204 protein-coding genes, 1 tRNA gene, 1 other RNA gene and 3 pseudogenes (1 of these 209 only partly in view) are annotated in these 227190 nt (G+C 63.0%); 114 read left to right on the top strand and 95 right to left on the bottom strand.

Annotation, left to right across the window (positions count from 1 at the left end; genetic code table 11):
• A pseudogene (locus QOS90_RS19505) lies at positions 1–329 on the top strand (transposase); the annotation flags it as partial.
• 140 nt (positions 330–469) lie between these two features.
• Here the strand turns inward: QOS90_RS19505 and QOS90_RS19510 are convergent.
• Both QOS90_RS19510 and QOS90_RS19515 read right to left on the bottom strand, forming a co-directional pair.
• Positions 470–1096, bottom strand: a complete 627-nt coding sequence (locus tag QOS90_RS19510; RefSeq protein WP_027593991.1) for a hypothetical protein — start codon at positions 1094–1096, stop codon at positions 470–472.
• A 169-nt stretch (positions 1097–1265) separates the two neighbouring features.
• Positions 1266–1703 carry a Z-ring associated ZapG family protein gene (locus QOS90_RS19515; protein ID WP_027593992.1) on the bottom strand — a complete coding sequence of 146 codons (438 nt, stop codon included), beginning with the start codon at positions 1701–1703 and terminating at the stop codon, positions 1266–1268.
• A gap of 135 nt (positions 1704–1838) precedes the next feature.
• On the opposite strand from QOS90_RS19515, the gene QOS90_RS19520 reads away from it, so the two are divergent.
• The 3 genes from QOS90_RS19520 (at position 1839) to zapE (ending at position 5029) form a co-directional block, all read left to right on the top strand.
• Positions 1839–2474, top strand: coding sequence for an alpha/beta hydrolase (locus QOS90_RS19520; protein WP_027593993.1), 636 nt, complete (start codon positions 1839–1841; stop codon positions 2472–2474).
• A 25-nt stretch (positions 2475–2499) separates the two neighbouring features.
• Complete coding sequence (locus tag QOS90_RS19525) at positions 2500–3849, top strand: tryptophan--tRNA ligase (RefSeq protein ID WP_085273649.1); 1350 nt, start codon at positions 2500–2502, stop codon at positions 3847–3849.
• Between the two features lie 85 nt (positions 3850–3934).
• Positions 3935–5029, top strand: a complete 1095-nt coding sequence (gene zapE / locus QOS90_RS19530) for a cell division protein ZapE (RefSeq protein WP_027593995.1) — start codon at positions 3935–3937, stop codon at positions 5027–5029.
• 112 nt (positions 5030–5141) lie between these two features.
• Here zapE and QOS90_RS19535 read toward each other — a convergent pair whose 3' ends face one another.
• On the bottom strand, positions 5142–6062 hold the full coding sequence (locus QOS90_RS19535) for a GlxA family transcriptional regulator (RefSeq protein WP_172960431.1): 921 nt from the start codon (positions 6060–6062) through the stop codon (positions 5142–5144).
• A 213-nt stretch (positions 6063–6275) separates the two neighbouring features.
• A complete protein-coding gene (locus QOS90_RS19540) occupies positions 6276–7316 on the bottom strand; it encodes an NADP(H)-dependent aldo-keto reductase (RefSeq protein WP_085273648.1) in 1041 nt (346 codons plus the stop codon).
• A gap of 257 nt (positions 7317–7573) precedes the next feature.
• Between QOS90_RS19540 and rplM the strand changes: the two genes are divergently transcribed.
• From rplM to QOS90_RS19575, 7 genes are all read left to right on the top strand, one after another.
• Complete coding sequence (gene rplM / locus QOS90_RS19545) at positions 7574–8002, top strand: 50S ribosomal protein L13 (RefSeq protein WP_008097538.1); 429 nt, start codon at positions 7574–7576, stop codon at positions 8000–8002.
• Positions 8003–8016: 14 nt separating this feature from the next.
• Positions 8017–8409: a 30S ribosomal protein S9 gene (gene rpsI, locus QOS90_RS19550; RefSeq protein WP_009404633.1), complete on the top strand. Its 393-nt coding sequence runs from the start codon at positions 8017–8019 to the stop codon at positions 8407–8409.
• A 262-nt stretch (positions 8410–8671) separates the two neighbouring features.
• On the top strand, positions 8672–9265 hold the full coding sequence (gene petA / locus QOS90_RS19555; RefSeq protein WP_085273647.1) for a ubiquinol-cytochrome c reductase iron-sulfur subunit: 594 nt from the start codon (positions 8672–8674) through the stop codon (positions 9263–9265).
• Complete coding sequence (locus QOS90_RS19560; RefSeq protein ID WP_027593999.1) at positions 9265–10476, top strand: cytochrome b; 1212 nt, start codon at positions 9265–9267, stop codon at positions 10474–10476. Before petA ends, QOS90_RS19560 begins: the two co-directional genes overlap by 1 nt.
• Positions 10476–11255: a cytochrome c1 gene (locus tag QOS90_RS19565; RefSeq protein WP_027594000.1), complete on the top strand. Its 780-nt coding sequence runs from the start codon at positions 10476–10478 to the stop codon at positions 11253–11255. Before QOS90_RS19560 ends, QOS90_RS19565 begins: the two co-directional genes overlap by 1 nt.
• 117 nt (positions 11256–11372) lie before the next feature.
• A complete protein-coding gene (locus QOS90_RS19570) occupies positions 11373–11996 on the top strand; it encodes a glutathione S-transferase N-terminal domain-containing protein (protein ID WP_027594001.1) in 624 nt (207 codons plus the stop codon).
• Between the two features lie 10 nt (positions 11997–12006).
• Positions 12007–12438 (top strand): ClpXP protease specificity-enhancing factor, encoded by a 432-nt coding sequence (locus QOS90_RS19575; protein WP_027594002.1) that lies wholly within the window; start codon positions 12007–12009, stop codon positions 12436–12438.
• A 51-nt stretch (positions 12439–12489) separates the two neighbouring features.
• Here QOS90_RS19575 and QOS90_RS19580 read toward each other — a convergent pair whose 3' ends face one another.
• The 5 genes from QOS90_RS19580 to QOS90_RS19600 form a co-directional block, all read right to left on the bottom strand.
• Entirely contained in the window at positions 12490–12708 is a 219-nt protein-coding gene (locus QOS90_RS19580) for a YgdI/YgdR family lipoprotein (RefSeq protein WP_085273646.1), read from the bottom strand.
• Positions 12709–12850: 142 nt separating this feature from the next.
• Positions 12851–13429 carry a BON domain-containing protein gene (locus QOS90_RS19585; RefSeq protein WP_027594004.1) on the bottom strand — a complete coding sequence of 193 codons (579 nt, stop codon included), beginning with the start codon at positions 13427–13429 and terminating at the stop codon, positions 12851–12853.
• A complete protein-coding gene (locus QOS90_RS19590; protein ID WP_012274070.1) occupies positions 13426–14019 on the bottom strand; it encodes a phosphoheptose isomerase in 594 nt (197 codons plus the stop codon). Before QOS90_RS19590 ends, QOS90_RS19585 begins: the two co-directional genes overlap by 4 nt.
• An 86-nt stretch (positions 14020–14105) precedes the next feature.
• Positions 14106–14477, bottom strand: a complete 372-nt coding sequence (locus tag QOS90_RS19595; RefSeq protein WP_027594005.1) for a YraN family protein — start codon at positions 14475–14477, stop codon at positions 14106–14108.
• Positions 14477–16294 carry a penicillin-binding protein activator gene (locus QOS90_RS19600; protein WP_027594006.1) on the bottom strand — a complete coding sequence of 606 codons (1818 nt, stop codon included), beginning with the start codon at positions 16292–16294 and terminating at the stop codon, positions 14477–14479. The genes QOS90_RS19595 and QOS90_RS19600 overlap by 1 nt, the downstream gene beginning before the upstream one ends.
• A gap of 187 nt (positions 16295–16481) precedes the next feature.
• Between QOS90_RS19600 and rsmI the strand changes: the two genes are divergently transcribed.
• The 18 genes from rsmI (at position 16482) to lpxC (ending at position 35916) form a co-directional block, all read left to right on the top strand.
• Positions 16482–17357 (top strand): 16S rRNA (cytidine(1402)-2'-O)-methyltransferase, encoded by an 876-nt coding sequence (rsmI, locus tag QOS90_RS19605; RefSeq protein ID WP_085273645.1) that lies wholly within the window; start codon positions 16482–16484, stop codon positions 17355–17357.
• Between the two features lie 67 nt (positions 17358–17424).
• An RNA gene (gene rnpB, locus QOS90_RS19610) (RNase P RNA component class A) lies at positions 17425–17798 on the top strand.
• A 308-nt stretch (positions 17799–18106) separates the two neighbouring features.
• Positions 18107–18562, top strand: a complete 456-nt coding sequence (gene mraZ, locus QOS90_RS19615) for a division/cell wall cluster transcriptional repressor MraZ (protein WP_004575120.1) — start codon at positions 18107–18109, stop codon at positions 18560–18562.
• Positions 18559–19506, top strand: a complete 948-nt coding sequence (rsmH, locus tag QOS90_RS19620) for a 16S rRNA (cytosine(1402)-N(4))-methyltransferase RsmH (protein ID WP_027594008.1) — start codon at positions 18559–18561, stop codon at positions 19504–19506. Before mraZ ends, rsmH begins: the two co-directional genes overlap by 4 nt.
• The gene (gene ftsL, locus QOS90_RS19625; protein ID WP_027594009.1) at positions 19503–19796 is read left to right on the top strand and encodes a cell division protein FtsL; all 294 of its coding nucleotides are present in this window, start codon (positions 19503–19505) and stop codon (positions 19794–19796) included. Before rsmH ends, ftsL begins: the two co-directional genes overlap by 4 nt.
• Positions 19796–21532, top strand: a complete 1737-nt coding sequence (locus tag QOS90_RS19630; RefSeq protein WP_177323892.1) for a peptidoglycan D,D-transpeptidase FtsI family protein — start codon at positions 19796–19798, stop codon at positions 21530–21532. Before ftsL ends, QOS90_RS19630 begins: the two co-directional genes overlap by 1 nt.
• Positions 21529–23019, top strand: coding sequence for a UDP-N-acetylmuramoyl-L-alanyl-D-glutamate--2,6-diaminopimelate ligase (locus QOS90_RS19635; protein ID WP_177408604.1), 1491 nt, complete (start codon positions 21529–21531; stop codon positions 23017–23019). Before QOS90_RS19630 ends, QOS90_RS19635 begins: the two co-directional genes overlap by 4 nt.
• Positions 23012–24379 carry a UDP-N-acetylmuramoyl-tripeptide--D-alanyl-D-alanine ligase gene (locus QOS90_RS19640; protein WP_085273644.1) on the top strand — a complete coding sequence of 456 codons (1368 nt, stop codon included), beginning with the start codon at positions 23012–23014 and terminating at the stop codon, positions 24377–24379. Before QOS90_RS19635 ends, QOS90_RS19640 begins: the two co-directional genes overlap by 8 nt.
• Positions 24379–25461 (top strand): phospho-N-acetylmuramoyl-pentapeptide-transferase, encoded by a 1083-nt coding sequence (gene mraY, locus QOS90_RS19645; RefSeq protein WP_027594013.1) that lies wholly within the window; start codon positions 24379–24381, stop codon positions 25459–25461. Before QOS90_RS19640 ends, mraY begins: the two co-directional genes overlap by 1 nt.
• A gap of 6 nt (positions 25462–25467) precedes the next feature.
• Positions 25468–26814, top strand: coding sequence for a UDP-N-acetylmuramoyl-L-alanine--D-glutamate ligase (gene murD, locus QOS90_RS19650; RefSeq protein ID WP_085273655.1), 1347 nt, complete (start codon positions 25468–25470; stop codon positions 26812–26814).
• Complete coding sequence (ftsW, locus tag QOS90_RS19655; RefSeq protein WP_027594015.1) at positions 26811–28025, top strand: putative lipid II flippase FtsW; 1215 nt, start codon at positions 26811–26813, stop codon at positions 28023–28025. Before murD ends, ftsW begins: the two co-directional genes overlap by 4 nt.
• On the top strand, positions 28015–29094 hold the full coding sequence (gene murG / locus QOS90_RS19660) for an undecaprenyldiphospho-muramoylpentapeptide beta-N-acetylglucosaminyltransferase (protein WP_085273643.1): 1080 nt from the start codon (positions 28015–28017) through the stop codon (positions 29092–29094). The genes ftsW and murG overlap by 11 nt, the downstream gene beginning before the upstream one ends.
• Entirely contained in the window at positions 29087–30535 is a 1449-nt protein-coding gene (gene murC, locus QOS90_RS19665; protein WP_027594017.1) for a UDP-N-acetylmuramate--L-alanine ligase, read from the top strand. Before murG ends, murC begins: the two co-directional genes overlap by 8 nt.
• The gene (locus QOS90_RS19670; protein ID WP_027594018.1) at positions 30532–31488 is read left to right on the top strand and encodes a D-alanine--D-alanine ligase; all 957 of its coding nucleotides are present in this window, start codon (positions 30532–30534) and stop codon (positions 31486–31488) included. The genes murC and QOS90_RS19670 overlap by 4 nt, the downstream gene beginning before the upstream one ends.
• A gap of 5 nt (positions 31489–31493) precedes the next feature.
• Complete coding sequence (locus QOS90_RS19675) at positions 31494–32363, top strand: cell division protein FtsQ/DivIB (RefSeq protein WP_027594019.1); 870 nt, start codon at positions 31494–31496, stop codon at positions 32361–32363.
• 14 nt (positions 32364–32377) lie between these two features.
• Positions 32378–33640 (top strand): cell division protein FtsA, encoded by a 1263-nt coding sequence (ftsA, locus tag QOS90_RS19680; RefSeq protein WP_027594020.1) that lies wholly within the window; start codon positions 32378–32380, stop codon positions 33638–33640.
• 55 nt (positions 33641–33695) lie between these two features.
• Entirely contained in the window at positions 33696–34892 is a 1197-nt protein-coding gene (ftsZ, locus tag QOS90_RS19685) for a cell division protein FtsZ (protein ID WP_003251871.1), read from the top strand.
• 112 nt (positions 34893–35004) lie between these two features.
• Positions 35005–35916 (top strand): UDP-3-O-acyl-N-acetylglucosamine deacetylase, encoded by a 912-nt coding sequence (gene lpxC / locus QOS90_RS19690; RefSeq protein ID WP_027594021.1) that lies wholly within the window; start codon positions 35005–35007, stop codon positions 35914–35916.
• A 52-nt stretch (positions 35917–35968) separates the two neighbouring features.
• Here the strand turns inward: lpxC and QOS90_RS19695 are convergent, their stop codons facing one another.
• Positions 35969–36424, bottom strand: coding sequence for a DUF721 domain-containing protein (locus tag QOS90_RS19695; protein ID WP_027594022.1), 456 nt, complete (start codon positions 36422–36424; stop codon positions 35969–35971).
• 308 nt (positions 36425–36732) lie between these two features.
• Here QOS90_RS19695 and secA point away from each other — a divergent pair, with 308 nt between their 5' ends.
• From secA to QOS90_RS19715, 4 genes are all read left to right on the top strand, one after another.
• The gene (secA, locus tag QOS90_RS19700) at positions 36733–39468 is read left to right on the top strand and encodes a preprotein translocase subunit SecA (RefSeq protein WP_085273642.1); all 2736 of its coding nucleotides are present in this window, start codon (positions 36733–36735) and stop codon (positions 39466–39468) included.
• A gap of 173 nt (positions 39469–39641) precedes the next feature.
• Positions 39642–40859 carry a bifunctional glutamate N-acetyltransferase/amino-acid acetyltransferase ArgJ gene (gene argJ / locus QOS90_RS19705; protein ID WP_027594024.1) on the top strand — a complete coding sequence of 406 codons (1218 nt, stop codon included), beginning with the start codon at positions 39642–39644 and terminating at the stop codon, positions 40857–40859.
• A 136-nt stretch (positions 40860–40995) separates the two neighbouring features.
• Positions 40996–41628 (top strand): glutathione S-transferase family protein, encoded by a 633-nt coding sequence (locus QOS90_RS19710; protein WP_085273641.1) that lies wholly within the window; start codon positions 40996–40998, stop codon positions 41626–41628.
• On the top strand, positions 41625–42569 hold the full coding sequence (locus QOS90_RS19715; RefSeq protein ID WP_085273640.1) for a Nudix family hydrolase: 945 nt from the start codon (positions 41625–41627) through the stop codon (positions 42567–42569). The genes QOS90_RS19710 and QOS90_RS19715 overlap by 4 nt, the downstream gene beginning before the upstream one ends.
• A 136-nt stretch (positions 42570–42705) precedes the next feature.
• On the opposite strand, the gene QOS90_RS19720 is transcribed toward QOS90_RS19715, so the two are convergent.
• The 3 genes from QOS90_RS19720 to QOS90_RS19730 are packed head-to-tail and all read right to left on the bottom strand — an operon-like array spanning position 42706 to position 46261.
• Positions 42706–43272, bottom strand: a complete 567-nt coding sequence (locus QOS90_RS19720) for a cob(I)yrinic acid a,c-diamide adenosyltransferase (RefSeq protein ID WP_085273639.1) — start codon at positions 43270–43272, stop codon at positions 42706–42708.
• 1 nt (position 43273) lies between these two features.
• Positions 43274–45304, bottom strand: a complete 2031-nt coding sequence (locus QOS90_RS19725) for an ATP-binding protein (protein ID WP_085273638.1) — start codon at positions 45302–45304, stop codon at positions 43274–43276.
• Positions 45305–45343: 39 nt separating this feature from the next.
• A complete protein-coding gene (locus QOS90_RS19730) occupies positions 45344–46261 on the bottom strand; it encodes a putative 2-dehydropantoate 2-reductase (protein ID WP_085273637.1) in 918 nt (305 codons plus the stop codon).
• Positions 46262–46361: 100 nt separating this feature from the next.
• Here QOS90_RS19730 and QOS90_RS19735 point away from each other — a divergent pair, with 100 nt between their 5' ends.
• The 3 genes from QOS90_RS19735 (at position 46362) to QOS90_RS19745 (ending at position 49266) form a co-directional block, all read left to right on the top strand.
• Positions 46362–46847 carry a YajQ family cyclic di-GMP-binding protein gene (locus QOS90_RS19735; protein ID WP_027594030.1) on the top strand — a complete coding sequence of 162 codons (486 nt, stop codon included), beginning with the start codon at positions 46362–46364 and terminating at the stop codon, positions 46845–46847.
• 114 nt (positions 46848–46961) lie between these two features.
• Entirely contained in the window at positions 46962–47804 is an 843-nt protein-coding gene (locus tag QOS90_RS19740) for a mechanosensitive ion channel family protein (protein ID WP_085273636.1), read from the top strand.
• A gap of 217 nt (positions 47805–48021) precedes the next feature.
• Entirely contained in the window at positions 48022–49266 is a 1245-nt protein-coding gene (locus QOS90_RS19745; RefSeq protein ID WP_085273635.1) for an MFS transporter, read from the top strand.
• 228 nt (positions 49267–49494) lie between these two features.
• Here the strand turns inward: QOS90_RS19745 and QOS90_RS19750 are convergent, their stop codons facing one another.
• Both QOS90_RS19750 and QOS90_RS19755 read right to left on the bottom strand, forming a co-directional pair.
• Entirely contained in the window at positions 49495–51042 is a 1548-nt protein-coding gene (locus tag QOS90_RS19750; RefSeq protein ID WP_027594033.1) for an AmpG family muropeptide MFS transporter, read from the bottom strand.
• Positions 51043–51085: 43 nt separating this feature from the next.
• Entirely contained in the window at positions 51086–51439 is a 354-nt protein-coding gene (locus QOS90_RS19755) for an MGMT family protein (RefSeq protein ID WP_085273634.1), read from the bottom strand.
• Between the two features lie 153 nt (positions 51440–51592).
• Between QOS90_RS19755 and QOS90_RS19760 the strand changes: the two genes are divergently transcribed.
• The 5 genes from QOS90_RS19760 (at position 51593) to groL (ending at position 56171) form a co-directional block, all read left to right on the top strand.
• Positions 51593–52603, top strand: coding sequence for a DUF481 domain-containing protein (locus tag QOS90_RS19760; RefSeq protein WP_027594035.1), 1011 nt, complete (start codon positions 51593–51595; stop codon positions 52601–52603).
• A 75-nt stretch (positions 52604–52678) separates the two neighbouring features.
• Complete coding sequence (locus QOS90_RS19765) at positions 52679–53410, top strand: HugZ family pyridoxamine 5'-phosphate oxidase (protein ID WP_085273633.1); 732 nt, start codon at positions 52679–52681, stop codon at positions 53408–53410.
• Between the two features lie 64 nt (positions 53411–53474).
• On the top strand, positions 53475–53939 hold the full coding sequence (locus QOS90_RS19770) for an FxsA family protein (RefSeq protein ID WP_027594037.1): 465 nt from the start codon (positions 53475–53477) through the stop codon (positions 53937–53939).
• 246 nt (positions 53940–54185) lie between these two features.
• Positions 54186–54479 carry a co-chaperone GroES gene (locus QOS90_RS19775; RefSeq protein WP_012274036.1) on the top strand — a complete coding sequence of 98 codons (294 nt, stop codon included), beginning with the start codon at positions 54186–54188 and terminating at the stop codon, positions 54477–54479.
• 48 nt (positions 54480–54527) lie between these two features.
• Positions 54528–56171, top strand: coding sequence for a chaperonin GroEL (gene groL, locus QOS90_RS19780; protein ID WP_085273632.1), 1644 nt, complete (start codon positions 54528–54530; stop codon positions 56169–56171).
• A gap of 394 nt (positions 56172–56565) precedes the next feature.
• On the opposite strand, the gene QOS90_RS19785 is transcribed toward groL, so the two are convergent.
• On the bottom strand, positions 56566–57294 hold the full coding sequence (locus tag QOS90_RS19785; protein ID WP_085273631.1) for a phosphatase PAP2 family protein: 729 nt from the start codon (positions 57292–57294) through the stop codon (positions 56566–56568).
• Between the two features lie 181 nt (positions 57295–57475).
• Here QOS90_RS19785 and colR point away from each other — a divergent pair, with 181 nt between their 5' ends.
• The 5 genes from colR to QOS90_RS19810 all read left to right on the top strand — a co-directional run bounded on the left by colR (position 57476) and on the right by QOS90_RS19810 (position 61179).
• Complete coding sequence (gene colR / locus QOS90_RS19790; protein WP_003255215.1) at positions 57476–58159, top strand: two-component system response regulator ColR; 684 nt, start codon at positions 57476–57478, stop codon at positions 58157–58159.
• Positions 58149–59459: a sensor histidine kinase gene (locus tag QOS90_RS19795; protein WP_027594040.1), complete on the top strand. Its 1311-nt coding sequence runs from the start codon at positions 58149–58151 to the stop codon at positions 59457–59459. The genes colR and QOS90_RS19795 overlap by 11 nt, the downstream gene beginning before the upstream one ends.
• A 107-nt stretch (positions 59460–59566) precedes the next feature.
• Positions 59567–60247, top strand: coding sequence for a class I SAM-dependent methyltransferase (locus QOS90_RS19800; RefSeq protein ID WP_027594041.1), 681 nt, complete (start codon positions 59567–59569; stop codon positions 60245–60247).
• Between the two features lie 6 nt (positions 60248–60253).
• A complete protein-coding gene (locus tag QOS90_RS19805) occupies positions 60254–60955 on the top strand; it encodes a lipopolysaccharide kinase InaA family protein (RefSeq protein ID WP_027594042.1) in 702 nt (233 codons plus the stop codon).
• Complete coding sequence (locus QOS90_RS19810) at positions 60952–61179, top strand: hypothetical protein (protein ID WP_085273630.1); 228 nt, start codon at positions 60952–60954, stop codon at positions 61177–61179. The genes QOS90_RS19805 and QOS90_RS19810 overlap by 4 nt, the downstream gene beginning before the upstream one ends.
• Before the next feature lie 179 nt (positions 61180–61358).
• Here QOS90_RS19810 and QOS90_RS19815 read toward each other — a convergent pair whose 3' ends face one another.
• The 9 genes from QOS90_RS19815 to QOS90_RS19855 form a co-directional block, all read right to left on the bottom strand.
• Positions 61359–64415: a multidrug efflux RND transporter permease subunit gene (locus QOS90_RS19815; RefSeq protein WP_027594044.1), complete on the bottom strand. Its 3057-nt coding sequence runs from the start codon at positions 64413–64415 to the stop codon at positions 61359–61361.
• Positions 64416–64427: 12 nt separating this feature from the next.
• Positions 64428–65606, bottom strand: a complete 1179-nt coding sequence (locus tag QOS90_RS19820) for an efflux RND transporter periplasmic adaptor subunit (protein WP_027594045.1) — start codon at positions 65604–65606, stop codon at positions 64428–64430.
• Between the two features lie 280 nt (positions 65607–65886).
• On the bottom strand, positions 65887–66984 hold the full coding sequence (locus tag QOS90_RS19825) for a DUF1513 domain-containing protein (RefSeq protein ID WP_085273629.1): 1098 nt from the start codon (positions 66982–66984) through the stop codon (positions 65887–65889).
• Between the two features lie 2 nt (positions 66985–66986).
• Positions 66987–68051 carry an imelysin family protein gene (locus QOS90_RS19830; protein WP_027594047.1) on the bottom strand — a complete coding sequence of 355 codons (1065 nt, stop codon included), beginning with the start codon at positions 68049–68051 and terminating at the stop codon, positions 66987–66989.
• A 19-nt stretch (positions 68052–68070) separates the two neighbouring features.
• Positions 68071–69498 (bottom strand): di-heme oxidoreductase family protein, encoded by a 1428-nt coding sequence (locus QOS90_RS19835; protein ID WP_085273628.1) that lies wholly within the window; start codon positions 69496–69498, stop codon positions 68071–68073.
• 260 nt (positions 69499–69758) lie between these two features.
• A complete protein-coding gene (locus tag QOS90_RS19840; protein WP_085273627.1) occupies positions 69759–71093 on the bottom strand; it encodes an imelysin family protein in 1335 nt (444 codons plus the stop codon).
• 147 nt (positions 71094–71240) lie between these two features.
• On the bottom strand, positions 71241–73292 hold the full coding sequence (locus QOS90_RS19845; protein WP_027594050.1) for a putative bifunctional diguanylate cyclase/phosphodiesterase: 2052 nt from the start codon (positions 73290–73292) through the stop codon (positions 71241–71243).
• Positions 73293–73558: 266 nt separating this feature from the next.
• Positions 73559–74155 (bottom strand): superoxide dismutase, encoded by a 597-nt coding sequence (locus tag QOS90_RS19850; protein ID WP_027594051.1) that lies wholly within the window; start codon positions 74153–74155, stop codon positions 73559–73561.
• A gap of 424 nt (positions 74156–74579) precedes the next feature.
• A complete protein-coding gene (locus QOS90_RS19855; protein ID WP_027594052.1) occupies positions 74580–75179 on the bottom strand; it encodes a LysE/ArgO family amino acid transporter in 600 nt (199 codons plus the stop codon).
• Between the two features lie 97 nt (positions 75180–75276).
• On the opposite strand from QOS90_RS19855, the gene QOS90_RS19860 reads away from it, so the two are divergent.
• The 3 genes from QOS90_RS19860 (at position 75277) to QOS90_RS19870 (ending at position 78130) form a co-directional block, all read left to right on the top strand.
• Positions 75277–76173: a LysR family transcriptional regulator ArgP gene (locus QOS90_RS19860; RefSeq protein WP_177408605.1), complete on the top strand. Its 897-nt coding sequence runs from the start codon at positions 75277–75279 to the stop codon at positions 76171–76173.
• Positions 76174–76222: 49 nt separating this feature from the next.
• On the top strand, positions 76223–77218 hold the full coding sequence (locus QOS90_RS19865; RefSeq protein WP_085273625.1) for an NAD-dependent epimerase/dehydratase family protein: 996 nt from the start codon (positions 76223–76225) through the stop codon (positions 77216–77218).
• An 87-nt stretch (positions 77219–77305) separates the two neighbouring features.
• Complete coding sequence (locus QOS90_RS19870) at positions 77306–78130, top strand: ATPase (protein WP_085273624.1); 825 nt, start codon at positions 77306–77308, stop codon at positions 78128–78130.
• Between the two features lie 114 nt (positions 78131–78244).
• On the opposite strand, the gene QOS90_RS19875 is transcribed toward QOS90_RS19870, so the two are convergent.
• Together QOS90_RS19875 and QOS90_RS19880 are read right to left on the bottom strand one after the other, a co-directional pair.
• On the bottom strand, positions 78245–79294 hold the full coding sequence (locus QOS90_RS19875; RefSeq protein ID WP_085273623.1) for an alkene reductase: 1050 nt from the start codon (positions 79292–79294) through the stop codon (positions 78245–78247).
• A gap of 12 nt (positions 79295–79306) precedes the next feature.
• A complete protein-coding gene (locus QOS90_RS19880; protein ID WP_027594057.1) occupies positions 79307–79609 on the bottom strand; it encodes an ArsR/SmtB family transcription factor in 303 nt (100 codons plus the stop codon).
• A gap of 150 nt (positions 79610–79759) precedes the next feature.
• Here QOS90_RS19880 and QOS90_RS19885 point away from each other — a divergent pair, with 150 nt between their 5' ends.
• Complete coding sequence (locus QOS90_RS19885) at positions 79760–80344, top strand: acyl carrier protein phosphodiesterase (RefSeq protein ID WP_027594058.1); 585 nt, start codon at positions 79760–79762, stop codon at positions 80342–80344.
• Positions 80345–80476: 132 nt separating this feature from the next.
• On the opposite strand, the gene QOS90_RS19890 is transcribed toward QOS90_RS19885, so the two are convergent.
• Together QOS90_RS19890 and olsB are read right to left on the bottom strand one after the other, a co-directional pair.
• Positions 80477–81256, bottom strand: a complete 780-nt coding sequence (locus QOS90_RS19890) for a lysophospholipid acyltransferase family protein (RefSeq protein WP_085273622.1) — start codon at positions 81254–81256, stop codon at positions 80477–80479.
• Entirely contained in the window at positions 81256–82011 is a 756-nt protein-coding gene (gene olsB / locus QOS90_RS19895) for an L-ornithine N(alpha)-acyltransferase (protein ID WP_027594060.1), read from the bottom strand. The genes QOS90_RS19890 and olsB overlap by 1 nt, the downstream gene beginning before the upstream one ends.
• Before the next feature lie 149 nt (positions 82012–82160).
• Here olsB and QOS90_RS19900 point away from each other — a divergent pair, with 149 nt between their 5' ends.
• From QOS90_RS19900 to QOS90_RS19925, 6 genes are all read left to right on the top strand, one after another.
• Positions 82161–83048, top strand: coding sequence for an acyl-CoA dehydrogenase middle domain-containing protein (locus tag QOS90_RS19900; RefSeq protein WP_085273621.1), 888 nt, complete (start codon positions 82161–82163; stop codon positions 83046–83048).
• A gap of 71 nt (positions 83049–83119) precedes the next feature.
• Positions 83120–84172 carry a serine hydrolase domain-containing protein gene (locus tag QOS90_RS19905; protein WP_085273620.1) on the top strand — a complete coding sequence of 351 codons (1053 nt, stop codon included), beginning with the start codon at positions 83120–83122 and terminating at the stop codon, positions 84170–84172.
• Positions 84169–84477 carry an amidase gene (locus QOS90_RS19910; protein WP_085273619.1) on the top strand — a complete coding sequence of 103 codons (309 nt, stop codon included), beginning with the start codon at positions 84169–84171 and terminating at the stop codon, positions 84475–84477. Before QOS90_RS19905 ends, QOS90_RS19910 begins: the two co-directional genes overlap by 4 nt.
• A 43-nt stretch (positions 84478–84520) precedes the next feature.
• Positions 84521–85102: a YceI family protein gene (locus QOS90_RS19915; protein WP_085273618.1), complete on the top strand. Its 582-nt coding sequence runs from the start codon at positions 84521–84523 to the stop codon at positions 85100–85102.
• A 1-nt stretch (position 85103) separates the two neighbouring features.
• Positions 85104–86261 (top strand): phospholipase D-like domain-containing protein, encoded by a 1158-nt coding sequence (locus tag QOS90_RS19920; protein WP_085273617.1) that lies wholly within the window; start codon positions 85104–85106, stop codon positions 86259–86261.
• Positions 86262–86309: 48 nt separating this feature from the next.
• On the top strand, positions 86310–86891 hold the full coding sequence (locus QOS90_RS19925) for a DJ-1/PfpI family protein (RefSeq protein WP_177408603.1): 582 nt from the start codon (positions 86310–86312) through the stop codon (positions 86889–86891).
• 124 nt (positions 86892–87015) lie between these two features.
• Here QOS90_RS19925 and QOS90_RS19930 read toward each other — a convergent pair whose 3' ends face one another.
• Entirely contained in the window at positions 87016–87414 is a 399-nt protein-coding gene (locus QOS90_RS19930) for a nuclear transport factor 2 family protein (protein WP_085273615.1), read from the bottom strand.
• Between the two features lie 115 nt (positions 87415–87529).
• Between QOS90_RS19930 and QOS90_RS19935 the strand changes: the two genes are divergently transcribed.
• Together QOS90_RS19935 and QOS90_RS19940 are read left to right on the top strand one after the other, a co-directional pair.
• Positions 87530–88120 (top strand): GNAT family N-acetyltransferase, encoded by a 591-nt coding sequence (locus QOS90_RS19935; RefSeq protein WP_027594068.1) that lies wholly within the window; start codon positions 87530–87532, stop codon positions 88118–88120.
• The gene (locus QOS90_RS19940) at positions 88117–88989 is read left to right on the top strand and encodes a carbon-nitrogen hydrolase family protein (RefSeq protein WP_027594069.1); all 873 of its coding nucleotides are present in this window, start codon (positions 88117–88119) and stop codon (positions 88987–88989) included. The genes QOS90_RS19935 and QOS90_RS19940 overlap by 4 nt, the downstream gene beginning before the upstream one ends.
• Before the next feature lie 50 nt (positions 88990–89039).
• On the opposite strand, the gene QOS90_RS19945 is transcribed toward QOS90_RS19940, so the two are convergent.
• Positions 89040–90563, bottom strand: coding sequence for a fumarate hydratase (locus QOS90_RS19945; RefSeq protein ID WP_027594070.1), 1524 nt, complete (start codon positions 90561–90563; stop codon positions 89040–89042).
• Positions 90564–90812: 249 nt separating this feature from the next.
• On the opposite strand from QOS90_RS19945, the gene QOS90_RS19950 reads away from it, so the two are divergent.
• Positions 90813–91733 carry an iron-sulfur-binding ferredoxin reductase gene (locus QOS90_RS19950; RefSeq protein WP_085273654.1) on the top strand — a complete coding sequence of 307 codons (921 nt, stop codon included), beginning with the start codon at positions 90813–90815 and terminating at the stop codon, positions 91731–91733.
• A gap of 73 nt (positions 91734–91806) precedes the next feature.
• Here the strand turns inward: QOS90_RS19950 and QOS90_RS19955 are convergent, their stop codons facing one another.
• Both QOS90_RS19955 and pyk read right to left on the bottom strand, forming a co-directional pair.
• Entirely contained in the window at positions 91807–93045 is a 1239-nt protein-coding gene (locus QOS90_RS19955) for a delta-60 repeat domain-containing protein (RefSeq protein ID WP_085273614.1), read from the bottom strand.
• 161 nt (positions 93046–93206) lie between these two features.
• Positions 93207–94658, bottom strand: coding sequence for a pyruvate kinase (pyk, locus tag QOS90_RS19960; protein WP_027594073.1), 1452 nt, complete (start codon positions 94656–94658; stop codon positions 93207–93209).
• Between the two features lie 180 nt (positions 94659–94838).
• On the opposite strand from pyk, the gene QOS90_RS19965 reads away from it, so the two are divergent.
• The 3 genes from QOS90_RS19965 (at position 94839) to sbcB (ending at position 97190) form a co-directional block, all read left to right on the top strand.
• Positions 94839–95225, top strand: coding sequence for a tetratricopeptide repeat protein (locus QOS90_RS19965; protein WP_085273613.1), 387 nt, complete (start codon positions 94839–94841; stop codon positions 95223–95225).
• Between the two features lie 123 nt (positions 95226–95348).
• Positions 95349–95717 carry a PilZ domain-containing protein gene (locus QOS90_RS19970; protein ID WP_027594075.1) on the top strand — a complete coding sequence of 123 codons (369 nt, stop codon included), beginning with the start codon at positions 95349–95351 and terminating at the stop codon, positions 95715–95717.
• A 36-nt stretch (positions 95718–95753) separates the two neighbouring features.
• Positions 95754–97190, top strand: coding sequence for an exodeoxyribonuclease I (gene sbcB / locus QOS90_RS19975; protein ID WP_085273612.1), 1437 nt, complete (start codon positions 95754–95756; stop codon positions 97188–97190).
• Positions 97191–97263: 73 nt separating this feature from the next.
• On the opposite strand, the gene mvaT is transcribed toward sbcB, so the two are convergent.
• Complete coding sequence (gene mvaT / locus QOS90_RS19980) at positions 97264–97641, bottom strand: histone-like nucleoid-structuring protein MvaT (protein ID WP_027594077.1); 378 nt, start codon at positions 97639–97641, stop codon at positions 97264–97266.
• Positions 97642–97924: 283 nt separating this feature from the next.
• On the opposite strand from mvaT, the gene purU reads away from it, so the two are divergent.
• Together purU and QOS90_RS19990 are read left to right on the top strand one after the other, a co-directional pair.
• The gene (gene purU / locus QOS90_RS19985) at positions 97925–98776 is read left to right on the top strand and encodes a formyltetrahydrofolate deformylase (RefSeq protein WP_027594078.1); all 852 of its coding nucleotides are present in this window, start codon (positions 97925–97927) and stop codon (positions 98774–98776) included.
• Positions 98777–98922: 146 nt separating this feature from the next.
• A complete protein-coding gene (locus QOS90_RS19990; protein WP_081717485.1) occupies positions 98923–99156 on the top strand; it encodes a hypothetical protein in 234 nt (77 codons plus the stop codon).
• On the opposite strand, the gene gpgF is transcribed toward QOS90_RS19990, so the two are convergent.
• The 5 genes and pseudogenes from gpgF to QOS90_RS27680 form a co-directional block, all read right to left on the bottom strand.
• Positions 99062–100054 (bottom strand): glucosaminyl phosphatidylglycerol flippase, encoded by a 993-nt coding sequence (gene gpgF, locus QOS90_RS19995; RefSeq protein ID WP_085273611.1) that lies wholly within the window; start codon positions 100052–100054, stop codon positions 99062–99064. The two genes, QOS90_RS19990 and gpgF, sit on opposite strands and share 95 nt — an antisense overlap.
• Positions 100051–100815 (bottom strand): N-acetylglucosaminyl phosphatidylglycerol deacetylase, encoded by a 765-nt coding sequence (gpgD, locus tag QOS90_RS20000; RefSeq protein WP_085273610.1) that lies wholly within the window; start codon positions 100813–100815, stop codon positions 100051–100053. Before gpgD ends, gpgF begins: the two co-directional genes overlap by 4 nt.
• Complete coding sequence (gene gpgS / locus QOS90_RS20005; RefSeq protein ID WP_085273609.1) at positions 100808–101929, bottom strand: N-acetylglucosaminyl phosphatidylglycerol synthase; 1122 nt, start codon at positions 101927–101929, stop codon at positions 100808–100810. The genes gpgD and gpgS overlap by 8 nt, the downstream gene beginning before the upstream one ends.
• A 234-nt stretch (positions 101930–102163) precedes the next feature.
• Positions 102164–102928: a methyl-accepting chemotaxis protein gene (locus tag QOS90_RS27675; RefSeq protein WP_371097681.1), complete on the bottom strand. Its 765-nt coding sequence runs from the start codon at positions 102926–102928 to the stop codon at positions 102164–102166.
• A gap of 93 nt (positions 102929–103021) precedes the next feature.
• Positions 103022–104038, bottom strand: a pseudogene (locus tag QOS90_RS27680) (HAMP domain-containing protein); the annotation flags it as partial.
• 167 nt (positions 104039–104205) lie between these two features.
• Between QOS90_RS27680 and QOS90_RS20015 the strand changes: the two are divergent.
• The gene (locus tag QOS90_RS20015) at positions 104206–105681 is read left to right on the top strand and encodes a helicase HerA-like domain-containing protein (protein ID WP_085273607.1); all 1476 of its coding nucleotides are present in this window, start codon (positions 104206–104208) and stop codon (positions 105679–105681) included.
• Between the two features lie 164 nt (positions 105682–105845).
• On the opposite strand, the gene QOS90_RS20020 is transcribed toward QOS90_RS20015, so the two are convergent.
• Positions 105846–107318 (bottom strand): inorganic phosphate transporter, encoded by a 1473-nt coding sequence (locus QOS90_RS20020; RefSeq protein ID WP_027594084.1) that lies wholly within the window; start codon positions 107316–107318, stop codon positions 105846–105848.
• A gap of 313 nt (positions 107319–107631) precedes the next feature.
• Positions 107632–107832, bottom strand: a complete 201-nt coding sequence (locus tag QOS90_RS20025; protein WP_027594085.1) for a hypothetical protein — start codon at positions 107830–107832, stop codon at positions 107632–107634.
• A gap of 533 nt (positions 107833–108365) precedes the next feature.
• Between QOS90_RS20025 and pcaR the strand changes: the two genes are divergently transcribed.
• The 8 genes and pseudogenes from pcaR (at position 108366) to pcaC (ending at position 116555) form a co-directional block, all read left to right on the top strand.
• Entirely contained in the window at positions 108366–109241 is an 876-nt protein-coding gene (gene pcaR / locus QOS90_RS20030) for a pca regulon transcriptional regulator PcaR (protein WP_050580745.1), read from the top strand.
• A gap of 333 nt (positions 109242–109574) precedes the next feature.
• On the top strand, positions 109575–110921 hold the full coding sequence (gene pcaK / locus QOS90_RS20035; protein ID WP_085273606.1) for a 4-hydroxybenzoate transporter PcaK: 1347 nt from the start codon (positions 109575–109577) through the stop codon (positions 110919–110921).
• Between the two features lie 183 nt (positions 110922–111104).
• A pseudogene (locus QOS90_RS20040) lies at positions 111105–111294 on the top strand (CoA-transferase subunit beta); the annotation flags it as partial.
• 2 nt (positions 111295–111296) lie between these two features.
• Positions 111297–112499 (top strand): 3-oxoadipyl-CoA thiolase, encoded by a 1203-nt coding sequence (gene pcaF, locus QOS90_RS20045; protein ID WP_085273605.1) that lies wholly within the window; start codon positions 111297–111299, stop codon positions 112497–112499.
• A gap of 186 nt (positions 112500–112685) precedes the next feature.
• On the top strand, positions 112686–113975 hold the full coding sequence (locus QOS90_RS20050; protein ID WP_027594089.1) for an MFS family transporter: 1290 nt from the start codon (positions 112686–112688) through the stop codon (positions 113973–113975).
• Between the two features lie 9 nt (positions 113976–113984).
• Positions 113985–115349 carry a 3-carboxy-cis,cis-muconate cycloisomerase gene (locus QOS90_RS20055; protein ID WP_085273604.1) on the top strand — a complete coding sequence of 455 codons (1365 nt, stop codon included), beginning with the start codon at positions 113985–113987 and terminating at the stop codon, positions 115347–115349.
• 11 nt (positions 115350–115360) lie between these two features.
• Positions 115361–116152, top strand: a complete 792-nt coding sequence (gene pcaD, locus QOS90_RS20060; RefSeq protein WP_085273603.1) for a 3-oxoadipate enol-lactonase — start codon at positions 115361–115363, stop codon at positions 116150–116152.
• A 10-nt stretch (positions 116153–116162) separates the two neighbouring features.
• Positions 116163–116555, top strand: coding sequence for a 4-carboxymuconolactone decarboxylase (pcaC, locus tag QOS90_RS20065; RefSeq protein WP_027594092.1), 393 nt, complete (start codon positions 116163–116165; stop codon positions 116553–116555).
• Between the two features lie 73 nt (positions 116556–116628).
• Here the strand turns inward: pcaC and QOS90_RS20070 are convergent, their stop codons facing one another.
• The 6 genes from QOS90_RS20070 to ttgA form a co-directional block, all read right to left on the bottom strand.
• Complete coding sequence (locus QOS90_RS20070) at positions 116629–117189, bottom strand: Mpo1 family 2-hydroxy fatty acid dioxygenase (RefSeq protein ID WP_085273602.1); 561 nt, start codon at positions 117187–117189, stop codon at positions 116629–116631.
• Positions 117190–117295: 106 nt separating this feature from the next.
• Positions 117296–118219 carry a LysR family transcriptional regulator gene (locus tag QOS90_RS20075; RefSeq protein ID WP_085273601.1) on the bottom strand — a complete coding sequence of 308 codons (924 nt, stop codon included), beginning with the start codon at positions 118217–118219 and terminating at the stop codon, positions 117296–117298.
• 182 nt (positions 118220–118401) lie between these two features.
• Positions 118402–119655 (bottom strand): OprD family porin, encoded by a 1254-nt coding sequence (locus QOS90_RS20080; RefSeq protein WP_085273600.1) that lies wholly within the window; start codon positions 119653–119655, stop codon positions 118402–118404.
• A gap of 269 nt (positions 119656–119924) precedes the next feature.
• On the bottom strand, positions 119925–121379 hold the full coding sequence (locus QOS90_RS20085; protein WP_085273599.1) for an AdeC/AdeK/OprM family multidrug efflux complex outer membrane factor: 1455 nt from the start codon (positions 121377–121379) through the stop codon (positions 119925–119927).
• Positions 121376–124528 carry a multidrug efflux RND transporter permease subunit TtgB gene (gene ttgB, locus QOS90_RS20090; protein WP_027594097.1) on the bottom strand — a complete coding sequence of 1051 codons (3153 nt, stop codon included), beginning with the start codon at positions 124526–124528 and terminating at the stop codon, positions 121376–121378. Before ttgB ends, QOS90_RS20085 begins: the two co-directional genes overlap by 4 nt.
• A gap of 3 nt (positions 124529–124531) precedes the next feature.
• Positions 124532–125686: a toluene efflux RND transporter periplasmic adaptor subunit TtgA gene (gene ttgA / locus QOS90_RS20095; RefSeq protein WP_027594098.1), complete on the bottom strand. Its 1155-nt coding sequence runs from the start codon at positions 125684–125686 to the stop codon at positions 124532–124534.
• A 254-nt stretch (positions 125687–125940) separates the two neighbouring features.
• Here ttgA and ttgR point away from each other — a divergent pair, with 254 nt between their 5' ends.
• Positions 125941–126573: an efflux transport transcriptional regulator TtgR gene (gene ttgR, locus QOS90_RS20100; protein ID WP_085273598.1), complete on the top strand. Its 633-nt coding sequence runs from the start codon at positions 125941–125943 to the stop codon at positions 126571–126573.
• Positions 126574–126742: 169 nt separating this feature from the next.
• On the opposite strand, the gene QOS90_RS20105 is transcribed toward ttgR, so the two are convergent.
• Complete coding sequence (locus tag QOS90_RS20105; RefSeq protein ID WP_027594100.1) at positions 126743–128194, bottom strand: MDR family MFS transporter; 1452 nt, start codon at positions 128192–128194, stop codon at positions 126743–126745.
• A gap of 347 nt (positions 128195–128541) precedes the next feature.
• Between QOS90_RS20105 and QOS90_RS20110 the strand changes: the two genes are divergently transcribed.
• The gene (locus tag QOS90_RS20110; protein WP_027594101.1) at positions 128542–129411 is read left to right on the top strand and encodes an oxaloacetate decarboxylase; all 870 of its coding nucleotides are present in this window, start codon (positions 128542–128544) and stop codon (positions 129409–129411) included.
• An 18-nt stretch (positions 129412–129429) separates the two neighbouring features.
• Here QOS90_RS20110 and QOS90_RS20115 read toward each other — a convergent pair whose 3' ends face one another.
• Both QOS90_RS20115 and QOS90_RS20120 read right to left on the bottom strand, forming a co-directional pair.
• Entirely contained in the window at positions 129430–129603 is a 174-nt protein-coding gene (locus QOS90_RS20115; RefSeq protein ID WP_172960383.1) for a hypothetical protein, read from the bottom strand.
• Positions 129604–129672: 69 nt separating this feature from the next.
• On the bottom strand, positions 129673–130581 hold the full coding sequence (locus tag QOS90_RS20120) for a LysR family transcriptional regulator (RefSeq protein ID WP_027594102.1): 909 nt from the start codon (positions 130579–130581) through the stop codon (positions 129673–129675).
• 104 nt (positions 130582–130685) lie between these two features.
• Between QOS90_RS20120 and QOS90_RS20125 the strand changes: the two genes are divergently transcribed.
• On the top strand, positions 130686–131561 hold the full coding sequence (locus tag QOS90_RS20125) for an MBL fold metallo-hydrolase (RefSeq protein WP_085273597.1): 876 nt from the start codon (positions 130686–130688) through the stop codon (positions 131559–131561).
• A 27-nt stretch (positions 131562–131588) separates the two neighbouring features.
• Entirely contained in the window at positions 131589–132203 is a 615-nt protein-coding gene (locus QOS90_RS20130; protein WP_027594104.1) for an NAD(P)-dependent oxidoreductase, read from the top strand.
• On the opposite strand, the gene QOS90_RS20135 is transcribed toward QOS90_RS20130, so the two are convergent.
• A complete protein-coding gene (locus QOS90_RS20135; protein ID WP_027594105.1) occupies positions 132197–133069 on the bottom strand; it encodes a LysR substrate-binding domain-containing protein in 873 nt (290 codons plus the stop codon). The genes QOS90_RS20130 and QOS90_RS20135 overlap by 7 nt on opposite strands.
• A 114-nt stretch (positions 133070–133183) precedes the next feature.
• Here QOS90_RS20135 and QOS90_RS20140 point away from each other — a divergent pair, with 114 nt between their 5' ends.
• Positions 133184–134821, top strand: a complete 1638-nt coding sequence (locus QOS90_RS20140; RefSeq protein WP_085273596.1) for a 5-guanidino-2-oxopentanoate decarboxylase — start codon at positions 133184–133186, stop codon at positions 134819–134821.
• Positions 134822–134840: 19 nt separating this feature from the next.
• Here the strand turns inward: QOS90_RS20140 and QOS90_RS20145 are convergent, their stop codons facing one another.
• Positions 134841–135761: an AraC family transcriptional regulator gene (locus QOS90_RS20145; protein ID WP_027594107.1), complete on the bottom strand. Its 921-nt coding sequence runs from the start codon at positions 135759–135761 to the stop codon at positions 134841–134843.
• A gap of 199 nt (positions 135762–135960) precedes the next feature.
• On the opposite strand from QOS90_RS20145, the gene QOS90_RS20150 reads away from it, so the two are divergent.
• Both QOS90_RS20150 and QOS90_RS20155 read left to right on the top strand, forming a co-directional pair.
• Positions 135961–136254 (top strand): putative quinol monooxygenase, encoded by a 294-nt coding sequence (locus QOS90_RS20150; RefSeq protein WP_027594108.1) that lies wholly within the window; start codon positions 135961–135963, stop codon positions 136252–136254.
• A 56-nt stretch (positions 136255–136310) separates the two neighbouring features.
• Positions 136311–136544, top strand: a complete 234-nt coding sequence (locus tag QOS90_RS20155; protein WP_085273595.1) for a hypothetical protein — start codon at positions 136311–136313, stop codon at positions 136542–136544.
• Here the strand turns inward: QOS90_RS20155 and QOS90_RS20160 are convergent, their stop codons facing one another.
• A complete protein-coding gene (locus QOS90_RS20160; protein ID WP_085273594.1) occupies positions 136545–137156 on the bottom strand; it encodes a flavin reductase family protein in 612 nt (203 codons plus the stop codon).
• Between the two features lie 117 nt (positions 137157–137273).
• A complete protein-coding gene (locus QOS90_RS20165; protein WP_027594111.1) occupies positions 137274–137600 on the bottom strand; it encodes a hypothetical protein in 327 nt (108 codons plus the stop codon).
• Between the two features lie 340 nt (positions 137601–137940).
• Between QOS90_RS20165 and QOS90_RS20170 the strand changes: the two genes are divergently transcribed.
• Positions 137941–138693 (top strand): COG4705 family protein, encoded by a 753-nt coding sequence (locus QOS90_RS20170; protein WP_027594112.1) that lies wholly within the window; start codon positions 137941–137943, stop codon positions 138691–138693.
• Positions 138694–139244: 551 nt separating this feature from the next.
• On the opposite strand, the gene QOS90_RS20175 is transcribed toward QOS90_RS20170, so the two are convergent.
• From QOS90_RS20175 to bglX, 4 genes are all read right to left on the bottom strand, one after another.
• On the bottom strand, positions 139245–140564 hold the full coding sequence (locus tag QOS90_RS20175; RefSeq protein ID WP_085273593.1) for an MFS transporter: 1320 nt from the start codon (positions 140562–140564) through the stop codon (positions 139245–139247).
• A 281-nt stretch (positions 140565–140845) separates the two neighbouring features.
• On the bottom strand, positions 140846–142171 hold the full coding sequence (gene mifR / locus QOS90_RS20180; RefSeq protein WP_085273592.1) for a two-component system response regulator MifR: 1326 nt from the start codon (positions 142169–142171) through the stop codon (positions 140846–140848).
• Positions 142165–143922, bottom strand: a complete 1758-nt coding sequence (locus QOS90_RS20185; protein WP_085273591.1) for a sensor histidine kinase — start codon at positions 143920–143922, stop codon at positions 142165–142167. The genes mifR and QOS90_RS20185 overlap by 7 nt, the downstream gene beginning before the upstream one ends.
• Positions 143923–144038: 116 nt before the next feature.
• Positions 144039–146330 (bottom strand): beta-glucosidase BglX, encoded by a 2292-nt coding sequence (gene bglX, locus QOS90_RS20190; protein WP_085273590.1) that lies wholly within the window; start codon positions 146328–146330, stop codon positions 144039–144041.
• A gap of 186 nt (positions 146331–146516) precedes the next feature.
• Between bglX and QOS90_RS20195 the strand changes: the two genes are divergently transcribed.
• The 4 genes from QOS90_RS20195 to QOS90_RS20210 all read left to right on the top strand — a co-directional run bounded on the left by QOS90_RS20195 (position 146517) and on the right by QOS90_RS20210 (position 149399).
• Entirely contained in the window at positions 146517–147134 is a 618-nt protein-coding gene (locus tag QOS90_RS20195; protein ID WP_085273589.1) for a TPM domain-containing protein, read from the top strand.
• A 95-nt stretch (positions 147135–147229) separates the two neighbouring features.
• Complete coding sequence (locus QOS90_RS20200; protein ID WP_027594118.1) at positions 147230–148444, top strand: class I SAM-dependent methyltransferase; 1215 nt, start codon at positions 147230–147232, stop codon at positions 148442–148444.
• Between the two features lie 164 nt (positions 148445–148608).
• Positions 148609–148887, top strand: coding sequence for a hypothetical protein (locus QOS90_RS20205; protein ID WP_085273588.1), 279 nt, complete (start codon positions 148609–148611; stop codon positions 148885–148887).
• A gap of 2 nt (positions 148888–148889) precedes the next feature.
• Positions 148890–149399: a helix-turn-helix transcriptional regulator gene (locus QOS90_RS20210; RefSeq protein WP_085273587.1), complete on the top strand. Its 510-nt coding sequence runs from the start codon at positions 148890–148892 to the stop codon at positions 149397–149399.
• Positions 149400–149418: 19 nt separating this feature from the next.
• On the opposite strand, the gene QOS90_RS20215 is transcribed toward QOS90_RS20210, so the two are convergent.
• A complete protein-coding gene (locus QOS90_RS20215; protein ID WP_085273586.1) occupies positions 149419–150429 on the bottom strand; it encodes a DUF4917 family protein in 1011 nt (336 codons plus the stop codon).
• Positions 150430–150563: 134 nt separating this feature from the next.
• On the opposite strand from QOS90_RS20215, the gene QOS90_RS20220 reads away from it, so the two are divergent.
• From QOS90_RS20220 to QOS90_RS20235, 4 genes are all read left to right on the top strand, one after another.
• The gene (locus QOS90_RS20220; protein ID WP_027594121.1) at positions 150564–151103 is read left to right on the top strand and encodes an RNA polymerase sigma factor; all 540 of its coding nucleotides are present in this window, start codon (positions 150564–150566) and stop codon (positions 151101–151103) included.
• Positions 151096–152058: a FecR family protein gene (locus QOS90_RS20225; protein ID WP_085273585.1), complete on the top strand. Its 963-nt coding sequence runs from the start codon at positions 151096–151098 to the stop codon at positions 152056–152058. Before QOS90_RS20220 ends, QOS90_RS20225 begins: the two co-directional genes overlap by 8 nt.
• Positions 152059–152130: 72 nt before the next feature.
• On the top strand, positions 152131–154512 hold the full coding sequence (locus tag QOS90_RS20230) for a TonB-dependent receptor (RefSeq protein WP_085273584.1): 2382 nt from the start codon (positions 152131–152133) through the stop codon (positions 154510–154512).
• Between the two features lie 7 nt (positions 154513–154519).
• Positions 154520–156118 (top strand): alpha/beta hydrolase-fold protein, encoded by a 1599-nt coding sequence (locus QOS90_RS20235; RefSeq protein ID WP_081717486.1) that lies wholly within the window; start codon positions 154520–154522, stop codon positions 156116–156118.
• Between the two features lie 154 nt (positions 156119–156272).
• On the opposite strand, the gene QOS90_RS20240 is transcribed toward QOS90_RS20235, so the two are convergent.
• The 6 genes from QOS90_RS20240 to QOS90_RS20265 form a co-directional block, all read right to left on the bottom strand.
• Positions 156273–157973, bottom strand: a complete 1701-nt coding sequence (locus tag QOS90_RS20240; RefSeq protein WP_027594124.1) for a SulP family inorganic anion transporter — start codon at positions 157971–157973, stop codon at positions 156273–156275.
• A 227-nt stretch (positions 157974–158200) separates the two neighbouring features.
• Positions 158201–158274, bottom strand: a tRNA-Gly gene (locus tag QOS90_RS20245).
• A gap of 124 nt (positions 158275–158398) precedes the next feature.
• Positions 158399–159283 (bottom strand): alpha/beta fold hydrolase, encoded by an 885-nt coding sequence (locus QOS90_RS20250; RefSeq protein WP_027594125.1) that lies wholly within the window; start codon positions 159281–159283, stop codon positions 158399–158401.
• 446 nt (positions 159284–159729) lie between these two features.
• Positions 159730–160422, bottom strand: coding sequence for a pseudouridine synthase (locus QOS90_RS20255; RefSeq protein ID WP_027594126.1), 693 nt, complete (start codon positions 160420–160422; stop codon positions 159730–159732).
• Positions 160423–160455: 33 nt separating this feature from the next.
• A complete protein-coding gene (locus QOS90_RS20260; protein ID WP_027594127.1) occupies positions 160456–160677 on the bottom strand; it encodes a cysteine-rich CWC family protein in 222 nt (73 codons plus the stop codon).
• The gene (locus QOS90_RS20265) at positions 160670–162160 is read right to left on the bottom strand and encodes a sensor domain-containing diguanylate cyclase (protein WP_085273583.1); all 1491 of its coding nucleotides are present in this window, start codon (positions 162158–162160) and stop codon (positions 160670–160672) included. The genes QOS90_RS20260 and QOS90_RS20265 overlap by 8 nt, the downstream gene beginning before the upstream one ends.
• A 212-nt stretch (positions 162161–162372) precedes the next feature.
• On the opposite strand from QOS90_RS20265, the gene QOS90_RS20270 reads away from it, so the two are divergent.
• Positions 162373–162813, top strand: coding sequence for a hypothetical protein (locus tag QOS90_RS20270; RefSeq protein WP_085273582.1), 441 nt, complete (start codon positions 162373–162375; stop codon positions 162811–162813).
• Positions 162814–163049: 236 nt separating this feature from the next.
• Here QOS90_RS20270 and dspII read toward each other — a convergent pair whose 3' ends face one another.
• Positions 163050–164156 carry an enoyl-CoA hydratase/isomerase DspII gene (gene dspII, locus QOS90_RS20275; RefSeq protein ID WP_085273581.1) on the bottom strand — a complete coding sequence of 369 codons (1107 nt, stop codon included), beginning with the start codon at positions 164154–164156 and terminating at the stop codon, positions 163050–163052.
• A gap of 126 nt (positions 164157–164282) precedes the next feature.
• Between dspII and ung the strand changes: the two genes are divergently transcribed.
• The gene (gene ung, locus QOS90_RS20280) at positions 164283–164975 is read left to right on the top strand and encodes a uracil-DNA glycosylase (RefSeq protein ID WP_027594131.1); all 693 of its coding nucleotides are present in this window, start codon (positions 164283–164285) and stop codon (positions 164973–164975) included.
• A gap of 36 nt (positions 164976–165011) precedes the next feature.
• On the opposite strand, the gene QOS90_RS20285 is transcribed toward ung, so the two are convergent.
• From QOS90_RS20285 to QOS90_RS20305, 5 genes are all read right to left on the bottom strand, one after another.
• Positions 165012–166043 carry an AbrB family transcriptional regulator gene (locus QOS90_RS20285; protein ID WP_027594132.1) on the bottom strand — a complete coding sequence of 344 codons (1032 nt, stop codon included), beginning with the start codon at positions 166041–166043 and terminating at the stop codon, positions 165012–165014.
• The gene (locus QOS90_RS20290) at positions 166036–167550 is read right to left on the bottom strand and encodes a tripartite tricarboxylate transporter permease (RefSeq protein WP_027594133.1); all 1515 of its coding nucleotides are present in this window, start codon (positions 167548–167550) and stop codon (positions 166036–166038) included. The genes QOS90_RS20285 and QOS90_RS20290 overlap by 8 nt, the downstream gene beginning before the upstream one ends.
• Positions 167551–167553: 3 nt before the next feature.
• Positions 167554–168012, bottom strand: a complete 459-nt coding sequence (locus tag QOS90_RS20295) for a tripartite tricarboxylate transporter TctB family protein (RefSeq protein ID WP_027594134.1) — start codon at positions 168010–168012, stop codon at positions 167554–167556.
• A gap of 139 nt (positions 168013–168151) precedes the next feature.
• The gene (locus QOS90_RS20300) at positions 168152–169132 is read right to left on the bottom strand and encodes a Bug family tripartite tricarboxylate transporter substrate binding protein (protein WP_027594135.1); all 981 of its coding nucleotides are present in this window, start codon (positions 169130–169132) and stop codon (positions 168152–168154) included.
• Between the two features lie 32 nt (positions 169133–169164).
• Complete coding sequence (locus QOS90_RS20305; RefSeq protein WP_027594136.1) at positions 169165–170454, bottom strand: OprD family porin; 1290 nt, start codon at positions 170452–170454, stop codon at positions 169165–169167.
• 200 nt (positions 170455–170654) lie between these two features.
• Here QOS90_RS20305 and tctD point away from each other — a divergent pair, with 200 nt between their 5' ends.
• Positions 170655–171326: a two-component system response regulator TctD gene (gene tctD, locus QOS90_RS20310; protein ID WP_027594137.1), complete on the top strand. Its 672-nt coding sequence runs from the start codon at positions 170655–170657 to the stop codon at positions 171324–171326.
• Entirely contained in the window at positions 171319–172698 is a 1380-nt protein-coding gene (gene tctE, locus QOS90_RS20315) for a two-component system sensor histidine kinase TctE (RefSeq protein ID WP_027594138.1), read from the top strand. The genes tctD and tctE overlap by 8 nt, the downstream gene beginning before the upstream one ends.
• 166 nt (positions 172699–172864) lie before the next feature.
• Here the strand turns inward: tctE and QOS90_RS20320 are convergent, their stop codons facing one another.
• Both QOS90_RS20320 and ygfZ read right to left on the bottom strand, forming a co-directional pair.
• Positions 172865–173671 (bottom strand): HDOD domain-containing protein, encoded by an 807-nt coding sequence (locus tag QOS90_RS20320; RefSeq protein WP_027594139.1) that lies wholly within the window; start codon positions 173669–173671, stop codon positions 172865–172867.
• A 55-nt stretch (positions 173672–173726) separates the two neighbouring features.
• Complete coding sequence (gene ygfZ, locus QOS90_RS20325) at positions 173727–174668, bottom strand: CAF17-like 4Fe-4S cluster assembly/insertion protein YgfZ (RefSeq protein ID WP_027594140.1); 942 nt, start codon at positions 174666–174668, stop codon at positions 173727–173729.
• A gap of 133 nt (positions 174669–174801) precedes the next feature.
• Here ygfZ and QOS90_RS20330 point away from each other — a divergent pair, with 133 nt between their 5' ends.
• Both QOS90_RS20330 and QOS90_RS20335 read left to right on the top strand, forming a co-directional pair.
• Positions 174802–175056 carry an FAD assembly factor SdhE gene (locus QOS90_RS20330; RefSeq protein ID WP_027594141.1) on the top strand — a complete coding sequence of 85 codons (255 nt, stop codon included), beginning with the start codon at positions 174802–174804 and terminating at the stop codon, positions 175054–175056.
• Positions 175040–175498 carry a protein YgfX gene (locus QOS90_RS20335; protein ID WP_081717487.1) on the top strand — a complete coding sequence of 153 codons (459 nt, stop codon included), beginning with the start codon at positions 175040–175042 and terminating at the stop codon, positions 175496–175498. The genes QOS90_RS20330 and QOS90_RS20335 overlap by 17 nt, the downstream gene beginning before the upstream one ends.
• Positions 175499–175615: 117 nt before the next feature.
• Here the strand turns inward: QOS90_RS20335 and nadB are convergent, their stop codons facing one another.
• Positions 175616–177220, bottom strand: a complete 1605-nt coding sequence (gene nadB, locus QOS90_RS20340) for an L-aspartate oxidase (protein WP_027594142.1) — start codon at positions 177218–177220, stop codon at positions 175616–175618.
• Between the two features lie 433 nt (positions 177221–177653).
• On the opposite strand from nadB, the gene rpoE reads away from it, so the two are divergent.
• From rpoE to pdxJ, 10 genes are all read left to right on the top strand, one after another.
• Positions 177654–178235 carry an RNA polymerase sigma factor RpoE/AlgU gene (rpoE, locus tag QOS90_RS20345; protein ID WP_003252049.1) on the top strand — a complete coding sequence of 194 codons (582 nt, stop codon included), beginning with the start codon at positions 177654–177656 and terminating at the stop codon, positions 178233–178235.
• Positions 178236–178266: 31 nt separating this feature from the next.
• Positions 178267–178860 carry a sigma-E factor negative regulatory protein gene (locus QOS90_RS20350; RefSeq protein WP_027594143.1) on the top strand — a complete coding sequence of 198 codons (594 nt, stop codon included), beginning with the start codon at positions 178267–178269 and terminating at the stop codon, positions 178858–178860.
• A gap of 8 nt (positions 178861–178868) precedes the next feature.
• The gene (locus QOS90_RS20355; protein WP_027594144.1) at positions 178869–179834 is read left to right on the top strand and encodes a MucB/RseB C-terminal domain-containing protein; all 966 of its coding nucleotides are present in this window, start codon (positions 178869–178871) and stop codon (positions 179832–179834) included.
• A 209-nt stretch (positions 179835–180043) separates the two neighbouring features.
• A complete protein-coding gene (locus tag QOS90_RS20360) occupies positions 180044–181450 on the top strand; it encodes a DegQ family serine endoprotease (RefSeq protein WP_371097684.1) in 1407 nt (468 codons plus the stop codon).
• Positions 181451–181722: 272 nt separating this feature from the next.
• Positions 181723–183522 carry a translation elongation factor 4 gene (gene lepA, locus QOS90_RS20365; RefSeq protein ID WP_085273580.1) on the top strand — a complete coding sequence of 600 codons (1800 nt, stop codon included), beginning with the start codon at positions 181723–181725 and terminating at the stop codon, positions 183520–183522.
• Positions 183523–183527: 5 nt separating this feature from the next.
• Positions 183528–184382: a signal peptidase I gene (lepB, locus tag QOS90_RS20370; RefSeq protein WP_027594147.1), complete on the top strand. Its 855-nt coding sequence runs from the start codon at positions 183528–183530 to the stop codon at positions 184380–184382.
• A 161-nt stretch (positions 184383–184543) separates the two neighbouring features.
• Positions 184544–185233 carry a ribonuclease III gene (rnc, locus tag QOS90_RS20375; protein WP_027594148.1) on the top strand — a complete coding sequence of 230 codons (690 nt, stop codon included), beginning with the start codon at positions 184544–184546 and terminating at the stop codon, positions 185231–185233.
• Complete coding sequence (gene era / locus QOS90_RS20380) at positions 185226–186128, top strand: GTPase Era (protein WP_027594149.1); 903 nt, start codon at positions 185226–185228, stop codon at positions 186126–186128. The genes rnc and era overlap by 8 nt, the downstream gene beginning before the upstream one ends.
• A gap of 149 nt (positions 186129–186277) precedes the next feature.
• The gene (recO, locus tag QOS90_RS20385; RefSeq protein WP_027594150.1) at positions 186278–186961 is read left to right on the top strand and encodes a DNA repair protein RecO; all 684 of its coding nucleotides are present in this window, start codon (positions 186278–186280) and stop codon (positions 186959–186961) included.
• A 61-nt stretch (positions 186962–187022) separates the two neighbouring features.
• Positions 187023–187745, top strand: coding sequence for a pyridoxine 5'-phosphate synthase (gene pdxJ, locus QOS90_RS20390; RefSeq protein WP_189662533.1), 723 nt, complete (start codon positions 187023–187025; stop codon positions 187743–187745).
• A gap of 127 nt (positions 187746–187872) precedes the next feature.
• Here pdxJ and QOS90_RS20395 read toward each other — a convergent pair whose 3' ends face one another.
• Together QOS90_RS20395 and QOS90_RS20400 are read right to left on the bottom strand one after the other, a co-directional pair.
• Positions 187873–189255, bottom strand: a complete 1383-nt coding sequence (locus tag QOS90_RS20395; protein WP_085273578.1) for a heavy metal sensor histidine kinase — start codon at positions 189253–189255, stop codon at positions 187873–187875.
• Positions 189252–189926: a heavy metal response regulator transcription factor gene (locus QOS90_RS20400; protein ID WP_027594153.1), complete on the bottom strand. Its 675-nt coding sequence runs from the start codon at positions 189924–189926 to the stop codon at positions 189252–189254. Before QOS90_RS20400 ends, QOS90_RS20395 begins: the two co-directional genes overlap by 4 nt.
• 239 nt (positions 189927–190165) lie before the next feature.
• Between QOS90_RS20400 and QOS90_RS20405 the strand changes: the two genes are divergently transcribed.
• The 4 genes from QOS90_RS20405 (at position 190166) to QOS90_RS20420 (ending at position 194159) form a co-directional block, all read left to right on the top strand.
• Positions 190166–190369: a hypothetical protein gene (locus QOS90_RS20405; protein WP_027594154.1), complete on the top strand. Its 204-nt coding sequence runs from the start codon at positions 190166–190168 to the stop codon at positions 190367–190369.
• Positions 190370–190770: 401 nt separating this feature from the next.
• On the top strand, positions 190771–191934 hold the full coding sequence (locus QOS90_RS20410; RefSeq protein ID WP_027594155.1) for an alpha-xenorhabdolysin family binary toxin subunit A: 1164 nt from the start codon (positions 190771–190773) through the stop codon (positions 191932–191934).
• 13 nt (positions 191935–191947) lie between these two features.
• On the top strand, positions 191948–192943 hold the full coding sequence (locus QOS90_RS20415; protein ID WP_085273577.1) for an alpha-xenorhabdolysin family binary toxin subunit B: 996 nt from the start codon (positions 191948–191950) through the stop codon (positions 192941–192943).
• Positions 192944–193013: 70 nt separating this feature from the next.
• Positions 193014–194159 (top strand): alpha-xenorhabdolysin family binary toxin subunit A, encoded by a 1146-nt coding sequence (locus QOS90_RS20420; protein ID WP_143491076.1) that lies wholly within the window; start codon positions 193014–193016, stop codon positions 194157–194159.
• Between the two features lie 3 nt (positions 194160–194162).
• On the opposite strand, the gene cmoB is transcribed toward QOS90_RS20420, so the two are convergent.
• The 7 genes from cmoB to QOS90_RS20455 all read right to left on the bottom strand — a co-directional run bounded on the left by cmoB (position 194163) and on the right by QOS90_RS20455 (position 205210).
• Positions 194163–195119 (bottom strand): tRNA 5-methoxyuridine(34)/uridine 5-oxyacetic acid(34) synthase CmoB, encoded by a 957-nt coding sequence (gene cmoB, locus QOS90_RS20425; protein ID WP_085273575.1) that lies wholly within the window; start codon positions 195117–195119, stop codon positions 194163–194165.
• Positions 195116–195859, bottom strand: coding sequence for a carboxy-S-adenosyl-L-methionine synthase CmoA (gene cmoA, locus QOS90_RS20430; RefSeq protein ID WP_085273574.1), 744 nt, complete (start codon positions 195857–195859; stop codon positions 195116–195118). The genes cmoB and cmoA overlap by 4 nt, the downstream gene beginning before the upstream one ends.
• 132 nt (positions 195860–195991) lie before the next feature.
• Positions 195992–196384 carry a protease inhibitor I42 family protein gene (locus QOS90_RS20435; protein ID WP_027594160.1) on the bottom strand — a complete coding sequence of 131 codons (393 nt, stop codon included), beginning with the start codon at positions 196382–196384 and terminating at the stop codon, positions 195992–195994.
• 108 nt (positions 196385–196492) lie between these two features.
• Positions 196493–198913 (bottom strand): endopeptidase La, encoded by a 2421-nt coding sequence (lon, locus tag QOS90_RS20440; protein ID WP_085273573.1) that lies wholly within the window; start codon positions 198911–198913, stop codon positions 196493–196495.
• Between the two features lie 147 nt (positions 198914–199060).
• On the bottom strand, positions 199061–201472 hold the full coding sequence (locus tag QOS90_RS20445; protein WP_085273572.1) for a glucose/quinate/shikimate family membrane-bound PQQ-dependent dehydrogenase: 2412 nt from the start codon (positions 201470–201472) through the stop codon (positions 199061–199063).
• Positions 201473–201503: 31 nt separating this feature from the next.
• A complete protein-coding gene (locus QOS90_RS20450) occupies positions 201504–202838 on the bottom strand; it encodes a carbohydrate porin (protein WP_027594163.1) in 1335 nt (444 codons plus the stop codon).
• Positions 202839–203158: 320 nt separating this feature from the next.
• A complete protein-coding gene (locus QOS90_RS20455) occupies positions 203159–205210 on the bottom strand; it encodes a TonB-dependent receptor (protein ID WP_085273571.1) in 2052 nt (683 codons plus the stop codon).
• Between the two features lie 164 nt (positions 205211–205374).
• Between QOS90_RS20455 and QOS90_RS20460 the strand changes: the two genes are divergently transcribed.
• Positions 205375–205596: a VF530 family protein gene (locus QOS90_RS20460; RefSeq protein WP_027594165.1), complete on the top strand. Its 222-nt coding sequence runs from the start codon at positions 205375–205377 to the stop codon at positions 205594–205596.
• 1 nt (position 205597) lies between these two features.
• A complete protein-coding gene (locus QOS90_RS20465) occupies positions 205598–206239 on the top strand; it encodes a Pr6Pr family membrane protein (protein ID WP_085273570.1) in 642 nt (213 codons plus the stop codon).
• A gap of 172 nt (positions 206240–206411) precedes the next feature.
• On the opposite strand, the gene QOS90_RS20470 is transcribed toward QOS90_RS20465, so the two are convergent.
• From QOS90_RS20470 to QOS90_RS20480, 3 genes are all read right to left on the bottom strand, one after another.
• The gene (locus QOS90_RS20470; protein WP_085273569.1) at positions 206412–207173 is read right to left on the bottom strand and encodes a siderophore-interacting protein; all 762 of its coding nucleotides are present in this window, start codon (positions 207171–207173) and stop codon (positions 206412–206414) included.
• Positions 207170–207712, bottom strand: a complete 543-nt coding sequence (locus tag QOS90_RS20475; RefSeq protein ID WP_085273653.1) for a PadR family transcriptional regulator — start codon at positions 207710–207712, stop codon at positions 207170–207172. The genes QOS90_RS20470 and QOS90_RS20475 overlap by 4 nt, the downstream gene beginning before the upstream one ends.
• A gap of 87 nt (positions 207713–207799) precedes the next feature.
• On the bottom strand, positions 207800–210937 hold the full coding sequence (locus QOS90_RS20480) for a transglycosylase domain-containing protein (protein ID WP_085273568.1): 3138 nt from the start codon (positions 210935–210937) through the stop codon (positions 207800–207802).
• A 418-nt stretch (positions 210938–211355) separates the two neighbouring features.
• Between QOS90_RS20480 and QOS90_RS20485 the strand changes: the two genes are divergently transcribed.
• Positions 211356–212774 carry an amino acid permease gene (locus QOS90_RS20485; RefSeq protein WP_027594170.1) on the top strand — a complete coding sequence of 473 codons (1419 nt, stop codon included), beginning with the start codon at positions 211356–211358 and terminating at the stop codon, positions 212772–212774.
• Positions 212775–212812: 38 nt separating this feature from the next.
• Here the strand turns inward: QOS90_RS20485 and QOS90_RS20490 are convergent, their stop codons facing one another.
• Complete coding sequence (locus QOS90_RS20490; protein ID WP_085273652.1) at positions 212813–214432, bottom strand: FMN-binding glutamate synthase family protein; 1620 nt, start codon at positions 214430–214432, stop codon at positions 212813–212815.
• A 110-nt stretch (positions 214433–214542) separates the two neighbouring features.
• The gene (locus QOS90_RS20495; protein ID WP_085273567.1) at positions 214543–218823 is read right to left on the bottom strand and encodes a DEAD/DEAH box helicase; all 4281 of its coding nucleotides are present in this window, start codon (positions 218821–218823) and stop codon (positions 214543–214545) included.
• Between the two features lie 127 nt (positions 218824–218950).
• Between QOS90_RS20495 and QOS90_RS20500 the strand changes: the two genes are divergently transcribed.
• A complete protein-coding gene (locus QOS90_RS20500) occupies positions 218951–219364 on the top strand; it encodes an NUDIX hydrolase (RefSeq protein WP_085273566.1) in 414 nt (137 codons plus the stop codon).
• Here the strand turns inward: QOS90_RS20500 and metR are convergent.
• On the bottom strand, positions 219348–220265 hold the full coding sequence (gene metR, locus QOS90_RS20505; RefSeq protein WP_027594174.1) for a transcriptional regulator MetR: 918 nt from the start codon (positions 220263–220265) through the stop codon (positions 219348–219350). The genes QOS90_RS20500 and metR overlap by 17 nt on opposite strands.
• Positions 220266–220461: 196 nt before the next feature.
• Here metR and QOS90_RS20510 point away from each other — a divergent pair, with 196 nt between their 5' ends.
• The gene (locus QOS90_RS20510; protein WP_085273565.1) at positions 220462–221457 is read left to right on the top strand and encodes an alpha/beta fold hydrolase; all 996 of its coding nucleotides are present in this window, start codon (positions 220462–220464) and stop codon (positions 221455–221457) included.
• Between the two features lie 36 nt (positions 221458–221493).
• On the opposite strand, the gene aauR is transcribed toward QOS90_RS20510, so the two are convergent.
• The 6 genes from aauR to QOS90_RS20540 all read right to left on the bottom strand — a co-directional run.
• Entirely contained in the window at positions 221494–222822 is a 1329-nt protein-coding gene (aauR, locus tag QOS90_RS20515) for a two-component response regulator AauR (protein ID WP_085273564.1), read from the bottom strand.
• Positions 222819–224723: a two-component sensor histidine kinase AauS gene (aauS, locus tag QOS90_RS20520; RefSeq protein WP_085273563.1), complete on the bottom strand. Its 1905-nt coding sequence runs from the start codon at positions 224721–224723 to the stop codon at positions 222819–222821. Before aauS ends, aauR begins: the two co-directional genes overlap by 4 nt.
• 67 nt (positions 224724–224790) lie before the next feature.
• Complete coding sequence (locus QOS90_RS20525) at positions 224791–225525, bottom strand: amino acid ABC transporter ATP-binding protein (RefSeq protein WP_027594178.1); 735 nt, start codon at positions 225523–225525, stop codon at positions 224791–224793.
• A complete protein-coding gene (locus QOS90_RS20530; RefSeq protein ID WP_085273562.1) occupies positions 225522–226193 on the bottom strand; it encodes an amino acid ABC transporter permease in 672 nt (223 codons plus the stop codon). The genes QOS90_RS20525 and QOS90_RS20530 overlap by 4 nt, the downstream gene beginning before the upstream one ends.
• Positions 226194–226940, bottom strand: coding sequence for an amino acid ABC transporter permease (locus QOS90_RS20535; protein WP_027594180.1), 747 nt, complete (start codon positions 226938–226940; stop codon positions 226194–226196).
• A 142-nt stretch (positions 226941–227082) separates the two neighbouring features.
• A protein-coding gene (locus QOS90_RS20540; protein WP_027594181.1) for a glutamate/aspartate ABC transporter substrate-binding protein crosses the window boundary here: on the bottom strand, positions 227083–227190 show its final stretch. The gene runs 810 nt beyond the window's last position; the window shows 108 of its 918 coding nt (coding positions 811–918); the start codon falls outside the window, past its right edge — the gene reads right to left on this strand; its stop codon occupies positions 227083–227085.

Below are 227190 nucleotides of genomic sequence, written 5' to 3' on the forward strand. Positions count from 1 at the left end.
CCTGCCGATATGCCGATTCATCTGATCATGGATAACTATGCGACTCACAAGACTGACAAGGTCAGGGCGTGGCTTGCGGCGAGGCCACGCTACAACATCCACTTCACGCCCACCTCGGCATCCTGGCTGAATTTGGTTGAGAGGTTTTTCTCAACGCTGAGCGAGAAGTGGATCAAGCGGCAGGCACATGTCAGCGTTAAGGATCTGGAGGCGTCGATTGAGCACTACCTGGAAACCTACAACCAGAATCCGAAGCCATTTCGGTGGCAAAAGAAGGCGAGGACATCCTTGCCTCAGTCGCTCGCGCGGCACGAGCGCTGGGTAGATGATTTTCAGTGGTATTTCTGAAACACCACACTAGAAACGGGTAAGAAAACGTGAGGGGGAAAACGACTGGCCATTCAGCGAAGCACGGCTCAAGACCTCACCTGAAGCACTGCGAACGCCTCCAGCAGATCTTGCCAGGAGATCACACTTCATCAGGGTCGTTGAGGTAGGCGGCGTTTCTTTCCAGAATATGCAGGCGCAGCTCGAGAGGCCGCTGGCCCTGCGTACAAATATAGGTGAAAGGATTATCTTTGAACGTGTGCAGCATCAGTGGCGCACGTTCGCCAGCCGGAGTAAGGCGCACGATAACCTCGTCCCCAAGGTCGTCGAAGGTGATCGGTGTATCGTTGGTATCCAGCAAGTCGAACAGCGTTGGATAGACGCCATTGAATGGCGAGGTCAACGCGCACACGCAATGTTCCTCATGAATATAAAGCGCGTGCTTGTAGCGAACGGAGGAGCGAACAAACAGCCGATAGCCATCATCTACGCAGCGAAAGTACAGTTGCAAAGGCGTGACGTCGACGACGCTTGGTAGGTGGCCCAAGTAATTCGACTTGTCTTGTTTCTTGCCAGGTATCACTTCGGGTGGAAAGTCGACATATATAGATGCAAATCTGCCTGGCGCGATGTTTTCAGTTCTAGCTGGGATAGTGATTGAAGGCGTCACGAATTCGGCAGGCTTGCCGAGCAACTCGTCGAGAAAGTTCAAGCTACCGTCCACGGCCTCGGCAGTGGCAATAAACGAGCGTTGTCGGTGAGTCAGCATAAGCGTTCTCCTGGGTTGGATGGGCTTATGCAGGGTCCGGTAATACTTGGATGACAGGCACTTGGAAATACGCTCTGAGCACGTTGAGTGATTCTGTTGCCTTGCTTAACCTTTCTCCACCCCTCAGAAAAACAAAAGGCCTCTTTCGAGGCCTTTTCAATGCATCAGCTCAACGCTTGAGCCCGTAGCTCTCATCGAGCATACCCGGCGAGTTCGGCGTTTTTGGCGCGTAGTCGCGTGGCACTTCGGCGGTGTCCTTCGGCGGGGTCAGACGGTCGCGTGGGCCTTGGGCCGCTTCGGAGTGCAGGGCGGCCAGCAGGCGCTGGCGGGTGACGTCGTCGAGGGCCAGGGTGTTGGCGCCATCGGCGAGGTGATCCTGGACATCCTGGTAGCTCTGGGTGAGTTTCTTGACCAGTACGGCGGTGCTGTTGAAGTGGGTGACCACTTCGTTCTGGTAGCTGTCGAAACGCTGCTGGATGTCATCCAGTTGACGTTGCGTGCTGCTCGGCGCGGCATTGGGCAGCAGGCGGGCTACGACGAAACCAACCACCACGCCGATGACCAGGGCCAGGGTCGGCAACAACCAAACAAGGAGCGAGAGTTCCACGAGTCCTTCCTCTATAAACGGCTTTGCTTTACGTTAACGGCTCAGACCTGCGCTGTATACCGCGAGCGATCGCAAATCAGAACAGAATTCCTCACCTAGACGAATCGACCCTTCCCGAGGTCACGGAGTAGTACCTTGCTTGTCCGCGAAACCCCCTTGTTCATCGATGGCCCTTGTGGCCAGTTGGAAGCCTTGTACCTGGACGTGGCCGATGCCCGCGGCGTGGTGCTGATCTGCCACCCCAACCCGGTTCAGGGCGGCACCATGCTCAACAAGGTGGTTTCGACGTTGCAACGCACCGCGCGTGACGCCGGTTACGTGACCCTGCGCTTCAACTACCGGGGTGTCGGCCAAAGCGCCGGCAGCCATGATATGGGCGCGGGCGAGGTAGCCGATGCCGAGGCGGCCGCCGCCTGGTTGCGCGCGAAGCACCCTGAGCTGCCGGTGGTGCTGATGGGCTTCTCGTTCGGTGGTTTCGTCGCGACCAGCCTGGCAGGGCGCCTGGAAAGCGCTGGGGTTGAGTTGCAACACCTGTTCATGATCGCCCCGGCGGTGATGCGCCTGACAGACGAATTCCCGTTGCCGCAGCGCTGCCCGATCACCCTGGTGCAGCCCGACAGCGACGAGGTCGTCGATCCGCAGTTGGTCTACGAATGGTCTGACACCCTGTCGCGCCCCCATGAGCTGCTGAAAGTGGCAGAATGCGGACACTTCTTCCATGGCAAGCTGACCGATCTGAAGGATCTGCTGCTGCCGCGCCTTTCGAATTGAGCCAAGCCTGAATAAGCGAACACCCATGACCACGCGCATCCTTACCGGTATCACCACCACCGGCACCCCGCACCTGGGCAACTACGCCGGCGCCATTCGCCCGGCGATCCGCGCCAGCCAACAACCCGGTGCCGATTCGTTCTACTTCCTGGCCGACTACCACGCCCTGATCAAGTGCGACGACCCGCTGCGCATCCAGCGCTCGCGCTTGGAAATCGCTGCCACCTGGCTGGCCGGTGGCCTCGATCCGGACAAGGTGACCTTCTATCGCCAGTCCGACATCCCGGAAATCCCCGAACTGACCTGGTTGCTGACCTGTGTCGCTGCCAAGGGCCTGCTCAACCGTGCCCACGCCTACAAGGCCTCGGTGGACAAGAACGTCGAGAACGGTGAAGACCCGGACGCCGGCGTGACCATGGGGCTGTTCAGCTACCCGGTGCTGATGGCCGCCGACATCCTGATGTTCAACGCCCACAAGGTGCCGGTCGGCCGTGACCAGATCCAGCACGTGGAAATGGCGCGTGACATTGGCCAGCGCTTCAACCACCTGTTCGGCCAGGGCAAGGACTTCTTTGCCCTGCCGGAGGCGGTGATTGAAGAGAGCGTGGCGACGTTGCCGGGCCTGGACGGGCGCAAGATGTCCAAGAGCTACGACAACACCATCCCGCTGTTCACCAGCGCCAAGGACATGAAAGACGCCATTTCGCGCATCGTGACCGACTCGCGCGCGCCGGGCGAAGCGAAAGATCCGGACACTTCGCACTTGTTCACCCTGTACCAGGCCTTCTCGACGCCGGAGCAATGCGCCGGCTTCCGCGAAGAGCTGCTGCAGGGCCTGGGCTGGGGCGACGCCAAGCAGCGTCTGTTCCAACTGCTGGATGGGCAACTGGCCGAGAAGCGCGACCACTACCATCAACTGATCTCGCGTCCATCGGACCTGGAAGACATCCTGTTGGCCGGCGCCGCCAAAGCCCGCAAGATCGCCACGCCGTTCCTCGAGCAGCTGCGCGAAGCCGTGGGCCTGCGTTCGTTCCGCAGCAGCGTGCAGGCCAACACCGAAGTGAAGAAGAAGGCCGCCAAGAGCGCGCGTTTCGTCAGCTTCCGTGACGAGGATGGCAGCTTCCGCTTCCGCCTGCTGGCCGCCGACGGCGAGCAACTGTTGCTGTCGCGCAGCTTCGCCGACGGCAAAAGCGCCGGCGCCGTCAGCAAGCAACTGCAGCAAGGTGGCGAAGCCGATGTGCGTGCCGAAGGGCTGAGCTTCAGCCTGTGGCTGAATGGCGAGCACGTGGCTGAAGGGCCGCAGTTCGACACGGCCGAAGCCCGTGATGCGGCTGTTCAAAGCCTCCACGAGGCCCTGGTGCCACAGCAGGACTGAGACAGTTTGACGCAAGTCTGATTGCCATTAAGCGGGCCTGTCGCTACAGTGACGGCCCGTTTTTTGTTGCCTCGCTAACGAAATCATGACGCCCCTAGAACGATACCAAGCAGATCTGAAACGTCCCGACTTCTTCCATGATGCGGCGCAGGAGACTGCGGTGCGTCACTTGCAGCGCCTGTACGACGACCTGGTACATGCGCAGAACAACAAGCCGGGCGTGTTCGGCAAGCTGTTCGGCAAGAAAGAGCAGACGCCGGTCAAGGGCCTGTACTTCTGGGGTGGGGTAGGGCGTGGCAAGACCTACCTGGTCGACACCTTCTACGAGGCGCTGCCGTTCAAGCAGAAGATGCGGACGCACTTCCACCGCTTCATGAAGCGCGTGCACGAGGAAATGAAAACCCTCAAGGGCGAGAAAAACCCGCTGACCCTCATCGCCAAGCGTTTCAGCGACGAAGCCAAAGTCATCTGCTTCGACGAGTTCTTCGTCTCCGACATTACCGATGCGATGATCCTCGGCACCTTGATGGAGGAGCTGTTCAAGAACGGCGTGTCCTTGGTGGCGACGTCCAACATCGTGCCGGACGGCCTGTACAAGGACGGCCTGCAGCGTGCGCGCTTCCTGCCCGCCATCGCCATGATCAAGCAGTACACCGATGTGGTGAACGTCGACAGTGGCGTGGACTATCGCTTGCGCCATCTGGAGCAGGCCGAACTGTTCCACTTCCCGCTCAATGACGCCGCACACCAGAGCATGCGTGCCAGCTTCAAGGCGCTGACACCTGAGTGCACCCAGGCTGTCGAGAACGACGTGCTGATGATCGAGAACCGCCCGATCAACGCCCTGCGCACCTGCGATGACGTCGCCTGGTTCGACTTCCGCGCCCTGTGCGACGGGCCGCGTAGCCAGAACGACTACATCGAGCTGGGCAAGATCTTCCATGCGGTACTGCTGAGCAATGTCGAGCAGATGGGCGTTGCCACCGATGATATCGCCCGCCGGTTCATCAACATGGTCGACGAGTTCTACGACCGTAACGTCAAGCTGATCATTTCGGCTGAGGTGGAGTTGAAGGACCTGTACACCGGTGGCCGGCTGAGCTTCGAGTTCCAGCGGACCTTGAGCCGGTTGCTGGAGATGCAGTCGCACGAGTTCCTGTCGCGCGCGCACAAGCCTTGAATATTGGGGCCGCTTTGCGGCCCATCGCTGGCAAGCCAGCTCCCACAAGTACCGCGCGGTCCCTGTAGGAGCTGGCTTGCCTGCGATGGGGCGCGAAGCGGCCCCCTAGCCCTCAAGCCTCTTGCATGAACTGCTGCCGATACTGGTTCGGCGACAACTCCGTGTGCTGGCGGAACAACCGGGCAAAGAAGCTGGCATCGTCGTAGCCCACTTCGTAGCTGATGGTCTTGATGCTCTTGCGCGTGCTCGACAACAAGCCCTTGGCGGTCTCGATCCGTAGCCGTTGCAGGTAATGCAGCGGTTTATCGCCCGTCGCGCCCTGGAAGCGACGCATGAAGTTGCGAATGCTCATGCCATGGTTGCGGGCCACGTCCTCGAAGCGGAACTTGTCGGCGAAGTGCTCTTCCAGCCAGTGCTGAATCTGCAGAATGATCAGGTCCTGGTGCAGTTTCTGCCCACCAAAACCCATGCGCCCCGGGGTGTAGTTGCGCTGCACTTCGTAAAGGATGTCGCGGGCCACGGCGCGGGCCACGTTGGCACCGCAGAAGCGCTCGATCAGGTAGATATACAGGTCACAGGCCGACGTCGCACCGCCCGCGCAATAGATATTGTCGGCATCGGTCAGGTGCTTGTCCTGGTTCAGGCGGATTTTCGGAAAACGCTCGGCGAAATTGGCGAAGAAACGCCAGTAGGTCGTCGCCTCCTTGCCGTCGAGCAGGCCGGACTCGGCCAGCCAGAACACGCCAGAGGCTTCAGCGCACAGCACGGCGCCACGGGCATGTTGCTCGCGCAGCCACGGCAACACCTGTGGATAACGCTGCATGAGGTTGTCGAAGTCGTCCCAGAACGCTGGGAGGATGATGATATCGGCATCGTTCAGGCCGCCGTCTACCGGCAGCTGGACATTACTGAAGCTGTCCACGGGCTGGCCGTCTGGGCTCACCAGGCCAATTTCGAACATGGGCTGCAGGCCCAGGCCCAATTGCTTGCTGTACCGCAGGCTGGCGAGGTGGAAGAAATCCTTGGCTTGCATCAAGGTCGAAGCGAACACCTTGTCAATGGCCAGGATGCTGACGCGCCGCAGCGACGCGGAGGGTTGGGTAAACATCATTGTCATTGTTCTTATAGGGTAGAGTGGTCAATCACCGGCTGGATCGTCTTATTTTTTGGCGATTGTGTCTACCCCGCAGAATTGCACGGTCCCTTTCGCGAGTTCACCGGCGAAAGGGACAGCGTTGCACTGGGTTCAGGGCGCCGGGTTGGGCTGGTCCTGATGAATCGCCTCGATCGCCGCCAGCAGCTCATCGCTCAGCTTCAGGTCCAGGCTCGCCAAGTTGCTCTCGAGCTGTTCGACGCTAGTCGCACCGATAATGTTGCTGGTCACGAACGGCTGGCGTGTGACGAACGCCAGGGCCATCTGCGCCGGGTCCAGCCCATGTGCCTGGGCCAGTTGCACATAGCGGCTGCAGGCCGCCACGGTCTGCGGGTTGGAGTAGCGGGCGAAGCGGCTGAACAGCGTCAGGCGGCCTTTTTCTGGCCGGGCGCCGTTCTCGTATTTGCCCGACAGCATGCCAAAGGCCAGCGGCGAATAAGCCAGCAGCCCGCATTGCTCACGGATGGCGATTTCCGCCAGGCCCACCTCGAAACTGCGGTTGAGCAGGTTGTACGGGTTCTGGATCGACACCGCGCGCGGCCAGCCGCGGGCTTCTGCCAACTGCAGGAACTTCATGGTGCCCCACGGCGTTTCGTTGGACAGGCCAATGTGGCGGATCTTGCCCGCGCGCACCTGCTCGTCGAGCACTTCGAGGGTCTCTTCCAGTGGGGTGAAGTGGTCCTGTGGCAGGTGCTGATAGCCCAGCTTGCCGAAGAAGTTGGTGCTGCGCTCCGGCCAGTGCAGCTGGTACAGGTCGATGCGGTCGGTTTGCAGGCGTTTCAGGCTTTCGTCCAGCGCCGCGACGATGTGCTGGCGGTTGTGCTTGAGCTGGCCATCACGGATGTGGCTGATGCCGTTGCCGGGGCCTGCGACCTTGCTGGCCAGGATCCAGTCGTCGCGATCACGCTTTTCGCGGAACCAGTTGCCGATGATGCGCTCGGTGGCGGCATAGGTCTCTGGGCGCGGTGGCACCGGGTACATTTCGGCGGTGTCGATGAAGTTGACCCCGGCGGCCTTGGCCATCGCAATCTGCTTGAAGGCCTCGTCCTGAGCGTTCTGTTCGCCCCAGGTCATGGTGCCCAGGCACAGGGCGCTGACGTTGAGATCGGTACGGCCGAGCTGGCGGTATTCCATCGGGAAAACTCTCCTTGGTAAAGAAGCCCATAAAAGCAGGTTGAAATTTTTCGCGCAATCTGGATAATTCGGCACCTCTCCGTGTGGCGGAAGTGATGCACCACCATGCAGGAAGAACCCCGTCGAACATTGGCGTGCCCGACCCGAGCCCCCAAAAGCGTCTGTGTTCGGCTGCGCGCTTGCCCTTGGCAAGCTGTGCACTATCCAGTAAGATTCGCCGTCTATTTTTCGCTGGGCGGCCTCTGAGGCTTTAGAGAATGAAAACTTTTACTGCTAAACCGGAAACAGTAAAGCGCGAGTGGTTCGTAGTCGACGCCGCTGGCCAGACCCTGGGTCGTCTGGCTACCGAAATCGCTAGCCGTCTGCGTGGCAAACACAAACCAGAATACACCCCTCACGTTGACACCGGCGACTACATCGTCGTCATCAACGCCGAGCAAATCCGTGTAACTGGCGCCAAGTCTTCCGACAAAATGTACTACTCCCACTCCGGCTTCCCAGGCGGTATCAAGGAAATCAACTTCGAGAAGTTGATCGCCAAGGCCCCTGAGCGTGTTATCGAAACCGCGGTCAAAGGCATGCTGCCTAAGAACCCGCTGGGTCGCGACATGTACCGTAAGCTGAAAGTGTACGCGGGTGCTGCTCACCCACACACTGCTCAGCAGCCTCAAGAACTGAAGATCTAACGGGATAGTTCATTATGTCGGCGACTCAAAATTACGGCACTGGCCGTCGCAAGACCGCAACCGCTCGCGTTTTCCTGCGTCCGGGTACTGGTAACATTTCCATCAACAACCGTTCTCTGGACGTGTTCTTCGGCCGCGAAACCGCTCGCATGGTTGTTCGCCAGCCGCTGGAACTGACCGAGACCGTTGAGAAGTTCGACATCTACGTCACCGTTGCTGGTGGTGGTGTCAGCGGTCAAGCCGGTGCGATCCGTCACGGTATCACCCGCGCTCTGATGGAATACGACGAAACCCTGCGTGGCGCTCTGCGTCGTGCTGGCTACGTCACCCGCGACGCTCGTGAAGTTGAGCGTAAGAAAGTGGGTCTGCGTAAAGCGCGTAAGCGTCCTCAGTACTCCAAGCGTTAATTTCGCTTCGGCAGTCGAAAAAGCCCGGTTCCTTTGGAACCGGGCTTTTTTTATGTCTTGAACTAACCTGTCAGCATGTCCGTGACGGCTTACCGCATAGACGCAGATCAAGCAAAGCGAGGGTTGTAGCCCGCAACCGGGTAATCACCTTGTCAGTGTGTGGATTTGTTTCTTACCATGGCGGCCAATTTTTAGTGCCACAGACATTACCTAAGTACAGGCCTGATCCAACAGGCCAAGCAAGCTGATGGGAGAGGACTGAATGAGCAATGACGGCGTCAACGCAGGCCGGCGCCGCTTCCTCGTAGCCGCGACCTCTGTGGTCGGGGCGGCGGGGGCAGTGGGGGCTGCGGTACCGTTCGTGGGGTCATGGTTTCCCAGTGCCAAGGCGAAAGCCGCGGGTGCACCGGTGAAGGTGAATATCGCCAAGGTCGAGGCCGGGCAGCAGATGGTGGCCGAGTGGCGTGGCCAGCCTGTGTTCATCGTACGGCGAACGGAGGAGATCCTCGGGAACCTCAAGAAAATTACCGCAGACCTGTCCGACCCCGAGTCGAAGGCCTCGGTGCAACCCGCCTACGTCGACCCGCAGGTGCGCTCGATCAAGCCGGAAATACTCATTCTTGTAGGCCTGTGCACCCACCTGGGCTGCTCGCCGACGTTCCGCCCTGAAGTGGCGCCCGCCGACCTGGGGCCAAAGTGGGTAGGGGGCTATTTCTGCCCGTGCCACGGTTCCCACTACGACCTGGCTGGCCGTGTCTACAAGTCGCAGCCGGCGCCTCTCAACCTGCCAGTGCCGCCGCACTCGTATGAGTCGGACGACATCATTGTCATCGGCGTCGATCAGGAGAACGCATGATGAGCAAGTTCATGGACTGGATTGATGCGCGCTTCCCCGCCACCAAGATGTGGGAAGACCACCTGAGCAAGTATTACGCGCCCAAGAACTTCAACTTCCTGTATTTCTTCGGCTCCCTGGCGTTGCTGGTGCTGGTCAACCAGATCGTCACCGGTGTGTGGCTGACCATGAGCTTCACGCCCTCGGCAGAAGAGGCCTTCGCCTCGGTCGAGTACATCATGCGTGACGTGGAATACGGCTGGATCCTGCGCTACCTGCACTCCACCGGCGCGTCGGCGTTCTTCATCGTGGTCTACCTGCACATGTTCCGCGGGCTGCTCTACGGCTCCTACCAGAAGCCACGTGAGCTGGTCTGGCTGTTCGGTATGCTGATCTACCTGGCGCTGATGGCAGAGGCCTTCATGGGCTACCTGCTGCCTTGGGGGCAGATGTCGTACTGGGGTGCCCAGGTGATCATCTCGCTGTTCGGTGCGATTCCGGTGATCGGCGACGACCTCACCCAGTGGATTCGTGGTGACTACCTGATTTCCGGTATTACCCTGAACCGCTTCTTCGCCCTGCATGTGGTAGCCCTGCCGATCGTCATCCTGGGCCTGGTGGTGCTGCACATCCTGGCCTTGCATGAAGTGGGTTCGAACAACCCCGATGGCGTCGACATCAAGAAGAAAAAGGACGAAAACGGTATCCCGCTGGACGGCATTCCGTTCCACCCGTACTACACCGTCAAGGACATTGTCGGCGTGGTCGTGTTCCTCTTCGTGTTCTGCGCCGTGGTGTTCTTCTTCCCGGAAATGGGCGGTTACTTCCTGGAGAAACCGAACTTCGAGCAGGCGAACGCCTTCAAGACGCCTGAGCACATTGCGCCGGTGTGGTACTTCACGCCGTTCTACGCGATCTTGCGTGCGGTGCCTGACAAGCTCATGGGTGTGATCGCCATGGGTGCCGCCATCGCCGTGCTGTTCGTGTTGCCTTGGCTCGACCGCAGCCCGGTGCGCTCCATGCGTTACAAAGGCTGGATCAGCAAGCTCTTCCTGCTGGTGTTCTGCGTGGCCTTCGTCATCCTCGGCATATTGGGCGTGCTGGCACCGACACCAGGGCGCACCTTGCTGTCGCAGGTGTGCACGGTGTTGTACTTCGCCTACTTCCTGCTGATGCCGTTCTACACAAGGCTCGAGAAGACCAAACCGGTTCCGGAAAGGGTGACTGGCTGATGAAAAAGTTGATTGCAGTATTTTTGCTGGCAGTGATGCCTGCCTTTTCCTTCGCTGCGGAACACGGCCTGGAGCTGGACAAGGTCGACATCGACCTGACCGACAAAGCGGCCATGCAGGATGGTGCGCGCACCTTTGCCAACTATTGCATGGGTTGCCACAGCGCCAAGTTCCAGCGCTACGAGCGGGTGGCCGATGACCTGGGCATCCCCCACGAGCTGATGCTTGAAAAGCTGGTGTTCACCGGTGCCAAGATTGGTGACCACATGAACATCGGCATGAAGCCAAGCGATGCCAAGACCTGGTTCGGCGCCGCCCCACCCGACCTGACCCTGGTCGCCCGGGTGCGGGGTACCGATTGGCTGTACACCTACCTGCGCAGCTTCTATGAGGACAAGTCGCGTCCTTATGGGGTGAACAACAAGGTGTTCCCTAACGTTGGCATGCCCAACGTGCTGGTCGGCCTGCAGGGCAACCAGGTGGTTGGCTGCAAGCAGGTGCAGAGTGTGGTCGATGGCAAGAAGCAGTTTGACCCGCTGACGGGCAGCCCATTGACCCATGAAGCGTGCGACCAGCTGACCATCACGCCGAATTCCGGTACCCTGACGACCGAGCAGTTCGACGAGAAGGTCAAGAACCTGGTGACCTTCCTGGCCTATTCGGCCAACCCGGTCAAACTGGAAAGCCAGCGCATTGGTACCTATGTGTTGCTGTACCTGGCTTTCTTCTTCGTATTCGCCTATTTGCTCAAGCGTGAATACTGGAAGGACGTGCACTGATCACGCAGTAATTTCTGGTAGTTGAACGCGCCCGGGGGGCCCTAGCAGATTTGCCAGGGTACCCCGGGCGCGTTTTCATTTAGAGTTTTACGAGCATCTCGTGCGAGGAGGCGCTACATGGGCGCAACCAACAGGTTAGCCTGCTATTCCGATCCCGCTGATCACTATTCTCATCGGGTACGCCTCGTTCTTGCCGAAAAAGGCATCAGCGTGCAGATCGTCGACGTCGATCCTGGCCGTCTGCCGCCCAAGCTGGTTGAGGTGAACCCCTATGGGAGCGTGCCGACCTTGGTCGACCGCGACCTGGCGTTGTATGAGTCGACCGTGGTGATGGAATACCTCGAAGAGCGTTACCCGCATCCACCCTTGATGCCGGTGTACCCTGTGGCGCGTGGCAACAGCCGCCTGCTCATACACCGCATTCAGCGCGACTGGTGTGCCCTGGCGGACACCGTGCTCGACGCGCGCAGCACTGACGCTGCCCGGGCCGAGGCGCGCAAGGCGCTGCGAGAGAGCTTGACCGGTGTCTCGCCGCTGTTCGGTGAGTTCGCCTGCTTCATGAGTGATGAGCAAAGCCTGGTCGATTGTTGTCTATTGCCCATACTCTGGCGTTTGCCGGTCATGGGTATCGAATTGCCGCGGCAAGCCAAGCCGCTGCTGGATTACATGGAGCGACAGTTCGCCCGCGAGCCTTTCATGGCGAGCCTGTCCTCTGTAGAACGTGAAATGCGCAAGCTTTAAGGAGCTGTTGATGAACTCCAGTCGCCCCTATCTGGTTCGAGCACTGTACGAGTGGATCGTCGACAACGATTGCACGCCCCATATGCTGGTCAATGCCGAATTCCCGGCAGTCCAGGTGCCGCAAGGTTTTGCCAGTGATGGTCAGATTGTCCTGAATATCTCGCCGAGCGCCGTGCGCAGCCTGCACATGGATAACGATGCGGTGAGCTTCGAGGGCCGCTTCGGCGGCGTCGCCCACACGTTGTTCGTGCCGATTGGTGCGATCCTCGGTATCTACGCTCGTGAAAACGGGCAGGGCATGGTCTTCGAGCTGGAGCCGTCGTTGCTGGAAGGCGATGAGCTGGAAGACGACGACGTCGAGCCGGATGATGACGGCCCACCTGAAGGGGGTGGCCAGCCGCCGCGTCCGACGGGCCGGCCGAGCCTCAAAGTGGTCAAGTAACAAAAAAGGCGATCCAATCGGATCGCCTTTTTATTTGCGCTGCACCTGCGATTACAGGTCGCTGATGGTGCGCACCTGGTCTTTGTTGATACGGGTGCGTTTGCCGTCGAGTTGCTGGAACTCGTAGAAGCCGGTGGCCTTCTGGTAGCGCGGCGCGTCGACGGCCTGGAACTCGCGGCCGTCGTTCAGGGTGATCAGGCTGGGGGTGGAGCAGCCGGCCAGGGTGGCGAAGGTGCCAATCAGCAGGGCAGGCAGCAGGAGCTTCTTCATGCGGTGTTTCCTGAATTTCTGAAGGGTAAAGCTTTGTGGTGGCCTGTATGCGCCTCATCGCCGGCGAGCCAGCCCCCTCAGGTAAACCACGAACCCTGCGAGAGCCGGCTTGCCGGCGATGAGATCGGAACAGGCCAATGAATCAGTCGATGTACTCGAACAGCTTGACGATCTTCTGCACGCCCGACACGCTCTGGACCACGCCGGTGGCGGCGTTGGCCTCTTGCTGGGTCACCAGGCCGAGCAGGTAGACGATACCGTTTTCGGTAATCACCTTGATGCGCGAGCTTGGCACGGCGTTGTCGGTCAGCATCTGGGTCTTGATCTTGGTGGTCAGCCAGGCGTCGTTGTTGCGCGCGAGGATGGAGGACGGCTGCATCACCTGCAGTTCGTTGTGTACCTTCTTCACCCGCTGCACTTGGCCTGCAGTCTGCTCGGCCAAGCTCTTGAGGTCGGCGCGCGGGGTTTGGCCGGCGAGCAGGACAATACCGTTGTAGCTGCTGACAACGATGTGCGAGCCCTTGTCCAGGTCTGGGCTGGCCTTGGAAATATTCACCGCAGCCTTGGTTTCGATCAGCGAGTCATCGATCTTGCTGCCGATGGTGCGCGTGCCGCGATCGTCCTCGATTGGCGAATTGCGGGTGGAGGTCAGCACCGAGCTGCAGCCGGTGACGCTCAGGCACAGGGTCAGGGCCATCAGGCCGAGGCGCATAGGGGTCATTCTTCACTCCCGAACAGTTGGCTGTCGATCAGGTCGCACAGGCAGTGGATCGCCAGCAGGTGGACTTCCTGGATACGCGCGGTGACTGTCGAGGGCACGCGGATTTCCACGTCCTCGGGCAGCAGCAGCGAAGCCATGCCGCCACCGTCACGTCCAGTCAATGCTACGACAATCATTTCGCGATCATGTGCGGCCTGGATCGCTTGAATCACGTTGGCCGAGTTGCCGCTGGTGGAAATCGCCAGCAACACATCGCCGGGCTGGCCCAGGGCGCGAATCTGTTTGGAAAAGACTTCGTTGTAGCTGTAGTCATTGGCAATCGAGGTCAGCGTCGAGCTGTCGGTTGTCAATGCGATGGCCGGCAGGCTCGGGCGCTCGCGCTCGAAGCGGTTGAGCAGCTCTGACGAGAAGTGCTGGGCATCGCCGGCCGAGCCGCCGTTGCCGCAGGCGAGCATCTTGCCCTCGTTGAGAAGCGCATTGACCATGACCAGGCTGGCCTGCTCGATGTGCGGTGCCAGGATGTCCATTGCCTGTTGCTTGGTATCGATGCTGGCCTGGAACAGCCGGCGAATTCGGGATTGCATGTCCATCTGGTGACCTTAAGTGGGGCGGTGGCCTTTGCTGCGCGCATCAACGACCAGCCCGCGAAACATAGAGCAAAAAATACGAAGTGGGTTCAGCATTCGAAGGCGTTTTTCAGCCATTGAAGCGGTCTGCCTGCGTGGTGGCTGCCCTGCAGGGCGACAACGTCGAAGCGGCAGGGGTGTGTGGCCCAGCGGCATTCCTTCTGCAGGAAAAGGCTGGCAGCCAACACCAGCCGTTTCTGCTTGCGCCCGTCGATACTGCCGAGGGCGCCACCGAAGCTCGCGTGCAGCCGGTAGCGGACTTCGACGAATACTACTGTATCGGCGTCGAGCATGACCAGATCAAGCTCACCGCCTTTGCATCGCCAATTGCGTGTCAGCAGCTGCAAACCTTGCCCTTGGAGGTACTCAAGGGCTTGGTTTTCGGCTGCATGGCCGGCCTGGGTAGGCGATGCGTCGGGCATCAGCGGGCGGTGTCTGGCAGGCGCTTGACCTGACCACCAGCGAACTCGGCCCACGGCAGTTGACGTTCGATGCGCTGGTTGGCGTTCATGCTCAGGCTGCCGGACAGGCCCTGGATGCGGTTATCCGGCAGGGCTTTCAGCTGGCCCAGGCGGGGTGCCAGGCTGTAGGCATCCACACCCATGGCGTACAGGCGGCCGAGGCTGCCGGCTGCTTGTGGCCATTGCTGGACCACTTGCTGGCGCAGGCTGTTGCTGGTGTCGAGCAGCCACGGTGTTTCGCAGAAGCGAATGCCGTTCATGTCGTTGTACTGATTGACGTCACCGCTGGCGCTGTACAGGTTCGAGGTGGCGTAGACCGGCACGTCGCCCGCGTACTGGAAGTTCAGCGTTGGCTTGATCTGCTGGGCCTGCTGCGGCGTCGAGGCGAGGAAGATGAAGTCGATGTCCTGGCGGCGCGATGGCTGCGCGGCGATGTTGCCGCCTACCGTGCTTTGCAGGCTCTTGGCGCGGCCTTCGCTTTGGCGCAGTTGGAACAGGTCGGCAATTTGCTGGGCCAGGGCGACCGGCTGGGCGATGCGCTCGGCGGCGAGCAGGGTGCCGCCGTTGCTTTCCCAGTCTTTGCGGAAAGCGGCGAGCACGCGGTCGCCCCATTCACCGCTTGGCACCAAGGCAACGGCACGTACCTTGCCGTCGGCGCGGGCGCGGCGCGAGACTTCACGGGCTTCGTCTTCAGCGGCGAGGCCGAACTGGAAGAGTTGCGGCGGGGCTGTTTGGCCGGCGTCTGCGTAGTTCAGTGCCAGTGTGGTGATTGGCAACTGCTGATTAGCAGCGAGCTTCTTCACCAGGGGCTTTTCCAGTGGGCCGACTACAAGTTGCACCCCAGCGGCCTGGGCCTGGCGGTAGAAGTCGTCCAGCGAGGTGATGCGCGAGCTGTCGAATACCTGCACGGCTGGCGCCGGTTGGCCCGACTGCTGGGCCTGGAAGTGAGCGGCCATGAAACCATCGCGCAGCGCGCGGGCGACACCCGCCAAAGGCCCTTCCTGGGGCAGCAGCAGGGCGATCTTGGTCAATGGTTGGCTGGCCAGCTCCTTGAGCTTGACCAGTGCCACCGGCAGTTGCTGGGCGCCTGGGTGGTCCGGGTGCTGTTTGCGCCAGGCATCGATGGCGGCTTGCTGTTGCTCCAGGGTGCCGGCGGTTTTCACCGCCAGGGCCAGGCTGGTCCAGCCGGCCAGGACCGGGTCGGTGGCGGGCTGCTGCAACTGCTCTGCCGGCAATGCGGCGACCAGTGCCCATATGGCGTCATTGTTGGCGCTGGCGGCCTGGCCGCTGAGCAGCGGGGCGAGCAGGATGCGCTGTTGTGCCGCTGCCAGCGACTGGCCATCGGCTTCAAGGGCGGCCGCGTGGACGCTGTAGGTGCGTGCTTGCTGTTCTACCGGCAGTTCGCCAACGCGCTGCAGGCTGGGGTGCGACAGCGCGCTCAGCGCCGCTTTGGGCTGGTTGCGGCTCATCGCCAGCTCGGCGCCAAGGGTGCTGGCGAACACTTGCTGGGCGGGCTTGAGCGTGTCCATCGGGACCTGCTCGAGAATGCGTGCGGCGCGCGGGTAGTCCTTCTGCTTGTACGCAAGGTCTGCGGCGCTCAGGCGCAGCAGGGCGGCGTCTTCCGCGGACTTGCTGGAGGCGGCCTTTTCGAGCAGTTGCTCGATACTGGCGTCCGGAGTGCGCGGCAGCTCGCCCAGGCTGGATGAGGGCGAGCTGGCGCAGGCTGCCAGCAGGGTAGCGAGGCAGAGGGCTGAGAGCAGCCGCAGGCAAGCGATCATGTAAAGGTCCTGTTACTCGATCAAGTTGGCCGGCAATTGTACCCAAGCACTGGCCGGGGCGCGATGTTGCTGATGCTGATCCTTCACTATAGGCGGCTGGCCGGTGAACGCCTGCGAAGTTCTTTGCGCCCTGTTGCGGGCGCTCGGGCTACAATGGCGCCTTTGATCCGAAAGACAGGTGTGCGCAGTGACTGATGTGGCAGGGGCTTCGAAATCCACCGTGGGTACGCTGTATGTGGTCGCAACGCCCATCGGCAACCTCGACGACATGAGCGCCAGGGCGCTGAAGGTGCTGGCGGATGTCGCCCTGATCGCGGCCGAGGACACGCGCCACTCGATCCGCCTGCTGCAGCATTTCGGTATCGACACACCGCTGGCGGCCTGCCATGAGCACAATGAGCGTGACGAAGGTGGGCGTTTCCTGACCAAACTGTTGGCCGGCGACAACGTGGCGCTGGTGTCCGACGCCGGTACGCCGTTGATTTCCGACCCTGGCTACCACCTGGTGCGCCAGGCGCGGGCGGCGGGTGTGAGCGTCGTGCCGGTGCCGGGTGCGTGTGCACTGATCGCCGCGCTTTCTGCGGCGGGCCTGCCCTCCGACCGTTTCATCTTCGAAGGCTTTTTGCCGGCGAAGACGGCGGGGCGCCGGGCACGCCTGGAGCAGGTGAAGGAAGAGCCACGTACGTTGATCTTCTATGAGGCCCCTCACCGCATCCTCGAGTGCCTCGAAGACATGGAGGCAGTGTTCGGTGCTGAGCGCCCGGCGCTGTTGGCGCGCGAGCTGACCAAAACCTTCGAAACCCTCAAAGGGCTGCCCTTGGCCGAGTTGCGTGCTTTTGTCGCGGCCGATAGCAATCAGCAGCGCGGAGAGTGCGTTGTATTGGTGGGCGGCTGGAGTGCGCCTGAGGGCGAGCAGGCCATCAGTGTCGAGGCGCAGCGTGTGCTGGACTTGCTGTTAGCGGAGTTGCCGCTCAAACGGGCGGCGGCACTTGCGGCGGAAATTACCGGCGTACGTAAGAACCTGTTGTATCAACTTGCCTTGGAAAAGCAGAAAGCACAGTAGTGGCAATTTGATATAGTTTACGGTATCGCTTGTTCTTGAGCGCGGCTGCCGTTAACCTTGTCAGCGGAGAGTCGATTGGACAGTCGCTGCCTGCTTTTGTTCCGCAGCTTTTGTTGCGAAACGGCAGGGGGAGGAAAGTCCGGGCTCCATAGGGCAGAGTGCCAGGTAATGCCTGGGAGGCGTGAGCCTACGGAAAGTGCCACAGAAAATAACCGCCTAAGCACTTCGGTGCCGGTAAGGGTGAAAAGGTGCGGTAAGAGCGCACCGCGCGACTGGCAACAGTTCGTGGCTAGGTAAACCCCACTCGGAGCAAGACCAAATAGGGTTCCATTAGGCGTGGCCCGCGTCGGAACCGGGTAGGTTGCTAGAGGCGTCCAGTGATGGCCGTCGTAGAGGAATGACTGTCCTCGACAAAACCCGGCTTACAGATCGACTCTCCACCTCTCCCTCCCTGCTTGAATCGATAGCAGGCGCGCTCTGGTAATACCGAAAAAATCTTACTCTTAATAAATCACTTTAACTTCGAACTCCATACGCTTGCGTGGGTTTGATTTTTCTCGTGTTTTTTCCCCGCCTGAACTCTTTCCACATTCCTTTATCGCGCTAAATCTCGGTCCTGTAAGGCTTTTCCTTATGAACGTGCCTTGACGGTGCAGCGGGCGGATTCCTATAGTGTGCGCAAGTGGCAGAAAGTGGGATGAAGTGGGTTTTCTGGCACAAAAAAGCTACCATTGTGGGGAATCGCAGCCGTGTTCCGCGGAGCCAACGCCGTCAGCCTCGATGCCAAAGGCCGTCTCGCCATGCCGAGCCGGTACCGCGACGAGCTCGATTCGCGTTGCAATGGTCAGCTGATCGTGACCATCGATGCTGTAGACCCCTGCTTGTGTGTCTACCCCCTCGATGAGTGGGAACAGATAGAAGCCAAGTTGCGTGCCTTGCCGTCGTTGCGTGAGGAAAACCGCCGCCTGCAGCGTTTGCTGATCGGTAATGCGGTTGACCTGGAGCTCGATGGCAGTGGGCGTTTCCTGGTACCGCCCCGCCTGCGTGAGTACGCCAAGCTCGACAAGAAGGCGATGCTGGTGGGGCAACTGAACAAATTCCAGCTGTGGGATGAGGATGCCTGGAACGCGGTTTCGGCAGCCGACCTTGCAGCTATTCAACAACCGGGCGCCATGCCCGACGAATTGCGTGACCTGATCCTGTGACCATAGATAGCGGCTTCAACCACATTACCGTCCTGCTCGACGAAGCTGTCGAGGCATTGGCCCTGCGCGCCGACGGTTGCTATCTGGACGGCACCTTTGGCCGTGGCGGACACAGCCGTCTGATCCTCAGCAAGCTCGGGCCGCAAGGGCGGCTGCTGGGCTTCGACAAAGATCCACAGGCGATTGCCACAGGGCAAGCGCTGGCGGCCGAAGACGGCCGCTTTGTCATTGTGCAGCGCAGCTTTGCCGAGTTGGGCGCGGAAGTGGCCGAACGCGGCCTGGCTGGCAAGGTCAGCGGTATCCTGCTTGACCTGGGCGTTTCCTCGCCGCAGCTGGATGATCCTGAGCGCGGATTCAGTTTCCTCAACGATGGCCCGCTGGACATGCGCATGAACCCTGACCAGGGCATCAGCGCTGCCGAGTTCATCGCTACCGCACCCGTGGAAGAAATTGCCCGCGTATTCAAAGAGTACGGTGAGGAGCGTTTTGCCGGGCGCATGGCGCGCGCCGTCGTGGAACGCCGCGAAAAGCAGCCCTTCACCCGTACTGCCGACCTGGCCGAAGTGCTCAAGGTCGCCAACCCGGCGTGGGAAAAGGGCAAGAACCCGGCCACCCGCGCCTTCCAAGGCCTGCGCATCCACGTCAACAACGAGTTGGGTGACCTTGAGGCTGGGCTGGAGGCCGCGCTTGATGCGCTGGAAATCGGTGGTCGCCTGGCGGTCATCAGCTTCCACTCGCTCGAAGACCGCATCGTCAAATTGTTCATGCGCAAGCTGGTCAAGGGCGAGGCAGACAACCTGCCGCGCAACCTGCCGGTACAGCACAAGGTCTTTGAACCGAAAATCAAGCTCATCGGCAAGGCGCAGTTCGCGTCCGAGGCTGAGCTCAAGGCCAACCCGCGGTCGCGCAGCGCCGTGATGCGGGTGGCGGAGAAGCTGCGGTGAGCAGGCTGTTTGCCAAGCCATTGCCAGGCGGAAGCTTCCTGATGCTTCTGCTGTTCGTCGGTGTCCTGGTTTCGGCCATCGCCGTGTCCTACAGCGCCCACTGGAACCGTCAGTTGCTCAATACCCTGTACGGCGAATTGAGCGAGCGCGACAAGGCCCAGGCTGAGTGGGGGCGCTTGATCCTTGAGCAAAGCACCTGGACCGCCCACAGCCGTATCGAGAGCCTCGCTTCCGAGCAATTGAAAATGCGCGTCCCTGCGGCTGACGAAGTGCGGATGGTGGCGCCATGATGAAGCTCGAAGGCGCACTCTACCCCTGGCGCTTCCGGGTAGTGATCGGTTTGCTGGCACTGATGGTGGGTGCCATCTGCTGGCGCATCATCGACCTGCAGGTCGTCGACCGTGACTTCCTCAAGGGCCAGGGTGACGCCCGCAGCCTGCGGCATATTCCGATTCCTGCGCACCGTGGCCTGATCACCGACCGCAACGGCGAGCCGTTGGCGGTCAGCACGCCGGTCACCACCCTGTGGGCCAACCCCAAGGAAATGCAGGCCGCCAAGGACCGTTGGCCGCAGCTGGCGGCTGCATTGGGGCAAAACGCCCAGCAGTTGACCGAGCGCCTGACCCAACAGGCCAACAAGGAATTCATCTACCTGGTCCGCGGGCTGACCCCGGAGCAGGGCCAGCAGGTGCTCGACCTGAAAGTGCCGGGCGTGTATGGCCTGGAAGAATTCCGCCGCTTCTACCCGGCCGGTGATGTCACCGCGCACATGGTCGGCTTTACCGACCTTGATGACCACGGGCGTGAAGGGGTAGAGCTGGCCTACGACGAATGGCTGGCCGGCGTGCCGGGCAAGCGACAGGTGATCAAGGACCGGCGCGGCCGGCTGATCAAGGACATTCAGGTCACCAAAAACGCCAAGGCCGGTAAGACCTTGGCGTTGTCGATAGACCTGCGCCTGCAATACCTGGCCACCCGCGAACTGCGCAACGCCATTGCCGAACAGGAAGCCAAGGCCGGCAGCCTGGTGATCATGGACGTCAAGACCGGTGAAGTCCTGGCCATGGTCAACCAGCCGACCTACAACCCGAACAACCGCCGCAGCATGTTCCCTGCCGCGATGCGTAACCGAGCGATCATCGACGTGTTCGAGCCAGGTTCGACCGTCAAGCCGATCTCCATGAGTGCGGCGCTGCAGAGCGGGCGCTGGAAAACCACCGACAAGGTCGAGGTTTACCCGGGCAGCCTGCAGATCGGCCGCTACACCATCAAGGACGTTTCTCGCAGCGAGGGCCCGATCCTCGACCTGACCGGCATCCTGATCAACTCCTCTAACGTCGGCATGAGCAAGATCGCTTTCGACATCGGTGGCGAGGCCATCTACCGGGTCATGTCCCAGGTTGGCCTGGGGCAATACACCGGCCTGGGCTTCCCGGGCGAGCGGGTGGGCAACCTGCCTAACCACCGTGAGTGGCGCAAGGCCGAGACCGCGACCCTGTCCTATGGCTATGGCGTATCGGTGACTGCTCTGCAACTGGTGCATGCCTACGCGGCGCTGGCCAACGACGGCAAGATGGTGCCGCTGTCGATCCTCAAGGTGGACAAGGCGCCCGAGGCTGTTCAGGCGATTCCGAAAGAAACCGCCGAAACCGTCCAAGGCATGTTGCAGCAGGTGATCGAGGCGCCGCGCGGGGTATTCCGTGCGCAGGTGCCGTTCTATCACGTGGGTGGCAAGTCCGGTACGGCGCGTAAGGCGACCGTCGGTTCCAAGGGTTACACCGAAAACGCCTACCGCTCGCTGTTCGCAGGCTTCGGCCCGATGAGCGATCCGCGTTACGCCATCGTCGTGGTCATCGATGAACCGAGCAAGGGCGGCTACTTCGGTGGTCTGGTTTCGGCGCCTGTGTTCAGCAAGGTCATGTCGGGCACCCTGCGTTTGATGAACGTGCCGCCAGACAACCTGCCGCCGCCACCCACCGCACAACCACAAGTCACTGCAGCTACCGCCAAGGGAGGGCGTGGATGATGACAATGCCATTGAGCAAGCTTTTCGCCCACGCCAGCCGCGATCCGCTGATCCGCGAGCTGACCCTGGACAGCCGCGCCGTGCGTCCGGGTGACCTGTTCCTGGCCGTCCCGGGTGCCAAGGTCGATGGCCGCGACCATATCGCCGACGCCTTGGCCCGTGGCGCTGCCGCCGTTGCCTACGAAGAGCAGGGCGCTACCGTGCTGCCGATCACCGACGTGCCGCTGATTCCGGTCAAGGGCCTGATCGCCCAGCTGTCGGATATCGCCGGTCGCTTCTATGGCGAACCGAGCCGCCAGTTGAACCTGGTCGGGGTTACCGGCACCAACGGCAAGACCAGTGTCACGCAACTGGTGGCCCAAGCGCTTGACGTGCTGGGCCAGCGTTGCGGCCTGATCGGCACCCTGGGTACCGGCTTCTACGGTGAGCTGCAGAGCGGCCGCCTGACCACGCCAGACCCGATCGCGGTGCAGTCGACGCTCTACGACCTGAAAAAGGGCGGTGCCAAGGCCGTGGCGATGGAGGTGTCTTCGCATGCCCTGGAGCAGGGGCGCGTCGCCGCGCTGGAATTCGATATCGCGGTCATGACCAACCTGTCCCGTGATCATCTGGATTACCACGGCAGCATGGAGGCCTATGAGGCCGCCAAGGCCAAGCTGTTCGCCTGGCGCAGCCTGCGCTGCCAGGTGGTCAACCTGGACGACGATTTTGGCCGCCGCCTGGCGCTGGCGTATGCCCGCCGTCCGAGTGCCGATCATATCGAGACCCGGCTGCTCAGCTACAGCCTGGAAAACCCGGAAGCGTCATTGTATTGCCGTGAAGCCACCTTCGATGACGATGGCGTGCGCGCAATCCTCGTGACCGCCCAGGGTGAGCGTACGTTGCGCAGCCAGCTGCTTGGCCGCTTCAACCTGAGCAACATGCTCGCGGCCGTGGCCACGCTGCTGGCCCTGGATTACTCGCTGGACGAAATTCTCAAGGTCACCCCGCAGTTGCAAGGGCCGGTTGGCCGCATGCAGCGCTTGGGTGGCGGCGACAAACCGCTGGTGGTGGTCGATTACGCCCACACCCCGGATGCCCTGGAAAAAGTACTCGAGGCCCTGCGCCCGCATGCGCACGGCAAGCTGCTGTGCCTGTTCGGCTGCGGTGGCGACCGTGACCGTGGCAAGCGCCCGCTGATGGCCGGTGTGGCCGAGCGCCTGGCTGACCGCGTGCTGGTTACCGATGACAACCCGCGCAGTGAAGACCCACTGCGGATCTTCGACGATATCCGCCCTGGTTTTGCCAAGCCAGACAGCGTCGAGTTCGTCGCTGGCCGCGGCGAAGCCATCGCCCACCTGATCGCCACTGCCGCAGCCGATGACGTCATCGTCCTGGCCGGCAAGGGGCACGAGGATTACCAAGAGATTCGCGGCGAGCGCCACGATTTCTCCGATCTGGTCGAAGCCGAGAAGGCACTTGCAGCCTGGGAGGCTCCACATGCTTAAAGCCATGACACTCAGCCAGCTGACCACAGCACTGAGTGCTCGCCTGGTCAGCGCCGACGCCAGCTTTAACGGCGTCAGCATCGACAGCCGCAGCGTCACTGCCGGGCAGTTGTTCGTCGCGCTGACGGGGCCACGCTTCGATGGCCATGATTACCTGGCCGATGTAAAAGCCAAGGGCGCCGTTGCTGCGCTGGTCGAGCGCGAAGTTGCCGATGTCGACCTGCCGCAGTTACTGGTCGCCGACTGCCGTCTGGCCCTGGGCCAGCTCGGGGCGCTGAACCGTGCTGCGTTCGACAAGCCTGTCGTAGCCATCACCGGCTCCAGCGGCAAGACCACGGTCAAGGAAATGCTGGCCAGCATCCTGCGCACCCGTGGCCTGGTGCATGCCACGCGCGGCAACCTGAACAACGACCTCGGTGCCCCGTTGACCCTGCTGGAAATTGCCCCGGAGCACAGCGCGGCGGTGATCGAGCTCGGTGCTTCGCGCATCGGTGAGATCCGCTACACCGTCGGCCTGACCCAGCCCCAGGTGGTCATCATCAATAACGCCGGCACCGCCCACGTGGGTGAGTTCGGCGGCCCTGAGAAAATCGTCGAGGCCAAGGGCGAGATCCTCGAAGGCCTGGGCGAGGGCGGCACGGCCATCCTCAACCTGGACGACAAGGCCTTTGGCATCTGGAAGGCACGTGCAGGGGCGCACACGGTCATCAGCTTCGCCCGCACTAACGCTAGCGCCGATTTCCATGCCACCGACATTGGTCGTGATGCGCGTGGTTGCCCGTCGTTCAAGCTGCATGGCGCCGGTGAAACCGTAGACGTGCAACTCAATGTGCTGGGTGAGCACAACGTCAGCAACGCGCTGGCTGCCGCCGCCGCTGCCCATGCCGTCGGTCTGAGCCTGAGCGGCATCGCCGCTGGGCTGAACGCCGTGCAACCGGTCAAGGGCCGCACCGTGGCGCAGATCGCGCCGAACGGTGTGCGCGTGATCGACGACAGTTACAACGCAAATCCCACCTCCATGTGCGCGGCCATTGATATACTCGCCGGCTTTTCCGGACGCACCGTCCTGGTGCTCGGGGATATCGGCGAATTGGGCCAATGGGCGGAAGAAGGCCACCGTCAGGTGGGTGACTACGCGCGTGGCAAGGTCGACGCCCTGTACGCAGTGGGTACCAACATGACACATGCGGTCAAGGCGTTCGGCGCCAATGGCCGTCATTTCGCTACTCAAGCTGAGCTGATCGACGCGGTTAGCGCCGAAAATGCCAGCGACACCACAATCTTGATCAAGGGCTCGCGTAGCGCTGCGATGGAAAACGTCGTGGCGGCTTTGTGTGGTTCAAGCGGGGAGAAACATTAATGCTGCTGCTGTTGGCTGAGTATCTGCAACAGTTCCATAAAGGCTTCGCGGTCTTCCAGTACCTGTCCCTGCGCGGGATCCTGGGTGTACTGACCGCGTTGTCACTGGCGCTGTGGCTGGGCCCTTGGATGATCCGTACCCTGCAGATCCGCCAGATCGGTCAGGCTGTCCGTAACGACGGCCCGCAATCGCACTTGTCCAAATCCGGCACCCCCACCATGGGCGGCGCGCTGATCCTGTCCGCTATCGCCGTCAGCACCCTGCTGTGGGCTGACCTGTCCAACCGCTACGTGTGGGTCGTGCTGATCGTCACCCTGGCGTTTGGCGCCATCGGCTGGGTCGATGACTACCGCAAGGTGATCGAAAAGAACTCCCGTGGCTTGCCAAGCCGCTGGAAGTACTTCTGGCAGTCGGTGTTTGGCCTGGCTGCTGCGGTCTTCCTTTACAAGACCGCCCCGACCAGCGTTGAAACCACACTGATCCTGCCGTTCATCAAGGATGTCACCATCCCGCTGGGCGTTGGCTTCATCGTACTGACCTACTTCGTCATCGTCGGCTCCAGCAACGCGGTCAACCTCACCGATGGCCTCGACGGCCTGGCCATCATGCCAACGGTCATGGTGGGCGGTGCATTGGGCATCTTCTGCTACCTGTCGGGTAACGTGAAATTCGCTGAGTACCTGCTGATCCCGTATGTGCCGGGTTCAGGGGAACTGATCGTGTTCTGCGGCGCATTGATCGGCGCTGGCCTGGGCTTCCTGTGGTTCAACACTTACCCGGCGCAAGTCTTCATGGGTGACGTTGGCGCGCTGGCGCTTGGCGCCGCGCTGGGCACCATCGCGGTGATCGTTCGCCAGGAAATCGTCCTGTTCATCATGGGCGGCATCTTCGTGGTGGAGACCCTGTCGGTGGTGATCCAGGTCGCCTCCTTCAAGTTGACCGGCAAGCGTGTGTTCCGCATGGCGCCGATCCACCACCACTTTGAACTCAAGGGCTGGCCTGAGCCACGGGTGATCGTCCGTTTCTGGATCATCACCGTGATTCTGGTGCTGGTCGGCCTTGCAACCCTGAAACTGAGGTAGATGAGCGTGTCACTGATCGCTTCCGACCAATTCCGCATCGTTGTCGGCCTCGGCAAGAGCGGCATGTCCCTGGTTCGCTTCCTGGCGAGCCGGGGCATTGCCTTTGCGGTCGCCGACACCCGCGAGCAACCGCCGGAACTGGACACCCTGCGCCGTGATTACCCGCAGGTGGAAGTGCGCTGTGGCGAGCTGGACGTGGACTTCCTGTGCCGCGCCAACGAACTGTACGTAAGCCCGGGCCTGGCCTTGTCCACCCCGGCGCTGCAACAGGCTGCGGCACGGGGTGTGGCCCTGTCGGGCGACATCGAGCTGTTCGCCCGTCATGCCAAAGCGCCGATCATCGCCATCAGCGGCTCCAACGCAAAAAGCACAGTCACCACCCTGGTCGGTGAAATGGCCGCCAAGGCGGGCAAGCGCGTGGCCGTGGGCGGTAACCTCGGCACGCCAGCCCTGGACCTGCTGAGCGATGAGGTGGAGCTGTATGTGCTGGAGCTGTCCAGCTTCCAGCTGGAAACCACAGACCAGCTCAACGCCGAAGTCGCCACCGTGCTGAACATCAGCGAAGACCACATGGACCGCTACAGCGGCCTGCCGGCTTATCACCTGGCCAAGCACCGCATCTTCCGGGGCGCTCATCAGGTGGTGGTAAACCGCCAGGACGCGCTGAGCCGGCCATTGCCGGTCGAAGGCCGGCCGTGCTGGAGCTTTGGCCTGAACCAACCGGACTTCAAGGCCTTCGGCCTGCGTGAGGTCGACGGCGAGAAATACCTGGCGTTCGAGTTCCAGAACCTGATGCCCGTGCGCGACCTGAAAATTCGCGGTTCGCACAACCACAGCAATGCCCTCGCGGCCCTGGCCCTTGGCCATGCCGCAGGCTTGCCGTTTGCACCGATGCTCGACGCCCTGCGCGAGTTTGGCGGCCTGGCCCATCGTTGCCAGTGGGTGCGCGAGCGCAACGGTGTCAATTGGTACGACGACTCCAAGGCCACCAACGTCGGTGCTGCGCTGGCGGCCATCGAAGGCCTGGGCGCGGATATCGCCGGCAAGCTGGTGTTGATCGCCGGCGGTGACGGCAAAGGTGCTGACTTTGCCGCGCTGCGTGAGCCAGTGGCGCGCTTCTGCCGTGCGGTGGTGCTGTTGGGCCGTGATGCCGAGCGCCTCGCCGAAGCGTTGGGCGAAGGTGTACCGCACGTGCGGGTCAAGACCCTGGAAGAGGCCGTCGAGCAGTGCGCCGCCCTGGCTCAGCCGGGTGATGCCGTGCTCTTGTCGCCGGCCTGCGCCAGCCTCGACATGTTCAAGAACTTTGAAGAACGCGGGCGCCTGTTCGCCCAAGCGGCGGGAGGGCTGGCATGATCTTCGGCATCTTCAAGCCGTACCCGTCGCCGCTGATCAGCGGCCGTGGCATCGACCTCGACTTTGCCATGCTTGCCGGCTGCCTGGCATTGCTGGGCCTGGGCCTGGTGATGATCACCTCGGCGTCCTCGGAAGTGGCCGCGGTGCAGTCGGGCAACCCGCTTTACCACATGTTCCGTCACCTGGTGTACGTGGTCATCGGCCTGGTCGCCTGCGGCGCCACCATGCTGGTGCCGATTGCCACCTGGCAGCGCATGGGCTTCATGATGCTGCTGGGCGCCTTCGGCCTGCTGGTGCTGGTGCTGGTGCCGGGTATCGGCCGGGAAGTGAACGGTTCCATGCGCTGGATCGGTTTCAGCTTCTTCAACGTGCAGCCGTCGGAGATCGCCAAGGTCTTCGTGGTCATCTACCTGGCCGGCTACCTGGTGCGCCGGCAGACCGAGGTGCGCGAGAGCTGGATGGGCTTCTTCAAACCGTTCATCGTACTGCTGCCGATGGCTGGCCTGCTGCTGATGGAGCCGGACTTCGGTGCCACCGTGGTGATGATGGGCGCTGCGGCGGCCATGTTGTTCCTCGGCGGGGTGGGGTTGTTCCGCTTCAGTTTGATGGTGGTGCTGGCGGTGGTCGCGGTGTTTGTCCTGGTGCAGGCCCAGCCGTACCGGATGGCACGTTTGATCACCTTTACCGACCCCTGGTCCGACCAGTTCGGCTCGGGCTACCAGTTGACCCAGGCCTTGATCGCTTTCGGCCGCGGTGAGTGGCTGGGCGTGGGCCTGGGCAACAGCGTACAGAAGCAGTTCTACCTGCCCGAGGCGCACACTGACTTCGTGTTCTCGGTGCTGGCTGAAGAGCTCGGCGTGGTCGGCTCGCTGGTCACCATCGCGCTGTTCGTTTTCGTCACCGTGCGCGCCTTGTACATCGGCCTGTGGGCCGAAAAGGCCAAGCAGTTCTTCGCCGCCTACATGGCATTCGGCCTGGCCTTCCTGTGGATCGGCCAGTTCCTGATCAATATCGGCGTGAACGTCGGCCTGCTGCCGACCAAGGGCCTGACCTTGCCGTTCCTCAGTTACGGGGGCAGTTCGCTGGTGATCTGTTGCGCCTGCGTGGGCTTGCTGCTGCGTATCGAGTGGGAGAGCCGCACGCACCTGGGCAGCGAGGAACACGAATTCAATGAAAGCGATTTTGCCGAGGAGACCAGTCATGGCCGCTGACGGCAAGAACGTACTGATCATGGCAGGCGGTACCGGGGGCCACGTGTTCCCGGCCCTGGCCTGCGCCCGGGAATTCCAGGCACGGGGTTACAGCGTGCACTGGCTGGGCACGCCGAAAGGCATCGAGAACGAACTGGTGCCCCAGGCCGGTCTGCCGTTGCACCTTATCCAGGTCAGCGGCCTGCGCGGCAAGGGCAAGCTGTCGCTGCTCAAGGCGCCGTTCACCCTGGTCAAGGCGGTGCTGCAGGCACGGCGCATCATTCGTCAGCTCAAGCCTGTGTGCGTGCTGGGCTTCGGTGGCTACGTGACCGGGCCGGGCGGTGTGGCCGCGCGGCTGTGCGGTGTGCCGCTGGTCATTCACGAACAGAATGCGCGCGCGGGTACCGCCAATCGGTTGCTGGTGCCACTCTCGGCACGCGTCTGCGAAGCTTTCCCGAACACCTTCGCGGCCAGCGAAAAACGTCGCACCACCGGCAACCCGGTGCGCCCGGAGCTGTTCATGGACGCGCAACGCGCACCCTTGGCCGAACGCCGTGCACGCCTGCTTGTGCTCGGGGGCAGCCTGGGTGCGGAACCATTGAACAAATTGTTGCCTAAGGCCCTGTCTGAAGTGCCTGCAACACTGCGGCCAGAGGTGTTCCACCAGGCTGGCAAGCAACATGCGCCGATCACCGCCGAGCGTTATCACGAGGCGGGCGTCGAGGCTCAGGTAGAGCCTTTCATCAAGGACATGGCCCAAGCCTATGGCTGGGCCGACATCGTGGTGTGCCGGGCCGGTGCCCTGACCGTCAGCGAACTCGCGGCGGCGGGCCTGCCTTCGATGCTGGTGCCGTTGCCCCATGCGATCGACGATCACCAGACCCACAACGCCCACTATCTGGCTCGGGAAGGCGCTGCCTTCCTGATGCCACAAGCGACAACTGGCGCAGCGCAGCTCGCTGAACGCCTGAACGAGGTGCTGATGCAACCCGAGAAACTCAACACCATGGCTGGCACCGCACGGCGCCTGGCCAAACCTGCCGCAACCAGCACCGTGGTCGATATCTGCCTGGAGGTGGCCCATGGTTGAAAGCCAGAAAGCCATGCCGCAGCCAAAAATGGGCCGCATCCGTCGCATCCACTTCGTCGGTATCGGCGGCGTAGGCATGTGCGGCATCGCCGAAGTGCTGCTGAACCTGGGCTATGAAGTGTCCGGTTCCGACCTCAAGGCCTCGCCGGTTACCGAGCGGCTGGAGTCGTTCGGCGCAGAGATCTTCGTTGGCCACCGTGCCGAAAACGCTGCCAACGCCGACGTACTGGTCGTGTCCAGCGCCATCAACCCGGCCAACCCGGAAGTCGCCACTGCCCTGGAACGTCGTATTCCCGTGGTGCCGCGTGCCGAGATGCTCGCCGAGCTGATGCGCTACCGCCATGGCGTGGCCGTTGCCGGCACGCACGGCAAGACCACCACCACCAGCCTGCTGGCCTCGGTGTTCGCCGCTGGCGGCCTGGACCCGACGTTCGTCATCGGCGGGCGCCTGACCGCAGCGGGCACCAATGCCCAGCTGGGCACCAGCCGCTACCTGATCGCCGAAGCGGACGAGAGCGACGCCAGCTTCCTGCACCTGCAACCGATGGTCGCCGTGGTCACCAACATCGACGCCGACCACATGGCCACCTACGAGGGTGACTTCAACAAACTGAAGAAAACCTTCGTCGAGTTCCTGCACAACCTGCCGTTCTATGGGTTGGCAGTGATGTGTCTGGACGACCCGGTGGTGCGCGAGATCCTGCCGCAGGTCAAACGCCCGACGGTCACCTACGGCTTCAGCGAAGAGGCCGACATCCGCGCCATCAATGTGCGCCAGCAGGGCATGCAGACGCACTTCACCGTGCTGCGCCGCGACTGCGAGCCGCTGGAGGTGTCGGTGAACATGCCCGGCAACCACAACGTGCTCAACGCCCTGGCAACCATTGCCATCGCCTCTGACGAAGGCATCAGCGACGAGGCCATCGTCCAGGGGCTGTCCGGCTTCCAGGGTGTTGGCCGACGCTTCCAGGTCTACGGCGAGCTGCCGGTCGACGGCGGCAGCGTGATGCTGGTCGACGACTACGGCCACCACCCGACTGAAGTCGCTGCGGTGATCAAGGCCGTGCGCGGGGGCTGGCCAAGCCGTCGCCTGGTGATTGTCTACCAGCCGCACCGTTACAGCCGCACCCGCGACCTGTACGACGACTTCGTACAAGTGCTGGGCGACGCCAACGTGCTGCTGCTGATGGAAGTCTACCCGGCCGGTGAAGAGCCGATTCCGGGTGCGGACAGCCGTCAGCTGTGCCACAGCATTCGCCAGCGCGGCAAGCTTGACCCGATCTACATCGAACGTGGCGCCGAGCTTGCGCCCCTGGTCCAGCCGCTGCTGCGTGCCGGCGACATCCTGCTGTGCCAGGGTGCCGGTGATGTCGGTGGCCTGGCCCCGCAATTGATGAAAAGCCCGCTGTTCGCTGGCGCCAAGCAGGAGAAGTCGAAATGACCAGCGCCTACGACAAGCTGCACTCGACCCTGGACGTCAAGGCGTTCGGCCGCGTCGCCGTGCTGTACGGCGGCAAGAGTGCCGAGCGTGAAGTCTCGCTCAAGTCCGGCGCCGCCGTGATCGACGCCTTGACCCGCGCCGGTGTCGACGTGGTTGCCATCGATGTGGGCGACGACCTGCTCGACCGCCTGCAACACGAGAAGATCGACCGCGCCTTCATCATCCTCCACGGCCGTGGCGGTGAAGACGGCAGCATGCAAGGCCTGCTCGAGTGCCTGGGCATCCCTTACACCGGCAGCGGCATCCTCGCGTCGGCCCTGGCCATGGACAAACTGCGCACCAAGCAGGTGTGGCAGAGCCTGGGCATTCCGACCCCGCGCCACGCGGTATTGGCCAGCGAAAGCGATTGTTTGAAGGCCAGTACGGAACTGGGCTTCCCGCTTATCGTCAAACCCGCCCATGAAGGCTCTAGCATCGGCATGGCCAAGGTGAACAGCGAGCAGGAACTGGTCGCCGCCTGGCAGGACGCCGCCAAATACGATTCCCAGGTACTGGTGGAGCAGTGGATCCACGGGCCGGAGTTCACCATCGCGGTACTGCGCGGCCAGGTGCTGCCGCCGATCGCCCTGGGTACGCCGCACGTGTTCTACGACTACGACGCCAAGTACATCGCCAACGATACCCAGTACCGCATCCCGTGCGGCCTGGACAGCGTCAAGGAACAGGAACTCATCGACCTGACCGCGCGCGCCTGCGATGCCATCGGCATCGAAGGCTGGGGGCGGTTGGATGTGATGCAGGACGAGCAGGGCCGGTTCTGGCTGCTCGAAGTCAACACCGCACCCGGCATGACTGATCATAGCCTGGTGCCCATGGCGGCCCGCGCGGCCGGCTTGGACTTCCAGCAATTGGTGCTGGCAATCCTGGCCGCCAGCGTCGAGACGCGAGGTTAACAGCCATGCAAGGCGCGATGTTACGTCATCAGCAACCCGCCACCGGCCGTAACAAGCCGGTGCCGCGTGGTGCCAGTCGAATGGTGGCCAAAGAGCCCATGTCGGCGCGCCTGCCCAAGGCCAACTTCAGTGGACTCAAGCGCCTGCTTTGGCCGGTGCTGCTGGTGGCAGCAGGCTTCGGCGCCTATGAAGGTGCCATTCGCCTGATGCCCTACGCCGACCGGCCGATCACCAAGATCGCGGTGCAGGGCGACCTCAGCTACATCAGCCAGCAGGCGGTGCAGCAGCGGATCGCCCCGTTCATGGCGGCGAGCTTCTTCAGTGTCGACCTGCCGGCGATGCGCGCAGAGCTCGAGCAGATGCCGTGGATCGCCCACGCCGAGGTGCGGCGCGTGTGGCCGGACGAGGTGGTGATCCGCCTGGAAGAACAGCTGCCAGTGGCACGCTGGGGTGATGAAGCCTTGCTCAATAACCAGGGCCAGGCCTTTACCCCGCGTGAGCTGGCCAACTATGAGCACCTGCCGCAGCTGTTTGGGCCGCAGCGTGCTCAGCAACAAGTCATGCAGCAGTATCAGGTATTGAGCCAGATGCTGCGCCCCATGGGCTTTTCCATCGCTCGCCTGGAACTGCGCGAGCGAGGCAGCTGGTTCCTGACCACCGGTGCGGGCAGCACCGGGCCAGGCATCGAACTGCTGTTGGGGCGCGACCATCTGGTGGAGAAGATGCGCCGTTTCATTGCCATTTACGACAAGACGCTTAAAGAGCAGATCACCAACATCGCCCGCATCGATCTGCGATACGCCAACGGACTTGCCGTTGGTTGGCGGGAACCGATTGCACCGACGACGGCCCAACCCGCCGTTGCGAAGAATTAGAGAGAGGCAGGACCATGGCAAACGCGCATAGCGGCAAAATGATCGTCGGGCTGGACATTGGCACCTCCAAGGTGGTGGCGCTGGTCGGCGAAGTGGGCGAAGACGGCACCCTGGAGATCGTCGGGATCGGTACCCATCCGTCCCGCGGCCTGAAGAAGGGCGTGGTGGTGAACATCGAGTCGACCGTGCAGTCGATCCAGCGCGCGGTGGAAGAAGCGCAGCTGATGGCGGGCTGCCGCATCCACTCGGCCTTCGTCGGCGTGGCGGGCAACCACATCCGCAGCCTGAACTCCCACGGCATTGTCGCCATTCGCGACCGTGAGGTCAGCGTTGCCGACCTTGAGCGCGTGCTCGACGCCGCCCAGGCCGTGGCCATCCCGGCCGATCAGCGTGTGCTGCACACCCTGCCGCAGGACTACGTGATCGACAACCAGGAAGGCGTGCGCGAGCCGCTGGGCATGTCCGGCGTGCGTCTGGAAGCCAAGGTCCACGTGGTCACCTGTGCGGTCAACGCGGCGCAGAACATCGAGAAGTGCGTACGCCGCTGCGGCCTGGAAATCGACGACATCATCCTTGAGCAGCTGGCTTCGGCCTACTCGGTGCTGACCGACGACGAAAAAGAGCTCGGCGTGTGCCTGGTGGACATCGGTGGCGGTACCACCGACATCGCCATCTTCACCGAAGGCGCGATCCGCCACACCGCGGTCATCCCGATTGCCGGCGACCAGGTGACCAACGACATCGCCATGGCCCTGCGCACTCCGACCCAGTACGCCGAAGAAATCAAGATCCGCTACGCCTGCGCACTGGCCAAGCTGGCCGGCGCCGGCGAAACCATCAAGGTGCCGAGCGTGGGTGATCGCCCACCGCGCGAGCTGTCGCGCCAGGCCCTGGCCGAGGTGGTGGAGCCGCGTTACGACGAGCTGTTCACCCTGATCCAGGCCGAACTGCGCCGTAGCGGCTACGAGGACCTGGTGCCGGCCGGCATCGTCCTGACCGGCGGCACCGCGAAGATGGAAGGCGCCGTTGAACTGGCCGAGGAAATCTTCCACATGCCGGTACGCCTGGGCGTACCGCACAGCGTTCGGGGGCTGAGCGACGTGGTGCGCAACCCGATCTATTCCACCGGCGTGGGCCTGCTCACCTACGGCCTGCTGAAGCAGTCCGAGGACATGGTCCTGACCGGTAACAGCAACAGCAGCAGCAACAGCTATGGCGATGAACCGAAGGCCCCAGTGCTTGAGCGCTTCAAGCGGTGGGTCCAGGGCAATTTCTAAGTTTCAAAGCAGTAGTGGTAGGCGCAACAACTAGAGAACTGTAAGGAGAGGGAAAATGTTCGAGCTCGTAGACAACGTCCCGCAAAGTCCGGTCATTAAAGTGATCGGCGTTGGCGGTGGTGGCGGCAACGCCGTCAACCACATGGTCAAAAGCAGCATCGAAGGCGTGGAATTCATCTGCGCCAACACGGATGCTCAGGCGCTGAAAAACATCGGCGCGCGCACCATCCTGCAATTGGGCACTGGCGTGACCAAAGGCCTGGGTGCAGGTGCCAATCCAGAAGTCGGCCGTCAGGCCGCGCTGGAAGACCGTGAGCGCATCGCCGAGGTGCTGCAGGGCACCAACATGGTGTTCATCACCACCGGCATGGGTGGCGGTACCGGTACCGGTGCAGCCCCGATCATCGCCGAAGTGGCGAAGGAAATGGGCATTCTCACCGTCGCCGTGGTGACCCGTCCGTTCCCGTTCGAAGGTCGCAAACGTATGCAGATCGCCGATGAAGGCATCCGCATGCTGGCCGAGAGCGTCGACTCGCTGATCACCATCCCCAACGAGAAGCTGCTGACCATCCTGGGCAAGGATGCCAGCCTGCTGTCCGCCTTTGCCAAGGCTGACGACGTGCTGGCCGGTGCCGTGCGCGGTATCTCCGACATCATCAAGCGCCCTGGCATGATCAACGTCGACTTCGCCGACGTGCGTACCGTGATGGGTGAGATGGGCATGGCGATGATGGGTACTGGCTGCGCCAGCGGCCCAAACCGTGCGCGTGAAGCCACCGAGGCGGCGATCCGCAACCCGTTGCTCGAAGACGTCAACCTGCAGGGCGCCCGCGGCATCCTGGTGAACATCACCGCCGGCCCTGACCTGTCGCTGGGTGAGTACTCCGACGTAGGTAGCATTATCGAAGCCTTCGCCTCTGACCACGCGATGGTCAAGGTCGGCACCGTGATCGACCCAGACATGCGCGATGAGCTGCACGTCACCGTGGTCGCCACTGGCCTGGGCGCACGCATCGAGAAACCGGTCAAGGTGGTGGACAACACCCTGCAGACCGCTCAACAGGCGTACGAGGCTTCCAACCCGGCACCGGTTCGCCAGGAGCAGCCTGCGGTCAACTACCGTGACCTGGAGCGCCCGACTGTAATGCGCAACCAGGCCCATGCAGGTGCCGCCGCGGCAGCTAAACTCAACCCTCAGGATGACCTGGACTACCTTGATATCCCGGCTTTCCTGCGTCGTCAGGCTGATTAATGGAATTTATCAGGGGTATAAAGGTGATTGGTATTCAGCAAAGGTCGGGTCTGTTATCATCCCCAGCCTTTGTTGATACCTGTTCGCAATTTGCGCTGAAGCGGCCAATGCCATGATTAAACAACGCACCCTGAAGAATACCATCCGTGCCACAGGTGTCGGTCTGCACTCCGGGGAGAAGGTATACCTGACCCTCAAGCCTGCACCTGTTGACACCGGCATCGTCTTCCGCCGCGCTGATCTCGACCCTGTGGTCGAAATCGCAGCGCGTGCGGCCAACGTTGGCGAGACAACCATGTCGACGACGTTGGTCAACGGTGACGTCAAGGTCGATACGGTCGAGCACCTGCTCTCCGCCATGGCGGGCCTGGGCATCGATAACGCCTACGTCGAGCTCTCCGCCTCGGAAGTGCCGATCATGGATGGCAGCGCCGGACCCTTTGTATTCCTGATTCAGTCTGCCGGCCTGGAAGAACAGGACGCAGCCAAGAAGTTCATCCGCATCCTGCGCGAAGTGACAGTGGAGGAGGGCGACAAGCGCGCTACCTTCCTGCCTTTCGACGGGTTCAAGGTGAGCTTCGAGATCGACTTCGATCACCCGGTCGTCAGCGGCCGGACCCAGAGCGCCAGTGTCGATTTTTCCAGCACGTCGTTCGTGAAAGAAGTCAGCCGTGCCCGCACCTTCGGTTTCATGCGGGACATCGAGTACCTGCGCAAGCATAACCTTGCGTTGGGCGGCAGTGTGGAAAACGCCATCGTGGTAGACGAGACAGGCGTGTTGAACGAAGACGGTCTTCGCTATGAAGACGAATTCGTGAAGCACAAGATTCTCGACGCCATCGGTGACCTCTACCTGCTGGGCAACAGCCTGATCGGCGAGTTCAAGGGCTACAAGTCCGGGCACGCGCTGAACAACCAACTGTTGCGCAAGCTCATTGCTGAAACCGATGCCTGGGAAGTGGTCACTTTCGAAGATGCCAGCACGGCACCGATCTCGTACATGCGCCCTGTTGCGGCCGTGTAAGTTCGAACACTCTCTAGTTCATTAAGGCCACCTTCGGGTGGCCTTTTTTATTTCAGCCTTTATCCCGGGCGTGGCTGGCGAGACGTTCCAGGGCAGCGCGCAATTTCGGGTCGGCAATCCCCTCGGCGGTATCGCGAAGGCTTTCGGCGGCATTGCTCGACAGCGCCGCAGCATGCCCGCCACGCTTGGCAGGCACCAATGGCGGTTGCACCTTGTACAAGATGCGCCGCAGGTTGCCGAACGCTTCCATGGCCTGCAATTCGCGCATGAGGCGCTTTTGCTGATAGCGCAAGCGAGTAGCCCAATGGCCGTCGGTAACCACCAGCAACAATACCCCATCACGCCACGATGCCACGTGGCAGTGTTCGCGGGCAGCCGGTTGCAGCTGGCTTTCCAGCAGGCGCTGCAGGTGTTCCAGGCGTTCGGCCTGGTTCAGCAGCAGGCGCAGCGGGCGCACCTGACGCAGCAGGGCGGACGGTAGCTGGGCAGGGGAGGGTTTGTAGGCCATGGTGGTCGCAGGAGGTTACAAGAGCGGCAGTTTAACACCTCTGTTGCCTGCACCGGCCTCTTCGCCGGTACAGACCACACAAGGTAAGACTCATTCTCGATACGTTTCATCTTGCTGAGCCTTGAACTCAGGGAAAATGACCCTATCTAAGAAACGCCCCTGCCAAAACGCTGTATCAGCATCGTGGAAATCCACCACTTTCCTCACCATCGTTTCCGGGTAGAATGCTCGTTCGCATGCGGCCTCAGGGCTGCACGGGCGACTCATGGGGCCGCCCTCCATCCCTACGTGTGGAAGATCCTGCCGATATGTTTGCGCCTTTGTTAAAGAAACTTTTTGGAAGCAAGAATGAGCGTGAAGTCAAACGCATGCTCAAGACGGTGACTATCGTCAATGCCTTCGAAGAGAAGATGGTGGCCCTCTCCGATGAGCAACTGCGGGGCAAGACCGCAGAGTTCAAGGAGCGCTTGGCCAAAGGCGAGACACTGGACCAATTGCTGCCCGAAGCCTTCGCTGTCGCCCGTGAGGCCGGCAAGCGCGTCATGGGCATGCGCCACTTCGACGTGCAGCTGATCGGCGGCATGACCCTGCACGAGGGCATGATCGCAGAAATGCGCACCGGTGAAGGCAAGACCTTGGTCGGTACCCTGGCCGTCTACCTCAACGCATTGTCCGGCAAAGGCGTGCACGTGGTCACCGTCAACGACTACCTGGCCCGCCGTGACGCCAACTGGATGCGCCCGCTGTACGAGTTCCTCGGCCTGTCCGTGGGCATCGTCTCGGCCTTCCAGCCGCCGGAAGAAAAGCGCGCTGCCTACGCCTCCGACATCACCTACGGCACCAACAACGAATTCGGTTTCGACTACCTGCGCGACAACATGGCGTTCAGCCAGGAAGAGAAGTTCCAGCGTGAACTCAACTTCGCGGTGATCGACGAAGTCGACTCGATCCTCATCGACGAAGCCCGTACCCCGCTGATCATCTCTGGTCAGGCCGAGGACAGCTCCAAGCTGTACATCGAGATCAACCGCCTGATCCCACGCCTGACCCAGCACATCGAAGAAGTCGAAGGCCAGGTCACCCAGGAAGGCCACTTCACCATCGATGAGAAGAGCCGCCAGGTCGAACTCAACGAAGCCGGTCACCAGTTCATCGAAGAGATGCTCACCCAGGCTGGCCTGCTGGCCGAAGGCGAGAGCCTCTACTCGGCGCACAACCTGGGCCTGCTGACCCACGTCTACGCCGGCCTGCGCGCGCACAAACTGTTCCACCGTAACGTCGAGTACATCGTCCAGGATGGCCAAGTCCTGCTGATCGACGAGCACACCGGCCGTACCATGCCTGGCCGTCGCCTGTCCGAAGGCCTGCACCAGGCCATCGAGGCCAAAGAAAACCTGAACATTCAGGCCGAGAGCCAGACCCTGGCGTCGACCACCTTCCAGAACTACTTCCGTCTTTACACCAAGCTGTCCGGCATGACCGGTACCGCCGACACCGAAGCGTTCGAGTTCCAGTCGATCTACGGCCTCAACGTGATGGTGATCCCGCCGAACAAGCCGTTGGCGCGTAAGGACTTCAACGACCTGGTGTACCTGACCGCCGACGAGAAATACGCCGCGATCATTGCCGACATCAAAGAGAGCATGACCCAGGGCCGTCCGGTGCTGGTGGGTACCGCCACCATCGAGACCTCCGAGCACATGTCCAACCTTCTGCAGAAGGAAGGCATCGAGCACAAGGTCCTCAACGCCAAGTACCACGAGAAGGAAGCCGAGATCATCGCCCAGGCCGGTGCGCCAGGTGCGTTGACCATCGCCACCAACATGGCCGGCCGTGGTACCGACATTCTGCTGGGCGGTAACTGGGAGGCCGAAGTGGCCGTTCTGGACAACCCGACCCCTGAGCAGATCGCCCAGATCAAGGCCGACTGGCAGAAGCGTCACCAGCAGGTGATCGAGTCGGGCGGCCTGCACGTGATCGCTTCCGAGCGTCACGAATCGCGCCGTATCGACAACCAACTGCGTGGTCGTTCCGGCCGTCAGGGTGACCCGGGCTCCAGCCGCTTCTACCTGTCGCTCGAAGACAGCCTGATGCGCATCTTCGCCTCTGACCGGGTGAAGAACTTCATGAAGGCGCTGGGCATGCAGTCTGGCGAGGCGATCGAGCATCGCATGGTCACCAACGCCATCGAAAAAGCCCAGCGCAAGGTCGAGGGCCGCAACTTCGACATCCGCAAGCAGTTGCTTGAATACGATGACGTGGCCAACGAGCAGCGCAAGGTGATCTACCACATGCGCAACAGCCTGCTGGCGGCCGAGAACATTGGCGATACCATCGCCGAATTCCGCAAGGAAGTGCTGGACGCTACCATCAGCCAGCACATTCCGCCGCAATCGCTGCCCGAGCAGTGGGACGTGGCCGGCCTGGAAGCCTCGCTGTCGAGCGATTTCGCCATGAAGCTGCCGATCCAGCAATGGCTCGACGAGGACGACCACCTCTACGAAGAAACCCTGCGCGAGAAGCTGCTGAGCGAGATCACCAGCGCCTACACCGAGAAGGAAGACCAGGCCGGCATCGACGCCCTGCGTACCTTCGAGAAGCAGATTCTGCTGCGCGTGCTGGACGACCTGTGGAAAGACCACCTGTCGACCATGGACCACCTGCGCCACGGCATTCACCTGCGCGGTTATGCGCAGAAGAACCCGAAGCAGGAGTACAAGCGCGAGTCGTTCACCTTGTTCCAGGAGCTGCTCGAGTCGATCAAGCGCGACACCATCCGCGTGTTGTCGCACGTTCAGGTGCGCCGCGAAGACCCGATCGAAGAAGAAGCCCGCCTGCGCCGCGAAGCCGAAGAGCTGGCCAGCCGCATGCAGTTCCAGCATGCTGCCGCGCCAGGCCTTGAAAGCGAAGCGCTGAACGAGGAGGGCGCCGAAGTGGCCGTGGCCGCAGCGCCGGTGCGCAACGACCAGAAGCTGGGCCGTAACGAGCCATGCTGGTGCGGTTCGGGCAAGAAGTTCAAGCATTGCCATGGTCAGATTGAATGATCTGATCCACTCGCAGTAACGTGACACAACCGGGGGCCGCTTTGCGGCCCTTTCGCGACACAAGGCCGCTCCTACAGGCATCACGACGCCCCTGTAGGAGCGGCCTTGTGTCGCGATGGGGCGCGAAGCGGCCCCGCTTTTTGCAATCAACCGAATTTTCTAGGAGCGCTCTAATGGCTGTTGGTCTTGGTCCTTTGCCCACCCTGCACCCGGTTCCGGGTTTTGAACTCGGCATCGCTTCTGCCGGCATCAAGCGCCCTGGGCGCAAGGATGTGGTGGTCATGCGCTGTGCCGAAGGCTCCAGCGTCGCTGGCGTGTTCACCCTCAACGCCTTCTGCGCAGCACCGGTGATCCTCTCCAAGCAGCGTGTTCAGGGCACTGTGCGTTACCTGCTGACCAACACCGGCAACGCCAACGCCGGTACCGGTGCACCGGGCCTGGCCGCTGCCGAGCGCACCTGCGCCAAGCTCGCCGAGCTGACCGGCGTGCCGGCCGAGTCGGTATTGCCGTTCTCCACTGGCGTAATCGGCGAACCGCTGCCGGTCGAGAAGATCGAAGGCGCCCTGCAGGCCGCCCTGGACAACCTGTCGGAAAACAACTGGGCTGAAGCCGCCACCGGCATCATGACCACCGACACCCTGCCCAAGGGTGCCAGCCGCCAGTTCCAGCACGATGGCGTGACCGTGACCGTGACCGGCATCAGCAAAGGCGCCGGCATGATCCGCCCGAACATGGCCACCATGCTCGGCTACATCGCCACTGACGCCAAGGTCGCACCCAAGGTGCTCAAGGACCTGATGCTCGACGGCGCCAACAAGTCGTTCAACCGCATCACCATCGATGGCGACACCTCGACCAACGACTGCTGCATGCTGATCGCCACCGGCAAGGCCAACCTGCCTGAAGTCACCGAAGCCAGCGGTGCGCTGTTCGAAGCCCTGAAAAAGGCGGTGTTCGACGTGTGCATGGAGGTGGCCCAGGCCATCGTCCGTGATGGCGAAGGCGCCACCAAGTTCGTCACGGTGCAGGTCAACGGGGGTGGTAACCACCAGGAATGCCTGGACGTCGGTTACGCCGTCGCTCACTCGCCGCTGATCAAGACCGCGCTGTTCGCCTCTGACCCCAACTGGGGCCGCATCCTGGCCGCCGTCGGCCGTGCTGGCGTGCCGGAGCTGGATGTCAGCCTGATCGATGTGTACCTGGACAACGTCTGCATTGCCAGCCAAGGCGGGCGCAGCCCGAGCTACACCGAAGCGCAAGGCTCTGCGGTCATGGCCCAGGAAGAGATCACCATCCGCATCGAACTGGGCCGTGGTGCCTGCAGCGAAACCATCTGGACCACCGACCTGTCCCACGAGTACGTGAAGATCAACGCCGAATACCGCACCTGATTCAATTGGGGCCGCTTTGCGGCCCTTCGCGGCACAAGGCCGCTCCTACACCGGTCTGCGCTGTACCTGTAGGAGCGGCCTTGCTTCGCGAAGGGCTGGGAAGCAGCCCCAAAACCCCGACAAATGGAGCCGAACCATGAGCTATCACCTGATCATCGGCGACAAGCTGTATTCTTCCTGGTCGCTACGCGGCGCCCTGGCCCTTGAACTGGCCGGCGTCCCCTACGAAGAAACCCTGATCAAACTCAACCAGCCCGACACCCGTCAGCGCCTGCTTGCCTACTCTGCCACCGGCAAAGTGCCGCTGCTCAAGACCGAGCATGGCGTGATCGCCGACTCCCTGGCCATCGCCGAATACCTCAACGAACGCCACCCCGAAGCGCAGCTGTGGCCCGCCGACGTGGCCGCCCGTGCCCAAGCCCGTTCGGCCTGCGCGCAGATGCACAGCGGCTTCTTCGCCTTGCGCGGGGCGATGCCGTTCGACCTGTCCCGTGACCAGGCCCTTGAGTCTGTGCCGCTGGAGGTGCAGATCGACATCGACCGTATCGTCGCGCTGTGGTCCGAATGCCGCCTGGTCGCCAAGGACACGGGCCCATTCCTGTTCGGCAAGCCGACCCTGGTCGATGCCTACTTCGCCCCGGTGGCGGTGCGCTTGCGCAGCTACCGCGTCGAAGTCCCGGCAGAGGCAGCGGCTTACATCGAGACTATTTACCAATGGCCGGCGTTCAAAGCCTGGCAGCAGGCTGGCCTGGCGGAGCGCGAAGGGTGAAACGCATTCATGTAGCAGCAGCGGTGATCCGCGGTGCCGATGGCCGCATTCTGATTGCGCGGCGGGCAGATACCCAGCACCAGGGCGGCCTTTGGGAGTTCCCGGGTGGCAAGGTGGAAGAGGGCGAAAGCGTCGAGGCGGCGCTGGCCCGTGAGCTGCGCGAGGAACTGGGTATCGACGTGACCCGGTCGCGGGCGCTGATCAAGGTCAGCCATGACTACCCGGACAAACAGGTGCTGCTGGACGTTCGCGTTGTCGAAGCGTTCACGGGTGAACCCCATGGCGCCGAGGGCCAGCCTTTGGAGTGGGTAGCACCGCGCGACCTCGCGCAGTACGACTTCCCTGCCGCCAACAGGCCGATTGTTGCCGCTGCACGGCTGCCGGATCAGTACCTGATCACGCCGGAGGGCCTGGAAGTGCCGCAGATGCTCAAAGGCATCCAGAAGGCCGTGGCCGACGGCACCCGGCTGATCCAGCTGCGAGCGCCGGACATGTACGACCCCAAGTATCGCGATGTGGCGGTGGATGCGGTCGGCCTGTGCGGTGGCAAGGCCCAGTTGATGCTCAAAGGGCCGCTGGAGTGGCTGGGCGACTTCCCGTCGGCCGGTTGGCACCTGACGGCCGCGCAGTTGCGCAAGTATGCCGCCAAGGGGCGACCGTTCCCTGAGCACCGCTGGTTGGCGGCGTCGTGCCACAGTACCGAAGAGCTGGCATTGGCGGAGCAGATGGGGGTCGATTTTGTCACCTTGTCGCCGGTGCAGCCGACCCAGACGCATCCTGAAGCGTTGCCTTTGGGGTGGGAAGCGGCGCAGCGGGCGATTGCAGGTTTCAGCCGGCCAGTGTTCTTGCTGGGTGGGGTAGGGCCGGGTGATCTTGAGCGGGCCTGGGAGGCGGGCGCGCAGGGTGTGGCCGGGATCCGGGCGTTCTGGCCTGAGCTCTGAGTCGCTTGTGATTGGGGCCGCAGTGCGGCCCATTCGCGGGCAAGCCCGCTCCCACAGGTAACTGCGCAGGCTCAGACCTTGTGAGGGCCCGGTAGGAGCTTGCCCGCGAATGGGCTGCGTAGCAGCCCCAGCACTCTCAGCTTTCAGGCTTCGGCGCAGGCTGCCACAACACCTCGGCAACCCCCTGCCGCCGCCCAATGATCCGCGCTGCCACAAACAACAGATCCGACAGCCGGTTGATATACGCCAACCCAGCACCCTCCAGTGGCTCCAGCGCATTCAGTTGCTGACACCGCCGCTCCGCACTGCGCGCCAGGCACCGGCACACATGCGCCTGCGCCACCAACGCCGAACCACTGGGCAGGATGAAATTCTTCAACGGCCCCAGCTCTTCGTTCCACACGTCGATTGCCGCTTCCAGCCGCTCCACCTCGGCCTGGTTCAGCGCCTGGTAGCTGGGCATTGCCAGCTCGCCACCGAGGTCGAACAAGCGGTGCTGACAGGGCGCAAGCACATCGCTCACTTCGTCCAGCCCCTGCTCAGCCAGGCCGGCGAGCAGCACCCCTAACTGGCTGTTGAGGCTATCCACCTCGCCGATGGCTTCGATACGCGGGTGGTCCTTGGGCACCCGGCGGCCGTCGCCCAGGCCGGTTTCGCCTTTGTCGCCAGTGCGGGTGTAGATCTTCGACAGGCGGTAGCCCATGTCATGCCTCCGTGGTGTTTGGTGCCGTCGCTGCCGGCTGGCCGAGGGGCAGGCGCAAGGTGAAGCAGGTGCCCTGGCCGGGCGTGGACTGCACCTCCATCTGCCCCTTGTGGTTGTTGGTGATGATGAAATACGAAACCGAAAGGCCAAGGCCTGTGCCCTGGCCGATCTCCTTGGTGGTGAAGAACGGCTCGAAGGTGCGCTTGCGCACCGCTTCAGGCATGCCCACGCCGTTGTCCTCTACCTGGATTTCGGCCCAGGGTGGATTGAGCCGGGTGCGCAGGGTGATTCGGCCGGGCTCGCTGGGTTGCGGGCGCAGGTGGATGGCCTGGGCGGCATTTTTCAGCAGGTTGAGCAGTACTTGTTCCAGCTCGTTGGCGGTGCAAGGCACTGGCCCAAGGTTTGGGTCGAACTGGCGGACAATGGCCTGGCCCTTGAAGTCAAAGCCAATGGTCAGGTCGAAGTCGTTGCTGGCGATTTCCACAGCCTGGTCGATCAGCGCTGGCAGGTCGCAAGGTGCCAACTGGCGGTTGCTGCGGCGGCTGAAACTAAGCATGTGGGTGACTATCTTGGCCGCCCTGGCGCCGGCCTGTTGAATGCCGTCGAGCAGTTGCGGCACTTCGCGGCTTTCGAGGTAACGGTTGACGGTGGGCAGGTCGATGCCCAGCTCTTCGGCCTGCTCCTGGTTGCGCGGCAACTCCGGGGACAGGCGCCGACGAATATTCTGCACGTTATGCAGGATTGCCCCCAGCGGGTTGTTGATCTCGTGCGCCATGCCCGCAGCCAGGCCGCCCACCGAGAGCATCTTTTCCGATTGCACCATCATTTCTTCCAGCGACAGGCGCTGGGTAATGTCGTCGATGCGGATCACCACGCCGCGGCCGCCGCCGCCCATCAGCGGATAGAACGTCAGGGCGTAGTGGCGCAGGTCCTCGCCCTTGGGCCAGGTCACCCGCTCGATTTTCGCCACTCGGTGTTTCTCTACGGTTTCCTTGAGCTGCGGCAAAAACGGTTTGAGCGGCTCGAAAGCGATGAAGATCGGCTGGTTCAGCGCCTCGTCCAGGGGCGTTCCGGAGAGTACCGTGGCCTCGTGGTTCCACTGGGTGACGTAGAGCTGCTCGTCGAGGGCGATCAGCGCCGAGGGCATGGAGTCGATGATGCTGTTGAGGTAGTTCTGGAAGCCTGTGAGTTTTTTCTCGATCTTGCTACGCACCTGGACTTCCAGCTCCAGCTTGCGGTTGGTGTGGCGGGTTTCTTCGGCCAGGCCCTGGGCCTGGTCATAGGCGGTCTGGAATTCGTCGCGGGTGCGCTTGAGCTGCTGCTCGCGGGCCTCGATGCGCGAGAGCATGGTGTTGAAGGCCTCGGCCAGGCTGCCGATTTCGTCATCGTTACCGCGGCGGGCACGCAGGGCGTAGCTTTCTTCGCGGGTGACCTGGCGGCTGAGCTCTTCGAGCTGGTTGATCGGCTGGGTGATCAGGCGCTTGATCTGCCGCGCAACGACGATCCACAGCAGGATGCTGAACACCAGGATACCGAGGCTGGCACTGAGCGTGCCGGTGTAGAAGGCGGTCGGCAGTTCGCTGCTGGCCACCAGCAGCAGGTGGGCAGGTGGGTCGGCTTCGCGGGGGATGCGAATCAACTGCGTGCTGCGAAATTCCATCAGGCGCCAGCCGTCGATGTTACGAAAGCGCTTGGGCAACGCCAGCGGTTCGCCGTGCTGCAGCTGCGCCAGCATGCGGCCGTCACCGCCGTAGACGGCGGCGGCGCGCAGTGGCATGTAGCTGTCCAGCTCCTTGAGCAGGGCATTGGCGCTGTCTGCGCTGTCGCCGGCACGCGCCGACAGCTGCGGGTTGGCGATCAGCCGGCCGATGGTCTGCAGCGCCTGGGGCGCCATGCTCTCCTGGGTGATCCAGTAGGCGGCGCTGATGAAGGTCAGGTTGGCCACCAACAGAATGGTCACCAGCAGCACCAGCAGGGCCGCCAGCAGCTTTTGCCCGACCGGGAGGTTTTCCAGGCGTTGGCGCAGGGTCATGGGCAAGGCAGTGTCCGTATCCGGTTGAAAGGGCCAGCGTCAGGCGCTGGGCAAGCCGCGTGCCTGCAGGTTATCGACCAGTCGCTGGTGCAGGCGTTCCAGTTCCGGCAACGCCACGCCATGCCGCTCGGCGGCGCGGCACACATGGCCGAGCAGGTAGTGGACCTCGGTACGTCGGCCCGCGCGCACGTCCTGGTACATGGAAGAGTAGTTGGCGGCGGTGGCGAGGATCACCCGTTGCACTTCTTCGTCCAGGTCCTCGGCAGCCTGGGGTTGGCCACAGCGGTGCAGCAGCTCTGCCAGCTCGTCGCACAGGGCGGTCACTTCGGCCAGGTGCTCCAGCAGGCCGCCATTGCGACACTCATGCAGCACGGTCAGCGGGTTGATCGCGCAATTGAGTGCCAGCTTGCGCCACAGCCGGGTGAGGATATCCACGGTCCATTCGGCCGGGATACCGGCATCGTGCAGGTCATCGAACCACGCCGGGATCCCGGGTTTGAGTGGGTCACCCAGCCAGTTGAAGCCGTGGCCGGCGAAGCGCACCTGCCAATCGCCCTCGCGGAACGCCCCTTCGGTGCTGGAGGCGAAGATGCAACGGGCATGGGGCACCTGGTCGGCGACCTCGTCCTGGCTGCCCAGGCCGTTCTGCAGCAGCACCAGCTCTGCACCTTCGGCCAGCCGCGGTGCCAGGCGCTTGATGGCCGGCGCCGCGTCGTACGCCTTGCAGGCCACCAGCAGGCGGTGAATAGGACCATGGGCGTCGGCCGTTTCGGCGGGGATCGCGTAATGCCTGGAGGTGTCCTGCTCGAACAAGGTCAGGCCGCCCAAACGTTGATAGGCCTGCAGCCGCTGCTCGTCGCGCAGGATCAAACGTACCGCCTTGCCGGCGCGCGCCAGGCGGCAAGCCCACAGGCTGCCCAGGCTACCCACGCCGAGAATATGCCAGGTGCTGCTCATATGCGTTTCGCAACCCGTTATAATGAGCCCGCATTTTAACCATCTAACTCAGCGTGCTCCATCTTCAGGCCGAGCGCGCTTTTATTTTTGGAGAATACCCATGCCTTCGTTCGACGTGGTATCGGAACTGGACAAGCACGAAGTGCAGAACGCTGTAGACAACGCCGTCAAGGAGCTCGATCGCCGTTTTGACCTCAAGGGCAAGGGCAGCTTCGAGTTCAAGGACAAGGAACAGACCGTGCTGCTGACCGCCGAGGCCGAATTCCAGCTCGAGGCGATGATCGAGATCCTGCGCGGTGCGCTGGTCAAGCGCAAGATCGATGTCAAATGCTTGGAAACCAAGGATGCCTATGCGTCCGGCAAAGAAATGAAACAGGAAGCCAAGTTCCGCGAAGGCATCGACAAAGAGCTGGCGAAGAAGATCGTCGCCCACATCAAGGATGCCAAGCTCAAGGTCCAGGCTTCCATCCAGGGTGAGCAGGTGCGTGTCACCGGCAAGAAGCGTGACGACCTGCAAGAGGCGATCGCTGCCCTGCGCGCCAAGGAATTCGACATGCCGCTGCAGTTCAACAACTTCCGCGATTGATCGAAGCGTCACCAGGAACCTCGATGGCGTAATGATGTCCATGGGGGCCGTGGCCGCGGAAATGCCCGCGGCCAGTTTTACCGTGCACATGCCGTTCGGCATCAGGAGATGAACATGGATTTGAACGCTGAAGTCGATCAGCTGGTCCGCCAATCCCAAGCCTGGGTCCCGTTGATCATGGAGTACGGCAGCCGCGTGTGCCTGGCGTTGCTGACCCTGGCCATCGGCTGGTGGGTCATCAACAAGGTCAGCGCGCGCCTGGGCAAGCTGGTCGGCCTGCGCAATGCCGACCTGGCATTGCAGGGGTTCATCAGCACCCTGGCCAATATCATCCTGAAGATCCTGCTGTTCGTCAGCGTGGCGTCGATGATCGGCATCGAGACCACCTCCTTCGTTGCGGCTATCGGTGCTGCCGGCCTGGCCATTGGCCTGGCGTTGCAGGGTAGCCTGGCGAACTTTGCCGGCGGTGTGTTGATCTTGATGTTCCGCCCGTTCCGCATTGGCGATTGGATCGAAGCGCAGGGTGTCAGCGGCACCGTGGACAGCATCCAGATCTTCCACACCGTGCTGCGCACCGGTGACAACAAGACGGTGATCATGCCTAACGGCAGCCTGTCCAACGGCATCATCACCAACACCAACCGCCAGCCGACCCGCAAAGTGGTGTTCGACGTGGGCGTGGATTATGAGGCCGACCTGCAAAAGGCGCGCAACGTGCTGCTGGAACTGGCGCAGGACCCGCGTGTGCTGTCCGACCCGGCACCGCAGGCGGTGATTTCGACGCTGGGCGACAGTTCGATCACCGTGTCGCTGCGTATCTGGACCAAGACGTCCGACTATTGGGATGTGATGTTCATGCTCAACGAGCATGCCCGTGACCGGTTGAAGGCCGAGGGCATCGATATTCCGTTTCCGCAGCGAGTGATTCGTGTGGTGCAGGAGACGGCTACCCAGTAACACCGCTGTTCAAATAAGCCGGGGCCGCTGTGCGCCCCATCGCCGGCAAGCCGGCTCCCACAGGTTCAGGTTGTCATCTAACTGTGTGGGAGCCGGCTTGCCGGCGATGGGGCGTGCAGCGGCCCCGGCTTTTTCACCTCATTACACTTGTTCACAGCTAAACCCCGCCACTTCTGGCATATAGCCTGACCCCACCTGCCTCTACCCGAAGCTCACCATGAAACCACTGCTGTACATCACCCCCCTCCGAGCCTTGCTGTTTGGCCTCACCCTGGCCCTGTTCGAGTTGCTCACTTACCTGGCCAGCGACGCGGTCATGCCGGCCATGCCCGTGGTGGTCGACGACCTGAACGCCAGCCCCGAATACATCCCCCATGCCCTGAACCTGTACCTGCTCGGTGGCGTGGTCCTGCAGTGGCTGATCGGCCCCCTGGCCGACCGCTATGGCCGTCGCCCGCTGCTGTTGGGGGGCTGTGTGTTCTTTGGCGTGGCGTGCCTGGCGACCTTCTGGGTCCATGACATCGGCTTGTTCAACTTGCTGCGCCTGTTGCAGGGCATCGGCCTGGGCTTTGTGGTCACGGTCAGCTACCCGGCCCTGAACGAGGCCTTCAGCGAAGCAGACGCGGTGCGCATGATGGCACTGCTGGCCAACATTGCCCTGCTGTCGCCGCTGCTCGGCCCGCTGGTGGGGACCTTGCTGCTGCAATGGCTGGACTGGCGTTGGCTGTTCGTGGCCTTTGCCATCGGCGCGGTGCTGGCCTGGGTGCTGCTGTACCGCTTGATGCCGGAAACGCTCGGTGTGGAGCGGCGCGATGGTTCGCGGCTGCCGTTCACCCCAATTCACCTGCTGCCACTGTTGTCTGGCTACGGCCAGTTGCTGGCCAACCGGCGGTTTGTCGCTGGCAGCGCTGCCCTTGGCCTGGTCGGCTTGCCTTTGATTGGCTGGATTGGCCTGTCGCCGGTGCTGCTCATCCATGATGAGGGGCTGAGTACGATGGAATATGCCTTGTGGCAATTGCCGGTGTTCGGCGGGCTGATCATGGGCAATCTGATCATCAACCGCATTGCCGACCGTTACCCGCTGCCAGCCCTGGTGCGTGGCGCACTGTGGCCCTACCTGGCTGGCCTGTCGTTGATGGTGCTGGCGACTTGGTACTGGCCGACGGTGACCAGCGTGGTCGCTGGCATGTCGCTGTACGCGCTGGGGTTGGGTGTGGCCAACGCCGTGCTGTACCGCATGACGCTGTTCTCCAGCGAGCAGAGCAAGGGGCTGGTCTCGGCCATGCTGGGGATGATCACCATCGCCTTGCTGGGCCTGGGTGGGGCACTGCTGGCGATGATCGGGGCAGGTGCCAGCCTGCTTCACTTTGCCTTGGCAGCCAGCGTGGCGGGTGCGCTGGCGCTCTGGCCGTTGTGGTTCGTGGTGGGTGGCCGCCCTGGGGAAGGGGCGGTGGCTCAGTAGTTTTAGTTACCTGTACTGGCCTCTTCGCGGGTAAACCCGCTCCCACAGGGATAGCGCAAGGCTCAGGGCCCGTGCTGAACCTGTGGGAGCGTGGCGGGTGCGCTGGCGCTCTGGCCGTTGTGGTTCGTGGTGGGTGGCCGCCCTGGGGAAGGGGCGGTGGCTCAGTAGCAGAAACCTGTGGGAGCGGGTTTACCCGCGAAGAGGCCCGCACAAACCACCGCAGTACGCTCAGGGCCGTTCGGCCGCTGGGTTCTCCTCGGGCACGGGCTTGCCGCGCCCGGCCTCCTGACGCCACTGCAGGGCGATCAGAATCAACGTCGGCACGCCCAGCAGGGCGGTGATCAGGAAGAAGTCGTGGTAACCGAACTTCTCCACCATAACCCCCGAATAGCCGCCAATCAGCCGTGGCAGCAACAGCATGATCGAGCTCAGCAGCGCGTACTGGGTGGCCGAGAACTTCAGGTTGGTCAGGCTCGACAGGTAGGCGACGAACGCCGAGGTGGCCATGCCAGAGCTGAAGTTGTCCAGCGAGATGGTGACCACCAGCATGTCCAGGTTCGGGCCCATGTCGGCCAGCATCAGGAACAGGATGTTGGTCGCCGCCGAGGCCGCGCCACCGATGAACAGGATCGGCATGATGCCGAAGCGCACGATCAACAGGCCGCCGACGCCGGCACCGACCAAGGTCATGATCAGGCCGAAGATCTTGCTGACGCTGGCGATCTGGTCCTTGGTGAAGCCCATGTCGATGTAGAACACGTTGGCCATCACGCCCATCACCGTGTCCGACATGCGGTAGGTGGCAATCAGCCCAAGCAGCAGCAGCGCTTGCCAGCGGTAGCGGGCAATGAAGTCGTTGACCGGGGTAAGCACCGGGGCAAGGCCACGCCGGCCCATGGTCGACAGGCACGCCCAAGTCAGCATCGCGTACAGGATCAGGCGCAGGAAGGCGCGGTCTTCGAGCAGCAGGTCGAGGGGCGTCGCATCACCGAAGAACACGCTGGCCCAGTCGGTATTGAACAGCTGGGTGAAGCTGGCAGGCACCGACACCAGCAGCACGATCAACACGAACACCGACGCCAGTTGGTGCACCAGGCCGTAACGCGCCGCCGACAGCTGAGTACGCAGCGGCACTGACGGTTCACGCATGACCAAAGTGGTGAACAGCGCCGGCAGCATCAACAGGGCGAACATGATGTAGGTGCCGGCCCAGGCCTTGTGCAGGTAGCTGAAACCGGTGGAGCCAAACCATTCGGCGAAGAACAGCGCACCGGCCGTGGCCAGCAGGGCCGCCACCCGGTAACCGGCCATGTAGCTGGCAGCCAGGGCGGCCTGGCGCTGGTCATCGGCGATTTCCAGGCGATAGGCATCGACGGCGATGTCTTGGGTGGCCGAGGCGAAGGCAACCAGAACCGCCAGGGCGATCAGCCACGACAGGTGCTGCTGTGGGTCGCACAGGCTCATGCCGACCAGCCCGATCACCACCAGTGCCTGCGACAGCAACAGCCACGAACGGCGGCGCCCCAGGCCGCCGAGCAGGGGCAGGCGCCATTGGTCGAGTAGCGGTGACCAGACCCATTTGAACGCATAGGCCAGGCCGATCAGGCTCGCGTAACCAATGGTCTCGCGGGCCACGCCAGCTTCGCGCAGCCATACCGAAAGGGTCGAGAACACCAGCATGTAGGGCAGGCCGGCGGCAAAGCCGAGCAGCAGAAGTACCAGGGTTGACGGGCTGGCATAGGCAGCGAGCGCAGCGCGCCAGGTTTTACGGGGCATGGGCCAACATCTGCCTCAAGTTTGCGAATACAAAGCGCGCACTCTAACCGCTGTGCTCCATCGGGCGCCAGCCATGGCGCGTCATATCCACACGATTATTGGTCACATTTACGCCTTCTGCGCGCAGCCGTGCCCGTTGTTCGTCGCCAGTGGGCGTGCCTAAAGCCAGGCTCAGCCGCCCGCCAGCGCCCAGTACCCGATGCCAGGGCAGGCGAGTGTCGGGTGGTAGCTGCCCGAGGGTACGCCCAACCCAACGTGCCGCGCGGCCAAGGCCCGCCAGCTCGGCAAGCTGGCCGTAGCTGACCACCTTGCCTTCGGGCACTTGCCCAAGTACCGAATACAGGGCCGTTCGTCGGGCCTCTGGCGTTTCCAATGCGTGCGCGTATGCCTCGGACATCAGTGCCCCCGTGGCCTGTGGATGAAACCGGACCAATGGTGACGGTAAATGAGTGTTGAACTCAATCGCAGGCTCCCGGTCTGTCCTTGCTCTGGTTGTCGGTATCTGGATAATCCCCGGCTTTTTTCGTCGAATCGAACCCGTAGTCCGCTTATGTATTCTAGATCCTTGTTGTGCCTGCTAGCTGCTTCCCTGTGCGCCGCGCCTGCGGTTGCCGACACCGTGTGGATGAAAAACGGTGACCGTCTCAGTGGCAAGATCAAAGTCTTCGACGGTGGCAAGCTGCTGCTGGAGACCCCTTATGGTGGGTCTATCGCGCTGGACTGGAAAGCCGTCAAGACCCTGGAAAGCGACCAGGAACTGCTGGTCAAGCAGGACGCCTACAGCGGTGAGCGTGCTAAATCGCTGAAGGCCGCCGAAGACGGCAAGGTCACCCTGGCCAATGGCGAGGCGCCCAAGACCGTCGACCTGGCCAGCATCGAACAGATCATGAAGCCCAAGCCGGTGGTCGAAGACCTGGTCTGGAAAGGCAACGTCGATGTTGCCCTGGACTACAAGCGTGCCGAGAACGACACCGACGACTATGACGTAGGCTTCAAGACCACAGCACGGCATGGCCGCTGGCGGCACAACGCCGAGGGCGAATACAACCGCGAGAGCAAGGACGACGTCACCACCACCGATAACTGGAGTGCCGAGTACGCCCTCGACCGCTTCATTACCGAGAAGTGGTTCTGGCAGGGGCGCATGGAATACAAGCGCGACCACATCGAGGACCTGGCTCGCCAGCGTACCGTGGGTACAGGCCCGGGCTACCAGTTCTGGGACGACGAGCTGGGCGCGTTCTCGCTGGGCTCGCTGATAAACCGTACCGATTTCGAGTACCAGGACGGCGCCAAGGACAACTTCTATGCAGCGGCAGTCAAGTGGGACTACACCCGCTACCTGATCGGCAAGAACGTGCAGCTGTTCACCAATGGCGAAGTTGCCAAGCCGCTGGGCAACGTGGCCGACTACTCGTTGGATGCGGAGGTTGGCCTGCGCTACAAAGTCACCGAATGGGCCTCGCTCAACCTCAAGGCCGAGAAGGACATCATCAGCGGCACGCGTGACAGTGACCTGGACAAGACCCGCTACACGGCAGGCTTTGGCGTGACCTGGTAACGCGCCTACAGTGGCAGCGGCGGGTGATAATGCTTATCTTGTCACCCATCCAGTCCGCCGCCAGGAGCGCCCTTCGTGAGTAACAAAGCCATCCGCCCCGCCCGGGAACTGCTGCTCGAGGAATACCGCGGCGTGCTCTCGACCCATTCCAAGTCCATGCCCGGCTTCCCGTTTGGTTCCGTCGTGCCGTATTGCCTGGATGCACAGGGCAACCCGCTGATTCTCATCAGCCGCATCGCCCAGCACACCCACAACCTGCAAAAAGACCCTAAATGCTCGCTGCTGGTCGGTGAGCGTGAAGCCGAGGATGTGCAGGCGGTCGGCCGCCTGACGGTGATGGCCGAAGCACACAAGCTGGTGGATGAAGCCGCCATCGAGGCCGCTGCCGAGCGCTACTACCGGTACTTCCCCGACGCGGCCAATTACCACAAGGCTCACGATTTCGACTTCTGGGTGCTGCAGCCCGTGCGCCACCGCTACATCGGCGGCTTTGGCGCCATTCACTGGCTTGACCATGTAACCCTGGCCAACCCGTTCGCGGGCAAGGCCGAGGCGAGCATGATCGAACACATGAACAGCGATCACGCCAATGCCATCGCCCATTACGTCGAACTGACCGACCTGCCACGCACAGCCCCTGCGCTGATGGTCGGTGTCGACAGCGAAGGCATGCACCTGCGTATTGGTCAGGGCATCTACTGGCTGCCGTTCCCAAGCCTTTGCAATACGCCGACACAAGTTCGCGAAGCGTTGGTTTTACTGGCACGCGCCGACCAGTGGCCGGTTGCTGCTGAAGTCGAGGGTTGAAATTGGGAGCGGTCGCATCCATCTGAGGTCTTATGGGAAGGTCTCTTCCGTCGAGGAATCTTTGATGCGTGCTTTTTTACTGTTGCTTCTGCTGTTTCCTGTGCTGGAGCTGTTCGTCTTCGTCAAGGTCAGTGCGGCCATCGGGTTTTTCCCGGCGCTGCTGCTGATCATCGCCGGGTCGGCACTGGGTGTGCTGGTGATGCGCGTGGCCGGCCTGGCCACCGCACTGCGTGCCCGTGAAAGCCTGCAGCGCGGCGAACTGCCCGCTGAGGACATGTTCCAGGGGATGATGCTGGCGGTGGGGGGCGGCTTGCTGCTGCTGCCAGGTTTTATCAGCGACGTGCTGGGCCTGATCTGCCTGCTGCCGTTCACCCGTCACCTGGCTGCGCGCAAGATGCGCCAGCGTGCCGAAGAGCAGGCCATGCGCCAGCGTGCGTTTCAGGATGATCCGTTCCAGGCGCAGCCGCCGCGTGATGCCGGCCACCGCCCCAACGTGATTGAGGGCGAGTACGAGCGCCGCGACAAGTGACATTCAGGGGCCGCATCGCGGCCCCTGTTCTTTTTCCGTTCAGCGCTGATTAAAAATTTTCCGTATCAAGCCTTGTAATTGCCTATGGCGGCCTCATGTATGGGTCACCGCAAGGTTTCTGGTGGCGACACCAGACATAACTCAGGTGGTTCGCCCCGCGCGGGCCACCCCCGGCAACGCCGGACCGCATCAACCCGCCGGTGTCGATACCGGCCGATGAAAACCACAATTTGGGAGAGATCGACAATGAAGCTTCGTCCTCTGCATGACCGCGTAGTCATCCGTCGCAGCGAAGAAGAATCGAAAACCGCTGGCGGTATCGTCCTGCCGGGTTCGGCCGCTGAAAAACCAAACCGCGGCGAAGTTGTCGCCGTTGGCACCGGCCGCATCCTGGAAAATGGCGAAGTACGCGCGCTGGCCGTGAAAGTGGGTGACAAAGTGGTTTTCGGCCCTTACTCGGGCAGCAACACCGTGAAAGTCGACGGCGAAGACCTGCTGGTAATGGCCGAGAACGAAATTCTCGCCGTTATCGAAGGCTGATTTCCCCGATTTCCCGTTATTCCAAAGAATTTCAAGGATTAAACGATCATGGCTGCTAAAGACGTAAAATTCGGCGATTCCGCCCGTAAAAAAATGCTGGTTGGTGTCAACGTTCTGGCTGACGCAGTAAAAGCGACCCTGGGCCCGAAAGGCCGCAACGTGGTCCTGGCCAAGAGCTTCGGCGCACCGACCATCACCAAGGACGGCGTTTCCGTTGCCAAAGAAATCGAGCTGAAAGACGCCTTCGAAAACATGGGCGCCCAGCTGGTCAAGGAAGTCGCTTCCAAGGCCAACGATGCAGCCGGTGACGGCACCACCACCGCTACCGTTCTGGCTCAAGCCATCGTCAACGAAGGCCTGAAAGCCGTCGCTGCCGGCATGAACCCGATGGACCTGAAGCGCGGTATCGACAAGGCCACCGCTGCTGTCGTCGCCGAGCTGAAAAACCTGTCCAAGCCATGCGCCGACTCCAAGGCCATTGCTCAGGTAGGCACCATCTCCGCCAACTCCGACAACTCCATCGGTGAAATCATCGCCGAAGCTATGGAAAAAGTCGGTAAAGAAGGCGTGATCACCGTTGAAGAAGGCTCGGGCCTGGAAAACGAACTGTCTGTCGTAGAAGGCATGCAGTTCGACCGTGGCTACCTGTCGCCGTACTTCGTCAACAAGCCGGACACCATGGTTGCCGAGCTGGAAGGCGCGCTGCTGCTGCTGGTCGACAAGAAGATCTCCAACATCCGTGAGCTGCTGCCAGTGCTGGAAGCCGTTGCCAAGGCCGGCCGCCCACTGCTGATCGTTGCTGAAGACGTTGAAGGCGAAGCGCTGGCTACCCTGGTCGTCAACAACATGCGCGGCATCGTCAAGGTTGCTGCGGTCAAGGCACCTGGCTTCGGCGACCGCCGCAAGGCCATGCTGCAGGACATCGCGGTCCTGACCGGCGGTACCGTTATCTCCGAAGAGATCGGCCTGTCCCTGGAAACCGCTACCCTGGAGCACCTGGGTAACGCCAAGCGCGTCATCCTGTCCAAGGAAAACACCACCATCATCGACGGTGCTGGCGTCGACGGTGACATCGAAGCACGCGTCAAGCAGATCCGTGCCCAGATCGAAGAGACTTCCTCGGACTACGACCGTGAGAAGCTGCAAGAGCGTCTGGCCAAACTGGCTGGCGGTGTTGCCGTGATCAAGGTCGGTGCTGGCACCGAAGTCGAAATGAAAGAGAAGAAAGCCCGCGTTGAAGACGCCCTGCACGCTACCCGTGCAGCCGTTGAAGAAGGCGTGGTGCCTGGCGGTGGTGTTGCCCTGGTTCGCGCCCTGAGCGCAATCGTTGACCTGAAAGGCGACAACGAAGACCAGAACGTCGGTATCGCACTGCTGCGTCGCGCTGTTGAAGCCCCGCTGCGTCAGATCACTGCCAACGCCGGCGACGAGCCAAGCGTTGTGGCCGACAAGGTCAAGCAGGGTTCGGGTAACTTCGGTTACAACGCTGCTACCGGCGAATACGGCGACATGATCGAGATGGGCATCCTGGACCCAGCTAAAGTGACCCGTTCGGCACTGCAAGCTGCTGCTTCGATTGGCGGTCTGATGATCACCACCGAAGCCATGATTGCTGATGCTCCGAGCGAAGCTCCAGCTGGCGGCGGCATGCCAGACATGGGCGGCATGGGTGGCATGGGCGGCATGATGTAAGCCAGCCTTACCCCTAGCGTCATAAAAAAGCCCCGGCTCGCGAGAACCGGGGCTTTTTTTGTGCTTCGTGGTGAACATTGGGGCTGCTTTGCAGCCCATTCGCAGCGCGAGGCTGCTCCTACAGGTGCCACGCAGCCTTGTGTGAGCATTGGGGCTGCTTTGCAGCCCATTCGCAGCGCAAGGCTGCTCCTACAGGTGCCACGCAGCCTTGTGTGAGCATTGGGGCTGCTTTGCAGCCCATTCGCAGCGCAAGGCTGCTCCTACAGGTGCCACGCAGCCTTGTGTGAGCATTGGGGCTGCTTTGTAGCCCATTCGCAGCACAAGGCTGCTCCTACAGGTTGCTTTTTGTGGGAGCAGCCTTGTGCTGCGAATGGGCCGCGCAGCGGCCCCTCACTCAGGCGACACTGGCCTCTACAGCAGGCGCCTCAACCCGCCTGCGCCGGTACAGCACCAGGTAATACGACCCCAACCCGATCAACCAGCAGAACACCGCCGTCCACACGTTGTGCGACAAGAAGTGCGCCCCTTGCATCATCCGCCCGACCGACAGCACCGAACCGGCGACCAGCGCTACCCCCAACGCCACCCGTGCCAGGCGCGGGCGTCGGTCACGCAGCGCAAAGAACAACGCGAACAGGCAGAAGCCGGTCGCAGCATGCCCGCCCGGCCAGCACAGCCCCGGCTTGTCGGTGGCGGGGCGTGCCTCCAGCAGTTTGCTGTAGGTTTCCTTGCCGCCGAACTGGGTCAGGCTCCAGGGGCACTGCACCTGGGTGACCTTCTTCAGCGGTGTCACAAACGCCGTGGACAAGCCCAGCGCCAACACCAGGCAACCCAGCTCCCGGCGCCAACCGAACAAACGCTTCCAGAAGAAACTCACGGCAAAGGTCAGCAAGGCCAGCAGCCCCAGCAGGATCACCACCTGCTTGACCCCATCATGCAGTACGTTCTCCAGCAAATAGCTGTGCCGGCCGATGAATTGCCCGGCAGCCGGGTCGAAGAACAGGTTGGCCACGTCCATGTCGACCGAGGTCAGCTCAAGCAGGATCAAGGCCACTGCCGTCACCAGAGGAATGCCCAGGTACAGCCAGAGATTGATCGGGCGAGGGCGGGTACGTTCGTGCATGACGACTCCAGGGCGCAAAAAAGATCGGGCATTATCGAGTGGGCGCTATCCTGTGTCCGTGAAGGATCGGTGAAAAAACTGTCAACTCCGGTGAATTTACCCCAGGGGTGGCACAGTGCAGGCATTGGCCTTAAGCTGCGCCTGCCGCGCACCACAGCGAAGCGCCGCACAGGAGAACCCGATGCGCATTCTATTGGTTGAAGACAACCGCGATATTCTTGCCAACCTGGCCGATTACCTCGGCATGAAAGGCTACACCGTCGATTGCGCCCAGGACGGCTTGTCGGGCTTGCACCTGGCGGCCACCGAGCACTACGACCTGATCGTCCTCGACATCATGCTGCCCGGCATCGATGGCTACACCCTGTGCAAACGCCTGCGCGAAGACGCCCGGCGTGACACCCCGGTGATCATGCTCACCGCCCGCGATCAGTTGGACGACCGCCTGCAAGGCTTCCGCTCGGGTGCCGACGATTACCTGCTCAAGCCGTTTGCGCTGTCGGAGCTGGCCGCGCGCATCGAAGCGGTGCTGCGCCGTGCCCAGGGGGGTGGGCGTCGCACCTTGCAGGTCGCCGACCTGAGCTACGACCTCGACACCTTGGAAGTCACGCGCCAAGGCCGCCTGCTCAAACTCAACCCGGTCGGCCTCAAGCTGCTTGCCGTGTTGATGCAGAAAAGCCCACACGTGCTGCGACGCGAAGTGCTGGAAGAAGCCCTGTGGGGCGACGACTGCCCTGACAGCGACAGCCTGCGCAGCCATGTGCACCAGTTGCGCCAGGTGATCGACAAACCGTTCGAAAAACCGCTGCTGCATACCGTCCATGGCGTCGGCTATCGCCTCGCCGAGGGCCGCGATGGAGTTTAAGCAAAGCCTTGCCCAGCGCATCATCATCGCCTTTGCGTTGATGAGCGCGTTGGTGGCCGGCGCCTTCGCCTTTGGCATCGTCGCCACGGTGCACCTGGTTGAAGAGCGGCTGATTTCCACCGTGCTGGGCGGCGACCTGCAACGCCTGTTGCGCATGGACAGCGTCAGTGACTGGAGCCATCGGCCGCGTCCGGACCAACTGTTCTACTTCAGTGGCGGGCGTGACGATTTCGAGTTGCCCAAAGATTTGCGCCACCTCAACAGCGGCTTCCACGAGGTGTTTCGCGACCAGCTGTCGTACCACGCGATGGTCGAGATCGTCGATGGCCGTCGCTACGTACTGCTGCAAGACCAGAGCGACTTCGAAGAGCGCGAGCGTGTGTTGTTCGCTGTTGTGGTCGTCGGCTTCGTGCTCAGCCTGGTGCTGGCGGTGATCCTGGGCTGGCTGGTGGCGCGCCGGGTGATGGCGCCGGTGATCCGCCTGGCGCGTCAAGTGCGCCACCGCGACCAGCTACTCGGCCTGGCACCGCCACTGGCACCCGATTACGCGGCCGACGAAGTGGGCCAATTGGCCGTGGCCTTCGACGACACGCTGGGCCGCTTGCGCGACGCCTTGACCCGCGAGCGGCTGTTCACCAGCGACGTCAGCCACGAGCTGCGAACCCCGCTGATGGTGCTGGCCACATCGTGTGAACTGCTGCTGGAAAACCAGGCACTGGACCCGCGTGCACGTAGCCAGGTCGAGCGGGTGGCGCGGGCGACCGAAGAAATGCGCGAACTGGTCAAGACCTTCCTGATGCTTGCCCGTGCCCAACGCGATGAGGGTGCCGTGGCCTCCCAAGCGACCTTGCGCGAGGTTGCGGATGAACTCACTGGGGTTTGGCGCGAAACGATCGAGCAGAAGGGGCTCACGCTGTATTTCGACGGCCGCGTCAGCGCAAGCCCGGTGCTGTACAACGCCACCTTCCTGCAATCGGTGATGGGCAACCTGCTGCGCAACGCCGCGCACTACACCGACAGCGGTTACATTCGCCTGAGCCTGGACGCGAACGGGTTCAGCGTCGAGGACAGTGGCGTGGGCATCCCCGAGGAGCAGCGCGAGGCGATGTTCAAACCCTTCGTGCGCGGCGCTGAGCGGCGTGGCGAAGGGCTGGGCTTGGGCCTGTCGCTGGTGCAGCGGATCTGTGACGACCAGGGGTGGCGCGTCACCCTGACCTCGACCTTGCCGCACGGCTGCCGTTTTCAGGTGGACCTGAGCCAAAGCGTGGAGAAGGGCAGCCCTTCGGGGTTGGTCGGGTAATTTTTGGTAATACCTCTCCAAAGAACTAACACTTTTTTCACATTGGCATAACCTGATTCCAACGCTTGCTTACCTAAGGTGAGCGCACTGGAGTCAGGAGATGCCCAATGCGTAGCCCCATCAAGCTTGAATTTTCCGAGAAATACGACAAAGACCACGCGCGCGAGTATTTCCTCAAGCATCAGGATGGTCTGGCCCGACGCCTTTCCCACAAGCGTGACGAGCAGTTGGCACGTCGCGCCTTGGCGTTGGCCGGTGAGCCGGGCCTGGTACTTGACCTGCCCTGCGGTGCCGGGCGTTTCTGGCCGTTGCTGGCGGAAAAACCCAACCGAGTCATCATCGGCGCCGACAACTCCGAGGCGATGATCGAGACAGCCTGTGCCGCGCAACCGCCAGAGGTGGTTGCCCGGGTACGCCCCTTGCAGACTTCTGCGTTCGCCATTGACCTTCCTGACAATTCGGTCGACAGCATTTTCTGCATGCGGCTGTTCCATCACATCGGCGAAGCGGCCCACAGAAAGACAATTCTTTCGGAATTTCAACGAGTTAGCCGTGATAGTGTGATTCTGTCGCTGTGGGTGGACGGCAACTTCAAAGCCTGGCGCCGGAAAAAGCTCGAGCAGCGTCGCAGCGCCAAGGCCGAGCAGGACAATTACCAGAATCGTTTCGTGTTACCAGCGGACACGGTCGAAGAAGAATTTGAGGCAGCCGGTTTCAGAATCCAGGAACGCTTGGACTTCCTGCCGTTCTATGCCATGTGGCGAGTCTATGTATTGCGTAAGGGGTAGTGTTTGATGGCTGTAGCCCAGAGTGGGGAGTCGCGGTTCGATTTTTACTGGCGCCAGCAGGGCGAATGGGTCGAGGAACCCAACCAGCGGCGTGGTGGCGAAAGTGGCGTGCAACGCCTCAACGATGCCAACGGCAAACTGCTGTATGCCAAGCGCCAGGTCGGGCACATCTACCGCAGCCTGCTGCACCCCTTTGGCCGGCCGACCGTTTTGCGTGAACTCGATGCCATCAACAGCTTCGAGCAATTGGGTGTACGTGTTCCGCACATCGTCTTTTGTGGTGCCGAGCGCGATGCCGATCATCAATGGCGCGCGCTGCTGGTCAGCGAAGCGCTGGATGGCTTTGTCGAGCTCGACACCTGGCATGCCGAAGGTGCCCGCGAGCGTTACCCTCAGGCGGTGCAAGAGCGCATGCTCAAGGACCTGGCGGATAACCTGGCGCGTATGCACCTGGGGCACTGGCAGCACGGCTGCCTGTACGGCAAGCATGTGTTCGTCAAGGTGATCGGCGAGGGCGAACAGGCCCGGGTCGAAGTCGCTTTGCTGGACCTTGAGAAGTGCCGGCGGCGCATCAGCTGCCAACGTGCGGCGGCGAATGACCTGCGTCAGCTGCGCCGCCACTCGTCGTTCACTGATGCGGAATGGCAGACATTGCTCTATTTTTACCAAATGGCGTTTGGCAGCGTTGTCAAAGGGTTAGGGCAATGAAACTAGAAATCGCTCGAGCTTTGTTCCTGGTGGCTGGATTGGCCGTGACCACTGTGGCGGTGGCTGCCTGGGAAGAGCCGAAGCCGACGGTGTTCAGCAAGGCCGAGATGGCTGACCAGTGCGCTTTGCCACGTGTGGCAAAGCAGCATGAAGAGGTCAAACCGGATCAGGACCTGTTGCTGTTCCTGTTCGGTATGCGTCAGGGATTGCGGCCGTTCGGCTGAACCTGGGTGGTGCTTGAAAACCAGAGGCCCTGCATAGCGGGGCCTCTGGTTTTTTTGTCTAGGAGCACCGTCGGCCAACCACAACCGCGGTAGGAGCAGCCTTGTGCTGCGAAGAGGCCGGTAAAAGCACCCTGAATCTTCGCTGCTGCCACCGGCCTCTTCGCAGCACAAGGCTGCTCCTACCGGGCAATGTCAGCTGGCACAGGTGCCTTGGCCACCGTCTTGTGCGCCAGCAAGGTGTATATGCAAGGCAGCACAAACAAGGTAAACAACGTCCCGATCGACATCCCGGTCGCAATCACCGTGCCGATATCGAACCGGCTCACTGCCCCTGCGCCGGTCGCCAGAATCAACGGCACCATGCCAAACACCATCGCCGCCGTGGTCATCAGTACCGGCCGTAGGCGGATGGCGGCCGCTTCCTCGATTGCCTCACGCACGCTCAGGCCTTTTTCTTCGCGCAACTGGTTGGCAAATTCGACGATCAGAATACCGTGCTTGGTAATCAGCCCGATCAGTGTCACCAGCCCGACCTGGGTATAGATGTTCATGCTGGAAATACCCAGGAACAGCGGCAACAGCGCCCCGCAGATCGACAACGGCACAGTCACCAGAATCACCAGCGGATCGCGGAAGCTTTCGAACTGCGCCGCCAGCACCAGGAAGATGATCGCCAGCGCCAGGCCGAAGGTTACCCACAGCGCGCTGCCTTCCTGAACATACTGGCGCGCCACCCCGGCATAGTCGAAGGCGAAGCCTTCCGGGGCTTCTTCGCGGGCGATGGCCTGTACGGTCTGCAGCGCTTCGCCCAGGCTGACCATGGGCACGCCTTGGATGATGGCCGAGTTCAACTGCTGGAACTGGTTGAGCTGGCGCGGGCGGGCGCGGTCGCTGAGGGTGATGAGGGTCGACAGTGGCAGCAACTGGCCCTGGTCGTTCTTCACGTAGTAGTTGTTGAGCCAGCCGGGGTTGTTGCGGTATGGGCGCTCGACCTGGGCAATCACCTTGTAGCTGCGGCCCTCCAGGGTGAAACGGTTGATTTCCCCCTCGCCCAGCAGGGTGGCCAAGGTGCCGCCCAGGGCGTCCATCGAGACGCCCATCTGCGCCGCTTTGGCCCGGTCGATGTCGACCACCACTTCCGGTTTGTCGAAGGCCAGGTCGATGTCGAGGAAGGCGAACTTGCCCGATGCCTGGGCGCGTGCCTTGATGCGTTGGGCCACGTCAAGCAGGGCCGGGTAGTCCCCCGCGGTGTTGATCACGAACTGGAACGGCAGGCCCTCACCGGTACCGGGCAGCGACGGCAGGTTGAAGCCGAAGATCTGCAGGCCGCCGATTTCTTCAAGTTTGGCCTGCACCAGCGGCAGCAGCTCCATCTGTGTGCGCTCGCGCTCGTTCCAAGGCTTTAACAGGAAGCCGCCAATGCCGCTCTGCACACCGTTGAAACCGTTGATCTGAAACGACGAGTAATACTCGGGGAAGGCTTTGAACAGCGGCGTGAACTGGTCGGTGTAGGCGTTGAGGTAGTCGAGGTTGGCTGGCTGCGGCGAACTGCTGATCATGAAGATCACCCCTTGGTCCTCGTTGGGCGCCAGCTCGTTCTGGGTGAATTTGAGCAGTACCGGGATCAGGCACAGGACAATCACGGCGAACACCAGCACCACCGGCCGGCTGTCCAGGGTGGCGTGCAGCAGGCGCTGGTAGCGCACCTTGAGGCGCTCGAACAGCAGGTCAAGGCGATGGGCAAGGCCCGAGGGGTTCTGTTCCTGGCGCAGCAACAACGCACACATCATCGGTGACAGGGTCAGGGCGACGACGCCGGAGATGATCACTGCACCGGCCAAGGTCAGGGCGAACTCTTTGAATAACGCGCCTGTGAGCCCGGTCAGGAAGCCGATGGGGGCATACACCGCGGCCAGGGTGATGGTCATCGACACCACCGGCATGGCGATTTCCCGTGCACCTTCCAGCGCCGCGTCGAACGGCGTCTTGCCTTCTTCCATGTGCCGGTGGATGTTCTCCACCACGACAATGGCATCGTCCACCACCAGGCCGATGGCCAGCACCATCGCCAACAGGGTCAGCAGGTTGAGCGAGTAGCCCATCATCTGCATGAAGAACAGCACGCCGATCATCGACAGCGGGATGGTCACCACCGGGATCAGCACCGAGCGCAACGCGCCGAGGAACAGGAATACCACGACGATGACGATCAGCACCGCTTCGCCGAGGGTCTTGATCACCTCGTCGATGGAGGCCTGGATGAACAACGTGGCGTCGTAGGCAATCGACACCTTCAGCGCCGAGGGCAATTGGCTTTCGAGTTCCGGCATGATGCGTCGGACTTCCTTGATCACCTCCAGCGGGTTGGCGGCCGGTGTGGCCTTGATGCCGATGTAGACCGAAGGGATGCCGTCGAACGAACTGACCGTGTCGTAGTTTTCTGCACCCATTTCGACCCGTGCCACATCGCCCAGCAGCACCCGGCTGTCGCCGCTGGTCTTGACCGGCAGGGCAGCGAACGCTTCGGCAGACTTGAGCTCGGTGCTGGCATTGATGCTGGTGACCACGTACTCGCCTTTTACCTCACCGGCGGCCGAGAGGAAGTTGTAACGGCGCACGGCGTTGGTCACGTCGGTGGCCGAGAGGCCGTAGCCGGCCAGTTTCACCGGGTCGATCCAGATGCGCATGGCGAACACCTGGTTGCCGAGGATCTCCGCCTCGGCCATGCCCGGCAGGGTGGCCAGTTTGGGTTGGATCACTCGGGACAGGTAGTCGGTGATCTGTGGGTTGCTCATTTCCTTGCTGTAGAAGCTGATGTACATCAGCGCCGAGGCGTCGGCGGCCTCTTTGCTCAACACCGGGTCTTCGGCGTCTTGCGGCAGCTTGTTGCGCACCTCGTTGGCCTTGGCCAGCAGTTCGGTGAACAAACGGTCACTGTCGGCGCCGACGCGCGCATAGATGGAGATGATCGAGAAGTTCTGCCGACTCACCGAGGTCATGTAGTCGATACCTTCGGCGCTGGCCAGGCTCTGTTGCAGCGGCTGGGTGATGTAGCCCTGGATGGTCTCGGCGTTGGCGCCGGGGTACGCGGTGGTCACCGTGATCAGGGCGTTTTCCATCTGCGGGTACTGGCGAATCTGCAGTTTGCTCCAGGCCTGAAAGCCCAGCAGCAGAATCAGCAGGCTGACGACGCTGGCCAGGACCGGGCGACGGATGAACGGGTCGGTGAACGCCATGCCTGCCTCCTGTCAGTCGTTGTGCGGGGTGCCTGGATCAGCCTTGCCTGGGTCAGGAGCACCTTGCTCAGGTGTGAGCGCCTTGTCCTGGCCGATGCGGATCGCCGCGCCGGGTGTGAGCTTGAGTTGCCCAGCGGTGACCACCTGCTCGCCGGCCTGCAGGCCCTTGCTGACCACCACCACGCCGTCGCGGCGCTCGCCGGTCTGCACGGTGCGCTGCTCGGCGATGAGCGGGGGTTGGCCGTCGTCGGTTTTTTCCGGGTTGCCGTCCTTGTCCTTTTTCGGGGTGGCGACATACACCGAATTGCCATACAGGGTGTAGGTGATGGCGCTTTCCGGCACCACCACCCGCGGCTGTGGTGCGGGCAGCAAGATCAGCAGGTTGGCGAACATGCCAGGCAGCAGCTTGCCGTCAGAGTTGGCCAAGGTTGCGCGGACCAGCAGGTTGCGGGTGCTTTCCTCGACCTTGGGGTTGATGGCGCTGAGGCTGGCGGTGAAGGTCTGGCCCGGGTAGGCGGCGACCTGCACCAGCACCGCTTGGCCCAGGCTTAGGTGCGGCAGGGCCTGCTCGGGCACGTTGAAGTCGACGTAGAGGCTGGACAGGTCTTGCAGGGTGGCGATCACCGTGCCAGCGGCGAGGTAGTCGCCGACATCCACCTGGCGAATGCCGATGGTGCCGCTGAAGGGCGCACTGATGCTTTTTTTGGTCTTCGAGGCCTTGAGCTGATCGACCACGGCCTGGTTGCGCCGGTACTGGGCAGTGAGGCGATCGTACTCGCCCCGGGAGATGGCCGAGTCGCCGACCAGCTGGCTGCCGCGGCCGAAATCGACCTTGGCCAGCCCCAGGTCGGCCTGGGCGGTGCCGAGCAGGGCGGTTTCCTGTTCGTCATTGAGTTGCAGCAACAGTTGCCCGGCCTTGACCTTCTGCCCGGAGTCGAAGTGCAGGCTTTTGACGATGCCTTCCACCTCAAGGCTCAGCTCGACGCCTTGCAGGGCCTTGAGGCTGCCGACGGCGGGCAGGCGTTCTTGCCACTGGCGTTCTTCGGCCAGCGCTGCCGCCACGGTGATCGGCGGCTTGGGGGCTGTGAACACCTGGATCTGCTGGTAGATCGAGAAGGCCTTGTAGCCCCCCAGGGCCAACACGATCAGCAGAACGACGGCCAACATGATGAGCATGCGGCGGCGAAGCATAGGTCCGGTTCCTTGGAAGCGTGGTTGTTATTCGTTTTGACACGACAACGGGCGATCCTGCCCACGTGTGGATGGGGGAAGTATTGACTGTTTTTGGCAGGTGGGGAAGGGCGGGTGCAACGGGATTATTCAAACATTGGCGCGTGCACTGCCGTGTAGGAGCAGCCTTGCGCTGCGAAGAGGCCCGAGCAAACACTGGAGATTTACAGTGCGGGCTCGGGCCTCTTCGCAGCACGAGGCTGCTCCTACATGGGCCGCGATTTGCCTGGGGGCGGGGCAATCAGGCCAGGTGCAGGTGGTTGTCCCAGAACCCGGAAGGCAGGTCCATCGGTTGCCCGATCAGCTCAGCCTTGCGGCAATCGTAGAACCGGCAACGCCCCTGCCCGGAGGTGACGACAAAGCCATCCTTCACCGCGCCAACCCCGGCGCAATCTGGCATCGGCGCATCCAGCTTCACCGCGCCGCTGTCCAGGTCCCAGACAAACAACCGGTTGGCCCGCGGCGCCGTCAGCGCCACCAGCCGCAGGTCGCTGTGAATCGCCACGCTGGCGGTGTACTGGGCCATGGCCTGCAACTGCCGCTCCGGCACGGGGAAGGCCTTGAACGGCTCGCCCGGGCGCTTGATCGCCAGCAGCTCGGCGGTTTCGTCGGCGTCGCCCATGAATTGCTGGCAGGCGGCAATGGTGCCGTCGTCGCCAATTGCCAAGTGACGCACGCTGTTCATTTGCTGGGCGAGGGTTTCTTTGCTCAGCAGGGTGCCGTCGCGCTGCATCAGGACCAGGCTTGGTTGCATGGCGTTGAGGTTCATCTCCACGCGGCTCTCGGCCTCGGTGCGGATGCCACCGTTGGCCACCACCAGGGTTTCCCCGTCCGGCAGCCAGGCCACTTCATGCGGGCCGATGCCGTGGGTCGACAGCTCGCCGCTGTGCACCAAGCGTTCGCCTTCGAAACGGTACACACCGAGCACGCCGCGACCCGGGTCGGTAGTGTCGTTCTCGGTGGTGTACAGCCATTCCCCGCCCTTGTGGATGACCGCATGGCCGTAGAAGTGGCGGTTGGGCTGCGAGACCACGGTTTGCAGCAGCCGCCCATCGCGCAGGTCGACCAGGTAGCTTTCGGTACCTGGGCGGCGGGCGACGAACAGGGCGATCGGCAGCGAGGGGTGGTTGATGATGGCATGGCAACGCTGTGCAACCGGGGTGCTGAACACCTGGGTGCCGTCCAGGCGGAACCCGACGGCGTAATGCTTGCCATCGCCGTCGTCGCGCGCCGAGAGCAGCAGGGGTTCGCTGCCTTTGTTGCGGAACAGGCTCCAGCCGCCCAGGGTGAGGGCGCTGAGCAGTACGCTACCGAGTTTGAGGGCCTGGCGTCGCAGCATGATCAGTCACCGTCGTTGGCATTGAAGCCCAGCTGGATGTTCAACGCCTTGGCCAGCTCGCCTTCGTGCAGGCGGTGGACAACGTTGAGGCTGTCGTAGATCTGGTTGAGGGTCTGCTTGCCGGCGTCGTCGGCCAGCAACTCGCCGAGGGTTTTCTGATTGTCGGCCAGCTGTTTGAGAGCAGTCGCGTAGGCGTCGTCGATCTTGTCTGCCAAGGCTTTCTGGTCGCTGCCCAACAGGCCACGCAAGCCTTTGTTGTCGACCCCGACCCAGACCGCCTGGGCGGCCTTGAGGCTGGCCTCCAGGCTTTTGAGCGAAGCGTGGCTGCGCCAGGCTTCGGCCTGCAGCGGCTGGGCAATGCCCTTGCTCTGGCGGCCCATGGGGGCGCCAAGCTTCTTCTTCAGGGTATCCAGGGCGGTGACCTGGGCGCGCAGCAGGTCGGCGATGGCCTCGTGGGAATCGGCGTAGCGCTGGTTGGGGAACTTGGTCATCTGCGAGAGCATGCCGTCGGTGCTGTTCCAGCCCTTGAGGATCTCTTCGGCCAAGGCCTTCTGGTGCTCGGCGATGGCCACCAGCAGTGGGCAGTAGCGGGCTTTCTGCTCTGCCGTGGCAACGTCTGGCTTGCTGTCGAAGAGGATGTACTCGTAAGCCGACAGGCCGCGCACCACGACGCTGGCCTTGCCCAGGGTAGCGGCGTCGACGGGTTTGTCACCGTTGACCAACTGCTCGACCTGGCGGCCGACCAGGTTCTTCTTGTCGGGCCAGAACTGCACTTGCCAGGCGCGGTTGCCTTCGGCCAACGGGCCGACCAGCAACGGTTGCAGCTCGGCCCAGGCTTTTTGCGCAGTGAGGAAGTCGGCGCGGGCGGTGTCCAGGTTCGCCTTGCCTTCGCAATAGGCCAGGGCGCTGACGGCCAGCTGGCGGTCGGCTTCGACCCAACGGCTGTAGGTCGGCAGGATCACCTGCTTGGCGATGGCGGCGGAGGTCACGGCTTGCGGGTCCTGCGGCGAGCAGGCACCGAGGGCGAGTGCGGCGAGGCTGGTGAACAACAGTTTGGGTCGGAACATGCCCGGCTCCTTGCGCGTTTTAAAGTGAGTTCAGGAAAGCCAGCAGCGCAGCACGCTGCTCGGCATTGAAGGTGAGGACGAAATTACGTGCCGCTTCGGCTTCGCCACCGTGCCAGAGCACGGCTTCGAGCAAGTTGCGAGCGCGGCCGTCGTGCAGGAACTGGCTGTGGCCACTGACCGTTTCACTCAGGCCGATGCCCCACAGCGGCGGGGTGCGCCAGTCCTGGCCATTGGCCGCGAATTCGGTGCGTTCATCGGCCAGGCCCGGCCCCATGTCATGCAACAGCAGGTCGCTGTAGGGGCGGATCACCTGGCCAGCCAGCTCAGGTTCGGCCGCGTTTGCGGCGGTGGTGAACTGCGGGGTGTGACAGCCCTGGCATCCGGCCTGGAAGAACAGGTTCTTGCCTGCCAGCACCTGCGGCGCACCCACGTCACGACGGGCAGGCACGCCCAGGTTGCGGGTATAGAAGGTGACCAGGCGCAGGATGTTGTCGCTGACTTCCTTTTCGCCCCCCATGCCATCGCCATTGGGCGCGGCCAGGCAGTCGACTTGCGCTGCGGTGCAGTCGTCCTTGGGCAGCAGGGTGGAGGTCAGGCCCATGTCGCCGGCAAACGCATGGACGTTCTGCTGGTTGACGTTGGGTTGCCCGGCTTTCCAGCCGAAGCGGCCCACCACGGTCTTGCCCTGGGCGTCATCCCAGACCCGGTTGGCTCGGCCGCGGATGCCGTCGCGGTTGCGGTCGTCCGGGTCTTCGTTGGCGAGGATGTCGGCTTCGGGGATGGCTTCGAGCAGGCCGAGGCCGATCATCGGCGGCGCAACACGGGCCGAGAAGCGGGTATCAGGGTGCATTGCCCCGTAGCCCAGCTGGGTGATCTGCAAGCTGGGGCGACGCAGTTCGACCTGGTGGCCGTCCTTGAACGTGACGGCCTGGTTGGCGTAGGTCACGCGGACCTTGCCCTCCGGCGCCACGCCGGGGATAGCCATGTCCTGCAACTGGGTGCCGTACACGGGCTCGGGGACCACGCCCAGGCGCTCGACCACCTTGGCCAGGTAAGGCTGGTCGGGGATCGACAGGCGCACCAGCATCGACACCGCGTTGCTGTCATCGAGCTCGGGTGGGTGACCGCGGCCATCGCGCACGTGGCAGTTCTGGCAGGCATTGGTGTTGAACAGCGGGCCGAGGCCATCACGCGCAGTGGTGGTGGACGGGGCGATCACCCAGGGGTTGCGGAAAAAACTGTTGCCGACGGCGAAGTCCAGGCGCCGCTCGGGCGAAAGGTTGGCCGAGGGCAGGGAATAGGCATTGCGATCGCTGCGCTGCACCGTCGCCTTGCCACCCGACAGTGCTTCGCCGGGCTCTGCCTGGGTGAAACGCGGGGCGTCGTCACAGGCGGCGAGGGCAAAGGCCAGCAGCAGGGGAGAGAGTCTGAACAGCGACGAGGACATCAAGGATCCTGGGCGTGAGCGAAAAACCGGCGTGCAAGCTTAGCAAAGTGGGGATGTTTGAATAAGAGCAATTTGCAATTGCTGGATGAAATCAGTGTCAGCTACATCTGTTGCCTGTGCCGGCCTCTTCGCGGGTAAACCCGCTCCCACACAGATCTCAGGAATCATGCCGTCCTGGTGGGAGCGGGCTTGCCCGCGAAAGGGCCAGAAGCAAAAAAAGCGACCCTAAGGTCGCCTTTCCCAGAACCACTACAGCCGAATCAGAACTCGTGATCCGCAGTATCCGGGTTCAGGTTGGCAATGCCCAGCTTGCCTGCAGCCTGTTCGATCGCGCCGGTCTGCTTGACCAGCGAGGCGATGGCGTCACGCACGACTTGGTTGCCAGCGGCGTTGTCTGCAGCGATCAGTTGGTCGTAGTGCTCGCCTTTCAGGGCGTGGTCGACGATCACCTGGATCTTCGCTTCGGTGGCTTCCAGGTCGGCCTTCAGGGTGGCGTCGGTAGCCGGGTCGACCTTGGCCACCAGCGACGACAGGCTCGGGCCGGTCAGCTTGGTGCCATCCGGGCGGGTGTACTCGCCCAGGTAGACGTTGCGGATACCCTTGGCGTCGTAGAAGTGCGAGTAGTGGGTGTTGTCGCTGAAGCAGTCCTGCTCGTCTTCAGGCGAGTTGGCTTCCAGCGAAACCTTCATGCGCTCGCCTGCCAGTTCGCCCAGCGACAGGCTGCCCATGCCGAACAGCATCTTGCGCAGGCCGTCGTTGACCGGCTCGGCTTCCAGGGTGGCGCGGTAGTTGTCGGCAACGTTCGGTGCCCAGTTGCCGACCATCTCTTCGAGGTCCTTGACCAGCAGGTCGGTGGCCGCCTTCAGGTAGGCACGACGGCGGTCGTTGTGGCCGCCAGTGGCACCGTTGCCTTCCAGGTAGTCGGAGGCAGGGCGGTTGCCAGCGCCTGGGCCGGTGCCGTTCAGGTCCTGGCCCCAGAGCAGGAATTCGATGGCGTGGTAGCCGGTGGCGACGTTGGCTTCGGAACCGCCCAGCTCGTTCAGGCTGGCCAGCTTCTCTGGGGTGATGTCCTTGACGTCGACCTTCTCTTCGCCGACCTGGATCTCGGTGTTGGCGATGATGTTGGCGCTCGCCGCCGGGTTGCCCAGGGCGTGCTCGTAGCTCTTGTCGACGTAGTCGATCAGGCCTTCGTCCAGGGGCCAGGCGTTAACTTGGCCTTCCCAGTCGTCGATGATGGTGTTGCCAAAGCGGAAGGCTTCGCTCTGCAGGTAAGGTACGCGCGAGGCGGCCCAGGCGTCCTTGGCGGCTTTCAGGGTTTCGTCGTTGGGCTTGGCCAGGAACGCGTCGACTGCCGTCTGCAGGGCCTTGGCGGTGCTCAGCGAGTCGCTGTACACGGCGTAGACCATATCGGCGTAATGCTTGACCACGGCCTTGCCGGCCGCTTCGTCGACAGCCCCAGGCGCGGCGGCGGTGGTGCTGGCGGCAGCAGGCGCTTGCGCTTGCGGAGCAGCGGCCTTGTCATCCTTTTCGCCACATCCGGCGAGCGCGATGGCGATGGCCAGCAGACTGGCGGAGGCCAGAGGCATTCGAATCATTGTTGGTTTCCCTGCGTCGTGTGGTTGGACCGTGCGCCGTGGCACGCGAAACCGCAACATCATGCGAAAGATTTGCATTTGCTGTAAAGAGGCGAGCGCGCAATTCATGTAAATGCCCGTCACGGCCTGTAACCGGGGCCGTCAGGGCTACAGCATGGACACCTGATTACGCTGTGCCTGCTTGAGGTAACTGGTCAGCTCGCGGGCCGACAGTGGCTTGCTGTAGTGGTAGCCCTGACCCTCGTGGCAACCCTGGGCGATGATGTAGGTCTCCTGCTCGGCGGTTTCCACGCCTTCAGCGATAACCTGCATGCCCAGGCTTTTGCCCAGCTGGATGATGGCGCGCACGATGGTGGCGTCGTCATCGTCGTCGAGCAGGTCCTGGACGAAGCTCTTGTCGATCTTGATCTTGTCCAGCGGCAACGACTTCAGGTAGCTGAGCGACGAGTAGCCGGTACCGAAGTCGTCAATGGCGATCAGTGCCCCGGAGCGGCGCAGGCTGAGCAGGTGCTGGGCGGCGGTGCTGATGTCTTCCATCAGGCCGGTCTCGGTCACTTCCAGCTCCAGGCTGCGAGGCGGCAGGCGGTAGGCCTGCAGCAGGTTGTTGACCACGCGCGGCAGTTCGCTGTGGTGCAACTGCACGGTCGACAGGTTGACCGCCATGCGCAGGTCGCTGAAGCCCAGGTCGTGCCATTCGCGCAGCTGCCGGCAGGCCTGGTCGAGTACCCATTCGCCGATGGTGATGATGTTGCCGTTCTGCTCGGCCAGCGGGATGAACTGGTCGGGCGGAACCATGCCCAGCTCCGGGTGTTGCCAGCGCAGCAGGGCCTCGACACCAACCACGCGGTGGTCGCGGTAGCTGATTTGTGGCTGATACACCAGGTACAGCTGATTGCGCGGCAGGGCCTCGCGCAGGTCTTTTTCCAGCTCGCGGCGGCGGCGCATCTCACTGTCGACGCTGGCGATGTAGAACTGGTAACGGTTGCGTGAGCGGGCCTTGGCCAGGGTCATGGTCTGTTCGGCTTTTTGCAGCAGCTTCTCGGTGCTGTCACCGTCTTCTGGGAACAGGGTGATGCCGATGGTGGCACGCAGGCGGATCTGCTGATGGTCGAGGTCGAAGGGCACCTCCAGGTCATCGAGGATGCTCTGGGCCAGCTCGGCAGCCTCATACGGCTGCTCGATGTTGGCCTGAACCAGGGCGAACTGGTCGCCACCCAACCGCGCCAGCGCCCCCAGGCGGCCACTGTGGGCGCGCAGGCGGTCGGCCAGGGCCAGCAGCAACTGGTCACCGACCTGGTAGCTGAACTGCTCGTTGATGCCTTTGAAATCGTCCAGGCCTACGCACAGCACTGCGACGCGATGCTGCAGGCGGCCGCCATCGACAAGGATCTTGTCCAGCTGTTGCTGCAGCTGCTGGCGGTTGGGCAGGCCGGTGAGGAAGTCGTACTGGGCCATGCGTTGCAGGCTGTTCTCGGCCTCGTGGCGCAGGTGGGTATTGCGCTCGATGGAGGCGAGCAGCTGGTTGGCCGTGTTCACCCACAGGCCCAGTTCGTTTTTCTCGTGGCCCTTGAGCAGCGGGATCTGGTGCTGGCTGGGGCGATCGGGGTTGATCTGGGTAAGGTGCTCGATGATTTTTGACAGTGGCTTGGTCAGCAGCCAGTGGTAGACCAGGTACAACACCAGGCCCATGGCCAGGGCGCGCAGCACGCCGGAGATGAAGATGATCACGGCGTTGATCAAAAAATCTTCGCCGTACGACGAGGTGTCGAGGGTGATGCTCAGGTCGCCGTAGTATTCGCTGTAGGGGCCGCGGCCGACCAGTTGGGTGGTGTAGGTGCGTTCCTGGCCGAGGATCAGGTCGGTCAGCCAGCGCATGGACATGTCCTGCAGCGGGCGGGACTTTTCGGCCAGCATGGTTTCATTGGGGTGGCCGATGGACGCCATGCGCACCGACTCGTCCTGGAACAGGCCTTCCATCACCTGCATGCCCATCTCCCGGTCAAGGCTGTACACCGCCTGGGTAGAGGGGTCACGGAACATGTCGAGGATGCGCTGGGCATCGTTGTCGACAGCCTGGCGGGTCTTGTAGGTGTCGTAGACGATTTGCGCACAACTGAGCACGACGCCCACTGCGAGCGCCGACAGCAGCACGACCCTGAGCAACTTGACCGACAAGCTGTTCCGCAATTCCAGCTTCAATGGGGTTTCCTTAATCCATGCGCATGGCATCATTTTGCCATCAATGAAACCAATACACTATCGGCCGGTGTGCCACGGACACAGCGCGAGAAGCGGGGTTGTCCTGGGCAGTATATCGGTCGCCTGGCCCTGCAACTTGAGTGCGCTGTATCAAGTTTCCAGAGGTTTGATGTTAGCGTGCAATCCGTGCTGAGCAAGAGGCTGTTACAGGCCCATAAAAAAACCCGGCACCAAAGCCGGGTTCTTCGTTCAAGGCTGGATATGCATCAGGCCTTGAAGGTCTTGCCTTCGAACTGTTCGGCAACGAAAGCCCAGTTGACCAAGTTCCAGAACGCCTCGACATACTTCGGACGCACGTTGCGGTAGTCGATGTAGTAGGCGTGTTCCCAGACGTCGCAGGTCAGCAGCGGGGTGTCGCCATTGGTCAGCGGGTTGCCGGCGCCGATGGTGCTGGCCAGGGCCAGGGAACCGTCAGCTTTCTTCACCAGCCAGCCCCAGCCGGAGCCGAAGGTGCCGACGGAAGTCTTGGTGAACTCTTCCTTGAACTTGTCGAAGGAACCGAAAGCGGCGTTGATGGCTTCGGCCAGGGCACCGGTCGGTTGACCACCGGCGTTAGGCGCCAGGCAGTTCCAGTAGAAGGTGTGGTTCCAGACTTGAGCGGCGTTGTTGAAGATACCGCCCGAAGAGGTCTTGACGATCTCTTCCAGGGTCTTGCCTTCGAATTCGGTGCCTGGGACCAGGTTGTTCAGGTTCACGACATAGGTGTTGTGGTGCTTGTCGTGGTGATACTCCAGGGTTTCCTTGGAGATGTGCGGCTGCAGGGCATCGTGGGCGTACGGCAGCGGCGGCAATTCAAAAGCCATGGTGGATCTCCTGATTCAGGTCTATTTGCGGTTTGCGCAAGGCCGATCACGGGCGGCCCGATCAACGTCGGCGAGTTTGTACTCTTTGCGACGCGAGGGCTGGATCATAGCACCGGGCCCGGCGCATAACCACGCAACAAAGATAGGGAATAGAGGTTCCAGAGCGGTTGGCCGGTGCCGACCAGTGGTGTTTGCCGCGGCGTTGGTATCGCCTGTGAGGTCGAGCGCCGCCCGCGCGGCGCATCGCAGCACAAGGCTGCTCCCACATTTGTTTCGGTCCAGTGAGGCCTGTGGCATTTGTGCGCGTTAGCCCCAGGAATAATTGGCCCGAAAAAATGTAGGAGCAGCCTTGTGCTGCGAAGCGCCGCGCGGGCGGCGCTCGATCTCCCAGGCGCTGAAACTGCTGTGCCAAACACGTCCCCATTCAGCTAAAAATCAGCTGCGCCGCCACCGCGAACATCATCACCGCCACCATCAGGTCGAGCATCCGCCAGGTCGCTGGCCGCGCCAGCCACGGTGCCAGCCAGGCCGCACCGATCGCCAAGGTCGAGAACCACAGCAGCGAAGCACTGGCCGCCCCCGCCACATAGGCCCCGGGCACTGTCTGCTGGGCACCGAGCGAGCCGATCAGCAGCACGGTGTCGAGGTACACATGGGGGTTGAGCAGGGTCACCGCCAGTGCACTGAGCAATACCGCCCGGCGCGAGCGCATGCCCTGGCCTTGCTGGTGCTGCAGGCTCTGCTTGGAGCAGGCGCTGCGCAGCGCCTTGGCGCCGTACCAGAGCAGGAACACCGCGCCGCCCCAACGGGCGATGGCCAGCAGGGTCGGGTTGTGCGCCAGTACCGTGGCCAGGCCGAACACCCCGGCAGCGACCAGCAGGGCGTCGCAGACGATGCACAGGGCCGCCACCGGCAGGTGGTGCTCGCGGCGCAGGCTTTGCGCGAGGACGAAGGCGTTCTGTGCGCCGATGGCCATGATCAGGCCGAAGGCCACCAGCATGCCGTTCAGATAGCTTTGCCACATGGCGGTGTACTCCAGAAAATGAGCCATAAACGATGCTGGCTATTGTGGTGATTGGCGCTGTATAAGAAAAACAAATAAAGCTGATCAGGCATTAGGAATATCGATGTTCGACTACAAGCTGCTGGCCGCCCTTGCGGCGGTGATCGAGCAAGGCGGCTTCGAGCGTGCAGCGCAGGTACTGGGGCTGTCGCAATCGGCCATTTCCCAGCGCATCAAGCTGCTCGAAGCACGGGTTGGCCAGCCGGTGCTGGTGCGGGCCACGCCACCGAGCCCGACCGAGGTCGGGCGCCAGTTGCTCAACCATGTGCAGCAGGTGCGTCTGCTAGAGCGCGACCTGCAACGCCAGGTGCCTGCGCTGGACGAGGAGGGCATGCCGGAGCGTTTGCGGATTGCCCTTAACGCCGACAGCCTGGCCACCTGGTGGGCGGGCGCGGTCGGCCGGTTCTGTGCCGAACAGAACGTGCTCACCGACCTGGTGGTGGAGGACCAGGAAGTTGGCCTTAAACGCATGCGTGCCGGTGAAGTGGCGGCCTGCCTGTGTGGTAGCGAACGGCCAGTGGCCGGCGCGCGCAGCCTGCCGCTGGGCGCGATGCGCTACCGTGCACTGGCCAGCCCGGTGTTCATGGCGCGGCATTTCCCCCGTGGGTTCGAGGTCAAGCGCTTGGCTCGCACGCCCGCGATCGTGTACGGCCCGGACGACTTCCTGCAACACCGCTACCTGGCATCGCTGGGCATCGAGGACGGCTTCCTGCACCACTTGTGCCCCTCGTCCGAAGGGTTCCTGCGCATGACCGAGGCGGGGTTGGGCTGGGGGCTGGTGCCTGAATTGCAGGCGCGCGAGCAGCTGTCCAGCGGGCAATTGGTGGAAATATGCGCCGATACTCCCATCGATGTGCCGCTGTACTGGCATCATTGGCGCAATGGCGGGCAACTGCTCGCGCAACTGACCGATCACCTGCGGTACACGGCACGGCAATGGCTGGTGCCCTTGTAGCCACGGCCGGCGTCAGTTGCATCTGAAATCTGGCAAGGCGGAGTCTTACATGCGAATTCTGGTCACCGGCGCGAGCGGCTTCATCGGCGGGCGCTTTGCGCGCGTTGCCCTGGAGCAGGGCCTGGACGTGCGGGTCAGCGGCCGACGTGCCGAAGGTGTCGAGCACCTGGTCAAGCGCGGCGCGCAGTTCATCCCCGGCGACCTGGGTGATGCCGAGCTGGCCCGGCGCCTGTGCCAGGGCGTCGAAGCGGTGGTGCACTGCGCAGGCGCGGTGGGCAACTGGGGGCGCTACCAGGATTTTCACCAGGGCAACGTGGTGGTCACCGAAAACGTGGTCGAGGGTTGCCTGAAGGAGCATGTGCGACGCCTGGTGCATTTGTCGTCGCCGTCGATCTACTTCAATGGCCGTTCGCGCCTGGACATCCGTGAGGACCAGGTGCCGCGCCGCTTCCACGATCACTATGCGCTGACCAAGCACCTGGCCGAGCAGAAGGTGTTTGGTGCCCAGGAGTTCGGCCTGGAAGTGCTGGCGCTGCGCCCGCGCTTCGTCACTGGGGCTGGGGATGCCAGTATTTTCCCGCGGCTGATGCAGATGCAACGCAAGGGCCGCGTGGCGATCATCGGCAACGGCCTGAACAAGGTCGACTTCACCAGCGTGCACAACCTCAACGAGGCGTTGCTCAGTGCCCTGTTCGCCGACGACCGCGCCCTTGGCCAAGCCTACAACATCAGCAATGGCCACCCGTTGCCACTGTGGGATGTGGTCAACTACGTGATGCGCCAGATGCAATTGCCGCAAGTGACCCGGTACCGCTCCTACGGCCTGGCCTACAGCCTGGCGGCGCTCAACGAAGCGGCGTGCATGCTCTGGCCGGGGCGGCCGCAGCCCACCTTGTCGCGCATGGGCATGCAGGTGATGAGCCGCGATTTCACCCTGGACATCAGCCGCGCACGGCAGTACCTGGACTACCAGCCCAAGGTCAGCCTGTGGACGGCCCTGGATGAATTCTGCGGTTGGTGGAAGCATCAGCCACTTGGCCAGTGAACCTGGCGCAGGGATGATGGTCATCAGTGCGCCGCACGAGCGGCTTATACTCATGTCTCTTTGCTACTACCGCGGTTGAATTAATCCATGCGCAACGATGCCCACGACGATTTCGATGATGTGCCAGCCCTGCGTGCCGGTACCCCTGATGATGACGAGCTGTTGCCAGCGCACGTTTCGCGCAGCCGCCAGAAGGCCGCAAGGCCGGCCAGCACAGGCCCGCTGTGGGCGCTGCTGGTGGCCTCGTTCATTGCCTTGGCCGGGCTTGGCTGGTGGAGCTTTCAGCAGATCTCGCTGATGGAGCAGCAACTGGTGGCCACCCAGGAAAGCTTTGCGCGCATCAGCGAAGAAGCGGCGGGGCGCCTGCAGGCCATCAGCGGCAAAGTCGATGCCAGCGAGTCGACGACCAGCACCGGCAGTGAGGCGCTGAAGCTGCAGATCCGCCAACTGCAGGCCAGCCTGGCCGAGCAGGGCAAGCAGCAGCAGGGTGTAGCGGGGCAGGCCGGTGACCTGGGCAAGCGCCTGGAGCAGGTGCTGGCCGATACCCGCGAACAGCAGAAAGCCGTGACCGAACTGCAGACCCAGTTGCAGGCGCAATTGAAAGCCGTGAATGGCGAGCTGGCGGCGCTGAAGTCAGGCCAGGTCGATGGCGGTAAGCTCGACGGGCAGCTCAAGAACCTGAGCGACGAGGTGGCGGCGCTGAAAAAGCAGGGTAACCCGAGTGCGGCGATCCAGAGCCTGGAGCAAGACATGCTGGTGTTGAAGAGCCAGGTCGACAATCGCCCGGCGGCGGCGTCGGGCGGTGCCTCGGTGCAGGAGTTCGATGCCTTCCGCGGGCAGACCACCCGCAGCATCAACACGCTGCAGAGCCAGATCCAGAACCTGCAGCAGCAGATCAAAGCGCGCCCCTGAAGACCCCGCGTGCCCTGTAGGAGCAGCCTTGTGCTGCGAAGAGGCCAGTGCAGGCATAACCGTTACGTGCAAGCCTGCACCGGCCTCTTTAAGCACAAGGCCGCGCCTACCCGATCACATCCGTGGGTAGTCGATATACCCCACCGGCCCCTTGCTATAGAAGGTTTCCGGGTGTGCCTGGTTCAAGGGCGCATCCGCTGCCAGGCGCGCTGGCAGGTCCGGGTTGGCAATGAACGGCACACCGAACGCCACGGCATCCGCCTTGCCAGTGGCCAGCGCGGCATTGGCAGTGGCCTTGGTGAAGCGCTCGTTGACGATGTACGGGCCACCAAAGGCCTCTTTGATCAGCGTGCCGATGCTGTCGTCCGCTTCCTTCTCCCGCGAGCAGATGAAGGCGATGCCGCGCTTGCCCAATTCGCGTGCCACGTAGGTAAAGGTTTCGGCACGGTCAGCGTCGCCCATGTCGTGTGAATCGGCACGCGGCGCCAGGTGCACACCTACGCGGTTGGTCCCCCACACTTCAATGGCGGCGTCAGTGACTTCCAGCAGCAAGCGTGCGCGGTTTTCCAGCGAGCCACCGTAGCGGTCGGTGCGCTGGTTGGTGCTGCTTTGCAGGAACTGATCAAGCAGGTAGCCATTGGCACCGTGGATCTCCACACCATCGAAACCTGCGGCCTTGGCGTTTTCGGCGCCGCTGCGGTAGGCCTCGACGATGTCGCCGATCTCTTCGGTTTCCAGCGCACGCGGGGTCGGGTAGTCGCTGAGCGGGCGCACCAGGCTGACATGGCCCTTGGGCTGGATCGCGCTGGGGGCCACCGGCAGTTCGCCGTTCAGGTAGCTGGGGTGAGAAATGCGGCCCACATGCCACAGTTGCAGGAAGATGCGCCCGCCGGCGCCATGCACGGCCTTGGTGACATTGTTCCAGCCACGCACCTGTTCGTCGTTCCAGATGCCTGGGGTGTCTGGGTAGCCGACCCCCATCGCCGAGACCGACGTCGCCTCACTGAGGATCAGCCCGGCGCTGGCCCGTTGCACGTAGTACTCGGCCATCAGTGCGTTGGGCACCCGGCCTTCATCGGCGCGGCAGCGGGTCAGCGGGGCCATGATGATGCGGTTGGGCAGTTGCAGGTCGCCCAGCGTGATCGGGTCGAAGAGCGTAGTCATGCGGTTTCCTTTTCAGAGCGCTTGGCTCAACTGTGCGAGGAAGGCCTGAATGGTCTCCTCATTGCGTTTGAAGAAGTGCCATTGGCCGATCTTCTGGCTGCTGATCAGGCCGGCGCGCTGCAAGATGGCCAGGTGAGCAGAGACGGTCGACTGCGACAGGCCGCAGCGTTGGTCGATCTGCCCGGCACAGACACCGTGTTCGGTGCTGTGGTGCTGGTCAGGAAACTGCGTTGCCGGGTCCTTCAGCCAGTCGAGGATTTCTCGCCGGACCGGGTGGGCCAGGGCTTTTATTATGTCGTCTAGATCGAGGGGCATGGGGTGTGGCTCATGGTGAAGCGGTCGATTGCGATAGGTGAATGTAAATCGGTATTTCGCGATATACAAATATGAAGAGGTTCTGAGCTGAGCACCAATCGCTATATCGCGTTATGACGATATAGGCGTTGGCGGTGCTAGACTGACGCCATGAACTACCTCGCACACTTGCACCTCGGCGGCCCCGCGCCGCAGCAATTGCTCGGCAGCCTGTATGGCGATTTTGTCAAGGGCTCGCTGGAAGGGCGCTTTCCTCCGGCGCTGGAAGCCGCTATCCGGCTGCACCGGCATATTGACAGCTACACCGACCGTCATCCGCTGGTGCTGGCCGCGCTGGCGCGGTTCCCTGTGCAGCGGCGGCGGTTTGCCGGCATTGTCCTGGATGTGTTTTTCGATCATTGCCTGGCGCGGCATTGGGCCGACTATGCCCAGCAGCCGTTGGCGCAGTTCACCGGTGATTTCTATCGGGTGCTGCTGGCGGAGCCTGAGTTGCCCGGGCGCCTGGCGCGCATTGCACCGTTCATGGCAGCCGATGACTGGCTGGGGGCGTATGGCGATTTTGCGACCCTGGAGCAGGTGTTCAACGGCATTGCGCGGCGGTTGTCGCGGCCGGAGGGGATGGCTGGCGTGATGCCTGAACTGGAGCGGTTGTATGAGCCGCTGATGGCGGACTTTCGCGAGTTTTATCCGCAGTTGCAGGCGTTTGCGCTGGCCGAGCGGGTGTCTGGCAGCTGATTCTATTCGCCTGTTCCGGCCCTATCGCCGGCAAGCCAGCTCCCACAGGTTGAGCAACAGCTTCAAGGCCTGTGGAGTGCCTGTGGGAGCTGGCTTGCCGGCGATAAGGCCAGTACTGACAGCACATAAAATCTAGGCAGCCCGCGCCTGCCGCCGTGGCACTTCTTCAACCCCGAACAGCGCCATGTGAATCGCCTGCTGCGCCTGCAACGCCAGCACCGCCCGTTCCTTGCCCACGCTGCCGACAGGTGGCAGCAGGTTAATGCACACCTCGCCCCGTGGCTGGGCAAACAGGCGCATCAGGTGCGACACCAGGTCATCATCGCCAATGAACGGCGCAATCGGGTCTATCTGGCCATCACGCAAATACTGGATAGCCACCGGCTGCACCGGCACCGCCTGGTCGATGGCACCTGCCAGCAAACGACCGTGGAACGTGCGCACGTGGCGCCCATCGGTGGTGGTGCCTTCGGGGAAGATCAACAGCGGCCGGGCGTCGCTCAGTTGCGCGCTGATCTGCTCCCGCAGCCGTTGGCTGTCGCCACCGCCGCGCCGGATGAACAGCGTGCCGGCCTTCTCTGCCAGCCAGCCGGCCACAGGCCAGTGGCGCACCTCGGCTTTGGACAGGAACGACAGCGGAAGCAGCATGCCGAGCAGCGGGATGTCGGCCCAGGAGACGTGGTTGCTGACCCACAGCATCGGCTGTTTGGGCAGTTCGCCTAACACCCTGACCTCAAAGGGCAAGGCTGCGACCAGGCGTTTCATGAACCAGCAGCTCCAGCGTTGCCGGCGCTCGATCGAAGCCGTCAGGCCTACGCGTTCGCCAAGGGCGATCACGCTGGCCATCAGCAGACCGAGCAGCAGCACCAGCATCAGCCTTGTCAGGCGGGCGAGTACCCGCAGCTTCAGCATCAGACCGCCGCCTTGAAGTGGCGGGCGTAGCGTGGGCAGAGGTCGTCGCGCTTGAGCAGGATGAACACGTCGGCGACCTGGAAGTCCTCATCCCAGCAGGGTTCGCCGCAAATCTTCGCACCCAGGCGCATGTAGGCCTTGAGCAGCGGTGGCATTTCGGCGATGACATTGTTTGGCAGGGCCAGCTTCGGCAGCGGGTTTTTAGGCTCGGCGCGCAGGTGCTCGTTGCACAGGTAGCGTTCGCGCAGGCGCTGCATGACCGCATGGGCCTGCACGCCACCGTCCTGCATGGGGATGCTGGCGCACCCCATCAGGTAGCTGTAGCGCCCTTCGTTGAGCACTTCGGCCAGCTCGCCCCAGAGCACGGCGATGGTGCCGCCGTTGCGGTATTCGGCGGCCACGCAAGTGCGGCCCAGTTCAAGAATCGGCCCTTGCAACTGCAACAGGCCGTGCAGGCTGAACTCTTCTTCGCTGTAGAAACGGCCAAGGCTGCTGGCAGCCTGGTGGTCGAGCAGCCGGGTGGTGGCGACCAGTTCGCCGGTGCTCAGGTCGCGCACGCCGATGTGGCGGCAGTGCGGGTCATAGTCATCCATGTCCAGACCGTGTTCGGCACCTTTGAGCTTGGCCTTGAATTCTGCGCTGAACACTTTGTAGCGCAAGGCCTGGGCTTCCTGCAGGGCCGTGGCGCCGACCAGGCGTTCGGCTTGCAGACGGCGTTCAGTGCTGTTGTCGCCGGTGTGAGCGATCCGAGTCATTACGAGTCTCCATAAGCCAGCCATGAAGGGTTGCGGCCGGTCGGCTTTGTTGTGCAAAGTCAGCCTAGGTAGACGGGGTGTCACCCCTGTGAATCTTTGGTGATGCTTGCGTGACACCCGCCCTCAACCCCCGCAAGGAGCTGCGTCCGATGGCCTGGCTACAACGACTCAACGACCCGCTGCGCCAACCTGTGGCCGGCACTCTGGGCGAAACCTACGCCGCGCTGCTTGAGCGCCTTGGCCAGGTCGCCCCGTTCGAACTGGCGGTGCTCGGCGGGCGCGCGATGGCCACGCCGGGCCTGGCCTTTCTCGTCGGTTACCAGGCTGCCTTACGCGTGCTCTGGCCCAGCGCGCCGGCCAGCCTCGGCGCCCTGTGCGCCACCGAGCGGCGCAGCGTGCGGCCGGCGGACATGCGCACCCGTATCGACGGGTTGCGCCTGAGCGGCAGCAAGGATTTCGTCACCGCCGGGCTTGAGGCGGAATGGTTGCTGGTGGCGGCGCGCAGTGAAGCGGCAGGCGAGGCACCACGCTTGAACCTGGCGGTGGTGTACCCGGGCGAACCGGGGGTGACGTTGGAGGCGTTGCCGACCTTGCCGCTGATGCCCGAAGTCGGCCATGGCCGGTTGCACCTGGAGCAGGCGGCGTGCGAATTGCTGGCCGGAGATGGCTGGGATGCCTACGTCAAACCGTTCCGCTCGCTCGAGGACTTGTACGTACTTGCCGGTATGACGGCCTGGCTGTATGGCGTCGGCCAGGAGTGTGCGTGGCCGCAGGCGTTGCGCTTGCGCCTGCTGAGCGTGTTGGCCGGGTGTGCAGAAGGCAGCCGTCAGTGTGCGGACAGTGTGGGTTGCCATTTGTTGCTGGCGGGGTTGTTTGCGCAGTTTCAGGCGCTGCGCGCTGATATTGATGAGGCTTTGCTGGCTGGGCCCAAGCAGTGGGCGCAATTGTGGCAGCGTGATCAAGGGGTGATGGCGCTGGCTGCAGCAGCGCGGGAGAAGCGCCTGGCCAAGGCCTGGGCGGCTGCAGGATTGTCATAAAGGGCCGGCAGACTCGGGTGAACATTTGAATGTTGGGGCTGCAACGCAGCCCCATATTATGTGAGCTCAAGATGGAAAAGGTCCTGCTGGCCCTGCTGTGGCTTGTCATGTCCTCGGCCCGCGCCGAACACTGGCCAGCCCCCGACTGGCAAACCGACCCTGCCCCCCTCGACTGGCAAGCCGTCGACGCCTACGCCTTCCCCGCTGACCGCAGCATCCACACCAACGCCCTGCTGATCATCCGCGACGGCCGCATTCTCTATGAACGCTACACCCACCCCACAACCGCCCATACCGCGCACCTCACCTGGTCAGTGAGCAAGAGCGTGCTGGCCACGGTGCTGGGTGTTGCCCAAGGCGAAGGCCGCTTCCAACTGCAGGACCCGGTCGCCCGCTTCTATCCACCCATGCAAACCCACCCGGACGTGCGCCTGGCCGACCTGCTGCACTGGGCCAGCGGCCTGGGCTGGCAGGAAGACTACGAGTACGCCCCGTTAAACTCCTCCGTGGTGGCCATGCTCTACACCCGCGGCCGTGGGGACATGGCGGCCTACACAGCGGCGCGGCAAGCGGCCCGCACACCAGGGCAGCATTTTTTGTATTCCAGCGGTGACAGCAACCTGCTGGCTGCAGCGTTACGCGGCATGCTCGATGCCGGGCAGTACCCCGACTACCCCTGGCAGGCGCTGTTCACGCCGCTGGGCATCCACAGCGCGGTATGGGAGCGCGATGCTGCTGGTACCTATGTCGGCTCTTCGTACCTCTACCTCACTGCCCGGGACCTGGCGCGCATTGGCCTGTTGATGCAGCGCGAGGGGCGCTGGGGTGATCGGCAGCTGCTGCCTGCAACCTGGGTGGCCTTCAATCGCACACCCTTTGCACAGGCCGAGCCAGTGCCGGGCGAAGCCAACCCGGGTGGGCACTGGTGGCTCAACGATGCGCGGGCGTGGCCGGATGCCCCCGCGGACACCTACGCCGCGCTGGGCCATTGGGGCCAGGCGCTGTACGTGTTGCCTAGGCAAAAACTGGTGATTGTCCGCTATGCCGATGACCGCGACGGCACCTACCAGCATGACCAACTGCTCAAGCGTGTGTTGGCGGCGCTGGCCGGGGAGGGCGCATGAGGCGGGCGCTGCGGGTGCTTGTGGCGCTGCTTGCCGTGTCGCTGGGCTGGAGCGCGTGGCAGGCGCGCCAGGCGCTGGCGGATTTCCCGAGCATTCTTTCGGCCTATTCGGCCAAGGAGTATTGCTCGTGCCGCTTCGTCATGGGGTTCGACCCGGCCTACTGTCGCGCCTACGTGAAACAGTGGCTGCCGCTGAGCCTGCTTGAAGAAAGCAGCGAGCAACGGCGCGTTACCGCCGAAGGCCTGGGCCGGCGTAACCAGGCTGCCTGGCAGGGCGCGCGCGAGGGCTGCCGCTTGCTGCCATGATGGCGGGCGGGTAAGGTTGCGGTCTTGTTTCACGAGATCTGTCATGTTCAAGTTGCCCCGTCTCCTGCCCGCATTATTGCTGGCCCTATGCCTTCCTGCCCACGCCAACTGGCACCTCGATGGCGAGTCATCACGCCTGTCGTTCATTACCGGCAAAAACGGTGATACGGCCGAAGTTCATCGCTTTCTGGTGCTGCATGGCACGGTGGACCGCAAGGGTGCGGCTGGCCTGCGTATCGAAATGGATTCGGTCAACAGTGGCATCCCGCTGCGCGACGAGCGCATGCGCGACGGCCTGTTCGAAGTCGAGCGGTTCGCCGAGGCCACGGTGAAGGCACAGCTGGACCTGCGGCCGATCAACGACTTGGCCAACGGTGCGCAGATCGAACTGCGCCTGCCACTGACGGTGACGCTGCATGGCCAGTCCCACAGCTACAATGCCTTGCTGCTGGCCACACGGCTGGACGAGCGGCGCTTCCAGGTGGTGACCCTGGAGCCCTTGGTACTGCGCGCCGAGGATTTTGGCCTGGTGCCGGGGCTGGAGAGCTTGCGCAAGTTCGCTGGGCTCAAGTCCATCAACCCATCGGTACCGGTTAATGCGGTGCTGATCTTTACCGCCCGCTGACATGCCGGGGCCGGTCTTCCCCTGGCGGGATGGCAACCAGTTCGAACTGCTGATCGACGGCCCCGAGTTCTTCCCACGCATGCTCCAGGCGATCACGCGTGCCGAGTTCCAGGTCGACCTCGAACTGTATCTGGTCGAAGCGGGCGCGTGCGCCGATGCGGTGGTCGACGCGTTGGCACAAGCCGCCCGGCGCGGTGTGCGGGTACGCTGCCTGTTCGATGACTATGGTTCGCTGGCCTTCAACAGCGCCTTGCGCCAGCGGCTGCTTGAGGCCGGCGTTTACCTGCGCTGGTACAACCGCCTGCGCTGGAAGCGTGGCCTGCGTAACCTCTACCGCGATCACCGCAAGCTGCTGCTGGTGGACGAGCGCTGGGCGGCGGTGGGCGGCACGGGCGTCACCGATGAATTCTGGACGCCGGGCACCGCTACCAGTGAATGGCATGAGGTGATGGTGCAAATAGAAGGCCCTGTGGTCACCGACTGGCAACTGCTGTTCGACCGCCAATGGCACGCCAACAACCGCCGCACCGCCTGGCGGCCGGCTGAAGGCTTTGGCCTGCCACGCCTGCCCAAGGTGCCGGCACAAGGGCAGGGCATGGGCCGGGTAGCCTATGCCGACGCCCGCCAGCATCAGGACATCCTGCATGCGCTGGTGCGTGCGCTGAACAGCGGCAAGCAGCGGGTATGGCTGGCCACGCCGTATTTTCTGCCGACCTGGAGCGTGCGCCGCTCGTTGCGCCGTGCAGCCAGCAAGGGCCTGGACGTGCGCTTGTTGCTGACCGGGCCGCGTACCGACCACCCGTCGGTGCGCTATGCCGGGCATCGCTATTACCCACGTCTGTTGCGCGCCGGGGTGAAGATATTCGAATACCAGCCGTGTTTCCTGCACCTGAAAATGGCCGTGGTGGACGACTGGGTCAGCGTCGGCTCGTGCAACTTTGACCACTGGAACCTGCGCTTCAACCTTGAGGCCAACATCGAGGCCCTTGACCCGCCGCTGACCGCTGCCGTGGTGGCCAGTTTCGAGCGTGATTTCGCCTTGAGCGAAGAAGTCGACCTCGCTCACTGGCATGCCCGGCCACTGTGGCGACGGGTGAAACAGCGGGTGTGGGGGTGGCTCGACCGGCTGGTGGTCAACGTACTCGACCGCCGTGACTAAGAGCGACTATCGTGCAGTGACTGTTCACAGGCAATGGAAGGAGTGGATGTGATGACGGCGAAGAAGATTCTCATGCTGGTGGGCGATTACGTCGAAGATTACGAGGCGATGGTGCCGTTCCAGGCCCTGAGCATGGTGGGCCATACGGTACATGCCGTGTGCCCCGAGAAGCTCGCGGGCCAGACCGTGCGCACTGCCATCCATGACTTCGAGGGTGAACAGACTTACAGCGAGAAACCGGGGCATAACTTTGCCTTGAACTACGACTTTGTGCGCGTGCGGGCCGAAAGCTATGACGCCCTGCTGATCCCCGGTGGCCGTGCCCCTGAATACCTGCGCTTGGATGACAAAGTGCTGGACCTGGTCAGGGCGTTCAACGATGCGGGCAAGCCGATTGCCGCAGTGTGCCATGGGGCTCAGTTGTTGGCAGCGGCTGGCGTGTTGGAAGGGCGCGAGTGCAGTGCCTACCCGGCGTGTGCACCCGAGGTGCGCTTGGCGGGCGGCACGTTCATTGATATCGCGGTGGACCAGGCGCACGTGGATGGCAACCTGGTGACTGCGCCGGCGTGGCCTGCGCACCCGGCCTGGCTGGCGGCATTTTTGAAGGTGCTGGGGACTCGCATTTCCTGAACCGGCCCATTCGCGGGCAAGCCCGCTCCCACAGGGTAGCTGCTGTTCTTCAGTTCAGTGGAGCACCTGTGGGAGCGGGCTTGCCCGCGAAAGGGCCCGTACAGGAAGCACAGCTGGAACAGCCTTAACCAACCTGCTCAACCCAGTCATTGAGGTTGTAGTAGTTGGTCACCCGGGCAATCTTGCCGCAGTGAATATAGAAGAACGCCCCCGCTGACAGCACATACGTCTGCCCATTGGCCGCAGGTAGCCCTTCGTCATTGGCGAGGTATTCGCCATGCACTGTGAACTCCGCCGCCGCCCGGCTGCCGTCGGCATTCTGCATCACCACGATATCGGCCAGGCGCTCGCGGTAGCAGCGGTTCATCTTGTCCATGAACGCGGCAAACCTGGCTTTGCCCATCTGCCGCTCGCCCTGGTTGATGTCGTGGATCACGTCTTCGCTGAGCAGGGCGAGAAAGCCTGGCATGTCACCGGCATTGAAGGCTGCGTAGTATGCATTTACCAGTTCGGTAGCGGTCATGGAACAATACCTGTCGTGTAGGGAAAAGGCGGAGCGTGGGTTCGGATGATAGGGTTTCCCCTCAAGCCCGGCTTAGCCGAGCGCGTCATCCACATCGACAAAACGACCGCCAAGCATGGAAATACGCCTGTTGCACGGCGCCGCTATCGCGCCTTACATCGATGACCTCGCTCGCCTGCGCCTGACCGTGTTCCGCGAGTTTCCCTACCTTTACGACGGCACGCCGGAGTATGAGGCCGACTACCTGTCTACTTACGCCCGCTCCGGGCGCAGCCTGGTGGTGCTGGCGCTGGACGCCGGCAGGGTGGTGGGTGCCGCCACCGGCCTGCCGCTGGTGGACGTTGCCGCCGAGTTCCAACAACCGTTCCTGGCCCAAGGGCGTGACCCTGCCAGCGTGTACTACTTCGGTGAATCGGTTGTGTTGCCGGAGTACCGGGGCCAAGGCCTGGGCGTGCGCTTCTTTATCGAACGCGAGTCCTATGCCCACAAGCTTGCCGAATTCGACTATTGCGCCTTCTGTGCCGTCGAGCGCCCAGGCGTGCACCCCCGGCGGCCGGCCGATTACAAGCCCTTGCAAGGGTTTTGGCGCAATCGAGGCTTTCTGCACGACCCCTCTTTGCGCACCACCTATGGCTGGCGCGACCTGGATGAGCAGGAAACGTCCGAAAAGATCATGTCGTTCTGGCTCAAGGAACTGCCGATATGATCCGTCTGGCAGCCTGCCAGTACGCCATCGAACTGCACAAGACCTGGGATGCTTACGTCGACCACCTGCAGCGCTTGTGCGCCGAAGCTGTGCAAGATGGCGCCCAGTTGCTGCTGTTGCCGGAGTACGCGGGCCTGGTGCTCAGCGGGCTGCTACGCGAGGAGCAGCGGGGTGACCTGAAGGGTTCCATCGCCGGTATCCAGCCGTTGATCGAACCCTGGAAGGCCTTGTGCGAGCGCATTGCCCGGCGCTGGGGTATCTATCTGCAACCCGGCAGCCTGCCAGTGCAGGACAGCGATGGCCGCTATCGCAACCGCGCCTGGCTGTTTGGCCCCGACGGTGTGCTGGGTTATCAGGACAAACTGATCATGACCCGCTTCGAGCGCGAGCAATGGGACATCGCGCCGGGCGAGGGGCTGAAGGTATTCGAGACCAAGCTTGGCAAGCTGGGCATTCTGATCTGCTACGACAACGAGTTTCCGATGCTGGCCCGGCAGTTGGCCGAAGCGGGTGCCGACCTGATTCTGGCCCCCAGTTGCACCGACACCGAAGCCGGTTACAACCGGGTGCGTATCGGCGCCCAGGCAAGGGCGCTGGAAAACCAGATTGCCGTGCTGCAGAGCCCGACGGTAGGGCTGGCGCCGTGGTCACCAGCGCTGGATGAGAACATTGGGCGTGCGGGGTTGTTCGTACCGCCGGACCATGGGATGCCCGCGGATGGCGTGGTGGCGCTAAGTGATCAGCTCAACCCGGTCGGCAGCCAGTGGCTGATGTGTGAGGTAGACCTTGAGGCCGTACGGCGGGTGAGGCAGGCGGGGCAGGTGTTTACCCGGCGCGACTGGCCAGAGCAGTTCGGGCGGATGCTGTAAATGAAAACGCCCGGCGGATGCCGGGCGTTTTCGATCAGGCCAGAGGTGAATTACTTCACTTCAACAGCCAGGCTTTCGGCAATCTTGCTCTGCCACAGCGCAGGGCCGGTGATGTGCACCGATTCACCGTTGCTGTCCACCGCGACGGTGACTGGCATGTCTTTCACGTCGAACTCGTAGATCGCTTCCATGCCCAGCTCGGCGAAGGCCAGGACCTTCGACTTGCGGATCGCCTGGGCGACCAGGTAAGCGGCGCCGCCAACGGCCATCAGGTACACGGCCTTGTTGTCCTTGATCGCTTCGATGGCGGTCGGGCCACGCTCGGACTTGCCGATCATGCCCAGCAGGCCCGTTTGCTCGAGGATCTGGCGGGTGAACTTGTCCATGCGGGTAGCGGTGGTCGGGCCGGCTGGGCCAACCACTTCGTCACCGACCGGGTCGACTGGGCCGACGTAGTAGATGAAGCGGCCTTTGAGGTCCACTGGCAGTTCTTCGCCACGGTTGAGCATCTCGACCATGCGCTTGTGCGCAGCGTCGCGGCCGGTGAGCATCTTGCCGTTGAGCAGGATGGTCTCGCCTGGCTTCCAGCTGGCGACTTCTTCCGGGGTGATGTCGTCGAGGTTGACGCGGCGGGCGCTTGGGCCGGCTTCCCAGACGATTTCTGGGTAGGCGTCCAGCGACGGCGCTTCCAGCTCGGCTGGGCCGGAGCCATCGAGCACGAAGTGCGCGTGACGGGTGGCAGCGCAGTTCGGGATCATGCACACCGGCAGCGAGGCCGCGTGGGTCGGGTAGTCCATGATCTTGACGTCGAGCACAGTGGTCAGGCCGCCCAGGCCCTGGGCACCGATGCCCAGCTGGTTGACCTTCTCGAACAGCTCCAGGCGGATCTCTTCGATGCGGTTTTGCGGGCCGCGGGCTTTCAGTTCATGGATGTCGATGGACTCCATCAACACTTCCTTGGCCATGACCGCAGCTTTTTCGGCGGTACCGCCGATGCCGATGCCGAGCATGCCAGGTGGGCACCAGCCAGCGCCCATGGTCGGAACGGTCTTCAGCACCCAGTCGACGATCGAGTCGGACGGGTTGAGCATGGCCATCTTCGACTTGTTTTCCGAGCCGCCGCCTTTGGCTGCGACATCGACTTCGACCTTGTCGCCAGGGACGATCGAGTAGTGGATGACGGCCGGGGTGTTGTCCTTGGTGTTCTTGCGAGCACCGGCCGGGTCGGCCAGGATCGAGGCGCGCAGGACGTTCTCAGGCAGGTTGTAGGCGCGACGCACACCTTCGTTGATCATGTCGTCGACGCTCAGGGTGGCGCCGTCCCAGCGCACGTCCATACCGACGCGCACGAACACGGTGACGATACCGGTGTCCTGGCAGATCGGGCGGTGGCCGGTGGCGCACATGCGCGAGTTGATCAGGATCTGGGCGATGGAGTCGCGCGCGGCAGGCGACTCTTCACGCAGGTAGGCCTCGTGCATCGCCTGGATGAAATCGACGGGGTGGTAGTACGAGATGAATTGCAGGGCGTCGGCAACGCTCTGAATCAGGTCGTCTTGCTTGATCACGGTCATGCAGCGCGCTCCTCTTAAAGACGGGAACATTCGTAAAGGCCCTTCGACACTGCACACCTGTGTGTCGAAACGCCTGGCAAGGCGTCGGCAGGTCAGGCCGACGTAAAAAGGCGCGGCAGTATAGCGCGCCTCACCGTGCGAAACACCTGCGTGTGGTCTGGACCATGGTCGGCAGGGTGACGGGCATCCTTTTTGCTGCCAATCGCGGCTTGCCTTAGAGTGACGATGTGTACCCGGAGAATGATGACCATGCCTGAACTCTGTGTGGGCGAGCGCCGCTGGACGGTGCCCACCGGCAGCAACCTGCTCGATGCCTTGAACGCGGCGGGCTTGAATGTGCCCTACAGTTGCCGCGCAGGCAGTTGCCACGCCTGCCTGGTGCATTGCCTGGACGGGCAACCGGCGGATGCCTTGCCCGAGGCCTTGGCGCTGGACAAGCACGCACAGGGCTGGCGCCTGGCGTGCCAGTGCCGGGTGGTGGATGACCTGCGCGTGGCGGTGTTCGACCCGCTGCTCGAAGGCATGCCCGCGACGGTGTGTGCACTGGACTGGTTTGGCGATGTGTTGCGCTTGCGCCTGCGGCCCGAGCGGGCCCTGCGCTACCAGGCCGGCCAGCATCTGGTGCTGTGGAACGGTGCGGTTGCGCGGCCCTATTCGTTGGCAAGCCTGCCGGGTGAGGATGATTTTCTCGAGTTTCATATCGACTGCCGGCGGCCAGGGGCGTTTTGTGACAGCGCTCGCGGCTTGCGGGTTGGTGATGAGCTGCGCCTGGGCGAGCTCAGGGGCGGGGCGTTGCACTACGACCCGGACTGGCAGGAGCGGCCGCTGTGGATGTTGGCGGCGGGTACCGGGCTTGCGCCATTGTGGGGCATCTTGCGTGAGGCTGTGCGGCAGGGGCATCGCGGCGAGATTCGGGTGCTGCATGTGGCGCGGGACAGTACCGGGCATTACCTGGCTGAAGCGTTGCAGGGCAGGGTAGGTGTCACCGTCGAGCTGGTGCTTGCGGAGCAGATGGAGGAAGCGCTGGCGGGGTTGCGGATGGTGTCACGACAGACGGTGGCACTCGTATGCGGGGCGCCCGCGAGTGTCGAGCGTTTCGCCCGGCGCCTGTTCATTGCTGGGGTGCCGAGAGGCCAGGTGTATGCCGATGCCTTTGTTGAACACGTTTAAACCTTGAACAAAGCACCTTGGTCAATCGCGGGCAGTTCGCGATTGACCGTTTGCCATGTGCCGGTGCTGATTGTCAGGGCGCTGTGAGGCAACGCAGCAGGAAACCTTTGCGGATCCAGCCTTGCTCCTCTTCCTTTTTCTCATTGTCCTCGCCGGTCACCAATGTGCGGCCGTCTGGTTGCAGTTCGCTGCTTAAAACCCTATCCATGCTCTTACCTAGAGAAAACGACAGCCAGCCATTTTCCTGAAAACCACTGTCCGGTAGGCCGTCGGCCGAGAACCTGCCGACTAAAAGATCAGCTTGACTCCCGCTGGTGTCGCCTACAGTGATGATGGCCTTGTCTTGGAAGACGGCGACCGTTTTCCAGTAACCTCCGGTGCCCAGAGAGGTAGTGATGAAGCCCGCCATCGGTTGGCCCTGATGATCGAAAGCGGCGATCACACTTTTCTGAGGTACTTCGCCGCCGGCACAGACAATGGCGTTAGACGCGAGTTTGGCAATCGAGAAAAAGTTGGCATGAGACGTCAGCTCGGCGAAGGCAAAGCCTTCGTGACCGAATGTCGAGTCATAGTCACCGCTACTGTGCAGGCGGATGACACAGGCTAAGTCGCGATCAGCAGTCATGACCGACCCGCCCAGCAGAATGAATTCACCGTCCAGAAGCATTGCGGTCGTGTAAGTAAGGTATCCCCTGGGCGGTGTAAGCTGCTTGTAACCGGTGCCGTTGAAGCTCGTATCCAAAGCGCCGTCGGCGTTGAACCGCATGATCGTGGAGTGGCTATTGTTGAACTGAAATGTGAGGTAAACCTTGTCGTTCGCCGCGAGTGTCTGCACCTGCGGTGGTCCCTCAGCGACTTCAATAACGCGAGGTGTGGATGAGACGTGTTTTTGCTCCTGCACCATAAGGTCTGTGGGCGTTTTGATCACAATATGGCCACCGTCGCCGAATGACGTGTCTAGCAAGCCGCCGCTGCTGAATCGAGCCAGAGCGGGTTGTAGTCCATTATGCAAACCGCTCATGAGGATTTTGCCGTCTGAGAGCAGGTGAACGCTGCTGCCAGCGGCGGATGACGGGGGAGCGAATTTGCCTTCGGTCAGCCCATTGTTTTTACCAAAGTGTTGATCGAGCTTGCCTGTGTCATCCACCCTAAAAATGACGTAATTGCCGCCCACACTCGTGCCAACGCAAATTCTGCCGTTCCTGTTATCTGGGATTGAAGACGCGATTTTCTCAATCGACCGGTGTGGGCGAGCGACGCCGTAGGCGCCGTAGTCAGGGTCCAGCACGTTCTGTATGCGGGTTGTGCTCATTGCTTTTCACCTTTCGTGTTGAACAGTGTGAAGCCGTTGCGTCACTCAACGATCGCAGGCTGGGCGCCAAGACGAAACTGGCAAAAATGCTAGGTAGCGGACATGAAAAAGCCCCGTGAGTAGGGCTCACGGGGCTTCTTGACTACGGGCGTGTAAGGCAATCAGACCAGCGGATCACCGACATGCAGGATCTTCATGCCGTTGGTGCCACCGATGGTGTGGTAGCTGTCGCCCTTGGTCAGGATCACCCAGTCACCTTGTTGCACCAAACCACGCTTGAGCAGTTCGTCGACCGCCGCCTGGCTCACCTTGTCGGCCGGCAGCGAAGCCGGGTCGAAGGCGATCGGGTAGACACCGCGGAACATCGAGACGCGAGCCTGGGTAGCGCGGTGCGGCGACAGGGCGAAGATCGGCACGTGCGAACGCAGGCGCGACATGATCAGCGGGGTGTAGCCACTCTCGGTGAGGGCGATGATCGCCTTGACGCCCGGGAAGTGGTTGGCGGTGTACATGGCCGCCAGGGCGATGCTTTCGTCGCAACGCTCGAAGGTGGTGTGCAGGCGGTGGCTGGACTTCTGGTTGGTCGGGTGCTTCTCGGCACCCTGGCAGATGCGCGCCATGGCCTGGACGGCTTCGATCGGGTAGGCGCCGGCGGCACTTTCGGCCGACAGCATCACCGCATCGGTGTTGTCCAGCACGGCGTTGGCCACGTCGGACACTTCGGCGCGGGTCGGCATCGGGTTCTGGATCATCGACTCCATCATCTGGGTCGCCACGATCACCGCTTTGTTGTTGCGGCGGGCGTGCTGGATGATCTTCTTCTGGATGCCGATCAGCTCGGCGTCGCCGATTTCCACGCCCAGGTCGCCACGGGCAACCATGACGGCGTCGGAGGCGGCGATCAGCTTGTCGAGGGTTTCGTCGTCGGCAACGGCTTCGGCACGCTCGATCTTGGCCACCAGCCAGGCGCTGCCGCCGGCCTCGTCACGCAGCTTGCGGGCGTATTCCATGTCGCTGGCGTCACGTGGGAACGATACGGCCAGGTAGTCCAGGTCCATTTCCGCGGCCAGCTTGATGTCGGCCTTGTCTTTTTCGGTCAGGGCCGGTGCGGTCAGGCCGCCACCTTTGCGGTTGATGCCTTTGTGGTCCGACAGCGGGCCACCGATGATCACTACGCAGTGCAGTGCATCAGCAGTGGCGGTCTCGACGCGCATGACCACACGGCCGTCGTCGAGCAGCAGTTCGTCACCGACGCCGCAGTCCTTGACCAGGTCGGGATAGTCGATACCGACGATGTCCTGGTTGCCTTCGGTCAGCGGGTGGGCGGTGGAGAAGGTGAACTTGTCACCGATCTTCAGTTCGATGCGCTTGTTGCTGAACTTGGCGATGCGGATCTTCGGACCTTGCAGGTCGCCCAGCAATGCGACGTGGCGGCCGTTCTTGGCCGCGATTTCACGGATCAGGCGAGCGCGCGCCTTGTGCTCGTCCGGCGTGCCGTGGGAGAAGTTCAGACGTGCCACGTCCAGGCCGGCAAGGATCAGTTGTTCGATCACTTCCGGCGAGTTGCTGGCGGGGCCAAGGGTGGCGACGATTTTGGTACGGCGGATGGTCATGCACAGACTCCTATAGTGAAGCGCAGCGAAAGGCTACTCCTGAATCTCGCTGTAGTCATTGTTCCGTTGCACTACCTGCGACCAAGGCAGGGTAGCGTTTGAACGGTCAGGCCATCCTCGCAAAAGGGTGTGAAGATTTATGGGCAAAGGCCGATACACTGGCATCAAAGGAGACCCCTCATGCGAGCCCTGATCGTTTTAGCCTTGGCGGCCAGCGCCGTCGGCTGCACCCGCTGGTCGATGGACCACCACTTGAACAATGCCTACCGTGCCTACGACCGCGGTGATTGCCAGCGGGTGATGCTGGAGCTTTCGCAGGTCGACCGCACCAGCCGCGCGCGACCGTTCGTCCACCCCGAGGTCTCGCTGCTGCGTGGCCAGTGCCTGGAACGCCAGAAGCTGTTCGTGGACGCTGCGCAGACCTACGAGTACATGATCCGGGCCTACCCGGGCAACGAATACGCCTACCGCGCCCAGGCCCGGCTGCAGACCCTCGAGAAGCTTGGCCATTACCGTGGCGCCGAGGCTGCCGTGGCCAACCCGGTGCAGACCACCCCTTGGCGTTAACACCAAGGTGTGATTTATTTCACGGGATTAACCGCGCGCGCTGCGCTAATCTGTAACTCAGTTGTTACAACAACCGCCAGTACCGCGCATTCCTGGCACCGGGTACGGACTGCACTTGTGATCATCTTCAACAAGCGGCATATCGAACGCCATCAGTTGCCCTGCGTTCTCAAGGTCTTCAACCGTTTTACCGATCAGCCGATCGGCCAGCTGGGTAATGCCTCAGTAGACGGTTTGATGCTCATCAGCCAACTGCCGGTGCTGGTCGGGCCGGATTACGAGCTGCAATTGCGTTTGCCGTTGGCCGGTGGCGGGTATCAGTTCATCAACCTCACCGCCAGTTGCCTGTGGTGCCGCGAAGACCAGACGCCCGGCCATTACGACTCCGGCTTTATGTTGCTGCAGGCGCCCCGCGAGTACGACGAGTTCGTTCGCTCTCTGCACGACTATTTCAGTTTCCGCCCCGCCAACGCTTCCGCTAGAGCCGAGTAGGCTAGAATCGGGTCGACCTCGATACAGGACGACCCCGTGAGCTCCAGCATTTTCTGGCACGACTACGAAACCACTGGTATCAACCCGCGCTGCGACCGGCCGCTGCAGGTGGCCGGTGTGCGCACCGACTTCGACCTCAACGAAATCGAAGAACCGATCAGCCTCTATTGCCGCCCCTCGGACGACATCCTGCCGCACCCGGCTGCTTGCCTGGTCACCGGCATCACCCCGCAACAGCTGGAAACCCAAGGGCTGTGCGAAGCCGAATTCATGACCCGGGTGCACGCGCAACTGGCGCGCCCAGGCACCTGTGGCGCTGGCTACAACACCCTGCGCTTTGACGATGAAGTGACGCGCTATAGCCTTTACCGCAACTTTTTCGACCCTTATGCCCGTGAGTGGCAGGGCGGCAACAGCCGCTGGGACCTGATCGACATCGTGCGCACGTCCTACGCCTTGCGCCCTGAAGGCATCGAGTGGCCGCAGCAGGATGGCCGTACCAGCCTGCGTCTGGAGCTGCTCAGCAAAGCCAATGGCATCGACCATGGCCACGCCCACGAGGCACTTTCCGACGTGCGGGCCACGATTGCCCTGGCGCGCTTGATCCGGCAGAAACAGCCGAAATTGTATGAGTGGCTGTTTCAGCTACGCAGTAAACAAAAAGTGATGGAACAGGTCCGTTTGTTGCAGCCGCTGGTACATATTTCGGGGCGTTTTTCGGCGGCCCGTAATTACCTGGGTGTGGTGCTGCCGCTGGCGTGGCACCCGCGCAATCGCAATGCCCTGATTGTCTGCGACCTGCATCAGGAAACCCTACCGTTATTGCGGGAAAGTCCTGAAGTTCTTCGTCAGCGCTTGTATACCCGCCACGAAGAATTGGCCGAGGGCGAATTACCCGTTCCGCTTAAATTGGTGCAGATCAACCGTTGCCCAGTGCTGGCGCCACTCTCGGTATTGCGCCCGGCCGATCAACAACGGTTGGGCATCGACTTGACGTTGTTACAATCGCGTGGCGAACAGCTGGCCAATCAACAAGCACACTGGCAAGACAAGCTGGAACACATCTACGGCAAGGATGATTTCACGCCGAGTGAAGATCCTGAACAACAGTTGTATGACGGTTTTCTGGGCGACCGTGATCGGCGTTTGTGTGAGCAAGTTCGCACGCTGGAACCCGCGCAATTGGGCCAGGGGCACTGGATGTTCGATGACCCGCGCATGCCTGAACTGTTGTTCCGTTATCGGGCTCGCAACTTCCCTGAGACCTTGAACAGTGAAGAGCGTCAGCGTTGGTATGGCTTCTGTCAGCAACGCCTGAGCGACCCGCAGTGGGGCGCGCCGAATACCCTGGGTGATTTCGAGCAGGCGCGGCAGCGTGCCTGGGAAGGCGCCGACGAGGCGGGCCGGCGGGTTCTGGATGCGTGGCAGGAACACGCGCGAAAACTGCAGGCACAATTTGCAATTGCGCAGTGAATGGAAAAACAAAAACGCCGGCATTGAGCCGGCGTTTTTTTGTTGCGCTAAGCAACGTTGAGCGTGCGGACAATCAGTCCAGCAAGGTCGCCCAGCTTTCAACCACGTCACCACCCCACTTGGCTTTCCATTCTTTCAGGGTTTTGTGGTTGCCGCCTTTGGTTTCGATCACTTCACCATTGTGCGGGTTCTTGTATTGCTTGACCTTGCGCGCACGCTTAGTGGCGGTAGGCTTGACCGCGCCGCGAGGCGCTTTGCTCAGTTTCGACTCTGGGTCGAGCAGGGCAATCACATCACGCAGCGACTTGGAGTACTCGCCCATCAGCGTGCGCAGTTTGCCTTCGAACTCCAGCTCTTGCTTCAGCTTGTCGTCTTGCGACAGGTTGGCCAGGCGGGCTTGAAGTTCCTTGATGGCTTCTTCGGTGGCGCGGTACTCGTTAATCAGGGACATGGAGAGTTCCTTTAATGCGTGTTCAGAAATGTGTGCGCCAATAATAGACAGGCGATACTCGCAAGTAAACATACAAATGGGCCATTAACTGTTAATTAAGCTGTGACAACATTTCTCTGCGTGAACAAAAATTTACATTAGCCCTGCGTTTTGTCATGCCGCTGAACAGGGCCACGTCTTGTGTGCCTGGCGGTGTGCACAACGCACGCGGTGCGATCCATACTGCGTTTTTCCTGGCGGGCCGCTAGAATGAGCGCCTTTGCGAAGTTCTGGAGTCTCATTCATGCGCACCTATCGTCTGGTGATCGCCTGCCCCGACCGTGTTGGCATCGTGGCGAAAGTCAGTAATTTCCTGGCCTTGTACAATGGCTGGATCAACGAAGCTAGCCACCACTCCGATGAACAGAGTGGTTGGTTCTTCATGCGTCATGAAATCCGTGCCGAATCCCTGCCATTCGGTATCGAGGCATTCCGCGAGGCGTTCGCGCCCATCGCCGAAGAGTTCTCCATGACCTGGCGTGTGACCGACTCGGCGCAAAAGAAGCGCGTGGTGTTGATGGCCAGCCGCGAATCCCACTGCCTGGCCGACCTGCTGCACCGCTGGCACACCGATGAGCTGGATTGCGATATCCCCTGCGTTATCTCCAACCACAACGACCTGCGCAGCATGGTCGAGTGGCACGGCATTCCGTTCTTCCATGTACCGGTCGACCCCAAGGACAAGGCGCCAGCCTTCGCCGAAGTGTCGCGCCTGGTCCAGGAACACGCGGCCGACGTGGTAGTGCTGGCTCGCTACATGCAAATCCTGCCGCCGCAGCTGTGCCAGGACTACGCTGAAAAAGTGATCAACATCCACCACAGCTTCCTGCCGTCGTTCGTCGGCGCCAAGCCGTACCATCAAGCGGCCCTGCGCGGCGTGAAGCTGATCGGTGCGACGTGCCACTACGTGACCGAAGAGCTGGATGCCGGCCCGATCATCGAGCAGGACGTGGTACGTGTCAGCCATGCCGACAGTATCGAAGACATGGTCCGCTTCGGCCGTGATGTCGAGAAGATGGTGCTGGCCCGCGGCCTGCGTTATCACCTCGAAGACCGCGTGCTGGTGCACGGCAACAAGACCGTGGTGTTCGACTGATACCGAGCCGGTCTGCTTCGCAGCCCATCGCCGGCAAGCCAGCTCCCACAGGTGTGGCGCTAGCCTTGGAGGCTACACCGTTCGGGTGGGAGCCGGCTTGCCGGCGATGGGGCGCAAAGCGCCCCCTCAATCGCGAGGAAACGCTCATGCCAGACCCACGTGACAAAGCTGGCGCCTCACCACCGCCAACCCTCGGCGAGGGCTGCCTGGCCCGCTATGACCCCGAGGCCCTGAGTGACGCCGACGGCACCGACTTCCCCGGTGCAGCCGAACTCTGGCAGCAACTCAACCCGCCTGACGCCGCCAGCGCTCCAGCAGCGGGCGTGCCAGCAAACAAGCGAACACCGGCCCACCCGCCAGCAGATAAAAGTAGTACGTGACCGCGCGCCAGATAACGATCGCTGCCGCCGCTGTCGAACTGCCCACCAAGGGTGTGAGCAGGCTTGCCGAGGTCAATTCGGCGGCACCTGCGCCACCCGGCAACAGGCTGAACTGGCCGGCGCTGAGCGAGAGCATCTGCACCAGGAAGCTGGGGATCCACGACAGCTCCACGCCCAACCCCTTCAGCACCAGGTACAGCACGCTGTAACGCAGGCCCCAATGCGCGCAGGTCAGGGTGAAGACCAGTGCCAGCGTGCGCTTGGGCAGGCGCCAGGTTTGTGCCAGGGCGTCGATGAAGTGCAGCAGCTTGCGCGCCCAGCGGCGTTTACGCCCCGCAGACATCCCCAGGCGCTGTAACAGGCGACCGTTCAAGCGCATCAGCCCACGCCGGTAGCGCAGCAACCCCAGCACTACGACCAATGCCGCACACAGCAACAGTGCGCTGCCCAGCAACATGCTTTGCTGGCTGTGCCCCAGGCGGTGGAACAACGCATAGCCGGCAATCGCCAGCATCGCGCAGAAGAAAAACAGCAAGTCGTTCAACTGGTCCATGGCGAATACCGCGCCGCTGCGCGCCGGGCCAATGCGGTCGCGCGCCAGCAGGGCCATGAGGGTCAGCGGGCCGCCGCTGCCGCCAGGGGTGGTACAGATGGCGAACTCGGTGGCCATGACCACGCCGAGGCTGCGCAGGTAACGCAGTTGTGCGCCTTGCTGGCCGAGTAGCAGGCGCAGGCGAATGGCGTTGATCACCCAGCACAGCATGATCATGCCCAGCAGCATCAGTAACAGGCCGGGGTCGAAGCGTTGCAGGCGGGGCAGCAGTTCGCTGCCGCCCAGCAGCGTCGGTACCAACACCGCGCCCAGCAGGGCCAGGCCTAGCCAGCCCAGGCGATTCATGCGCTGGCCTGGCGGTCCAGCCAGGCGGACTTGGTCAACGGCTCGCGGCCCTCTGCCAGCAGCGCCTGCAGGGTGTGTAGCCAGTAGTCGCGTGATACGCGGTGGCGCATGTCCACCGGGTGCAGGCCGAGGCGCAGGGTCTGCGCGCCACGCCAGCGTTGGCATTGCCAGTCGCAAAGTACCTTCGACACCCTTCGGCGCCAGGCGCTGCGTGCGCTCCACACCAGGCCGGGGGCCTCGATGGCGGTGAACTCAGGCAGGCGGAACAGGTGCTGCGGTGTGCTGGTGTAGCGCAGCGGCAATTGGCGCAGGGCCTGGCGCGTGCCTTCGCTCATCAGCCAGGCGGGGGCAACGAAGCCGGCAACCGGCCAGGCTTGCCGCTCGAACACCGACAGGCCTTGCTCCAGGCGTGCCAGCGCCTGACGGTGATCCAGCCCATAGAATTCGCCTTCATGGGTATAGATGCGGCGCATGAAAAACGCCCCGGGGCTGCGCGGTGGCGCGCCGTCGTCAGCATGGTAGTAGCCATGCAGCGCCAGCTCATCACCCATTGCCAGGCGCCGGTCGAGCAGGCGGCAGAACGTGGGCGAGCGGTGCAGGGGGTTGCGGTGGTGAAAGTCTGGCACCACCAGCCAGGTCATGGGCACACCGCCGATCTTGTCGACGGCTTCGACGAAGGGTTGGTAGTCGGGCCAGGTCTCGGGCGCGATGTCGTGCAGCACCAGCATCAGGCTGCGTGCTGCGCTGCCGGTTTCAGCCATGGGCCCGCGCCCGCGGTTGGTGGCCGAGCACGGCCTGGTAATGCTGCAGCAGGCCGGCGACCACGTTGTCCCATGAATAGTGTTGCTCGACATGGCGGCGGGCTTGGGTGCCGAGGGTACGCACGCCCTCTTCGAACACCTGGCGCACCGCCTGCGCCATGGCTACCCCGTCATTGGCCTGGCACAGCCGCCCGCATTGTTCGTTGACGATCTCGCCAAAGGCACCGGCACGCACCGCCACCACTGGCGTCGCGCTGGCCATGGCTTCGAGAATGACCAGGCCAAAGGTTTCCTGGTCGCCGGCATGCACCAGCAGGTCGGCACTGGCCATCAGCCTGGCGACCTCCTGCGGCGGGCAGAAGTGGTCGATCACGCTGACGTTCTGCGGCACATTCGCAGGCATGTTGGAGCCCACCAGCAACAGGTGGTAGGGCCGGCCCAGGCGCTGCATGCAGTCGAGCAGAACCGGCAGGTTCTTTTCCCGCGAGCCACGGCCGGCGTAGATCAGCAGGCGGCTGGTGTCGGCAATCCCAAGTTCCGCGCGCAGGTGCGGGTCGCGGTGGTCGGGGTTGAAGGTGGCCAGGTCTACACCCAGGCGCTGCACATGCACATCGCGTATGCCCAGCCGGCGCAGTTTGTCGGCCATCACCTGGCTGGGGGCCAGCACCCGGTCGAAGTTGCCGTACAGCTTGCTGACGTAGGCTTCGACATTGGGCGTGAACCAATTGCCCATGCGGTTGCTCACCAGCAGCGGCAGGTCGGAATGGTAGAAGCCAATCACCGGCACATCCAACTGGCGGCGTGCCTCCAAGGCAGCCCAGGCGGTCAGGTACGGGTCGCCGACTTCGATCAGGTCGGGTTTGAGGCTGCGCAGCACATTGCACCAGGGCGCCAGGCGCACCGGGAAGCGGTAGCCATTGCCAAAGGGCAGGGGTGGGGCCGGCACCTGGTAGATGCCATCGGTGTGTTGCGCGCTGGCGCCGGGGATCAACAAGCTGTGGCGCACGCCTTGGATGGCATCGAGGCGGCGGTGTTTGGCATCAAGATAGGTACGTACGCCACCACTGGCGGGGGCGTAGAACATGGTGATGTCGGCAATGTGCACGATCAGCATCCCTCCGGGATCGTCTTCGGGTCTGTCATCCGGCCGTAATGGACCGGCGATGACGCGCCTAAAGGTTGACCTACCAGAAGGATAGTTTGTTCGATCGAGGTTGGGCTGGTTGCTGCGGGCTTGTAGGCGCAGCCTTGTGCTGCGAAGAGGTCGGCACGGACGCTACAGCTTTGTGGGCTGAGCTGGCCTCTTCGCAGCGCAAGGCTGCGCCTACAGGGGGCTATTGAGCAGTCACTAGATACGGAAGCTGCCCACCAGGTGCTTCAGGCGCGAAGCCTGTTGCTCCAGGTCCGAACACGCGCGCAGGGTGGCCTGCAGGTTTTCGACACCTTCCTGGTTGAGCATGTTGATCTCGTTGATGTCCATGTTAATCGCTTCGACCACGGCTGTTTGCTCTTCGGTGGCGGTGGCCACCGACTGGTTCATGCCGTCGATCTCGCCGATACGCACCGTCACGCTGTCCAGCCGCTCGCCGGCCTGGTTGGCGATCTGCACGCTGTCCTGGCTGTGGCGCTGGCTCTGGCCCATGGTATCGACCGACTCGCGGGCACCGACCTGCAGCTCTTCGATCATGGTCTGCACCTGTTGTGCCGACTCTTGGGTGCGGTGTGCCAGGTTGCGCACCTCGTCGGCGACCACGGCAAAGCCACGCCCGGCTTCACCGGCGCGGGCGGCTTCGATCGCCGCGTTCAAGGCCAGCAGGTTGGTCTGCTGGGAGATGCTGGTGATGACTTCGAGAATCTGGCCGATGTTGACGGTCTTGCTGTTGAGCGTCTCGATGTGCGCACTGGAGGTGACGATCAAGTCGGACAGGCGGTTCATCGCGGCGATATTGCGCTCGACCACCTGCTGGCCCTCTTCGGCCAGCAGCCGTGCGGAGCTGGCGTGTTGCGAAGCCTGGGCAGCATTGCCGGCGATTTCCTGTGCCGCGGCGCCCAGTTCGTTGATGGCGGCGGCGACGCTGTTGGTGCGGTTGGATTGCTCGTCCGAGTTGGTCATCGACGAGTTCGAGGCGCTGATCACGCGCAGGGCCACTTCATTGACCTGCTCGGTGGCCGAGGACACTTCGCGGATGGAACCGTGGATACGCTCGACGAAGCGGTTGAAGGCGCTGCCGAGCAGGCCGAATTCGTCGTGGTTGTGGATGCGCAGACGCTTGGTCAGGTCGCCTTCGCCTTCGGCGATGTCTTCCATGGCGCGGGTCATGGTCAGCAACGGTTGCATCAGCACGCGAATCAGCAGGCCGAGCAGGCCGATGATGATGACCACCGCGACCAGCGTGGCGATCACCGCCGAGGTGCGGAAGGTGCTGAGCATGGAGAAGGCTTTGTCCTTGTCCACCGACAGGCCGATGTACCAGTTGGCCGAAGGCAGGCCTTTGATCGGGGTGAAGGTGAGCAGGCGGGTCTCGCCCTGGGCCTGAACTTCTGTCAGCTCACCGGACAGTTTCGGCGTGTGCTGAGGGAATAGGTCTGACAGCGATTTCATCACCAGGCTCTGGTCCGGGTGTACCAGGATTTTGCCTTGGTCGTTGACCAGGAAGGCGTAGCCCATGCCGCCGAAGTTCAGCGAGTTGATGATCTGCACCAAGCCGTCGAGGGCCAGGTCGCCACCGACCACGCCCACGCTGTTGGAGACCTTGCTGAGGATGCCGATGACCATCTTGTTGGTGGTCATGTCGATGTACGGCTCGGTCAGGGTCGCGCCAGAGGCGTTCATGCCGCCCTTGTACCAGGGGCGGGTACGCGGGTCATAACCCTCAGGCATCTTGGCGTCCGGGCGCACGCTGAAACCGCCATCGACCTTGCCCAGGTACACCGTGAGGAAGCTTGTGATCAGGGCATTCTGCCCCATCAGGGTTTCAGCGTCGTTGGGGGCCTGGGCAATGTTCTGTGCCAGGTTCTCCACCAGCTTTATACGGCCTTCGAACAGGTTGCGGATATTGGTCGAAGTCGACTCGCCCATTTCAGTCAGATAATTCTCCAGATCCTCTCTGATGGCATTACGCTGGAGATAATCGTTATAGAGGGTGAACAGGCTGAAGGCGAGTATCACGATCAGTGAGGCCGCCAAGAGAATCTTGTGGCTGAAACGAAGGCTTTTGCTCATGGAGTAATCGGTTCCGCTAAGGTTTTATCGGGCGTTCGCACGAATACATCTGCAAGACAGTGCAACATCCCGGGAAGTCCTAGTTGGGTTGTTACTGTGTTCTAGGCGAATATCACCCCGAGGTATCGGCCGATACGCGGCAAAGCTTGAGAAGAGGATGAAAGAAGATGTCGGATTCTTCGCAAATAGTTGTAGGGGCGGGCCTTGATGGTCAGCCTGTCAATCAAGCCATGCGCCTCGCCAACCGTCACGGCCTGGTCGCCGGCGCCACGGGCACCGGCAAGACGGTCACCTTGCAGCACCTGGCCGAGGTGTTCAGTGATGCCGGCGTGGCAGTGTTCGCGGCCGATGTAAAAGGCGACCTGTGCGGCCTGGGTGCGGCGGGCGCACCGCAAGGCAAGGTGGCCGAACGCATTGCCGGCATGCCGTGGTTGGGGCATACGCCGCAGGCTTATCCGGTAAGCCTGTGGGATATCGCCGGGCAGTCCGGCCACCCCTTGCGCACGACCCTCAGCGAAATGGGGCCGCTGCTGCTGGGTAACCTGCTGGAACTGACCGACAGCCAGCAGGCAGCCTTGTATGCGGCATTCAAGGTGGCCGACCGTGAAGGCCTGCTGTTACTCGACCTCAAGGACCTCAAGGCGCTGCTGGCGCACCTGAAGGACAACCCGCAGATGCTGGGTGAAGACAGCGCGCTGATGACCAGTGCCTCCACCCAGGCCTTGCTGCGTCGCCTGGCGACCCTCGAGCAGCAAGGTGCCGAGGCGCTGTTCGGTGAGCCCGCGTTGCAACTCGAAGACTTGCTGCGGCCTGGCAGTGACGGCCGTGGGCGCATCCACCTGCTCGATGCCAGCCGGCTGGTGCATGAAGCGCCGAAGGTATATGCAACCTTCCTGCTGTGGCTGTTGGCGGAGTTGTTCGAGCAGTTGCCAGAGCGCGGCGATGCCGACAAGCCAGTACTGGCGCTGTTCTTCGATGAAGCGCATTTGCTGTTCAATGGCACGCCCAAGGCGTTGCAGGACCGCCTGGAGCAGGTGGTTCGGCTGATTCGCTCCAAGGGCGTGGGGGTCTACTTCGTGACCCAGTCGCCAGGTGATCTACCCGATGCCGTGTTGGCCCAATTGGGTTTGCGCATCCAGCATGGTTTGCGTGCGTTCACCGCAAAAGAGCAGAAGTCGCTGCGGGCCGTGGCCGATGGTTTCCGCCCCAACCCCGCATTCGACAGCCTGGCGGTGCTGACCGAGCTAGGTATTGGTGAAGCGTTGGTCGGTACGCTGGAAGACAAGGGCACCCCCGCCATGGTGCAGCGGGTGCTGATCGCGCCGCCGCAGTCGCGTATCGGGCCATTGAGTGCGGCTGAGCGCACTGCATTGATTACCTCGTCACCGCTGGCCGGGCGTTATGACAAGCCGGTGGACCGTGAGTCGGCTTATGAAATGCTCACTCAGCGCAAAGGTGAGCCTGTCGAGCCAGCGCCAGTGCCGAAGGCCGATGAAGAGAGCTTTGCCGACAAGGCTGGCGATTTTTTGCAGAGTGCAGCGGGGCAGGCGATCAAGTCCGCCGTGCGGCAGGCGGCCAATCAGTTGGGTCGGCAATTGGTGCGCGGGCTGATGGGGTCGTTGTTGGGGGGCAAGAAGCGCTAGCAGCGCCACGCACTGCAGGAGCAGCCTTGCGCTTCGAAGAGGCCGGTACAGCCCATGAAGCTGTAGTGCCTTTGCCGACGTCTTCGCAGCGCAAGGCTGCTCCTACAGAGGCGCGGTAATATGAAAAAGGCGCCCGAAGGCGCCTTTTTCTACAGCGGTGTCGCTCAGCCGATTGCCTTGGACGCCAGCCAGAACAGGCCAGCTGCCAAGCCCATCGAGGCAGGCAGGGTCAGGATCCAGGCCAGCAGGATGGTCTTCACGGTGCCGCCTTGCAGGCCGCTCTTGTTGGCGACCATGGTACCGGCCACGCCGGACGACAACACGTGGGTGGTCGATACCGGCAGGCTGAACACGTTGGCCATGCCGATGGCACAGGCCGCGGTGATCTGCGCCGACATGCCCTGGGCGTAGGTCATGCCTTGCTTGCCGATCTTCTCGCCAACGGTCAGGACCACGCGCTTCCAGCCGACCATGGTACCCAGGCCCAAGGCCAGGGCAACGGCCACGATCACCCAGAACGGTGCATATTCGGTGGTGGCGGTGAGGTCTTTGCGCAGCTTCTCCAGGTCCGCCTTTTCACGGGCATCCAGGCCTGGCAGCTTGCCGACCTTTTTCGCCGTGTCATCCAGGCAGAGCAGGTAGCGGCGAACTTCCACGCGCTTCTCGGCATCCAGGGTGTGGTAGTCGGTCACGCCCTTGAGCGAGGCCTGCAGTGCGGCGATGGTCGGCTCGGTCTGCTGCGGGTTGCAGCTGAACTGCTCCGGCAGGTCGCTCGCCTTGGCCTTGCCCAATGCCAGGAACTCACCCAGGGTGGCGGCATTGCGCTCGTAGAACTGGCTCATGTGCAGGGTGGCGTCGCGGGTGCGTTCGATCTGATAGGTGGTGCTGTTCAGGTCGAGCACGAACTTGGCCGGCACGATACCGATCAACACCAGCATGATCAGGCCAATGCCTTTCTGGCCATCGTTGGAGCCGTGCACGAAGCTTACGCCCATGGCCGAAATCACCAGTACCAGGCGGTTCCAGAACGGCGGGTGCTTCTTGTCGTCGAGCTTGCGGCGCTGTTCAGGCGTCTTGTGCATCTTCGACAGCGGGCGCCACCATTTAAGGCCGATCAGCACCAGCGCAGCGACCGCGAAACCGGCCATGGGCGAGACCACCAGCGACATGGCGATGTCGATCGCCTTCTGCCAGTTGACGCCATCGCCCAGCGGGATGTCGTTGATCAGGGCGTTGGCCAGGCCAACACCGAGGATCGAGCCGATCAGCGTGTGCGAGCTGGAAGCCGGGATACCGAAGTACCAGGTGCCCAGGTTCCAGGTGATGGCCGCAGCCAACAGCGAGAAGACCATGGCCAGGCCGTGTCCGGTGTTCACATTGATCAGCAGCTCTACCGGCAGCAGGTGAACGATGGCATAGGCCACCCCGACACCACCGAGCAGAACGCCGAGGAAGTTGAACACGCCGGAGAAGAACACGGCGAGGTGCGGCGGCATGGCTTTGGTATAGATGACGGTAGCTACCGCGTTGGCGGTGTCATGAAAGCCATTGATGAACTCGAAGGCGAGTACGAAGGTCAAGGCGAGCAGGAGGCTCACCAACACCCAGGCATCCAGTCCGCTGAATAAATCGATCATGAAGGTTGTCTGGCGGTCTTAGGGGGGCGGGATTATGCCAGAAAATATTGGCAATCGATGCACCTGCTACAGACCAATAGCACGCACTGTGACGCAGCCTTCACGCGCTTGCCAACGCTTCCATGAACAGTAGCGTCCGCAAAAAAGCGTGAAATATTCAAAAAATCGGCAAATGTCTGGGAAATAATCGACGCTTGACTGATTCAAACGGCCGTATGAAATTTGTGTAATTCCATTTCATCATCGACCTCTGAGTAAAGATCGACCGCGCCCGGGCAGGCCGGGCGACGAAGCGGAAGGCGGAACGTTGCGCTTACGGCTTGTCGCTGCGCAGTTCCTTTTCCATTTTTTCCAGTTCCTGATTGAACGCCTGGTCACGCACGCTGGCGCGCTTGCGCCACGGTTTGCGTTCGGGGTCCGGTTGAGCGGCGTAAGTGGTCACTTCACCACCGTAAACATCCTTGTAACGTTCAGCCTGGCGCTCGAGTTCTGCGCGCAGTTCATCTTTCGTCACAGTAGTACCTGAGTAAGTTGAATTAAGACTGTTGTTTTAGCTGTACAGCATGCCCCTGCGCATACAAAGGATGCCACAGGGAAAGCAGAGGGGGTGCCATACAGAACCTGCACATGCGTGGGTTGCCCGTAAGTGCTGGAGACAGCGGTGTGTTCCATTACCACAGCAACAAGGCGTACAACCCAATCGATTATAGCAACCGATAATTCTTCGAACAGGGATATTTACCAAAGCCTGACATGCCCGTCGAAGTAGTTGGGCTCAATGGGTAACGCGTCACACCGTGCGTATAACTTTGAAAGGAGCGAGCGGCAAAAGTTCGTCGGCCAGCCGTGGCGAACGCAGAAAGTAAAACGGCCTCGCACAAGGCGAGGCCGTTGCCTGGGACTTCTACGGTGGGTACCTGACCAGTCTCTCCAAAGAAGCCACAAAGTGGCATGAGAAAGGTATAAGCAAAAGTGTCAGCGGTCAATTGCGATTATCGGCCGTTCGTTCGATAATCGCACGACCCAGCGTTTTTTTTGAGGTGAGCGATGAGCGACGAAACAGCGGCCAACGAATCTGCCAACCCAGAGTCGGCACGCCCTGCCGCACCCGCCCTGGCGCCGCCGATCGTGGCGTCGCCGGCCAAGCGTATTCAGGCGTTTACTGGCGACCCGGATTTCATGACCTCCCTCGCGCGAGGGCTGGCAGTCATCCAGGCGTTTCAGGAGCGCAAGCGCCACCTGACCATCGCCCAGATCAGCCACCGCACCGAAATCCCTCGCGCAGCCGTGCGCCGTTGCCTGCATACCTTGATCAAGCTGGGCTATGCGACGACTGACGGGCGCACGTATTCACTGTTGCCCAAGGTGCTGACCCTGGGCCATGCCTACCTGTCGTCGACGCCATTGGCGATTTCTGCGCAGCCGTACCTGGACCGCATCAGTGACCAACTGCACGAGGCGGCCAACATGGCCACCCTCGAAGGCGACGACATCCTTTATATAGCCCGATCGGCGACTGTGGAGCGGTTGATCTCGGTCGACCTGTCGGTAGGCGGGCGCTTGCCGGCCTACTGCACGTCGATGGGGCGCATTCTGCTGGCGGCGATGGACGACACCAGCCTGCGCGAGTACCTCGACCGGGCTGACCTCAAGCCGCGCACCAGCCGCACCTTGCACGATGCCGAATCGTTGTTTGCCTGCATTCAGCAGGTGCGTGCTCAGGGCTGGTGCGTGGTGGACCAGGAACTGGAACAAGGGCTGCGTTCGATCGCCGTGCCGATCTATGACGCTTCGGGGCAGGTGCTGGCTGCATTGAACGTCAGCACCCACGTCGGGCGTGTGACGCGCAGCGAACTGGAGCAGCGCTTCTTGCCGATCCTGCTGGCAGCCAGTCGAGACCTTTGCCATCAATTGTTTGGTTGATGCCGCGCAAGGGAGGGCCGCTGAGCGCCCTTCCTGCCCCATTATCGAGCACGGACGCCTTTCCTGTTCGATAAACGCACAATGTCGTGCTCAGTGAATTGCGTCGTCCCGGTAGGCTGATTAATGTCTCTCGCAACGGTCGGCTTTGCCGACCGAACAAGAAAAACATGTGAGGCACATACCATGACTACTGTCCCATCGCTGCCGCGGCCGCACCCGCTCGCAGCACTGTTGTATCCAGGCTGACGCAGGCCGCCATCCTCCTACTATCGAACCCTGTACTTGCGCGCTGAGTGCAGTGGCATGGCCGTGCCCTAATTCTGGATAACAACAATGAACCAACCGCAAACCAACGTCGGCAAATGCCTCGACGTCCAGTCGTTCATCAACGACCAGCCGCTGTCCCGCTATCAATGGCGCGTCGTGCTGCTGTGTTTTCTAATCGTTTTCCTCGATGGCCTGGACACTGCCGCCATGGGCTTCATCGCCCCGGCCTTGTCGCAGGAGTGGGGCATCGACCGCGCCAGCCTCGGCCCGGTCATGAGTGCCGCGTTGATCGGCATGGTGTTCGGCGCACTGGGCTCAGGCCCGCTGGCCGACCGTTTTGGGCGTAAAGGCGTGCTGGTGGCTGCCGTGCTGGTGTTCGGCGGCTTCAGCCTGGCCTCGGCCTACGCGACCAATGTCGACCAGTTGCTGGTTCTGCGCTTCCTCACCGGGCTTGGCCTGGGTGCAGGTATGCCCAATGCGACGACGCTGCTGTCCGAATACACCCCTGAGCGGCTCAAATCGCTGCTGGTGACCAGCATGTTCTGCGGCTTCAACCTGGGCATGGCGGGCGGTGGGTTTATCTCCGCGAAGATGATCCCGGCGTATGGCTGGCATAGCCTGCTGGTGATCGGTGGCGTGCTGCCGCTGCTGCTGGCGGTGGTGTTGCTCATCTGGTTGCCGGAGTCGGCACGCTTCCTGGTAGTGCGTAATCGCGGTACGGATAAAGTCCGCAAAACCCTGGCGCCGATTGCGCCGCAGGTAGTGGCCCAGGCGGCCAGCTTCAGCGTGCCGGAGCAGAAGGCGGTGGCGGCGCGCAACGTATTCGCGGTCATCTTCTCCGGCACCTACGGCCTGGGCACGATGTTGCTGTGGCTGACTTACTTCATGGGCTTGGTGATTGTCTACCTGTTGACCAGCTGGCTGCCGACCCTGATGCGTGACAGCGGGGCCAGCATGGAGCAGGCGGCGTTCATTGGCGCACTGTTCCAGTTTGGCGGCGTGCTGAGCGCAGTCGGGGTGGGCTGGGCCATGGATCGCTTCAACCCGCACAAGGTCATCGGCATTTTCTACCTTCTGGCCGGGATGTTTGCCTACGCGGTGGGGCAGAGCCTGGGCAACATCACCCTGCTCGCCACCCTGGTACTGGTCGCTGGTATGTGCGTCAACGGGGCGCAGTCGGCCATGCCGTCGCTGGCTGCCCGCTTCTACCCAACCCAAGGGCGTGCCACGGGCGTTTCGTGGATGCTGGGCATCGGCCGCTTTGGTGCGATTCTCGGCGCCTGGAGTGGTGCGACGCTGCTGGGCCTGGGCTGGAATTTCGAACAGGTGCTGACAGCGCTGCTGGTGCCGGCGGCATTGGCGACGGTGGGTGTGGTCGTGAAAGGGTTGGTCAGCCACGCGGACGCGACCTGAGTGCCGAAGGGGGCCGCTTTGCGGCCCATTCGCAGCACAAGGCTGCTCCTACAGTAGAAATACATAAATGGTTCGATAATCGCACATAAGGTCGATTATCGGATTGTAAGGGACCTACCAGTCTCCTTAATCTGAACGCATTGATGAACCCTGACCGGGAGTCTCCAAAGCAAGCCGGCACCCCATGAATTCGCTGTCGCTGCAGTTCATTCGGGGGCCAATCCGCGAGCAGATCGTTGCGGCCATCCGCTGGGCGATCCGCTTTGCCGGCGACGTGCAGACCACCACCGAATCCACCCGAATCGAGATGTCCGCCTTACGCGACCTCGAAGCCCATACCGCCGCGGCCCATGGCCAGATGGCAGGAGAAGCCAAATGCGCGACGTATTCATCTGTGACGCCATCCGCACCCCGATCGGCCGCTTCGGCGGCACCCTGGCCGGCGTGCGCGCCGATGACCTGGCGGCAGTGCCGCTGAAGGCGCTGATCGAGCGTAACCCTTCGGTGCAGTGGGATCAGGTCGACGAAGTGTTCTTCGGCTGTGCCAACCAGGCCGGTGAAGACAACCGCAACGTGGCGCGCATGGCGCTGCTGCTGGCGGGCCTGCCTGAGAGCATTCCTGGCGTGACCCTGAACCGCCTGTGCGCATCGGGCATGGATGCCATCGGCACGGCGTTCCGCGCGATCGCCAGTGGCGAAATGGAATTGGCCATCGCCGGTGGCGTCGAGTCGATGTCGCGTGCACCCTTCGTGATGGGCAAGGCCGAAAGCGGCTACTCGCGCAACATGAAGCTTGAAGACACCACCATCGGCTGGCGTTTCATCAACCCGCTGATGAAGAGCCAGTACGGCGTCGATTCGATGCCGGAAACCGCTGATAACGTCGCTGACGATTACCAGGTGTCCCGCGCCGACCAGGATGCATTCGCCCTGCGCAGCCAGCAAAAGGCCGCCGCGGCCCAGGCAGCCGGCTTCTTCGCCGAAGAGATCGTCCCGGTGCGCATTGCCCACAAGAAGGGCGAAACTATCGTCGAGCGTGATGAACACCTGCGCCCGGAAACCACCCTGGAAGCATTGACCAAGCTCAAGCCGGTCAATGGCCCGGACAAGACGGTCACCGCAGGCAACGCATCGGGTGTCAACGACGGTGCTGCGGCACTGATCCTGGCCTCGGCGGAAGCGGTGAAGAAACACGGCCTGACCCCGCGTGCCCGGGTACTGGGCATGGCCAGCGGCGGCGTGGCTCCTCGGGTCATGGGCATTGGCCCGGTGCCTGCCGTGCGCAAGCTGACCGAGCGCCTGGGTGTGGCGATGAGCGACTTCGACGTGATCGAGCTGAACGAGGCGTTCGCCAGCCAAGGCCTGGCCGTGCTGCGTGAGCTGGGTGTGGCCGATGATGCGCCGCAGGTGAACCCCAATGGTGGCGCGATTGCCCTGGGCCACCCGCTGGGCATGAGTGGCGCGCGCCTGGTGCTGACAGCGTTGCATCAGTTGGAGAAGAGTGGCGGGCGTAAAGGCCTGGCGACCATGTGTGTGGGGGTAGGCCAAGGTTTGGCGTTGGCCATCGAGCGGGTTTGATCAGGCTCGGCCTCTTCGCGGGTAAACCCGCTCCCACAGGGATCCACGCAATCCTCTGTGGGAGCGGGTTTACCCGCGAAGAGGCCGGATCTATGAGACACAAGGCTAATGGCCAGCCGCGCAGCGGAACGAGTGTGTTACTAGGTATGTCTAGACTTACCTAGGACCCTCCAGGAGTAAAACCTCATGACCTCAACCTATTACACCGGCGAAGAACGCAGCAAGCGTATCTTCGCGATCGTCGGTGCCTCTTCAGGCAACCTGGTGGAATGGTTCGACTTCTACGTCTACGCCTTCTGCGCGATCTACTTCGCCCCGGCCTTCTTCCCCTCCGACGACCCCACTGTGCAGTTGCTCAACACCGCGGGTGTGTTCGCAGCGGGCTTCCTGATGCGCCCCATTGGTGGCTGGATCTTTGGCCGCCTGGCCGACCGCCATGGCCGCAAGAATTCCCTGATGATCTCGGTGCTGATGATGTGCGCCGGGTCCTTGATGATTGCCTGCCTGCCGACCTACGGCAGCATTGGTACCTGGGCGCCGGCGCTGCTATTGCTCGCCCGCTTGATCCAAGGCCTGTCGGTAGGTGGCGAGTACGGCACCACGGCGACCTACATGAGTGAAGTGGCACTGCGCGGCCAGCGCGGTTTCTTCGCCTCGTTCCAATACGTGACCCTGATCGGCGGCCAGTTACTGGCGGTGCTGGTGGTGGTCATCCTGCAGCAGTTGCTGACCGAGGACGAACTGCGCGCCTGGGGCTGGCGTATTCCGTTCGTAGTCGGTGCCGTGGCTGCGTTGATCTCGCTGATGCTGCGTCGCTCGCTGCACGAAACCAGCAACGCCGAAACCCGCAATGACAAAGACGCGGGCTCGATCAGCGGCTTGTTCCGCAATCACGCCGCGGCGTTCATCACCGTGCTGGGGTACACCGCCGGCGGTTCGCTGATTTTCTACACCTTCACCACCTACATGCAGAAGTACCTGGTCAACACGGCCGGGATGAACGCCAAGAGCGCCAGCTATGTGATGACGGGGGCGCTGTTCCTGTTCATGATCCTGCAGCCGTTCTTCGGCATGCTGTCCGACCGTATCGGCCGGCGTAACTCGATGCTGCTGTTCGGCGCCTTGGGCACGCTGTTCACCGTGCCCCTGTTGATGGCGCTGAAGACCGTGACCAGCCCGTTCCTGGCGTTCGTGCTGATCAGCCTGGCCTTGTGTATCGTCAGTTTCTACACCTCGATCAGCGGCCTGGTAAAAGCGGAGATGTTCCCGCCGCAGGTGCGCGCACTGGGTGTGGGCCTTGCGTATGCGGTGGCCAACGCCATGTTCGGCGGGTCTGCTGAATACGTGGCCTTGGGCCTGAAAACCCTGGGCATGGAAAACACCTTCTACTGGTACGTGACGGCCATGATGGCGGTTGCCTTCTTGTTCAGCCTGCGCCTGCCGAAGCAGGCGGCGTACCTGCACCATGACGATTAAGGACCTGCAATGACGTACCGTGCGGACAACCAGCTGTTCGATGCCTACTTCACCGCGCCGGCCATGCGCGAGATTTTCTCAGACCGTGGCCGCCTGCAGGGCATGCTCGATTTCGAAGCCGCCCTGGCCCGCGCCGAAGCGGCCGCCGGGCTGGTGCCGCACAGTGCGGTGGCGGCCATTGAGGCGGCCTGCAAGGCTGAGCGTTACGACGCTGGCGCCCTGGCCGATGCCATTGCCAGTGCTGGCAACTCGGCGATCCCGTTGGTGAAGGCGCTGGGCAAAGTGATCGCCAGCGGCGTGCCCGAGGCCGAGCGCTACGTGCACCTGGGCGCCACCAGCCAGGACGCCATGGATACCGGGCTGGTACTGCAACTGCGCGATGCCCTCGACCTGATCGAGGCAGACCTCGCTCAACTGGCCGATACCCTGGCGCGCCAGGCCTTGCAACATGCCGACACCCCGATGGTGGGGCGTACCTGGCTGCAACACGCCACGCCGGTCACCTTGGGCATGAAGCTGGCCGGTGTGCTGGGCGCGCTGACCCGTCATCGCCAGCGGCTTCAGGAGCTGCGCCCGCGCCTGCTGTGCCTGCAGTTCGGTGGTGCGTCTGGCAGCCTGGCAGCGTTGGGCAGCAAAGCCATGCCGGTGGCCGAGGGGCTGGCCGAGCAGCTCAAGCTGCACTTGCCCGAGCAACCCTGGCACACCCAGCGCGACCGGCTGGTGGAATTTGCCTCGGTGCTGGGCCTGATCGCCGGCAGCCTCGGCAAGTTTGGCCGCGATGTCAGCCTGCTGATGCAGACCGAGGCGGGGGAGGTGTTCGAGCCTTCCGCGCCAGGCAAGGGTGGTTCGTCGACCATGCCGCACAAACGCAACCCGGTGGGTGCCGCCGTGCTGATCGGTGCCGCTACCCGCGTGCCGGGCCTGTTGTCGACCTTGTTCGCCGCCATGCCTCAAGAACATGAACGCAGCCTTGGCCTGTGGCATGCCGAATGGGAAACCCTGCCGGATATCTGCTGCCTGGTTTCCGGCGCCCTGCGCCAGGCCCAGGTGATTGCCGAAGGCATGCAGGTCGATGCCGAACGTATGCGCCGCAACCTCGACCTGACCCAGGGGCTGGTGCTGGCCGAGGCGGTCAGCATTGTCCTGGCTCAGCGCCTGGGCCGTGACCGTGCTCATCATTTGCTCGAGCAGTGCTGCCAGCGCGCCGTCGCCGAACAGCGCCACCTGCGTGCCGTGCTGGGTGACGAGCCGCAGGTCAGTGCCGAGTTGTCGGCAGAAGAACTCGATCGCTTGCTCGACCCTGCCCATTACCTTGGCCAGGCCCGCGTCTGGGTGGCGCGCGCCGTGGCCGAACATCAACGTTTCACTGCCTGAAGGAGACTGCTGTGGCGCATTTGCAACTGGCCGATGGCGTACTGAACTATCAAATCGATGGCCCGGCGGATGCTCCGGTGCTGGTCTTGTCCAACTCCCTCGGCACCGACCTGGGCATGTGGGACACGCAGATCCCCGTGTGGAGCGAGCACTTCCGTGTGCTGCGCTATGACACCCGCGGCCACGGCGACTCGCTGGTGACCGCCGGCCCTTACAGCATCGAGCAACTGGGCCGCGACGTCGTGGCCTTGCTCGACGCCCTGGACATCAACAAGGCGCACTTCGTCGGCCTGTCGATGGGCGGCCTGATCGGCCAGTGGCTGGGCATCAACGCCGGCGAGCGCCTCGCCAGCCTGACCCTGTGCAACACCGCCGCCAAGATTGGCAGCGATGAGGTCTGGAACCCGCGTATCGACACCGTGCTCAAGGGCGGCCAACAGGCTATGGTCGCGCTGCGCGACGCGTCCATCGCCCGCTGGTTCACCCCGGCCTTCGCCCAGGCGCAGCCCGAGCAGGCCCAGCGTATCTGCCAGATGCTCGCGCAGACCCAGCCTGAGGGCTATGCGGCCAACTGCGCTGCGGTACGCGACGCCGACTACCGCGAGCAGGTTCAGCGTATCCAAGTGCCGACGCTGATCGTTGCCGGTACTGAAGACGTGGTGACCACGCCGGAACATGGCCGCTTCATGCAGGCGGCTATCAAGGGTGCCGAGTATGTCGATTTCCCGGCGGCGCACCTGTCCAACGTCGAGATTGGCGAGCGCTTCAGCCGCCGTGTACTCGACTTCCTGCTGGCCCACTGAGGACAACGCCATGGATGAGAAACAACGCTACGACGCGGGCATGCAAGTGCGCCGCGCGGTGCTGGGCGATGCCCACGTGGACCGCAGCCTGGAGAAGCTCAACGACTTCAATGGCGAGTTCCAGGAAATGATCACTCGCCATGCCTGGGGTGATATCTGGACCCGCCCCGGCCTGCCGCGCCATACCCGCAGCCTGATCACCATCGCCATGCTGATCGGCATGAACCGCAACGACGAGCTCAAGCTGCACCTGCGCGCCGCTGCCAACAATGGCGTGACCCGTGACGAGATCAAGGAAGTGCTGATGCAGAGCGCGATCTATTGCGGTATTCCGGCAGCCAATGCCACCTTCCACCTGGCGGAGTCGGTGTGGGATGAGCTGGGGGTTGAGTCGCGCGCTTGATCCTTGCGGCCTTTGTAGGAGCGGCCTAGCGTCGCGATCGGGCCGCAAAGCGGCCCCAACAGTATTTGCGGTATCACTGAAACCTGGGGCCGCTACGCGGCCCGATCGCGACGCAAGGCCGCTCCTTCGACCTCAGTGTTACCGGCCCGGCGTTGGCTTCCACGGCCCGCTTCAGCGCGGGGCACAACCCCAGCATGAATGCAGCTTCGGCCACCACGAACAGCGGGCCGATGATCAGCCCGCTGATGTCGTCGACGAACGCCGGCTTGCGGCCCTCGTAGTAGTGGCCGACGAACTGGATGATCCAGCCCAGCACAAATGCCCCCAGCCCAGCCCCCAGCCACAGCCCGGTGCTTTGCACCGCCAGTACCTGGCCAACCCACAGGCACAGCCCCAGCAGCAGGCCCATGACCAGCCCGAAGCGCAGGTCCAGGCGCAGGTAGAACCACACCGAGGCGGCGGCCGCCAGCAGGGCAGGTGACAGCCAGATGCCTGCAATGTCCCAGCCTGGGCGCGACAGCAGGATGGTCACGGCCAGCACGATCAGTGGAATGCCGACGAAATGGGTGGCGATGTTGCGCGGGTCGCGGTGGTAATGGGCGTACTGGCTCAGGTGCTCTTCGAGGTTTTTCATTGTTGTGCCTCCCTGGTTTGCCTGATCGGGTTTACTGCCTGTGCCGGCCTCTTCGCGGGCAACCTATATTGCTCAGGATAGCCTGCAGCCCACCAGCATCATCACTTCAGCGAATGGCAGCACTCCGCAGGGGCGCATCCAGCCCCACCAGCGTCTCGATCATCGCCCGCGCCGCCGGCGACAACCGGTAACCGCTGCGGCTGACCACGCCGCAGCGCACGCTGAGCACCTCCAGTGCGGGCGGCAGGTTGCGCCAGTGCAGGCGCACCAGGCTGCCGGCCGCCAGGTCTTCGGCAACGGCTTCTTCGCTGGCGGTACCGATTGCATTACTGGCCTGCACGACACTGCGCAGCACCGCCAGGTGCTCGGTCTGCAGGTGCGGGGTGAAGTCGCTGCGCCCGCTCAGGTTGGCCAGGCGCTTGCGCACACCGGGCGCGAGCAGGGCGCTGGCCAGCGGGTAGGTGAACAGGTCGTTGGTCGACAAGCTGTCCTTGGCCAGCAACGGGTGGCCGGGGCGGCAGAAGAACAGGCCGGGGCGTGGCGAAAGCGGCTCGGTATGGAAGTTGGGGTCGGCCTCGAACGGCCGGATGTCGTCGACGAAGAATTCGATCTGCTCACGGCGCAGTGCCTGGCCGAGGCGCTCGGCATTGTCCACCAGCAGCGAGGTACGAATACCCGGGTGGCTGTCGATGAAGTGGCGCAAGGCATCGGGGACCAGGCGAACAGCCAGGGCCGGGCCGCTGCCGAAGTGCAACTCGCCAGCGTCGAGCTTGGTCATCTGTAGCACTTCGTTGCTCAACTGCGCGGCACCTTGCACGAGGCGGCGTGCGTGCTGCAGCACCACCAAGCCTTCCGGGGTGGGTGGCAGGGCCTTGCTGGCGCGGTCTACCAGGGCGCAGCCGAATGTCTGCTCCAGGCCCTGGATGGCCCGGCTGAATGCAGGCTGGGTGATACCCATGGCTTCAGCGGCGCGGACAAAACTGCGGTATTCGTTGAGGGCGATGAAGTAGCGCAGTTGACGGAGGTCCATGTCGCGGCTCTGGGGCGGGGATCAGGGCTCGATTTAAGCTGTTACAGCTTATGTCGTCAACGAAGGTTTGTTTAGGTTGTTATGCAATAAAGTTATTTGTGCGTCAAGTCATCCGGCCTCTTCGCGGGTAAACCCGCTCCCACCCTGTGGGAGCGGGTTTACCCGCGAAGAGGCCTGTGAAATTACAGCAGGTTCAACGGGTAGCTCACGATCAAGCGGTTCTCATCGAACGCGTTGGTGCTGAAGTCCCGGCGCATGGTCGAGTTTCGCCACTTCAACGAAAGGTCCTTGAAACTGCCCGACTGCACCACATAAGCCAGTTCCGTTTCCCGCGCCCATTCCTTGCCGTCGTCAACGCCACCTGCAGTCACGTTGTCACCCTTGATATAGCGGTTCATCAGGGTAAGCCCCGGTACCCCGACAGTGGCGAAGTTGAAGTCATGGCGCACCTGCCACGAGCGTTCCTTGGCGTTGTCGAAGCTTGAGTTGTAGCTGTCGTTGGCCAAGGTGCCGCCGCTGGTGCCGTTGACGCGCATCCAGGCGTCATCGCCGCTGACCTTCTGCAGGCCGACGTAGACGGTATGGCCCTGGTAGCGAGCCGAGAGCAGCGCCGAGGCGGTGCGGTTGTCCAGGTCGCCGGCGCGCTCGGCACCGTCTTCCTTGCCGGTGAAGTAACCGAGGTTGGCGCCCAGGGTCCAGTCGCCCAGTGGCTGGCTGTGGACCAGGTTGAGGTACTGCTGGCGGTAGATGTCCTTGAGCTGGGCATCCCACAGGGCAATCGTCGTGCGCTTGTCGTTGAAGGTGTATTCACCGCCGCCGAAGTTGAAGCGGTCGGACGTGAAAGCACCGCGGCCATTGAGCGACATGTCTTCCATGCTGGCGTCGTTGCGCGGGCTGTTGGCGCGGAACTGGCCGGCGTACAGGGTCAGGCCGTCGATCTCCTTGGAGGTCAGCTGGCCGCCGCGGAAGGTTTGTGGCAGCGAGCGACCATCGTCGGAGCGCAGGATCGGCAGCACCGGCATCCATTCGCCGACCTTCAACTCGGTCTGCGAGAGTTTGGCTTTCAAGGCCACGCCCAGGCGGCCGAAATCATCGGCGGGGCGGCCATTGTCGTGCACCGGCAGCAGGTGGGTGTTGGTGGTGCCTTTACCGCCATCGAGCTTGACCGAGTACAGGCCCAGTACGTCCATGCCGAAACCGACGGTGCCCTGGGTAAAGCCGGAGCGGGCGTCGAGGATGAAGCTTTGGGTCCATTCTTCGGCCTTGGCCTGCGGGTGTGCCGGGTCGACGAAATTGCGGTTGATGTAGAAGTTGCGCAGGTTGAGGGTGGCCTTGCCGTCTTCGATGAAACCACCGTCGGCGGCGAACACGGGGAGGGTGCAGGACATGGCCAACAGGCCTGGCAGCAGCTGGCGTGCGGGGTACGAAATGCTCATCTGTCGTGGATCTCTTGTTTTTATTGGCGAACCGTTGCATTGCAGGATGCGGCCTGCAAGCACGGGTCTTTTGATGAACGTGGGCAACGTTGCGTGAGCGGATGGTGCGGGGTAGGGAAGGGGCGAGGCAATTCGTCGCAGACGGTATGGGGCGATTATCGAACGGAATGTTCCAGTTGGTTAATTGTTTTCATGTGCCGGCCTCTTCGCGGGCAACCGAAAACAAAAAGCCCACCGCGAAGGTGGGCTTGATGCTGCTAGCGGATCATTCAGCTTTTCGGTGTTTGAACCGAAGCTTGCTGATTGGCCTGACCGGTCTTCTCGTACCAGCCACCGCCGAGCGCCTTGTACAGGTTGACCTCGCTGGTCAGCTGCGACAGGCGATCACCGATCAGTGCCTGCTGGGCGCTGAATAGGTTGCGTTGGGCGTCGAGGAAGGTCAGGTTGCTGTCGATACCGATACGGTAGCGACGCTCCGCCAGGCGGTAGTAATCCTGGTTGGCCTGCACCAGGTCACGTTGTGCCTGCAACTGCTCTTCGAAGGTCTTGCGCGCCGCCAGGCCATCGGAGACTTCCTGGAAGGCGGTCTGGATGGTCTTTTCGTACTTGGCGACGTTGATGTCCTTCTGGATCTTCGAGTAGTCCAGGCTCGCCTTCAGGCTACCGGCGTTGAAGATCGGCAGGTTGATCTGCGGCTGGAACAGCCAGGTACCCGACCCCCCCTTGAACAGGCCGCCCATGTCCGGGCTCAGGGTACCGGCATTGGCGGTCAGGCTGATGCTCGGGAAGAACGCTGCGCGGGCCGCGCCGATGTTGGCGTTGGCGGCCTTGAGCAGGTGCTCGGCTTCCTGGATGTCTGGGCGACGCTGGAGGATGTCCGACGGCAGGCCGGCCGGTACTTCGGCCAACTGGTCGGCATTGAGCTCCAGTGGCGTAGGCAGGTCGGCCGGTACGCCGGTACCCAGCAGCACGGTCAGGCTGTTGAGGTCCTGTGCAACCAGGCGCTGGTACTGCGAGTACTTGACCCGCGCGCCTTCCACGGCGGTGCGTGCCTGGCTGAGGTCGAGGGCAGAGGCCACGCCGACTTCATTGCTGCGACGGGTCAGGTTGTAGCTTTCCTGGTAGGTCTTCAGCGTTTCTTCGGTCAGCTTGAACAGCGCCTGATCCGCCTGCCAGGTGTAGTAGGCGTTGGCCACGCTGGCCACCAGGGCGATCTGCGTGGAGCGCCGCGCCTGCTCGCTGGACAGGTAGGTTTCCAGGGCCTGCTCGCTCAGGCTGCGCACCCGGCCGAACAGGTCGAGTTCATAGGCGCTGACGCCGAGGGTGGCCGAGTACTGGCTGGTGATATCGGCTTGGCCGGTCTGCGACATATTCGCCGGTACCCGCTGGCGGCTGCCGCTGCCGGTGGCCGAAACGGCCGGGAACAGGTCGGCCCGCTGGATGCGGTACTGCGCACGGTAGGCGTCGATGTTCAACGCCGCGACACGCAGGTCGCGGTTGTTGACCAGCGAGGTCTGGATCAGCTGCTGCAGGGCCGGGTCGTGGAAGAACTGGCGCCAGCCCTGTTCGGCGGCGGCAACGTCTGCCGCTTCGGTCGGCGAGTACGCAGGGCCTTGCGGCCACTGCGCTGCCACCGGCGCTTCCGGGGTCTGGTAGTCAGGGATCAGCGAGCAGCCGCCAAGAATCAAAGCGGTTACCGCCAGGGACAACAAAGACTTGGTCATTGCCCAGCCTCATAACGTGGAGTTTCAGGGGTGACGTCTTTTTCCGGCTGTTTGCTGCCGAACAGCGACGACACTGCGACGAAGAATAGCGGTACCCAGAAGATTGCCAGGACGGTGGCGCTGATCATGCCGCCGATCACGCCGGTGCCGATGGCGTGCTGGCTGCCGGCGCCCGCGCCGCTGGCGATGGTCAACGGTACCACGCCAAGGATGAACGCCAGCGAGGTCATGATGATCGGGCGCAGACGCATGCGGCACGCCTCGATCGCGGCGTCGTACAGGCTGCGGCCCTGCTCGTGCAGTTCTTTGGCGAACTCGACGATCAGGATCGCGTTCTTCGCCGCCAAGCCGATGGTGGTCAACAGGCCGACCAGGAAGTACACGTCGTTGGACAACCCGCGCAGGCTGGTGGCGATCAGTGCACCGATGATCCCCAGCGGTACGACCAGCACGACGGCGATCGGGATCGACCAGCTTTCGTACAGCGCTGCCAGGCACAGGAACACGAACAGGACCGAGAGGGCAAACAGTGCCGGCATCTGCGAGCCGGAGAGTTTTTCCTCGTAGGACATGCCGGTCCAGGAGAAGCCGATACCGCTTGGCAGTTCGCCGGCGATACGCTCGACTTCGGCCATGGCCTCACCGGTACTGTAGCCAGGCGCTGGCGCACCGAGAATTTCCATCGCCTCGACGCCGTTGTAGCGGGACAGCTTCGGCGAACCGTAGGTCCATTCACCTTTGGCGAAGGAGGAGAACGGCACCATCTCGCCTTTGCCGTTGCGCACGTACCACTTCTGCAGGTCTTCCGGGCTCATCCGGGCGTTCGGTTCGCCTTGGATGTACACCTTCTTGACCCGGCCACGGTCAATGAAGTCGTTGACGTAGCTGGCACCCAGGGCAATCGACAGGGTGTTGTTGATGTCGGCAATGGTCACGCCCAAGGCGCTGGCACGTTCGTCATCGATGGTCAGCTGGTACTGCGGCTCATCGTTCAGGCCGTTCGGGCGCACGGCACTGAGCACCTTGCTCTGCGCGGCTTTTGCCAGGAACTGGTTGCGTGCTTCCATGAGCTTGGCATGGCCGACACCGCCGCGGTCCTGAAGGAACACGTCGAAGCCGGTGGCGTTACCCAGTTCGAGTACGGCAGGCGGGGCGAAGGCGAACACCATCGCATCGCGGAAGGTGAAGAAGTGCTGCTGGGCACGCTGGGCCAGGGCGAACACGCTGTTCTCCTTGGAGCGCTCATCCCACGGCTTGAGCATGATGAAGGCCATGCCCGAGCTTTGACCGCGGCCGGCGAAGTTGAAGCCGTTGACGGTGAACACCGACGACACGGTATCGGCTTCGTCCTTGAGCAGGTACTCACGCATCTGGTCGACCACCGCCTGGGTGCGTTCAGCACTGGAGCCTGCCGGGGTCTGCACCTGGGCAAACAGCACGCCCTGGTCTTCTTCAGGCAGGAATGCCGTCGGGATGCGTGCGAACAGCCAGATCATGCCAACCACGATCAGCGCGTAGGCCAGCAGGAACGGCACCTTGTTGCGCAGGATGGTACCGACGCTGCGCTCGTAGCCGTTTACGCTGCGGTCGAAGTTACGGTTGAACCAGCCGAAGAACCCACCTTTGGCCACATGGTGCTCGCCCTTTTTCAGCGGCTTGAGCATGGTGGCGCACAGTGCCGGGGTGAAGATCAGCGCCACCAGCACCGAAAGGCCCATGGCCGAGACGATGGTGATGGAGAACTGCCGATAGATCACACCGGTGGAGCCGCCGAAGAAGGCCATTGGCAGCAGTACCGCCGACAGCACCAGGGCGATACCCACCAGGGCTCCCTGGATCTGCTCCATGGAGCGCTTGGTCGCTTCCTTGGGTGGCAACCCCTCTTCGGACATTACCCGCTCGACGTTTTCCACCACGACGATGGCGTCGTCCACCAGCAAGCCGATGGCCAGGACCATGGCGAACATGGTCAGGGTGTTGATGCTGAAGCCCGCAGCGGCAAGGATGCCGAAAGTACCCAGCAATACCACCGGTACGGTCATGGTGGTGATGATGGTGGCGCGGAAGTTTTGCAGGAACAGGTACATCACCAGGAACACCAGGACCACGGCTTCGATCAGGGTGTGGATTACCCCGCTGATCGATTCGGTGACCACCGGCGTGGTGTCATACGGGAACACGGCCTTCACGCCAGGCGGGAAGAACGGCTCGAGGTCGCTGATGGTCTGGCGCAGGGCCTTGGCGGTGTCCAGGGCGTTGGCACCGGTGGCCAGCTTGACCGCCAGGCCCGACGCCGGCTTGCCGTTGAACTGGGCGCTGACGGCGTAGTTCTCGCCGCCCAGGCCTACTTCGGCGACATCGCCCAGGCGTACTTGGGAACCGTCGCTGTTGACCTTGAGCAGAATTTTCTCGAACTGCTCGGCGGTTTGCAGGCGGGTCTTGCCGATGATGGTGGCGTTAAGCTGGGTACCCGGCAAGGCCGGCAGGCCGCCGAGTTGGCCGGAGGACACCTGCACGTTCTGCGCGGCAACTGCAGTCTTGACGTCGACTGGGGTCAGCTGGAACTTGTTCAGCTTGGCCGGATCGAGCCAGATACGCATGGCGTACTGTGCACCGAACACCTGGAAGTCACCCACGCCGGCAGTCCGCGAAATCGGGTCCTGCATGTTCGAGACGATGTAGTTGGCCAAGTCGTCCTTGGTCATGCTGCCATCTTCGGACACCAGGCCGATCACCAGCAGGAAGTTTTTAACCGCCTTGGTGACGCGGATACCTTGTTGCTGCACTTCTTGCGGCAACAGCGGCGTAGCCAGGTTCAGCTTGTTCTGAACCTGAACCTGCGCGGTGTCGGCGTTGGTGCCTTGCTCGAAGGTAGCGGTGATGGTCATGCTGCCGTCGGAGTTACTTTCCGAAGACACATAACGCAGGTTGTCGATACCGTTGAGCTGCTGCTCGATGACCTGCACCACGGTGTCCTGCACCGTCTGCGCCGAGGCGCCCGGGTAGGTCACGGCGATGGCGATGGCCGGTGGCGCGATGCTCGGGTACTGGTTGATCGGCAACTTCAGGATCGACAGTGCCCCGACCAGCATGATCACCAAGGCGATCACCCAGGCGAAGATCGGGCGATCGATAAAGAACTTCGACATGGTTTACTCCGCTTTGGCGTCTGCTTTCGCCGCGTTGGCCTGATCAGGGCTGGCCGGCTTGTTGACGTTGGTGGCTTCGCTGACCTTGACCTCGACGCCTGGGCGCACGTATTGCAGGCCTTCGGTGATCAGGCGGTCGCCTGGGTTCAAGCCTTCCTCAATCAGCCAGTCGCTGCCCAGGGTGCGGCTGGCCTTGAGCTGACGCAGTTCGACCTTGTTTTCCTGGTTGACCACCAGTGCGGTCGGCGCGCCCTTGAGGTCGCGGGTCACGCCCTGCTGTGGGGCCAGGATGGCGTTGGCGTTGACCCCGGCGCGCAGGCGGGCATGCACGAACATGCCAGGCAGCAGGGTGTGGTCGGGGTTCGGGAAGATCGCGCGCAGGGTCACCGAGCCGGTGGTCTCGTCGACCGCGACTTCGGAGAATTCCAGGCGCCCCTGCTGCTTGAACAGGCTGCCGTCTTCGAGCACCAGTTGCACTGAGGCGGCGTTGTCGCCGGCCTTTTGCAGCTGGCCGCTTTCCAGGTCACGGCGCAGCTTGAGCAGCTCGGCGGTGGACTGGGTGACGTCGACGTAGACCGGGTCGAGTTGCTGGATGGTCGCCATGGCGTTGGTCTGGCCATTGCTCACCAGTGCACCTTCGGTGAACGTGGAACGGCCGATGCGGCCGCTGATCGGTGCCAGGACCTTGGTGTAGCGCAGGTCGATCTGGGCGCTCTTCAGTGCTGCCTCGGCCTGCAATCGTTTGGCATTGGCGTCGTCGTATTCCTGTTTGGAGACGGCTTGTTCATCGATCAGCTGCTTGTACCGCTCGGCCAGCGAGCGGGTCGCCTGCAGGTTGGCCTGGGCATTGGCCAGGTTGGCTTCATAGACGGCAGGGTCGATCTGGTAGAGCTGCTGGCCTTCCTTGACGTCGCTGCCTTCTTTGAAGAGGCGCTTGAGGATGATGCCATTGACCTGTGGGCGCACTTCGGCGACGCGATAGGACGTGGTACGCCCCGGCAATTCCGAGGTCAGGGTGAAGGCTTGTGGTTGGAGGGTCACGACGCCGACCTGAGGAGCCTGCGCGGCAGGCGCTGCTTCTTCTTTCTTGCAGCCACTGAGCAGTGTTGCCAGGGCGACGGCGGAAACCAGAGCGGTAACGGCTGGCTTGAATTGCATGAGGATCCTCGGGGCGCTGGAGCAGGAGACGCTCAAGAGTAATGGAAGAGTCTTGTCAGAAAAATGCTATCGGGTGGATAAATAGCTTGCTAAGGAATATACTTACATTCATGGTTGTTTGTAAATACCGCTGGGTAGTACTTGGCTACTGCCGCAGCCCTTGATTAGCCCATCCGGGAGACGCCCTGCAGAGGCGACCCCGGCGGTTTCCCCGTGTGCGCCGCGCGCTCGGGCCCAGATGAGGTTGTACTGCCATGGTCCGTAGAACCAAAGAAGAAGCCCAGGAAACCCGCGCCCAGATTATCGAGGCGGCGGAAAAGGCCTTCTACAAGCGCGGGGTTGCGCGAACCACCTTGGCTGACATCGCCGAATTGGCGGGCGTGACCCGAGGTGCGATCTACTGGCACTTCAATAATAAAGCCGAACTGGTGCAGGCGTTGCTCGACAGCCTGCACGAAACCCATGACCACCTTGCGCGTGCGAGCGAAAGCGAGGATGAGCTGGACCCGCTTGGTTGCATGCGCAAGCTGCTGTTGCAGGTGTTCAACGAGCTGGTGCTCGATGCCCGAACCCGGCGTATCAATGAGATTCTGCATCACAAGTGCGAGTTCACCGATGACATGTGTGAAATTCGCCAGCAGCGCCAGAGCACGGTGCTGGATTGCCACAAGGGCATTACCCTGGCGCTTGCCAATGCAGTGCGCCGGGGCCAGTTGCCTGCCGAGCTGGATGCCGAGCGCGCGGCGGTGGCCATGTTTGCCTATGTCGATGGCCTGATCGGGCGCTGGTTATTGCTGCCAGACAGTTTCGATCTGCTACGTGACGTCGAAAAATGGGTCGACACTGGGCTGGATATGCTGCGCTTGAGCTCGGCTCTGCGCAAATGACTCTTTGTTAAGGATTGTGAGGGAGTGTTTCCTCATTGTATTAACGGGGCATTAAAAGCGGGGGCCGCGCTGCGGCCCATCGCAGGCAAGCCAGCTCCCACAGGCGTGGCGCTGTACTTGTAGGAGCGGCCTTGTGTCGCGAAAGGGCCGCAACGCGGCCCCAGCAGGCTCAACGCCCACGCAATTGCCGGTCCGGCAACGCCAACGCCACCACCAGCCCCAGCAGTGCGATCACGCCACTGCCCATCAGCAAATGCCTGAACGTCTCCAGCAACCGCGCTTGCGTCTGCGGGTCTGCCTCGCCAGCCTTCAGGCTCCCCAGCAATGGATTGCCCAGCAACTCGAACCCACCTTGGTGCAGCAACGCCAGCAGCAGGCTGGACATGCACGCCACACCCATGGCTCCCCCGAGTGAGCGGAACAGGTTGGTGGTACTGGTAGCCACGCCGATGTCCTTGATGTCCACGGCGCTCTGCGTGCCCACCAGCGAAGTCGGAAACTGCAGCCCGCAGGCTATGCCGGTCAGCAGCATGAACACGGCACTGAGCAGGGCCGACTGCGGCGGTGTGATCGCCATGGCGAAGATGGCCACCGGCATCAACAGTGCACCGGTGAGAATTTGCGGCTTGTAGCGCCCGGTGAGGCTGGTCATGCGGCCCCCGGTAAAGGCGCCCATCGGCAGGCCCATCGCCAGGGGCAGTAGGTGCAATGCCGCGCTGTCGGCGCCCGCCCCGGTGATGCCTTGGTAGCGCAAGGGCATCAGCATGGTCAGGGAAATCGACTGGAAACTGGCGAAAAAGATCACGCCCCAGCACAGCACCGCGACGCGGTTGCCGAACAGGCCGAGGGGTAGCAGGGGCTCCTGGCAGCGCCGCTCGTGGGCGATGAACAGCATCAGGCCAAGCACCGCGCAGGCGAACAGCGCCAGCACCGGCGGCGCTGTCCAGGCGTGCCCTTGGCCGACCAGGGTAATGCCCAGCAGCAGGCTGCCCAGGCCAAGAATCAGTAGCACCGCGCCCAGGTAGTCCACCTGGGCCTCGCGACGCTTCACCGGCATGTCGCCGAGCGCCCGGTGGATCGCCCACAATGCGACCAGCCCCAGCGGCAGGTTGATCCAGAACACCCAGCGCCACGACAGGTACTCGGTCAGCCAGCCACCGAGCACCGGCCCGGCGACGCTGGCCACGGCGTACATACTGCTGAAGTAGCCCTGGTAACGCCCGCGTTCGCGGGGCGGCACGAAGTCACCGATGATCGCCTGGCTGACCGACACCATGCCGCCCGCGCCAACCCCTTGCAGCACGCGCGCCAGCACCAGTTGCTGCATGTCCTGGGCCAGGGCGCAGGCAATCGACGCCAGGGTGAACAGCGAGATGCCGGTCAGGATCATCCGCCGCCGGCCGTACAGGTCGCCCAGCTTGCCGTAGATCGGCACCGCCACGGTCATCGCCACCATGTAGCCAGAGATCACCCAGGCGAGCAGGCCGACATCGTTGAACTGGGCCGAGATGGCCGGCAACGAGACGGCGACGATGGTTTGGTCCAGCGCACCGAGGAAGATGGCCAGCATCAGGGCGGTGAGCACGTTGCGCAGCACGGTCGGGGGCAGGGCGGCAGTCACGGGGTTACCTTGGCAATGGGCTTGAGGCCGATGAATTGTAACCTGACTTAGGTAGCTTCCTATGTACTATCTGCATCCCCTATGCAAGATCGGCATTGGCGCATTCATCCAGTGAGGCATGGCTGCGTGATATCGTGGCTAGACCGCAGGGGCTGTAATCCGTGGCCTGCACCAGCTTGGTGCAGCTATTTGCCGCAGGGTTTTCGTGCCGCTGTATCCCACACCTTTTATTCCTCTGCCTGCATGTCGAGCATGACCGCCCAGATGGCGACGGTTGGAACAGGTCAGGTAGACCCGATTCAGGGGTCGGTAGCAACCGTTCAATTTCACGTTATTGCGGAGTGATCATGCCCAGGGCTTCCCACCAAGATTTGCGTTTTGCCTTCCGCGAGCTGCTCGCTTCAGGTTCCTGCTACCACACAGCGTCGGTGTTCGACCCGATGTCGGCGCGCATTGCCGCCGACCTGGGCTTTGAAGTCGGCATTCTTGGCGGTTCGGTGGCTTCGCTGCAGGTACTGGCTGCGCCGGATTTTGCCCTGATCACCTTGAGCGAGTTCGTCGAGCAGGCCACGCGCATTGGCCGTGTGGCGCAACTGCCGGTGCTCGCCGATGCCGACCACGGCTACGGTAACGCGCTGAATGTCATGCGCACGGTCATTGAACTGGAGCGTGCCGGTGTGGCGGCGCTGACCATCGAAGATACCCTGCTGCCGGCCCAGTTTGGGCGCAAGTCCACCGACTTGATTCCGGTTGAGGAAGGCGTTGGCAAGATTCGCGCTGCGCTTGAAGCACGGGTCGATTCGTCGCTGTCGATCATCGCCCGCACCAACGCCGGTGTACTGACCACCGAAGAAATCATCGTGCGTACCCAGAGCTACCAGAAGGCCGGGGCCGACGGTATCTGCATGGTCGGGGTGAAGGATTTCGAGCAGCTCGAGCAGATCGCCGAGCACCTGACCGTGCCCTTGATGCTGGTGACCTACGCCAACCCCAACCTGCGCGATGACGAGCGCCTGGCGCGCCTGGGCGTGCGCATCGTGGTCGATGGCCACGCCGCGTACTTCGCCGCCATAAAGGCTACTTATGACTGCCTGCGCCTGCAGCGCGGCCAGCAGAACAAGTCCGAGAACCTCAGCGCCACCGAACTCTCGCACACCTACACCCAACCCGAGGATTACATCCGCTGGGCCAAGGAGTACATGAGCGTCGAGGAGTGACCGGCAGGGCGCCGTCGCTCAACGCACGGCGCTCAATGTGGCGCTTTGTGGCACGCAGTGTTCGTGCTGACAATGGGCGGCCGAGCTGGGTTGGTTGCGCAGCAGCTCGACCCGCCAGCAGGCCGACCCGTACAGCCCGGCGATGGCAAACAGCGCCATGACCAGCGCGAACCTTCTTGTTTTGATGCCCATGGTGCTCACCTCCTGTTACAACGCTAGGTGATACCTCTAAGCGTAGGCCAATCCCCGGCGCTGTGGGGGTTACACCAGGTCCTGATCCCATTCCGGCTCGTCCTTGAACCGCTGCGCGAGAAAATCCAGCATGCTGCGCAAGGTCGCCGGCATGTGCTTGCGCGAGGTATAGACCGCATTCAGGTTGAGTTCGCGTGGCCGTGCTTCGGGCAGCAGGCGCACCAGTTCGCCCGTGCGCAGGGCGGCGGCAGCCTGGTAGGTCGGCAACATGGCGATGCCGGCACCGGCCAGTGCCGCCTTTTGCAGGGTCATCGCCTCATTCGCACTGATGTTGCCCTCGACCGGGACGGCAACGGCTTGGCCCTGCACCTCGAAATGCCAGAGGTGATGGCCGAAGTAGGCATGGGTCAGGCAGTTGTGCCCGCTCAATTCCTCGATCCGCTGCGGCGTGCCGTGCTCACGCAGGTAGGCCGGTGCCGCGCACACCACCGAACGGCACACGGTCAGACGCCGGGCGATCAGGTTCGGGTCCAGGTCGTTGCTGGTGCGGATGGCCAGGTCGATGCGCTCGTCCACCAGGTTGACCGTGCGATCGAGCATCTGCAACTCGACCTTCACCCCGGGGTAGCGCCGTACATACGCGGCCACGGCATCTACCAGTTGAGCCTGCCCGAATGACGTACTGACGCTGATGCGCAGCGCGCCGCGGGGGGCGTCGTCCGGTTGGCGCACGGCCACCTGCAGGTCACCGGCGAGTTCCAGCAGTTGGCGGCAGCGGGGCAGTGTTTCCTGGCCGGCGGCGGTCAGGCTCAACTTGCGCGTGGTGCGCTGCATCAGCCGCGCACCAACCCAATCCTCCAGTTCTGCCAGGTAGCGTGAAACCACTGGCCTGGACAGTTGCAGGTGGTCCGCTGCCGCCGATTGGCTGCCCAGGTCGATGACAGTGACAAAAACGCGCATCGCGTTGAGACGGTCCATGATTTGCCCGATTTTAGAAACAAACTATGTTTGAGCATCGCATTTTTTGGCATGGATCGGGCAACTAAGCTGTTGAGCATTCTTCTTCAAGACGGACCGTTGCGATGTCGCTATTCACTCCCTTGTGTGGCCTGATGCTGGCCTGTGTTGCGCTGACCGGCCAGGCGCTGGCTGCCGAACCTTTGCAGTTGGACGTCTACAACCCTGGCCACGAGGCGATTTTCCCGGTCAGTTCGGTGATTGTCAGTGGCGAAAAGGACGCCGTGCTGGTCGATGCCCAGTTCGGCAAGGCCCAGGCCGAGCAGGTGGTCGAGCGCCTGCGCGCCGGTGGCAAGCGGCTGACAACCATCTACATCAGCCATGGCGACCCGGACTACTACTTCGGCCTCGACACGCTGACCCAAGCTTTCCCAAAGGCCAAGGTCGTCGCCTCTGCGGCTACCGTCGCGCATATTCGCCAGACCATGGACGCGAAGCTGGCCTACTGGGGCCCGCAAATGGGCGCGGATAAACCGGCCCGCCTGGTCGTGCCTGAGGTGCTCGAAGGCCATCGCCTGACCCTGGAGGGCCAGGCGCTCGACGTGGTCGGCCTGGACGGCCCGCAACCTGATCGCAGCTTTGTCTGGATTCCGTCGATCAAGGCGGTGGTCGGTGGGGTGGTGGTTTCGGAACACATCCATGTGTGGATGGCCGATACCCAGTCGGCCAAGTCGCATGCCGATTGGCTGGGCACGCTCAAGCGGATCGAGCAGCTGGCACCGCGCACCGTGATCCCCGGCCATTACCTCGGCCAAAGCAGCCGTTCGCTCGCCGCCGTGCGCTTCACGGCGGACTACATTCAGGCATTTGATGCCGAAACCGCCAAGGCAAAAAACGCCGTTGCGTTGGTGGCTGCGATGAAAAAACGCTACCCGGACCTGGCCGACGAGAGCTCGCTGGAGCTCGGCGCCAAGGTCGCCAAGGGCGAGATGAAGTGGTAATTCCGTTCAACTGATGGAGTGTTTCCCATGAGCAAGATCGCAATCATTGGCGCCACCGGCCGTGCCGGCAGCCAGTTGCTGGAAGAAGCCCTGCGCCGTGGCCACAGTGTGGTGGCCATTGCCCGCGACCCGTCGCAGCTGCAGGGGCGCGAGGGGGTGACCGTCAAGGCACTCGATGCCAAGGACAGCGCGGCGCTGCAAGCGGCTGTCGCCGGTGTGGACGCCGTGTTGAGTGCTGCGCATTTCTCGACGATCGAAGCGCACGCGATCATCGAGCCGGTCAAGCGTGCCGGGGTCAAGCGACTGCTGGTGGTGGGCGGGGCGGGTAGCCTGCTGTTGCCTTCGGGGCACCGGGTGATCGACAGCCCGGACTTTCCCGAGGCCTACAAGGCCGAAGCGAGCGCGGGTGTGCGTTTTCTTGAGGTATTGCGCCAAGAGCCGAACCTGGACTGGACCTTCCTGTCGCCGTCGGCGGAGTTCGTCGAAGGCGAACGCAGCGGGCACTACACGCTAGGCAAGGATCATCTGCTGATCGGTGCCGATGGCAAAAGCTGGATCACCTTTGCCGACTACGCGATTGCAATGCTCGATGAGCTGGAGAAACCCGCGCATTCGCGGGCGCGGTTCACCGTCGGTTATTGAGCCACTGCCTGCAGCCAGTCCAGCAACTCGACCAGCCCGGCTGGCTGTTGCCTGGCCTGGCTGACCAGGTAATAGCCTTTTCCGGTCGTCACCTTCAGGGCAAACGGCATGCACAGCCGCTTGCTGCGCAGGTCATCGCCGATCAGCGACCAATCGCCGATGGCCACTCCAGTGCCCTGGGATGCCATGGCCATCGCCATGTCCAGCGTTTCGAAATGCTGCTTTGGCCCCTGTACATCGAACGTGGCACCGGCCGCCTGCAGCCATAAACGCCAGTCATGCTCGTCACGTGAGGGGTGCAGGAGCATGTGGCGCATCAAGTCGTCGATGTTGGCCAACGGCAACGGGCCTTGCAGCAGCGAAGGGGCGCACACTGGCGTCAGTTGCTCGTCGAACAGTTTGCGCACCTGCAAGCCCTGGTTCGGCGCGCTGCCATACACCACCGCCGCATCAAAGCCTTCGCGAGCAAAATCCACCCCATGCTGCACCGTGGTGGTCAGCTCTACCGGCACGTCCGGGCGCAGCGCCTGCCATTCCATCAGGCGCGGCAGCAGCCAGCGCATCACGCAGGTTGGCGCCTTGAGTTGCAATGTGGCGCTATGCCCGCCGACTTCACGCACGCCTTGTTCGATCAGGGAAAACACCTGTTGCACCCTGGGCAGCCAGTCCTGGCCTTCACGGGTCAGGCTCAGGCCACGGGCCTGGCGCTGGAACAGGGCGTAACCGAGGTGCGCTTCAAGCGCGGCGATCTGCCGGCTCACGGCACCTTGGGTGATGTGCAACTGCTGCCCCGCACGGGTGAAATTGCAGTGCTGGGCGGTCACCAGGAAGGTGTGCAAGGCGGGCAGGGGAGGAAGGCGTTTCATTGCACTGAGCCATGATTTGAAGACATGGCTAGTATGTGTTTTTTTGCATTGTGGCGATAGCGCTGCCTTGGGTCCAATAAGCGCAGATTTCAACAAGACTCAAGGTAAACACACATGGCAACCTGCGGCGAAGTACTGGTCAAACTCCTTGAAGGCTATGGTGTGGACCATGTCTTCGGCATTCCAGGCGTGCATACCGTTGAGCTCTATCGCGGCTTGGCAACGTCCTCCATTCGTCATATCACCCCGCGCCACGAGCAAGGTGCCGGCTTCATGGCCGATGGCTACGCACGCACGCGCGGCAAACCCGGTGTGTGCTTCATCATCACCGGCCCAGGGATGACCAATATCACCACCGCCATGGGCCAGGCCTATGCCGATTCGATCCCGATGCTGGTGATTTCCAGCGTGCAATCGCGCGATCAGCTGGGCGGCGGCCGCGGCAAGCTGCACGAACTGCCCAACCAATCTGCCCTGGTGTCGGGTGTGGCAGCCTTCTCCCAAACCCTGATGAGCGCAGACGACCTGCCCCAGGTACTGGCCCGGGCCTTCGCCGTGTTCGACGGTGCTCGACCGCGCCCGGTGCATATCGAGATTCCGCTGGACGTACTGGTCGAGCAGGCCGATCACCTGTTGCCGGCGCGCCCGGTCCGCAGCAACCGGGCAGGTGCCGCGCCGCAGGCCGTGGCGCAGATGGCCGAGCGCCTGGCCCAGGCGAAGCGCCCGTTGATCCTGGCCGGCGGCGGTGCATTGAACGCTGGCGCTTCGCTGGCACGCCTGGCAGAGCAGCTTCAGGCACCGGTGGCATTGACCATCAACGCCAAGGGCTTGTTGGCTTCCAATCATCCTTTGCAAATCGGCTCGACTCAGTCGCTGCCGGCTACCCGTGCGCTGGTGGCCGAAGCGGATGTGGTGTTGGCCATCGGTACCGAGCTGGCCGAAACCGACTATGACGTGACCTTCAAGGGCGGCTTCGAGATCCCGGGCAGCTTGCTGCGGATCGACATCGACCCGGACCAGACGGTGCGCAACTATCTGCCTGAGCTGGCGCTGGTCGCCGACGCCGACCTGGCCGCCGAAGCACTGTGCGTTGCCTTGCAACAGCAGCCGCTGCCGGCGCGTGAAAGTACCTGGGGGCCAGCACGCGTCACGCAGCTGCGCCAATCGCTGGCGGGCGGCTGGGACCAGCCGACCCTGAGCCAGACCCGCCTGCTGACCAGTATCCTCCAGACACTGCCCAACGCCATTCTGGTCGGGGATTCGACCCAGCCGGTGTACTCCGGCAACCTCACGCTGGACATGGATGAGCCTCGCCGCTGGTTCAATGCCTCGACCGGCTACGGTACTTTGGGCTATGCACTGCCGGCGGCGATGGGCGCCTGGCTGGGCAGCGCCGCGCAGATCGCCGAGCGCGCGCCGTCGGTTTGCCTTATTGGCGATGGTGGCATGCAGTTCACCCTGCCGGAGCTGGCCAGTGCAGTCGAGGCGCAGGTGCCGCTGATCGTGCTGCTGTGGAACAACCAGGGTTACGAAGAAATCAAGAAGTACATGGTCAACCGCGCCATTGAGCCGGTCGGGGTGGATATCCATACCCCTGACTTCATCGGTGTGGCCCGGGCGTTGGGCGCTGACGCGGAGCATGTGAGTGATGTCGCTCAGTTGCAGGCGGCGCTGGGGCGTGCGGTGGAGCGCAAAGGGCCGACGTTGATTCAGGTTGATCAGAATCAGTGGCAGGCGGCCGTTGCAGGTTAACGGAAACGGCCGGTAACCCTTACCCCGCTGTGGCGCGCAACCGCGCCACATCGCGGATCGGTGGTGCGCCATACAGCCGGCTGTACTCGCGGCTGAATTGCGAAGGGCTTTCATACCCCACGCGATAGCCCGCCACCGCTGCCTCAAGCCCGTCATTGAGCATCAGCCGCCGGGCCTCCTGCAGGCGCAATTGCTTCTGGTACTGCAGCGGGCTCATCGACGTCACGGCCTTGAACCGATGGTGCAAAGTCGAGGTGCTGAGGTTGACCTCACGGGCCAGGTCCTCGATGCGCAATGGCTGCTGGAAGTTCTGGTTGAGCCAAGTGATGGCCTGGCATACCCGATGGGTCTGGCTGTTGGCCAAGGCGATTTCATACAGCCGATAACCCTGCGGCCCACGCAGCAGGCGGTAAAGGATTTCGCGGCGGATCAGCGGCGCCAGCATGGCAATGTCCCGCGGCGAATCCAGCAGGCGGATCAAGCGCAGTAGCGCATCCAGCAACGCTGCATCGGTCTTCTCCACATACAAGCCACGGCCGGAAGGCAGGCTGGGCACCAACATCGGCCCGCTTTCGGCAATCAGCTGGCTGATCTCGGCCGGGTCCAGGTCCAGCCGCAGGCCCAGGCTTGGGTTTTCCGGGCTGGCATCGAGCTTCACGCCGCTCAGTGGCAAGGTCACCGACACCACCATGTAGTGCAGCGGGTCGTAGACGTACTGTTCGTCACCCAGGAACAGGCTCTTGCTGCCATGGGCAAGGACGCACAAGGCCGGCTGCGCCAAGGTAGGCACTGAGCGGACACTCTCCCGATAACTGACCAGGTACAGGTCGTCGATGGCCGACGCGCTGCCGGGTGGGTCGCCGGCATGCCGACGGATCAGCTCGGCCAGCTCCTGGCGTTGCACTTCCAGGGTCGGTTCGATGGACGTGGGGGTGGTCATGGTGGCTTCCTCTACTGACTGACGCAGCATAGGTTTGGGCAATGGCGGGCGCTAGTCGAAAGCTGCACGGCGATTGCCTGATCCTGCCGCGGTGCAGGATCAGGCAATCGCCCGGCAGTAATAGCCTAACGCGTCGCGCGGGCCAGCCTCTAACCTTGGCAGCCTGGTTTTTCGTCCGCCTGCTCAAGGAGATCGTGCAATGACCCTACGACAACCGGTCACCCACTTGGCTTTCATCCGTGCCAGCAGCGGTCGTTCGGCGGAGCTGGGCGCGCGCCTGCGCGATCTGCTCGAACCCTCGTTGCGTACACCGGGGTGCCTGAGCTTCACGGTCCAGCGCTCGCAGGCCGACGCCGACCTTTGGCTGCTCAGCGGCAGTTGGCGTGATCAGCAGGCGATGAGCGGCTACTTCGCTTCGCCAACCCTGGAGGTATTCGGTGAGCTGGTGCAGGCGCAAGTGGTCAGCAGCCTGGACCTGCATACCTTCGATTGATTGCTGATGGGCACAGGTTAAAATGTCGCCCTTCGATCAACTACCCAGAGCGCAGCATGGCACGTAGAGAATTCCCGCAGTTCGAAGCCGTTTGGGCGATGGTCCCGGTGGAGGGTGGTGGCTACAACGCCGCCATCGCGGTGAAGGCGCTGGGCATGGGCGGGGCGCCGCGCTTTCACAAGGTACTGGACGGCCAGGTGTTCAAGGGCGCCATGGCGGCCGATGAGGCCGCCTGCGCCGAGCTGGAACGCCTGCAGGGCGTCACTGAAGAGGGCGAGCTGATCTGGTGATCAGTTGCCCACTTGCGGCCTGGCCATCTTGAACAGGTTGCCCAGTTCGAAATAGTCCGCCGGGCCGCCGCCACGCAGGATCGGTTCGGCGGCGGCGGTGTCGTAGATACCGTTTTTCAGCAGGTGCTCGGCAATGTGCACCGCCACCACTTCGCCGAGGATCAGCCAGCTGGGCACCGACTCCTGGTCTGCCCGTTTCAGCTGGACGATCTGGCTCACCTTGCACTCGAACGCCACCGGGGTTTCGCCCACCCGTGGCACTTTGACGACGCGTGACGGCGCTGCTGTCAAACCGCTGAGTTCGAATTCATTGACGTCTGCCGCTACCGCCGCGCAGCTCTGGTTCATCGCCTCGGCCAACGGCCGGGTCGCCAAGTTCCAGACGAACTCGCCGGTCTGCTCGATGTTGTTCAGGCTGTCTTTGCGCCCGACGCTGCAGAAACCGATGATCGGTGGGATGTAGTTGAAGGCGTTGAAGAAGCTGTAGGGCGCCAGGTTCAGGCGGCCTTCGCCGTCGTGGGACGAGATCCAGCCGATTGGGCGGGGGCCGACGATGGCGTTGAAGGGGTCGTGGGGCAGGCCGTGGCCTTTGGCGGGTTCGTAGTAATACATCGGTGCTGGGCTTGCTGGCCCTACCTCTTGGGGGACGAGGCGCTAGTGTGCCAAGCCTTTGCCCGGCTGGAAATGATCAAGCCCGGCCGAAGCCGGGCTGGTTGCACGCATCAGGGGTTAGCTGATGCGGTGGGCGTTGGTGCGGTCAAAGCCGTCTTCTGCAAAACGCTGGCCGCCGGTGCGGTCGAAGCCATCTTCTGCAAAACGTTGAGCGCCAGTGCGGTCGTAGCCGTCTTCTGCGAAGCGCTGTGCACCGGTGCGGTCGTAACCATCTTCAGCGAAGCGTTGGCCGCCTGTGCGGTCGAAACCGTCTTCAGCGTACGCGGCGGTTTGGCTCTGCACCGCTGCGAAAGTGTGGGCGCTGGTGCGGTCAAAGCCGTCTTCGGCGAAGGCGCCAGTGGCGATTACCGAGAGGGCCAGGGTGAGGATCAGTTTGTTTTTCATGGTCGTTGCTCCAGGGGGGGCGAGTGGTTGTTTGTTTCTATGGGTTTAATCCTACGCCGATAAAATTGATAAAAAAGCGCAAAAAATAGCGTCTAGTTATCGATTGTATCGATGTGTATGTCCGTGTCAGCGATGAGCCCTCCAGTGGGCTGAGGGGAACGTTGCAGGGTATGGATCAGCGTTTCGCCAGCCATTGCAGGATGACGACGTCGAATTAATGCGGCGTTAAGGACGAAAATAAGCCTGCAGGCGGTAATGAACGCTTTTTTCATACGCCATAAACCGATTTTTCAGGCTTTGCTCAGCACCATCGCCGCACTTAAAACCGGAGCGGCAAACAATGAATAAACTCCCGCAAATCACCTTGGCCTTCTGGGTCATGAAGATCTGCGCAACGACCCTGGGCGAGACGGCGGGCGATTTGCTGTCGATGACCCTGAATATCGGCTACGCGCTGAGCTCGCTGATGTTGATCAGCGTGTTTCTGCTGACCCTGCTCGGCCAGCTCTACTCACGGCGCTACCACCCGATGCTCTATTGGCTGGTGATTCTTTCCACCAGTACGGCCGGCACCACCATGTCCGACTTCATGGACCGCACGCTTGGCTTGGGCTACGCCGCAGGCTCGTCGATTCTGATCGGCATCTTGCTGCTGACCTTCCTGGTGTGGCGCCTGAGTGGTAACCCCTTGGACGTCACCCGTATCAAGAACCGCGCGGGCGAGTTGTTCTATTGGGTGGCGATTCTGTTCTCGAATACCTTGGGCACCGCCTTGGGCGATTACCTGGCAGATGATTCGGGGCTTGGTTTTGCCGGTGGTGCCTTGCTGGTGGGCAGTGCCATCGCGCTGGTGGTTGTGGCGCGTTACTGGACACGCATCCCTGGCGTGGTGCTGTTCTGGGTCGCGTTCGTCCTGACCCGCCCGTTCGGCGCCACCCTGGGCGACGTCCTGACCAAGCCACACGAGAAGGGAGGGCTGGACTTCGGCACGGTCGGCTCATCGGCAGTGCTGGCCGGTGTGCTGCTGGTACTGGTGCTGATGGCGACCTATTACCAACGGCGCGAGCCGCGTCAGGTGCTGGAGATGTCCTGAGTATTGATGCGATAACGGGTACTGCGGCCCCCGTCGAGCAGCCGGTTGAGCACCTTGACCTGTTCGGTTAAAAAGGCCGTTCGCCCCAACTTATCAAAGCGCCGAATAATACTGCTAATCGGCTCACGCCATAAAAAGGTTCTTCAGGTAATGTTGGGGAAGTGTGGTTGCGATTTGCTTGCTGAGAGATAGGGTGAAAGCTGCCAAGTGCTTGTCTTGGGTTTTGAGGTGGTGCGCAAATCGAGCGCCGCCCGCGCGGCGCTTCGCAGCACAAGGCTGCTCCTACATCTGTTTCGGGCCAGTTACGCCTGTACCTGCGCGCGCGACCGCCTTGTTTGTTCCGCACGATATCGAGGTGGCCGCCAAAGGGCCGCGCGCCTTTGTCTCAGGGCTCATTGGCCCGAACCGATGTAGGAGCAGCCTTGTGCTGCGAAGCGCCGCGCGGGCGGCGCTCGATCTCAAAGGCGCATAAGATCCAGCGACAAGCACCCCCAAAAAAAAGGGCGCCCCGTGCAACGGAGCGCCCCTTTTTCATATCTGCCGGATCAGTATCAGTCGGTGGTGATGCGCGAATGATGCTTGGTGTCTTTCATGGTCGCGTACACCAGCAGCGAGCAGGCGATGCAGCCGGTGACGTACCAGTAGAAGCCGGTTTCCATGCCATTGCTCTTGAACCACAGGGCGACGTACTCGGCGGTGCCGCCGAAGATGGACACGGTCAGGGCGTATGGCAGGCCAACGCCCAGGGCGCGGATTTCAGTCGGGAACAGTTCGGCTTTGACCACTGCGTTGATCGAGGTGTAGCCACTGACGATGATCAGCGCCGCCATGATCAGGAAGAACGCGCCCCACCAGGTTTGCACGGTGTGCAAGGTGCTCAGGATCGGCACAGTGAACAGCGTGCCGAGTACACCGAAGGCGATCAGAATCGGGCGCCGGCCGATCTTGTCGGACAGGCCGCCGATCACCGGCTGCAGGCACATGAACAGGAACAGCGTGGCGGCCGAGATGGTGGTCGAGTCGCTGATGCTCATGCCCACGGTGTTGACCAGGTACTTTTGCATGTAGGTGGTGTAGGTGTAGAAGGCCAGGGTGCCGCCCATGGTCAGGCCGACTACGGTCATCAGCTCTTTGGGATGACGCATCAGGGTGCGCATCAGGCTTTCTTTGGACTTTTCCTTCTTGGTGAAGGAAGCGGTCTCTTCCATGCCGCGACGCAGGTACAGCGCAACCACCGCGCACAGCGCGCCGATCACGAAGGGAACACGCCAGCCCCAGGCATACAGCTGCTCGGTGGTGAGCGTCTGTTGCAGGATGATCAGCACCGCCAAGGCGATGAGCTGGCCAGAAATCAGGGTCACGTACTGGAAGCTGGAGAAGAACCCACGGCGCTCCTTGCTGGCCATCTCGCTGAGGTAGGTGGCCGAGGTGCCGTATTCACCGCCCACCGACAGGCCCTGCAGCAAGCGTGCGAAGACCAGCAGGATCGGCGCGGCGACGCCGATGGTTTCATAGCCGGGCGTCAGGGCGATGAGCAGCGAGCCCCCGCACATCAGCAGGACCGAGGCCATCAGCGCGGCCTTGCGGCCTTTGCGGTCGGCATACAGGCCCATCAGCCAGCCACCGATCGGGCGCATGAGGAAGCCCACGGCGAAGATCGCGGCGGTGTTGAGCAGTTGTGCGGTGGTGTCGCCAGCGGGGAAGAAGGCTTTGGCGAAGTACAGCGAGAATGCGGCGTAGACGTACCAGTCGTACCATTCGACCATGTTGCCAATGGACCCGCTGAAGATCGACTTCAAACGGCTGGCGGTGGTTTTTTCTGCGGCCGGCGCGACGGCCGCCCCGGTTGGCAGGGAGGTGGCGTTATCCATCAGGGATACCTTCTCGTTGTTTTTGTGGAGCGCGCCGGAGCGCTGCTAACCACGGTGATTGCAGAAGGTGTGCCAAATGGGTGCGAGGTGATTCATTTGAGGGCGCTGTACCCCGTTCGCACGCAAGCCCGCCTACACCAAACTCACTGCGCATGCGGGCTTGGTGGGCGCGGGCTTGCCCGCGAAAGGCTGCAAGTCAGCCCCTAGAAGGTAAAGCGTTGGCGTCATGAATGAGCGGATTTCCGCTCATCCAGCGCGGATGGTAAGCAGAAATTCGCCTATTACAGGAAGTCTTCGCGTACCAACCCGTGCCGCTGCATTTTCTCGTTCAGCGTACGCCGCGGCAGCTGCAAAGCCTCCATCACCCCCTTGATCTCCCCTTTGCTCTGACGCAACGCCGCCCGCAAGCACTGCGCTTCAAACGCCTCCATCTGCTCGCCCAGCGACTGCCCGGCCGGTGCCACTTCTATGTTCGGCGAACCCAGCCCCAGCGCATGCCGCTCCGCCGCGTTGGCCAACTCGCGCACGTTGCCCGGCCAGTCGTGGGAGAGCAGCTGCGCCAACTGGCTACCGCTGAGCGGCGGCGCTGTTCTGCCCAGTTTTTCAGCGCCAGCACGGGCAAAGTGTTCGAACAGCAAGGGAATGTCCTCACGTCGCTCTCGCAAAGGGGCCAAGCGCAGCTCGGCAACGTTCAAGCGATAGGCGAGGTCTTCGCGAAAGCGCCCGGCGCGGGCTTCTTCCAGCAGGTCCGGTTTGGTCGCGGCGATGATGCGCAAGTCGACGCTGATGCTCTGGTTGGCGCCCAGGCGTTCGAGCTTCTGTTCCTGGATCACCCGCAGCAGTTTTGCCTGCTGGGCGAGGGGCATGCTCTCGATCTCGTCAAGAAACACCGTGCCCCCGTTGGCATACTCAAGCTTGCCGATCCGCTTGCCCTGGGCGCCGGTGAAGGCTCCGCTCTCATGGCCAAACAGCTCGGCTTCGAACAGTGATTCAGGGATTGCCGCGCAGTTGAGGGCCACGAAGGGTTTGCCCGCACGCGGGCCGAAGTCGTGCAGGCAGCGGGCCACGCGCTCCTTGCCACTGCCGGTTTCGCCGCGGATCAGCACATTGACCGGCAGGCCGGCCAGCTCCAGCACCTGCCGGCGCAGCTGTTGCAGGCCCTGGGACATGCCCAGCAGGGTGTTTTCGAGGCGTGACTTGAGGTCGGCCTGCTCGTGCAGCCGGCGGTTCTCCAGCACCAGTTGGCGCTTTTCCAGGGCGCGACGCAGGCTGCCCAGCAGGTGCTGCGGGGTGAAGGGTTTTTCGAGGAAGTCGTAGGCCCCCTTGCGCATGGCATCCACCGCCATCGGCACATCGCCATGGCCAGTCAGCAGGATTACCGGCAGGTCGGGGTCCTCTGCCTGCAAGCGCTCGAGCAGTTGCAGGCCATCCATGCCCGGCATGCGCACATCGCTGATGATCACGCCGGCAAAGTGCTGTGGCAATTGCGCCAGGCAATCCTCGGCGCGGGCGAACAGTTGCACGCTGAAGCCGGACAGGCTCAGCCATTGCTCGACCGCCGTGCGGATACTGGCTTCATCATCGACGACGATCACTGAATTCAACATACAGGCTCCAGGTCGCGGGGCAGGGTGAGGCTCAGGCGGGCGCCGCCCGGCAGGTTCTCGGCCTGCAGTTGGCCGCCGGCTTCGTGGACGATGCCATAGGAAATGGCCAGGCCAAGGCCCAGCCCTTCGCCCACGGGTTTGGTGGTGAAGAAGGGGTCGAAGACCTTGGCCAGGTGTTCTTCGGCAATACCGCCCCCCGAATCGAGCACGCTCAGGCGCCACTGGTCGTGATCCAGTTCGATGCGGATCTCCAGGCGTTTGTAGCGTTTGTCGGCCATGGCGTCGAGGGCATTGCGCAACAGGTTGATCAGCACTTGCTCCAGGCGGATGGCGTCCCCGCGCACCCAGGCTGGGCGTGCCAGGTACAGCGCGACCTCGACGCCCTCGCTGCGGATACGGGTATCCAGCAAGTGCAGGGCCTGGTCGACCACGCCGGCCAGGTCCAGGCGCTCGCGCAGCCCGACCGGGCTGTTGCGGGCAAAGGTCTTCAGGTGGCTGGTGAGCGCGGCCATGCGCGTGAGCATCTGTTCCAGGGGTTCAAGGGCCTTGCGCGCTTCGTCGTAGCGGCCATGGTCGAGCAGCAGGCGCAGGGTTTCCAACTGCATGCGCTGGGTGGTCAGCGGCTGGTTGATCTCGTGGGCCATGGCCGCTGACATCTGCCCGAGGGCGGCCAGCTTGGCCGATTGCACCAGGCCTTCTTGCGCGGTGCGCAGTTCACGGGTGCGCTCTTCGACCTGGCGCTTGAGTGCTTCGCGGCTGCGCTGGCGCAAGCGTGCCAGGCGCAGGCGCTGGCTGACGAACAGCGCCGCGAAGACCAGGCTCAGCCACACGGCCGCAGCGCCAAGGGCGGCGTTGCGACCGTCGGCGGCGACTTGCGGTTTGCGCAACAGGTGCAAGGTCCAGTCTTCACCTTGCAGTGGCAGGCGTTCCCACAGGTATTCGGCGACGCCCTCCGGGCCTTGCACGCGGGCCAGGTGGCTATTGTCGGCAAAACGGGTCAGAACCTGATGCTGCAGGGGCACCAGGGGTTGTTTGTCGTACTGGCGGGTTTCAGCCAGTTCTGCACGGTCAGCGCCGCTCAGCGGCTGCAGCTCGCGGTAGCGCCAGCCGTCCTGGTTGGCGATGAAGGTAATGCCACGGGCGTCGCTGACCAGCAGAATATCGTTGCCCTGGCGCCATTCACGTTCCAGCTCGGGGAATTCGAGCTTGACCACCATGGCACCGAGGAAGCGGCCATGCTCATCATTCACCGCGCTGGCCAGGAAGTAGCCTGGCACGCCACTGGTCACACCCACCGCGTAGAAGCGGCCGCTGCCTTGGCTGCGGGTCTGTTTGAAATAGGGGCGAAAGCCGTAATTGGAGCCCACGTAGCTGCTTGGCAGCCGCCAGTTACTGGCCGCGATGGCCAGCCCGGTGCGGTCGAGCAGTTCGAGGGTAGACGAGTTGGCGGCACCGTTGATGCGTTCGAGCTTGCGGTTCAGGGCGTCTTGTACCGGCTCGCTGACCGGGCCGCGCAGGGCTGCGATCAGTTCCGGGTCGAGTGCCAGCACGGCGGGTAGGGCGCGGTAGCGTTCGATCAGGGTATGCAGGGCGTTGGCGTACAGGCCCAGTTGCTGGCTGGCGCGCTGGGCGTCGTCTGCCATGGCCTGGCGCTTAGCCTGGTGCATGGCCCAGCCGGCGCTGAGCGCGGTGCCGAGCAGGATGAACAGGACGATCAGCCCCAGACGCAGGGCGCGAAAGGAAAACGGCATGGGGCGGATCCGAAAGATAAGGGGGATCAGGGCCGGCCCATTCGCGGGTAAACCCGCTCCCACAGCGATGGCATGTAGCCTGGGGAGCGGGTTTATCCAGCAAAAGGCGGGTACTGCTACAACAACTCGAAACTTTTCTGCTGCACCGCCTCGGAATCCAGCCCTACCTGGACATTGAACTCCCCAGGCTCTGCAACCCGCTGCAGTTGGCCATTGTAGAACTTCAGGTCTTCCTCACTGATGCTGAAGGTCAAGGTTCGCGACTCGCCAGCCTTGAGCATCAGTTTCTGGAAATTCTTCAGCTCTTTGACCGGGCGGCTCATGGAGGCCGAGACATCCTGCAGATACAGCTGCACCACGGTCTCGCCGTCTCGCTTGCCGGTGTTCTTCACTGTTACCTTGGCTTCCAGCGTAGCGCCACGCTTGAGGTCCTTGCTCGACAGGGCCAGGCCCGACAATTCGAAGCTGCTGTAGCTCAAGCCATAACCAAACGGATACAGCGGCCCGTTGGGCTCTTCGAAGTACTGCGAGGTGTAGTTGCCGGGCTTGCCGGGTGTGAACGGTCGGCCAATGCGCGTGTGGTTGTAGTACATCGGAATCTGCCCGACCGAACGCGGGAAGGTGATGGCCAGCTTGCCGGACGGGTTGTAGTCGCCGAACAGCACGTCAGCGATGGCATTGCCGCCTTCGGTGCCGCTGAACCAGGTTTCCAGCAGGGCGTCGGCCTGCTCGCGTTCCCAGGCAATCGACAGCGGGCGGCCATTCATCAGCACCAGTACCAGCGGCTTGCCGGTGGCTTTCAGGGCCTTGATCAGTTCGCGCTGGCTGGCCGGAATTTCCAGGGTGGTACGGCTCGACGACTCGTGAGACATGCCACGCGACTCGCCAACCACCGCGACCACCACGTCGGACTGCTGCGCGGCCTTGACCGCTTCATCGATCAATACCGCGGCAGGGCGCAGGTCGTTGACGATTTCCGGGGCGTCGAAGTTGAGGAAGTTCAGGTAGTCGAACATCGCCTTGTCGCCGGTGACGTTGGAACCCTTGGCGTAGACCAGCTTGGCCTTGCCTTCCACGGCGCGGCGCAGGCCTTCGCGAACGGTCACCGAATGCACCGGTTTGCCGTCGGCCGCCCAGCTGCCCATCATGTCGATGGGCGCATCGGCCAATGGGCCGACCAGGGCAATGGTGCCGGCCTTCTTCAGTGGCAGGGTCTGGTTGCGGTTTTCCAGCAGGACCAGGCTGCGGCGGGCCACGTCACGCGCGGCATCGCGGTGCAGGCGGTCGTTGCCGTAGTAGTCCTTGAGGTCGGTTTCGGCTTTGCCGATCCGCACGTACGGGTCTTTGAACAGGCCCATGTCGTACTTGGCGCCAAGCACTTCGCGCACCGCCTGGTCCAGTTCGCCCTGGGTCACTTCACCGTCCTTGAGCAGCCCTGGCAGCTCTTGGCCATACAGGGTGTCGTTCATGCTCATGTCGATACCGGCCTTGATCGCCAGTTTGGCCGCTTCACGGCCGTCACGGGCAACCCCGTGGCGGATCAGTTCCTGGATGGCGCCGTGGTCACTGATGGTCACACCTTTGAAGCCCCACTCCTTGCGCAGCAGGTCGTTCATCAACCAGGTGTTGGAGGTGGCCGGCACGCCGTTGATCGAGTTCAACGCCACCATGACCCCGCCAGCACCGGCATCGAGCGCGGCGCGGTAGGGCGGCAGGTAGTCGTTGTACATTTTCGTCAGGCTCATATCGACCGTGTTGTAGTCGCGGCCGCCCTCCACTGCGCCATACAGGGCAAAGTGCTTGACGATGGCCATGATGCTGTCGGGGTTGGCCGGGCTGCTGCCTTGGAACGAGCGGACCATCACCTGGCCGATTCGCGAGGTCAGGTAGGTGTCTTCACCAAAGCCCTCACTGGTGCGGCCCCAGCGCGGGTCGCGGGCGATGTCGACCATCGGCGCGAAGGTCATGTCCAGGGCGTCGGCAGCGGCCTCGATGGCGGCAGTGCGGCCGACCTTGGCAATCGCGTCCATGTCCCAGGTCGCGGCCATGCCCAGGCCGATCGGGAAAATGGTGCGCTCGCCGTGAATGGTGTCGTAGGCGAAGAACATCGGAATCTTCAGGCGGCTGCGCATGGCGGCGTCCTGCATCGGCCGGTTCTCGGGCGCGGTGCGCGAGTTGAAAGTGCCACCGATGCGGCCGGCGGCGATTTCTTCGCGGATTTGCTCGTGGGTCATCTCCGGGCCGATGCTGATCAGGCGCAGCTGGCCGATTTTTTCGGCCTCGGTCATCTGGCTGATCAGGTGATCGATGAACGCCTGCTTGTCCTGCAGGGGCGGAGCGGTAGGGGCGGCGAGGGCCGCCTGACTGACAAGGCCCATGGCCAGGCCCAGCAAAGACAGTTTCATCATCAATTCCGTTGTGGGGCCTCTGCCGTATCCACCGTGATACGCGCGCGGCCGAAGTTTTCAGGCGGCTATTGTTGTACAGTTCGGGGGCGATTCTTCCAGCGGCGGATTATGCCTGAATATGTCGGCGGCCGATGGCACCCTGAATGCCTGGACAACAACAATAAGAACGATCGAGAGACCGCTGGCATGACCCCCCTCAACGAATACGATCAACGTCAGATCGCCGAAGCCATTGCCCGTGCCGAACGGCGTACCGATGCCGAACTGGTAACGGTGCTGGCCCGCCGTGCCGACGATTACGCCTACCTGCCACTGTTCTGGGCCGCGGTGCTGGCGCTGGCCGTGCCGGGCTTGCTGCAGATGCTGCTGGGCTGGCCCGGTATCCGTGGCCTGCTGGTGGCCAACGTCGTGCTGTTCATCGGATTGTGCCTGCTGCTGCGCCACCCGCGCCTGGCCGGCTGGCTGATCCCGCGTGCCTGGCGCCGCTGGCGGGCGTCGAGCCTGGCCCGCCAGCAGTTTCGCGAGCAGAACCTGCAGCGCACCCGCGGTGCCACGGGGGTGCTGATTTTCGTCAGCGAAGCGGAGCGGCATGTGGAAATCCTGGTCGACCAAGGGGTCGAGCAATACCTCGATGCCAGCGCCCGCGCGGCCATCGTAGGGCGCTTTGCCGAACAGGTGCGTCAGGGCCGGACCTTGCAAGGCTTTGTCGATTGCATCGACGCCTGCGGTGAGTTGCTCAGTGAGCACGTGCCGCGCACCCATGCCCGCAACGAACTGCCCAACCGTTTGGTGATTCTGGACTGACAAAAGCGGGCGTATGGATTGGGGGGCCAGCCTCACACCTGTAGAATGCGTGGCATTGCGCAACGCGCTCCCCGCAACTCGAGGCACCGTTTTTCATGTCCGCCAGTCCTTCCGCTTCCACCGCGCCAGAGGCGCGCGCCCAGTTCCTTGAGCTGCTGAGCGCTGCCCTGCACGGCAATACCTTGGTCAAACTGGTGCTGGCGCGCCATGTGGGTGCCGATCAGACCCTGCAGCGGATCATCGCCAAGCCACTGCAGGTCAAGGGCCAGCCCTGCCTGTCACTGGTGTATCGCCACCAGACCCGTGACATCACCCGCAACCTGCCACTGGAGCAGGCCGAAGCGCTGGTTGCCGAGCTGCTGCCTGACAGCTTTCGCAATGCGCACCTGTTCGATGCGGACGGCGAAGTGCAGCTGACCTTCAGCAAGAAAGGCAAGCCCATGCTCCAGCGCCACGGCGCTCAGGCGCCGCGTGATGCGGCTGCGAGCAGTGGCCATGACCGGGAGAAAAAGCGTTACCTGGAGCTGTCGCGGCCCTTTTTGCGTGACCTGGGCGTGACCGATGCGCAAGGTGCGCTGATCCCGTCGATGTCGCGCAAGTGGAAGCAGATCAACAAGTTCATCGAGGTGTTCGAGCACGCCCTGGCCAGCGCGCCGCTGCCGGCCGAACAGGCCCTGCGCGTAGCCGACTTTGGCTCGGGCAAGGGTTACCTGACCTTCGCCATGCACGACTACCTGCGCAACACGCTGGGCCGCGACGCCCAGGTGACCGGCGTGGAGCTGCGCCAGGAAATGGTCGACCTGTGCAACGCCGCGGCCTCGCGCCTGGACCACCCGGGCCTAGAATTCCAGTGCGGCGATGTACGCAGCGTGGTGCCCGAAGCCATCGAGGTGATGATCGCCCTGCACGCGTGCGACATCGCCACCGACTACGCCATCCACACCGGCATCCGCTGCAACGCCGCGATCATCATGTGCTCGCCGTGCTGCCACAAACAGATCCGCCCGCAACTGCACAGCCCAGGCTTGCTACAGCCGATGCTGCAGTATGGGTTGCACCTGGGGCAGCAGGCCGAGATGCTCACTGACAGCCTGCGCGCGCTGTACCTGGAAGCCTGTGGTTATGAAACCAAGGTGTTCGAGTTCATTTCGTTGGAACACACCAACAAGAACAAGATGATTCTCGCGGTGAAGCGCAAGCAGCCGGTGGATAACGCGGCGCTGCTGGAGAAGATTGCGCAACTCAAGGGGTTTTATGGGGTGCAGGAGCATTGCCTGGAGACGTTGTTGCGGGGGGATGGGTTGATCTGAATGCTCGCTGAGCGCTGATCCTGAATGTGGGTAGGAAATTTCTCCAGAGCACCTCGCGACGGTGTTTGACGTGAAGAAGTCTGTAGTGTGGCGTACACCTGCAAGGTATTCCTGGTTGTCGTTTGACAACCTTGTCATTGCGAGCCCACACTGGAGACAAGCTGATGTCACGCCCCAGTCATGCCAAGAAGGAGGTCGAACAGGCCTTGAGGCACGCGGAGTCACAGGGATGGAGAGTCGAGGTGGGCGGTGGGCATTGCTGGGGGAAGCTGTATTGCCCCCACAACGACGCAGATTGCCGTTGTGGGGAATTTTGCATTACCAGCGTCTGGAGTACCCCAAAGAGCCCAGGCAACTTTGCACGCCAGCTACGGCGTGTGGTGGATAACTGTTCTGGCGGCAGGATGACGAAAGGCGCAGCACATGCTGCCGAGGAGCAGTAGCGATGGAATATGAGTTCACCCTGAAGTATCAACTGAACGAAAACGAAGATACCGATGCGCTGTTGGAGCGTCTGGCCAAGGCGGGTTGTGACGACGCCTTGGTTGGGGTAGGGCAGCCCGGTCGTTTGGCGCTGGCGTTTGTGCGCGAGGCTTCAACGGCCAGAGAAGCCATACATAGCGCCCTTGACGGTGTTCGTGAAGCAGTGCCTGCCGCGCGCCTGATCGAGGCAACCCCAGACCTCGTCGGGCTTACCGATGTAGCCGAAATGGTGGGCGTATCGCGCCAGAACATGCGTAAATTGATGCTCGCGCACAGCCATAGTTTTCCGGCACCTATTCACGAGGGCAGTACTTCGCTTTGGCACCTGGCTGAGGTTCTGGTCTGGTTACAGGCACGCGGAAGCTATGCTATCGGCCAGCAAACCCTTGATCTGGCTCGCGTAGCGATGACGATCAATGTATCGAGTGCCTATGAGCGGGTTTTTGGCCATTCAACGAACCTGGCCTGTTGAACCTAAGCCCGAGCTCACCTCAACGCCGAGCAGCCGGCACCTCGATCGCCAAGTCAGCCAACCCCAACGGGTGCGTACTCGCATCGAAAAAGTGCAGCGCAGTCGCCGGTAAATCCCCGAACCGGTCGATGAAGTGCTGCTTCTGATTGATCACCGACGCCTCCCCCAACGGCCGAATGGCAATCGACAAATGGCGAGGTTGTGCCTGTCGAACCGCCTCGACCAGGTGCTGGTCACTGCTGTCCAGATGCTGCCCGAACAGGCATAGCCCCTGGCTCTCCTGCGCCAATTGCGCCAAGCACCAGCTGAGGTAGTCCGAGTGACGAATGGCGCGCAGCTTTTCGTCGCTGCGGTCTTCATTGATGAACAAGGGCACTTCACCCGGAATGTTCACGGCAAAGCCATCGAGCAACTCGGCGCTCTCTGCGCTGCGTTGGCGGGTGGTGCCATCCGGCAGTTTCAGCAGGTGCAGGCCGCCATGCAGGTGCAGCACGCGGGTGCCTTCACTGCGGGTGCGGCGTACGTCGAAAAAGCCTTGCTCATCGAACAGCTCGGCAAAACCTTGGGGGGCGTGCTGCACGGCCCAAGGCACGATCAGGTCGTAGTTGCTGGTGTAGATGTTGCGATAGCCGCGCAAGGCCTGGTTCAGCATGGCCAGCGTGGCGGCTGGCATCAAAGGCCATGGCAGGTGCACCGTGCGCACGGCATGAATCAGCGCTTCCTTGATCGAGTAGTAGCGGTTCAGCGGTGCCGTGGAGTTGATGGCCAGGGCCGCGTTGACCCGCACCGTGCTGTTGAGGGCGCTGAGCACGGGCTCGAACAATTCGGTGGCGAGTGACTTGAACAAGGCTTGGTCGCTGATCGCCAGGCCTTTTTTGCGGCCCGCGCGCTGCGCTTCCTCGAACAGCGAGAAATAGCCAAACGGCTTCCACAGTGCACGGCTGGCGCCGTTGCCCAGCAGCAGGGCGTCGCAAGGGTGGCGTTGGTCGAGTTCTGGCCAGGGGGTGAGGTAAGCGTCAAGTGCGGGCATGCGGGGTCCGTTGGGCGGAGCGGAAAACGGGGCGACTGTAGCATGTCATTCAAGCGCTAGGTGATTGAGGCTGGCGAGGACAAGAAGTCATGTGTGAGAATGATACGGATTCCTATTAGCGACGCTCACCTTCAATGACATCCTTTTCCACACCCTGGAGCGGCCCTGCGCCGGCCTTGCAGGCGGTCGTCGATGATCTGCTGGCCAACTACAGTGACCTGCGTCGCTACCTCAGCGGGCGCCTGCGCAACCCCGACGACGCCGCTGACATCGCTCAGTCCAGCTTTGCCCAGGCCTATGCCCACGCGCTGAATGCGCCGGTACTCAATGCGCGCGCGTTGTTGTTCCAGGCGGCGCGTAACCTGTGCATCGATCAGTACCGGCGGCGCAGCACCGAGTTGGCGGCGCTGGAGGATTGGCTGGTGCGCGTCGACGGCTTGAGCCCCAGCGTCGAGGACATCCTGATCGCGCGCGAGCAGTTGCAGCAACTGATTGCACTGATCGAGCGCATGCCGCGCCTGCGCCGCGAAGTATTCGTGCGGGTGCGGCTGTATGGCCAGCGCCATCGCGAGGTGTGTGAGGCGCTGGCGCTGTCGGCCAAGTCGGTGGAACTGCACATCGCCCGCGCGGTGTTCGACCTCTCCGAACTGCGCCTGGCCAGCCGCCATGGCTGACCCGGTTGCCGCACGCAAGGTGCAACAGGCCTTGGTCTACCTCGCGGCGATGCATGGCGACGACCCCACGCGTGTGCGCGAAGCCAGCGGCCAGGCGCTGCGCTGGCGGCGTAAGAGCGACGAACATGAGCGCGCCTGGCATGAGGCCGAGCAGCGCTGGCAACTGGTGCATCGCCTGGCGCCGCAATTGCGCGGCGCCCTGCAGCCGCAGCCGCATGACCCGGGCCGTCGGCGCCTGTTGCGCCAGGGCGGCGCGTTGGCGGTACTGCTGGCGGCAGGTGGCTGGCTGGGCTGGATGTGGCAGCGCACCGCTGCATTCCACCAAGACCTGCAGACCGCGCACGGCGAACAGCCCCGCAGCCTGGCCTTGCCCGATGGCAGCCAACTGCTGGTGGCGGCCGAGAGCAACCTGCGTATCCGCTTCGACCATGGCCAGCGCCAGGTGATGCTGTTGCACGGCAATGTCTTCTTCGACGTCGCCCATGAGCACTGGCGGCCCTTCCATATCAGCACCCGTGTGGGCAGTGTGCAGGTGCTGGGCACCGCCTTCACGGTCAGCGACCGGGGTGACCGGGTGTTCGTGGCGGTGGCCCGCGGCCGTGTGCAGGTGCGTGACCTGCACGGTGGCGAGCGCACCCTTGGCGCTGGCGAACGCGTCTGCATTGATGGTCAGGGGCGCCTGAGCAGCCTGCATGCGCAGGGGCAGCTCGGCCCAGACGTCGACCATTGGCAACGCGGTTGGTGGTCTTACACCGACCAGTCGCTGCGTGAAGTGATCGGCGAGCTCAATGCCTATCTGCCGCGGCCCGTGCTGCTGGCGCCGGAAGTCGCCGAACTGAAGCTGACCGGCAGCTTCCCCATCGACCAGCCGCAGAAACTGCTGGATGCGTTGCCACGCATTCTGCCGGTGCGCCTGAGCGAACGGCAGGGCAGGGTGGAACTGTTGGCGCGCTGAAAAAAGTTTTGAGGGGTAAGCCGCAGGAGCGGCGTCATCAACGGTGAACCCCTCCAAGAGCAAGGACCCTTCATGTCGTTCGCCTCCACCCGTTTATCCGTGCCACTGCGCCACCTGGCCCTGGCCTGTGCCTTGGGCAGCCTGTTGTCGCCGGGCATGGCCCTGGCTGACAGCCAGCCACTGGCCCTGGATTTTCCGAGCCAATCGCTGGAAACCACGGTGCACGCGCTTGCCCGCCAGTCCGGTGTGGCCATTGCCGCTGACAGCCGGGTACTCGCGGGCCGCAATGCGCCTGCCCTGCACGGGCGCTTCAGCGTGCTGCAAGCCTTGCAGCAGTTGCTGATCGGCACCGACCTGGTGGCCGAGGAGCACAACGGCGTGGTGACCCTGCGCAGCACCGCCGAGGACGGCGCCTTGACCCTCGGCGCCACCAACGTCAACGCCGCCGGTTTCAACAGTGAACTGCCCGAGGCCTACAGCGGCGGCCAGGTGGCGCGCGGTGCACGGCTTGGCATGCTGGGCAATCGCGACATCATGGACACGCCATTCAACATCACCGCCTACACCGCCAAGACCATCGCCGACCAGCAGAGCGGCACGGTTGGCGCCGTGCTGCGCAATGACCCGTCGATCCGCTTCAGCACCGGCGAAGGCCATGCCTACGAGAACTTCATGATCCGTGGCTACGGCCTGGAATCCTCGGAGCTGGCGGTAAATGGCCTGTACGGCCTGGCGCCGGATGGCCATGTGCCGACCGAATTCCTCGAACGGGTCGAAGTGCTTAAAGGCCCAAGCGCATTGCTCAGCGGCATGGCGCCCAATGGCGGGGTGGGCGGCAATGTCAACCTGGTACCCAAGCGTGCCGGCGATGCTCCACTGACCCGGCTGACCACAAGCTACGTTTCCGACGGCTACTTTGCCCAGCACATCGACGTGGCCCGACGCTTTGCGGATGGGCGCTTGGGTGTCCGCTTCAATGGGGTGTATGGCAGTGGCGACATGGGCGTCGACGAACAATCCAAGGACCGCACGCTGGCCGCCCTGGCGCTGGATTACCGAGGTGACGACTTCAAGCTCGAATTGGATGCCTACGAGACCCATGAGAAACTCGACAACGGCAGCCCGATGATGGCGGGCTTCAGCGAGTTGGGCTACGTGACCAAGGCGCCCAAGCCCGATACCAACGTGCTGGAAGGCATCTATGCCAAACAAGTCAGCAAGGCAGTGGTGCTGCGTGGCGAGTACCAGCTCAACGACGACTGGACGGCATTTGCCAGTGTGGGTGGGGCGCGCACGTACTACGACGGCTTCCTGAACGGCACCCGCATCCGAGTACAGGCGGCCGATGGCAGCGCCAAGGGGCAGACATACAACCAGGCCGGCTACACCCACAGCCTGGCCAGCGAGGCCGGCCTGCGTGGCAACTTCATGACGGGGCCGGTCACCCACCAGCTGGTGTTGACGACGTCGCTGCTGCACCAGGACATCGGCCGAGCGCCCACGGTCACCGGCGCCACCTACGACACCAACCTCTATCGCCCGGTCAAAGGGGTGATTGCCGGTGATCACGGCTCGAACGACAAGACCGGCGACAATACCTTGTCCAGCTTCGCCCTGGCCGACACCCTCGGTTTCTTCGACGAGCGTGTGTTGCTGACCCTGGGTGCGCGTGCCCAGCGGGTTCGGCAGAAGATGAGCAAACCAACGGCCTATGACGAACGCAAACTGACCCCGGCCTTTGGCATCGTGGTCAAGCCTTGGGATGCGCCGGTGTCGCTGTACGCCAACTACATCGAAGGCCTGACCCAAGGTGGCACGGTGACCGAGGTAGGGGCCCTGAACAAGGACGAGCAATTTGCGCCGTACGTGGCCAAGCAGATGGAAGCGGGCGTGAAGTGGGACCTGGGCACGTTCAGCCATACCCTGGCAGTGTTCCAGATCGAGAAACCCAGCATGGTCAAGAACACCCGCGGCGACACCTTCTGGTACACCGATGATGGCGAGCAGCGCAACCGTGGCGTGGAATGGAACATGTTCGGTGAAGCCGCCCCTGGCGTACGCCTGCTGGGCGGGGTGACCTACACCCGCGCCGAACTGAGCAAGACGGCCAACGGTACCCTGGATGGCAACACCGCCCGCGGTGTACCGGCCTGGTCGGCCAACCTCGGCGCCGAGTGGGACCTGCCCTGGGTCGATGGCCTGACCCTGACGGCACTGGGCATTCACAGCAGCTCGCAGTACCTGGACGACGAGAACACGCTGAAAATCCCACAATGGACGCGCTACGACCTGGGCGCGCGCTACGCCACCCGCGTGCTGAGCAAGGACGTGACCCTGCGCGCCAGCCTGGAGAACGTCGAGAATCGTGCCTACTGGGCGGGGGTGTTCAACCCGGGGTATGCCACCGTCAGCGAACCGCGCACCTTGAAGCTGTCCGCCAGCATCGACTTCTGAGGTGCGCATGAACCGCATTCCTCTCATCCGTTGCGCCTTGCTGCTGGCGTTGACCAGCGCCGTGGCGCAGGCTGCAAGCGAAGCCACGCTGCAGCCCGGTCAGGCTGTCAACGGCCAGGCCGTGGCGGCAGGCAGCACGGTCTGGCACGTTGGGCTCAAGGCGGGCGACCTGGTGCGCGGCCGGGTCGACGGCGACGTCAGCCTGCGCCTGCTGGACCCGCAGGGCAGGCCCTTGCGCCTGTTGATCGACGGCCAGGACCAGCCGCGCGCGTTCATCTTTGTCGCCGACAGCCCGGGTGCATATGGCTTGCGTGCAGAGCCACTGGACGGGCGCCCGGGCGCCCCTTTCAGCCTGCGCCTGGAGCAGGTACTGGCGCGTGCCGAGCAGCAGCAGAGCCCACCACGGTTGGCCAGCCCGGCCCTGGCCGAGTTGGCCGGGCAGCTTGCCCAGGGCGGTGATACCGAGGCGTTCTGGAACGCGCGAAAGGCCCAGGGCACGCCACTGGTCGAGCGGCTACCGGGCCAGCCGCAGCAGCGCCTGGTAACGTTTCTGTGGCGCGGCGCCCAGCACAATGTGCGGATGTTCGGCGCGCCTTCGGGCCGTCACGAAGCGCTGCAACGGCTTGGCACCAGCGATGTCTGGTACGCCAGTTTCGAGGTCCCGGCCAGCACCCGGCTCAGCTACCAAATGGCGCCTGATGTGCCACCGTCGGATGACCGCCGGGTGATTCTTGCCACCACGCGCCGCGACCCGCTCAACCCTGCCACCTTCGCCGACAGCAGCGGTGATGCCTGGCTGTCGCGTTCACGCCTGGAATTGCCGGATGCGCCGCCGCAACCCTGGGTAGCCGAGCGGCCGGGTATCGCCCGTGGCACGCTCGAACGCAAGCGCCTGGCCAGCGACGTGCTGGGCAACACGCGCGATGTCTACCTGTACCGACCGGCTGGCTGGCGCCAGGGTGCTGCAGGCCAGGCCTTGCTGGTGCTGTTCGACGCCCACGCCTATACCCGCCAAGTGCCTACGCCGACCCTTCTCGACAACCTGATCGCCGATGGCCTGATCCCACCTACGGCAGCCATCATCATCGCCAACCCCAGCGACCTCAGCCGCCAACAGGAACTGCCCCCCAACCCACGGTTCGCCCGTTTCATGGCCGAACAACTAATGCCCTGGGCGCGACAACACGGCTTGAGTGCACCCGCGGCCCGTACGGTCATCGCCGGCTCCAGCTACGGGGGGCTGGCCGCGTCCTACCTGGGCCTGATGCACCCTGAGCTGTTCGGCAATGTGCTGAGCCTGTCGGGGTCGTACTGGTGGGCCAAGGACGGGGAAGAGCCAGGCTGGCTGACCCGTGAGTACGTCAAGGCAACCCCCAAGCCGCTGCGTTTTTACCTGCAATCGGGGCTGTTCGAAGGCCCGACGATTCTGGATACCAACCGCCACCTGCGCGATGTGTTGCGTGCCAAGGGCTATGCAGTGGAAGCGGTGGAGTACCCCGCGGGGCATGATTACCTGCAATGGCGCGGGTCACTGCCGTGTGGCCTGGTGAGCCTGATCGGCAGGCCGGGTGAGGCCAGTTCCCAGGCGTGCGCTGAATACCGTTGATGCCCTGCATCCCCTGTAGGAGCAGCCTTGTGCTGCGAAGAGGCCAGCGCTAACAGCGAAGGGTATGTGTTGTCACTGGCCTCTTCGCAGCACAAGGCTGCTCCTACAGTAGAGGGTGATTGGCCTGGATTCAGCGTAAGCACGTTGACGCGTTTTACTCCGGCGTTGACACGTGGCGACTCCTGTTCCGCCACACCCGATAGGCGCGGATCCCGGCGCGTACCGAGCCGAACAGCAGTTTGTCCTCCATCTCCCGTGCCATCCCTGAGCGCACCAGCATGCGCAGGAAGGTGCCGCGGGCGCGGGCGATGGCGAAGAAGATGCCTTGGGCCGCCAGGGTGTCGCGGACTTCGCGCAGCGCGGCAATGCCGCTGACGTCGATGCTGGTCACCGCTTCGGCATCGAACAGCACGACTTTGGGCTGGGCCTGGCTCTGCACGGCTTCCAGCAGGCGCATCTTGAAGTAGTCGGCGTTGAAGAACAGGATCGCGTCGTCGAAGCGGTACACCACCAACCCCGGCACGGTGCGGGCGTCCTTGAACTTGCGGATGTCGACTTGGCCCTCGGTGCCCGGCAGCCAGCCCAGCACTGCGTCGGTGGGCTGGTAGATGCTGTACAGCAGGCGCAGGATCGCCAGGGTCACGGCAAACACGATACCCGGCAGCACGCCCAGGCCCAGCACGCCGACCGTGGTCAGCAGGCAGAGCCAGAACTCGAAGCGGCTCAGGCGCCGGATGCTCTTCAGCGACTTGATGTCGATCAGCCCCCAGCCCGCCATCAGCAACACGGCCCCCAGCGCCGCCTGGGGGATCCAAGCCATGGGGGCGGTGAAGAACAGCAGGATCAGGGCGATCACCAGCGCAGCGATGATGCCGACCAGCTGGCTCTTGCCGCCGACCATGTCGTTGACTGCGGTACGCGAGTCGGCGCCGCTGATGGCAAAGCCTTGCGACATCCCGGCTGCCAGGTTGCTCACCCCGAGTGCCACGAATTCATGGTTGGCGTTGATGGCGTAGCCATGGCGTGCGGCAAAACTGCGTGCTGTGAGCATGGCGCTGCAGAAACTGACGGTGGCAATACCCAGGGCGTCGCGCAGCAGGCTTTTCATTTCTGCCAGGTTGCTTTGCGGCCAAGCCAGCTGCGGCATGCCGGCCGGTACCGGGCCGAGGATGGCGACACCGAAGCGGTCCAGGCCGAACAGGCCTACCACAACCGTGAACAGCGCCACCGCCACCAGCGCCGCCGGTAGCCGTGGGTAGCGCTGCGGTAGCCAGATCAGCAGCGCCAGCGCGGACAGGCCGATGGCCAGGGTCACCCCATGAATCTCGCCCAGGCGCTGGAGGAAGTTGACCAAGCTGAGGATGAACCCGTCGCCCTCGATCTTGAACCCGACCACCTTGGACAACTGCCCGGCGATCAGGCTCAGGCCAATGCCATTGAGGTAGCCGATCAGGATCGGCCGTGAGAAGAAGCTGGCGATGAACCCGGCCCTGGCCAGGCCCGCCCCGATCAGCATCACGCCCACCAGCACGGTGACAATTACCGACAGCTCGGCAATACGCTGCGGGTCGCCCAGCGCCAACGGTGCCACGGCCCCGGCGATCATCGCGCAGGTGGCGGCGTCCGGGCCGACCATCAGCTGACGCGAGCTGCCGATCAGCGCATACACCATCATCGGCAGCACACAGGCATACAGGCCATATTGCGGCGGCAGGCCGACGATTTGTGCGTAAGCGATGGCGATGGGGATCTGGATAGCCGCCACCGAAAGCCCAGCCTGCAGGTCGGCATGAAACCACTCACGGCGGTAGTGCAACAGGTTGGCGAGGCCAGGTAGCCAGCGGGACAGAAACATGCGCGGTCCTTTCGAAATGTTTCACGAATCCATCAAGCATATGCGCTTCAAGCCGTTTCGCTTGCAAGCGGATTCACCGGCCGCGCATTCAAGCGCAACGGCTGGGAAGTGGCCATGGGCCAGATCAACAAAAGGGGCATGAAAACGAATAGGCAGAAACGAAAAAAGGAGCCGAGGCCCCTTTTGACAGCGATGACGTTGCTGGAACGCCATGCGGGAATGCGAGGTGGAGCGGGTAGAGGGAATCGAACCCTCAACTAAAGCTTGGGAAGCTTTCGTTTTGCCACTAAACTATACCCGCGTCTGCGTTCGACTTTTTACCAGAACCCTCATCGAATTAGAAGCCCAAGTTATAAAAAAGGGTTATAAAAAGCTTGTCGGCGACCCATAGCCTGCGGGTAAAGGGCTACAGGACGCCGAGGCGCTCAGATGGCCAGTGCATGCTGCCCCTGTACGTGCTGGTAGCGTTGACGTGGCTCACGCACGGTCGGCTTGAGGAAGTCGAGCAGCGCACTGCGGGTGTCTTCGCAGGCTGCCTTGGTCTCCATGTCGAGGAAGTGCCCAGCATCGCGAATCACGCTGAAGTGGCTCTTGCCCACATGGCGACCAAACTCGCGCGCATCTTCAGCCGTGGTGTACTCATCGCGGTCGCCGTTGATGAACAGCACCGGGATATCGATGTTGCGCGCACCACTCAATGCCCGTTCCAAGTCATGTTGCAGCACTTCGTTGATGTGGAAGTGCATCTGCGCGTACTCGTGGCTGTCCAGGCTGCTCACGTGGCGATAGTTGAAGCGCTTGAACAGCGACGGCAGGTGCTTGCCGATGGTGTCGTTGACCAGGTTGCCGACCTGGTAGCGATCACAGGCGGCCAGGTACTGGCAGCCACGGTCCAGGTAGTCGCGCATCGGTTCGTTGATCACCGGCGAGAACGAGCTGACCACGGCCTTCTTCACTCGCCGCGGCTGGTGCGCCAGCGCCAGCAGCGTGCTCGCACCGCCCCACGAAAACGACATCACGTGATCGGCCTGGAAGTGCTCGATCAGCTCAAGGAGGATATGCGCCTCGGTCTCCTTGGTGATCAGCCGTTCCTGGCGGTTGTGCGGTTTGGATTTGCCGGCGTACGGCTGGTCGAACAGCACGACGTTGAATTGTGGGTGCAGGTTCCGCACTGTCTGGGCGAACGAGGCCGTGGTGGCCAGCGAACCGTTGATCAAAATGATCGTCTTCTCGGCTGCATCCGCGCGATGGAACTCCGTGTAAACCCGATACTGACCTTGGATATCAAGTACAGCGATTTCTGGCCTCATGTCATCGACTCCTGGCGCAAAAAGGGTATTCGCGTCACCTAGGGTGCACGTTCTTTATGACAGGTAGGCATTTGCCTTGAAGAGTAACCGGGGGCCCTGTGTCGATCCTTGGCACACATGTCGACGGTATTGTTTTTGGCGGGCAATTTGCCGTGCCCCAAGGCATCTAGGCGTTGGGTGGCCGGCAAAAAGGTGTCTTCGACTGCGGGCGTGACTCATGAGTCACATGCAGACTGACGATTTGGATTCAAGCAGTGGGCTGGGGATCCTGCAAGTGCCGTTCGGGGAAAAATGTGACTTGGGCCGCCGGGCGGTCGTGTGACACTGCCAGTGTTGCCTTTTCTGGCCTCTTCGCGGGCAAGCCCGCACAGGTACTGCACAAGCCTCCAACGCTGTGGCAATCCTGTGGGAGCGGGCTTGCCCGCGAAGAGGCCGGTGCAAACAACCTAGACCGAGGCGATTTCCTCAGTCGTCAACGCCCTGAATGCCCCCGGTGCCAACGCCGGATCCAGGCGAATTGCGCCCATGCTTTCGCGGTGCAGCCCCACCACCTTGTTGTCGAAGTGGCCAAACATGCGTTTGACCTGGTGGTACCGCCCCTCGACGATTGCCAGCCGAGCCTGGCGGGGGCCCAGAATGTCGAGTTGGGCGGGCAGGGTGGTAAGGTTTTCGAAGGCGAAATACAGGCCTTCGTGGAACTTGGCAGCATAATGCTCGCCAATCTCGTCCTCGGTCTCGACCAGGTAATGTTTGGGCAGTTTGGTCGTTGGTTGGGTCAGGCGACGCGACCATTGGCCGTCGTTGGTCAGGATCAGCAGGCCGGTGGTGTTGAAGTCCAGGCGCCCGGCGATGTGCAGGTCGTCGCGCAGTTCGGCGGGCAGCAACTCGAGGACCGTGGGGTGTTGTGGGTCCTGGGTGGCGCTGACGCACCCGGTCGGCTTGTTGAGCATCAGGTAGCGCGCCGGCCGCCCGGCCTGCAGCAGTTGCTCATCCACTTCGACGCGGCTGAACTCACGCACGTCCGTCAACGGGTCGACCGCCACTTGGCCATCGACCCGCACGCGGCGCTGCACCAGCAGCAGGCGAACGTGCTGTCGGTTGTAGCAGGGCAAGTTGGCAAGAAAACGGTCGAGGCGCATGGCGAAGGGGGCTGAAGTTAAAAGCCGCGCAGTCTAGCGCTTTGTGCCGGGCGGCGCTGCCTGCAGTTGCGCTTCGACCGCTGCGCAGCGCGGGCACAGGCAGGCCTTGTCACGCAACTCGGCGGGCAGGGCCTGGAGCACGGCGGGGTCGATGGTCACGCTGTAGCACCAACAGGCCTGCGTGGCGCTGCGGGGGTCGGCCAGGCTGCACTGGTTGAGGGCACCGCAGGCGGGGCAGTGCTGGCTGTCATTCATGGTCGGGTCCGGAAACTTCACTGCAGACGCGGTTGCGGCCGGCCTGCTTGGCACGATAGAGCGCACGGTCGGCGCGGGTCAGCAGGGCATGCAAGGTATCGCCCGGTTGCAGGCTGCTCAGGCCGATGCTGGTGGTCAGGCGCAACGGTCGGTCGTCGTAGCTGAAGGTCAGCTGTTCGGTGCGGCGGCGGATTTTTTCCGCCACTTCCACCGCTTGCCGGCCTTCTGCCTCTCGCAGCAGCACGATGAATTCCTCACCGCCCCAGCGGCAGAGTATATCCGACTGGCGCAGGCTGCCCTGCAGCACATTGGCGAACTGGCGCAGCACTTCGTCGCCGGCCAGGTGGCCATGGGTGTCATTGAGCACCTTGAAGTGGTCAAGGTCGATCAACAGGGCCACCAGCGGGCCGCTGTCGCGCTGGGCCTCATGCAGGGCCTGGGCGGCCAGCAGGTCGAAGCTGCGCCGGTTGGGCAGGCCGGTGAGGCTGTCGAGGGTGGCCAGCGCCTCGGTGCTGGCCTGGTGACGCTTGACCATCGCATGCACCAGTAACAGCACCACCAGGGTGATCATCGCGCAGATTGCCAGGTTCAGGTACAGCGAGTGGCGGATGCGGTCCAGGGTACCGGTTTCGCGCTTGTCGACCAGCAGGTACCAGTCCAGCTCGGGCAGGTGCCGCACATTGAGAAAGTGGCTGTGGTTGTCGCTGTCGCGGTATTCGTGGCTGCCTTCGCCAGGTACCGGTTGCTGTGCCAGCAGGTCGCTCAGCTCGGGGTTGTCGCTAAGCGGCTGGCCGACGCGCAAGCCGTGGGGGCCACCTTCGGAGCCGGTCAGCAGGACCTTGCCCTTGGCATCGGTGAACAGCACCGAGCGTTGGTAGCGGCGCTGGTACTCGTCGATCAGCTTGACCACCGACGACACACTCAAGCCCACCCCGGCCGCGCCGATGAAGCGGTGTTGGTAGTCCAGCACCTGGTAGTTGATGAACACTGTCAGGCTGTCCTGGTTGGCCATGTCCAGGTCGACGTTGATCTCATAGGGCGCCTTGAGGTCGCGCAGGCGAAAGTACCAGGCATCGCGCCAGCTGCCGGGCGTGATCTGCTTGAGTACGCCCTTGGCCTGGTAGTAGGTGAGGCTGCGGTCGGAGACGAAGAATGAGGTGAAGATGTCCTGCTTGCCCATGATCTCGCCCAGGTAGCGGGTGATGCGCTGGGTGTCCTGCTCACCGGACAGTACCCAGTCCCGCAAGAAGGTGTCCTGGGCCATCATCGAGGCGATCAGCACAGGGCGGATCAGGTCTTTCTGGATTTCCGAATAGACCGTGTCGGAGGTCAGTGGCAATTCGGTATTCACGATGCCATCGCGAATGGCACTGCGTGAGGCGAAGTAGCTGAGCAGGGAAGTGGCGAGAAAGCCGCTTGCCAGCAGCATCAGCAGGGTGACGATCAGCGAACGCTGCGAAAACAGAGCGGAACGTGCAGGCATGATCTTCCCGTGATGTGTGCCAAGGCGGTCATTCTAGTGAGATGACCGGTAAATGACTGCAAGTTTTTCAGGGTTATCGCACCTGTTTCAAATTATTGCAAAAATGGCACTGCACCTCGGTATGGCGGTCTTATTCAGTGTCGATGAACGCGTTTTGCATCGACGCTCGCCAGCGCCGCTGTTCGGGCACTCCAGCGGTCCAGGAGGCCGCCATGTCCTATCGAATACTGTTGATCGCCCTGTTGGGTCTGATGACGTCTGCCTGCGCCCCTTACTATGGCGGCGGGGGCTATTACCGATCGGATTACTACTCCACCGACCGTTATGTGTCGCCGGGGTATTACCGATACGACCGCTACTATGTAACGCCGCAGCCGCGTTACTACTACCAGCCCGCCCCACGTTATTACCGCCCGGCGCCGGTGCCGCAGTACAGGCCCCACCCGCAGCCAGGCATGAACCAGTGGCATGGCAACCCGCGGTATGACTACGGCAATCGCCAGCGCTATGACTATGGGCGTGACCGTGATCGCCATGACTATCGCGATGGCAGCCAGCGTTATCAGAACGATCGTTGGCATTCCAACGGGCGAGGGGATCGCGACCGCCGGCCAGATGGCGGCCGGGGGCAGGGCCGCAACTGGCAGCGGTAAGATGCCAGAGGGGGCCCCAAGCGGTAATGCTGTTCACTTAAGAATGCCGGGGCCGCTCTGCGGCCCATCGCGGCACAAGGCCGCTCCCACACCGACCGCGTTATGCCTCTATTTACAGGGCATGCGCGAACACTGTGGGAGCGGCCTTGTGCCGCGATGGGCCGCAAAGCGGCCCCAATACAGGCGATGGATAACTTAAGTGAACAGCATTACCCCAAGCGGCCCCTTTTTATGGCTCAAGCCAAATCCGCCAGTGGATGGCGCCCCTCCCAGACCTTGGTGAAATGCGCCTCGACCACCGCTGCTGGCACCTGTGCCACATCCGGCCAGTGCCAGCGCGGTTGATTGTCTTTGTCCAGCAGGCGCGCGCGCACCCCTTCGCTGAATTCCGGATGACGGCAGCAATTCAGGCTCATGCCGTACTCCATCTGGAATACCTGCGCCAATGACAGGTGCCGGGCCCGGCGGAGCTGTTCCCACACCAAGTGCGCGGTCAACGGGCAGCCCTCATGCAGGCGTCCACCCGCTTCGGCCAGCAGAGGGTCGTTGTGATATTTCAGGCCTTGCAGCGCATGCCACGCGCCGGCGGGGTCGGCGACATCCAGCAGCTCATCGATCACTTGGCGCCGGGGCAGCCATTGTGCCTCGGGTAGCTCCTCGCAGGCGCGATGCTGCTCAGCCTTGAGCAGGCTGTTGAGCTGCAACTCGGTCTGCTCCTGCCAGTTCAGCTGCAACAACTCTTCGATCAGCTCCTCCTGCTGGTGCTCGCCGAAGCAACGATCGGCGAGCCCCAGGTCGAGGGCATCGCGGGCATTGATCGGGGCACCGGTCAGCCCCAGAAACAGCCCCAGCTTGCCCGGCAGGCGGGCGAGGAACCAGCTGGCACCGACGTCGGGGTAGAGGCCGATGCTGATCTCTGGCATCGCCAGCCGGCTGCTGGGCGTGACGATGCGCACATTGGCGCCTTGCAGCAGCCCCATGCCGCCACCCAGCACATGCCCGTGCCCCCAGCACAGCAGCGGCTTGGGGTAGGTGTGCAGCAGGTAATCGAGGCGATACTCGGCCGCGAAGAAGGTGGCGGCCAGCGGCGGCACGCTGCCCGGGTGATCGCGGCAAGCCTGGGCCAGCGCCCTGACGTCGCCCCCGGCACAGAACGCCTTGGCGCCATTGCCTCGCAGCAGCACGCAGACCACGCCAGGGTCGCGGGCCCAGGCGTGCAACTGCTCGCCGAGCACTTCGATCATCCGCAGGTTCAGCGCATTGAGCGCCTTGGGTGCATCCAGGGTGGCGATGCCGATACAGGCGCCATCGGCACCGGTGAGTACCTCGCAATGAATAGACATGGACTACCTCTCGCAGGTCATCGCACAAGTATGGCCTGCCTGCGGGATCATGCCGGTCGTCGGTCGGATCGTTTGACAAGCGGAGGAGGCTTACCTAGTGTCGCGCCATTGTTTACGGATGGCCCCATGACTGACGACGATCGCATCAAACTCGAACCCAGCTGGAAAGCCGCATTGCGCGACGAATTCGACCAGCCCTACATGCATCAGCTGCGCGAATTCCTGCGCCAGGAGCACGCGGCCGGCAAAGAGATCTACCCCCCGGGCCCGCTGATCTTCAATGCCCTTAACTCGACGCCGTTGCAGCAGGTCAAGGTGGTGATCCTCGGCCAGGACCCGTATCACGGCCCAGGCCAGGCCCATGGCCTGTGCTTCTCGGTGCAGCCGGGCATTGCCACGCCGCCGTCGCTGGTCAATATCTACAAAGAGCTGCAGCGCGACCTGAACATCCCGATCGCCAGCCACGGCTACCTGCAGAGCTGGGCCGAGCAAGGCGTGCTGCTGCTCAACACGACCATGACCGTGGAGCGCGCCAATGCGGCTTCACATGCCAAGAAGGGCTGGGAGTTCTTTACCGACCGGGTCATCCAGGTGGTCAGCGAGCAGTGCCCGAACGTGGTGTTTCTGCTGTGGGGCGCGCATGCCCAGGGCAAGCAGAAGCTGATCGATGGCACCAAGCACCTGGTGCTGAAGTCGGTGCATCCGTCGCCCTTGTCGGCGTATCGGGGCTTCCTCGGTTGCGGGCACTTCAGCCGGGCCAACAGCTTCCTCGAGCAGCGTGGGTTGGCACCGATCAACTGGGCCTTGCCGCCGCTTTGATGGCATGAAACACCGCGAAGCAGGCGACGCGGTGTTTCAGGCTTTTTCTGCGTTCCAGAGCCGGAACAGCGGCTCTGCCAAAAACAACACGAACAACAAGCGCATCACTTGCAGCGCTGTCACCAACGGCACCGACAGCTGCAGGGTTTCCGCCGTCAGGCTCATCTCCGCAATCCCGCCGGGCATCATCCCCAGGGTCAGCGAACGCAGGTCTAGCGCCGTCATCACGCTCAGCCCCCACGCTGCGCTGCCGGCAATCAACATGCACAGCGCCGTGGCCAGCAACGTACGGCCCAGAAACGAAGGTGCGCGGCGGAAAAACGCGCGGTTGAAGTGGCAGGCCAGGCCGCTGCCAATCAGCCACTGGCCGATTTGGCTCGCGCCATCAGGCAGGCCGATCTGCAGGTTGCCCGCCAGGCTAACCGTCGCCGCCACCAGCAGCGGCCCGAACAGCCAGGGGTTGGGCTGGCGCAACCGCTGCCAGATAAAGCCCGCGGCTATACCCAGCGGGGCGATCAACGCTAGCCAGCCCCAGCTCACACTGCCGGCATGATTGAGCGGTACACCGTCACCCATCAAGAACTTGAACAGCGCCGGCACGCACAGCACCACCGCCAACACACGCAGGCTTTGCGCCGCCGCCACCTGGCTGAGCACCGCACCATTGCGCGCGCCCAGGTTGACCATCTCTCCCGAACCGCCCGGCATGCTGGCAAAGAAGGCGGTTGCGCGGTCTTCGCCGGTACGTCGCAGCAACCACACGCTGATCACGCTGGACAGGGTAGTGAACAGCGCGCCAAAGAAGATCAGCAGAAAGTGGCTGCCCACCTGTTCGATCACGGCGGGGGTGAAGTGCAGGCCGATGCCCAGGCCGATGATGCATTGCCCGCATTTGCGCCCATTGGGGATTTCCGACAGCTGCCAGGGGGTCAGGCAGCGCACCAGGATGATCGCCAACAACGCGCCGACCATCCAGGGCAAAGGCCAGCCGACCGTGCTGGCGAGATACCCACCAGCAAGGCCGACCAGCCCGGTAGCCCAATACAGGGGCAACGACCGATCAGGCATCAGCCATGGCCCGGCGCTGCAGGCTGCGCTTGCGCCAGATACGCAGCAGCGGCAGGCACAGCATGCACACCACCAGGACCCACACGCCCATGCTGATCGGGCTGGACCAGAGGATGCCCAGCTCACCGTTGGAGATCGACAGCGCACGGCGCAGGTTCTGCTCCATCAGCCCGCCGAGGATGAAGCCGAGCAGGATCGGCGACAGCGGGAAGTCCAGCTTGCGCAGGATGTAGCCCATGATGCCGATGCCGACCATCAGGAACAGGTCGAAGGTGGTGGCGTGCACGGCATACACGCCGATCCCGGTGATGATCGCGATCACCGGCACCAGCGCCCAGTTCGGCACGGCGAGGATGCGGGTGAAGATGCGGATCATCGGGATGTTGAGGATTACCAGCATGATGTTGGCGATGAACAACGAGGCGATCAGGCCCCAGACGATGTCTGGCTGCTGTTCGAACAACAGCGGGCCGGGGGTGATGTTGTACAGGGTCAGTGCGCCGATCATCACCGCGGTGGTGCCCGAACCTGGCACGCCGAGGGTCAGCATGGGGACCAAGGCGCCGCAGCAGGAGGCGCCGATAGCGGTTTCTGGCGCGGCCAGGCCACGGGCATCACCCTTGCCGAACTTGCCGCTTTCGCCAGCGATACGCTTCTCGGTCATGTAGGCCACGGCGCTGGCCAGGGTCGCGCCGGCACCTGGCAGCACGCCCATGATGAAGCCGAGCAGGCCGCAGCGGATGTTCACCGCGAACACCGAAGCCGCTTCCTTGACGTTGAACAGCATGCGCCCAGTGGCCTTGACCGCCTGGTGGCCATGGTGGGTCTTTTCCAGCAGCAGGAGGATTTCGCTGATCGAGAACAGCCCCAGCACCAGCACCACGAACTGGATGCCGTCGGCCAGGTGCACGCTGTCACCGGTGAAGCGGTAGACGCCGCTGTTGGCGTCGATGCCGACCGCCGACAGGAACAGGCCGATCAGCGCAGCGATGAAGGTCTTCAACGGTTTGTCGCCGGCCATGCCGCCCAAGGCGACTATGGCGAACACCATCAGCACGAAGTATTCCGCCGGGCCGAAGGCGATCGCCCATTTCGCCAGCAGCGGGGCGAACAGCACCATGCCGCAGGTGGCGATGAAGGCGCCGATGAACGAACTCCAGGCAGACAGCGACAAGGCAACGCCTGCCAGGCCCTGGCGGGCCATCGGGTAGCCGTCGAGGGTGGTCATCACGGTCGAAGCTTCGCCCGGGATGTTCAGCAGGATCGAACTGATGCGCCCGCCGTATTCGCAGCCCAGGTACACCGCAGCCAGCAGAATCAGCGCCGACTCAGGCGGCAGGCCCAGGGCAAAGGCGATGGGGATCAGCAAGGCCACGCCGTTGATCGGGCCCAGGCCCGGCAACAAGCCGACCACGGTGCCGATCAGGGTGCCACTGAGGGCGGTGACCAGGTTGTACGGGCTCAGGGCGACGCCGAAGCCCTGGCCCAGGTAGCTCAAGGTATCCATGTGTCAGTTCTCCAGTACGCTCAGCAGGCCAAGGGGCAGGGGCACGTCCATCACGCGGTCGAACAGCCAGTAGAGGAACAGGCTCATGCCGACCACGACGATGGCGCTGTGCAGCCAGCGGCCGCCGTACAGCCGAGCCATGGGCAGGCCGACCAGGATGGCGCTGAGGATGAAGCCCAGCGGTTCGAAGGTGGCAGCGAAGACGATCAGCAGGCCGACGCAGGCGGCGATCTTGATCAGGGTTTCGCGGTCCAGTTCTGGCTCGTCATCCTTGCGCACGATGGGCGTTGGGCGGATGGCCAGGTAAAGCAGGCCCAGGCCCATCAGGCCGAGCATCAGCAGCGGATAGGCCCGTGGGCCAACCGGTTCGTAGGAAAACGCAGCCTGGTACGGCCAGGCCATCACGGCCAGGGCGGCGCATACCGCCAGCAGGACCAGGGCGAAGAGGCGTTGCAGGATCATCGGGGAATCCTCGTTGGACGCGGACTCTGTGGGAGCGGGCTTGCCCCGCGAACACCGGCAAAACCGGTGCCATGCACCGAGGTGCCAGCTTCGCGGGACAAGCCCGCTCCCACAGGGATCTGTTCAGGTAGTCGGCGAGTTACTGAATCAGGCCGAATTCCCTGGCCAGTGCCTTGTAGTCAGCCACCTGCTTCTTCACATAGCCGTCCAGCTCTTCGCCGGTCATGGCGAACGGGAACAGCTCGCGCTGGTCACGCAGCTTGGCGAAGTCTTCCGAGGCCAGCATCTTGTCGAACGAGGCCTTCCACCAGGCGTAGTCCTCGTCGCTCACCTTCGGCCCCAGGTAGAAGCCGCGTACCACCGGCCAGACGATGTCGTAGCCCTGCTCCTTGGCGGTAGGGATGTCTTTCATCTCTGGCTCGTCCAGGCGGTTTTCGGAGAACACCGCGAGGATGCGCATGTTGCCGCTCTGGATGTGCGGCATGGAGTCGGAGATGTCGGTGGAGCCGACCTGGATGTGCCCGCCCAGCAATGCAGTGGCAATTTCACCGCCGCCTTCCAGGGCCACGTAACGCAGGTCACGCGGGTTGATGCCGGCGGCCTTGGCGATCAGCGCGGTTTGCATCCAGTCTTGGCTGCCGACCGTGCCACCGGAGCCGATCACGACCTTGCTCGGGTCTTTCTTCAGGGCAGCAACCAGGTCGTCGAGGGTTTTGTAGGGCGAATCGCTCTTCACGGCGATGGCACCGTAGCTGGTGCCGACGGCTGCCAACCACTTGACCGCGTTCTCGTCGAAGCGGCCGAACTTGCCTTGGGCCAGGTTCAGCAGCGAGCCACTGGACCACGCCACCAGAGTGCCGGCATCCCCTGGGCGCTGGGCCACCACGGCGTTGTAGGCCACCGCGCCGACGCCGCCGGGCATGTAGGTGACACGCATGGGCTTGCTGAGGATTTTCTCCTGCACCAGGGCGCTCTGCACCAGTTTGCAGGTCAGGTCGAAGCCACCGCCAGGCGAGGCAGGGGCGATGCATTCGGGGCGTTTCGGTTCGGCAGCGAGGGCGTTGCCGGCCAGCAGCAGGCAGCCGGTAGCGAGGACGAGGCGGCGCAGTGAAAAGGTCATCGTCAATCTCCGTGAGCGTTGTTGTTATTGGGTTACCACAGGGCCACGCTGTAGCTCACCAGCAGCCGCACTTCGTCGGCGTCGCGGGCAAAATTCGAGCGGAAGGTGGCGTTGCGCAAGCGCACGGCGACGTTTTTCAACGGGCCGCTTTGTACCACGTACTTGAACTCGGTGTTGCGTTCCCACTCCTTGCCCTCGCTGCCATCTGCGCGGCTGACGTTGTCGCCGCTGATGTAACGGGTCATGAAGGTCAGGCCGGGGATGCCCAGGGCCGCGAAGTTGTAGTCGTAGCGCATCTGCCAGGAGTGCTCGTCGGCACCGGCGAAGTCGTTGATCTGCACGAAGTTGACCAGGTACGGGTCGGCGCCATCGATGTAGGGGAAGGCGCTGTCGCCGGACAGGTGCTGGTAGGCGGCACTGACCTTGTGCCCGCCCAGGGCGTAGCTGAGCATGCCATTGACGGTGGTGTTGTCGATGTTGCCGGCCTTGGCGGCGCCGGCATCGTCACTCACGGCAAGGCGCAGGTCAGCGCCCAAGGTGCCCGGCCCCCACGGCTGGGTGGCGACCATGCCGAGGAAGTGCTGGCGGTAGATGTCGTCGAGTTGGGCGAAGTGGTAGCTGCCGGTGATGCGATCGGTGAACTGGTAGTCCAGGCCCGCGAGGTCGAGGTTATCGGCCGTGAAGGTGCCACCGAAGCGGCCGTTCTTGTTGTTGAGGGCCAGGTCTTCCCAGTTGGTGTCGTTGCGGTCCTTGGCCTTTTCCAGGCGCCCACCGGTGAAGGTCAGGTGGCTGATTTCTTTGGAGGTGAGCAAGCCACCTTCGAAGGTTTGCGGCAGGATGCGCCCGTCGTTGGGCTGCAGGGTCGGCAGCTCGGGGATCAGCGTGCCGATCTTCAATTCGGTCTTGGAGACTTTGACCTTGCCGGTCAGGCCGAGCTTGGAGTATTCGTCGGCGGCCTTGCCGTCGTCATGGGTCGGCAGCAGGCCGGTGTCGGTGCGGTCGGGGCTGGAGTCGAGCTTGATGCCGAGCATGCCCAGCGCATCCAGGCCAAAGCCCACGGTGCCGTCGGTGTAGCCAGACTCGAAGTTGAGCATGAAACCCTGGGCCCATTCGTCGCGCTTGGATTGCTGCGCGCTGGTGCCGTCGCGAAAGTCGCGGTTGAAGTACATGTTGCGGGTTTCGAAGGTCGCCGTGCTGTCTTCGAAGAAGGCGGCCTGGCTCATGGGCGCGACACCGGCGAGCGCAAGGGCGCTGGCGATGGCAGAAGGGCGTGCGGCAAAGGAACGGGTAGGCACGAATGCCTGCGGCTGCGATGACAGCATCGTCGATGACTCCGTTTATTGTTCTTATTCGTTGCACCTTGCTGGTGCTTTTTTCGGCGCGTGGGGCGACCGTGGTGCGATGCTAGGTAACGAACCTTTCGCTAACCTTTCAGCGTGAAAGGTTTGTCAGAAGGGGCTTCACAGGCCGGTCGACAGCGGTACACTCCGCGCCACCGCCCCACCCGAGCAGGGAGAATCCGATGCGTGTGCTGCTGGTCGAAGACCACCTGCAACTGGCCGAAAGCGTGGCCCAGGCCTTGAAAAGTCACGGCCTGACCGTGGATGTACTGCATGACGGCGTGGCTGCCGACCTGGCCCTGGCCAGTGAGGAATATGCCGTTGCCGTGCTCGATGTCGGCTTGCCGCGCATGGATGGCTTCGAAGTGCTGGCGCGTTTGCGTGGCCGCGGCAAAACCCTGCCGGTGCTGATGCTGACCGCGCGCAGTGACGTCAAGGACCGGGTCCACGGGCTGAACCTGGGGGCTGACGATTACCTGGCCAAGCCGTTCGAACTGACTGAGCTGGAAGCCCGGGTCAAGGCCTTGCTGCGCCGCAGCGTGCTAGGTGGCGAACGCCAGCAGCGTTGCGGGCCGTTGGTGTACGACCTGGATACCCGGCGCTTCAGCCTGGGCGAGGACAACCTGACCCTGACCTCGCGTGAACAGAGCGTGCTTGAAGCGCTGATCGCCCGCCCGGGCCGGGTGATGAGCAAGGAGCAACTGGCCGCCCAGGTGTTTGGCCTGGACGAAGAAGCCAGCCCCGACGCCATCGAAATCTACATCCACCGCCTGCGCAAAAAGCTCGACGGCCACCCGGTGGCGATTGTCACCTTCCGTGGCCTGGGGTATCTGCTCGAGCATCGCGATGCGTGACAACGGCAGCTTGCGCGGGCGGCTGTTGGGCAACCTGGCACTGTTGCTGGTGGTGCTGATGCTGGCCAGCGGCCTGAGCGCCTATTGGAACGGCCGCGAAGCCGCCGACACGGCCTACGACCGGACCTTGCTGGCCTCGGCACGGACCATCGCCGCGGGCTTGTCGCAACGCGACGGCTCGTTGAGTGCGGACGTGCCCTATGTGGCCCTGGATACCTTCGCCTACGACAGTGCCGGGCGTATCTACTACCAGGTGCTGGACATCAAGCAGCGCTTGATTTCGGGCTACGAGAACCTGCCAGCGCCGCCGCCTGGCACGCCGCGCACCGACGACTACCCGGCGCTGGCGCGGTTCTACAACGCGACGTACCTCGGCCAGGACGTGCGCGTGGTCAGCCTGCTCAAGCCGGTCAGCGAGCCGAACATGAACGGCATGGCGGAAATTCGCGTGGCCGAGACCGAAGAAGCGCGGGTGCGCATGGCGCGCGGGCTGATGGCCGATACCCTGCTGCGCCTTGGGATGCTGGCACTGGGCGCCTTGGTGATGGTGTGGTTTGCGGTCAGTGCCGCGCTACGCCCGCTGGAGCGCCTGCGCACCGCCGTGGAAGAGCGCCAACCCGATGACCTGCGGGCTTTGCCGGTGGTGCAGGTGCAGCGCGAACTGGGCCCACTGGTGCGGGCCTTGAACCACTTTACCGAGCGCTTGCGCGGGCAGTTCGAGCGCCAAGCCCAGTTCATCGCCGACGCCGCCCACGAGTTGCGCACGCCCTTGGCGGCGCTCAAGGCGCGGGTCGAGTTGGGCTTGCGTTCATCCGAGCCGCAGGAGTGGCGGCAGACGTTGGAATCAGCTGCCCAAGGCACGGACCGCTTGACCCACCTGGCCAACCAGCTGTTGTCATTGGCACGGGTCGAGAATGGCGCCCGGGCAATCGCCGAAGGTGGCGCGCAGCGCCTGGACCTCAGCCAGTTGGCCCGCGAACTGGGCATGGCCATGGCGCCCTTGGCGCATAACCGTGGCGTGGCATTGGCCCTGGAGGCCGAGGCGCCCGTGTGGCTCAAGGGTGAGCCGACCTTGCTCAACGAGCTGCTGAGCAACCTGGTGGATAACGCTTTGGCGCATACCCCGGCCGGTGGCAACGTGATCCTGCGGGTGCTGGCGCCGGCGGTGCTGGAGGTCGAGGATGACGGCCCGGGTATTCCCGAGGATGAGCGCGAACGGGTGTTCGAGCGCTTCTACCGCCGCAGTGCCCAAGGCAGTGGGCTGGGGTTGGCGATTGTCGGCGAGATCTGCCGCGCGCACCTGGCGCAGATCAGCCTGCACGATGGCGAGAAGGGCGGCTTGCGGGTGCGGGTGAGCTTCATCGCTGACTAGGGTTTTACTGTCCATTGGCCCGTCGGCACTGTAGGAGCAGCCTTGTGCTGCGAAAGGGCCAGTGACTGCAGCGAAGATTTGCTGTGCTGTTACCGGCCTCTTCGCAGCACAAGGCTGCTCCTACCTGAATCGCGCAGGAGGGGAGGTGCAGCGGACTTTTGGCGGCCTAGCGCAACAGGCTCCGCGCCTCGAGCAGCTCTTCGACTTCCAGTTCGGTGCCGAACGGCAGCCCCAGGTGTCGGTACGCCGGCAACGCGGCCAGTGGCCGGCTACGCCCACGTTGGCTGATGCAGCGGGCGATCTGCACGACGTCGATATAGTCGACCTTGTCGGTCTGCCGGTCGAGGTCCTGAACCTGGCTCGGCAGGTTGACCAATTGCTCGGGAAACTCCCACGCCTTGAGGATCTTGTCACCCAGCACGGGCTGTATCTGCTCGATCACGTAGTGCAGGCAGACCGGGTCGGACAGCAGCTCGTTGTGTTCTTCGGCGTAAATCAGCACCGGCAGGGCACCGATCTGGTTGACCAGCCCACCGAGGGTCGCCTGGTCGGGTTTGAGGTGGGTGAAACGGCGGCAGATTTCGTAGCTGATGCCTGCCACTTCCAGGCTGTTGACCCAGATATCGCGCAGCTTTTGCTCAACAGCCGGCGAGCGAGCATGAAAGATCTGTTCGATCACCAGGCCGATGGCCAGGTTGCAGCTGTAGTTGATGCCCAGGCGAGTGATTGCGGTATGCAGGTCGGTGACCTCGACCGCAGCGCGCAACAGTGGGCTGTTGACGACTTTGATCAGGCGCGCCGAGAGGGCCGCGTCGCGACCGATCACCTTGCTCAGGGCCGACACGCTGATCTCGCTATCCTCGGCGGCCTCGCGGATGCTCAAGGCAACCTCGGGCAGGGTCGGCAGGACCAGGTCATCCTTTTCGATGGCATCGAGCAACTGTGCTTGAACCATCTCGGCCAGCTTGTTCATGGACTTCTCTACCGCAGTGGTGGTGCGGCCCCGTCACGCGGACGGGGCAGGCTGGTCAGCGCTGGATTTCCCGGTCGCGGTCCAGTTCGTAGGGCAGGCTCAGCACGTGCAGGCGTGGCCCTTCCAGGCTGCCCAGGTGCAGATTGTCATCGGCCACCGCATCGGCGCTGAGCACCGCGAGCAACTCGCAACCGGTACCCGCACTGGCCGCGATCACCACTTCACCGACCGAGGAACCATGGGTGGGCGAGAAGATCTCGGCACCTGGCGCGGGGATGTCCTGCTGATCGAGCGAGAGCCGGTACTGACGGCGCTTGAGCTTGCCCAGGTACTGCATGCGGGCAACGATTTCCTGGCCGGTGTAGCAGCCCTTCTTGAAGCTGACCCCGTCCACGGCCTGCAGGTTGATCATCTGCGGGATGAACAGCTCGCGGGTAGGGCCCATGACTTGGCCAATACCTGCGCGGATCTGGCCCAGCAACCAGTCGTTGAGGCTGCCTTCAGGCAGGCTGGCGGCGAGTGCCGCGCCTACGTGGGCGGCCTGCTCGGCAGGTACCCACAGCTCGACACGGCCTGCGGATACGGCGATGGCGATCAGGCCCTCGTGGCGCACGGTGGCGCCCGCTTCGACCAGCGGCGTCAAGCCCAAGGCTTGCAGTGCCGCCTCGCCACCCTGCAGGCCAAAGCGCGCCCAGGCGGCGCTCTCGTCGCTGAGGGTGGCCTTGGAGAACACGGCGTACTTCTTGAGGTCGGCCAATTGGGCATCGAGCAGCTCACTGGCCATGGCCAGCAGGTAACCGTTGCCTTCGGGCACGATACGGAAACTCGACTGCATGCGCCCTTTGACCATGCAGCGGGCACCGAGGCTGGCATGTTCCTGGCTGAGGTAGTTGATGTTGCAGGTCAGCTGGCCCTGCAGGAACTTGCCTGCGTCGGAGCCGCGGACGGCGAGGATGCCCTCGTGGGACAGGGGGCTGAAGAAAGCGGAATCGGCCATGGGTCATCGCGGTGGCTAAAGACTGGCGGCCATCATAGAACGCCAGTAACAAAATAGGTAGGTGACTAGACCAACGCCCTGTGCCGCTTCGCTCGCCTGGCTGTATACTGGCGGGCCATTCGAGGAGGGCCCCATGGTCGAACAAACTGAACTCAACCGGCTTTTCTGGCACAGCCGCCGCGGCATGCTGGAACTGGACGTACTGTTGGTGCCTTTTACCCAGGAAGTCTACGCCACCCTCAACGAAGCCGACCGCGAACTCTATGTACGCCTGTTGAGCTGCGAAGATCAGGACATGTTCGGCTGGTTCATGGAGCGCACCGAGTCTGAAGACCCGGAGCTGCAGCGCATGGTCCGCATCATCCTGGACCGTGTCCAGCCCAAGTGAGTTTTTCGAAAGCCGTTGGCAAGGCTCGCGCCTGCTGCTGACGGCTTACCTGAGTTGCCAGGTGCTGGCGCTGTTCACTGTATGGGTGAGCGCGTTGCCCTGGTGGCTGTCCCTGGCGGCCACTGCCGCGTCTGTCGCCCACGCCTGCTGGGCCATCCCCCGACGCATTTTGCTCACGCATCCGCATGCGGTTACCGGGCTGCGCCGAGACCTGCTTGGTTGGCGGGTATTCAGCCGCGCCCAGGGTTGGCAGCCGGTGCGTTTGTGCCGGGACAGCGTTGCGTTGCCGGGGATGGTGGTCGTGCGGTTTGTACGGGAGGGGCGTTGGCTGGGGGAGGGGCAGTGCGTTCCCAGGGATGCCCTCGGGGCTGATGAGCATCGGCGGTTGCGGGTAAGGCTGAAGTTCAGCCGGCGCAGGTGGGCTGAGGTATCTCGGGTATAGGTCAGAACCGGGTGGGCTTCTTCGCGGGTAAACCCGCTCCCACAGGTACCGCGCCCGGCTCGAGGCCTACGCCGTCCCTGTGGGAGCGGGTTTACCCGCGAAGAAGACAGCGCCGATTCAGACCGGGCTGAGGATGGTGTCTTTAGCCTCGTCCAGCATCCCCGGATAATCCAGCGTGTAATGCAACCCGCGGCTTTCCTTGCGCTGCATCGCCGAACGAATCATCAGCTCCGCCACTTGCGCCAGGTTGCGCAGCTCGATCAGGTCGCGGCTGACCTTGTAGTTGCTGTAGAACTCGTCGATTTCGTCGAGCAGCAGGCGGATGCGGTGTTCGGCGCGCTGTAGGCGCTTGCTGGTGCGCACGATGCCGACATAGTCCCACATAAAGCGCCGCAGTTCGTCCCAGTTGTGCGCGATGATCACATCCTCGTCCGAGTCCGTTACCTGGCTGGCATCCCAGCCGGGCAGGGCTTTGGGCATGTCGACCTGTTCCAGGTGCGCCTGGATGTCGGCGGCAGCGGCGCGGCCATAGACGAAACATTCGAGCAGCGAGTTGCTGGCCATGCGGTTGGCGCCATGCAGGCCGGTAAAGCTGGTCTCACCGATGGCATACAGCCCAGGCACATCGGTATGCCCGCGGTCGTCCACCACCACGCCGCCGCAGGTGTAGTGGGCTGCGGGTACTACCGGGATCGGCTGGCGGGTGATGTCGATGCCGAAGGCCAGGCAGCGTTCGTAAACGGTGGGGAAGTGGCCTTTGATGAAATCGGCCGGCTTGTGAGTGATGTCCAGGTACACGCAGTCCACACCCAGGCGCTTCATCTCGTGGTCGATGGCGCGGGCCACGATGTCACGCGGGGCCAGTTCTTCGCGGGGGTCGAAGCGTGGCATGAAGCGCTCGCCGTTGGGCAGGCGCAACAGGGCGCCTTCACCGCGCAGGGCCTCGGTGATCAGGAAGCTCTTGGCTTGGGGGTGGTACAGGCAGGTGGGGTGGAACTGGTTGAACTCAAGGTTGGCCACCCGGCAGCCCGCGCGCCAGGCCATGGCGATGCCGTCGCCGCAGGCACCGTCGGGGTTACTGGTATACAGGTAGACTTTGGCCGCGCCTCCGGTGGCGAGCACGGTGAAACGTGCACCGAAGGTGTCCACTTCGCCGCTATTGCGGTTCAGCACGTAGGCACCCAGGCAGCGCTCGCCGGGCAGGCCCAGGCGGCGCTCGGTGATCAGGTCGACCGCCACGCGCTGCTCCAGCAGCTGGATGTTCGGGCGCAGGCGGGCCTGGGCCAGCAGGGTGGTGAAGATCGCGGCGCCTGTGGCATCGGCGGCGTGGATGATGCGCCGGTGGCTGTGGCCACCTTCGCGGGTCAGGTGGAACTCGAAGCCCCCATCGTCGACGCCGTGCTGCTCATCCCGGGTAAAGGGCACGCCTTGCTCGATCAACCACTGGATGGCTTCGCGGCTGTGCTCGACGGTGAAGCGCACGGCATCTTCATGGCACAGGCCGCCGCCGGCATTGAGGGTGTCCTCGACATGCGACTGTACGGTATCGGTGTCGTCCAGCACGGCGGCAACACCGCCCTGGGCCCAATAGGTCGAGCCATTGGCCAGGTCGCCCTTGCTGAGCACGGCGATACGCAGGTGGCTGGGGAGGTTCAGTGCCAGGCTGAGACCGGCGGCGCCGCTGCCGATCACCAGGACATCATGTTGGAATTGTTGGCTCATGTCGGGACACTAGTAATCTACGGAAGGGGCACGGCACAATAGTCACGCGCCGATGGCATTGTGAAACTATCGTTAAACCAGGCCGGGTTGCCTTTATAGCAGCCCCGGGTGGCCAATTTCCATGCCACTTGCCAGGAAGCAGCGACCTTGTGGGAACTTTCCGACAGCTACGGAAATCCTATGAAGGCTGCCCGCACGCCACAAATGTCGCGGCGACGCACGGCGGCAGCTCTATTCGGGCTGACACCTGCGTATTCGAAACCTGATTATTGACGTTGCCGGCCGTGACCGCGCCGCGTCTTCCGTGCGAGCCGACCAAGGGCTGCAGGAAACTTGCTTGGAGGGGAGAACTTTTGCGCAAAGCCCGAGTCTATGTTTGCAAGCCTGAACGATGGCTGTTGCAACGCTCCTTCGAGTCTACCGAGGAGTGTTCATGCTAACCCAGGAAGAGGATCAGCAGCTTGTCGAGCGCGTGCAGCGCGGTGACAGGCGAGCTTTCGATCTGTTGGTGCTGAAGTATCAGCACAAGATTCTCGGGTTGATCGTGCGGTTCGTTCACGATACCCACGAGGCCCAGGATGTAGCACAGGAAGCCTTTATCAAGGCCTACCGTGCGCTTGGCAATTTTCGCGGAGACAGTGCGTTTTATACCTGGCTGTACCGCATCGCCATCAACACGGCGAAGAACTACCTGGTGTCCCGTGGAAGACGGCCACCAGACAGTGATGTGAGCTCCGAGGATGCGGAGTTTTACGACGGCGATCATGGTCTCAAGGATCTCGAGTCCCCAGAGCGCTCGTTGTTGCGGGATGAAATCGAAGGCACGGTCCATCGCACCATCCAGCAACTGCCCGAAGACCTGCGTACGGCATTGACCCTGCGCGAGTTCGACGGATTGAGTTACGAAGACATTGCCAGTGTCATGCAATGTCCGGTGGGTACCGTGCGCTCTCGAATCTTCCGCGCTCGGGAGGCCATAGATAAAGCCCTGCAGCCGTTGTTGCAGGAAACCTGAGACAGCGGCTACAGCCAAGAGAGGAACCGCCATGAGTCGTGAAGCGTTGCAGGAATCGCTGTCCGCGGTAATGGATAACGAAGCGGACGAACTGGAATTACGTCGGGTACTGAGTGCCGTCGACGATGCCGAAACCCGTGCCACCTGGTCGCGTTACCAGGTCGCTCGCGCAGCGATGCACAAGGAACTGCTGCTGCCCAACCTCGATATCGCCTCGGCGGTGTCGGCAGCGTTGGCCGACGAAGCGGTACCGGCCAAGGTCAATAAAGGCCCATGGCGCAGCGTCGCTCGCCTGGCAGTCGCTGCCTCGGTGACGGTTGCCGTGCTGGCGGGTGTGCGCATGTACAACCAAGATGAAATCACCGGTGCAGAGCTTGCCTCCCAGCAACCGCAGCAGGGGCTGAGCGTGCCACAAACTCAAGGCCCGGCGGTATTGGCAGGCTATAGTGAAAGCAGTGAGCAACCGACCGGGCCGATGGCCAACGGTGTGCTGCAGAACCAAGCCGGCTGGGATCAGCGTCTGCCAGGCTACCTGCGCCAGCACGCCCAGGAATCTGCGCTCAAGGGCAGCGAAACCGCGTTGCCGTATGCCCGCGCCGCCAGCCTGGATAACCCCGCTAAGTAAGGAGGATCATGCGCGCGCTACCTCTCCTGTCGCTGCTGATAGGCAGCTGCATGACGGTGCCAGCGTTGGCTGCCAATTCTTCGCCCGAGGCGAATGAGTGGCTGAACAAGCTGGCACAGGCCGAGCAAAAGCAAAGCTACCAAGGCTCTTTCGTCTACGAGCGTAACGGCAGCTTTTCTTCCCACGATATCTGGCACAGGGTTGAGGACGGCAAGGTCAGCGAGCGGCTGCTGCAGCTCGATGGCACTGCCCAGGAAATCGTGCGCGTGGATGGCAAGGTTGCATGCGTCAGTGGTGCCTTGGTCAACGGCGTTACGACGCCGCCCGATGCGGCGCCGCGTGCGCTGGATCCCCTCAAATTGATGGGCTGGTACGATCTGGGTGTGGCGGGCAAGTCACGTGTCGCCGGGCGCGACGCGGTGATCGTCACCCTCACACCGCGCGACCAGCACCGTTATGCGTTCGAATTGCACCTTGACCGCCGCACCGGCTTGCCGCTGCGCTCGTTGATGCTCAACGACAAGGGGCAATTGCTTGAGCGCTTCCAGATGACCCGCCTCGATACCGATGACCTGCCTACCGCGGATGACTTGCGCCCCAGTGCCGCTTGCAAACCGGTGGAACGTGGCACCAGCACCGGCCAGGAAACCGTCGCCGGCTGGCGCTCAGACTGGCTGCCGCCGGGTTTTGAGCTGGTCAACAGCTCGGTGCGCCGCGACCCGGCCCGCAACAGCACGGTCAGCAGCCTGATGTATGACGATGGCCTGGCGCGCGTTTCGGTATTCCTCGAGCCGGTCAACGACAACTCAGGCACCGACACACGCGTGCAACTCGGCCCAACCGTGGCGGTATCGCGCCGTCTGAACACGCCGAAGGGCAAGGTCCTGGTCACTGTGGTAGGTGAAATACCCCTGGGTACTGCAGAGCGCATTGCGCTGTCGATGCGGCCTCAGGATGCCCAGGCGCGGCAATGATGGCGTGCGCTTTTCAGGTGGTTTCCGGCGTGAGAGACATGCTCCTGAAATGAAATTAAAGCATTGTCATTTGCAATCTTTCCGTAAATTTTCTATAGGTCAGGCTTCTTGGAGCCTGGCCTTTCCTGCTTGTGCAGGGGCCTTACGCTAACCACGCTCGTTGTGACGGGAGCCGTATGTCTATACCACGCTTGAAATCCTACCTATCGATGTTCGCCGCCGTGCTCATGCTCGGCCAGGTGCTCACCGCCCAGGCCGAGGAAGCCCTGCCGGACTTCACCACGCTGGTCGAGCAAGCCTCGCCGGCCGTGGTCAACATCAGTACCAAGCAGAAGCTGCCGGACCGCCGCATCGCCGCTGGGCAGATGCCGGACCTCGAAGGCCTGCCGCCGATGTTCCGCGAATTCTTCGAGCGCAACATGCCGCAACAGCCCCGCTCGCCGCGCGGTGATCGTCAGCGTGAAGCCCAGTCGCTGGGTTCGGGTTTCATCATTTCCAGCGATGGCTACGTACTGACCAACAACCATGTGGTGGCCGACGCCGACGAGATCATCGTCCGCCTGTCGGACCGCAGCGAGCTGCAAGCCAAGCTGGTCGGCACCGACCCACGCACCGACGTCGCGCTGCTCAAGGTCGAAGGCAAGAACCTGCCGACCGTCAAGCTGGGCGACTCCGAGAAGCTCAAAGTGGGTGAGTGGGTGCTGGCCATCGGTTCGCCGTTCGGCTTCGACCACTCGGTGACCAAAGGTATCGTCAGTGCCAAAGGCCGTACCCTGCCTAACGACACCTACGTGCCGTTCATCCAGACTGACGTTGCCATCAACCCGGGCAACTCCGGCGGCCCGCTGTTCAACATGCAGGGCGAGGTCGTGGGTATCAACTCGCAGATCTTCACCCGCTCGGGCGGCTTCATGGGCCTGTCGTTCGCGATCCCGATCGATGTGGCGATCGACGTATCCAACCAGCTGAAAAAAGACGGCAAGGTCAGCCGTGGCTGGCTGGGCGTGGTGATTCAGGAGGTTAACAAGGACCTGGCTGAGTCCTTTGGCCTGGACAAACCGGCCGGTGCCCTGGTGGCCCAGGTGCTGGAAGATGGCCCAGCCGCCAAAGGTGGCCTGCAGGTGGGTGACGTGATCCTGAGCATGAACGGCCAGCCGATCGTCATGTCGGCCGACTTGCCGCACCTGGTCGGCAGCCTCAAGGACGGCGACAAGGCCAAGCTCGAGATCATCCGCAACGGCAAGCGCCAGAACCTGGACGTGAGCGTCGGTGCGCTGCCGGACGATGACGCTGACATTGGCACCGGGACCGGTGCAGATGGCAGTGCCGAGCGCAGCAGCAACCGTCTGGGCGTTTCGGTCGCTGACCTCAGCGCCGAGCAGAAGAAAGCCCTCGAACTCAAGGGTGGCGTGGTCATCAAGGAAGTCCAGGATGGCCCGGCTGCATTGATCGGCCTGCGCCCAGGTGATGTCATCAGCCACCTGAATAACCAGGCCATTGGCTCGGCGAAGGAATTCACCGAGATCGCCAAGGACCTGCCGAAAAACCGCTCGGTGTCCATGCGCGTACTGCGCCAGGGGCGTGCGAGCTTTATCACCTTCAAACTGGCTGAATAAGCGGGTCTTCAGGTAGGAAAAGGGGCAGCGTTGGCTGCCCTTTTTCGTGGAATCTACGGAGAAATGGGCTGGTCCGATCGCCGGCAAGCCGGCTCCCACAGGTGGGGTGGAGCTTTCAGGTACGGCGCTGCGGCGTTACGAAGCGGCTTGCCAGCGACACTGTCGGCACAGACAGCCGATCAGGAATCTCCCATATCCCTGCTGCTTGAGGTACAATTCCCGGCTATTTTTCGGCGGGCGTCCCGGCTCGCAGCCTTTTCGAGTGTTGACCCGTGAGTGATTTGAGTCATATCCGCAATTTCTCCATCATCGCCCACATCGACCATGGCAAGTCGACGCTGGCCGACCGTTTCATCCAGATGTGCGGTGGCCTGTCTGCGCGCGAAATGGAAGCCCAGGTCCTCGACTCCATGGACCTGGAGCGCGAACGCGGGATCACCATCAAGGCCCACAGCGTCACGCTTCATTACAAGGCGCAAGACGGCAAGACCTACCAGCTGAACTTCATCGACACCCCCGGCCACGTCGACTTCACCTATGAAGTCTCGCGCTCGCTGGCCGCCTGTGAAGGCGCACTGTTGGTGGTGGACGCCGGTCAAGGCGTCGAAGCCCAGTCCGTGGCCAACTGCTACACCGCCATCGAGCAAGGCCTCGAGGTCATGCCGGTGTTGAACAAGATGGACCTGCCCCAGGCTGACCCGGACCGCGTCAAGGACGAGATCGAGAAGATCATCGGCATCGACGCTACCGACGCCGTGGCGTGCAGTGCCAAGAGCGGCATGGGCGTCGACGAGGTGCTCGAGCGCCTGGTGCACACCATCCCCGCGCCGGTAGGCGAAATCGACGCGCCGCTGCAGGCGCTTATCATCGACTCCTGGTTCGACAACTACCTGGGCGTTGTCTCGCTGGTGCGCGTGCGCCAGGGCCGCGTCAAGAAAGGCGACAAGATCCTGGTCAAGTCCACCGGCAAGGTGCACCTGGTCGACAGCGTCGGCGTCTTCACCCCGAAACACACCCAGACCGCCGACCTCAAGGCCGGTGAAGTGGGCTTCATCATCGCCAGCATCAAAGACATTCACGGTGCACCGGTTGGTGACACCCTGACCCTGTCCTCGACCCCGGAAGTCGAAGTGCTGGCGGGCTTCAAGAAGATCCAGCCACAGGTCTACGCCGGCCTGTTCCCGGTCAGCTCGGACGATTTCGAGGACTTCCGCGACGCGCTGCAGAAGCTGACCCTCAACGACTCCTCGCTCCAGTACATGCCGGAAAGCTCCGACGCCCTGGGCTTCGGTTTCCGCTGCGGCTTCCTGGGCATGCTGCACATGGAGATCATCCAGGAGCGCCTGGAGCGTGAGTACGACCTGGACCTGATCACCACTGCGCCTAGCGTGATCTACGAGCTCGAACTGAAAACCGGCGAAACCATCATCGTCGACAACCCGTCGAAGCTGCCGGACGTTTCGTCCGTCACCGACTTCCGCGAGCCGATCGTCACCGCGACCATTCTGGTGCCGCAGGAGCACCTGGGTAACGTCATCACCCTGTGCATCGAGAAACGTGGCGTTCAGCGCGACATGCAGTTCCTCGGCAGCCAGGTTCAGGTGCGTTACGACATGCCGATGAACGAGGTGGTACTGGACTTCTTCGACCGCCTCAAGTCGACCAGTCGCGGTTACGCTTCGCTGGACTATCATTTCGATCGCTACCAGTCGGCCAACCTGGTCAAACTGGATGTACTGATCAACGGCGACAAGGTCGATGCCCTGGCGTTGATCGTGCACCGCGACAACGCGGCCTATAAAGGCCGTGCGTTGACCGAGAAGATGAAGGAACTGATCCCTCGGCAGATGTTCGATGTGGCGATCCAGGCAGCCATCGGCGGCCAGATCATCGCGCGGACAACCGTCAAGGCGCTCAGAAAGAACGTACTGGCCAAGTGCTACGGTGGTGACGTCAGCCGTAAGAAGAAACTGCTGGAGAAGCAGAAGGCCGGTAAGAAACGCATGAAGCAAGTGGGCAACGTGGAGATTCCACAAGAGGCCTTCCTTGCTGTGCTCAGGTTGGATAGCTAGGTCCTATGTCGCTAAATTTCCCGCTGTTGCTAGTCATCGCCGTAGCTGTCTGCGGCCTGTTGGGCTTGATCGACCTGCTGTTCCTGGCCCCGCGCCGGCGAGCGGCAATCGCCAACTATCAGGGGCGCGTCAATCCGCCCGAGATGGCGGTGGTCGAGCGCCTGAACAAGGAGCCGCTGCTGGTCGAATACGGCAAGTCGTTCTTCCCGGTGCTGTTCATCGTGCTGGTACTGCGCTCGTTTTTGGTCGAGCCGTTCCAGATCCCTTCGGGGTCGATGAAGCCGACCCTGGAAGTGGGCGACTTCATCCTGGTGAACAAGTTCTCGTATGGCATTCGCCTGCCGGTGATCGACAAGAAGGTCATCGAGGTGGGTGACCCGCAACGCGGCGATGTGATGGTGTTCCGCTATCCGAGCGACCCGAACGTCAACTACATCAAGCGTGTCGTTGGCCTGCCGGGCGACCAGATCCGCTACACCAACGACAAGCGGCTGTACGTCAATGGCCAACCCATTGCCGAACAACTGGTGGGCACCGAACCGGGCACCTTGGGCAGCGCCGAGCTGTACAAAGAGAAGCTGGGCGAGGCCGAACACCTGATCCGCAAGGAAATGAGCCGTTACCGCATGCCGCCGGACCAGCAATGGACCGTACCGGCTGGCCATTACTTCATGATGGGCGACAACCGCGACAACTCCAACGATAGCCGTTACTGGGATGACCCGAACATTCCCAAGGAACTGCACGGCATGGTTCCGGACCGGAACATTGTCGGCAAGGCCTTCGCGGTCTGGATGAGCTGGCCAGAGCCCAAGCTCAGCCATATGCCCAACCTGTCGCGGGTCGGCCTGATCCATTGATACCCTTCGGCGCTGTCCAGCAGACAGCGCCGAATGCATTTCTGACATAGGCTGTGTTCTCAGGGATCGAGAGTTTCGCCGCGTACAGCGGCGGACCACAGCCAAACAGTCTTTCAGGATGTTGATTTGAACAACGCGTTGAACAACGAACGGGTGGCCGCATGAGTGCTTCCCTCGCCGCACTGGAGCGAAAGCTCGGTTACACCTTCAAGAACCAGGACCAGATGCTTCTGGCCCTGACCCATCGCAGCTACGCCGGGCGCAATAACGAGCGCCTGGAGTTTCTGGGCGACGCCATTCTCAACTTCGTGGCCGGTGAGGCGCTGTTCGAGCGCTTCCCGCAGGCCCGTGAAGGCCAGTTGTCGCGCTTGCGTGCGCGTCTGGTCAAGGGTGAGACCCTGGCCCGCCTGGCGCGAGGCTTTGATCTGGGCGAGTACCTGCGCCTGGGTTCGGGTGAGCTGAAAAGCGGCGGTTTCCGCCGCGAATCGATTTTGGCCGATGCCCTGGAGGCGCTGATTGGCGCCATCTACCTGGACGCGGACATGCAGACCGCCCGGGAGCGTATCCTGGCCTGGCTGGCCGATGAATTCGAAAGCCTGACCCTGGTCGACACCAACAAGGACCCCAAGACCCGCCTGCAAGAGTTCTTGCAGTCGCGCAGCTGTGAGCTGCCGCGCTACGAGGTGGTGGATATTCAGGGCGAACCGCACTGCCGTACCTTCTTCGTCGAATGCGAAGTGGTGCTGCTGAACAACAAGAGCCGTGGTCAGGGTGTGAGCCGGCGTATCGCTGAGCAAGTCGCCGCTGCGGCTGCATTGATCGCCCTGGGCGTGGAGAATGGCAATGACTGATAACAACCCGACTCGCTGCGGCTACGTGGCCATTGTCGGCCGCCCCAACGTGGGCAAGTCGACCTTGCTCAACCACATCCTCGGGCAGAAGCTGGCGATCACCTCGCGCAAGCCGCAGACCACCCGCCACAATATGCTCGGCATCAAGACCGAGGGTGATGTGCAGGCGATCTACGTCGACACGCCGGGTATGCACAAGGCCAACGACAAGGCCCTGAACCGTTACATGAACCGTAACGCTTCGGCCGCCCTGAAAGACGTCGACGTGGTGATCTTCGTGGTTGACCGTACCCGCTGGACCGACGAGGACCAGTTGGTGCTCGAGCGCGTCCAGTACGTCAGCGGCCCGGTCATCCTGGCGGTCAACAAGACCGACCGCCTGGAAGAAAAAGCCGACCTGATTCCGCACCTGCAATGGCTGCAGGAGCAACTGCCGAACGCGGAAGTGGTACCGATCTCCGCGCAACAGGGGCATAACCTCGAAGCGCTGGAAGGCCTGATCGCCAAGCACTTGCCGGAGAACGAGCACTTCTTCCCGGAAGACCAGATCACCGACCGCAGCAGCCGTTTCCTGGCCGCTGAACTGGTGCGCGAGAAGATCATGCGCCAGTTGGGTGCGGAGCTGCCGTACCAGATCACCGTAGAGATCGAAGAGTTCAAGCAGCAAGGGCACGTGTTGCACATCCATGCGCTGATCCTGGTCGAACGCGATGGCCAGAAGAAGATCATCATCGGTGACAAGGGCGAGCGTATCAAACGCATTGGCTCCGACGCGCGCAAGGACATGGAAGTGCTGTTCGACGCCAAGGTCATGCTCAACCTCTGGGTCAAGGTCAAAGGCGGTTGGTCCGACGATGAGCGCGCCCTGCGCTCGCTGGGCTACGGCGACCTGTAACCCCTGCTGTATGGGCTTGGGGCTGCCTTGCAGCCCATCGCCGGCAAGCCGGCTCCCACACAACCGCAGCGCTACCGAGCCCTGTAGGAGCCGGCTTGCCGGCGATGGGCCGCATAGCGGCCCGATTGGCCTTGGGACAAGTGATTGCCATGGAACAACCTGTCGGCCAGCCGGCCTATGTGCTGCACAGTCGTGCCTACAAGGAAACCAGCGCACTGGTGGACTTCCTCACGCCGCAAGGCCGTGTGCGGGCCGTGTTGCGCCGTGCGCGGGGCAAAGGTGGCAGCCTGGTGCGGCCGTTCGTGCCGCTGGAAGTGGAGCTGCGCGGGCGCGGCGAGCTGAAGAATGTCGGCCGCCTGGAGACACTTGGCATCGCCGCCTGGTTGCACGGCGATGCGCTGTTCAGCGGGTTGTACCTCAACGAGCTGCTCATGCGTTTGCTGCCCGCCGAAGCCCCTCACCCTGCACTGTTCGAGCACTACACCCTGACATTGCAGGCGCTGGCCGCCGGGCGCCCTCTGGAGCCGTTGTTGCGTTCTTTCGAATGGCGCCTGCTGGACGAGCTCGGTTATGCGTTTTCGTTGCAGCATGACGTGAACGACTTGCCGATCGCCGCCGATGGCCGCTACCGCTTGCGCGTGGATGCCGGGCTTGAGCGGGTCGAGTTGCTGCAGCCCGGGTTGTTCCTGGGGGGCGAGCTGTTGGCCCTGGCGCAAGCCGACTGGGAAGCCCCGGGGGCGCTGCTCGCAGCCAAGCGGTTGATGCGTCAGGCACTGGCCGTTCACCTGGGCGCCAAACCCCTGGTCAGCCGGGAACTGTTTCGCAAGCGCTGATCACGTCGTATGCTGTGGGGCTCAATCTTCAGGAGAGCCTTTCGTGACTCACAGCAACCGCATGCTTCTCGGCGTAAATATCGACCACGTGGCGACACTGCGCCAGGCCCGGGGCACGCGTTACCCTGATCCGGTCAAGGCTGCCCTGGATGCCGAAGAGGCGGGTGCCGACGGCATCACCGTGCACCTGCGCGAAGACCGCCGGCACATTCAGGAGCGTGATGTGGTGGTGCTCAAGGATGTACTGCAGACCCGCATGAACTTCGAAATGGGCGTCACCGAAGAGATGATGGCCTTCGCCGAGAAGATCCGCCCGGCGCACATCTGCCTGGTGCCCGAGACCCGTCAGGAGCTGACCACCGAAGGCGGCCTGGACGTGGCGGGGCAAGAGGCACGGATCAAGGCAGCAGTCGAGCGCCTGGCCCGCACCGGTGCCGAAGTGTCGCTGTTCATCGACGCCGACGAGCGGCAGATCGAAGCCTCGCGTCGCGTAGGCGCGCCGGCCATCGAGCTGCACACCGGCCGTTACGCCGATGCACAGACGCCGACTGAAGTCGCTGAAGAACTCAAGCGCATCGCGGACGGTGTTGCGTTCGGGGTGGGCCAAGGGCTGATCGTCAATGCCGGCCATGGCCTGCATTACCACAACGTCGAGGCAGTCGCGGCGATCAAGGGCATCAATGAGCTGAACATCGGCCACGCGTTGGTGGCCCATGCGCTGTTCGTCGGCTTCAAGGCTGCGGTGGCGGAGATGAAGGCGTTGATCGTGGCGGCTTCGCGCTGATCGCAGGTTGACGGAACTGGCCTCATCGCCGGCAAGCCGGCTCCCACAGGTACAGCGCTAGCCTTGAAGCCTACGCAGTTCATGTGGGAGCCGGCTTGCCGGCGATAAGGCCGTTACCAGCAGCCGGTCACTCGGCTCTGAACACCAGGGTAAACCGGGTCGGCCCCGCCGGGCTGCTCATCACCTCGACCCGCCCACCATGCAACTGCATGATCGACTTCACGATCGCCAGCCCCAGCCCGGTGCCCCCCTCAAGCCGTGAGCGCCCAGCGCCCACGCGATAGAAACGCTCGAACAACTGCGGCTGATGCTCTGCGGCAATCCCTACGCCTTCATTTTCCACCCAGACCCTGACATCGCTTGCGTGGCGCTCGATACCGAGGTCTATGCGCTTGCCTGCCGGCGCATGCCGAATGGCATTGCTCAACAGGTTCGACAACGCACGCTGGAACATCAGCCGATCACCCAAGGCCGTGCCCCAGCCCTGAAGGTGAAGCTCGATGTCCTTGAGCTCCGCGCTGATGGCAAACAGCTCCACCACCTGTGCAGCCTCATCGGCCAGCGCCAGGGGCTTGAGCGCCACCTGCGCCTGAGGCTGGCTAACCTGGGCGAGAAACAGCATGTCGTTGATGATGCGGTTGAGCCGGGTGAGCTCTTCGATGCTGTCCTCCAGCACTTCCCGGTAGTTGGCGTTGTCGCGCTCGCGGCTGAGGGTGACTTGGGCCTTGCCCATCAGGTTGCTTAGCGGCGTGCGCAACTCATGGGCAAGGTCGTCGGAAAACTGCGACAACTGTTGCACGCCTTGGTCGAGCCGGTCGAGCATCACGTTGATGGCCCTGGCCAGCTCGCCCAGCTCTTGTGGCAGGCCACTGTCGGGCAGGCGGTGGCTGAGGTCCTGGGCCGAAACCTGGCCGGCCACCCGGCGAAAATGGCGCAAGGGTTTCAGGCTGCGTTGCACCAGCTTCCAGGCGCCGATGCCGATCAGTATCAACAGCAAGGGCAGGGCGATCAGGGTCGAGTGCAGGTAGGCCTGGAGCAGGGCGTTGTCGTCGGCGCGGTCGAGCGTCATCATCACCCGTACTGGTGTCTCGTCGCGCAAGCGCATCTGGCGTGTCGCAGTCAGCATTTGGTTGCCGCGGCTGTCGCGCCATTCGTGAAACGTCAGCCGGGCGCCGGTCGCCAGCGCGCCCACGCTCGACTCCAGGGCTGGGCCCAGGCTGAGCAGGTGCGGGTGGCGGCCCTCGAGCGCGAGCACGGAGAGGCTGAGGTTGTCGTGCCCCATGACCAGGTCGAGCAGGGGGTGGGCGCGGCTGCCCAGGTCCTCGCTGCGCAGGTCGACACGCAGGTTATGTTCCACCTGCAACATCTTGCGCGCGAGGTCCTTGCGCGCGCGGCTGTCGAGCTCATGATCGAGCGCCAACACCGCCAGGCAGGCCAGCAGTAGCACCAGCAGGGCGCCCATCAGGGTCACGCTCAGGCCTAGGCGCAACGACAGGCTGGCAGTCTTCAATGGCGCGCCTCGAGCACATAGCCGACGCCGCGCAGGGTATGGATCAGCTTGTCTTCGAAGGGGTCGTCGATCTTCGCCCGCAGGCGCCGGATGGAAACCTCGACCACATTGGTGTCACAGTCGAAATTCATGTCCCAGACCAGCGAGATGATTTGCGTGCGCGACAGCACTTCGCCGCTCTGGCGCATTAGCAGGTGCAGCAGGGAAAACTCCTTGGCGGTCAGGTCGATGCGCTTGGCGCCGCGCCAGGCCCGATGCCGGCCTGGGTCGAGTTCGAGGTCGGCGACCCGCAGGGTGGTGGGTTGCAGCGGCTGCTCATTGCGCCGCAGCAGGCTGCGGATGCGCGCCAGCAGCTCGGGGAATTCGAACGGCTTGAGCAGGTAGTCATCGGCGCCCAGGTCGAGGCCCTTGACCCGGTCTGCCAGGCGACCGTGGGCGGTGAGCATCATGATCCGCGTGGCGGATTCAGCGCGCAGCCGCTGGAGCACGCTCCAGCCGTCCAGCTCGGGCAAATTGACGTCGAGGATCACCAGGTCGTAGGCCTGTTGACGGGCCAGGTGCAGGCCGTCGATGCCGGTGTGGGCGCAGTCGACCACGTAGCCGTTCTCACGCAGCCCCTGCTGCAGGTAATCGGCGGTGCGCAGTTCGTCCTCGATGATCAGTAGACGCATGGTAGGGCTCGGTTGAATGAAAGACGGCGATTCTCGGCCCTGTAGTGGGAACAGGGTCAAGCGCCGGAATGTTACGCCATGCGGGCCCCGCACATCGCTGGATAACAGATTTGTAATCATGTCGCCATGTGCCGGACAGCTGCCGCCCAGCTTGCAGGACTGTAATGTCCGCCTCACCTTGGTGTTAGCTGGCGTGCGCCAGGATGGCCTCATCTGAACCACTCGATGAGGTAACCCTGATGAACCTGACTCGGTATGTGTTGTGGGTGCTACTGGCGCTGGGCAGCACCAGCGCGCTGGCGGAGGGCGGCGCAGAACGCTCGCGGCAGTTCTGGGAGGCGTTCCGCGAAGACCAGCAACGCCTGCATGGCCAGCCGGACCAGGCGCTGGCGGAACGCCAGCGCAAAACCCAGCAAGCCACCGAAAAACTGGTCAAAGACTAATACCAGTCAGTTAAGCGTCATCGGCTGTAATTGGGGCTGCTGTGCAGCCCATCGCAGCGGTTCGGCGCCCCGACAAGCCAGCTCCTACAGGTGAGCGAGATTCACAATAACTACGCTATTCCTGTAGGAGCTGGCTTGCCTGCGATGGACCGCGCAGCGGTCCCCTAAGCCCTAACTGACTGGCATTAGGCCAGGGACTGACTTCGACCTCCGCCTTTGCGTGCTCCCGCAACGACGGTTCGTTTGGCGCCCCAGGTGGGCGCCTGTTTTACGTGTGCCAGGCGCAACGCCCGGTGCACCGCTGCAAATGGCGGAAAAACTGCCCGCTGCTGTGCCTCCTGTCGCTGCCTTAGCGTGGTCGGACCAAGCCTTCCCAGGGCTTGACTCGAGGAGACACGACCATGAGTACACAAACGGCTGAGTACGATCAGCTACAGGCGGATGCGGCAAAGACACCGGCCAAGCTGATCCAGGCCATGGCCGAGCGCGATGGTGAGGATGAAGGCGGGCTGACCCTCAGCCGCGAGCACATCATCACCCTCAATCGGTATGTCAATTTTGTCTTCGGCCTGCCGTCGACCCCCGACAACCTGCAGCGCTGGCTGGGCTACACGCAGATCGACGAACCCGAACTGGCCCCCGCCGGCATGACCACGCTGTTCGATGCGTTGCGTGGCCATGCGCGCAGTTGGGGGCCGCTTTCCGACAGCAACAAGAAGCTCGCCAGCGAACTGGCCTCCACGGCCGCGTCGATCAACGCTGCCGGGGAAACAATCGTCGATGAGTGCCGGCAGATTCGCGCGTTGGGCTCCGACATCAAGGCGTGGGACAAGGTCGTGCTGGGTACACCGGTGAAACTGGACCGTGCCGACCAGCGGGCGGTTTCGTCGCTGGTCGATTACCTGCAGATCCTTCAGGAGGATGTGCAGCGCTACGCGGTGCGGGTCGCCACCGTGCGCGGCGAAACCGAGACGTTCCGCGATGCCGCGCGCTTCAAGCTGATCCCGGCGGTGAAACAGAAGGGGCAAGCGGTCGAGCGCACCAAGGGTGATGGTGAGGTGGAGCGCCTGCGCGTGAAGCTCAAGGAGCTGGACGACGAGATCGGTGCCTTGAGCAAAGAGTATGACCAGTACGTCAAGCAGGCGCTCAGCGGCCTGGCCGCAGGGCCGATCGGCGCCGTGATCACCGGCGGCATCTACGGGAGCAAGGCCGAGAAGGTTCGCAAGGAGCGCAAGCGTCGCCAGGCAGAGCGGCGTGCTACCAGTGAGCAACTGCGCGTACGGGTGAATTTGGAAGGCCGCATGGAAGAGATGGCGACCTTCGTCGACGAGCTCGATACCCGCTTGCAGGACGTGGTGACTGCGGCGTCCCACCTGCAGACCGCCTGGGAAATCGTCGGTGCGTACATCGACGCGTCGATCGGCAAGCTCGAACAGATCTCCGACAACCGCGCCTTGGCCAGGTTTGTCATTTATTTCCGGCAGTTCCTGGCGCAGTGGAACCAGATCGAAAAGACCTCCCTGCAACTGACCCGCATTTTCGACGACGCCGCTTCGGCCCACTAACAGGTGAATGACCATGAACGACAATATCAGTGTGCTGCATACCCGCGCCAATCCGCCTGAATTGGGCAATGTATTTGCTGCAACGCAAAGCTTCACCGAAGCCTGGCAGCGCGGCGAGTTGAAATTTCAGCCGGTGATCCACGAGTCGCTGGAGCGCCACATGAAGCTGTTCATCAACTGCGCCGAGGTGATGGCGCGCAACGCCCAGCGCGTTGTCGCGGAGATCTCCAACGATCCACTGGGCGATATCCTCGACGCCCTGGAGGATGGCGACGATGAGGAGGTGCTGGCAATTGCTGCAGAAGTCGCCAACACGGTGAAGTCTCTGCTGGACACCCAGGTGGCCCACCTGGGCAAGGAACAGCAGGCGCTGGCCACCCTGGCAGCGCTGGCGTGGGCCCGCGACGAACAGCGGCTGCTCAAGCAACAGCAGGATCAGGCCAACCTGCACACCCAGGTAAGCGCCGAGCATGATCGCGAGAAGCACAACCAGTCGGCGATCGAGCAGGCCATTGCCACCCTGGAGGCCCAGGGCTTGCAGACCCGCTTCGGCGGTGTCGTACCTTCGGCGCAAGACCTGGCCAAACTGGCCGTGCCTGGCGCTGAAGCCGCAGCGATAGCCGACGCCATGAACACGGCGGTGGAGCAGCTGCAAACCCTGCTCGGCGATGTCGTCGAAGGCATGCGCTACGCCCAGTTGCAGCAAGAACGGCGGGCTGCCCGCGAGCGGGTGGCGAACCTGGCGCGGCAAGTGCGCGAACTCGATCAGCGTCAGCAGGTGGTGAGCGCGCAACTGGCGGCACTGCTAACGATGCCGCGTTTGCACGAGCAACGCTCCGAGTGGGACGCCGGCATCAATGTCGTGCGCCAGGCCCTGGCCAACTTCGCGCCGCGAATAGGCACTGCGGCCCCCAGCAACGTTGCGCAGGTGCAAGCCCTGGACGACACCTTCAAGCAACTGCTGGCCTATCAGCGACAACTGCTCGAGCAGCACCGTCGCGGGCTGTAACGGCTTAGGCCGACCGTGCTCATCGGGCGCGGTCGGCTGCGCCATATCCAAGTGGATAAGAGTCGAAACAATGAATCCCCGGACATTGAGTTTCCAAGAGCAGCAACAAAAGGCGATTGTCCTGCCTGGCGCCTTGATTGGCGCCATGGACGACCGTGACGGACAGGGCCGGGCGGGCCTGATCCTGACCCGTGAATCACGCCAGACCCTCAGCGACTACAGCCAGCGCATGCTGGCGCTGCCGGGCGATCGCACGCAGACCTTGCGCTGGCTTGGCTACACCAGCATTGCCGAGCCAGAGTTGACGCCTGAGCGTATGCTCGCCATGTTCAAGCGGTTGCGCACGCACGGGCAAAGCTGGAGCCATCTGGAGCGCAGCACTCAGGCGGTCACCCTTCAGCTCGATGCGCACGCCAGCCAGGTCGAGGCTTGCGGTGCCGAGGTCGTGCAACTGGTCGCGCGCACACGTGCGCTGGGGCCCAATCGACCTTCGTGGGACAGCCTGCGCGAGGCGCCCGATGTAACGCTCGATGAGCATGACCGCACGTTGATCAGTTCGATGGCTGACCGGCTGATGAGCTTGCATGCGCTGATCGACGATTTCGACCTGCAGCTCGATCAAGTGCGGATAGGCTTCGAGCGCTTTCGCGACGAGGCGCGTTTCAAGCTACGCCCGGAAGTGGTGGAGAAGTGCCGAGCGGCAGCGCGCTTTTCACAGGCGCCGGATGGCGAAAACCTGGCCTGGGAGCTGGCCAGCCTGGATGAGGACATTAAGGCGGTGCGCAGTGAGTATGAGCGATACTCCAGGCAGTCCTCGTTGGGCTGGATCGGCGGCCCCTTCGGCGCGTTGATCGGCAATTCGATCTATGGCTCCAAAGCCAAGTCAGCGCGCGCCGAACTTCGTAGCTTGGAGCATCGGCGCAGCGCAGTCAGCCACCAGTTGAGCGAGTTTCGTCGGGTGGAGGGGCGCGTACAGAAGCTGTACTCCAACATGGGCCAGCTGGAGCTCGACCTGTGGGATGTGGTGCTTGCGGCGGGTCACCTGCACACGGCCTGGCAAACCATCGAGGCGTACCTGGAAAGCGCGGCAGGCCACTTGGGCAAGATGAACACCCGCCAGCAACTGGCGGTGTTCATTTACTACTTCAGGCAGTTTCTCGCCCAGTGGGCAGGGATACGCGAACATTCCCGGGAGATGGCGAAGGTCTTCAACTAGGCGCTACTTGCGCGCCACGATCGTTGCGCGCCGTGGCGCGGGCAGGCCTTCGACGGTCAGGCTTTGGTCATTGGGGTCGAGGAAGTCGCTCAGCGACTGGTAGCGCATCCAGTCAGTGCTGCGCTGTTCTTCGATGCTGGTGACGCTGACATCGACGCAGCGTACATCGCTGAAACCGGCACGGCGCAACCAGCGCTCCAGAGCGGGTACCGAGGGCAGGTACCAGACGTTGCGCATTTGTGCGTAGCGGTCTTCTGGGACCAGCACCTGTTGCTCGTCGCCTTCGACCACCAACGTCTCCAGCACCAGCTCGCCGCCTTTGACCAGGCAATCCTTGAGCGCCAGCAGGTGCTCTATGGGGGAGCGGCGGTGGTAGAACACGCCCATGGAGAACACCGTGTCGAAGCCTTCAAGGTTGGCCGGCAAATCTTCCAGGGCGAACGGCAAGTGCCAGGCTGGCAGCTCGGGCAAGTACTGCTGCACGGCCTGGAACTGGCAGAAGAACAGCCAGTTGGGGTCGACCCCGACCACCATATCGGCACCGGCACCGAGCATGCGCCATTGGTAATAACCGTTGCCGCAGCCGACATCGAGCACGCGCTTGCCCTTGAGGTCCAGGTGCGGGCTGACCCGCGACCACTTCCAGTCCGAGCGCCATTCGGTGTCCACGTGCACGCCGAACAGGTCGAACGGCCCTTTGCGCCAGGGCGACAAGCCCATCAGCGCCTCACGCATTTGCGCGCGGGTGGCGTCGTCGCAGTCGCAATCCAGGCGCAATCCGTTGACCAGGTCGATTTCGCTGGGTTGCAGGGCGGGAAGCGCATCCAGCGCGCCGCGCCAGCGATCGAGGTCGCCGTGGCCTTTTTCCAGCTTGGCTTCCAGTTGCGCTTGCAGGCCTTGCGACCAGGAAGCCAGGGGGGTGCCCGCCAGGCGGCGGACCAGAGGAGACAGATCGATCATGGCAGGGCTATCAACGAGGCGAAGTTGAGGCATTGGAACCACGGCACGACCTTGGAGAAACCCGCAGCGCGCAGGCGCGCCTTGTGCGCATCCAGGGTGTCGGGCTTCATCACGTGCTCGATGGCACTGCGCTTCTGGGCAATTTCCAGTTCGCTGTAGCCGTTGGCCCGTTTGAAGTCCAGGTGCAGTTCATTCAGCAGGTTTTGCTCGTCATCGTCGGCGAAACGCAGTTTTTCCGAGAGGATCAGCGCGCCGCCCGGCAGCAGGGCCTGGCGGATACGGCCGAGCAACTCAAGGCGTTGGTCGGGTGCGATGAATTGCAGGGTGAAGTTCATCGCCACTACCGAGGCCGGCTCGAAGGGCAGGGCGAGGATGTCGGCTTCCAGCACGTTGACCGGCAGCAGCTCCTGGAACATCGAGTCCTGCGCGGTGAGGTACTGGCGGCAGCGCTCGACCATCGCAGCGGAGTTGTCCACGGCGATGACTCGGCAACCGTCGCTGCGTACATGACGGCGCAACGACTGGGTGACAGCGCCCAGTGAGGCACCCAGGTCGTACAGCGTACTGTTCGGCTGGGCGAAGCGTGCGGCCAGCACGCCGAGGTTTTCGACGATGGTCGGGTAGCCTGGCACCGAACGCTTGATCATGTCCGGGAACACGCGCACCACGTCTTCGTTGAAGGCGAAGTCGGGTACCTGCTCCAGAGGTTGGGCGAAGAGGCGGTCGGGTTGTTTGCTCACTGCGGGCTCGATACGGGGTGAAACGGAGACGCATTTTAGCCAAAGGCGGAGCATCTTGCCATGGCAGTGCTTCGGGGCCATTGCACGTACCAGCAGGCAGTCAAGGTTGCCAGCGACAGGCGTTAAGCGCGGTCAGCGGACGATGACCTTGCACTCGAAGCTCTGCACCGGTGCTACTTCAGCCTCCCAAGGGCGTTGATACACCAGCACCAGTTGGGCTTCTCCAGCACTGCTGGCAAGGTAGCGCCAGGTGGAGGAGCCGGCACTGCCGACCACGTCGGTGTCATCGGGGGCACTGTAGACCTCGGGGCCGAGGCTTTTCAGGATGCTCGCGGCAGGGTTCTCAATGCGCCAGCGGTAGCCGGTTGAGGGGTTTCCTGGAAGGGTCAGGGTCAGTGCCTGGCCCACCTTCAGACGCTGGGGGCATTCGCTTTCGGCGTCCAGTTCGACGGTTTGCAGGGGGTGCTGGGCGCAGGCTGCAAGCAGGGTAAGGCTCAGAGGAACGAGCAGACGAGGGGCGGTCATGTTGGCTCCGTAGGCTGGCGATGACCTGAGGATAACCGAAGCACGTGCAAATTTGTGCCACCGGTACAGGCCTGTTCACGGCGAATGCCGCAAACAGGCCAGGACTGATCAGAACAGCACTTTGGCCACGTCGGCAAAGCGCTTGGCAAAATGCACCGTCAGCCCTTCACGCAGGTAGTCTGGCAATTCTTCGAAGTCGCCGCGGTTGGCCTCGGGCAGGATCAGCTCGAAGATCTTCTGCCGCTTGGCGGCAATCACCTTCTCACGCACCCCGCCAATGGGCAGCACCTGGCCGGTCAGGGTCAGTTCACCGGTCATGGCCACGCCCTTTTTCGGCGCCTGGTCCCGCGCCAGTGACAGCAGCGCGCTGGCCATGGTCACCCCCGCGCTTGGGCCATCCTTGGGCGTAGCACCCTCGGGCACGTGCAGGTGGATGAACGCCTCGTTGAAGTAGCCTGGGTCACCGCCAAATTGTTTGAGGTTGGAGCTGACGTAGCTGTAGGCGATCTCGGCGGACTCTTTCATCACATCCCCCAGTTTGCCGGTCAGCTTGAAGCCGCGGCTGAGGGTATGAATGCGGGTGGCCTCGATCGGCAGCGTGGCGCCGCCCATGCTGGTCCAGGCCAAACCCGTTATCACGCCTTTGCCGGCCAGCACCTGCTCGCTGCGGAATACCGGCATGCCGAGCGCGGCCTCCAGGTCTTTGCTGCCAATCTTGAGCTTGGCATCCGGGTCCTCCAGCAACTTGACCACGGCTTTGCGCACCAGTTTGCCCAGTTGCTTCTCCAACTGCCGCACCCCAGCCTCACGGGCATAGCCCTCAATCACGGTGCGCAGTGCGCTGTCAGTGATGCTCAGGCTGGTCTTGGCCACGCCGGCCTTGTCCAGCTGCTTGGGCCACAGGTGGCGCTTGGCGATGGCCAGCTTTTCTTCGGTGATGTAGCCGGAGAGGCGGATCACTTCCATGCGGTCGAGCAACGGCCCGGGGATCGAGTCGAGGGTGTTGGCGGTGCAGACGAACAGCACCTTGGACAGGTCCAGGCGCAGGTCCAGGTAGTGGTCGAGGAAGTCGACGTTCTGCTCGGGGTCGAGGGTTTCCAGCAGCGCGGAAGCCGGGTCACCCTGGTAGCTCTGGCCCATCTTGTCGATTTCGTCGAGCATGATCACCGGGTTCATCACTTCGACGTCTTTCAGCGCCTGCACCAGCTTGCCCGGTTGGGCGCCGATGTAGGTGCGGCGGTGGCCCTTGATTTCGGCTTCGTCGCGCATGCCGCCGACGCTGAAGCGGTAGAACGGCCTGCCGAGCGATTCGGCAATGGACTTGCCAATGCTGGTCTTGCCCACACCCGGTGGGCCCACCAGCAGCACGATCGAGCCGCTGATCTCGCCTTTCCAGGCGCCCACGGCGAGGAATTCGAGGATGCGTTCCTTGATGTCATCAAGGCCGGCGTGGTGCTGGTCGAGCACCTTGCGCGCGTGCTTGAGGTCGAGCTTGTCTTTGCCGTAAACGCCCCACGGCAGGGCGGTGGCCCAGTCGAGGTAGTTGCGGGTCACGGCGTATTCCGGCGAGCCGGTCTCGAGGATCGCCAGCTTGCCCATTTCTTCGTCGATGCGCTTCTGCGCCTGGGCGGGCAAGGTCTTGCCCTCAAGGCGCTGCTCGAACTGTTCGAGGTCGGCGCTGCGGTCGTCCTTGGTCAGGCCCAGCTCCTGCTGGATGACCTTGAGCTGCTCCTTGAGGAAGAACTCGCGCTGGTGCTCGCCGATCTGGCGGTTGACCTCGGCCGAGATCTCGTTCTGCAGGCGCGCCACTTCGACCTCTTTGCGCAGCATCGGCAGGACTTTTTCCATGCGTTTGAGCATGGGCACGCAATCGAGCACTTCTTGCAGCTGGCTGCCGGTGGCCGACGTAAGGGCCGCGGCAAAATCGGTCAGCGGTGACGGGTCGTTGGGGCTGAAGCGGTTGAGGTAATTTTTCAGCTCTTCGCTGTACAGCGGGTTGAGCGGCAGCAGCTCTTTGATCGCATTGATCAGCGCCATGCCGTAGGCCTTGACCTCGTCGGTAGGCTCGGTGGGTTGGCGTGGGTATTCCACTTCGACCAGGTAGGGCGGGCGATGGTGCTTGAGCCAGGTCCGGATACGCACCCGTGTTAGGCCCTGGGCCACGAACTGCAGCTTGCCGTTCTCACGGCTGGCGTGGTGCACCTTGACCAGGGTGCCGTACTCCGGCAGGGCGGAGGTGTCGAAATGGCGGTGGTCTTCGGGCGGGGTGTCCATGAAGAACAGCGCCAGGCAGTGGTCGGGTGACTTGGCGACCAGGTCGAGGGTTTCTGCCCAGGGCTCTTCATTGACGATCACGGGCAACACTTGTGCCGGGAAGAACGGGCGGTTGTGAATCGGGATCACATAGACCTTGTCCGGCAGCTGCTGGCCGGGCAGGGCGAGGGCGTGGCCGGGGGCGGCCTGGGTGTCGGTGTGCTCGACTTCGCTGTGTTCGTCGGGGTGTTCGGGGAAATCCTGCTGGTTGCTCATGGGGCACCTGCGTGAATGACTATGGTGCTTAGATGGGGCGCGGGGGGATGGGTTTCAAGCTTTGCGTTAGAAGCTGCAAGCTGCAAAAAAAAACGGGGCCCTGCAGGCCCCGCTTTCTCTTGTGGCTTGTAGCTTGCCGCAAGAAGCTTAGTCGGCGAGTTTGTAAGCGATGATGTAATCACCCATCTTGGTGCCCAGCGAGCCGTGGCCGCCAGCGGTCACCAGCACGTACTGCTTGCCGTCCTTGCCGCTGTAGGTCATCGGCGTGGCCTGGCCACCGGCCGGCAGGCGGGCTTTCCACAGCTCTTTACCGTTGTTGGTGTCGTAGGCACGCAGGTACTGGTCCAGGGTGCCGCTGAGGAAGCCGACGCCGCCTGCGGTAACGATCGAACCGCCCATGCTCGGCACGCCTACCGGCAGGCCGATTGGCACAGGTGTGCTGTCGCGGGTGGTGCCGTTCTTGTGCTTCCACACGACCTTGTTGGTGAACAGGTCGATGGCCGCCACATAGCCCCAGGCAGGCGCCTGGCACGGTACGCCCAGCGGCGACATGAACGGGTGCATGGTCACCGCGTATGGTGCGCCGGTGTTGGGCTGCACGCCGCTGGTCTCGCTTTCGCGCTTGCTGCCGGCGGCCACTTGCTCGCGCGGCACCATCTTCGACACGAAGGCCATGTAGTTGGGCGAGGTGAACAGCAACTGGCGTACCGGGTCGACCGACACGCTGCCCCAGTTGAACACGCCGACGTTACCTGGGTAGATCAGCGAACCCTGCTCGGACGGCGGGGTGTACTGGCCTTCGTAACGCAGTTCGCGGAACTGGATGCGGCACAGCATCTGGTCGAATGGTGTGGCGCCCCACATGGCCTGTTCGGTCAACTCAGGGCCGAGCAGGTTGAGGTCGGAGCGGGCCTGGGTCGGCGAGGTGTGGTCACCTTTCACGGCGCCTTGCGGGGTCGGGATTTCACGGATCGGCACGATCGGCGTGCCGTCGCGGCGGTCCAGCACATACAGGCTGCCCTGCTTAGTCGGCACGATGATCGCCGGCTTCAGGCCATCGGCGGTCTTCAGGTGGACCAGGGTTGGCTGGCTGCCGACGTCCATGTCCCACAGGTCGTGGTGCGTGAACTGGTAGTTCCAGCGGGCCTTGCCGGTGGTCAGGTCGAGGGCGACAACACCTGCGCTGTACTTTTCCGCACCGGGGGTGCGGTCGGCGCCCCATTGGTCTGGGGTCTGGTTGCCCAGCGGCAGGTAGATCATGCCGAGGTCTTCATCGACGCTGGCGATCGACCACATGTTTGCCGAGTTGCGGCTGTAGGTCTTGCCGGGTGCCAGAGGCTTGGTGTCGTCCGGGTTGTTGCTGTCCCAGTTCCACACCAGGTGGCCGTCGTGCACGTCGTAGGCGCGGATGACGCCGGAGGGCTCGTTGGTCGACTCGTTGTCGGTGACATGGCCGCCGATGATCACCAGATCACGGGTGATCGCCGCCGGCGAAGTGGAGTAGTAGCCGCCGGCGGTGAACGGGCCGATGCCGGTGGTCAGGTCGATCACGCCCTGGTTGGCGAAGCCTTCGCAGACCTTGCCGTTGTCGGCGTTGATGGCGATCAGGCGGGCGTCGGCGGTAGGCAGGTACAGGCGGCGCGGGCAGGCCTGGGCGACGGCTTGGCCTGCATCGGTGATTTTCGGTGCTGGGCTGCCATCACGGCTGACGTAGTTGTTCTCGTCATAGTACGAGACGCCGCGGCAGGTCATGTGGGCGAAGCCCTTGAAGGTCCCGACCGGGCTCTTGACCTGCGGGTCGTAGCGCCAGATTTCGGCGCCGGTGTCCGGGTCCAGGGCCAGCAGCTTGCTGTGCGCGGTGCAGGCGTAGAGCATGCCGTTGACCTTCAGCGGGGTGTTCTGGTTGGTCAGCTCCACCGGGTCGTTGTCGGTCGGCAGGTCGCCGGTACGGATGCGCCAGGCTTCTTCCAGGCGGTAGGCGTTCTGCGGGGTGATCTGGCGCAGCGGCGAATAGCGGTCACCATGCTCGGTGCGGCCGTAGGCCTGCCATTCGCCGTCGGGCATGGCTGGCGCGGCGCTGGCCATCTCACTGCTCTCGCGGCCCAGTTCGCCGAACACTTCACCCGGGTGGGTGAATTGGCTGCCCAGGGCGCAGGCACCGGAGGCGACCACGGCGACGCTGAGCAGCGCGGTGTTGGCCTTGGCGGCCGGGCCGATCAGTGGGCGACGTGCCCAAGGCAGCAGCAGGACCACGCCAATGGCGAACCAGATGGCCAGGCGCGGCACCAGTTGCCACCAGTCCAGGCCCACTTCCAGCAATGCCCAGGCGGTGCTGCCGAGCAGCACCAGGCCGTACAGCCCGAGGGCGATGCGGCGCTGGGCCAGCAGCAGGATACCGGACAGGGCAAAGCCGATGCCGGCGATCAGGTAATACAGCGACCCCCCCAGCTGGCTCAGCTTGATGCCGCCAGCCAGCAGCGCCAGGCCCATCAGCAACAGCAGCACGCCCAGAAGGCGCGGTAGCCAGCGGGTTCCATTCTTGGCACCGTCAGTGCTCATCGTAGGTTCTCCGTTATGTCAAAAAGTTGATTCAGAAAGTGCTTTGGATCTTCAGGCCGCCGATCAGCGCATCGTCAACCTGCGACACCCCGCCCGGGTGGCGGATGTACTGCAGGTTGGGGCGCACTGTGAGCCAGTCGGCCAAGTGAATGCCGTAGTACAGCTCGGCGCTGTACTCCGTGTCCTGCACGGGCAGGAAGCCAGGGTTGTCGTAGTCGTCGAGGCCGGCGGCCTGGTTGGCCAGGCGGGCGTTCTTGCGGTAGGCCGGGTTGACGTGCACGCGGGCGAGGGCGAAGCCGATGTCGTCCTTGGCGCGGGCATCGAAGGGCCCTTTGTATACCAGTCCTGCCTGAACATAGTTGTCGATGGCATTGGTCTTCTTGTCGTGCAAGGTGGCGTTGGCGAACAGGCTCAGGCCACGCGACTGGTCGGACGCCAGCGAGGTGACCTGCTGCTGGGCGCCGAGCCACATGCCGTGCTTGCTCGAACGGCTGCGGTAGGCGGCGCCACTGAGCGCAGCCGGCTGGCCGTTGCTGTCGTCGAGCACATCGTGTGCCTTGGCATTACTGTAGTAGTAGCCGGCGCGATATTCCCCTTTCAGGCCATTGACCTGTGGGCTCCACACCAGTTCGACCGGCAGGATGGCGCCCTGGGTGCCGCTGCCACTGAGCTTGAAACCGTTGCCCGATTCCAGGTTGGAAGGGTTTTGCTCGTACACGCCGACTTGGGCATAGAGTGCGTCGGTGAGGTTGTAGCGCACGCGCAGGGCCCATTGGCTGACGGGCCAGTTGTACCAGATGCTGCCAACCCAGTTGCCTACCTGCGAGCCGCAGAAGGCCAGGTTCTGGAAGTCGCAGGGGAAGCTGTTGAAGTCTTCGCCTTCGCCGAAACGGCCGAATTTGACGTCCAGTGCGCCGTCGAAGTACTTCTGTTTGACCCACAGTTGCGTGAGCCGCCAGGTTTCACCGCGGCCCCAGACTTCCTGGGCAGAGGTGAAGCCGCCGACACGCGGGTCGTTGATGCGGTCGTTGCTGATGTTGTCGCCGTGGCGTTCGGTGAGGGTCAGCTGGAATTCGGTGTCGTTCCAGCCAAGGATCTTCTCCAGGTCCAGGTGGCTACCGAAGGTGAACTGGTCGCTATAGCGCGCGGTACGGTCGTGGTCGAAGCCGCCGTGCAGGTTGCTGCCCATTTCGCCGGTATAGCCGAGGGTGAAGTCGTAACCTTTTGCCAGTAATTCACTGCGGGTGCCGCCCCAATCGCCCAGCATCCACGGGGAATCGCTGGCGAACATTTCGCTGGCGCTGGCAGGGGTTGCACAGGCGGTGAGGGCAAGGCCGATGAAACAGGTTTTGGGCAGCTGGAACATGAGATAGCGCTATCTTTTGATTATTGAACAAACGACAAGGGCATCGAAGGGCGGGCCCTTCAATGGAGATGACAACAAGGTGGAGTCGATGAAGCGATTCAGCTTGCGGCGGGGAGGATATAGGGGAAGTTGTAAGAAAAAAAGACAAATTGTCGCAGTTGATTGTTGTCGATCCGGTAACAGTGCCGTTTGTAGGAGCAGCCTTGTGCTACGAAGAGGCCGGTGAAATCAGTGAAGATTTGCTGTGTTAGCTCAGGCCTCTTCGCAGCACAAGGCTGCTCCTACACGCGAATGGGGGCGCAGGGCGCCCCGATGGCAGCTCAAAACGTCGTACGCAGCCCCACTTCCACACTGCGCCCTGGCGCTGGCGCAATATCCCGCAGAATCGAACTGGCATAGCGCACCGTCTGATCCGTCAGGTTTTCACCCCGCACGAAGGCCAGCCACTCGCTTTGCCCGATGTCGAAGCGATAGCCAACACTCGCGCCCAGCGTGGTGTAGCCATCGGTGCTGGTTTCGTTGGCCGGTGTGCGATGTTGCGACGCGGCATGCTGCACATCGACCCGCGCCTGCCAGCGGTCCAGCGCCCAGACCAGACCGCTGTTCAACCGCAGCGGTGCGATTCGTGGCAATGGCTCGCCACTGTCGAGGTTCTTGGCCCGGGTGTAGTCGCCCGACAGCTCCAGCGCGAAGCTGCCATAGCGGTTCTCGACCAGTTGCCAGCGGTCTTGCGCCTCGATGCCATAGAAGCGCGCCCGCACGCCCTGATACTGGTATTCCGGGAAGCCGTCATGGTCGTGATCATGATCGTGGTCATGCTCGTCCTCGCCATGGTCGTGGTCATGGCCCTCACGCAGGTTGCCTGTGCCGATCAGGCCAATGTAGTTGCGAAAGTGGCTGTAGAAGACCCCGACGCTGCCTTTGTGGGTGCCGTTGTCGAAGCGCAGGGCCAAGTCGCCGGAAATGGCCTTTTCCTTGTTCAGGCTGGCATCGCCCACCTCGTAAGCCCCGGTGGCCACATGCGCACCGTTGGCATACAGCTCATAGAAGGTTGGGGCGCGCTCGGTGTAGCCAAGGTTGGCGGCCAGTGCCCAGACCGGGTCGAGCTGGTACACCGCCCCGGAAGACAGGCTGAAGGCATTGAAGGTGCTGGCGCTGTCGGCCGCGGCAAACGTCTCGTTGCCCTTGGCATCCGGGGCGACGCGGGTGTGCTCCAAACGCGCGCCGAGGCTCAGGTTCAGGCGCTCGGTGGCCTGCCATTGCTCAAGCATGAACAGCGCCAGGCTGTCGGTATCGGTATGCGGGACGAACGCTTCCTCCCCCAGTGCCGAGAACTCGTTACGGCTGACTTGGGCACCGATTACCCCTTCAACCGGCCCGAGTGGCCGATGACGCGCCTCGATGCGTGCCTCGTAGCCCTTGTTCTTGAAGGTGGTGTGCACCTCGCCTTCTTCGATTTCGCTGTGCGCGTAGTCGGTATAGCCGGCATCGACCTTGACCGAGCTGAACGGGCCTTCGAGGTCACGCAGTTCAGAGGCGAATGCGTAGTGGTCTTGCTGCATGTCCAGGCGTACGCCGGGTTCGGCCACCGAGCCGTAGTTGCTGTCGTAGCGGCTGTAGGACAGGCCGGCATAGCCATGGTCCCACTGGTAAGACCCGCCGACGGCGCCCCCGTCCTGACGCCCGTCGCTGTTCTCCAGGCGGTGTTTGCTGCCCGGCTCGTCGGCGTCACGCACCTTTGAGCTGCGCGCGTAACCAGGGATGCGCAAATCGTTGAACTGGCGGCTGTTGGCGTCCAGGTGCAGGGCGAAGGCGCCGTTGCCGGCTTCCAGTTTACCGGCGCTGCTGCGGGTGGTGTCGGCGCCGCCATAACGCAGCTCGCCCGCCCCGTGGATGCCTTCGATTGGCGCATCGGGGATGCGGTTATCGAAGGTATTGACCACACCGCCAATGGCATTACCGCCGTAGAGCAAGGCAGCGGGCCCGCGGACGATTTCGACCCGCTCCACGGTCACCGGGTCGAGCGGTACGGCGTGATCGTAGGACAGCGACGAGGCATCCAGTGCACCGACGCCGTTGCGCAGGATGCGGATGCGGTCGCCGTCCAGGCCGCGGATTACCGGGCGGCTGGCGCCAGGGCCGAACCAGGTAGAGGCGACGCCGGGCTGTTTGTTCAGGGTTTCACCGAGGCTGCCGTGTTGCTGTTGCAGCAGGTGGTCACCTTCGAGGACCGTGCTCGGGGCGGCCAGTTGGCGATTGCCCAGCGGGTTGGCGGTGATGACCTGGGGTTCGAGTTCAACGGCTTGGCTGGGTGATGAGGCCAGCCACAGCGCGACGGCGAGGGGGGAGAGGCGGAGCGGGATGTACAGCATGGGGATGGGGCGTTCCTTGGCAGAGGCTTTTGTATTGTTACTATATAACATTTCTATTTCAGCATAAGGCTTTCGCCTCTGGCCAGCGGTTTTTCAAGCGACCTGAGTCCCCTGGCCACTACACTCGTGTAAGGTGCGCACCTTTCCCACGCTGGAGCACTGGCATGAGCACGGCCCAACACAACGCGCTGCACGGCAAGACCCTGGAGCAGATCCTCACCGAACTGGTGGCTCACTACGAATGGCAGGGCCTTGCCGAGCGCGTCGATGTGCGTTGCTTCAAGAGCAACCCGACCATCAAGTCGAGCCTGACCTTCTTGCGCAAGACGCCCTGGGCGCGGGAGAAGGTCGAACAGCTGTACGTGAAGCTGCAGCGCAAGGCCTGAGGTGCGGCGCCATCCGTGGCTGAGCCTGGCCGCCGTGCTCGGTTGGTTCGGCCTAGCGGTGCAGGTCTATCTGGTGTTGCTGGCGCGCTGGCAGGAACAGGCCAGCCTGATTGGCGGCCTGGTCAACGTGTTCGGTTATTTCACCGTGCTGACCAACACCCTGGTAGCAACGGTTTTGAGCTATGCCGCGTTTGGCCGGGAGGGCAGCGCCAGGCGCTTCTTTCTGTTGCCGTCGGTCAGCTCCGCCGTGGCGGCCAGCATCGTGCTGGTGGCGTTGGCCTACAGCGTGCTGCTGCGCCACTTGTGGCAACCCGAGGGCTGGCAATGGCTGGCAGACGAGTTGCTGCATGATGTGATGCCGGCGTTGTTCGTGCTGTACTGGTGGTTCGCGGTGCCCAAGGGCCATTTGCGGCTGTGGCACCTGGCGGGCTGGGCGCTGTACCCGGCGGGGTACTTTGCCTATGCGCTGTGGCGGGGCAGTGAGATTGGCGTGTATGCCTACCCCTTCATCGATGTGGCGAGCCTCGGGTATGGGCGGGTGATGCTCAATGCCCTCGGGGTGTTGGCGGGGTTCTGGGGTATCGGCCTGGTGTTGCTGGGGTTGGACCGCTGGCGCGGCCGGCAGTTGGCGGTCAGCGTGTAAGAGCAGCCTTGTGCTGCGAAGAGGCCAGTGGCATCACTGAAGAACTGGGGTGATGCTACTGGCCTCTTCGCAGCACGAGGCTGCTCCTACACAAAGCTGAGCTTCGCCCCAGATGTTGGGCACCCGTCCATTATCTGGGGCGAAGCTCAAGCGCGTTACGCGAGAGCGGCGCTTACTCGTCGTCCGCAGTACCGTCCGCCCGCCAGTAGGCTGCTGCCTTCAAGGCATCGTCAGGCACGCCTTTTTCCAGCAGCAACGCCTTGGCCTGGCGGGTCAGGGCTTTCTCCAGCGCCACCCAACCGTACAGCCTGCCTTGTGGCAAGGTCAGGTTCTTCAGCAGGGCGAGCAGGTCCTCTTCCTGGCGCCGGACCCAGATCACATCCACCTGTGCCTTGCTTGGCAGCGGCTGGCGTTCCTGTTCGTCTTCGATCTGGATTACCGCCAGCACGTGCCGGCCCGCGGGCAGTTCTTCAAGGCGGCGGCCGATAGCGGGGATTGCCGTCTCGTCACCGATCAGCAGGTAGCTGTCGAAGATATCCGGTACCACCATCGAGGCCCGTGGGCCGGCGATGTTCAGGTGTTGGCCTGGCGCCGCCTGGGCGGCCCAGGTGGAGGCAGGGCCATCACCGTGCAGGACGAAGTCGATGTCCAGTTCGTTGGCCACCAGGTCGATGCGCCGTGGCGTGTATTCGCGCATGGTGGGCCGTGCGCCGCCGTCGCGGCCCAGGTTACGGGCGTCGATGGCTTGCTGTTGCGCCGGCGTTTCGGCAAACAGCAGCTTCACATGATCGTCGGTCCCGACGCTGGTAAAGCCCGCCAGTTCCGCACCGCCCAAGGTGATACGGCGCATGCGTGGGGTCAGGTCGGTGACGCGCAGCACGTCAAGGCGGCGCTGGCGGATTTCGTGGTTGACGCGGTGAATGGTGTCACTCATGGGGTGTTCTCCGTAACGGCATCGTCCGGCCCGGAGGCAATGGCCTTGGCCGTGTTGTTGAGCAGGTCGCGGACCCGTTCGATTTCTTCCGGTGTCCAGCGCCCGCTGTGCATGTGCAGCGCATGGCGCAGGTTGCCAACCGCTTCGTGGATCTCGGGTGGGCGGTCGTGCCCGCGCAGGGCGCGTTTGCTGACTTCGATGCGCATGCGCACGCCGTCGAGGGCGATCGCCTGCTCGGCCAGGGCGGTGCGGCCGGCATCGGTGATGGCGTACAGGCGTTTGCTGCCCTGGACCTGGCCGCTGATCAGCTCGGCCTCTTCAAGGAAGTTGAGGGTCGGGTAGATGACGCCGGGGCTTGGGCTGTAGCTGCCGTCGAACAGGTTCTCGATCTGGCGGATCAAGTCATAACCGTGGCCAGGTTGCTCAGCCAGCAGGGCCAGCATCAGCAGCTTGAGGTCGCCGGGGGCGAAGACGCGAGGGCCGCGTTCGCCGCGGCCGGGGCGGCGCTCGAAAGGATCGTGGGGTGCAGGGTCGCGCATCAACATGGGCTCCGTCTTGTGCGATATATCTTAAGATATTACTCAAGATATATCTAAAGACAAGCCCTGAATGCCAATGATTATCATCTAAATGTTAGATGAGTCGCTCCCGTGCATCGCAACCTGCGGCGCTTTGCATTCATTCGGGTTGCCCGGCTGCAGGTACGGCATGAGGATCGGCGCCATGCCCTTTAGCACTTGCACGGGCAACGCCGAGGTGAATTTGAACGCTTCGGCCGAGCGCCCCGGCACGAATGCGGTCAATGTGCCGAAGTGGTTATCGCCCAGGAAGAACACGAAGGTGGCGGTGCGGTTCAGCGAACGCGAGCCGATCAAGCGGCCCCCGGCACCGAAGCTTTCGATGCGGTTGTCGCCGGTACCGGTCTTGCCGCCCATCACCAGCGGTGTACCGTCCTGCAGCTTGAAACTGCCGGAAATACGCCGCGCCGTCCCCGCGTCGACCACTTGCGACATGGCGCCTTTGAGGGCCCGCGCAACCTCCACTGGGAGGATCCGCTGGCCGCGGTCGGGGTCACTCACCAACTTGGTCTCGTAGGGGGTGTTGGCGGCGAAGTGCAGGGTGTCGATGCGCAAGGTCGGCAGGCGCACGCCGTCGTTTTGAATGATGCCGACCAGTTCGGAAAGGGCGGCCGGGCGGTCACCCGAGCTGCCGATGGCGGTGGCCAGCGACGGCACCAGGTGGTCGAACGGATAGCCCACGCGCTTCCAGCGCTGGTGAATGTCGAGGAACGCTTCAATCTCGACCATGGTGCGGATACGGCTGTCGCGTGCGCCCTGGTGGCGGCTCTTGAACAGCCAGCCATACACCTCCTGGCGTTCGAAGCGGCTGGCATTGACCATTTCGGTCAGCGTCGAGCTTGGGTGCTTGAGCAGGTAACCGAGCAGCCACAGGTCCAGCGGGTGGACCTTGGCGATGTAGCCCTGGTCGGGCAAGTCGTACTTGCCCGGGCCGTAGGCGTCGTACATTTCCGACAGGCGACCGTCGGTGAGTTTGCCCAGGGCAATCTTGTCGTCCTTGCTGTGCGCGCGTACGAAGGCGTTGAAGGTTTCCTGGCCGGCTTCGGGGAACAGGTAGCGGTGCACCGCCGCCAGGCGCTGCGGGGTCACGCGCATGCTGTCGAGGAAGGTGTCCAGGCGTTGTTGCGAGGTTTTGCGCTGGTACTTCTTCCAGAAGCGCATCAGGTAGTTGGTACCCTCCTTGTCGGCGAAACGGGCCAGGTATTCCTGGCGGCGGGGGTCGGCGTCGTCCTTGAGCAGCGGTACCCGATTGAACGGCTGTTGATAGGTGACGTAGCGCACCAGGTCGCGCATCAGGCGGATGAACGGCAGGTTGATCGATTCGCGCAGGGCGATCTTCAGCGTTGGGTTGCGGCTGTTGTCTTCCTTGCGGAAGTTGTTGAACACGTGCATGCCACCCCCGGTGAAGAAGGCTTCGCCGGTGTTGGCCGAATACTTGCGTTCCAGGGCGGCGTCGAGCATGGCATCGAGGTTCTGGTCCTTGCTGTTCTGCATCAGCCATTCCAGTGACCACTGGGTGATGCGGTCCAGTTCGGCCACCTCGACCTTCTTCAGTTCGGCAGCGGGCTTGCCGGCATACTTGTCGTGCAGCTCGGCGATGATTTCCAGGTAGGTGGTGAGCACCCGCAGCTTGGCCGTCGAGCCCAGTTCCAGCTTGCTGCCTTCGTTGATGTCGAACGGCTGGTCGGTGCTGTCGGTCTGCACCCGCACCCTGGATCCATCGGCGGTGCGCTCGAACAGCGTGAAGCTGTAGCGCACCTGGTCGGTGGTCTTGGTGGTCAGCAGGCGCTCGCCGATCAGCCCGATCTGCGCCGCGAATTCAGGGTCCGAGAGGTTCTTCAGGTACTGGCTGACCTGCATCTGCAGGTCAGCCTGCAGGGTGCTGGTGGCCGACAGGTCGAGGCGGTCGAGGTCGTACAGCGGGCGGTTGAGCATGGCTGCCAAGCGGTTGCGGGCCAGGCTGATGCCCTTGTTGGTGATGATCGGCACGATGGTCGGTTGTGCCACCCAGTCGCGATACACCGCCTTGCTGGCCAGCGCCGCATCGGCCAGCGGCTGGTCGATGACTTTGTTGGCGGCGAGCACGCGGACATGGGAATCGGTGAGCTCGGCCAGTTCGACCCGGCCTTTGGACAGGTAATGCGAGGGGCGACGCTGGGCGATCATCAGCGACAGCACCTGGCGCAGCGCAAGGCCACGCGCCGCGAGGCTTTCGGGGTCGCTGGCGGTCGACAGCAGGGCCTGGTTGACCTGGTCGAAATCGGCGCCGTACCAGACCCGCAGGCCTTCAGCCATGCCATGCACTTCACCGTGGCCGGGCACCGCCGAGAGCGGCACGCTGTTGAGGTAGTCGCGCACGATGCGCTGCCGGGCCTCGGTGGTGTCCGGGCCGCCTTGGTAGGCACGCACGCTGGCGGACACCATCTGGCGGATCTTCTCAGCGCCGGACACGGTCAGGCCATCCGGCGAGTGGCGGTACTTTTCCAGCTGCGTCGCCAGGGTACTGCCACCGGCCGACTGGCCGGGCAAGGCAAAGTACTTGGCCACCTGGCTGTAGGCGGCCTTGGCGAAGCGCGGCCAGTCGACGGCCGGGTTGTTGCGCGGGTCGGAGGTGTCGAGCAGGTCGCGGTTTTCGATGAACAACAGGCTGTTGACCATCACCGGCGGGATCGCTGCGAAGTCCGGGTACAGGTGTTGCGGGTAGTTGTACTGGTACAGCGTGTCGCCACGGCAGTCGGTAATCGACAGGCCAGCCTGAATTTTCTCGATATAGGGGGCGAACAGGCCGTGATCGACGTAGTCCATCAACGCAGGCGAGAACTGCACCTGTTCACTGATCAGGTAGTCACGTTTGAGCAGCCGCGGCAGGAATTCGCCCAGTGCGCTGTAGCCCAGGCGTTTGTCGAACGGGCCTTCACCGGGGTAGACGATGGCATCGCTGGGGCCTGGCTGCAGCGAGTAGGTCAGGGTGGTGGCGAGCTTGCTGAACTCCCGCGATTGCAGGTTGGAGGTGCGGAATTCGTCATAGGCGGCAAAGCCCAGGGCGATGAGGGCCACCAGCAGGATCAAAATGATCAGCCGCCACCAGAGCCGACGCTGACGTGGGGACTTTGCAGGTGGCGTCTCGGCCGGAGGGGTTGCGGGTGCTTCCGTTCTGGTTGGTTCCGATTGCCACAGTGCGCCCATAGTCTTCAATCCGGCCAGGTATTTTCGTCTTGCTTGTCTGAAGCTTAGACGTTGACCGGGTTGGGTGAAAAATTTGTAGGAAGGCGAGAAAAGTGGCGTAGGGATATGCGGCTTTGGTGTGGGTTTCGGGGCCAGGTGATGTTGATAAGGTGTCGCCCTGAATCTGCGGCGTGTAACAGCCTCAGAACCCTATCAGCAGTGGAATAGACCCGAGATTTCTCGCCAAATTTCCCCGTTTATACAGTGAAAATCCCTACAGGTAGCTTCCTATACTGCTCGCCCCTTCGACCTGCCGGATGCTCTACTCCGGCACACGGGCCGGCCCACAAGGCCAGCCCGGCCAATCAACGCCCCGCCTATCGGCGCGGCAGTTGCGGCACGAAGGTCAAATCCAATAACAAAATGAGGTTGTATTGCTATGCCAGTCGGCAACCACCCTGCCCATGCCGAGACCGCACAAGGCGGCCCTCTCAAGCGTGAACTGGGCGAACGGCACATCCGTCTTATGGCGCTGGGCGCCTGTATCGGTGTCGGTCTCTTCCTCGGTTCGGCCAAAGCCATCGAAATGGCCGGCCCTGCCATCATGCTTTCCTACATCATCGGTGGCCTGGCCATCCTGGTCATCATGCGCGCCCTCGGTGAGATGGCCGTGCACAACCCCGTTGCCGGCTCGTTCAGCCGCTACGCCCAGGACTACCTTGGCCCATTGGCCGGTTTCCTCACCGGCTGGAACTATTGGTTCCTGTGGCTGGTGACCTGCGTGGCGGAAATCACCGCAGTGGCCATCTACATGGGCATCTGGTTCCCCGACGTACCCCGCTGGATCTGGGCCTTGGCGGCGCTGGGCAGCATGGGCGCGGTCAACCTGGTTGCGGTCAAGGCGTTCGGTGAGTTCGAGTTCTGGTTCGCCCTGATCAAGATCGTCACCATCATCGCCATGGTCCTGGGGGGCATCGGCATCATTGCCTTCGGCCTGGGCAACGACGGCGTGGCGGTGGGTATTTCCAACCTGTGGAGCAATGGCGGCTTCATGCCCAATGGCGTGACCGGTGTGCTGATGTCGCTGCAGATGGTGATGTTTGCCTACCTGGGCGTGGAAATGATCGGCCTGACCGCCGGCGAAGCGCGCAACCCGCAAAAAACCATCCCGCAGGCCATCGGCTCGGTGTTCTGGCGCATCCTGCTGTTCTACGTGGGGGCGCTGTTCGTGATCCTGTCGATCTACCCGTGGAACGAGATCGGCAGCCAGGGCAGCCCGTTCGTGATGACCTTCGAGCGCCTTGGCATCAAGACTGCGGCCGGCATCATCAACTTCGTGGTCATCACGGCGGCGCTGTCGTCGTGCAACGGCGGCATCTTCAGCACTGGGCGCATGCTCTACAGCCTGGCGCAAAATGGCCAGGCCCCGGCGACCTTTGCCCGCACCTCGAAAAACGGTGTGCCGCGCAATGCGTTGCTGCTGTCGATTGGCGCACTGCTGCTGGGCGTGCTGGCCAATTACCTGGTGCCGGAGAAAGTCTTCGTCTGGGTGACCTCGATCGCCACCTTCGGCGCGATCTGGACCTGGGTGATGATCCTGCTGGCGCAGCTCAAATTCCGCGCCGGGCTGTCGACTGCCGAGCGCAAGGCGTTGAAATACCGCATGTGGCTGTGGCCGCTCAGCTCCTACCTGGCACTGGCTTTCCTGGTGCTGGTGGTGGGGCTGATGGCGTATTTCGAGGATACCCGCGTGGCGCTGTACATCGGGCCGGCGTTCCTGGTCTTGCTGACCGCCTTGTACTACACCTTCCGCCTGGCGCCGAAGGAGGCGCAAGGGGTAGCGAGCACCGCATCCTGATGTGAACTGGCTGGGGCCGCAGAGCGGCCCCAGCCATGTCAGGCTGCCACCTCACTGTTCGGCTCGAAGCTGTCCGCCCTGGCCAGCTGCCACATCCGCGAATAAAACTGCCCATTCACCTCGCCGGTCAGCAACTCGCCCGGCTTGAGGAATACGTGCATCTGCGAGAACAGCTTGATCTCCGTGGCCGATACGCGCCGCACCAGGTGTTTGGCCTCCAGTTGCGAGGGGTGGTCCAGGCCGGCCGCTGCCAGCATTTCGGCCAGGGCGCGCAGGGTGTTGTGGTGGAAGTTCAGCACCCGTTGGGCTTTGTCCGGCACCACCAGCGCACGCTGGCGCAACGGGTCTTGCGTGGCCACGCCAGTCGGGCACTTGTTGGTGTGGCAGCTTTGCGACTGGATGCAGCCAATGGCGAACATGAAGCCGCGCGCCGAGTTGGCCCAGTCGGCGCCGATGGCCAGCACGCTGGCGATATCGAACGCGCTGACGATCTTGCCGCTGGCGCCAAGCTTGATCTTGTCGCGCAGGTTCAGGCCCACCAGCGTGTTGTGCACGAACAGCAGGCCTTCTCGCAGGGGTACGCCGATGTGGTCGGTGAACTCTACCGGCGCAGCACCGGTGCCGCCTTCCTTGCCGTCGACGACGATGAAGTCGGGCAGGATGCCGGTTTCCAGCATGGCCTTGGCGATGCCCATGAACTCCCACGGGTGGCCCAGGCAGAACTTGAAGCCGACCGGCTTGCCGTCCGACAGCTCACGCAGTTGGGCGATGAACTGCATCATTTCTATCGGGGTGGAGAAGGCGCTGTGGCGGGACGGCGAAATGCAGTCCTCGCCCATGAGCACGCCACGGGTTTCGGCAATCTCCTGGGTCACTTTGTGCTTGGGCAGGATGCCGCCGTGGCCTGGCTTGGCGCCCTGGCTCATCTTGATCTCGATCATGCGCACCTGCGGGCTGCGTGCCTGGGCGGCAAAGCGCTCCGGGTCGAAGCGCCCGTCAGGCGTGCGGCAGCCAAAGTAGCCGCTGCCCAGCTCCCAGACCAGGTCGCCACCGTGTTCCCGGTGGTAAGGGCTGATGCTGCCTTCGCCGGTGTCGTGGTGGAAGTTGCCCAGCTTGGCGCCCTGGTTGAGGGCGCGGATGGCGTTGGCGCTGAGTGAGCCGAAGCTCATGGCGGAAATGTTGAATATCGACGCCGAATACGGCTGCCGGCACTGCGGCCCGCCGACGATGACGCGGAAGCTCGCCGGGTCGGTCAGCGGTGCCGGGCGCATGGAGTGGCCGATGAATTCGAAGCCGGACTCATACACGTCGATCAGGGTACCGAAGGGTTTGTCCGAGGCTTCGTTCTTGGCCCGGGCATAGACCAGCGAGCGTTGCGCGCGGGAGAAGGGCAGGGCGTCGCTGTCGGCTTCGAGCAGGTACTGGCGAATCTCTGGGCGAATGCCCTCGACCAGGTAACGGATGTTGCCGAGGATCGGGTAGTTGCGGCGTACGGCGTGGCGTTGCTGCAGCAAGTCGAACACACCGATCAGGCTGAGCACGGCAGTGGTCAGGGTGAACGGCCACAACCATTCATGGTGGGTGAACGGCAGGCTCGCCAGGGTGAACAGTACACAGGCGGCGAAGAAGGCGTAGCGGCTGAGAAGTGACAGGCTCATACGGGGTCCTTGCGATGGCGCGGTCAGGCTCAGGGCCTGGGGCAAACCCCGACCATAGCCCGGTTGGGCGATGCTGAAAATGAAAATCGGGGTATCGAAAATCATTCGCTTCAGCGTGCATCGCTCAACAACCTGCGGCGCCAGGTGTCCTGTTCCTCCACCGAGGCCTCGATGAGGAACTGGTAACGCCCGGCGACTCGCACCGCCACCGGCACGCCATCGCGGTACAGCAAGCGGTTACCGCTCACCGCGGGTAGTTTCGCCCCTGGCAGCAATGACCCGACCACATTGAGCGGGTCGCTGGCGCTGACCATCACCAGTGCGCCCTCCGGCTCACGCCGGCGCACTTGCCGCAACAGGCCCACAGCCTCTGGCAAGGCGAACTGCTCACCGGCCAGCCCAGCAATGAAGCGCCCACCCCGGATTTCGCCGCGGGCCTCCAGGCGGTGATAGCAACGCAGCAATTCGCGCCAGGGCGGCAATACATCACTTTCCCGCTCCAGCAGCCGCCAGCAGATCACCCCATAGCGGCGCAACAGGGCGCGGGCGATGTGCTCCAGACGCTGGCTGTCGTCTATTGCAGCAGTGCCCCTGCGCAACAGCGCCCAGCGGCCGGCGTGGGCCATGCTGGTGGAGAGGGGGGCATGGCCGCGCCTGCTGTTGCGCGAGGTGCGTTTTGCCGCTGGCGTGATCAGGCTGCGCAGCCCGGTGAAGCTGTCGGCACCCACCAGGCCAAAGCCCACCAGTGCCTGCAGCGCGGTTTCCAGTTCGCTGGGCAGCAGGTGGGCTTCCTGCGTCAGTTCATCGAAGAACAACGCCCCATGCGCCTGCAACACGTCATGCACGCGTTGCGCCCGCGGGCCGAGCTCGTCTACTGCCGGTACGGGCGCCAGGCTGCGCCAGAGGCCCAGGTGTTCGCGCGGCAGCAGCACCAGCGGTGTACTGGCCAAGGTCGTGCTGGCCACCGTGGTCGCCAGCCGGCTCCAGGCAAACTGCCCGCTGCGGCAGGTGTCGTCGAGCCAGTGCGGGCTGTAGTCCTGGATGCGTGCCGGCAGCAGCTCCGCCTCCCAGGCGCCGGCCGCAGCGGGGAAGCCCTGCAACTGTGCCAGCACTTCAGCTACGGCCTGTGGCCCGCGCAGGCGCTCATCTGCGGCCAGGTGCTGCCAGTCGAACAGAAAACGCATGAAGTCTTGCAGGCTGACCGGTTCGATCTCCCGGCGCAGGCGTTTGACCGTGTAGCGGTGGATGCGCGCCAGCAAGTGCCGTTCGCACCACTGCAGCTGTTGTTCCGCAGGCCTGAAATAGCCGCGCAACACGTAGCCCTCGGCCTCCAGGCGGGCCAGGGCCTGTTCGATGTCTGGCTGCGGCTTGCCTAGCGGGGTGGCGATCTGCGCCACGGTTTGCGGGCCGTGGCCACTTAAGCGGGCACGCAGCAGTTCGCTTAGCGCATCGTCCGCCTCGATGGCCTGCTCGAAGCCTGGCAGCACGTTCAGCGCAGGTTCGGTGACTGAACCTGGATACACACGTTGCAGCAGGCTCAGGCGTTCACGCGCGAGCCACAGCTGTTGATCCGGCAGGCGCAGGGCGCGCCCCGCTTTGGCCAGTTGCCGAAGCAGTAAATCCCAAGGGGCGTTGGCCTGCACTTCATGGGCAGTGATGGCCCCCAGGCTCATCAACGCTTCGTGCATCTCGTCGGCGTTAGCCGCTTGCGGCCAGGCCTCGCTCTCTACGGCGGCGATGGCATCGGTGTCCAGCGCGCCCAGCTCATCCGCGCTGTGCAGTTCGTTCCAGCGCCGGTTGAGCACGGCCTGGGTGCGTCGCTCTTCCAGGGGCGCATCGTCAAGAAAGGCGTAGGGCCTGGCGTTGAGGATGGCCGAGGCCAGTGGCGACGGGGCCGGCAGGTCACGGCTGAGCAAGCGGACCTCACCGCCTTCGATGCGGCGCAGCAAGGCCAGCCAGCCTTCGCTGTCCATGGCTTCGTGCAGGCAGTCGTCGAGGGTCTGCTCGACCAGCGGATGATCCGGAATCTGCCGTTCGCCGGCGATGTTTTCCAGGCAGGCGATCTGGTCGGGGAACACCGAAGCGATCAGGTCCTCGCTTTTCATTCGCTGGAGCTGCGGGGCCACCTTGCGCCCACCGACGAAGCGCGGCAAGGCCATGGCCACGGCAGCGTTCCAGCGCCAGCGCACGCCGAACAAGGGCGCATCGAGCAGGGCCTGGATCAGGAGCTGTTCGGCGCTGCGGCTGGACAGGTAGCGCCACACCTCATCCAGCGTAAAACTGTGGCTGGTGGACAGCGACAGGACGATGGCATCTTCGCTGGCCGCCGCCTGCAGTTCAAAATTGAAGGTGCGGCAAAAGCGCTTGCGCAGGGCCAGGCCCCAGGCACGGTTGATGCGGCTGCCGTAGGGCGAGTGGATGATCAGCTGGGTACCGCCGGACTCATCGAAGAAGCGCTCCATGATCAGCGTCTGCTGCGAGGGCAGGGCGCCCAGCACCTCGCGGGTGCGCCCCAGGTAATCGAGCAACTGGCTGGCGCTGTCTTCGCCCAGTTCGAAGGTGCGCTGCAGCCAGCCCTGCACGGCGGTACTGTCGGCGCCGGGCAACCCCAGTCGCTCATCGATGCGTGCCTGCAGCCGAGCGACCGCGGCGGACAATTCGTCACTGCGCCCCGGTGCTTCGCCCAGCCAGAAAGGGATGGTCGGCGGCAGGCCGTGGGCGTCTTCTACCCGCACCCGGCCCGATTCGACGCGCAAGATCCGGTAGGAGGCGTTGCCCAATTGGAAAATATCGCCGGCAATGCTTTCCACGGCGAAGTCTTCATTGACGCTGCCAATGTTCAGTGCCTGCGGCTCGAGTAGCACCGCGTAGTCGGCGGTTTCGGGGATGGTCCCGCCACTGGTCAGCGCAGTCAGTTGGCTGCCGCGGCGGCCGCGCAAGGTGCCGCTGACCGCGTCGCGGTGCAGGTAGGCGCTACGGATGCCCTGGCGGCCGTTATAGCCTTCGGCGAGCATGCGCAGCAGCGCCTGGTAATGGTTGACGTCGAGTTCGGCGTAAGGCGTTGCCTGGCGCAGGCAGTCGAACAGCGCTTGTTCCTGCCAGGGCTGATTACTGGTTTCGGCGACAATCTGCTGGGCCAGCACGTCGAGGGGCGCAGTGGGTATGTGCAGTTGGTCGAGCTCCCCGTGGCGCACGCAGTCCAGCAGGGCGATGCATTCGATCAAGTCGTCGCGCGAAGTGGGGAACAGGCGTCCTTTGGGGATGCCCTCGACCTGGTGCCCGGAGCGCCCGACGCGTTGCAAGAAGGCCGCGATCGAGCCCGGTGAGGCGATCTGGCAGACCAGGTCGACATCGCCGATGTCGATGCCCAACTCCAGTGACGCCGTGGCCACCAGCACCTGCAACTGGCCGGTTTTCAGGCGCTGTTCCGCATCCAGGCGCAGTTCCTTGGCCAGGCTGCCGTGGTGCGCGGCCACCGCGTCCTTGCCCAGGCGATCGCTGAGGTGGCGGGTCAGGCGCTCGGCCAGGCGCCGGGTGTTGACGAACACCAGCGTGGTGCGGTGCTCGCGGGCGAGGGTTGCCAGGCGGTCGTAGACCAGGTTCCAAACGTCCGTGGCCATGACCGCGCCCAAGGGCACGGGCGGCACCTCGAGGGCCAGGTCGCGCTGGCGGGCGTGGCCAATGTCGACGATCGCGCAAGGGCGCTGATGGCCGACCAGAAATTGCGCCACGCGCTCCACCGGCCGCTGGGTGGCCGACAGGCCAATGCGACGCAACGGCCGCCCCGTCAGCGCCTGCAGGCGTTCGAGGGTCAGTGCCAAGTGCGCCCCCCGTTTGTTGCCGGCCAGGGCATGGATCTCATCGACGATCACTGTGTGCACGCTGGCCAGGCCCGCGCGGCCCGAGGCCGAGCCCATCAGCACATAGAGTGATTCCGGCGTGGTCACCAGGATATGAGGGGCCAGCTTGCGCATGGCTGCACGTTCTTTTTGCGGTGTATCGCCGGTGCGCACTGCGGTGCTGATGCGGGGCGGCTTGAGGCCCTGGTCTTCCAGCGCCTGGCTGATGCCTTCGAGCGGTGCTTGCAGGTTCAGGCGAATATCGTTGGACAGCGCTTTGAGCGGCGAGACATACACCACTTGGGTGCACGCGGGCAGTTCGCCGCCGTGTTCGAGGCCTTGGCAGAACAGTTCGTCGAGCACGGCCAGAAAGGCGCTCAAGGTCTTGCCGGAGCCGGTCGGTGCGGCCAGCAGCATCGACTGGCCGCCGTGAATCAATGGCCAGGCACGCGCCTGGGCGTCGGTGACCGTGGCGAAATGGCGACGGAACCAGGTGCCGACGGCGGGGTGGAACAGCGCCAGCACCGGGTGCTGTTGGGCGGGTAGGTTCATGTGTTGGTTATGGCGGGTGCGCGGCGGGTTGGCAAGGGGCCGTTCGTCTGTGAGGGCAGGCTGCTCCGACCTTGTCAGGCGATGAACCCCATGGGATCCTCTCAGGCTTTTCCAGCGAGCCCATCCCATGCCCAACACCCTTCGCATCGCCGCCGCCCTGCTGATCGACCCCCAGGGCCGCACCTTGCTGGTGCGCAAGCGCGGCACCGTGGCCTTCATGCAGCCCGGCGGCAAGATCGATGCGGGTGAGTCGCCGGTAGAGGCGCTGGTGCGTGAGCTGCATGAGGAACTGGGCCTGCGCATCGACCCGGCCCAGGCCGTCCACCTCGGCCAGTTCAGCGCGCCGGCTGCCAACGAGCCAGGCTACCAGGTGCAAGCCGAACTGTTTCGCGTCGACAGCGCCGAAGCCGTGACCCCGGCGGCGGAAATCGAAGAAGTGGTGTGGCTGGCGGCGGACCAGGCGCCTGCGTTTGAGCTGGCGCCGCTGACCCGCGACCTGATCCTGCCGTTGTACCGCCAGGCCGTCAGCGTACCGCGCTGACCCCATCGAGGGTGGCGAACGAAGTGTCCTTGGCGGTCAGCAAGAAATCGCGCATGTACGGCGCATCGAGCATGTCGGTGCGTACCGCCGCATAAAGCGTGGCGAACAGGCCCTTTTCGCCCAGGCGCTTGCCTTTCACATAGCCCCGCGAGCTGTACTCGTGCAGTGCCCAGTGCGGCATGCCGCACACGCCACGGCCGCTGGCGACCAATTGCATCATCATCACCGTCAGCTCCGAGGTACGCACGGCGGCAGGCTCGATGTCGGCCGGCTCCAGGAAGCGGGTGAAGATATCCAGGCGATCGCGTTCCACCGGGTAGGTGATCAGGGTCTGGTCGAGCAGGTCTTGTGGCACCATGTAAGGCTTGCTGGCCAGCGGGTGCTGGTTGGCCACGGCGAGCATGGCTTCATAGGTGAACAGCGGCACGTAGGTGATGCCGGCCAGGTCCAGAGGATCGGAGGTGACTACCAGGTCCAGGTCGCCACGGGCCAGCGCGGGCAGGGGAGCGAAGGCGAAACCCGAGGCCAGGTCCAGCTCGACTTCCGGCCAGGCATCGCGGAACTGGTCGATGGTCGGCATCAGCCATTGGAAGCAGCTGTGGCATTCGATGGCCATGTGCAAGCGCCCGGCGGTGCCACCGGCCAAGCGCGCGATGTCACGCTCGGCGCCGCGCAGCAGCGGCAGCGTGGCATCTGCCAGTTGCAGCAAGCGCAGGCCGGCACTGGTGAAGCGGATCGGTTTGCTCTTGCGCACGAACAGCGGCAAGCCCAGGCGCTCTTCCAGCTCTTTGAACTGGTGCGACAGCGCCGACTGTGTCAGGTGCAGGCGTTCGGCGGCCTCTACCAGGCTGTCGGCCTCGCGCAGGGCATGAAGGGTTTTCAGGTGGCGGATCTCCAGCACTGCTGACTCCGAGGGTTGAATGCCAAAGGGAAGGAATTGAGTTGAGTTTCTCTCATGTTGACCAGGCTGTCGACTGGACCGTTGGCCACACCACTCAGCGGGGGTCATCAAACTGTCACTGAACTGTGGCAGCGCGCCCGACAGAAATTCATCAAACTCGCGCTCTACTGGGGATCTGCATTCTGGTGTTTCTTTCATGCGGGCTTTGCTGCTGTTTCTCTTCTTCCTTTTCAGCGTGCCGGCGAGTTTCGCCGACCAACGCTGTGACACGCAGGTAGCGGTACAACGGGCCGAACTGGGTGATTTGAGCCTGGTTTACCAAAGCGTCGGTGCGCCGCGAGACCCTGCATTGCTGCTGGTCATGGGCCTGGGCGGGCAACTGATCCATTGGCCGGACGACGTGGTCGAGGCTTTGTGCCGCCAGGGTTTTCGGGTCATACGCTACGACAACCGCGATGTCGGCCTGTCGCGCTGGAACCAACTGCCACCCTCGGCCAACCTGACGGTCGAGCTGCTGCGCTACAAGCTCGGCCTGCCGGTTTCCGCCCCCTATACGCTCACTGATATGGCGGGGGATGGGCTGCGCTTGATGGATTCATTGGGCATACGCCAGTTTCATGTGCTGGGGGTCAGCATGGGCGGGATGATTGCCCAGCACCTGGCGGCAATGGCGCCAGAGCGGGTCCGTAGCCTGACGCTGGTGATGTCCAGCTCAGGCGCCGCAGGGTTGCCGGCGCCGGACCCTGCCCTGGTGCAGCTGTTGGCCCGGCGCAGTGCGCCCAACCGTGAGGTAGCGATCGAGCAGCAGGCTGACTTGCTGGCGGCACTGGGCAGCCCGCAGGTGCGTGATGATCGGGCCGCTTTGTTGCAGCAGGCAGCGGTGGCCTATGACCGGGCATTCAACCCGGATGGTGCCAAGCGCCAGATCATGGCGATCCTGGCCGAACCGAGCCGCGTGGCGTTGCTCAACCAGCTGCGCGTGCCGACGCTGGTGGTGCATGGCACGGCCGACCCGTTGTTGCCGGTGATGCATGGGGTGCACTTGGCGGCGCATATCCAGGGCAGCCAGCTGCGCTTGATACCGGGGCTGGCGCACCGCTTTCAGGAGCCGTTCAAGGCGCCGTTGCTGGGGGCGGTGCTGCCTTACCTGCAATCGCATCGGCAGGATGTGACGCATATTGCGGGGCTGTGAGATTGGCATTGCCCGCGAAGCAGGCGCCGCCGATTTTCAGCCCAGCCCGTACTTTTTCACTTTGTCGAACAGCGTGGTCTTGGCCATGCCCAGCTCCTGGCTGGCCTGGCTGAGGTTGCCGCCGGTGCGTTGCAAGGCATCGCTGAGCAGGTTGCGTTCAAAGGCCTCGACAGCCTCGGAAAAACCCAGGCCCTGGCTGGCGCCGCCACTCGGGCCCTTCTTGAAGGCCGGTAAGCCCAAGGCATGACGCTCGGCAACGTTGCGCAATTCTCGCACGTTGCCCGGCCAGTCATGGGCCATCAACCGCGACAAGGTCTGGCTGTCCAGTGTCGGTGCTTCACGGTCGAAGCGCAGGGCCGATTGCTGCAGGAAGTGTTCGAACAACTGCAGGATGTCTTCGCGGCGCTCACGCAGGGGGGGGAGCTCCAGCGTCACCACGTTCAGCCGGTAGTACAGGTCACTGCGAAACTGCCCGTTCTGCCCCATGGCATCGAGGTCGGACTTGGTCGCGGCGATTACCCGGCAATCCACCGCGATGCTCTGGTTTGAGCCCAGCCGCTCCAGTGTGCGCTCCTGCAACACCCGCAGCAGTTTGATCTGCAGGTTGATCGGCATGCTCTCGACCTCGTCGAGGAACAGCGTGCCGCCATTGGCGTGTTCGATCTTGCCGATTCGGCGTTTACCTGCGCCGGTAAAAGCGTTGGCTTCGTGGCCGAAAATTTCGCTCTCGAAGAGGTTTTCGGGCAGGCCGCCGCAGTTCAGCGCCACGAAAGGTTGGCCCTGGCGGCGGCTGAAATCGTGCAGGCAGCGGGCGACCAGTTCTTTGCCGGTGCCGGTCTCGCCTTCGATCAGCACGTTGGCCGAGGTGTCGGCGACGTTGGCGATCAGTTCACGCAGGTGCTCCATGGCCGGCGAGCGGCCAATGATGCGGCCCTCCAGGCTGCTCTGTTCGGCCAGTTGGCGGCGCAAGGCAACCACCTCGCGGGACAGGCCGCGCTGTTCGAGGGCGCGGCGCACCACGTCGACCAGGCGCTCGGGGGAGAAGGGCTTTTCCATGAAATCGTAGGCGCCGTTGCGCATGGCGCCGACCGCCATGTCGATATCGCCATGGCCGGTGATCAGCACCACCGGCAGGCTGCGGTCGCGGGCCTTGAGGCGGTTGAGCAGCTCAAGGCCATCGATGCCGGGCAGGCGAATGTCGCTGACGACGATGCCGGCAAAGTCGTCGCCGATGCGTTCCAGGGCCTGTTCGGCGCTGCCGACCCCTTCGCAGGCGATGTCTTCCAGGGCCAATGCCTGCTGGCAGCCGAGCAGCACATGCGGGTCGTCTTCGACAATCAGGACGGTGAGAGGCGCTTGGTTCATGGGTGCTCTGCCGATTCGCTAGGGGGGGATACCAGGGGCAGGACAAGCACGAAGGCCGTGCCGCCACTGACAGGATGCTCGACGTTCAGGCTGCCTTTGGCGGCGGCGGCAAGGCTCGCCGACAAGGTCAGGCCCAGGCCCAGGCCATGTTCGCCCGGTTTGGTGGTGAAGAAGGGTTCAAACAAATGCTTGCGTGCCTCGGCGTCGATGCCATGGCCGTTGTCGCGTACCCGCAGGCGATACTTGTCACCCTGCAGTTCGCCTTCGAGCCACAGCTCTGGCAGGGGCTGGGTGGCCATGGCGTCGATGGCGTTGCCGATCAGGTTGACCAGGATCTGCTCCAGGCGGGTCTGGTCGATGGCCAGTTGATGGTCTTCGAACTGGTTGTGCAATTGCAAGTGGCAGCCACTGATGCGGTTGGCCAGTACCTGCAGGGTGGCGTCCACCGCCTTGGCCAGCGAGGCCTGGCCACCGTCGTCGCCACGGCGGGCGAATGAACGCAGGCTGGCGGTGATTCGGCCCATGCGGTCGATCAGGTCGTTCATGGTACGCAGGTTGGTGCTGGCCGTTTCCAGCGCGCCGCGTTCGAGGAAGCGCACGGTGTTGCCGGACAACGTGCGCAGCGCGGCCAAGGGCTGGTTGAGTTCGTGGGCGATGCTGGTCGACATCTGCCCGATGGCAGCCAGCTTGCCCGCCTGCACCAGCTCATCCTGGGCATGACGCAGGGTTTGCTCAGCATGCCGGCGCTCGCGGATCTGCCCCTTCAGCCGCTCATTGCTGGCACGCAAGTCGGCGGTGCGTTCGGTGATGCGGCGTTCGAGTTGGCTGTTGGCTTCCTGCAGCGCCTCGCGGGCGGCCAGGCGGGTGGCGATGACCTTGCGGCGTTCGTTCCAGGCGATGCCCAGGATGGCCAGCAGGGCGAATGCCACCCCGACCAGGATGCCTTGCACCATCGATTCTCGGCGCAGGTCCTGCAGCGGGGTCAGCAGGGTGAAATGCCACGGGGTGTCGACCAGGCGTCGGGTCTGTGCCAGGTAGGCCACTTCATGGGCCTTGCCTTGTGCCGTTTCGCTGTTGGCCGGGAAGGTCAGCTTTTCAACACCATCGGCGAGGGTTTCCCGCGCCAGAGGTTGCAGCTCGTTCAGCGGCCACCAGTAATACTGCAGGCTGCGCGCCAGGCGCTCCTTGATTTGCGGGGTCAGCGGGCGCACCGACTTCAAGCGACGGGCCGGGTCACTGGACAGAATGATGATGCCGTTCTCATCGCTGACGAACGCTTCCAGGCGGGCGCGCTGCCAACGTTCTTCGAGGGTGTCCAGGCGTACCTTGATCACCGCAACGCCTATGATCTTGCCGTGTTCTTCCAGGCCATGGGCCAGGTAGTAGCCGGCCTCGCCGGTGGTGCTGCCGATGCCATAGAAGCGCCCGGGTTCGCCGCGCACGGCAGTCTGGAAGTAGGCCCTGAACGACAGGTCTTCACCCAGAAACGAATCGGCATCGCGCCAGTTGCTGGTGGCCTGCACCCGGCCGTTGGTGTCGAGCACGAAGATTGCCCGGCTGCGGCTGCGCCGGTTCAGGCCTTCGAGGTATTCGTTGACCGCCTGGCGGGAGCCGCCATCGGGCTCGGTGAGCAGGTGCGAGACGCTGTCTTCAAGCTCCAGCAGGCTGGGCAGGTAGGTGTATTTGCTGATCTCGCTCTCGACCGTGCGCGCGTGCAGCTCCAGCTGACGCTCGCCGTTTTCGCTCAGGCTGCGGATGCCATTGCTCTCGCTGACCAGGTAACCGGCCATGCCGAGGCCGACCATCAGCAGGATGACCAGGGGGGGTAACAGCAATTGACGAATCAGGCGGGAATTCACGGCAGGTCTGGCAGGGAGAAGAAGCGAAGGATCGCATTTCATCACAGTGGCCTTGTCACGACCAGCGTCCGCTGCCCGATGGGGGCGGGCAGCGGATGCTGAGGCCGGCTTAGTGTTGCAGGATCTTGCTGAGGAAATGCTGGGTGCGTTGGTCGCGGGCGTTCTGGTCGCCGAAGAACTCTTCTTTGGTGCAGTCTTCGATGATGCTGCCTTTGTCCATGAAGATGACCCGGTTGGCGACCTTGCGGGCAAAGCCCATCTCGTGGGTCACGCACATCATGGTCATGCCCTCGTTGGCCAGCTGAACCATCACATCGAGCACTTCACTGACCATTTCCGGGTCCAGTGCCGAGGTGGGTTCGTCGAACAGCATGACGATCGGGTCCATGGCCAGGGCGCGGGCGATCGCCACCCGTTGCTGTTGGCCGCCGGAAAGCTGGCCGGGGTGTTTCTTGGCATGCGCGCTGAGGCCGACGCGATCGAGCAGGGCCAGGCCTTTTTTGGAGGCTTCTGCCTCGCTGCGGCCGAGCACCTTGCGCTGGGCAATGGTCAGGTTTTCGGTGATGGTCAGGTGCGGGAACAGCTCGAAGTGCTGGAACACCATGCCCACCCGCGAGCGCAGTTTCGGCAGGTTGGTCTTCGGGTCGGCAATCGAGGTGCCATCGACCACGATGTCGCCCTTCTGGAACGGCTCCAGCGCGTTGACGCACTTGATCAGGGTGGACTTGCCCGAGCCCGACGGCCCGCACACCACTACCACTTCACCCTTCTTGACGTCGGTGCTGCAGTCGGTCAGTACCTGGAAGTCGCCGTACCACTTGTTGACGTTCTTGATGGAAATCATACGGTGATCCTTTTTTGCAGGCGCTTGACCAGCCACGAAGCGGAGAAGCTGATGATGAAGTAGACGACCCCGGCGAAGATCAGGAACTCATGAGAGCGCCCGATGATGTCGCCGTTGGAGCGTGCCGAGTTGAGGAAGTCGACCAGGCCCACGGTGTAGACCAGCGAGGTGTCCTGGAACAGGATGATACTTTGCTGCAGCAGCAAAGGGGTCATCTTGCGGAAGGCCTGGGGCAGGATGATCAGGCGCATGGTCTGGGCGTAGTTCATGCCCAGCGCTTGCGCGGCGCCCATCTGGCCCTTGGAGATCGACTGCACACCGGCACGGACGATTTCGCAGAAGTAGGCCGCCTCGAACATCATGAACGCGACCACGCAGGAGGTGAACGCACCGACCGGCGTGTCTTCACCGGTGATCCAGCGCAGCACGAACGGCACTGCCAGGTAGAACCAGGTGATCACCAGCAGCAGCGGGATCGAGCGGAAGTAGTTGACGTAAGCGCCCGCCACCCGCGACAGCAGCTTGCTCGATGACAGGCGCATCAGCGCCAGGACGGTGCCGAGTGCGATACCGCCGACCACGCCCATGACCATCAGTTGCAGGGTCATGATCATGCCTTCCCAGAGGGCGGGCAGGGCGGGGATGATTTCGCTGAAATCCATGTCCATTTACTTGCCTCCCACGGAAATCAGGCCAGGTACTGCGACTTTTTTCTCGACCAGGCGCATGAGCAGCATCAGGCCCATGTTCAGGGTGAAGTAAATCAGCGTGGCCAGGGTGAACGCCTCGAACAGGTTGGCGGAGAACTCTGCGGTCTGCTTGGTTTGTGCCAGCAGCTCCATCAGGCCGATCAGCGAGGCCACCGAGGAGTTCTTGAACACGTTCAGGAACTCGGACGTGAGCGGCGGAATGATGATCCGGTAGGCTTGCGGCAGCAGCACGTTGGTGTAGATCTGCGGCAGGCTGAAGCCCATGGCGCGGGCTGCGGATTCCTGGCCGCGGGGCAGCGCCTGGATGCCGGTGCGCACTTGTTCGCAGACACGGGCCGCAGTGAACAGGCCCAGGCACACCACCACGCTGATCAGCGCCGAAGTGGTCGGGTTGAGGTCCTGCTTGAACCATTCCTGCAGGCCTTCGGGCAGCAGGTCCGGTACCAGGAAGTACCAGATGAACAGCTGCACCAGCAGCGGCACGTTGCGGAACAGTTCCACATAGACAGTGGCGATGCCCGATACCAGGCGGTTCGGCACAGTACGCATGACGCCGAGGACAGACCCCAGCAGCAGCGCGATGATCCAGGCGGTGATGGCGATGGCGATGGTCCAGCCCAGGCCGGTGATGTACCAGTCCAGATAGGTTTCGCTGCCCACGCCGGTGGACTTGAAGAACACGCCCCAGTCCCAGTTGTAATTCATCGGGATTTCCCCTCAGACGGTTGTTTCACGGGCACCTTCGAGCATCCGGGGGCGCTTGGCGCCCTCGGATGAAAGGTTAGACACTAATGAGTGGCCTGCAGAATTGATTCGTGCGCATGCGCACCAGGCCACTATCTGAGGATCAGGACTTCTTCTCGTCCGCCGCTTTGTCGGTCGGCTCGGCGATCAGTTTTTTCAGCTCGTCGCTCATCTGGAACTGCAGGTTCAGACCCTTTGGCGGGATTGGCTG

It is taken from the genome of Pseudomonas sp. LAIL14HWK12:I10, from assembly GCF_900184205.1.
GTDB classification, from domain to species: domain Bacteria; phylum Pseudomonadota; class Gammaproteobacteria; order Pseudomonadales; family Pseudomonadaceae; genus Aquipseudomonas; species Aquipseudomonas kermanshahensis.

Coding starts and splice junctions, on each gene's coding strand:
- bglX (WP_085273590.1), bottom strand. CDS start 146,330: ATGATGAAACTGTCTTTGCTGGGCCTGGCCATGGGCCTTGTCAGTCAG.
- QOS90_RS19770 (WP_027594037.1), top strand. CDS start 53,475: ATGCGTGCTTTTTTACTGTTGCTTCTGCTGTTTCCTGTGCTGGAGCTG.
- QOS90_RS20455 (WP_085273571.1), bottom strand. CDS start 205,210: ATGCTGTACATCCCGCTCCGCCTCTCCCCCCTCGCCGTCGCGCTGTGG.
- aauS (WP_085273563.1), bottom strand. CDS start 224,723: ATGAAATGCGATCCTTCGCTTCTTCTCCCTGCCAGACCTGCCGTGAAT.
- QOS90_RS20485 (WP_027594170.1), top strand. CDS start 211,356: ATGCCAGTCGGCAACCACCCTGCCCATGCCGAGACCGCACAAGGCGGC.
- QOS90_RS19735 (WP_027594030.1), top strand. CDS start 46,362: ATGCCTTCGTTCGACGTGGTATCGGAACTGGACAAGCACGAAGTGCAG.
- QOS90_RS19840 (WP_085273627.1), bottom strand. CDS start 71,093: ATGATTCGAATGCCTCTGGCCTCCGCCAGTCTGCTGGCCATCGCCATC.
- QOS90_RS20420 (WP_143491076.1), top strand. CDS start 193,014: ATGAATCCCCGGACATTGAGTTTCCAAGAGCAGCAACAAAAGGCGATT.
- QOS90_RS19785 (WP_085273631.1), bottom strand. CDS start 57,294: ATGCACGAACGTACCCGCCCTCGCCCGATCAATCTCTGGCTGTACCTG.
- QOS90_RS20320 (WP_027594139.1), bottom strand. CDS start 173,671: ATGAACAAGCTGGCCGAGATGGTTCAAGCACAGTTGCTCGATGCCATC.
- ftsA (WP_027594020.1), top strand. CDS start 32,378: ATGGCAAACGCGCATAGCGGCAAAATGATCGTCGGGCTGGACATTGGC.
- QOS90_RS20410 (WP_027594155.1), top strand. CDS start 190,771: ATGAGTACACAAACGGCTGAGTACGATCAGCTACAGGCGGATGCGGCA.
- era (WP_027594149.1), top strand. CDS start 185,226: ATGACTGATAACAACCCGACTCGCTGCGGCTACGTGGCCATTGTCGGC.
- QOS90_RS20230 (WP_085273584.1), top strand. CDS start 152,131: ATGTCGTTCGCCTCCACCCGTTTATCCGTGCCACTGCGCCACCTGGCC.
- QOS90_RS20490 (WP_085273652.1), bottom strand. CDS start 214,432: ATGAGCCTGTCACTTCTCAGCCGCTACGCCTTCTTCGCCGCCTGTGTA.
- ttgA (WP_027594098.1), bottom strand. CDS start 125,686: ATGCAATTCAAGCCAGCCGTTACCGCTCTGGTTTCCGCCGTCGCCCTG.
- QOS90_RS20355 (WP_027594144.1), top strand. CDS start 178,869: ATGCGCGCGCTACCTCTCCTGTCGCTGCTGATAGGCAGCTGCATGACG.
- QOS90_RS20020 (WP_027594084.1), bottom strand. CDS start 107,318: ATGATCGATTTATTCAGCGGACTGGATGCCTGGGTGTTGGTGAGCCTC.
- pdxJ (WP_189662533.1), top strand. CDS start 187,023: ATGCTTCTCGGCGTAAATATCGACCACGTGGCGACACTGCGCCAGGCC.
- mvaT (WP_027594077.1), bottom strand. CDS start 97,641: ATGTCCCTGATTAACGAGTACCGCGCCACCGAAGAAGCCATCAAGGAA.
- QOS90_RS19945 (WP_027594070.1), bottom strand. CDS start 90,563: ATGACCGTGATCAAGCAAGACGACCTGATTCAGAGCGTTGCCGACGCC.
- QOS90_RS19540 (WP_085273648.1), bottom strand. CDS start 7,316: ATGGAATACCGCCAGCTCGGCCGTACCGATCTCAACGTCAGCGCCCTG.
- QOS90_RS19900 (WP_085273621.1), top strand. CDS start 82,161: ATGGCCTGGCTACAACGACTCAACGACCCGCTGCGCCAACCTGTGGCC.
- petA (WP_085273647.1), top strand. CDS start 8,672: ATGAGCAATGACGGCGTCAACGCAGGCCGGCGCCGCTTCCTCGTAGCC.
- murG (WP_085273643.1), top strand. CDS start 28,015: ATGGCCGCTGACGGCAAGAACGTACTGATCATGGCAGGCGGTACCGGG.
- QOS90_RS20050 (WP_027594089.1), top strand. CDS start 112,686: ATGACCTCAACCTATTACACCGGCGAAGAACGCAGCAAGCGTATCTTC.
- ftsW (WP_027594015.1), top strand. CDS start 26,811: ATGATCTTCGGCATCTTCAAGCCGTACCCGTCGCCGCTGATCAGCGGC.
- QOS90_RS19815 (WP_027594044.1), bottom strand. CDS start 64,415: ATGGCGTTCACCGACCCGTTCATCCGTCGCCCGGTCCTGGCCAGCGTC.
- QOS90_RS19955 (WP_085273614.1), bottom strand. CDS start 93,045: ATGAGCACAACCCGCATACAGAACGTGCTGGACCCTGACTACGGCGCC.
- QOS90_RS19570 (WP_027594001.1), top strand. CDS start 11,373: ATGGGCGCAACCAACAGGTTAGCCTGCTATTCCGATCCCGCTGATCAC.
- QOS90_RS20115 (WP_172960383.1), bottom strand. CDS start 129,603: ATGGGCATCAAAACAAGAAGGTTCGCGCTGGTCATGGCGCTGTTTGCC.
- QOS90_RS19965 (WP_085273613.1), top strand. CDS start 94,839: ATGCGAGCCCTGATCGTTTTAGCCTTGGCGGCCAGCGCCGTCGGCTGC.
- QOS90_RS19795 (WP_027594040.1), top strand. CDS start 58,149: ATGGAGTTTAAGCAAAGCCTTGCCCAGCGCATCATCATCGCCTTTGCG.
- QOS90_RS20015 (WP_085273607.1), top strand. CDS start 104,206: ATGTCGGATTCTTCGCAAATAGTTGTAGGGGCGGGCCTTGATGGTCAG.
- QOS90_RS20155 (WP_085273595.1), top strand. CDS start 136,311: ATGGCACGTAGAGAATTCCCGCAGTTCGAAGCCGTTTGGGCGATGGTC.
- QOS90_RS27675 (WP_371097681.1), bottom strand. CDS start 102,928: ATGACCAACTCGGACGAGCAATCCAACCGCACCAACAGCGTCGCCGCC.
- QOS90_RS20195 (WP_085273589.1), top strand. CDS start 146,517: ATGACCCCCCTCAACGAATACGATCAACGTCAGATCGCCGAAGCCATT.
- QOS90_RS19630 (WP_177323892.1), top strand. CDS start 19,796: ATGAAGCTCGAAGGCGCACTCTACCCCTGGCGCTTCCGGGTAGTGATC.
- QOS90_RS19865 (WP_085273625.1), top strand. CDS start 76,223: ATGCGAATTCTGGTCACCGGCGCGAGCGGCTTCATCGGCGGGCGCTTT.
- QOS90_RS19675 (WP_027594019.1), top strand. CDS start 31,494: ATGCAAGGCGCGATGTTACGTCATCAGCAACCCGCCACCGGCCGTAAC.
- QOS90_RS19825 (WP_085273629.1), bottom strand. CDS start 66,984: ATGCTGCGACGCCAGGCCCTCAAACTCGGTAGCGTACTGCTCAGCGCC.
- QOS90_RS20260 (WP_027594127.1), bottom strand. CDS start 160,677: ATGAATGACAGCCAGCACTGCCCCGCCTGCGGTGCCCTCAACCAGTGC.
- QOS90_RS19590 (WP_012274070.1), bottom strand. CDS start 14,019: ATGGACATGCAATCCCGAATTCGCCGGCTGTTCCAGGCCAGCATCGAT.
- QOS90_RS19775 (WP_012274036.1), top strand. CDS start 54,186: ATGAAGCTTCGTCCTCTGCATGACCGCGTAGTCATCCGTCGCAGCGAA.
- QOS90_RS20170 (WP_027594112.1), top strand. CDS start 137,941: ATGAATAAACTCCCGCAAATCACCTTGGCCTTCTGGGTCATGAAGATC.
- aauR (WP_085273564.1), bottom strand. CDS start 222,822: ATGAACCAAGCGCCTCTCACCGTCCTGATTGTCGAAGACGACCCGCAT.
- QOS90_RS19635 (WP_177408604.1), top strand. CDS start 21,529: ATGATGACAATGCCATTGAGCAAGCTTTTCGCCCACGCCAGCCGCGAT.
- QOS90_RS19720 (WP_085273639.1), bottom strand. CDS start 43,272: ATGGGCTACCGCCTGTCGAAGATCTACACCCGCACTGGCGACAAAGGC.
- colR (WP_003255215.1), top strand. CDS start 57,476: ATGCGCATTCTATTGGTTGAAGACAACCGCGATATTCTTGCCAACCTG.
- QOS90_RS20215 (WP_085273586.1), bottom strand. CDS start 150,429: ATGCCCGCACTTGACGCTTACCTCACCCCCTGGCCAGAACTCGACCAA.
- QOS90_RS20055 (WP_085273604.1), top strand. CDS start 113,985: ATGACGTACCGTGCGGACAACCAGCTGTTCGATGCCTACTTCACCGCG.
- cmoB (WP_085273575.1), bottom strand. CDS start 195,119: ATGATCGATCTGTCTCCTCTGGTCCGCCGCCTGGCGGGCACCCCCCTG.
- QOS90_RS20070 (WP_085273602.1), bottom strand. CDS start 117,189: ATGAAAAACCTCGAAGAGCACCTGAGCCAGTACGCCCATTACCACCGC.
- QOS90_RS20350 (WP_027594143.1), top strand. CDS start 178,267: ATGAGTCGTGAAGCGTTGCAGGAATCGCTGTCCGCGGTAATGGATAAC.
- QOS90_RS20510 (WP_085273565.1), top strand. CDS start 220,462: ATGCGGGCTTTGCTGCTGTTTCTCTTCTTCCTTTTCAGCGTGCCGGCG.
- QOS90_RS20255 (WP_027594126.1), bottom strand. CDS start 160,422: ATGCGCCTCGACCGTTTTCTTGCCAACTTGCCCTGCTACAACCGACAG.
- QOS90_RS19820 (WP_027594045.1), bottom strand. CDS start 65,606: ATGCTTCGCCGCCGCATGCTCATCATGTTGGCCGTCGTTCTGCTGATC.
- QOS90_RS20140 (WP_085273596.1), top strand. CDS start 133,184: ATGGCAACCTGCGGCGAAGTACTGGTCAAACTCCTTGAAGGCTATGGT.
- QOS90_RS19565 (WP_027594000.1), top strand. CDS start 10,476: ATGAAAAAGTTGATTGCAGTATTTTTGCTGGCAGTGATGCCTGCCTTT.
- QOS90_RS20200 (WP_027594118.1), top strand. CDS start 147,230: ATGTCCGCCAGTCCTTCCGCTTCCACCGCGCCAGAGGCGCGCGCCCAG.
- QOS90_RS20435 (WP_027594160.1), bottom strand. CDS start 196,384: ATGACCGCCCCTCGTCTGCTCGTTCCTCTGAGCCTTACCCTGCTTGCA.
- QOS90_RS19835 (WP_085273628.1), bottom strand. CDS start 69,498: ATGTCCTCGTCGCTGTTCAGACTCTCTCCCCTGCTGCTGGCCTTTGCC.
- lon (WP_085273573.1), bottom strand. CDS start 198,913: ATGAGCAACCAGCAGGATTTCCCCGAACACCCCGACGAACACAGCGAA.
- QOS90_RS19940 (WP_027594069.1), top strand. CDS start 88,117: ATGATCCGTCTGGCAGCCTGCCAGTACGCCATCGAACTGCACAAGACC.
- QOS90_RS19595 (WP_027594005.1), bottom strand. CDS start 14,477: ATGCCCGACGCATCGCCTACCCAGGCCGGCCATGCAGCCGAAAACCAA.
- QOS90_RS20075 (WP_085273601.1), bottom strand. CDS start 118,219: ATGGACCTCCGTCAACTGCGCTACTTCATCGCCCTCAACGAATACCGC.
- QOS90_RS19725 (WP_085273638.1), bottom strand. CDS start 45,304: ATGACCCTGCGCCAACGCCTGGAAAACCTCCCGGTCGGGCAAAAGCTG.
- rplM (WP_008097538.1), top strand. CDS start 7,574: ATGAAAACTTTTACTGCTAAACCGGAAACAGTAAAGCGCGAGTGGTTC.
- pcaR (WP_050580745.1), top strand. CDS start 108,366: ATGAGCGACGAAACAGCGGCCAACGAATCTGCCAACCCAGAGTCGGCA.
- QOS90_RS19805 (WP_027594042.1), top strand. CDS start 60,254: ATGGCTGTAGCCCAGAGTGGGGAGTCGCGGTTCGATTTTTACTGGCGC.
- QOS90_RS19535 (WP_172960431.1), bottom strand. CDS start 6,062: ATGCAAGCCAAGGATTTCTTCCACCTCGCCAGCCTGCGGTACAGCAAG.
- ttgR (WP_085273598.1), top strand. CDS start 125,941: ATGGTCCGTAGAACCAAAGAAGAAGCCCAGGAAACCCGCGCCCAGATT.
- QOS90_RS20535 (WP_027594180.1), bottom strand. CDS start 226,940: ATGAATTACAACTGGGACTGGGGCGTGTTCTTCAAGTCCACCGGCGTG.
- QOS90_RS20300 (WP_027594135.1), bottom strand. CDS start 169,132: ATGACCTTTTCACTGCGCCGCCTCGTCCTCGCTACCGGCTGCCTGCTG.
- QOS90_RS20470 (WP_085273569.1), bottom strand. CDS start 207,173: ATGAGTGACACCATTCACCGCGTCAACCACGAAATCCGCCAGCGCCGC.
- murC (WP_027594017.1), top strand. CDS start 29,087: ATGGTTGAAAGCCAGAAAGCCATGCCGCAGCCAAAAATGGGCCGCATC.
- QOS90_RS19880 (WP_027594057.1), bottom strand. CDS start 79,609: ATGCCCCTCGATCTAGACGACATAATAAAAGCCCTGGCCCACCCGGTC.
- QOS90_RS20160 (WP_085273594.1), bottom strand. CDS start 137,156: ATGTATTACTACGAACCCGCCAAAGGCCACGGCCTGCCCCACGACCCC.
- recO (WP_027594150.1), top strand. CDS start 186,278: ATGGAACAACCTGTCGGCCAGCCGGCCTATGTGCTGCACAGTCGTGCC.
- QOS90_RS20460 (WP_027594165.1), top strand. CDS start 205,375: ATGAGCACGGCCCAACACAACGCGCTGCACGGCAAGACCCTGGAGCAG.
- ung (WP_027594131.1), top strand. CDS start 164,283: ATGACTGACGACGATCGCATCAAACTCGAACCCAGCTGGAAAGCCGCA.
- gpgS (WP_085273609.1), bottom strand. CDS start 101,929: ATGCTGATCGTGCACATTGCCGACATCACCATGTTCTACGCCCCCGCC.
- QOS90_RS20500 (WP_085273566.1), top strand. CDS start 218,951: ATGCCCAACACCCTTCGCATCGCCGCCGCCCTGCTGATCGACCCCCAG.
- zapE (WP_027593995.1), top strand. CDS start 3,935: ATGACGCCCCTAGAACGATACCAAGCAGATCTGAAACGTCCCGACTTC.
- QOS90_RS20330 (WP_027594141.1), top strand. CDS start 174,802: ATGGTCGAACAAACTGAACTCAACCGGCTTTTCTGGCACAGCCGCCGC.
- QOS90_RS19640 (WP_085273644.1), top strand. CDS start 23,012: ATGCTTAAAGCCATGACACTCAGCCAGCTGACCACAGCACTGAGTGCT.
- QOS90_RS19915 (WP_085273618.1), top strand. CDS start 84,521: ATGTTCAAGTTGCCCCGTCTCCTGCCCGCATTATTGCTGGCCCTATGC.
- QOS90_RS19510 (WP_027593991.1), bottom strand. CDS start 1,096: ATGCTGACTCACCGACAACGCTCGTTTATTGCCACTGCCGAGGCCGTG.
- rnc (WP_027594148.1), top strand. CDS start 184,544: ATGAGTGCTTCCCTCGCCGCACTGGAGCGAAAGCTCGGTTACACCTTC.
- pcaF (WP_085273605.1), top strand. CDS start 111,297: ATGCGCGACGTATTCATCTGTGACGCCATCCGCACCCCGATCGGCCGC.
- groL (WP_085273632.1), top strand. CDS start 54,528: ATGGCTGCTAAAGACGTAAAATTCGGCGATTCCGCCCGTAAAAAAATG.
- QOS90_RS19935 (WP_027594068.1), top strand. CDS start 87,530: ATGGAAATACGCCTGTTGCACGGCGCCGCTATCGCGCCTTACATCGAT.
- rpoE (WP_003252049.1), top strand. CDS start 177,654: ATGCTAACCCAGGAAGAGGATCAGCAGCTTGTCGAGCGCGTGCAGCGC.
- QOS90_RS19695 (WP_027594022.1), bottom strand. CDS start 36,424: ATGGCCTACAAACCCTCCCCTGCCCAGCTACCGTCCGCCCTGCTGCGT.
- QOS90_RS20125 (WP_085273597.1), top strand. CDS start 130,686: ATGTCGCTATTCACTCCCTTGTGTGGCCTGATGCTGGCCTGTGTTGCG.
- QOS90_RS19580 (WP_085273646.1), bottom strand. CDS start 12,708: ATGAAGAAGCTCCTGCTGCCTGCCCTGCTGATTGGCACCTTCGCCACC.
- gpgF (WP_085273611.1), bottom strand. CDS start 100,054: ATGAATCGCCTGGGCTGGCTAGGCCTGGCCCTGCTGGGCGCGGTGTTG.
- QOS90_RS20400 (WP_027594153.1), bottom strand. CDS start 189,926: ATGCGTCTACTGATCATCGAGGACGAACTGCGCACCGCCGATTACCTG.
- QOS90_RS20110 (WP_027594101.1), top strand. CDS start 128,542: ATGCCCAGGGCTTCCCACCAAGATTTGCGTTTTGCCTTCCGCGAGCTG.
- QOS90_RS19750 (WP_027594033.1), bottom strand. CDS start 51,042: ATGCCCCGTAAAACCTGGCGCGCTGCGCTCGCTGCCTATGCCAGCCCG.
- secA (WP_085273642.1), top strand. CDS start 36,733: ATGTTTGCGCCTTTGTTAAAGAAACTTTTTGGAAGCAAGAATGAGCGT.
- QOS90_RS20290 (WP_027594133.1), bottom strand. CDS start 167,550: ATGGATACCTTGAGCTACCTGGGCCAGGGCTTCGGCGTCGCCCTGAGC.
- mifR (WP_085273592.1), bottom strand. CDS start 142,171: ATGTTGAATTCAGTGATCGTCGTCGATGATGAAGCCAGTATCCGCACG.
- QOS90_RS20085 (WP_085273599.1), bottom strand. CDS start 121,379: ATGACCAAGTCTTTGTTGTCCCTGGCGGTAACCGCTTTGATTCTTGGC.
- QOS90_RS20080 (WP_085273600.1), bottom strand. CDS start 119,655: ATGAGCATTTCGTACCCCGCACGCCAGCTGCTGCCAGGCCTGTTGGCC.
- QOS90_RS20525 (WP_027594178.1), bottom strand. CDS start 225,525: ATGATTTCCATCAAGAACGTCAACAAGTGGTACGGCGACTTCCAGGTA.
- QOS90_RS20305 (WP_027594136.1), bottom strand. CDS start 170,454: ATGCTGTCATCGCAGCCGCAGGCATTCGTGCCTACCCGTTCCTTTGCC.
- lpxC (WP_027594021.1), top strand. CDS start 35,005: ATGATTAAACAACGCACCCTGAAGAATACCATCCGTGCCACAGGTGTC.
- gpgD (WP_085273610.1), bottom strand. CDS start 100,815: ATGGCTGAAACCGGCAGCGCAGCACGCAGCCTGATGCTGGTGCTGCAC.
- pyk (WP_027594073.1), bottom strand. CDS start 94,658: ATGACCATCCGCCGTACCAAAATCGTCGCCACCCTTGGCCCCGCCAGC.
- QOS90_RS19930 (WP_085273615.1), bottom strand. CDS start 87,414: ATGACCGCTACCGAACTGGTAAATGCATACTACGCAGCCTTCAATGCC.
- mraY (WP_027594013.1), top strand. CDS start 24,379: ATGCTGCTGCTGTTGGCTGAGTATCTGCAACAGTTCCATAAAGGCTTC.
- QOS90_RS19755 (WP_085273634.1), bottom strand. CDS start 51,439: ATGTCCGAGGCATACGCGCACGCATTGGAAACGCCAGAGGCCCGACGA.
- QOS90_RS20360 (WP_371097684.1), top strand. CDS start 180,044: ATGTTCGCCGCCGTGCTCATGCTCGGCCAGGTGCTCACCGCCCAGGCC.
- QOS90_RS19810 (WP_085273630.1), top strand. CDS start 60,952: ATGAAACTAGAAATCGCTCGAGCTTTGTTCCTGGTGGCTGGATTGGCC.
- QOS90_RS19600 (WP_027594006.1), bottom strand. CDS start 16,294: ATGATCGCTTGCCTGCGGCTGCTCTCAGCCCTCTGCCTCGCTACCCTG.
- QOS90_RS20240 (WP_027594124.1), bottom strand. CDS start 157,973: ATGTTTCTGTCCCGCTGGCTACCTGGCCTCGCCAACCTGTTGCACTAC.
- QOS90_RS20175 (WP_085273593.1), bottom strand. CDS start 140,564: ATGGATAACGCCACCTCCCTGCCAACCGGGGCGGCCGTCGCGCCGGCC.
- ygfZ (WP_027594140.1), bottom strand. CDS start 174,668: ATGGCCGATTCCGCTTTCTTCAGCCCCCTGTCCCACGAGGGCATCCTC.
- QOS90_RS20295 (WP_027594134.1), bottom strand. CDS start 168,012: ATGATCCTGCAACGCCTCTTCGCCCTGGTCCTGCTGGCGGTATGCGCC.
- QOS90_RS19855 (WP_027594052.1), bottom strand. CDS start 75,179: ATGTGGCAAAGCTATCTGAACGGCATGCTGGTGGCCTTCGGCCTGATC.
- QOS90_RS19885 (WP_027594058.1), top strand. CDS start 79,760: ATGAACTACCTCGCACACTTGCACCTCGGCGGCCCCGCGCCGCAGCAA.
- QOS90_RS19910 (WP_085273619.1), top strand. CDS start 84,169: ATGAGGCGGGCGCTGCGGGTGCTTGTGGCGCTGCTTGCCGTGTCGCTG.
- QOS90_RS19870 (WP_085273624.1), top strand. CDS start 77,306: ATGCGCAACGATGCCCACGACGATTTCGATGATGTGCCAGCCCTGCGT.
- QOS90_RS19760 (WP_027594035.1), top strand. CDS start 51,593: ATGTATTCTAGATCCTTGTTGTGCCTGCTAGCTGCTTCCCTGTGCGCC.
- QOS90_RS20530 (WP_085273562.1), bottom strand. CDS start 226,193: ATGGACATGGATTTCAGCGAAATCATCCCCGCCCTGCCCGCCCTCTGG.
- QOS90_RS19920 (WP_085273617.1), top strand. CDS start 85,104: ATGCCGGGGCCGGTCTTCCCCTGGCGGGATGGCAACCAGTTCGAACTG.
- QOS90_RS19905 (WP_085273620.1), top strand. CDS start 83,120: ATGGAAAAGGTCCTGCTGGCCCTGCTGTGGCTTGTCATGTCCTCGGCC.
- QOS90_RS20415 (WP_085273577.1), top strand. CDS start 191,948: ATGAACGACAATATCAGTGTGCTGCATACCCGCGCCAATCCGCCTGAA.
- QOS90_RS20135 (WP_027594105.1), bottom strand. CDS start 133,069: ATGAAACGCCTTCCTCCCCTGCCCGCCTTGCACACCTTCCTGGTGACC.
- QOS90_RS19990 (WP_081717485.1), top strand. CDS start 98,923: ATGCCAGACCCACGTGACAAAGCTGGCGCCTCACCACCGCCAACCCTC.
- QOS90_RS19585 (WP_027594004.1), bottom strand. CDS start 13,429: ATGACCCCTATGCGCCTCGGCCTGATGGCCCTGACCCTGTGCCTGAGC.
- QOS90_RS19950 (WP_085273654.1), top strand. CDS start 90,813: ATGCCTGAACTCTGTGTGGGCGAGCGCCGCTGGACGGTGCCCACCGGC.
- lepB (WP_027594147.1), top strand. CDS start 183,528: ATGTCGCTAAATTTCCCGCTGTTGCTAGTCATCGCCGTAGCTGTCTGC.
- QOS90_RS20475 (WP_085273653.1), bottom strand. CDS start 207,712: ATGCGCGACCCTGCACCCCACGATCCTTTCGAGCGCCGCCCCGGCCGC.
- QOS90_RS19745 (WP_085273635.1), top strand. CDS start 48,022: ATGAAACCACTGCTGTACATCACCCCCCTCCGAGCCTTGCTGTTTGGC.
- QOS90_RS19740 (WP_085273636.1), top strand. CDS start 46,962: ATGGATTTGAACGCTGAAGTCGATCAGCTGGTCCGCCAATCCCAAGCC.
- QOS90_RS20495 (WP_085273567.1), bottom strand. CDS start 218,823: ATGAACCTACCCGCCCAACAGCACCCGGTGCTGGCGCTGTTCCACCCC.
- QOS90_RS20265 (WP_085273583.1), bottom strand. CDS start 162,160: ATGCCTGCACGTTCCGCTCTGTTTTCGCAGCGTTCGCTGATCGTCACC.
- QOS90_RS20225 (WP_085273585.1), top strand. CDS start 151,096: ATGGCTGACCCGGTTGCCGCACGCAAGGTGCAACAGGCCTTGGTCTAC.
- QOS90_RS19670 (WP_027594018.1), top strand. CDS start 30,532: ATGACCAGCGCCTACGACAAGCTGCACTCGACCCTGGACGTCAAGGCG.
- QOS90_RS20185 (WP_085273591.1), bottom strand. CDS start 143,922: ATGCCGTTTTCCTTTCGCGCCCTGCGTCTGGGGCTGATCGTCCTGTTC.
- QOS90_RS20285 (WP_027594132.1), bottom strand. CDS start 166,043: ATGCCTGATCGGTCGTTGCCCCTGTATTGGGCTACCGGGCTGGTCGGC.
- QOS90_RS19560 (WP_027593999.1), top strand. CDS start 9,265: ATGAGCAAGTTCATGGACTGGATTGATGCGCGCTTCCCCGCCACCAAG.
- QOS90_RS20210 (WP_085273587.1), top strand. CDS start 148,890: ATGGAATATGAGTTCACCCTGAAGTATCAACTGAACGAAAACGAAGAT.
- ftsZ (WP_003251871.1), top strand. CDS start 33,696: ATGTTCGAGCTCGTAGACAACGTCCCGCAAAGTCCGGTCATTAAAGTG.
- QOS90_RS19850 (WP_027594051.1), bottom strand. CDS start 74,155: ATGGCTTTTGAATTGCCGCCGCTGCCGTACGCCCACGATGCCCTGCAG.
- QOS90_RS20270 (WP_085273582.1), top strand. CDS start 162,373: ATGTCCTATCGAATACTGTTGATCGCCCTGTTGGGTCTGATGACGTCT.
- pcaK (WP_085273606.1), top strand. CDS start 109,575: ATGAACCAACCGCAAACCAACGTCGGCAAATGCCTCGACGTCCAGTCG.
- QOS90_RS20445 (WP_085273572.1), bottom strand. CDS start 201,472: ATGAGCACTGACGGTGCCAAGAATGGAACCCGCTGGCTACCGCGCCTT.
- QOS90_RS20450 (WP_027594163.1), bottom strand. CDS start 202,838: ATGTTCCAGCTGCCCAAAACCTGTTTCATCGGCCTTGCCCTCACCGCC.
- olsB (WP_027594060.1), bottom strand. CDS start 82,011: ATGACTCGGATCGCTCACACCGGCGACAACAGCACTGAACGCCGTCTG.
- argJ (WP_027594024.1), top strand. CDS start 39,642: ATGGCTGTTGGTCTTGGTCCTTTGCCCACCCTGCACCCGGTTCCGGGT.
- QOS90_RS20150 (WP_027594108.1), top strand. CDS start 135,961: ATGACCCTACGACAACCGGTCACCCACTTGGCTTTCATCCGTGCCAGC.
- purU (WP_027594078.1), top strand. CDS start 97,925: ATGCGCACCTATCGTCTGGTGATCGCCTGCCCCGACCGTGTTGGCATC.
- QOS90_RS20130 (WP_027594104.1), top strand. CDS start 131,589: ATGAGCAAGATCGCAATCATTGGCGCCACCGGCCGTGCCGGCAGCCAG.
- nadB (WP_027594142.1), bottom strand. CDS start 177,220: ATGAGCCAACAATTCCAACATGATGTCCTGGTGATCGGCAGCGGCGCC.
- QOS90_RS19730 (WP_085273637.1), bottom strand. CDS start 46,261: ATGAGCAGCACCTGGCATATTCTCGGCGTGGGTAGCCTGGGCAGCCTG.
- QOS90_RS20235 (WP_081717486.1), top strand. CDS start 154,520: ATGAACCGCATTCCTCTCATCCGTTGCGCCTTGCTGCTGGCGTTGACC.
- QOS90_RS19575 (WP_027594002.1), top strand. CDS start 12,007: ATGAACTCCAGTCGCCCCTATCTGGTTCGAGCACTGTACGAGTGGATC.
- QOS90_RS20145 (WP_027594107.1), bottom strand. CDS start 135,761: ATGACCACCCCCACGTCCATCGAACCGACCCTGGAAGTGCAACGCCAG.
- ttgB (WP_027594097.1), bottom strand. CDS start 124,528: ATGTCGAAGTTCTTTATCGATCGCCCGATCTTCGCCTGGGTGATCGCC.
- QOS90_RS20405 (WP_027594154.1), top strand. CDS start 190,166: ATGAACCTGACTCGGTATGTGTTGTGGGTGCTACTGGCGCTGGGCAGC.
- tctE (WP_027594138.1), top strand. CDS start 171,319: ATGCGTGACAACGGCAGCTTGCGCGGGCGGCTGTTGGGCAACCTGGCA.
- QOS90_RS19800 (WP_027594041.1), top strand. CDS start 59,567: ATGCGTAGCCCCATCAAGCTTGAATTTTCCGAGAAATACGACAAAGAC.
- QOS90_RS19525 (WP_085273649.1), top strand. CDS start 2,500: ATGACCACGCGCATCCTTACCGGTATCACCACCACCGGCACCCCGCAC.
- QOS90_RS20205 (WP_085273588.1), top strand. CDS start 148,609: ATGTCACGCCCCAGTCATGCCAAGAAGGAGGTCGAACAGGCCTTGAGG.
- dspII (WP_085273581.1), bottom strand. CDS start 164,156: ATGTCTATTCATTGCGAGGTACTCACCGGTGCCGATGGCGCCTGTATC.
- QOS90_RS20220 (WP_027594121.1), top strand. CDS start 150,564: ATGACATCCTTTTCCACACCCTGGAGCGGCCCTGCGCCGGCCTTGCAG.
- QOS90_RS19710 (WP_085273641.1), top strand. CDS start 40,996: ATGAGCTATCACCTGATCATCGGCGACAAGCTGTATTCTTCCTGGTCG.
- QOS90_RS20250 (WP_027594125.1), bottom strand. CDS start 159,283: ATGAGGCCAGAAATCGCTGTACTTGATATCCAAGGTCAGTATCGGGTT.
- QOS90_RS19890 (WP_085273622.1), bottom strand. CDS start 81,256: ATGCTGAAGCTGCGGGTACTCGCCCGCCTGACAAGGCTGATGCTGGTG.
- pcaC (WP_027594092.1), top strand. CDS start 116,163: ATGGATGAGAAACAACGCTACGACGCGGGCATGCAAGTGCGCCGCGCG.
- tctD (WP_027594137.1), top strand. CDS start 170,655: ATGCGTGTGCTGCTGGTCGAAGACCACCTGCAACTGGCCGAAAGCGTG.
- QOS90_RS20165 (WP_027594111.1), bottom strand. CDS start 137,600: ATGAAAAACAAACTGATCCTCACCCTGGCCCTCTCGGTAATCGCCACT.
- rpsI (WP_009404633.1), top strand. CDS start 8,017: ATGTCGGCGACTCAAAATTACGGCACTGGCCGTCGCAAGACCGCAACC.
- QOS90_RS20120 (WP_027594102.1), bottom strand. CDS start 130,581: ATGGACCGTCTCAACGCGATGCGCGTTTTTGTCACTGTCATCGACCTG.
- QOS90_RS19830 (WP_027594047.1), bottom strand. CDS start 68,051: ATGTTCCGACCCAAACTGTTGTTCACCAGCCTCGCCGCACTCGCCCTC.
- QOS90_RS19875 (WP_085273623.1), bottom strand. CDS start 79,294: ATGACTACGCTCTTCGACCCGATCACGCTGGGCGACCTGCAACTGCCC.
- QOS90_RS20480 (WP_085273568.1), bottom strand. CDS start 210,937: ATGGGCGCACTGTGGCAATCGGAACCAACCAGAACGGAAGCACCCGCA.